The organism is Burkholderia aenigmatica (genome assembly GCF_902499175.1).
GTDB lineage: Bacteria > Pseudomonadota > Gammaproteobacteria > Burkholderiales > Burkholderiaceae > Burkholderia > Burkholderia aenigmatica.
Map to the genome: position 1 here is coordinate 169,470 of NZ_CABVQC010000001.1, position 199,633 is coordinate 369,102.

Here is a 199,633-nt window from a genome sequence, read left to right on the forward strand (position 1 = left end):
GCCCCGGCGCGGCCGCGCCGCGACCCGCGGGCGACAGCGGCGCGCGTGCGCACACGGTGCCGGTCACGCGAAATGACATGCGACCTTCTGCGGCGAGCCGGACCTCGACACCAGCGCCGGCACCGCTTGCGCGCACTCGGCCCGCGCCATCCAGCAGCGCGTGCGGAACCGGCAGCCCGACGGCGGATCGGTCGGGCGCGGCAATTCGCCGGCCAGCACGCGCGGCTGACGGCTGCGCTCGGTGTGCGGGTCGGGTGCGTTCGCGCTGTCGACGAGCGCCTGCGTGTACGGGTGACGCGGCGCTTGCAGCACATCCGCGGCACGGCCCGATTCGACCACGCGCCCCATGTACATCACCGCGATGTCGTGCGACACGTTGGCCACGACCGCCAGATCGTGCGAGACGAACACGTACGACACGGCGAGCTCGTCCTGCAATTCGCGCAGCAGGTTCACGACCTGGGCCTGCACCGACACGTCGAGGGCCGACACCGGTTCGTCGCAGATCACCGCGCGGGCGGGCCGCACGAGCGCGCGCGCGATGCCGACCCGCTGCAACTGGCCGCCCGACAATGAAAACGGATAGCGCTTCGCATGCGCCGCATGCAAGCCGACGCGCTCGAGCATGGCGACCGCCCGCGCGTCGCGCTCGCCCTTCGGCATGTGCGGCTCATGAATGTCGAGCGGCTCGCGCACGATCTCGCCGATCGTCAGCCGCGGGTTGAGCGCCGTGTACGGCGACTGGAACACCATCTGCACGTCGCGCATGACGGCGCGCCAGTGCTGGCCGCGCAGCGTCGAGACGTCGACGCCGCCGACGCGCAGCGTGCCTTCGGATGGCGCCAGAATGCCGACCAGCATGCGCGACAACGTCGACTTGCCGCAGCCCGACTCGCCGACGATGCCGAGCGTGCGGCCGCGCGCGAGCGACAGCGACACGTCGTTGACCGCGTCGAGCGTCACCGCCCGGGCCGGCCACGGTCGCGGCAGACGGAAGCGCCGGCCGAGGCCGGTCGCGCACAGCACCGGCGTGTCGTCGACGCCACGTGTTGCGTTCGCAACCTCAAGCGCGTTCTGCATGGATCACCTCGCCTGGAGTAAAGCGGCATTGCGACAATCGCCCGTCGGCGAACCGGATCGGCTGCGGCAGCTCCTGCGCGCAGCGGTCGATGGAGACGGGGCAGCGCGGATGGAACGGGCAGCCCGACGGCATCGCCTGCGGCGTCGGCGGCGCGCCGGCGATCGCCCGCAGCGCCTGGCCCGGCCGGTCGAGCCGCGGCATCGCCTTCAGCAGCGCGCGCGTGTACGGATGGGCCGGCTCGTCGAACACGTCGACCACCGGACCGGTCTCGACGGCACGCCCCGCGTACATCACCAGCATCCGGTCCGCCATCCGCGCGACGACGCCCATGTCGTGCGTCACGATCAGCACCGCCATTCCGAGCTCGCTTTTCAGGCGCATCAGCAGTTGCAGGATTTGCGCCTTGATCGTGGCGTCGAGCGCGGTGGTCGGTTCGTCGGCGACCAGGAGGTCGGGCTCGAGCGCGAGCGCCATCGCGATCAGCGCACGCTGGCGCATGCCGCCCGAGAACTCGTGCGGATAGCGGTGCGCGCGCTCTTCGGGCGACGGGATGCCGGTCAGCGTCAGCAGTTCGACCGCACGCTGCATCGCCGCGCGGCGCGACACGCCGCGATGCACCATCAGCGTCTCGGCGATCTGGAAGCCGACCGTCGTGCACGGATTGAGCGCGGCGAGCGCGTCCTGGCTGATCAGCGCCATGCGCTCACCGCCCAGGCGCCGGCGCGCGGCCGCGCCGAGCGTGTGAATCGGCTGGCCGGCCAGCAGGATCCGGCCGTCGGTGCGCGCATTGCCCGGCAGCAGGCCCATCACGGCCTGCGCCATCGTCGACTTGCCGGAGCCGGATTCGCCGATCACCGCGAACACCTCGCCGCTGCCGACCGAAAACGACAGATCGCGCACCACCTGCACGCTGTCGGCGCCGACGCCGAACGACACGTTCAGGCCGGCGACTTCGAGCACCGGCGTGCCGGGCGGGCAACGTTGCGTGGACACGGTCATTTTGCGGAAACCTTGACCGTGGCAAGGTCGAAGTTGTCGCCGAAGCGCGCATCCCACTGCAACCGCTTCGAGAATCCGTAGATCGACGCGGCCTGCCAGACCGCGGCGACGTAATAGCGATCGTGCACGAGCTTCTGCGCGGCCTTCCAGTCGTCGGCCCGCTTCGCCTCGTCCATCTCGCCGGCGGCCTGTGCGGCGAGCCGGTCGAATTCGGGGTCGTTGGTCACGCTCAGCGGCGAGCGCGAATTGAGGAACGAGTTCATCTTGCTCGCATCGCCTTCGCCGAAATCCCAGCCGATGATGTAGAACGGCCCGCCGCTCTTGGTCTGCATCAGCCCGATCAGCCGGCCCCACTCCATCACCTGCGGCTGGATCCGGAAGCCCGTCGAGTTCAGCTGCGCGTTGATCGCCTGGTAGATCTCGCGGTCGTTCACATAGCGGCCGTCGGACGTGTAGGTCTTCAGCTCGATGGTCTTGCCGGCGAGCAACGCCTTCGCATCCTTGCGGTCGGTCGGGTACGGCTTGATCGACTTGTCGAACTGCACGACGGTCGGCGCGAGCGGAACGGCGAGCACGCGGCCGTACTTGCCGAGCACGTGCGTGACGATGTTGTTGATGTCGAGCGATTCGACGAATGCCTTGCGCACGTTGATGTCGTTGAACGGCGGCCGGCGCGAGTCGAGCAGCAGCGTATGCACCAGCCCGTCCATGCTCGTGATCACCTTCGCGTTCTGCGACTTGTCGAGGCGCTCGACGTCGGCGATCGGCACGCGCTGGATGATGTCGACCTCGCCCTGCAGCAGCGCGTTTACGCGCGTGCCGTTCTCCGGGACGAACGTGAAGCGCCCGCTCGTCGCATCGGGCTTCGGCCCCCAGTAGGCCGCGTTGCGTTCGAGCGTGATCGAGCTGCCCTTGTGCCATTCCGCGAGCTTGTACGGGCCCGAACCGAGCGGCTTGTCGTTGACTTCCTGCTGGCTGTGCGATTCGAAATAGTGCTTCGGCACGATGAACACGCGACCGCTGCCGCCGATCGGCTGCATGCGCCGCGGCAGCAGCGGATCGGGCGTCTTGGTGCGGATCTGCACGGTCGACGGATCGACGACGATCACCTCCGCGATCGACGCGAGCTGCGACGCGTGCGGGGAATTCATCGCGGGATCCAGGATGCGATCAATCGAATACTTGACGTCGGCCGCCGTGAGCGGCTTGCCGTCCTGGAACCGGACGTCGTTGCGCAGCTTGAATTCCCACAGCGTCGGCTCCTTCAGCGTGTACGACGTCGCGAGGTTCGGCAGCAGCTTGCCGGTCTTCGGATCCAGCGCGAGCAACGTTTCGTAGATCTGGCTGATGATCGCGAGATCGGGGCCGTTCGCGGTGCGGGCCGGGTCGAGCTGGTCGATGCCGCCCGACAGCGCGATGCGCAGGTCGGTGGCCGCGGCCATCGCCGGCTGCACCGCGAGCGCGCCGCACGACACGACCAGCGCGAAACCCAGCGAGCGGCACGCCTGCAGCGCGACGGTCCGCAACGATCGTTTCCCGACCAAGTCTCCGGTTTTCATGGGCTGTCCCTTCGAGTTGAACTGCGTGGTGGTTGAGGACGCGGCGGCTCTAGCGCCGGTTCAGTTTGGGATCGGATGCGTCGCGCAACTGCTCGCCGAGCACGTTGATCGACAGCACCAGCAGGAAAATGCACGAGCCGGGAAACACGGTGAGCCACCAGGCGGTCTCCATGTAGTCGCGCCCTTCGCTCAGCATGCGGCCCCAGGTCGGCGAGTCCGTCGGCACGCCGAGGCCGACGAAGCTCAGCCCGCTTTCCATCACGATCGCGGTGCCGAACGCGAAGGTCGCGAGCACCAGCACGTTCGGCAGCACGTTGGGCAGGATGTGCCGGAACAGCACGCGCGCCAGGCTGCCGCGCATCACGAGCACGGCCTCGACGTATTCGAGCTGCCGGATCTGGCTCGTATCCGAATACGTGACGCGTGCGAACGGCACCCAGCTGCCGAGCGCGATGACCGCGATCACGAGCGGCACGCTCGGGCTCAGGATGCCGACGATCGTGATCGCCAGCAGGAAGAACGGGAACGACAGCTGGATGTTCGACAGGTACATCAGCAGGACCGCGAAGCGTCCGCCGCGATAGCCGGCGAGGATGCCCGCGCCGATGCCGAGCGCCGCCGCGAGCGACACCGACGCGATCGAGACGAACAGCGCGGGCCGCGCGCCCATGATCAGCAGCGACAGCACGTCGCGGCCGAGCGCATCGGTGCCGAACCAGTAGCGTCCGTCCGCGCCCATCGTGCCGGGCGCCAGCAGCCGGGCGCCGAGATCCTGCAGCGTCGGGTCGAACGGCGCGAGCGCGTCGCCGGTGCACGCCGCGATCAGCGTCGCGAGCATGAAGGCGGCACACAGCGTCATCAGCGCCGGCTGCCGCGCAATGCTGCGGCTGACGCGCCGCCACGTCGACGCGGACAAAGCGGAAGGGGTCGATAGCATCATGACTGCCTCAGTCTCGGGTTGACGATCCGGATCACGATTTCGACGGCCACGGTGATCACCGCGAAGATCACCGCGACATAGGCCACGACGCCCTGGATGATCGGGAAGTCGCGACGCTGGATCGATTCGATCGCGAGCCGCCCGATGCCGGGCCAGGAAAACACCGTTTCGGTCAGCACCGCGCCGCCGAACAGCGTGCCGATCTCGAGCGCGATGAGCGCAAGCACCGGCACGATCCCGTTGCGCATCACCGTGCGGAAGATCACGCGCCGCTCCGGCATGCCCTTCGCGCGCGCCGCGTTGACATAGCTGGCCGGCAGGACTTCGAGCATCGACGAGCGCGTGAGCCGCGTGACGCCGGGAAACACGTACAGCGCGAGCGTGAGCGCCGGCAGCACCAGATGACGCCAGCCGCCGATCCCGTAGGTCGGCAGCCAGCCGAAGCCGACCGCGAACACCTGGATCATCAGCAGGCCCATCCAGAACGACGGCACCGATGCGCCCGCGACACTCGCCACCTGCACCGCGCGGTCGAGCCAGCCGCCGCGCCGCGTCGCCGCCAGCACGCCGAGCGGGATCGCCAGCGCCAGGGCGATCGCGAGCGCGGTGGTGGCGAGCAGCGCGGTGTTCGGCAGGCGGCGCATGATGATCGACGTCACCGTGTCGCCGTCGAAGTACGAGTTGCCGAATTCGCCGTGCGCGGCCCCTTCCATGTAGCTCAGGTATTGCGCGGGCACCGGCTTGTCGAGCCCGAGCTGCTTTTGCAGCGCAACGCGTTGCTCGACGCTCGCGTCCTGCGGCAGGATCTGCGCGGTCGGATCGCCGCTCAGCCGCACCATGAAGAACGTCAGCGTGATCGCCGTGACGATCACGGCGATGCCGAGCACGACCTGTCTGGCGATCAGGTTGAGCATGGCGTCAGCTCCGTCCGGACGCCTTGGCGGCGTAGTACTCCGTGCGCCACTGGATGCCCGCGCTCGGCCCCTGCTCCTTCACGCGGCGCGCGAACTCGCCGCGCGCGTCGTCGTCCATCATCGACAGGTAGGCAGCGGCCTCCACCCAGCCGTCGATGTGCGCGGCCATCCCCTGGGCCTCGTACGCGCGGTTGATGCCAACCTTGTTGATCGCCACCGCCGACGGCGGCAAGCGCAGCAGCGTCTGCGTCAGCGCGTCGACGGCCGCATCGAGCCCGTCGTCCGGCACCACGGTGCTGACGATGCCCATCCGCAACGCTTCGGCCGCGCTGAACTGGCGGCCGGTCAGCAGGATGTCCTTCGCGACCTTGTGATTGACGAGCCACGGCACCATCATGAACGCCGGCCCCTCGCCGAACAGGATCTCGGGTTCGCCGAGCCGGCAGCTTTCGGTCGCGATCGTGAAGTCGCACGGCAGCACCAGTTCGAACGCGCCGCCCATGCAGTAGCCGTGAATCGCCGCGATCACCGGTTTCTTGCAGCGCCACACGGCCCAGCGCGCGCGGTTCGCGATGTCGTGAATCGAATGCAGCTTGTCCTCGAGCGAGTGGTCGCTCATCTGCAGCGACAAGTCGAAGCCCGCGGAGAACGCACGGCCGTTGCCGCGCAGCACGATCGCCCGGCACGCGGGATCGGCGCTCGCCTCGGTCACGCGCTCGCCGATGAACGCATAGATGTCCGGCGTGATCGCGTTGAGTTTTTCCGGGCGGTTGAAGGTGATCGTCAGTACGTTGTCGCGCAGCTCGGTGAGTGGCATCGGGATATTCACGTCGGCTCCTGGTCGTTGACGGCGATGGCGGCATCGACGGGAACGAGGTCCCGGCCGACCACCATCACGGGGTTGCATTCGATGCTGTCGATCGCCTGATCGGACCGCAGCGCCGCGTCGAGCTGGTTGAGCAGCCCGGCCAGCGCGACGGTGGAAACGGCCGGCTCGCCGCGGAACGGGCCCCAGGCGGCAGCGCTCGTGAGGCGCGCCAGCGCGCGCGCCACACGTTCGGGTGTCGCGGGCAGCAGCACCACGGCGACGTCGTCGAGCGCTTCGGTCAGCACGCCACCCAGGCCGATCAGCCCGAGCGATGCGAGCGACACGTCGCGCCGCACGCCGACGATCAACTCGCGGCGGCGGCCGAAATCGCGCGTCACCGTGAAGCCGGCGAGCGCACGCGGGCCGAGCGCCTGCCCGACCGACGCCGCGATCGCGTGCGCCGCGTCGCGCACGCCGTCCGCCGTGCCGATGCCGGTGCGCACGCCGCCGACGTCGCTCTTGTGCGCGACGCCCGGCAGGATCGCCTTCACGACGACCGGATAGCCGAGCCCTCCGGCCAGTTCGGCGGCCGCGTCGGGCGTGTCGGCCGTGAGCACGTCGGGCAGTTGCACGTCGTAGCGGGCGAGCAACCGGTAGGCGTCGACTTCCGACGCGTACGCGTGCGGTGCCGATGCCGGCGCGGCGGCCGGCCGCGCTGCCGCCGCGCGCTGCGGCACGACTTCGCCGGCCCGTGCGAGGAAGCGGCCGCGTTGACGCAATGCCGCGAGCGCGACGCCGACCGACTCGATCGATTCGAGGCACGGCACGCCGGATGCCCGCATCGCGGTGAACGACGGATGCACGCGGTCCGCATACGGCGTGTAGAACACCAGCGGCTTGCCGAGCTTGGTCTGCAGCGCACCGAGCAGCGGTGCGGCGCTCACGTAGTCGTGCGGGCTGTCCGGGTCGAGCGCGCCGCCCTTCCACAGCCCGTACAGCCCGTAATTGACGGCCGCGCTGAACGACGGGCACGCGTTCATCACCCGCTCGGTCAGCGACGAGAACAGGCTCGGGTCGCGGATGTACGCGCCGGTCATGTCGACCGGATTGCATTTCGGCGCCCACGCGGGCAACAGGCCGGACAGGGTCTCGACGAGCGGCGCCGGGAACGCCGGCACGCGCAGCCCGACCGCTTCGACCTCGTCGGTGCAGACGATCGAGTGGCCGCCGCCCGAGCCGACGATCGCGACGTCGTCGCCGGTCATCGGCGGGCATCGCATCAAGGCTTCGGCCGCCGGCAACAGATGCTCGAGCTCGCGCACCTCGATCACGCCGGCTTCCTCGAACAGCGCGCGATACACGCGCCCGGACGACGATAGCGACGCCGTGTGCGATTGCGCGGCGCGCTGCCCGGCCGACGCACGCCCGCCCTTCAGCACGACGATCGGCTTCGTGCGCGACACGCGCGCACAGGTCTCGAAGAACGCATCGCCGCTGCCCGGGCGCAGCCCTTCGAGGTAGATCGCGATCACGCGCGTGTCGTCGTCCTGCCCGAGATAGTCGATGTACTCGTGCATCGGAATGTCGGCCTGGTTGCCGAATCCGGCGAAGCACGAGAAGCCGAGATCGTGCTTGCGCGCCTGATCCCACAGCGTGACCGCGACGTTGCCGCTTTGCGATACCAGCCCGACGTTGCCGACCGGCAGCGACGAGATCTCCGTCAGGTTCAGCCCGACGTGGAGATTGAACAGCCCCATGCAGTTCGGCCCGACGATGCGCATCCCGTGCGCGTTGCAGGCCCGCACCATGTCGGCCTGCATCTGCTCGCCGGCCGCGCCCATCTCGGCGAAGCCCGCGGTAAACACCACCGCGAATGCCGCGCCGCGCGCGGCCACCGCTTCGAGCACCGCCGGCGTTTGCGCCGGGCCGAGCAGGTTGACCGCGACGTCGATGTCGGGCGGCAGCTCCGCCGGATCGGTGTTGATCGTCAGGCCGTCGAGTTCGCCGGCCTGACGGCCGAGCAGCGAGATGCGGCCGGCGAAACCGGCGTCGACCAGCGCGCGCAGGAACGTGTAGCCCAGCTTCCCGGTGTCGCGGGACACGCCGAGCAGCGCCACGTGGCGCGGCCGGAACAGGCGGTGCAGAGGATGAGTCGTGCTCATGTTCGGATCAGGCTCCAGAATGATCGGACGACAAGTGAACGGAAGCGCCTGCATCGGCGAAACGCGGCGCGCGCTTTTCCAGGAAGGCCGCGATCCCCTCGCGGGCATCCGCGCCCCGATGCAGGTGCAGCGCAGTCTCGGCTTCGTAACGCTCGGCCCTGATGCTGCCTTCGCGCAGGCCGAGATTGAATCCGGACTTCACCGCCTGCACGACCGCGGGTGAACGCGACGCGATCAGCTCGGCGAGCGCGAGCGCTTCGGCCAGCGCCTGACCGGGCGGCACGAGCCGCGACACCAGTTCGCATTGCGCGGCTTCATCGGCCGACATCGGGGTCGCGGTCAGCATCATTTCGAGTGCGCGGGCCGGCGCGATCAGTTGCGGCAGCCGGTACAGCTGACCGCCTTCCGGCAGGATGCCCAGGCGGGCGCCCGGCGAGCCGAACACCGCGTTCGCGGCGGCAATGCGCAGGTCACACGACAGCGCGAGCATGAAGCCCGCGGCCCAGCAGTGTCCGTTGATCGCCGCGATCACCGGCTTGCGCATCGTCAGCGGACGCACGAACGGCGCCTCGCCGACCGTGCTGCGCGCATGCGCGCCCGACGCCAGCTCGTTCAGGTCATGCCCGCTCGAGAACGCCAGCTCGCCCGCGCCCGTGACGACCACGACGCGAATGCGCGGATCGGCTTCGGCATCGTCGAACGCGGCGAGCAGCGCCACCGACATCGCTTCGTCGAACGCATTGCGGATGCGCTCGTTGCAAATGGTCAGGACGCGCACCGCATCGCGCGTTTCCACCCGGATCTCACCCATGGATCTCGTGCTCCACATGAAAATGTACTATGTGTTCGATTTCGTACTTAATGTATTTTTATGAATCTTATGTACGGAAATCGCGGGTTGCCATGGGCGTTAACCCGCCTGCTTCGCGGGCGGTGCCATGCGCTCGCGCGATCGCACGGTCGGAAGCGGTAGAGATGGCGGAACTGCCGGATACGGAATCGGGGGAATTTGCTGCAGCGCCGCACATCGGTCGCGTGCGTATCGGGTCGGTTCTGTTTCGCGAACACGACTGCGTTGCGCAACCCATGCACGCGCTCGACGGACGAATCGCGCGACGCGTTTCGCACGCGCGCGGCATCGTCACAAGTTAGTTTTACTGAGAATATTGAAGCGGGCCAAACCGGCTATAATGCGCGCTTTCGTTTGGTCGTTGCCATGAAGCCGCTGGCGGTTCCCTCTCTCGCGAACATCGCGTCGCGCCTTCGCCTGAAGCAGCTCAAGCTGCTGATCGCGCTCGAAAACCACGGCTCGCTGCACAAGGCCGCCGAAGAGATCGCGATCTCGCAACCCGGCGCAACCAAGGTGCTGCGCGAAATCGAAGACATCCTCGGCATGCCGCTGTTCGAGCGGCAACCGAAAGGCCTCGTCGCCAACGACCTCGGCCGCTGCGTCACGCGCTATGCGCGCCTCATCTACAGCGACCTCGAACACCTGCATACCGAAGTGCTTGCGATCACGCAGGGGCATGGCGGCCATCTGGCCGTCGGCGTGATCATGGGCGCGGTGCCGCTGCTGACGCGCGCGCTCACCGACCTGCGCCGCCGCCAGCCGCACCTGTCGGTCGAGCTCGTCGAAGGCACCAGCGCGAGCCTGCTCGCGCTGATCGACGACGGCCGCATCGATCTCGCGATCTGCCGCAACGGCAACAGCCGCCGCCCGGAAGCGTACGACTACGTGCCGCTCAAGGCCGAACCGCTCGCGGTCGTGACCGCCCGCACGCATGCGCTGGCCGCACGCGCCGCGCTGACGCTGCGCGATCTCGCCGACGCGGAATGGGTCGCGTATCCGGTCAACACGCCGATGCGGCTCGCGCTCGAACGCGCACTCGCGGATGCCGGCATCGAGGTGCCGCGCTATCCGATCGAAACGGCGTCGACCTTCGCGACGTTGACGCTGTTGCAGGCCAACCCGGAACTCGTCGCGGTGATTCCGCGCGAAGTCGCCGAGTTCGGCGAACGCTTCGGCCTCGTTACATGCCTGCCGGTCGCGATCGCCGCGCTCGACGAGCCGTTCGGCGTGGTGGCCCGCACCTTCGCGCACCTGACGCCAGGTGCGCGCATGCTCGTCGAAACGCTACAGGATCACTCGCTTACTTGATCGGCGAGAACGCTGCCGGACGCAGCAGCTTCGATTCCATCTTCTCGAGCATCGGGAACGCCTTCGGCACGAACTTCTCGAGCCAGTCCGGATCTTCGTACAGCGCGGTACGTCGCTTGATGCGATCGTCGAGGCTTTCGTATGCCCAGATATGGACGACCTGGTTCAGCTCGCCGATTTCCGTGTACCACCAGCCGACCAGCGTCGCATAGCGGGAAATCACCGGCAGGCCTTCCTTCTCGAAGTGCCGCAGGTACTCGTTCATCTTGCCGATCTGGACCGTGTAGGTCCGCATTTCGTAATACATGACTGCTCCTGGTTGAATCGAATCGGGGAATTCGGGGAATGGCGGGGGCCGCGCGCTCAGATCTCGCCGGCGTACGCGGCGCGGATGATCGCCTCGACGTCGCGCGCGGTGGTCAGGCGCGGATTGACGAGCACGTTGCCGCTGCGCATCGAGTCGGCGATCATCTGCGGCAGCTGCGCGAGATCGACGCCGAGTTCGCGGATGTTCGACGGGATCGCCAGTGCGCGATTCAGTTCGACGATCTGCTCGACCAGCCCGCGTGCGGCCGCTTCCGCATCGAGGCCCGTCACGTCGCCGCCGAGCGCTTCCGCGATGTCGCGATACAGCGCCGGGCAGGCCGGCCGGTTGAAGTCGATCACGTACGGCAGCAGTGCCGCGTTCGCGATGCCGTGCGCGATGTTGAACACGCCGCCCATCGTGTGCGAGATCGCGTGGACGTTGCCGAGCTTCGACTGCGAGAACGCGACGCCGGCGAGGAACGAGCCGAGCAGCATGTCTTCACGCGCCGCGAGGTCGGAGCCGACGTAGAACGCGGCGCGCAGGCTGCGCCCGATCAAGCGGATCGCGCCGAGCGCGAGCGACTGGCTCACGGGGTTCGCCTGCTTCGACACGTACGACTCGATCGCATGGGTCAGTGCGTCCATGCCGGTGGCCGCGGTGATCGGCGCGGGCAGCTTCAGCGTGAGTTCCGCATCGAGGATCGCGAGCTTCGGGAAAATCTTGTGGCTCACGATCACGGTCTTGAACAGCGTTTCCTTGTTCGTGAACACCGTCGATGCCGTGCATTCGCTGCCGGTGCCCGACGTGGTCGGGATCGCGAAGATCGGCAGCGGCTCGACCGGAATCTTGTTGTAGCCCTCGTAGTCGAGGATCGTGCCGCCGTTGGTCGCCATCGCGGCCACGCCCTTCGCGGTGTCGATGCTGCTGCCGCCGCCGACGCCGATCACGGCGGTGCAACGGTGCTCCTTCAGGAACGTCAGCGCGCTGTCGAGCACGGCCGTGCTCGGGTTCGCCTCGACGCCCGAGAAGATCTCGTACGCGACGTCCGCGTCGCGCAGCGACGCGAAGAACCCTTCGAGCACGCCGCTCTTGATCAGACCTTCGTCGGTCACGACCAGCAGCTTGCCGCTGAACAGCGGCTTCAGCAGTTCGCCGGCCTGGCGCGCGAGGCCGTTGCCGAATTTCAGCGTGGTGGGAAAGAAGTATTGGAATGGGCTCATGGTGCTTTCTCCGTGTGAAGTCTCCGCACCAAACACTACAAGCGGCCGTGCGCCGCCGGTAATGAAAAAACCGGATCGCCCGATAACGCCTGCTTATTCCCCCTGCGCGTCGCACCGTTTGGTTATCACGCGATCACGAAGCGTCATTAGGCAAGACGCGACCGTGCCCCTACAGTCGCTGCACGGGACGATGCCATCGCCCCCCGCAACCATAACGACGGAGACACCCATGCCCCCCTCGAATTCCCCAGCCGTCCCGGCATCGCCGGCTTCGCTCGATGCGACCGCGCGACCGACCAGCGTCCGCTGGCGCATCTTCCTGATCATGCTGCTGCTGGTCGCGATCAACTACATCGACCGCGCGTCGCTGTCGGTCGCGATGCCGCTGATCGCGCCGGAATTCAACATGTCGCCGGCGCTCGAAGGCCTGATGCTGAGCGCGTTTTTCTGGTCGTATGCGCTGATGCAGATTCCGGTCGGCGTGATGCTCGACCGCTATCACACGCGCGGCATCATCGCGACCGCGACGCTCGCATGGGGCGCGTTCCAGGCGCTCGGCGCGGCATCGCACAGCTGGTTCCTGCTGATGCTGACGCGCATGGGTCTCGGCTTCGCCGAATCGCCAGTGTTCCCGGCGGGCGCGAAACTGATCGGTACGTGGCTGACCCCGCACGAACGCGGCCGCGGCGCGGTGCTCGTCGACGGCGGCGCGCCGCTCGGCAGCGCGCTCGGCGCGATCCTGATCTCGGGGCTGATCGCGTGGTTCGGGTCGTGGCGCATCGCGTTCGTGATCGCGGGTGTCGGCACGATGCTGGTGGGCGTGCTCGTGTGGCGCTATATCCGCAACCATCCGTCCGAGCATCCGGGCGTCAATGCGGCCGAACTCGAACACATCACGCGCGAGAACGCGCCGGCAAAAGCCGCGGGCGAACGCGTGCCGCTGCGCGAACTCGTGAAGGACCGCTCGGTGCTCGCGATGTTCGCCGGCTACAGCTGCATCCTCGCGGTGTTCTACGGACTGTTGACGTGGATGCCGAGCTACCTGCACAAGACCTACGGCTTCAACATCGCGACGACGGGCGGCGCGACCTTCATCATCTTCATGTCGGGCTTCGTCGGCGAACTGATCGGCGGCACCATCGGCGATCGCTGGAAAGCATCGGGCGCGTCGCCGAACCTCGTGATGCGCACGATGTTCAGCGGTTCGTCGCTGATCGCGGCCGCGTGCATCCTCGCGGCGGCCTATATCGCGAACGCGAATGCGGTCGTGCTGCTGCTGAGCATCGCGATGTTCTTCATCCGTTTCTGCGGGATGTACTGGAGCCTGCCGGCAATCGTCGGCGGCCCCGAGCGCGCCGGCGTGCTCGGCGGCACGATGAACTTCTGCGGCAGCATGGTCGGCGTCGTGGTGCCGATCCTGATCGGTCTGATCGTGCAGTGGTCGGGCTCGTACTTCCTCGCGCTGCTGTTCTTCGTCGTGATGGCCGTGCTGATCGCGGTGTTCTCCAGCATGATCGACTACCGGCCGCGCGCACACGGCTGACCGCCACGCGATCGCTCTCCCCCTTCACCGAAACGACGAGGCCCGCGCAAGCGGGCCTCGTCACATCGGCAGCGGTGTGCAACCCGCGTTCAGCCGCTCAACGATCGATCGGCAACGGCGCATCGGCCGCGACGAGCCGCTGCTCGCGCATCTCGCGCCAGAAATCGGCCGGAATATCGAACGTCAATGCCGCCGAATCTTCCGCGATCCGTTCCGGACGGCTCGCGCCCGGAATCACCGCGGCCGTCGCCGGATGCGCGAGCACGAACTGCAGCGCGGCGGCCTTGACCGGCACGTCGTAGCGCACCGCGATCGCGCGGATGCGCTCGACCTTCGCGACGATCTCGGGCGGTGCCTTCTGATATTCGAAGTGTGCGCCGCCAACGAGCACGCCCGAGCTGTACGGGCCGCCGACGACGATCCCGACGTTGCGTGCCGCAGCGGCCGGCATCACGCGTTGCAGCGCGCGCTCGTGATCGAGCAGCGTATAGCGGCCGGCCAGCAGCATGCCGTCCGGTTGCGGTTCGGCGAGGTCGAGCACCAGCTCGATCGGCTCGACGCGGTTCACGCCAAGGCCCCACGCACCGATCACGCCTTCTTCGCGCAGCTTGCTCAACACGCGGAACGCGCCCTTGCGCGCAACCTCGAACTGCGCGAGCCATTCGTCGCCGTAGATGTCCTGCGCGATGTCGTGCACCCACACGATGTCGAGACGATCGGTGCGCAGGCGCTTCAGGCTGTCCTCGATCGAGCGCAGCGTCGCGTCGGCCGAGTAGTCGCTCACCAGCCGGTTCGCACGACCGTGCGCGAAGATGCCGCTCTTTTCGCCATAGTCGCGCGTCTTCGCGTCTTCCATCTCGTCGAGCACGATCCGGCCGACCTTCGTGCTGATGAAGTAGTCGTCGCGGCGATGGCCGGCGAGCGCGTCGCCGAGGCGCGATTCGGCCAGGCCCGCGCCGTACGACGGCGCGGTGTCGAAGTAGCGGATGCCGCGCGCCCACGCGGCTTCGACCGTCGCGATCGCTTCTTCATGGGGAATGTCGCGGAACATGTTGCCGAGCGGCGCCGCGCCGAAACCGAGCCGGTTGTCGGCCGGCAGCGTGTCTTTGAGACTCATGTGTTTCTCCGGGTTTGACAGGAAAGTGAACCCAGTCTAGGTTGCACGAATAAGTCTGTCCAAGACATAATTCGTCAAACTTGAGTCTCAGAAGGTCTTATATGCTCGACATCCGCCAGCTTCAGTATTTCATCGCGGTTGCGGAAGAGGAACACGTCGGCCGCGCGGCCGAACGCCTGCACATCTCGCAATCGCCGCTCAGCCGCCAGATCGCGCAACTCGAGGAAAAGCTCGGCCTGACGCTGTTCGAACGCAGCCAACAGCGCATTCGTCTGACGCGTGACGGGCGCACGTTCCTCAGCGAAACGCACGCCTTCCTGCGCCATGCGAACCGGCTCGAATCGCTCGCGCGCCGGCTTGGCCGCGGCGACGAAGGCGGCCTGTGCATCGGCTACCTCGAAACGGCCACGCACTCGGGCGTGCTGCCGCGCGCGCTGAAGACGCTGCGCGCCGAGCGCTCGTCCGTGCACATCGCACTGTACAACTATCAATCCGCCGCGCAGCTCGAAGGCTTGCGCGAGCGCAGCCTCGACATTGCACTCGTCACCGAGCCGCCCGCGCCGGACGATCCGGAACTCGATTCGATGATGGTGCTGAACGATCCGATGCTGCTCGCGATGCCCGACGGGCACCCGCTCGCGAAGAAGAAGACGCTCGTCGCCGACGATCTCGCCGCACAGGCATGGATCGGCGTCACGCAGCAGGAAAGCGCGCCGCGTCACGGCGCGTTCGTCGCGGCCTGCGCGAAGGCGGGTTTCTCGCCGAACATTCCGGTGGAAGCGTCCGAGCCGCTCGCGGCGCTCGGCCTCGTTGCCGCCGGGCTCGGCGTGACGATGATCCAGCAGAGCCTGCGGCACCAGGTGCCGGAAGGCGTCGTGCTGCGCGAACTGCCGTGGTTCAGCTACCGCACGCCGCTGTGGGCCGCGTGGCACAAGGTCAACCTGCGGCCGCTGGTCGGCATCTTCCGCGAGATCCTGACCGGCGAGGAGGTCGTCGCGGCGGTCGGCAAGTAAGCCCTTGAAATGCGGGGCGCCTGGCGCCCCGCTTGCATGGCGCTCGCGTGTTACTTCGCGAGCGTCACCGTCCCGTCGAGCAGGCGGTTGAGCGCCCACGGATTGCTCGTACGCAGCGCTTCGGGCAGCAGCGCATCCGGCATGTCCTGATAGCTGACCGGGCGCAGGAAACGGCGGATCGCGAGACTGCCGACCGACGTCGAACGGCCGTCCGCCGTCGACGGATACGGACCGCCGTGCACCATCGCATGCGCGACTTCGACGCCGGTACCGAAGCCGTTGACCAGCACGCGGCCCGCGCGCCGCTCCAGCGCCGGCATGAACGTCCGCACGTCCGCATAATCGGCTTCGTCGATCTGGATCGCCGTCGTCAGCTGCCCCTCCAGCGACTCGATCAGCGCGTGCATCGTCTTCAGGTCCGGACAGCGGACGATCAGCGACGCCGCACCGAAAATCTCCTCGTGCAGCGCCTTCGTTTCACGGAACGCATCGGCGCTCGTCGAAAACAGTGCACCCTGCCCCTGGTTCGCGCCGGTCGGCGCATTCGCGCGTGCGACGGTCTGCACCTGCGGATGCTGCGCGAACGCGGCGACCGCGCGCTCGAACGCCTGGTGAATGCCGGGCGTGAGCATCGTCGCGGCCGGCGCCTGCGCGAGCCGCTCCGCGGCCGCCGCGATGAAGCGATCGAGCGCCGGCCCGTCCACTGCGAAGATCAGCCCCGGGTTCGTGCAGAACTGCCCGGCGCCGAGCGTCAGCGACTGCACGAACGCCTGCGCGATCGCATCGCCGCGCTGGGCCAGCGCATGCGGGAACAGCAGCACCGGATTGATGCTGCTCATCTCCGCATAGACGGGGATCGGTTCGGGCCGCGCGTTCGCGATCGCGATCAGATCCGTGCCCGCGTGGCGCGAGCCGGTGAAGCCGACCGCCTTGACGCGGCGGTCGCGCACGAGCCCCTGGCCGATTTCGCGGCCGCTGCCGAACAGCAGCGAGAACGTGCCCTCCGGCATCCCGCAATCCTTCACGGCCTGCTGCACGGCCATCCCGACGAGTTCCGACGTGCCGGGGTGCGCGGAGTGCGCCTTCACGATCACCGGGCAGCCGGCCGCCAGCGCCGATGCGGTATCGCCGCCCGCGACCGAGAACGCGAGCGGGAAATTGCTCGCGCCGAATACCGCGACCGGGCCGATGCCGATATGGCGCAGACGCAGGTCGGGACGCGGCGCCGGCAGACGTTCCGGCTGCGCCGGATCGATGCGCACCTCGAGGTAGTCGCCCGCGCGCACCACGCCGGCAAACATGCGCAACTGGCCGACCGTGCGGCCGCGCTCGCCTTCGACGCGCGCCCGCGGCAGGCCCGATTCGGCGACGCAGCGCTCGACGAGCGCATCGCCGAGCGCGAGGATGTTGGCCGCGATCGCTTCGAGAAACTGCGCGCGCGCTTCCGGCGACGTCTCGCGATACGCGTCGAAGGCCGCCCAGGCCAGCGCGCACGCTTCGTCGAGATCGACGACGGTCGCGCCGCCGAAGGCCGGTTCCATGCGTTCGCCGCTCGCCGCGTCGATCGCGTACGTGACGCCGTTGGTGCCGCGCCGTGCGTGCTGACCGATCAGCAAGTTGCCTGCGATGTTCATTTCCGTTTCCTGTGTGGGTCAATCGACTGCGCACGCGATATTCCGGCATGCGTATGAATGCGTTGGCGACGACACGAATGCGACGTCGACACGAATGACCACGATGGTTTCAAAACCGCCCGGCCTGCGTCAATACTTCGCGCATGACAGCTTTTCATAGCGCTATGAGTCGCTCTCAATACCGGATGCACGGCGCGATCTTCATACTGGCCCCGCGTCGCGCCACACCGGGCGCGCGCGTCCGACTCGAATGCCCGCGCGTCAAATCACCGGGGTTCGCGTCGACCATAACGATGGAGACGAACATGTGTGTGCAGAAACCGGCCGACGGCCCGGACGTCAAGCGCCTGCTCGAGGGCCTGCCGACCAACTGGGGCAAGTGGGGGCCTGACGATGAAGTCGGCGCGCTGAACTATCTGCAGGCCGAACAGGTGATGCGCGGCATCGGCGCCGTGCGCCAGGGCCGCACCTTCACGCTGCAGGTGGATATCGGCCACGCGAAGGGCGAGCCGTTGTTTCCGGGGCGACGCCCGTCGATGCGGATGAACGTGCTCGACAAGGGCCACTTTCTCGCGGGCAAGGCGCATTTCGACGGCAACGTCGAATACGCGGACGACGTGATCTTCATGCACGTGCAGGGCTCGACGCAATGCGACGCACTCGGGCACGTGTGGTACGACGATACGCTGTGGAACGGCTATGACGCGCTGAGCACGGTCGGCGGCCTCGATCGCGCGAGCATCCTGCCGATCGCCGAGCGCGGCATCGTCGGCCGCGCAGTGCTGATCGACATCGCGCGCCATCGCAACAAGCGCGTGCTCGACAAGGGCGAGACATTCGATCACCACGACCTGATCGAAGCGGCGCGCGCGCAGAACGTGACGATCGAGCCGCGCGACATCCTGCTGATCCGCACCGGCTGGATCGGGTCGTTCTACGAGCGTGACGAGGCCGAGTTCTATCGCGACTACATCGAGCCGGGGCTCACGTTCAGCCGCGAACTCGTCGAGTGGTTCCGCGAGATGGAGATTCCGAACCTCGTCACCGATACGATGGGCAACGAGGTCACGGTCGACCCTGCATCGGGCGTCATGATCCCGCTGCACAACGCGCTGATGCGCAACCTCGGCGTCGTGTTCACCGAAGTCGTGCTGCTCGACGCGCTCGCGGAAGATTGCGCGCGCGACGGCCAGTGGCAGTTCCTGTACACGGCTGCGCCGCTGAAGATCGTGGGCGGCACCGGTGCGCCGGTCAATCCGCTCGTGATCAAGTAACGCGCATGAAGCAATGCCCGGCGCGCGTCATGCGCCCCGGGCATTCGACTGCAGCCGCGCCGGAAATCAGAACGTGCCCGGATACGCGCCGCCGTCCAGCAGCACGTTCTGCCCCGTCAGATAGCCGGCGTGCGCGCTGCACAGGAATGCGCAGACCGCACCGAATTCGCCGGCCGTACCGAAACGCCCGGCCGGCACGTTCCGGCGCTTCGCTTCACGCGTCGCTTCGTAGTCCGTCCCTTCCGCCTGCGCCGACGCTTCGGTCGCCTTCTTCAGGCGGTCGGTATCGAACAGCCCCGGCAACAGGTTGTTGATCGTCACGTTGCGTGCCGCGATGCGCTTCTGCCGCGCGATGCCCGCGACGAAGCCGGTCAGGCCCGTGCGTGCGCCGTTCGACAGCCCGAGCACGTCGATCGGCGCCTTCACCGCGCTCGACGTGATGTTGACGATGCGCCCGAAGCCGCGCTCGGTCATCCCGTCGACGGTCGCCTTGATCAGCTCGATGGCCGTCAGCATGTTCGCGTCGAGCGCGGCGATCCAGTCGTCACGCGTCCACTCGCGGAAGTCGCCCGGCGGCGGGCCGCCCGCGTTGTTCACGAGGATGTCGATGTGCGGCGCGGCCGCGAGCGCTGCCGCGCGGCCCGCGCTCGTCGTGATGTCGCCGGCCACCGCCACCACCGTGACGCCCGGATTGAGTTCGCGCAGTTCGCGCGCGGTCGCCTCGAGTGCGTCGCTGCCGCGCGCGGTGATCACGACGTTCACGCCCTCGGCGACGAGCGCCTGCGCGCAGCCCTTGCCCAGCCCCTTGCTGGCCGCGCAGACCAGCGCCCAACGGCCTTCGATGTTCAGATCCATTTCTGCTTCGCTCCAGGCATCCAGCGCGTGTCGTTCCGGCGTGACCGTAATCGACACGGCAATAAGTTCAAGTTATAGTGCGTGCGACCCGTTCCGCCGCGCCCTCGCGGCCCATCGGTCCGCACATCCGAAGAACATACTTAAAACAAGGCTCGACGCGCCAGCATAAAGAGACGCGCCCGTCGCGGCAATTGACAGGATGTGATACCGGTATAACTTTTTGTCACACTCATGACGCCGCCGCTTCACTCGATCATTTCCCGCCTCCATCTGAAGCAGCTGCGCCTGCTGATCGCGCTTGCCGACCAGGGCTCGCTGCTGAAGGCCGCGCAGCAGGTCGCGCTCACGCAGCCGGGCGCGAGCAAGGCGCTGCAGGAGATCGAGACGACCTTCGGCACGCCGCTGTTCAACCGCACCAATCGCGGGCTCGAGCCGACCGAAGTCGGCGATTGCGTGATCCGCTATGCGCGGCTGATTCATACCGACCTCGCGCACCTGCGCGAGGAAATCGTCGGCATCCTGCGCGGGCACGGCGGGCGCGTGAGCGTCGGCGTGATCATGGGCGCGGTGCCGCGGCTGACCGACGCGATCTCGACGCTCGTCGCGCGCCATCCGGAGATGTCCGTCGAGATCGTCGAGGACACCAGCGAGGCGCTGCTGAGCGAGATCGACGCGGGCCGGCTCGACCTCGCAATCTGCCGCACGACGATCAGCCGCACACCGCAGCTCTACGACAGCGTGAAGCTGCAGGACGAGACGCTCGCGGTGGTCGCGAACGTGTGCCATCCGCTGAAGAGCGCGAAGACGCTCGCACTGCGCGATCTCGCCGAGTACCGGTGGGTCGTGTATCGCGCGAACATGCCGATGCGACTGCTGCTCGAGCGCGAATTCCTCGAAGCCGACATCCGCTTTCCGCCCCATCTGCTCGAAACGACGTCGGCGTTCGCGACGCTCGCGCTGCTGCAGGGCAATCCGTCGTTCGTCGCGCTCGTGTCGATCGATGTCGCCGAATTCTTCGCGCGGCACGGCATGACGCGCATCCTGCCGCTCAAGATCGGTTCGCGCAGCGAGCCTTACGAGCTCGTCACGCGCAAGGGCGCGCCGATCTCGCCCGGCGCGCGCCTGCTGATCGACGAACTGCATGTCGACGGCGGCGGCGCGCCGGACTCGATGGAGTAAGCCAGGCAAACATGCCAACGCCTTCGCCGTGGGCGTCAACCCCGGCGAAGGCGCCGACGGAGCCCGATATCGCCAGGCTCCTGCTCGCACGCTGCGACGCGCCGCCGTCAGGCCGCCGCGAACCGCTTCGCGAGTTCCGCGAGGCCGTCTTCGTAGATCCCGCGGAACAGCTTGACGGTGTCGTCGTCGGTCGCGCCGTGCGGCGTGAACGTGCCCGACCACTCGACGGTCGACGCGTTCGGGCCGTTTTCGCGCACGCGCAGCGTGGAGCGATAGTTCACGACCGGGAACGGTGCTTCGAGGATCGCGTACGTGTAGCTGCGCGCCGCTTCGTCGAACGCGACCAGCCGCTCGACGATCGCCTCGCCGGCCGGGTTCGCGAGACGCCGTACGCGCCCGCCTTCGCTCAGCTCGCTGGCCGGAATGTACGACAGCCAGTCGGGCAGCGACCCGAAGCCGCCGATCAGTTGCCAGACGGTCTCGGCCGAAGCCGGGAGTTCGATGCTTGCATTTGCCTGTGCCATGTCATCACCTTTGAGGATTAACGATCGGTCGGCAGCGGCGCATTGGCCGCAATCAGACCTTGTTCACGCATTTCACGCCAGAAGTCGGCCGGAATCACCACGTTCAGCGCAGCCTGGTCTTCCGCGATCCGCTCCGGACGGCTCGCGCCCGGAATCACCGCGACGGTGGCCGGATGCGACATCGAGAACTGCAGCGCGGCGGCCTTGATCGGCACGTTGTAGCGCGTGGCGATCGCCTTGATCCGCTCGACCTTCGCGAGGATTTCCGGCGAAGCCTTCTGGTATTCGAAGTGCGTGCCGCCTGCGAGCACGCCCGAGCTGTACGGGCCGCCGACGACGATCCCGACGTTCTGCGCGGCCGCCGCCGGCATCACGCGTTGCAGCGCGCGCTCGTGATCGAGCAGCGTGTAGCGGCCGGCCAGCAGCATGCCGTCCGGTTGCGGTTCGGCAAGGTCGAGCACCAGTTCGACCGGCTCCACGCGGTTCACGCCGAGGCCCCAGGCCTTGATCACGCCTTCTTCGCGCAGCTTGCTCAGCACGCGGAATGCGCCCTTGCGCGCCACTTCGAATTGCGCGAGCCATTCGTCGCCGTAGAAGTCCTGGGCGATGTCGTGCACCCAGACGATGTCGAGGCGGTCGGTGCGCAGGCGCTTCAGGCTGTCCTCGATCGAACGCAGCGTCGCGTCGGCCGTGTAGTCGTTGACAATGCGGTTCGGCCGGCCGTGTTCGAACAGGCCGCCCTTTTCGCCGAGATCGCGCGCCGACACGTCTTCGATTTCGTCGAGGATCACGCGGCCGACCTTCGTGCTCAGCACGTATTCGTCACGCGGGTGGTTCGCCAGCGCGTCGCCGAGGCGGATTTCCGCGAGGCCGGCGCCGTAGAACGGGGCCGAATCGAAATAACGGATACCGTGTTGCCACGCGGCTTCGACGGTGGCCGCGGCTTCCGCGTCGGGGATGTTGCGGAACATGTTGCCGAGCGGGGCCGTACCGAAACCAAGGATCTTGTTACCGGGCAGCTTGTCTTTGAGACTCATGATTTTCTCCAGGGAGTGAGGGAAAGCGAGTTCAGTCTAGGCAGGCAGGTTAAGTCTGTCCAAGACGGAATTCGACAAACTTGAGTCCCGAGAGGTCTAATCGACCCGTTTGATGCCTGTTTCGATCGGCGGCCCCTGCACCCGGTTCGGGTGGAACGCCCGGCCAGCAAGGCTGCTGACCAAATCCATGCCCGATTCGTGATTCCAGATCAAAAATCATTTGGGCCGGCAGCCGTTTTTCCCGGGCGGCGCGATACCTATATTGGCTGCACTCGCAACGACATCACGTGGTTGCGGTTCACTCAACCTGATAGGTACCCACGATGAAAACGCTGATCTCTTCCACGCTTGCCGCACTGATCCTTTCCGCCCCGGCGCTGTCGTTCGCGCAGCAGGCCGACCACCAACTGACCCGCGCCGAAGTGAAGGCCGAAATGGCCCGCCTCGCGGCCGTAGGCTACACCCCGGCCCTGGACCACAACCACTATCCGGAAGCGATCCTCGCCGCCGAAAAGCGTGTGCGTGACAACGCCGTCGCACAGGCAGCACCGAACGCCGCACCGGCCGCCGACACCACCGGTTACGGCAGCGCGGGCCGCCCGACCGTCGAATCCGGCCGCGCGATGATGATCAACGCCCGCGACTCGATCTATCGCGGTCATTGAGTCGCGTCGACGCGCAAGAGAGCACGCCTCTCGACACGCGCACACGCTCGTCCCGCCCCTCCGCATGGCCGGCCCGAATCGCCTGAACAGGCATTCGGGCCGCGCGTCGTCGCTGCACGTCCTCGCCTTCGTGCGACGCCGCGAAACCGGCTCGCACGTCGTCACCGCACACGGTGATTCGTGACTGCGCAGTACAAGTTCTTATGCCGCTTCATCCGTTTATCCGCCGCGCGCCGCACACGATACTGCGCACCATCCGGCGCCATGCGCCTCACTCGACATTTCGCACGCACATGAATCGATATCCAGGATTGAAGCGCATCGCGCGACCGGCCGCGCTGACCGTGCTGGCCGCCGTTCCGCTGGCCGCGCTCTTCGCATTGTCCGGCTGCCAGTCGGACGACAAGGCGCCGGCCGCGACGCCGAGCGTGATCGTCAGCGCGCCCGTCGCGCGCGACGTCAACGACGTCGACGTCTATACCGGCCGCTTCGAAGCGGTCGACACCGTCGACGTGCGTCCGCGCGTGAGCGGCTATCTCGACAAGGTCGCGTTCCAGGACGGCGCGACCGTCCGCAAGGGCGACCTGCTGTTCGTCATCGACCCGCGCCCGTACCAGGCAGCCATGACGGCCGCGCAAGGCGCGCTCGAACGCGCGCAGTCGCAACTGAAGCTGAGCCGGCAGGATTTCGAGCGCGCGAGCGTCCTGATCAAGACCGACACGATCGCGCAAAGCCTCTACGACCAGCGCCGGCAGGCCGTGCAAAGCGCGCAGGCCGAGGTGACGAGCGCGCAAGGCGCAGTCGAACGCGCGCAGCTCGACCTGTCGTTCACGCGCATCGTCGCACCGATGTCCGGCCGCATCAGCCGCAAGCGCGTCAGCGAGGGCAATCTCGTGAAAGGCGGCGACAGCGACGCGACCGTGCTGACGACGATCGTGTCGCAGGATCCGATCGACATCTACTTCGACGTCGACGAGGAAAGCTACCTGCGCTACACCCGCGAAGCGCAGAAAAGCGGCGGCAATGCGTCGTCGCGACAGGTCGCGATCGCGCTGCCGGGCGATGCGCAGCCGTCGCTGACGGGCACGATGGATTTTGTCGACAACCGCCTCGACGACTCGACGGGCACGTTGCGGCAGCGTGCGCGCGTCGCGAATCCGGACCGGCGCCTGAGCCCCGGCCAGTTCGGCCGCGTGTATCTGTCGAGCCGCGTCGCGCACCACGCGCTGCTCGTGCCGGATGCGGCCGTCGCGACCGATGCGACGCGTCGCGTGCTGTACTTCGTCGACGCGAACGGCGCCGTCGCGATCCGCCCGGTGACGCCCGGCCGCCTGTACGGCAACCTGCGCGAAATCGACGCGGGGCTGAACGCGGGCGACCGCGTGATCGTCGACGGCTTCCAGCGCGTGCAGGCCGGCGACAAGGTCAAGGCCGTGCCGCGCGCGATCGAAGCGGCCAATACGGCCAATACGGCCACCGTGGCCAACGCGGCCAGCGGCACGACCGGGAGCGCGCAATGAACCTCGGCCGCCTGTCCGTCCAGCAGCCGGTGCTCGCGATCGTCCTGTCGATCGTGCTGACGATCGCCGGTGCGCTGGCCTATTTCTCGCTCGCGGTGTCCGAGTATCCGGACATCGCGCCGCCAACCGTCGTGATCCAGGCAACCTATCCGGGCGCGTCCGCGGAAACGGTCTCGCAAACGGTGTCGACGCCGATCGAACTGGAAGTGAACGGCGTGGAAGACATGCTGTACATGTACAGCCAGGCGACGTCCGACGGCAGCCTGAACATCACCGTGACGTTCAAGCCCGGCACCGACGTCGACAAGGCGCAGGTGCTTGTGCAGAACCGCGTCGCGCTCGCGACGCCGCGCCTGCCGGAGCCCGTGCAGCGCAGCGGCGTGTCGGTGCGCAAGTCGTCGCCGACGCAGCTCGGCACGATCTTCCTGTACTCGCCGGACCAGCGCTACGATCCGCTGTACGTGTCGAACTACGCGATCCGCAACGTCGCCGACGTGCTGAAGCGGATCGAAGGCGTCGGCGACATCAATCCGCTCGGCGCGCGCGAATACTCGATGCGCATCTGGCTCGATCCCGAGCGCGTCGCGTCGTTCGGCCTGAGCCCGGGCGACCTGATCGCCGCGGTGCGTTCGCAGAACACGCAGCTCGCGGGCGGCGTGGTCGCGCAGGCGCCGATCACGAACCAGGCGTTCCAGCCGAACCTGATCTTCGAAGGGCGGCTCAAGCGCCCCGAGGATTTCAGCGACATCGTCGTCAAGCAAGGCAAGGACGGACGGCTCGTGCGGCTGAAGGATGTCGCACGCGTCGAAGTCGGCGCGCTCGCGTATGCGACCGACAGCTACATGCTGCGCCACCCGACGATCGCGCTGCAGGTGCTGCAGCAGCCCGGCGCGAATGCGGTCGCGACAATGGACGCGGTCGAGAAGAAGATGGCCGAGCTGTCGAAGGATTTCCCGAAGGGCATCGTCTACAACATCGGCTACAACCCGACCGCGTTCATCGGCGACAGCATCCACGAACTCGTCAAGACGATCTACGAAGCCGTCGTGCTCGTCGTGCTCGTCGTGCTGCTGTTCCTGCAGGGCTGGCGGCCGTCGATCATCCCGATCCTGTCGATTCCGGTGTCGCTCGTCGGCACGTTCGCGGCGATGGCCGTGCTCGGCTACTCGATCAACAACCTGACGCTGTTCGGCCTCGTGCTCGCGGTGGGGATCGTCGTCGACAACGCGATCGTCGTGGTCGAGAATGTCGAGCGGCACCTGTCGGCCGGCGCGAGGCCGCGCGATGCGACGCTGCTGACGATGAAGGAAGTCGGCGGCGCGCTGTTCGCGATCACGCTCGTGCTGTGCGCGGTGTTCGTGCCGACTTCGTTCATTCCCGGCATCTCGGGCCAGTTCTTCCGCCAGTTCGGCGTGACGATCGCCGTGTCGACCGCGATCTCGTTCTTCACGTCGGTGACGCTCGCGCCCGCCCTGTCGGCGATGATGCTGAAAGCGCACACCGGCGACCATCACGCACCCGCATCGGGCTCGCGCGTGGCCGCGCTGCTCGCGCCCGCCATGCGTATCGCGCGGCGCTTCTCGAACGCGTTCAACCGCGTGTTCCAGCGCCTGTCCGATGCGTACGGCCGGCTGGTCCGCAAGGTCGTGCGGATCATCCCGGCGATGGCCGCGCTGTACGTGGTGCTGATTGCCGCGACCGGCTACCTGCTCGTGTCGAGCCCGAAGGGTTTCATTCCCGCGCAGGATCGCGGCTACCTCGTCGTGCTCGTGCGGATGCCCGACGGCGCGACGCTCGAACGCACGAGCGCGGTCGCACGCAAGATCGAGGACATCGCGCTGTCGGTCCCCGGTGTCGCGCGTGTGCCGGTGTTCTCCGGCGTGAACGCGGCGACCGGCACGAACTCGGCGAACAGCGCCGGCCTGTTCCCGGTGTTTCAGCCCTGGCCGGAACGCAAGGCCCGCGGCCTGACGATCGACACGATTGCCGCCGAGATGCGCAAGCGGCTCGCAACCATCACCGAAGCGTCGATCGTCGTGGCGATGCCGCCGCCGGTGCAGGGCCTCGGCAGCACGGGCGGCTTCGCGATGCGGCTCGAAGACCGCAACGGGCTCGGCACCGCCGCGCTCGCGAAGGCGACACAGGATCTCGTCGCGGCTGCGAACCGCACACCCGGCATGGTCGGCGTCTATACGTCCTATTCCGCGACGAGCCCGCAGGTGCACGTCGAACTCGACCGCGAGAAGGCCGAGATGCTCGGCGTGCCGAGCCAGGCGATCAACGACGCGGTCGAAACGTATTTCGGCTCGACCTATATCAACGATTTCAACATCGTCGGGCGCACCTATCGCGTGACCGCGCAGGCCGACCTGCCGTTCCGCGTCGGTGCCTCCGATCTCGCGCGGCTGAAGGTGCGCAACCGCGACGGCGAGATGGTGCCGATCGGCAGCGTGACGCGCATCGACGACACGCTCGGCGTCGATCGCGCACCGCGCTACAACCTGTATCCGGCCACCGAAATCAACGGCGATACGGCACCGGGCCTCGGCTCGGGCTTTGCGATCAAGACGATGGAAACGCTCGCGAAACAGGTGCTGCCGCCCGGCATCTCGTTCGAATGGACCGACCTGTCGTATCAGCAGACCACGGCCGGCAACACGGGGCTGCTCGTGTTCCCGCTGTGCGTGCTGCTCGTCTATCTGGTGCTCGCCGCGCAGTACGGCAGCTGGAGCCTGCCCGTGTCGATCCTGCTGATCGTGCCCATGTGCCTGCTCGCCGCGTCGCTCGGCGTGCGCGCGCTCGGCCAGGACGTCAACATCCTCACGCAGATCGGCTTCATCGTGCTGGTCGGGCTCGCCGCGAAGAACGCGATCCTGATCGTCGAGGTCGCGCGGCAGCTGGAGGCCGACGGCACCGAACTCGTCGAGGCCGTCGTCGAAGCCTGCGTGCAGCGGCTGCGCCCGATCGTGATGACGTCGCTCGCGTTCATTCTCGGCGTGCTGCCGCTCGTGATCTCCGAAGGCGCCGGCGCGGAAATGCGCCAGGCCGTCGGTGCAGCCGTGTTCTTCGGCATGATCGGCGTGACGTTCTTCGGGCTGCTGTTTACGCCCGTGTTCTATGTGATGGTTCGCCGGCTCGCGATGCGCAAGACCGCTGTCGCAACCGTCACCGAAGAGGTGGTGCAATGAAGTTCGTTCGACTCGTGGCCGCGCTGTCCGCGGCCGCCATCCTGACCGCGTGCACGAGCGCGCCGGTCGCCACCGTTTCGCCGCCGCCGCTGGCCGCGACCTATGCGAACGCGGATCTCGCGGCCACCGGCCCGGCCGCCGACACCGGCGCGTGGTGGCACGGCTTTCACGATCCGATCCTCGACCGGCTGGTCGACACGGCGCTCGCGAACAATCTCGACCTGCAGGCGGCAGTCGCGCGCATCGACGCGGCGCGCGCGGTGCGGATCGGCGCCGCGTCGCAGTGGTTCCCGTCGCTCGACCTGAACGCGAGTGCCGGCCGCCAGCGGCTGTCCGCGTCGCAGGCGTTCCCGACCGATACGCCGACGACCGGCAATGCGTTCGACCTGAACGCGAGCCTCGCCTGGGAAATCGACATCTTCGGTCGCATCCGCCAGGGCGTGTCGGCAGCCGACGCGGACATCGCGTCCGCGCAGAACGATGCGGCGGCCGTGCGGATCGCGACGATCGACGAAACCGTGCGCACCTACGTGACGGCGCGCGGGCTCGAACAGCGGCTCGCACTGGTCGAGGCCAATGCGTTGAGCCAGCGCAGCACCGAGGAATCGACGCGACGCCTGTTCGACGCGGGCGTCGTGCCGGTTGCCGACGTCGACCGCGCCGCCGCGCAGACGGAAACGACGCTGGCCGAGCTGCCCGCGCTGCAACTGCAGCGGCAGGCCGCGATCCACCGGTTGTCGATCATCACCGCATCGACGCCGCAGGATGTCTATGCGCGGCTCGATCCGCCCGCGCCGGGGCCGGTATGGACGGCCGCCGCGCCGGGCATCGGCACGCCGGCCGACCTGCTGCGCCGCCGGCCCGACATCCGCGCGGCCGAGGCGCGCGTCGTCGCGGCCTATGCACGGATCGGCGTGGCCGAGGCCGACCTCAAGCCGCACCTGCAATTGATCGGCGTGATCGGCGCGGCGATCGACGGCTTCTCGGGTGCGACGCTCGCGCGTTCGCTCGCATGGATGGCCGGCGCCGGTGCGAGCGCACCGCTGTTCGACGGCGGGCGGCGCCGCAGTGTCGTCGCGTTGCGCCGTGCGCAGGCCGATCAGGCCGTCGCTGCGTATCGCACGACGGTGCTGACCGCCGTCAGCGACGTCGAGACGTCGGTGGCCGCCACCGCCCGCGATCACAGCCGGACCGAGCGCCTCGAACGCGCGGTATCGAACGCGCGTGGCGCGTATACGCAGATCAACCGGTCGTGGCGCAGCGGCGAATCGGCGTTCATCGATACGCTGGAAGTGCAGCGCTCGCTGCTCGCGGCCGAGGATTCGCTCGCGCAGGCACGCACCGAGGAAATGCTGAGCCAGGTCAGGCTGATGAGCGCGCTGGGGCAGTAAGCGCGTTTCAGGTTCGACCGATATGCAAAGGGCGACGGGTTCGATGTCATTCGAACCCGTCGCCCTTTTTTTGCGTTGCATGGCCAGTCGCTTACCGCACGGTTCAGTCGATGTCGCCGCCTTCCTTCAACTGCGCGCTCACATAGTCGAGAAAACTGACGATGCGCGACGACAGCGTCGCGTTGCGATAGAACACCGCGTGAATCGGCTGGCGGAACTCGGTGGTGTCGTCGACGAGCACTTCGACCAGGCTGCCGTCGCGACGATGCGTGCCCGTCATGTAGTCGGCCAGGCAAACGATGCCGGCGCCGTTGAGCGCGAGCGTCAGCAGCGTCTCGCCGCTCGACGCCTGCAGCGCCGGATGAATCCGGTACGCGCCGCCGTCGGCCGTGCGCAGCGGCCAGTGGTTCAGTGTTTCCGGCTGCACGAAGCCGAGCAGCGTATGGTTCGCCAGATCGGCGACGCTCGCCGGCACGCCGGCTTTCTCCAGATAAGCGGGGCTCGCGAGGATACGCAGCCGGCTGCTGCCGAGCCGGCGCGCATGCAGCGTCGAATCGCGCAGCTCACCGATCCGGATCGCCACGTCGGTGCGCTGTTCGAGCAGGTCGATGATCTCGTCGCTCGTGTGGAGTTCGGCCGCAATCGCCGGATACGCTTCGCGGAAGCCGGGCATCATCGGCGCGATCACGTGCTGCATGAACGGCATCGCCGCGTTGATCCGCAAGCGCCCGGACGGCGTCTCGCGCTGGCTGACGATCTGCTCCTCGGCAAATTCGACCGACGCGATGATGTCGCGCGCGTATTCGAGGAACAGCTTGCCCTCCTCGGTCACTTCGAGGCGGCGCGTCGTGCGGCGGATCAGCGTCGTGTCGAGCTTCTCCTCGAGGCGCCGCAGGATCCGGCTCATCACCGAGGTCGGCTGATGCAGCTTGTCGGCCGCGCCCGTCAGCGAACCGGTATCGGCGATGGTCACGAACGCGAGCATCTCGTCGAGGGTCGTCTTCATGGTCGGCAGTCGTCAGCGGTTTCAGGAACCGTCACGATAGTGCCGCCGCGCCGGTTTGATAAGCGGGCGCGGACGCGAATCACAGTTGATTTCGATTCAACAATGCGTGGCGAATATTGTCTGAAGAAGCCGGAATGAGGCCGGTGGCCGGTCACGCAGACGCGCCCGGGCGGGCGCGCCTTGCTTCATACGGGTCGGGGCACCGGCTTCACGCCGCGATGGGCATCTCGTCGCGGATCCAGTCGAGCATTGCGCCGTGCTTCGGTGCCCACCCGAGTTCCTGCCGCGCACGCAGCGCCTTCACGCGGCTGTTCGACGCGAGCGAGAAATGCGCACGCGAATGACCGAGCGCCTGCGCCGCATCGGCGATATCCCATTCGACGACGGACGGCAAGCCGAGCCGCTCGCCGAGCGCATGGCCGATTTCGACGAACGACGCTTCGCCGTTCTCCGCAAAATAGAACGCACCGGGCGACGCCGCATGGATCGCGCGCAGATACAGATCGGCGACATCGGCGACATGCACGTTCGACCAGCGGTTCAGCCCCTTGCCGATCACGCGCACGGCGCCGGTGTCACGCGCGATGGCCCCGAGCAGCGGAAGCTGTGCGCTGTCGCGGCGGATACCGAGACCGTCGCCGTAGATCATGCTGTTGCAGATCACGGCCGAGCGGATGCCGAGGTTCGCGGCCGACATCACGAGCCGGTCGATTGCGTGGCGCTCGGCCTTCGCGGGTTTGACAACGGGCGTCGTTTCGTCGAACACGGCGGCATCGCCATGCGCGCCCTGTGCGTCGTCCGCGATCACGCTGGTGCCGCTCGTATGCAGGAACGTCTTGCCCGAGCCGCTCAGCGCCGCGATGATCGTCTCGACGGCCTCGCGGTGATCGCTGCTCGCCGCGTTGACGACGCAGTCCGCGTCGCGCGCGAACGCATGCAGCAGTGCCGCGTCGTCGAGCGTGCCGACGACCGGCATGATGCCGGCCGCCGCGAGTGTCGCGGCGTTGTCGCTATCGCGCGTCAAGCCGGTGACGACGTGCCCGGCCGAGACGAGCCGCGCGGCCACCGAGCCGCCGATGTAGCCGCTGGCGCCCGTCACGAATATCTTGATGCCCTTCATGTACCGCTCCGATGGCGAGATCGCCGGTTCGGGAGGCGCCTCGCGAGAATGGTCGGCGCATGCGCTCCGGGTTCGCGGTGACGCAGGCCGTCGATGGCGGCCCCTGCCGCGCGGAAACGCGCAAGGCCGCCTTGCGGAGCCAGTATCGATGCCCTGCACCCGGTCGAGAAAGAGGCCGGGCGCGAAAACAGTTTTGACCGGAGCGGGAAGATGCGCGCGACGGTCGCCACCTCGCCGGCACCGCGCTCAGTGCAGGATCTTCTGCAGGAAATCCCGTGCGCGCGCCGATTTCGGCGCCGCGAAGAATGCGTCCTTGTCGTCGTCCTCGACGATCCGCCCCTGGTCCATGAAGATCACGCGATGCGCGACCTTCTTCGCGAAGCCCATCTCGTGCGTCACGCACATCATCGTCATGCCGTCCTGCGCGAGCTCGACCATCACGTCGAGCACCTCGTTGATCATCTCCGGATCCAGCGCCGACGTCGGTTCGTCGAACAGCATCGCGACCGGGTCCATCGACAGCGCACGCGCGATCGCGACGCGCTGCTGCTGCCCGCCCGACAACTGCCCCGGATACTTGTCCGCCTGAGCGCGCAGGCCGACGCGCTCGAGCAGCCCGAGCGCCTTCGCAGCCGCTTCGTCAGCGGAGCGGCCGAGCACCTTGCGCTGCGCAAGCGTGAGATTCTCCGCGATCGACAGGTGCGGAAACAGCTCGAAGTGCTGGAACACCATGCCGACCTTCGCGCGCAGCTTCGGCAGGTCGGTCCGGCGATCGCCGACCGACACGCCGCCGACGCGGATCGCGCCGCGCTCGAACGGCTCGAGCCCGTTGACGGTCTTGATCAGCGTCGATTTCCCCGACCCCGACGGGCCGCAGACCACGACCACCTCGCCCTTCCCCACCGTCGTCGTGCAATCGGTCAGCACCTGGAACGGGCCGTACGACTTGGATACGTTGTCGATCTCGATCATGCTTCGCTCCGGTTTGCGCGCATCAACGCACGGCCTTGCGGAATCGTTTCTCGATGCGCGCCTGCACCACTTCGAGCACGAGCGACATCACCCAGTAGACCAGCGCCGCGCTGATCAGCATCTCCATGTGGCGGAACTCCTTCTGGCCTTCCGTCGTCGCGACGTAGGTCAGCTCCCACACGCCGACGACGGACACCAGCGAGCTGTCCTTCAGCATCGCGATGAACTGGTTGCCGGTCGGCGGAATGATCACGCGCATCGCCTGCGGCAGGATGATCAGCCGCATCATCTGCGCCGGCGTGAAGCCGAGCGCGCGCGCGGCGTTCCACTGGCCCTGCGGGATGCTCTGGATCCCGGCGCGGAAGATCTCCGTCATGTACGCGCCGTAGCACAGCGACAGCGCGGTCACACCGGCCGGAATCGGATCGACGACGTAGCCGAGCTGCGGCAGCCCGAGATACAGGATGAATATCTGCATCAGCAGCGGCAGCCCGCGAAACAGCGACGTATAGAACGACGCGATGCCGATCGCGATGCCGTTCGACGACAGCTTCGCGAGCGCGCCGATCAGCGCGAGCACGAATGCGATCGAGATCGAGATCGCCGACACGAGCAGCGTCGTCACCGCGCCCTGGCTGATCAGGTAGCCGATCTTGCGATGGATGAATTCGAAGCTCAGGTCGAACGTCGACAGGAACGCGGCCAGCAACAGCAGCAGTTCGCACCAGACGATCGCGATCTGCACACGCGACGGCAGCCGCGTCAGCAGGTAACCGTTCGCGATCAGCACGGCGGCACCGGCCGCGAGCATCAGCAGCGCATGCAGCGCGCCCGGCAACGCGCCGATGCCGGGCAGCGCCGCAAGGTTCAGCGTCGCCGCCCACTGCGGCACGTTGCGCGCGATCGCGAAGACCACGGCCAGCGTGACGATCGCGGCCGCCAGCGCGGTGCCGCGCCAGCCTTTCTGCGTTCTCGGCAGGTTGTCTGCAAGCATGTGTTTCTCCTGTAGGCGGGGCATCGCGGCTTACGCCGCCCGTTCGCGCATGAAATCCATCACCTGGTAGCGCCAGTAGGTCAGCTGCGCGACGGCCAGCCCCGCATAGCCGCCGTTCCACGGCAAGCCGAACGCTTCGAAGCGCCGGTAGCGATCGGAGGCGCCGGCCACGCCCTCGGCAATCACGCGTCCGCCGATCGCCGTCGTGTTCATCCCGTGGCCGCCGAAGCCCATGCAGTACCAGATGCCGTCGTCGAAGCGGCCGATCAGCGGCATCAGATGGCGCGCGTATGCCATCTTTCCGGACCACGCGACCTGGATCGCGAGCGGCGCGAGCTGCGGATACGCGTCGACCATCCGGTCGCGCAGCGCATCGGCAAGGCGGCGCGGATCGGAACGGCGCGTCGTGATCATGCCGCCCCACAGCACGCGCCGGCCATCGTCGACGAGCCGGTAGTAATCGCTCGCGCGCCGGCTGTCGCCGATCGACGCGCGCGTGCGGATCGCCGATGCGATCAGGTCGGCGGCCGGTTCGGTCAGCATCATGTAGGTGGTGATCGGCAGGTAGCTGCGCGCGAGCTTCGGCACCAGCCGCCCCGTGTAGCCGCCGCAGGTCAGCACGACGTCACGCGCTGTGACGCTGCCGCGCGCGGTGGCGACCCGCTTCGTTGCGCCGCGATCGGCGATCGACACGACCTCCGAATCCTCGAACACGCGCCCGCCCAGGCGTTCGATCTCGGCGACGAGCGCACGCGCGTAGTTCAGCGGATGGAAATGGAACGCGCGGCGGTCGAGCAGGCCCTGATGGTATTTGTCCGACACCAGCATCTCGCGGACGGCCTGCGTCGGCAGATGCTCGACGCCGTAGTCGAACTCGCGCGCGAGCCAGCGCTGCTGCTCGATCATCTCGTTGCCGTTGTCGTGACGGGACACGCGCAGCACGCCGGGCACCGGCTCGGCGGCGTCGATGCCGAGCTGCCGGATGTTGTCGGCGACGATGTCGACGCCTTCGATCGACATCCGGTACAGCGCCTTCGCTCGATCCATCCCGACGTGACGCACGATCTGCGCGATGCCGGTCGAATAGCCGGGGCTCACGACGCCGCCGTTGCGCCCGGACGCGCCCCACGACACGCGGTTCGCATCCAGCAGCACCACGCTGCGGCCACGCCGCAGCAGTTCGAGCGCGGCCGTGATGCCGGCCATCCCGGCGCCGACGACGCACACGTCCGCATCGAGATCGGCATCGAGCGGCGCACGCGCGATCGTGTCGTGGAGCGTGCGTGAATAGTAGGTATCCACGTAATCGGTGGTCATGGCATTTCCGTAATGACGAAATCAAATGGACGTGCGCGTGCCGCATTCACCCGCATGCGGCACGCGCCGGCGGCTTACTTCGTGTAGTCCTTGCCGAACCATTTGACGCTGATCTTCGTTAGCGTGCCGTCCTGCTTCATCTGCGTCACCGCATTGCCGACCGTTTTGTCCCACTCCGCATCGCCCTTGTCGGCGACGACTGCGAGCGGCTCGCGATACGCGTAATCGCCGGGCAGGATCTTGACCGGATAGCCGTTCTTGATCGCGGCCATCGCGGTCTGCTCGGGCGTGAGGATCGCGTCCACGCGCTTGCCGTCGCCGAGGCGCAGGTCTTCGTACGGCAGCAGCGACGTGCCGTAGGTCTTCACCTGCTTCGGCGCCTGCGGCAGGTACGTGAACGCGGGCACGTCGGGGCCGCCGATGCTCAGGCGTTGGTTCACGTAATCCTCCGACGTGGTGCCGGCTTCCACGCCGATCACCTTGCCGCCGAGATCGGCGCGCGACGTGGCCTTCGAATCCTTGTGCACGACGAACACGTACGGGCTGTAGTAATACACGGCCGGGAAATCGAGCAGCCGCTCGCGCTCCTTGGTCGGCGTGACCGACAGCACGCACAGATCCCAGCGCCCGTGCCAGTGCCCGCCCGTCATCAGGTTGAACTGCGGCGTCTGGAACGCCACCTTCACGCCGAGCCGCCGGCCGATTTCGTTCGCGACGTCGATATCGAAGCCCTCGAACTCGTGCTTGTCGTTCAGGTAAGCCTGCGGTGGCCATTTCGCGCTCGTGACGACCACCATCGTGCCGCGTGACTTCACGCGATCGAGCGTTTCGCCGGCGTGCGCGATGCCTGCCGCGCAGAGAAGTGCCGCGACGCACGCGACCTTGCCGATCATCGAACCGACTTTCATTGACTTGTCTCCTTGGACCTTCTGATGGAATTATTGTGTTTCGTTATTTCATTTTTCAATCTACGCGCCGAGGTCGCGTCACGCTATTGAGAAAATTACACGACCTAGTACGGTAAACTCATCAGCTAATCAGTTCTACTATATGTATACGTTTGAACGAACCAGCCTGTTTCATATTTGAATGCGCGGCACGCGCTCATACCAGCCCCGTTGCGTAATACACCGCGATCACGAGCGCCACGGCGGCTGCCTTGACGAACGTGATGCCGAATATCTCCCGATACGATTCGCGATGACTGAGCCCCGTCACCGCGAGCAGCGTGATCACCGCGCCGTTGTGCGGCAACGTATCCATGCCGCCGCTCGCCATCGCGACGACGCGATGCAGCACCTCGGCCGGAATGTGCGCCGCATCGGCCGCACGCACGAAGAAATCGGACATCGCCGCCAGCGCGATGCTCATCCCGCCGGATGCCGAACCCGTGACGCCCGCGAGCACGCCGACCGAAATGGCCGCGTTCGCGAGCGGATCGGGAATCGCCTGCAGTGCACGGCCGATGAACACGAACCCGGGCAGCGCCGCGATCACGCCGCCGAAGCCGTATTCCGATGCGGTGTTCAACGACGCCAGCAACGCGCCCGAGACCGCGCTGCGCGTGCCGGCGGCGAAGCGCGCCCGCATCCGGCCGAACGCGGTCACGAGCGTCAGCAAGATACCGAGCAGCAGTGCACCCTCGACGGCCCAGATCGCGACGACGCTCTTGACCGGCGTCGACAGCGTGCCGTGCATGCCGGGCAGCACGTCGGGCGCAATCGTATAGGCATCGCCGTACCAGTGCGGAATATGGTGCGTGAGGATGAAGTTCGATACGCCGACCACGACCAGCGGCGCGAGCGCCAGCAGCGGATGCGGCAGCGTACCGGCACCGGTCACCTCCGGTTCGTTCTGATGCGACGCGCCGTAGCCCTCGCCGGTCGCCATCACCGCACGGCGGCGCCATTCGAGAAACGCGAGGCCCGCGACCACGATGAACACCGAGCCGATCACGCCGAGCCACGGGCCGGCCCACGTCGTCGTCTTGAAAAAGGTGGTCGGGATGATGTTCTGGATCTGCGGCGAGCCCGGCAACGCGTCCATCGTGAACGAGAACGCGCCGAGCGCGATCGCGCCGGGCAGCAGGCGCTTCGGAATGCCGGCCTCGCGATAGAGTGCGGCCGCGAACGGATAGACGGCGAACACCACGACGAACAGCGACACGCCACCATAGGTCAGCAGCCCGCACACGGCGACGATCACCGCGTTCACGCGCGTCTGGCCGATGTAGCGAATGGCCGCATGCACGATCGACTCGGAGAATCCCGACAGTTCGATCACCTTGCCGAACACCGCGCCGAGCAGGAACACCGGGAAATACAGCTTCACGAAGACGACCATTTTCTCCATGAAGATGCCGGAAAACACCGGCGCGACCGCGGCGGGGTCGGTCAGCAGCACCGCGCCGAGCGCGGCCAGCGGCGCGACCAGGATTACGCTGAAGCCGCGATAGGCGGCCACCATCAGCGCGATCAGCGCGACGGCAATCACGAGAATTGACATAACGATTCAGAAAGAATGAGGTTCGGCGCGCGCATCACGATGCGAGTCGGCAAGCGCGCGCGGGCACGCCGCGCACGAATTCGCGTGCACGAGCGGCGCAGCCCGTTCGAATACGACTAAGGCGGGTTCAATCGCGCGCGTCGGACGCCCGCCGCACGGCGGCGAAATCCATCAGCTTCGCGTCGCGCCAGTCGCGCCGGGCCGCCAGTTCGTCGGCAGGCAGATACTGGCGGCGATCCTGCTCGACCCGGGCGATCAGCGCGTCGTCCCACGGCCCTTCGTCGACGCGCGAGCGTACGATGCCGTGATACAGCGGCCCGAGCCGGCGCGCGTAGTCGGCCACGCCGCCCGGCGCGTTCAGGTCGATCGTCTCGAACGGCCCCATGAACGACCAGCGCCAGCCAAGACCGTCGCGCACCGTCTTGTCGATGTCCTCGCAACTGGCGACGCCTTCGCGGTGCAACGCCCACGCTTCCCGCAACAGTGCCGCCTGCAGGCGATTGAGCACGAACCCCTCGACCTCCTTGCGCACGTGCACGACGCTCTGGCCGATCGCCGTCATCAGGCGTTCGACGAACTCGACCGTGGCGGCCGAGGTCTGCGTGGACGGTACCAGCTCGACCACGGGCACGAGATACGGCGGATTCACCGGATGCGCGATCAGCACGCGCGCGGAGATGGCCAGGTCGTTCGCGAAGTCGGACGCGGGAATGCCCGAGCTCGAGCTGCCGATCACGACCGACGCATCGGCCAGCGCGTCGATCTGCTCCATCAACGCTCGCTTCACGTCGATGCGCTCGAGCACCGACTCCTGAACGTACATCGCGCCGGCGACGGCATCCTGCAGCGATGGCGCCGGTTGCAGCCGCGCCGCGACGCGCTCCGGCCGCTCGTCGAGCAGGCCGCGCGCATGCAGCGCGCGCAGTTGTTCGGCAGCCCACGGCAGCGAGCGCGCAGCGATCTGCGGATCGGCGTCGAACACGCGCACGGTCAGGCCGGCGCGCGCAAAGGCAATTGCCCAGCCCGCGCCGACGAGCCCCGCGCCCACCACCGCGACCGGCTTGTCGAGATCGATTGAAATTGTCATGTGTCTCCTCCATTGCTTGTCGATGGCGTCCGGCACGGCGGCGTCGCGCGCGCCGCGCCGCGCCGCCACCGTGTCCGTTCGTCCCGGGCCGCACCGGCCCGATTTCGCATTACGCGGCGCTCCAGCCCCCGTCCAGCATCAGCGCGCTGCCGGTCATCAGCGACGACGCGTCGCTCGCGAGAAACACGACCGGCCCCATCACTTCGTCCAAGCGGCCGACGCGACCGAGCGCGATGCGCGACGTCACCCAGTCGCGAAACCCGTCGACCTTGAACATCGGCTCGGTCAGCGCGGTTTCGATGAACGTCGGACACAGCGTGTTCACGCGGATCCGGTACGCGCCCAGTTCCCACGCGAGCGCCTTCGTCATGCCCTCGACCGCGTGCTTCGTCGCGCAATAGACGGTTCGTCCCGCGCTGCCGACATGGCCCATCTGCGAAGAAACGGTGATGAACGAACCGTCCTGCCCTGCGCGGATCAACCCTCGTGCCACCGAGCGGCACAGATAGAACGCGGCCTTCACGTTCAGTGCCAGCATGTCGTCGATATCCGCGTCGAGCACGTCGACGATCGGCCGTGGCCGGTTCATGCCCGCGCTGTTCACCAGGATGTTGAACGGCCCGCGGGACGACACGACCGTATCCACCGCCGCCGCATCCGTCACGTCGAGCACGACGTAGTCGCTCGCGCCGCCCGCCGCACCGATCGATTCACAGGCGGCGCGCAGTTCGTCGCCCGAGCGTGCCGCCAGCGTCACCCGCGCGCCAGCCTGCGCCAGCGCGACGGCCGCGGCCAGCCCGATCCCTCGTCCCGCGCCGGTCACCAGCGCGGTCTTGCCATCCAGCCGGAAGCCCGGCATCTTCATTTTCATATTTCCATCAGCATCCCGAATCGTATTGCCGGCCGGGAAGGTCTCTTTAGCGGGTGAGCGGCGGCACCGTCGAAAGGCGCTGCCTCCTCGCGCACCGGCCGGTTCCTGTATGCCGGTGCGCCGTTGCAGCGTTACGCCGGCACGGGCGTGCCGTACGGCACGTCGCGATGGCCATAGCGGCGCACGCGGATGTTCGCCTGCTCGCCGTGCGCGATCATCCCTTCGAGCGCACAGAGTCGCGAGCAGTAGGCACCGACCATCGCGCTCGCCTCGTCGGTCAGCACCTTCTGGTACGTGCAGGTCTTGATGAACTTGCCCACCCACAGGCCGCCCGTATAGCGCGCGGCCTTGCCCGTCGGCAGCGTATGGTTCGTGCCGATGACCTTGTCGCCGTATGCGACGTTGGTGCGCGCGCCGAGGAACAGCGCGCCGTAGTTCTTCATGTTCTTCAGGAAGTAGTCGGGGTCGCGCGTCATCACCTGCACGTGCTCCGACGCGATCCGGTCGGCTTCCTGCACCATTTCCTCCAGCGTGTCGGCCACGATGACCGCACCGTAGTCGCGCCACGACACGCCGGCCGTGTTGGCCGTCGGCAGGATCTTGAGCAGGCGTTCGACCTCGGCGATCGTGTCCTTCGCGAGCTGCAGCGAATTCGTCAGCAGGATCGCCGGCGTGTTGAAGCCGTGTTCGGCCTGCCCGAGCAGGTCGGTCGCGCAGAGTTCCGCGTCGACGCTGTCGTCGGCGATCACGAGCGTCTCCGACGGCCCGGCGATCAGGTCGATGCCGACGCGGCCGAACAACTGGCGCTTCGCTTCGGCCACGTACGCATTGCCGGGGCCGACCACCATCGACACCGGCGCGATGGTCTGCGTGCCGAGCGCCATCGCCGCGATCGCCTGCACGCCGCCGAACGTGTAGATCTCGTCCGCGCCGCCCAGGTGCATCGCCGCGACCACCGCCGGATTCGGGCGGCCCTGCACCGGCGGCGACGCCGCGATGATGCGCGGCACGCCGGCCACCTTCGCGGTCACGACGCCCATGTGTGCGGACGCAACCAGCGGAAACTTGCCGCCGGGCACGTAGCACGCGACGCTTTCGACCGGCATGTTCTTGTGGCCGAGCACGACGCCCGGCAGCGTCTCGATCTCGATGTCGTGCATCGAGTCGCGCTGCGCCTGCGCGAAATTGCGCACCTGTGCCTGCGCGAACTTCACGTCGTCGAGCTGGCCCGGCGACAGCGAGCGCACGCAGGCCGCGATCTCGTCGTCGTTCAGCCGGAAGCTCCCGGGCGACCAGTCGTCGAAGCGCTGCGACAGTTCCGCGACGGCCGCGTCGCCGCGTCGCGTGACGTCGGCGAGAATGCCGGTGACGACTTCACGCACCTTGTCTGCATCCTGGGAAGAATCTTCGGCGCTGCGGCCGTGCTTCAGGTAGTGGATTGCCATGTGATTTCCTGACGAGAAAGAAGGATCGAAATGCCGCTTGCGTTGCGGAAAGCAGGACGTTCGCGATGGCTGCAAATCTATCGCAACGCTTTCTGCAAATGCAGTGCAAATGCTCGGCACTTTCCCCTAGCCCCTTGTCAGGCAAGCCGCGCGGCTTGCACAATCGTGCCGGTCGATCACGCAAACGAATGCAAACCATGGCCCGAACGATTGCAAAGCAGGTGAAGCTCGCCGATGTCGCGGCGCGCATGGGCGTGTCGGTCTCCACCGTATCGCGCGCGCTGGCCGGCCATCCGGCGATCAGCAGCGACACGCGCGGCGCGGTGCAGGCGGTCGCGGCGGAACTCGGCTACCGGATCCCGTCGCAAAGCCGCAAGCCGAAGAAATCCGCGACGCGGCTGATCGGCGTCGTGGTCGGCGCGCTGCACAACCACTTCATGACGCGGCTACTCACGCACCTGTACGACGCGCTCGGCGAATTCGGCTACCAGGTCACGCTGATGATCGATCCGATGAACGATGCGGAGAACCTGCTCGCGTTCCGGCCGCTGATCGACGGCTATCTCGACGGGCTGATCTTCGCGACCGCGACGCTCGATTCGCTGGTCGTCGCCGAGATGCAGCGGCGCGGCATTCCGCTCGTGCTGGTGGTGCGCTCGATCGACGACGTGAAGGTCGACACCGTCGAGATCGACAACGTCCATGCGGGCGCGGTGGCCGTCGAACACCTGTACCAGTTCGGACATCGCCGCTTCGGGCTGCTGATGGGGCCGCAGAACACGTCGACGAGCCGCGACCGCACCAAAGGCGCGCTCGACTGGCTCGCGAGCGTCGGGCTCGGGCCCGAATCGGTGGTCACGCTGTACGGCGACTACACGACGGAAGTCGGCTACGCGAGCACGATGACGCTGCTCGGCGCGCCGAACCCGGTCACGGCGATCGTCGCCGGCAACGACATGATCGCGCTCGGCGCGCTGGAAGCCGCGAAGCGCAAGGGCGTCGCGGTGCCGCGGCAACTGTCGATCATCGGCTTCGACGACATGCCGCTCGCCGGTTCGCCGCTGGTCGGCCTGACCTCGATCCGGCCGCCGGTCGAGGCGATGGCGCGCACCGCCGCACGGCGCCTCGTCGAACGCATCCGCGCCGGCGGCCTCGGCGCGCCGTCGCGCGACGCACTGCCGATCCAGCTCATCCGGCGCGATTCGACCGGCGACATCGAGCGTGCCTGAGCGCCCCTAGCGGCGGGCGCGTGCGCGGCCGGGCGTCGTGCCGGGCGTCGTGCCGAGCGCTTCGTCGTGCGCCTCGGCCAACAGCTTCACGAACGCGGCGGCCAGCCGGTCGCGCGAGCGCTGCGGCGGATATAGCAGATAGGTGGGAATCGTCACGGCGGGCGAAAACGGCCGGATCGCGATCTCCGGCCCCGCGAAATCGCGCGCGACGACCGGATGCGCGAGCGTCACGCCCATTCCCGAGCGCACCATCTCGCAGCAGATCGCCGTGTACTGCGCCTCGATCGCGAGCTTGCGCTCGACGCCCGCGCGCTGGAACACCGCATCCATCAGCGTGCGCATGCCGTCGCCCTGGCACAGCGAGATGAACGACTCGCCCGCCAGATCGGCCGGCTTGATCGTGCGCTTCTTCGCCAGACGGTGCTGCGCGGGCATCACGCACACGGCGGCGACCGACGACAGCAGCTCGACCTCGCAGTTCGACGCCTCACTGACGTAAACGGCCACGCCGATGTCGCAGAACTGCGACGCGGTCCAGTGATTGACCGTGCCCGACGTGTTGACGTGCAGCGACACCGTCACGCCCGGGTACGCCTCCTGGAACCGCTTGATCGCGCGCGGCACGAGCGTGTAGCCGACCGCCGGCATCGCCGCGATGCGCAACCGCCCGCTGCCCAGGTTGCGGATCTCCTCGGCCGCGCTCGCGAGCCCCTGCAGGCCGACGTACGCACGCTCCACCTCGCGAAAGAACGCGGTGCCCTCGCTCGTCGGCACGAGCCGCACGCCGGCGCGCTCGAACAGCTTGAGCCCGGTGTCGCGCTCGAGATGCGCGATCAGCCGGCTCACGTTCGGCTGCGTGGTGAACAGCGATTTGGCGGCGGCGGTCATCGAGCCCGCCACCATCACCGCGCGAAATGCTTCGACCTGCTTCAGATTCATTGAATGCTCCGTCCCCGTCTCTAGGGCCTTTCCCCAATCCATCACATTTTGGTATGGATAGGCATTTTATTCGTATTGGACGGCATGGAACACCCGGGCCAGACTGCATGGCATCGGCGCACTTCGACGCCGACGCCCACCACAATCGAATGGAGATCGTCGTCATGGATCACGCGCAGCGTCGTCGCCCGTTTCGTTGTTCGTCCCGTCTCGCGGCCCGGCCGCTCCCGCTCGCGTGCGCCGCGCTCGCGCTGATCGCCGCCGTCGCCGCCCACGCCGAAACCACGCTGTATGTCGCGAACGTCGGCGGCTCGAACGAGCAGCTGTATCGCCAGAAGGTCATTCCTGCGTTCGAGAAGGCGCACGACGTGAAGATCGTCTACGTCGCGGGCAATTCGAGCGACACGCTGGCGAAGCTGCAGGCGCAGAAAGGGCATCAGCAGATCAACGTCGCGGTGATGGACGACGGCCCGATGTACCAGGCGATGCAGCTCGGCCTGTGCGCGAAGATCGACGATGCGCCGGTGATGAAGGATCTCTATCCGCTCGCGCGGCTCGGCCCGACCTCGGTCGGCCTCGGCCTGGTTGCGACCGGCATCGGCTACAACGTCGACGCGTTCAAGAAGCTCGGCATCCCCGCGCCCGACTCGTGGAAAGCGCTGGAGGATCCGCGCCTGAAGGGCAAGCTCGGAATGCCGCCGATCACCGTGACCTACGGCCTGCATACGCTCGTGATGCTCGCGCGCCTCGACGGCGGCGGCGAAAAGAAAATCGACCCGGGCTTCGCCGCGATGACGAAGAAGGTCGCGCCGAACGTGCTGTCGTGGGCGCCGACGCCCGGCGAGATGGACGGCCTGATGCAGGCCGGCGACGTGATCGCCGCGCCGTACGGCAGCGGCCGCGCGGTGTCGCTGCAGAACACCGGCTTCCCGCTGAAGTTCGTCTATCCGAAGGAAGGCGCGGTCGCGCTGCAGGTCGCCGCATGCGCGGTCGCCGAGAACGCGCAGCCGCAACTGTCGCAGCAGTTCATCCAGTACCTGCTGAGCCCGGAAGTGCAGGCGCTGCATGCGCAGGCGATCGGCCTCGGGCCCGTGAACAAGACGGTGAAGCTTGCACCGGAAGTGGCCGCGCGCGTGCCGTACGGCCCGGACCAGATCGCGAAGCTCACGACGGTGGACTGGACGACCATCAACCAGCAGCGGGCCGAGTGGACCCAGCGCTGGAACCGCTCGGTCGAACGCTGAGTACGCCGCGCATGCGCCACGGTTCGCGGCCATGCGCGCCGCCCCGGTTTCGAGAGGACTTCCCCCCATGAGCTTCCTGACCCTGCAACGCATTTCGAAACGCTACGGCGACTTCACCGCCATCGAGCAACTCGACCTGTCGGTCGAGCGCGGCGAGTTCCTGTCGCTGCTCGGGCCGTCCGGCTGCGGCAAGACGACCACGCTGCAGATGATCGCCGGCTTCGTCGCACCGTCCGCCGGCCGCGTGACGCTCGACGGCCGCGACATCACGCACGAGCGTCCGGAGAAACGCGGGATCGGCGTCGTGTTCCAGAGCTACGCGCTGTTTCCGCACATGACCGTGGCCGGCAACGTCGGCTTCGGGCTCGAGATGCGCAAGATGAAGCGCGCGCAGCGCGACGAGCGCGTCGCCGAAGCGCTGGCGCTGGTGCGCTTGAACGGTCTCGACGCACGTTATCCGAAGGAGCTGTCGGGCGGCCAGCGGCAGCGCGTGGCGATTGCCCGCGCGATCGCGATGCGGCCCGAGCTGCTGTTGCTCGACGAGCCGATGTCGAACCTCGACGCGAAGCTGCGCGAGGAAATGCATATCGAGCTGCGCGCGATCCAGAAGCGCCTCGGCATCACGACGATCCTCGTCACGCACGACCAGGTCGAAGCGATGACGATGAGCGACCGCATCGCAGTGATGCACCGCGGCACGATCGCGCAGCTGAGCACGCCGTTCGACGCGTACGAACGCCCGGCCACGCCGTTCGCGTCGGCGTTCCTCGGTCGCACCAACACGCTCGCGGGCGAGGTGCTGCGCCGCAACCCGCGCTGCGCGGAAGTGGCGGTCGCGAGCACCACGCTGCACGTGCCGCACGAAGGGCGCGACGTAGCCGGCGCAGTCAACGTGTACATCCGTCCGGAGAAGATGCGGCTCGCGAACGGCGATGCACGGCTGCACGGCCGCGTCGCGACGCGCGTGTTCGTCGGCAACCAGTGGCTGCTGGTGATCGACACCGCGCTCGGCAAGCTGCACGTCACGCAGACCAACACCGGCGCACCGCCGCCCGACGAAGGCTGCGAGGTCGGCCTCGCGTGGACCGACGACGACCTGCGCATGCTCACGCGGGAGGCTGCCCATGGCCACGCTTGACGACGCGCGCGGCGGCGCCGCGCCGTGGCTGTTGTCGGCGCCCGCGCTGCTGCTGTTCCTGACGCTGCTGCTCGCGCCGATGCTGCTCACGCTGGTGCTGTCGTTCCACACCTTCAGCGACCTCGCCGGCACGCAGCCGGGCTGGACGATCGGCAACTACCTCGAAGTCGTTCGCGATCCGTACTACCTGACGATCTTCCTGCGCACGGCCGGCCTCGCCACCGCCGTCACGCTGCTGTCGGTCGTGCTCGGCGTGCCCGAGACGATCGTGCTCGTGCGGATGCGCAAGCCATGGCAGTCGCTGTGCCTGCTGGTCGTGCTCGGCCCGCTGCTGATCTCGGTGGTCGTGCGCACGCTCGGCTGGCAGATCCTGCTCGGCAACAACGGCGTGCTCAACGGCATGCTGCAGGCGCTGCACGTCACCGACGAGCCGGTGCGCCTCGTGTTCACGATGACCGGCATGGTCATCGCACTCACGCACGTGCTGGTGCCGTTCATGGTGATGTCGGTGTGGGCGACGCTGCAGAAGCTCGATCCGCAGGTCGAGTGGGCCGGGCTGTCGCTCGGCGCGTCGCCGTGGCGCGTGTTTCGCCGCGTGATCCTGCCGCAGATCCTGCCCGGCGTGCTGTCGGGGTCGATCATCGTGTTCGCGCTGTCGGCGTCCGCGTTCGCCGCGCCCGCGCTGATCGGCGGCCGCCGCCTGAAGGTCGTCGCGACCGCCGCGTACGACGAATTCCTCGGCACGCTGAACTGGCCGCTCGGCGCAAGCATCGCGGTGCTGCTGCTGATCGCCAACGTCGCGATCGTGATGGGCTGCAGCCGGCTCGCCGAACGCCGTTACAAGCACATCTTCGACTGACGGAGCGACGCCATGCAACGCAACGGCCTTGCCGCCCTCTCGTTTCACGCGCTGTTCATCGCGTTCATCGTCGCGCCGCTCGCCGCCGTGATGCTGGTCGCGTTCACCGACAAGGGCTATATCTCGATGCCGTTCGACGGCGCGTCGCTGCGCTGGTTTCGCGCGATCCTCGACAACGACGACATCGTGTCGGCGTTCTGGCTGTCGGTGCGGCTCGCGTTCGCCTCGGCGACGATCGGCGTCGTGCTCGCAGTGCCGGCCGCGCTCGCGATCGCACGCTACCGCTTTCCGGGGCGCGGCGCGCTGACGAGCTTCTTCCTGTCGCCGATGATGATCCCCGCTGTCGTGCTCGGCATCGCGTTCCTGCGCTTCCTGTCGATGTTGCACCTGAGCGGCTCGTTCTGGGCGCTGGTCGCCGCGCACGTCGTGATCGTGCTGCCGTATGCGCTGCGTCTCGCGCTGTCGTCGGCGGTCGGGCTCGATCGCGACGCCGAGCGTGCCGCGCTGTCGTGCGGCGCGAGCCGCTTCACCGCGTTTCGCCGCGTGGTGCTGCCGATGATCCGCACCGGCGTCGCGGGCGGCTGGGTGCTGTCGTTCATCCAGAGCTTCGACGAACTCACGATGACCATCTTCGTCGCGACGCCCGGCACGACCACGCTGCCCGTCGCCATGTACAACCAGATCGCGCAGACCATCGATCCGCTCGTCACGTCCGTGTCGGCGGTGCTGATCGTCGGCACGGTCCTGCTGATGATGCTGCTCGATCGCCTGGTCGGCCTCGACCGCATCCTGATCGGAGAAGCGCGATGACCCAACCCACAGCCGCGAGCCCGGACGTGCTCGTGATCGGCGGCGGCCTCGTCGGCGCCGCGGTCGCCTACGGGCTCGCCCGCGACGGCGCGCGCGTCACCGTGCTCGACGAGGACGACGGCGGCTTTCGCGCGTCGCGCGGCAATTTCGGCCTGGTATGGATCCAGGGCAAGGGCCACGACCGCACGCCGTACGCGCGCTGGTCGCGCAGTTCGGCCGTGCGCTGGCCGGGCCTCGCCGCGAGCCTGCTGGAGGACAGCGGTGTCGACGTCGCGCTGCGCCAGCCCGGCGGTTTTCACCTGTGCTTCACGGACGACGAGCTCGCCGAACGCCGCACGCGGCTCGCGACGCTGCAGGCCGCGCTCGGCGACTACCCGTTCGAGCTGCTCGATCATCGCGAGCTGCGCGAACGGCTGCCCGGCGTCGGGCCGGCCGTGATCGGTGCGAGCTACACGCCGATGGACGGCCACGTGAACCCGCTGAAACTGCTGCGCGCGCTGCATGCGGCGATGCAACGGCGCGGCGTGCGCCTCGTCAGCGGTGCACGCGCGCAGCAGGTGCGTGCCGAGCGCGGCGGCTTCGCGGTCGACAGCGCGGCCGGCACGTTCCGCGCGGCGCGCGTCGTGCTCGCCGCCGGTCTCGGCAACCGCGCGCTCGCGCCGCAAGTCGGACTGTATGCGCCGGTCGCGCCGAACCGCGGGCAGGTGCTCGTCAGCGAGCGCGTTGCGCCGTTCCTTCACTATCCGACCATCAACGTGCGGCAGACCGACGAAGGCACCGTGCAGTTCGGCGATTCGATGGAGGAAGTCGGCTTCAACGACTTCACGACCACGCCGGTGCTCGCCGACATCGCGCGGCGCGGCGTGCGCGCGTTCCCGATGCTGCAGCACGTACGGCTCGTGCGCATGTGGGCCGCGCTGCGCGTGTACAGCCCCGACGGCTTTCCGGTCTACGACGAGTCGCCCGAGCATCCGGGCGCGTTCGTCGTCACGTGCCACAGCGGCGTGACGCTGGCCGCCGCACACGCGCTGCGCATCGCGCCGTGGATCGCCGGCGCGCCGCTGCCCGACGAGTTGCCCGCGCTGTCCGCGCGCCGCTTTCCCGACGCGCCCGCCGCGTTCACCGGCGCCGTCCGGCCGGCCCCTGCCTACTGACTTCGCCCGCTGCCCATGACCGCCCAATCGTCCCCTTCGCTGTTCAGGCCGCTCGCCGCTGGCGGCGCGACCGTCGAGATCCGCTTCAACGATGCGCCGCTGCGCGTGCCGGCCGGTGTCACCGTGGCCGCCGCGCTGCTGGCCGCCGGCGTGTCGCGTTTTCGCGCGACGCCGGTATCGGGCGCGCCGCGCGCACCGTACTGCATGATGGGCGCGTGCTTCGAATGCCTCGTCGAGATCGACGGCGTGCCCGCGCGCCAGAGCTGCATGGTCGACGTGCGTGACGGGATGCGGATCCGCACGCAGGAAGGCGCACGCGAACTCGCAGCCGACACGTTGTCCGTCACCCCGTCACTGGAGCATGCCGATGGCCGCTGAATTCACGCCTGAAACCGTCGACGTCGTGGTGGTCGGCGCCGGCCCCGCCGGCATGAGCGCCGCGACCCGCGCCGCGCACGCGGGCCTGTCGGTCGTGCTGATCGACGAACAGGACGCCGTCGGCGGCCAGATCTACCGCGCGATCGAGCGCGCCGATGCGCGCCGCAAGGACATCCTCGGCCCCGACTACGCGGCCGGCGCCGCGATCGCCGATGCGTTCGTTCGGTCCGGCGCGCGCCATCTGAAACAGGCGACCGTCTGGCAGGTCACGCGCGAACGCCAGGTGCACTACCTGCGCGACGGGCAGGTCGGCAGCTTCGATGCGCGGCGCGTGATTCTCGCGAGCGGCGCGCTCGAACGCCCGTTTCCGGTGCCGGGCTGGACGCTGCCGGGCGTGCTCACCGCGGGCGCCGCGCAGATCCTGCTGAAAAGCGCAGGCGAGGTGCCGGCCACGCCGCCCGTGCTGGCCGGCTGCGGACCGCTCCTTTACCTGCTCGGCTGGCAGTACGTGCGCGCCGGCGTGCCGATTCGCGCGCTGGTCGACACCACGCGGCACGCGGATCGCTGGCGCGCGAAGCAGCACCTGCTCGCGGCGCTGCGGGCCTGGCCGTTTCTCCGCAAGGGCTTGCAGATGATCCGCGCGCTGCGCGACGCGAACGTGCCGATTCATGAAGGCGCGGACCACCTCGCGATCGAAAGCCGCACGGGCGCGGACGGCACGCCGCACGCGAGCGCGCTCACGTTCACCGTGCAAGGCCGCGCGCAGCGCATCGATGCCGACGTGATCCTGCTGCACCAGGGCGTCGTGCCGAACACGCAGTTCACCCACGCGCTGCGCGCGACACATCGCTGGGACGCCGCGCAGCTGTGCTTCACGCCGCAGGTCGATACGTGGGGCGAACTCGACGTGCCGGGCATCTTCGTGGCCGGCGACGGCGCGGGCATCGGCGGCGCACAGGCCGCTGCGCAGCAGGGCACGCTCGCCGCACTCGCCGTCGCCGCGCAGCTCGGCGCACTTGACGACACCGCGCGCGACCGCGAAGCCGCCCCGCATCGCGATGCGCTGGCACGCGTGCTGCGGATCCGGCCGTTTCTCGACTGCCTCTATCGGCCGCGCGACGCGAACCGCATCCCCGCCGACGACACGATCGTCTGCCGCTGCGAGGAAGTGACGGCCGGCGAATTGCGCGGCTTTGTCGCGCTGGGCTGCAGCGGCCCGAACCAGGCGAAGTCGTTCGGCCGCTGCGGCATGGGCCCGTGCCAGGGCCGCATGTGCGGGCTGACCGTCACCGAAGTGATCGCCGACGCGCGCAACGTCGCGCCCGACGTCGTCGGCTACTACCGGATCCGGCCGCCGATCAAGCCGCTCACGCTCGGCGAGCTTGCCGGTGAATGAGCCGCGCACGAGCGTGCGGCGTGAAGCCGACGTGATCGTGATCGGCGGCGGCCTGCACGGCGCGAGCAGCGCGTTCCAGCTTGCGCGGCGCGGCGCGAGCGTGATCGTGCTCGAGGCGGATTACGTCGCGCGCCATGCGTCCGGCGTGAATGCCGGCGGCGTACGCACGCTCGGCCGGCCGCTGCCCGAGATCCCGCTCGCGCTCCTGTCGCGCTCGCTGTGGCACACGCTGCCCGAGATGCTCGGCGACACCGGCGGCTTCATGCGGTCGGGTCAACTCAAGATCGCCGAAACCGACGCCGAACTCGACGAATGCCGCGCACGCGTCGCGCTGCTTCAAGCCCACGGCTTCACGCACGAAACGCTGATCGATCGCGAACGCGTGCGCGAACTCGAGCCCGCGCTGGCGCGGCACGTGACGGGCGGCATCTGGGTCGAACACGATGGTTACGCGCTGCCGTTTCGCACGACGACCGCATTCCGCGTCGCCGCGCAAAGGCACGGCGCACGCTTCCACGAAGGCACGCCGGTCACGCGCATCGACATGCTCGGCACCCGCTGGGTCGCGCACACGCCGCACGGCGCATTCGCCGCCGGCAAGCTGCTGGTCGCGGCCGGCGCCTGGTCGGGCGAGCTCGCGCGCCAGGCCGGCGAGCCCGTGCCGCTGCATGCCGAGGGGTTGATGCTGATGGTCACGCAACGCGTCGCGCCGTTCTGCCGCACGACGCTCGGCGCGACCGGGCGGCCGCTGTCGTTCAAGCAGTTCGACAACGGCACGGTCGTGATCGGCGGCAAGCTGATCGGCCATGCCGACCTGCCGGCGCGGCATGGCGAAGTCGACTTCATGCGGCTCGCGCGCAGCGCGCGGACCGTCGTCGACCTGTTTCCGCATCTGCGCGAGCTCGGCATCAACCGCGCATGGGCCGGCATCGAGGCGTTCACCGACGATGCGTTGCCCGTGATTTCCGCGAGCCGCAAGGCCGACGGGCTCTACTACTCGTTCGGCTATTGCGGCAGCGGTTTCCAGCTCGGCCCGGGCTGCGGCCAGCTCGTCGCCGAACTGATGCTCGACGGTGCGGCGTCCGTCGCGCTCGATGCGTTCTCGATCGACCGCTTCGACCGCGTGCCCGCCGCCGCGCATGCATCGCACTGAATCTTTCCACCTGCCGTCACGGCGAAGGAGTGTTTGTCATCATGTCCGATATCATCCGCATCGAAACCAACGCGCGCACGAGCCGCGCCGTCAAGGCCGCCGGCCTCGTGTTCATCGGCGGCCAGACGTCCGCCGATCCGGCGCCCGACGTCAAGGTACAAACCGCGAAAGTGCTGGAAAAGATCGACGGCTTTCTGGAACAGGCGGGGATCGACAGGACGCGCATCGTGTCCGCGCAAATCTGGCTCGCCGATATTGCCCGCGATTTCGCGGCGATGAACGAAGTGTGGGACGCGTGGGTGCCGTCGGGCCACGCGCCCGCGCGCGCAACCGTCGAGGCGAAGCTGGCGGCACCGCATCTGCTGGTCGAGATCGCGGTGGTGGCGGCGCAGAACTGACGGTCTGCCGCCGGTCGATTCCGCCCGATAACCGGGCGGTCAGACAAGACGGGCTCGCCATCATCATGGCGAGCCCGTTTTGCATTGCCCGTTCCGCACCGCGCAGCGCCGCCGCCGCGCGGTGCCGCCCGCTCAGAACCGGTGGCGAATCGCCGCGCGCACCACGACCTGGTTCGCGGTCGACGACGTGCCGGACGCGCCCGGTACATACGCGAAGTCGAGCGCCGTGCCGGTCTTGTCGCCGCCCGCGTGCTGATAGCCGGCCTGGACATACAGGTCGGTGCGCTTCGACAGGAAGTAATCCCCCATCAGCCCGGCCATCTGGAAGTTCGGATGCAGCGTGCCCGTCGGTGCGGCGAACGTCGTGCGCGTGTACGTGTACATCGCGCCGACGAAAAACGCCGGCGTGAACTGGTACTTGCCGTTGACTTCGAAGTTCTGGAAGCGCAGGTTCGACAGCGTGCCCGGTGCGAACGTGCCGACATGGCTCAGGCTCGCCGGTTGCGACGCGTTCGTGTTGGTGTAGGCAAAGCCGACCGTCGCGTTGCCGAACGTATAGTTCACGCCCGCCCCGACGATCCGCAGGCGGGCCGCGACGAAGTTCTTGTCGCCGCCGTCGCTGATCGCACCCGTGGCCGACGTCGACGGGTTGTTCGCCTGCAGATACGCGGCGCCGATCAGCAGCCCGCCATTCGTGTAGGACGCGCCGACGCTGTACTGCCGGTTGTTCGCGAAGTTCGTGTCGTTCGAGAAGCTGTAAGTGCCGCCGAACTGGAACCCGGCGAACGTCGGGCTCATGTACTTGACGGTGTTGTTCACGCGGAACGAGTTGTCCGTGTTGTCGTTGTCGTACGGGTGCGTGAACAACGATCCGCCCCAGTTGCCGTTGGCCGTGGTCGGCGCGAGAAAGCTGACGACCGCGTCGTACTGCCGGCCGAGCGTGACAGTGCCGTACTGCGCGCTGTTCAGCCCGACATAGGCCTGGCGGCCGAACATCAGGCCGCCCTGGCCGAGCTTGCCGGTGTTGACGTTGTAGCCGTTCTCCAGCTGGAACACCGCCTTCAGCCCGCCGCCGAGATCCTCGGTGCCCTTCAGCCCGAAACGGCTGCCCGACACGACGCCGCTTTGCAGTTCGACCAGCTTGCTGCCGCCCACGTTGTTCGTGTAGTCGACGCCTTCGTCGATGATGCCGTAGAGCGTCACCACGCTCTGTGCATGAGCGGCCACGCCGAACGTCGCCACGATGGATGCCGCGAGCATTTGCTTTTTCATAGATATGGACTCCAAACCGATAAGATCGATAGTTGTATAAACCCACTGCCCTGCTGAAAACCCCGTCAAACTTGTCATGCGTCGCCGAACGGCCGCCCCGGCCGGCCCGGCGTCAAAGCGCGTGCGAGGCCCGCGCGTGGCGGCCTTGCGTGAAGCGATCGGCGCGGAACGCGGCGAGATCGATCGACGGCCGGCCGTCGCCGATCCACTGCGCCATCTGCGCGCCGACCGCGGGGCCGAGCGCGAAGCCGTGACCGCTGAAGCCGGCCGCGACGAACAGGTTCTGCGCCGGATCCGGACGATCGATGATCGGAATCACGTCGGGCGTGAGATCGATCCGGCCGGCCCAGCTCGTCTGCAGCGCGATCCCGCCGAGATGCGGGAACAGCGCGCGGAAGTGCGCGAAGTTGCTCGCAACCTTGCGGTCGTTGACGCGCGGCTCCGGCAACGGCAACACCGCACCGTCGCGGCGCGTCGCGCGCTGCAGCGCGTCGACGAACTCGCGGCCGAGCGACAGCCGCAACTGACGCCAGTTCCTGCCGTAGGCCGGCAGGAAATGCCGCAGGCCGCGCAGCGAATCGACCGACAAGTCGTAGTCGGCCCCCTGTCCGCGATAGCCGTTGCCGATCACGAACGAACCGTCGCGCCGCGGCCGGTACGCGACCTGCGGCCCCCACACGGCGATCCGCGTGAATCCGTCCGCCGTCGTCGTACGCCCGACCGACGAGCGGATCGCCTGGATCGGCAGGTCGATGCCGGCCTGGCGCGCGAGATAGGCGGTGCCGATCCCGGCGGCCAGCAGCACCGCGCCGGCTTCGACGTCGCCACCGCCGGTCGTCACGCCGACGATCCGGCCGTTGACCGTCTTCAACCCGTGCACGGGCGCGCGCTCGACGATCTCGACGCCCAGCCGCACGGCTTCGCGCGCGATCGAACGCGACGCGACGGCCGGTTCCGCATACGCGTCGCCGGGCGTATGGAGTCCCGCGCGCCAGTTGCCGTGCAGTTGCGGCACCAGCGCGCGAATCTCGTCGGCCCCGACGCGCCGCGCATCGAGCCCGTGCGCCGCCGCGTCGGCAAGGCCGGCGCTCACGCGTGCATCGTCTTCTTCGGTTTCGGCCACCATCAGGATGCCGGCGACCTCGAATTCCGTCGCCACGGCGCCGAGCCGCTCGGTCAGCTGATGCCAGATCCGGTTGGCTTCCTGCGCGAGCGGGATTTCCGCGGCGTGGCGGCCCTGCTGCCGCACCAGCCCCCACGCGCGGCTCGATTGCTCGGACGCCACCTGGCCGCGCTCCAGCACCACGACTTTCGCGCCGCGCTCGGCCAGCCACAACGCGGTCGAGCAGCCGACGATCCCGCCCCCGACGATCACGACGTCGGCCCGTTTCGTCTCACCCATGTCCGGCGCCTCCTATTTCGCGGTGTTGAGCAGGCGGCCGCGCCGGTAGTATTCGGCGGGAATCACGCATGCGAAGGTGAACACGATCAGCGCCGACGCGACGGCCGTCAGCGCCGGCGTGAGCTCGTAGCGCAGGTTCGCCCAGATCATCATCGGCAGCGTCTGCCGGCCGCCCATGATGAACAGCGCGACGATCAGGTCGTCGAACGACACGAAGAACGCGAATACGGCCGACGACAGCACGGCCGGCCGGATCGCCGGCAACGTCACGCGCCAGAACGCCTGCGTCGGGTTCGCACCGAGGATGCGCGCCGCACGCTCGAGCGAGTCGCCGGTCTGCTTCACCGCGGACGCGACGATGATCACCACGAGCGGCAGCGCCATCGTTGCGTGCGCGAGCACCAGCACCCACGCCTGCCCGTACACGCCGAGCTTGCCGACCAGCAGCAGGATGCCGAGCGCGAGGATGATCTGCGGCACCAGTTGCGGACCGAACGACACGACCGACACGGTCTTCGTCAGGAACGACGGCCGCCGCACGATCGCGATCGCGGCCAGCGTGCCGGCGGTGATGGCGATCAGCGTCGAGCAGACCGCGATCCACAGGCTGAGCAGCGTCGCGTCGGTCCAGCTGCGATGCGCAATCACGTACCGGTACCAGCGCAGCGAGATGTCGGTCGGCGGGAAGGTCAGGAATTCGCTGCTGCTGAACGAAATCCCGAACGTGATGAACACCGGGAACAGCAGGAACAGGATCGCGATCCCGAGAAAAATGCGTCCGAGGAAGCCCGGAACGTCGATGCGCAGTGCCCTCACTTGCGACCTCCTTCATAGCTCTTCGGCAACATCCGGCGCGTCACGCCGAGGATCGGCGCCATCACCACCAGCGCCGTGCCGATCAGGAAAATCGACAGCACGGCCGCGCCGTTCCATTCCAGCGTCTGCACGACCTGCGTGCTGATCACGTTCGCGACGAGGCTGTCGTTCGGTCCGCCAACGAGCGCGGGTGTCACGAAGAAGCCGAGGCAGAGCACGAACACGAGGGCCGCGCCATTGATCGCGCCGGCGGCGGTCAGCGGCACGAACACGCGCAGGAACGCCGTCAGCCGGCCGGCGCCCATGATGCGGGCAGCCCGCACGAGGGTGGGATCCACCGACGTCATCGCGCTGAAGCTACTCAGCACGACGATCGGCAGCAGGATCTGCGTCATCGTCACGTACACGGCGCCGCGCGTGAACAGCATCTTCAGCGGATGGTCGAGCAACCCGACATCGAGCAGGAACCGGTTGATCAGCCCGTCGCGGCCGATCACCACCATCCATGCGTAGGTCCGCACCAGCACGCTGAGCCACATCGGCGTGATGATCGCCATCAGCGTCCAGGTGCGCATGCGCGGCCCGAGCCGATAGATCTGCAGTGCGATCAGGTAGCCCAGCACCAGGCACGCGAGCGCGACGACGGCCGCCACCAGCAGCGTGCGCATCGTCAGCAGCACATAGGTGTCGGTGCCGAGGAAATCCTGGAAGTTCGCCAGCGTGAAGCCGTTGCCCTGGTCGTCCGCGAGGCTCCAGCGCAGCACCTCGCACACCGGGATCAGGAAAAACACCGCAAGAAGCAGCTTGGACGGGATGATCAGCCCCAGTCGTCGCCCACGATCGATCGTCGCCATATCAGTCTCCACCTCTAAATGTCGACATGGAATTCAGCCTGCCCCGTCACGCACCGGCGTTGCCCTTCAGGCGCCAGCGATCCCACGCGCGCTGGATCCGCGGCAGGTTGTCGGCCCAGAATTCGCCGTTGAACTGGAACTGCGCCTTCAGGTTGTCCGGATAGGTCGGCAGCTCCGTTTGCACGTTCTTCGGCAGGCGCTCCATCAGCCCCGGCGCGAAGCCCGGATACGGCAGCGCCTTCGTCATGTCGGCGCCGCGCTGCGGATCGGTCCAGCACCACTTGAGCCAGCGGTACGCACCGTCCATGTGCTTCGCGCCCTTCAGGATCGAGTGATAGCCGACCATCAGCGCGCCGCCATTCCACACGATCCGGACCGGCACGCCTTCCTTCTGCAGCGGCGGAACGCGCCCGTTCCACGCGGTCGCGTAATACACCTCGCCGCTCGCGAGCAGTTGCAGCGGCTGCTGGCCCGACGTCCACCACACCGCGATGCTCGGCTTGATCTGATCCATTTTCTTGAGCGCGCGGTCGACGCCCTCCTTCGTCGCCAGCACCTTGTAGAGGTCGGCCGGCGCGACGCCGTCCGCGAGCAGCGCGAATTCGAGGTTCTTGATCGGCGTGTCGTGCAGGCTGCGCGGGCCGGGGAAACCCTTCAGGTCCCAGAAGTCGGCCCACGAGTTCATGGTCTTGCCGGCCGGCAGCTTGTCGGTGCGCACGACCATCGTTTCCGAATACGAGTTGATCCCGACGCCATACGGATTGCGCGCCATCGCCGGCAGCTTGTTGTCCGGATCGATCTTGTTCCAGTCGAGTTTCTCGAGCCAGCCGTTCTTCGCCGCCGCGAAGATCGTTTCCGCGGACGTGTTCGAGATGTCCCAGATCACGTTGCGGGTCAGCATCTGCGCGCGAATCTCGGCGGTGGAATCGTCCGTGTTCGCCGGCTGGATGACGATGCCGGTTGCCTTCGTGAACGGCTCGTCGCAGATGTGGCGCAGCGCCTCGCCGAACGTCCCGCCGCCCGATGCGCGCACCACCACGTTGTCCGACTGCGCAAGCGCAGGATGCGAAGCGATGCCAACCGTTGCCATGGTCATCAGGATTGCAAAGCGTTTCATCAACATGATTCGTCTCCTCACTCTCGTTGTTCAGTCAGTCGTTCAGGACCAGCAGGTCATCAATGTTGAAGCGGGCACGCACGGGTGCACCGATCACGAACAGGTTGTCGCGGTCGGATGCCGTGGTGCGGAACTGCTGGGCCAGCAGCAGCTTGCCGGACGCGAGCCGCAGGTGAACCATCAGGTTGTTGCCGAACATCTGGACGTTCTCGATCGTCGCGGCGGCCGACACTTCCGCGTCGGTCACCGGATGGTCGGGCGCCGACAGCCGTATCTTCTCCGGCCGCAGCGCGACGGCCGGCGCCGCGCAATCGTGCGCGCCGGTCAGCGCGTCCGCCGCGATCTCGAGCCCCCAGTCGGGCACGCCGAGCACCTTGCCGCGCCGGCGCGCGGCCGCCGTATTGCTCTGGCCGACGAAGGTCGCGACGAATGCATTGACCGGCTCGTCGTACACGGCCTTCGGCGACCCACGCTGCACGAGCCGGCCTTCGCTCAGGATGATGATCTCGTCCGACATCGACATCGCCTCCGACTGGTCGTGCGTCACATAGACGACCGTGCTGCCGGTGCTGCGCTGGATCCGCTTGATCTCGAACTGCAGCGCCTCGCGCAGCTTCAGGTCGAGCGCGCCGAGCGGCTCGTCCATCAGCAGCACGCGCGGGCCGAACGAGATCGCGCGTGCAACCGCGACGCGCTGTTGCTGGCCGCCGGACAGCTCGCGCGGCATGCGTCGTGCCAGCGACGACAGTTGCACCGCGGCCAGCGCATCGGCGACCATCCGCTCGGCGTCGGACTTGCGGACCTTGCGCATCGCCAGCGGAAACGCGACGTTCTGCGCGACGTTCATGTGCGGGAACAGCGAGTAATTCTGGAACACCATCCCGATGTTGCGCGCCTCCGGCGCGAGCGACACGATCGACTTGCCGTCGAGCAGGATGTCGCCGGCGGTCGGTTCGATGAAGCCCGCCAGCATGTTGAGCAGCGTGGTCTTGCCGGAGCCGCTCGAGCCGAGCAGCGTGACGAAGCTGCCCGGTTCGATCACCGCATCGAAATGCTCGACGGCCGTCATGGACCCATAGCGTTTCTGGACGCCACGAAATTCGATATGTGCACCGCTGGTAGTCACGAGCGCCCTCCCGAGGCATGACGAAAACTGATGACCATCACGAACCCGCCACTGCCGAGCGGTTCTTGCGCCACTCGATCGCGGCCTTCAGGCCGCTTTCCTTGCGGATCCGCGAGAACTCGGCGGTTTCCGGGTTCTCCTCGGCTTCGACCATGATCCCCGCGTCGAGCGCCGCCTCGAGCGCGGTGCGCATCCCCATCGTGTCGAACGTCCGGTTGATCGCCTGCTTGAAGTACGTGACCGAATGCGGCGACGAGCTGACGATCTGCAACGCAAGCTCGCGCGTGAACGCTTCGCGCTGCGCATCCGGCACGACGTGGTTGACGATCCGCGCGTCCTTCGCCTGCGCGGCGCCGAAACCCTCGAGGCCGCACATCAGGATTTCCTTCGCGAGCTTCGGGCCGGCGAGCCATGGCAGCATCAGCAGCACGCTCGACGAGCCGAACTTCGCTTCCGGCATCCCGAAGCGCGTGCTTTCCGCCGCGATCGAGATATCGCACGCGAGCGACAGCTCGAACCCGCCGGCCAGGCAATGACCGTGAATCGACGCGATCGTCGGCTTCGGACAATCCCAGAAGCTCATCATGAACTCGAAGTTCTGCCGATAGCGCGCACGCCAGCCCGCGACGCCCTTGGTCGCGCGCTGCACGCTCTGCTTCAGGTCGAAGCCCGAGCAGAACGACTTGCCCTCGCCGGACACCACGATCACGCGCACCGCGTCGTCGTCGGCCAGCCGCGCGAGCGCGTCCATCGATTCCGTCATCAGTTCGACCGAGATCGCGTTGTGGATCTCCGGTCGCGCGAACGTCAGGTAGCCGATGCCGTCCTGCCGGGAAACCTTCAGGTTCGTGTAGTTCATTACGCGTGCTCCACCGTGATGAGGGCGTCCACGGCCGTCATGCGGCCGTCGCGAACGATGATCGGATTGAGGTCGAGGCCGGTGATGCGCGGATTGCGCAACGCGAGCGCCGCCACCGTACTGACGACGCGGTACAGCGCATCGATCGATACGCCCGGCTTGCCGCGCGCGCCATCGAGCACGGCCCGGCCGCGCAACGTCGCGAGCGCGGCTTCGAGATCCGCGCGGCCGACCGGCGGCAGCAGCGACACGCTGTCCTTCAGAATCTCCGTGAAGATGCCGCCGAGCCCGACCGTCAGCACCGCGCCGAAGCGCGGATCGCGGTACATGCCGACGATCAGCTCGAAATCGGCCGGCGTGAACGGCTGCAGCATCACGCGCGGGCCGCAGCGGCCGGCGATGTCGTCATACGCACGCCGCAGTTCGCGTTCATCGCGCAGGTTGATGCGCACGCCGCCCATTTCCGTCTTGTGCTCGATTGCCGGGTTGGCCGTCTTGAGCACGACCGGGTAGCCGAGCGCGGCCGCCTCGCGCACCGCGCCCGCCACGTCGTCGGCCACCGCGAACGGCGCGATCGGCAGGCCGAGGCCGGCCAGCATCGAGAAGGTCGTCTCCGGCGTCAGCGACGCCAGCGCCGCAAGCGGCAAGGCGGGCACGTCCGCCGCCACCGCTTGCGCGGCCATCTCGACGCCGCGGCGCCGCGCGTGCCACGCGAGGAACCGGGCCGTTGCGTGGCAGGCCGTCTCGGTGCCCATCAATACCGGGATGCCGCGCGCGCGCAGGCGGCGCGCGCCGTCGCGCGACACCGTCGTGCTGATGTTGCCGAACACCACCACCGGCTTGTCGGTCGCGTCGGCGATCGCGATGCACGCATCCGACGTCTCGTCGAGGAACTTGCGCCCGTGGACCAGGTTTGTGCCGACCGCGACCAGCGCGACGTCGTCGTCCTGCGCGGCGATCGTGCCGGTTTCCGCCATCAGCAACTGGCCATCGCCATAGCAGTCGATCGGGTTGCCGACCACCATGCCGGGATCGAGCACGTCGGCCAGCGCCTTCGCGGTCGCCGGCTGGAATGCGGCCAGCCGCAGCCCGGCGCGCGTCGACACGTCGGCGATCAGCTGCCGCTCGCCGCCCGAGTCGCTGACGATCGCGGCCGCGCTGCCGGCCGGCACGCGCGGCGTGCGGAATACCTCGATGCAATCCAGGAACTCGTCGAGATGCTTCGCGACGATCAGCCCGTGCTGGCGCGAGATCGCCTCGAGTACGTGGGTCGGGCTCGACAGCCCGCCCGAATGCGCGGCCGTGAAGCGCGCGCCCGCGTCGCTGAGCCCGAGGAACAGGCCGACCACCGGCACGCCGCGCCGCGCGGCCTGCTCGAGCACCGCGATGAACCGCTCGGGTTCGCGAATCGTCTCGACCACGAGGCCGATGACGCGCGTGTCCGGCTGCGCGAGGAAGTATTCGACGTAGTCGGCGATGCCCGTCGCGATCTCGCCGCCCGCCGATACGACCGTGTCGAACGCGAGGTCGCGCTGGCTGCCGACAATGCCCGACCACGTCGAGCCGCTCTGCGACACGATGCACACGCCGCCGGGCGCCGCGTCCATCGCCGGAACGCTGAACGTCATCGTCAGCTTCTCGCGCACGTTCACGAAGCCCATGCAGTTGTGGCCGCAGATCGCGAGCCCGCCGGCACGGGCGATCGCGGCGAGCCGGTCCGGAATCGCGTGCTGTGACGCCTGTTCGCGGTCGTACGCCCGCGACGGAATGAAGAAGCCGCCGACGCCGTCCGCCGCCAGCGACTCCAGCGATGGCGCCAGTGCATGATCGGGAATGCAGAGCGCCGCGAATTGCGCGCCGCCCGGAATCTCCGACACGCGCGCGAACGACTGCGCGCCCGGCACCGGCTCGGCACGCGGATGAATCGCGTACACCGAACCTTCATATCCGGATTGCCGCAGTGCGGCAACGATCCGGGTTCCCATGTTCCCCGGCTTCGGGCTTGCGCCGATCACCGCGATGCTGGTGGGTTTGAGCAGTTTTCCGAGATCCGCCTTCAGCATTCCTCACCCGTTTAACGGTTTTTGTGCATACGTATTCATAACGACACGCACTGGGTTATCGAAGAAAAATCCTGACATCGGTGCGTATACTCGGATATCGTGTTTTCAGGTACAAGGAAGCACTTACCCTTGTTGACTACGAATGAATACGTATGCAGTAATGAGCAAACCGTATGCAGTGATGAGAAAACCGAACCTGGAGGATTCCGATGCACATCCCGTCAAATGCCCTGTCCACATGGCTCACGCCGCGCGTGTCCGAGACGGACGGCTGTGGCCATATCAACAACACGACCCTGCCGGTGTGGTTCGAGGCCGGGCGCCGCGAGTTCTTCCGCGCGGTGTCGCCCACGCTCGCATTCGACGACTGGCACCTCGCCGTCGTGTCGATGCAGGTGCGATTCCACCGGCAGATCTACCTGCGCGACGACGTGCGGATCGCGACGTGGGTGTCCCGGCTCGGCAACAAGAGCATCACCGTCAGCGAGGCCGCGTTCCAGGACGACGCGCTGTGCGCGGCCGGCGAATGCACGTACGTCTTTTTCAACTATGCGGCGCAACGATCCGAGCGCGTTCCGGACGCGGTCCGGGAACGCCTCGCGTTCATGCACTGCGAATCGATGGAGGCAACTGACTGATGAATACGCACGCTGGCCATTACTTCGAAGACCTCGAGGTCGGCATGTCGGCCGAGATCACGCGCGTCGTGACAAGCACGGACATCGAGGCGTTCGCCGAACTCACCGGCGACCGCAACCCGATCCATCTCGACGACGCGTGGGCGTCGCAAACGCGCTTCGGCGGCCGCATCGCGCACGGGATGCTGACGGGCGCGCTCATCTCGGCCGTGATCGGCACGCGCCTGCCCGGGCCTGGCAACATCTACCTCCGGCAGATGCTGGAGTTCCGCGGGCCGGTCCGGCCCGGCGACACGGTGACGGCCGAGGTGCGAATCGCGCGCCTCGAGCCGGAGAAGCGGCGCGTGTTCCTCGACACGGCCTGCCGGTGCGGCGGCGTCGAGGTGCTGCGCGGCGAGGCCGTGCTGCGCGTGCAGTCGCGTGCCGAGCCCCTATAATCCGGTTTTCCCGACAAAGCGCATGCATCCGTGAAGAGCAGGAAAACCGACAGCACCCGCCGGCCGCTGGCGACGTCGCAGGACGTCGCGCGGCTGGCCGGCGTTTCACAATCGACGGTCTCGCGCGCGCTCGCCGAGCATGCTTCGGTTTCCGAGGAAACGCGCAGCAAGGTCCGCGACGCGGCGGCCGCGCTCGGCTATCGCCCGAACGTGCTCGCGCGCAGCCTCATCACGCAGCGCTCGGGGCTGATCGCGATCGTCGTCGCGTCGATGGACAACCCGTTTTACTGGGAAGTGCTCGGGCTGTTCAGTCAGGCACTGCAGGCAAGCGGCCAGCAATTGCTGCTGTTTACGATCGGGCCGCACGAAAACTTCGATTCGGTGATCCGCAAGGTCCTGCAGTATCGCGTCGACGGCGTGATCGTGGTGGCCGCCGCCCTGTCGTCGCAGGCGATCGCCGAGTGCCGGGACGCGAACCTGCCGGTCGTGCTGTTCAACCGCTACGTCGACGGCAGCAACCTGAACGCGGTGGTCTGCGACAACGTCGAAGGCGGCCGCGCGGTCGCGACCCTGCTCGCCAATACCGGCCACCGCACCTTCGGCTTCATCTCCGGCGTCGAGGACACGTCGACCAACCGCGATCGCCTCGACGGCTTCCGGCAACAACTGCGCGCGCTCGACCTGCCGATGCCGGCGGTGGAGCACGGCGACTACACGTACGAGGGCGGCCGCGAGGCCGTCAAGCGCCTCGTGCTGCAAGGCGAGCGGCCCGACGCGATCTTCTGCGCGAACGACATCATGGCGATCGGCGCGCTGGATGGCCTGCGGCTCGATCTCGGGCTGCGCGTGCCGGAGGACATCTCGCTGATCGGCTTCGACGACATTCCGATGGCAAGCTGGTCCGGCGTCGAACTGACGACCGTGCGCCAGCAGCGTGCGCGCATGGTCGAAGCGAGCCTGCAGATCCTGCGGCAGAACCTCGTGTCGCCCGGCATGGATCCGGTGTTTCATCTCGAACCCGGGCGCCTGATCCTGCGGCGCACGGTACGGCTGAAGGCGGGCCGCCACGACGAGGCGACCGCCCCCGCGCACGACGCCCGCCCCTGACCGGCTCGCACCCTCGCCCGCGCATGCCGCTATGGCACACGCGGGCGTCTCCTTCCCGTTACGACGGAATCTTCATCACCCCCTGACGAATCACGATCCGGTCGGCGTCTCGCGCGTGGTCCTGGAACGGCGGCAGCGATTCTGCGGTAGTCGGTGCCGCATCGCCCGGCGTACCGGTGCGCGGCGTCGTATGCACGACCTGGCTGTCCGGCAGCGGCTTGCCGGACTTCAGGTGCGCGTACATCGCCTCGAGCGCGCGGATCTGGTACACCGAAACCGGCACGGCGCGCACATCGAAGCCCGGCGACGAGATCAGCCCCTCGCCGTGCATCCCGCCGACGATCTCCATGTAGCGCAGCGAATCGCGCGCCGGTTCGTTCAGCGAGACGGTCGCCGCATACGGCCGGCTGCCGAAGTTCGGGCCTTCGACGTCGTCGCTGCGGCCGTGCACGATGATCGCGGGCGTGCCGTTCAGGCGCGCGCTCGCGGCCAGCGCATCGATGCCCGCGCGCACGCGTGCCGACGCCGGCTGCTCGTCCGTGAACAGTTTCCGCAGGCACAGCGCCGCGTCGAGGTTGTAGTCGTTGCGGCCGGTCGAGCGCGACACCGAACGATCGTCCTTGTGCGGCCCGCGCGGATCGTCGTCGTTGACGAGGCTGATCTGCGTGCCGTCCGGCGTGCCGCCCGGGAACCGCGCGAAGCGCTGCGCGAGCAGTGCCGGGCTTGCGGCGACCGGCACGCCGTCCGCGTCGGTGGCCGCGAAGCTCAGGTGGCACAGATGCTCGGCGATGCGGAACCGGCCGAACTGGCTCGCCTGCCCGAGCACGCCCTGGTTGTCGAGCGCCGACGCGGCGGTCGCGATGTCCACGTCGTCGAGAAAGCCGTAACGGTGCAGCTTGTCGAGCGCCTCGCGCGCCTGCGCATCGACGCTCGTGCCGTGCAGCAGGCCCTTGTCCGCGAGCGACGCGCAACGGTTCGCCGCGAACGTCAGCTTGGCCGCCTGCGGATCGTTCGGGACGGCCAGCGCCGCGCACGCGGCATACACGTTCCCGTACGACAGGAAGTCGTAGCTGCTGCGCGCGGACGCGTACCGCAGGTGCCCGCGATCGTCGATCGCGACATCGGGATTCGCGCGTACGTGGATCTGCGGGGCGAGCGCGACGACACCGTCGAGCAGATGGTCCGTATCCTGCTCCCCCGCGCGCAACACCGCGCCGCCGCCGTTGGAGAAGCCCGATGCGATCACGGTGATGTCCTTGCGTTGCAGCGGCGCGTGCTGCGGCCACGTGCGTGATTCCAGCTCGGCCAGCCCGAATGCGGCAGCCTTCAGCACCGCGCGCCCCCAGTCGGCTTCCTGGTTCCATCCCGCGTTGGCCCACTTGAATGCGACGCGATGCGGATACGCTTTCGCGAATGCCGCGACGTCGGCGTGGCCGCGCGTCACGTCGAGCCGCACGCCGTCGGCGGGTGCCGTCGTCTTGCCATCCTGTGCGACCGTGGTGCCGCTGTCGAGATCCTGGATGCTCGCGCCCGTGCCCTTGTCGGTCCACGCGAGCGCGCAACCGCGCCGCAAGCCCCAGTAGCCGGCACGCAGCATGTCGTTCCAGTAGTTCTGGCTGCCGGGCGTCGCGATCACCACCAGGCATGCGGCGGCCGGATCGAACGTCGCCGGCACCTGCAGCAGCAGGCCCGCGTTGTTGCCGTGCGTGTCCTGCGCGTAGGCGATCGTTTCGTCGCCGGCCAGCTTGCCGTCGTCCGCATACGCTGCGCCCGTCGACGGATCGACGTTCGGCCCGTAGAGCCGGCCGAAACCGTTGGCCGGATTGCCGGTCTTGCGCAATACCGCGCGCCGCAGCTCGGCCGGAGACGGATGCAGCGGATCGTCGAAGCCCGGCGCCGGCTTGCCGGACAGGATCGCGGCCATCCCGACGCCGCCAGTGATCAGGTCGTCATGCACGCCGTCGTAGACGGTGCGCTTCACGACATGGACATCCGCAGGGAGGGCGGAAGTCGCACTCCACGCGGGGCTGGTCGCGAGGCCCGCGGCCAGCGACAGCGCGAGCCGAATGCCGCGCGTGGTTGCATTCCGGTGTCGATTCAGGATGGGTGGATTCATGGTGTCGGGAGTGAGGCGGGAGCGATGTACGTGCCGGACGAACGCGCGCCGCGGCAACGGCATCGACGATGCAGACGCGGCGCACGGTCCATCGATTAATAAGTTATTCAAATCATCTGGCGTGGATCGACGCGACGGGAAGCAGCGCGTATTCGGTTTCAACAAGCACGGCATGGCTCGTCGCGGCACGTAATCTGGTTGCCCGGTCGCCGTTTGCGTCTTCGGTTGAATGGCACGCGATGCCGCCACGTCAGCGTCGACGTCGTTATCGTGGCCGCCAGTCAGGACGGACACGCCTGCGCGACGACCGATACGAATTTATCGCAATGTCTTGTGCAAATGCCGCGCAAATAGTCGGAAATTACCCTGACGTACGGCGCACCGCGATTCGCTTGACGTGGGTTATGGCTGGCCGCCCAGCGACTCGACGATCCGGTACGCGGCCTTCACGCGATCCTCGATCGGGAAGCTGCGGTTCGCGAGCATCACGATCGCGAGCCGCTTCGCCGGGACGAACGCGACATAGGTGCTGAAACCGTTGGTCGAGCCGGTCTTGTTGATCCACGTATCCTGGCGCGGCGGCAGCGGCGGCTTGAGTTCGGTCGCGGGCGTCGCGTTGAACAGCATCGGCGGCGCGTTCCCCGCGAGCAGCGTCGGCAGCGCGACCGGATACGGGTACTGTTCCCAGATCAGGTCCTGCGTCAGCGGCCCCGCGCGGAAATAGCCGGTGTGCGTGCGTTCGAGCGCGCGCTGCAGCCGCGGCGCGGTTTCGATCAGCCCCATGTTCGCCTGCACGAAGCGCAGCAGGTCGGCCGCCGTGGTGCGCACGCCGTAGGCCGGCTGCCACAGCATGCCGCCCGTCATCCGGATCGGCTTGCCGTCCTGCGTATAGCCCTGTGCATAGTCGTCCTGGCGCGCGTCGGGCACGTTGATGTACGTGTGCGTCATCCCGAGCGCGGGAAAGAGCCGCTGCTCCATCAGCACCGAGAAATCCTTGTGCATCGCCTTCGCGGTGAGCCAGCCGAGCATCCCGATCGCGACGTTCGAATACGTGCGGTACGTGCCCGGCGCATACGCGGGCCGCCACGCATCGAGATAGCGGATCAGGCCCGCGTCGTCGCGGATGCTGTCCGGCACCTGCAGCGGCATGCCGCCGGGTGTGTGCGTGCCGAGATTGAGCAGCGTCACGACACCGAACGGCTTGCCCTGCACCGCCGGCAGGTACTTGCCCGCCGGGTCGGCAAGCGACAGTTCGCCGCCCTCCTGCGCGTCGGCCGCAAGCGTCGCGGTCAACGTCTTGCTGACGGAGCCGATCTCGAACAGCGTGTCGCCGGTGACGGGCTTGCCGGTTTGCGTCGACATCACGCCGTAGTCGAACACGTAGGGCTTGCCGTCGGCGACGATGCCGATCGCCATGCCCGGAATCGCGTACTGCTTCATCAGCGGCGCGATGTGGCGGGTCACGGTGTCGTGGAGGTCGTCCTGGGTGGCGGCGGCTGCGTGGCCGACCGTGGCGGTGACGCACGCGGCGACGAACAGGGTCGCGGCGAAGCCTGTCGCGTTGAATCGCATGGTTGCGGTTCCTTTGATTTCTGATGGTTGCGTGGACAACGGATCCGGTCGCGCCATGCGGAAATCGCAGCGGCCGGCCCGTCGAAACAGGACTATCCACTGCCGGCTCGCCGCCAACAATCGACGATATGTTGCGCGAGCCGAAAGAAAAACTTATGCGACAGGCGAAGCGCCGGAAGACGCTACCGCGAACGCGGCGCGCTCGACGGTATGCCGCGAACTCCGGAACACCGTTACACGCGCCGCCACGCGTGCGGCCACAGGCGCGACACGCGCGGGACGTTGCGCTACGAGCGGTACGGTAGAACCCGGTCGCGGCGCACGGGAGCCCCGGCGCCGGCAACACGGCGACTTGAGCGCGTCAGCCCGGCAGCCGGTCGAGGAACGCCAGCAGCGCCGCGTTGAACCGCTCGGGTCGTTGCAGCGGCGCGAAATGGCTCACACCGGGCAGGATCGTCAGCGTCGCGCCCGGAATCGTGCGCGCCAGGTACGCCGCATGCTCGGGCCGGATGAATTCGTCGTGCTCACCCAGCACGATCGCGACCGGCACGGCGATCGCCGCGAGATCCTGCGCGCTGTAATCCGGTTGCGTGCGCATCATTTCGCTGACCGCCGCGACGAAGGCATCGAACTGGTCCGGCGTCGCGGACAGTGCTGCGTAGTCCTTGCGATGCCGCGCAAAGCAGCGGTCGAGCAGCGGGCTCGGCACCATCTCCTTCGTGCCGCCCGGATCCATGTTGCACGCGAAGAAGAACACGCCGGCCGCACGTTCCGGCGCACGATCGGCCAGCACGAGCGCGATGCATGCGCCGTCGCTCCAGCCGACGAAGCGCGCACGGTCGACGTGCAGCGCGTCGAGGACCGCGAGCACGTCCGACGCCATGCGTTCGTAGGAATAGGGTTGATCGTCGCGCGTGCTGCGGCCGTGGCCGCGGCTGTCGATCACGATCGCGCGGTAGCCGGCCGCGAGCAGCGCCGGCACCTGGTTGCCCCAGTTGCCGCTGTGACCGAGGCCGCCGTGCAGCAGCACGACCGGCGGGCCGTGGCCAAACGACGCGTGCCAGATGCGCGCGCCGTCGTGTTCCAGCCATCCGTGCTCGTCGGCCGCGGGCAGCGGCGTGCCGCCGTGCGCGTCGAAGCGGACGAGGTCGTCGTCGTCGAATTCCGCATTCATCGTTCTGCCGTCCTGTCGAGGGAGACGCGCTTGCGATTGTAATGCGTGCGGCCGACGCGGCCGCAACCGGTCAGGCGTGCGTCGACACCAGCCCGCCCGCCGACGAGGCGCCCGATTTCTCGATCACCTGCGCGAGCTGCGAAATCGCGGTCGAAAGCGCCCCCGAGATCGCGCCGGCTTCCGCGCTCAGCGACTGCTGTTCGATCGCCGCGGCCGGATCGTCCTTCGCGCGCTGCGCCGCGCTCGCCATCTGGCGCTCGATCGTGGCCAACTGCTTCTGCAGCCGCTCGATCAACGCTTTCAGTTGGGCAACCGCCGGGTCTTCCGACGACGCGCCCGATGCGCCGAGTTTTTCGCCGGTGGCGCCGGTCGAACCCGGTGCGCCGGTGGTGCCCGTCGTACTCGTCGCGCCATCGGTGGAGGACGCTGCGGCGGGCGCGGCCGACGTCGTCGCCGCGGCGCCCGGCGAAGCGTTCGCATTCGTGCCGCCGTCCGCCAGCGGGGCGCGCGTGGTCGTGGAAAAATCGATCTGCATGGTGTCGGTCCGTGTGTCGGTAAGCGAATCGTGACTGGGGTGGAATTGCCTTCCAACTCGTTTACGGCATTCGTCACACGAAACTTGAGTAGCGGGGCCGAACTGATTTGGCGGAAGATCGCCATGTTTTAGCGCCGAAAGGGCCAGATTGGCGACAACGCGGCGCTGGTAAAATTGCGGCTTCGCCAGCGGAATCCGCGTGCCGACCGCCTCCGGGCGCGAGCGCGCAACGCCGCCGGTCTCGACTCCCGCCCTGCCGGGCGCCGCACGCCACGCGTGTCGACGCCGCGGTTGCGGCAGCGCGAGTCGCCTTTTCCGTCCGCCTGCGTGCCCCGCTCGCCGATTCGAGCGGCGAACGCCGTGCGGCGCGCGCTCACTTCATCACGCATTCGAGGAACACACGATGGCCCGCATCGGCGCCTTCTGCATCACGACGTGGCTTGCCGCCGCGATTCTCTACTTCGGCCAGCATTCCGTCGCGATGATCGCATTGAGCGGGGTCGTCGTATTTGGCGGATTCGACCTGCTGCGCCCGTAGGCGCGCACGGTCGCGACAGCTGACGCGACTGTGATAGCCTCTCCCGCACCATCCGTCACGCGCGCCACGCTGGCGAACAGGAGAAGGGGAGTTGAATCAGCACCTGAATCGCCACCCGTCGGCCATGGCCTGCAAGGTGTGTTCGGCCCGCGCGCCCATCTGCGGCCTGGTTGATTTCTCGCGCAGCGGCGCCGACTTCATGACCGGGAAAAAAGTCGACCCGTATGCGGGAATCCCGATCTACTACCACGCGTGCGAGGAATGCGGCTTCACGTGGGCGCCCGCGTTCGACAGCTGGACGCACGACGATTTCTCGGAGCATGTGTACAACGCCGACTATGCGCGCCACGACCCCGAGTATCTCGAGATCCGTCCGCAACAGCAGGCCGAGCTGATCTGCACCAGTTTTCCGGAAATGCGGGAAGGCCGGATTCTCGATTTCGGCTCGGGGCTGGGCTTGCTGGAACGGAAACTGGCGTCGCGCGGCTTCACGGACGTGACGTCGTACGATCCGTTCTCGCACCCGGCGCCCCCCGAAGGCACGTTCGATACGATCCTGTCGTTCGAAGTGTTCGAGCATCATCCGGCGCCGTTCGACCTCTTCGACCAGATCATGCGTTATCGGAAGCCCGATGGCGCGCTGCTGTTCCAGACCTCGCTGATCACCCAGGACATCATCGATCGCGGCCTCGATCAGTGGTGTTATTGCATCCCGCGCAACGGGCACATCTCGTTTTACACGCCCCAGTCCTTGACGCTGCTTGCCCAACGCCACGGGCTCGAATATGGCGCGTTCAGTCCGTCGCTGCACGTCGTCTTCGATCGCACGGCGACACCGCGCTGGCTCGGCAGATTTCTCAATCCGTAACGGCTTGCCAGCCGTCCTGCATGCGACGAACGCCGCGCGCATGTCGCCCGGCGGTTCACCGGTTCGCTAACGCCTGCGCGGCATCGCGCATACGTCACGGTCAACGTCAGCGTGCCCCGAACGTCGGCATCACCGGATCGGCCGCCAGCGCCCGCTCGTTGAACACGACAGCCCCAGCCAGCAGTTCGGGCAATCGAGCCCCCACCCGCCGACGCACGACACCGGCGCGCGCTCGATTGCCTGTTGTCGTTCTCCCGGATGGTGTCGTCTCGACGGGCGCGCAGGGCGAAACCCTGCGCGGCCCGGTTGCGTTTATCGTGCGCCGGTCTGGCGCATGCGCAGCGCGGTGACTAAACCGCCGGCCGTCATCGGCGTGAACCGAACGAACGCGGTCGTGCGCGTCAGCGCGGCAAGGTCCGCAATGAAGACGGGCCGCCCGTCAGCGCGATCCGCTTGCCCGTATCGCGCAGCTTGCCGCCTTCCACCGCATAGAGCGCCAGTTGCCGTTCGACGTTGAACTGCACGATCACGTGCCGGCTGTCGGCGGTGAACACGATGCCCTGCGCGGCTTCGCCGCCCGGCAGCTCGCTCACCTTCACGGCCTGCCCGTTGCGGATCTCGAACAGCAACACCTTGCCGATCTTGTGGCGGCCCGGATTGTCGGGCGTCAGGTTCGAGCCGTCCATCGCCTGCACGGCGATCCACTTGCCGTTCGGCGAGATCGCGACGCCTTCCGGCAGTGACGGCACCGTCAGGTACTGAACCGTGCGGAACGGCTCGCGCGACACGTCGATCAGCGCGATCGAATCGGCGTCGCCCGCCAGGGTGCCCGTATACCCCGGCAGCCCCGCGAGCCCGACATTGCTGACGACGGCCCAGCGGTTGTCGCTCGACACGTCGATCGTGTAAGGCGCGACGCCGGTGCTCAGGCGCGACCCGCTGTCGGTCACCTTGCCGTCGTCGACGTTCAGCACCGCGACGCCCTGCTCGTCGCGCAGCGACACGAGCGCGTGCTTGCCGTCGTGGGTGAAGCTGATCCCGGCCAGCCGCTTCTTGCCGATCTTCAGGCTGCCGTCGAGCGTCACATGCGTGCCGTCGATGCGCAGGATCGACACGCTGCCGTCGACGTTCGCGACGAGCGCGAGCTTGCCCGAGCGGTCGATCGCAATGCCTTGCGGATGCGCGCCGAGCTCGATGCGCGTGACCGCGGGCGGCGCGACGTCGAGATTCACGACCTGCAGGAACGTGTCGAACATGAGCTGCTTCGCGGCCGTGTCGTAGCGCGTCGGCGCGCCGACGAGCGCGAGCTTCGCGTCGGGCGTGATCGCGACAGCCTGCGGCGGCCCCTGGATGCCGTTCTCGACGTCGACCTGCAGCGCGACCTTCGGCGGGAACGTGCTGGCGTCGAGCAGCGTCAGCGTGTCGGCGGGCGGCGAGGCCAGATAGGTGTCGCGGCCCTCGACGCGCTGATACTTGCCGTCGTTGCCGGACACGATCCAGTCGGCGGCGTGCGCGGCAACGGCCGTCGTGGCGAGGGTCAGCGCGGCGAGCAGGCGCGCGCCGCGGGGGCGAAAGGGATTCGAAGGCATGGCGGTCGGTTCTCCGGGTCGGTTGCGGACGCAATAGATGGCTCGACCCTGCTGCTCGACGGGTCGATGCCATCGCATGATGCCCGAAAGCCGATAAATCCGGCGTCTCGCGCCCGGTTTGTTTCCGTCAATCCGTCCGTCGCGCGCCAGCCGGCCACTCCCCGACGTCGTCGAGCGGATACACCGGCCGCGCCAGCCGCTCGTAGCGGAACAGCCCGTAGTCCGAGCCCGTCACGCCACGGCTGTCGCATTCGACCAGTGCGGCCGCGATCGGCACGAACACCGGCCGGCAATACATCCGCGATTTCAGCAGCAGGAAGCGCGCGCGGCGCGGATCGACGCCGACGCTCTCGAACACGCCGAGATCCCACGGCTCCTGCGTGCGCTCGGTGATGACCAGCGTGGCCGCGCCGATATCGAGCACGGCCGTGCGGCCCATGTACGCGCGCTGGCCCGTGTAGGTCGGCCCCGTGATCACGTATTCGCCGTCGGTGAGCGCGCGCACGACACCCGTCGCGCGAAACGGCTCGCGCCGCACGCCGCCGTGCGACGGCAGGCGGTTGCCGACCGGCACCGTGACGGTCGCGCCGACACCCGCGTCGATCAGCGCCGCGACGGCTTGCGGGTCGCACAGCGGCCCGCTGACGATGCCGTCGAGCCCGTGCGCGAGCGCGGCCTCGAGCAGGTCCATCGTGTCGCACGGGCCGCCCGACATGCAGTTGTCGCCGTGATCGAGCATCAGCACCGGGCGATCCGCACCGCGCGCAAGCGCCTCGGCCTGCGCAACCGATTCGGCGAGCGGCGCACTCCGATACACGAAGTCGTCGCGCGCGTCCCAGATCTGCCGCGCGATGCGCTCGGCCACGGCATCGGCCGCGGCCCGGTCGCCATCGGCCACCACCACCACGCTGATGCACGGCGCGGGAATGTCCGCGAGCGAGAAGCCGGGCAACACCGATACCGCGAGCATCCCGTCGGCCTCGGCCGCACGCGCGGCCTCCACCGCGCGCCGCATCGCGCCTTCCGCGCTTGCGCTGAGCAACGTCGACGTCATCAGCGGCGGCTGCCGCCACGCGAGCACCGGCCGCGCACGGCCGTGAAGCCGGTCGAGCAGCACGCGCGCCGCATGCTCGCCGGTTTCAACCATGTCGACGTGCGGGTAGGTCTTGAAACTGACGATCACGTCCGCATGATCGATCATCTTCTGCGTGACGTTCGCGTGCAGGTCGAGCGCGACCGCGATCGGTGCGCCGGGCAACGCCGCGCGGACACGCTCGAGCAGGTCGCCCTCGCCGTCCGCGCTCTGCTCGGCGACCATCGCGCCGTGTAGGTCGAGCATCACCGCATCGCAGCCCGGTGCGGCCGCAACGATCGCGTCGCAGATCGCCGCGTACGCGTCGGCCGCGACCGGCCCGCTCGGGTTCGCGGCCGCCGATACGGGCGTCACGATCTCGGCGCCCTCACGCTCGGCCGCGTCGAGGAACGCGGCCATCGCGGTGCGCATTCCGCGATTCGCGCGATACGCGTCATCGCCCCAGTCGGGGCCGTTGCGGCCGAACGCGGCGAGCGGCGTCGGCACCGGCGAGAACGTGTTGGTCTCGTGGTTCATCCGGGCGATCAGGATCTTCATCGCGCACGGCCCTCCGCGATCCCGGCCGCGCCCAGCATCGCCTGCAGCAGCACATTGCAGCCGGCTTCCAGATGCGCAGGATCGGCATCCTCGATCTCGTTGTGGCTGATCCCGTCCTTGCACGGCACGAAGATCATCGCGGTCGGCGCCACGCGCGCAAGATACACGGCGTCGTGGCCGGCACCGCTGATCACGTTCATCGACGACAGCCCGAGCGCGTTCGCGCCGGCACGCACCTGCTCGACCAGCGTCGTGTCGAACGGCTGCGGTGGAAAGTACACGACCTGCTCGACGTCGATCCGCATGTCGGCCGATGCGCCCAGGTCGCCGCATACCGCACGCAGCTCCGCATCCATCGCGGTGAGCGTCGCATCGTCGGCCGCGCGCAGGTCGACGGTCAGCGTCACGCGGCCCGGAATCACGTTGCGCGAATTCGGGTGGACGTCGACCCAGCCGACCGTCCCGCGTCCGTGCGGCGGATGCGCGCATGCGATGCCGTTGACCGCGCGCACCAGATCGGCCGCGACCAGCAGCGCGTCGCGCCGCAGCGCCATCGGCGTCGGGCCGGCATGCGCCTCCATCCCGTGTACGGTCACGTCATACCAGCGTTGGCCGAGCGCCCCCTCGACCACCCCGATCGTCGTGTCATGTGCCTCCAGCACCGGCCCCTGCTCGATATGCGCTTCGAAATACGCGCCGACCGGGTGCGCGACGCGCCCCTCGTCCGCACTGCCCGCATAGCCGATCGCGGCCAGCGCGTCGTGCACCGACACGCCGTCGCGGTCGCATTGCGCGAGCGCATGGTCGAGCGTGAACGCGCCCGCGAACACGCCGGAGCCCATCATCACGGGCACGAAACGCGAGCCCTCCTCGTTGGTCCAGACCGCGACCTCCAGCGGCGCCCGCGTGCGCACGCCCGCGTCGTCGAGCGTACGCAGCACTTCGAGGCCCGCGAGCACGCCGTAGTTGCCGTCGAACTTGCCGCCGGTCGGCTGCGTGTCGATATGGCTGCCCGTCGTCACGGGTGGCAGATCGTCGCGTTCGCCTGCTCGCCGCGCGAAGATGTTGCCAATCGCGTCGACACGCACCGTGCAGCCGATGTCCTTCGCCCACGCGGAGAACAGGTCGCGCGCCTCGCGATCGAGTTCGGTGAGCGCGAGGCGGCACACGCCCCCTTTGTCGGTCGCGCCGATCCGCGCGAGACGCATCAGGCTGTCCCACAGCCGCGCGCCGTCGACGCGCAAGCCGGACGCCGCGACGCCCGATGTCGAATCCAGAACTTGCATCGATGGAATTCCTCGCAATGAAAGGGTGCGGCGCTTACGCGACGCCGACGCCCAGATAACGGTCCTTGACCTCGTGATCGGCCATGAACGCCGCGTTGCTGCCTTCGTAGACGATCACGCCCTGCTCGATCACGAAGTGGCGATCCGCCAGCTGCGTGCACACCTCGAGGTTCTGTTCGACGAGCAGGATCGCGACGCCAGCCGCCTTGATCCGCTTCAATTGCTCGACGATCTCCTCGACGATCACCGGCGCCAGCCCTTCTACCGGCTCGTCGAGCATCAGCAGCCGCGGATGGTTCATCAGCGCGCGGCCGATCGCGAGCATCTGCTGCTCGCCGCCCGACAACTGCGCGCCGCCGTTGCGGCGGCGTTCCTTCAGGCGCGGAAAGATCCGGTAGATGTCGTCGAGCTGCCACGGCGAATCGCGGCGTGCGCCGAGCCGCAGGTTCTCCTCGACCGACAGCAGCCGGAAAATCCCGCGATGTTCGGGCACGAAGCACAGGCCGCGCGCGGCGATCCGATGCATGGGCTGCCCGGCGACCTCGCGGCCCAGGAACTTCACCGAGCCGCTGGTCGGCGCGACCGCGCCCGCGATCGTCTTCAGCGTCGTCGACTTGCCCGCACCGTTGCGGCCGAGCAGCGTCACCGTCTCGCCGTCGTTCACGTTCAGGGAGACGCCCTGCAGCACATGGCTCTTGCCGTAATGGGCATGGACTTCCGTGATGTCGAGCATCATGCGCGGCCTCCCGTGATCATGTTGCCGAGATAGGCGGTACGGACACGCTCGTCGCCGCGAATCGCGTCGGGCTTGCCTTCGACCAGCACGCGGCCCTGCTGCATCACCGTAATCGTGTCGGAGATGTCCATCACGATCCCCATGTTGTGCTCGATCAGCACGACCGTGTAGTCGCTGCGCAATCCGCGGATCAGCTCCTTCATGTCGTCGAGATCGTCGATCCCCATGCCGGATGTCGGTTCGTCGAGAAAAATCGCGCGCGGCCGCGCCGCCAACGCCATCCCGACCTCGAGCCGGCGCTGCTGGCCGTGCGACAGCGCGGCGGTCACCGTGTCCGCAAAGCGCTGCAGGCCGAGCCGCTCGAGGACGTCGTCGACGATGCCGTCGTGCGCAAGCGCACCGCGCGGCGGCGTCCACGGGTTCAGCGCGCGTCGCGCGTCGACGCCCTGCGCGGCAACGCGCAGGTTCTCGCGCACACTCAGGTTCGGGAACAGGCTCGTCACCTGGAACGAACGCGCGATGCCGCGCCGTACGCGCCTGAAATCGGGTTCGCGCGTGACGTCGTGGCCATCGAACACGATCGAGCCGGAGGTGATCGGCAGCGTGCCCGTCAGCGTATGGAACAGCGTCGTCTTGCCCGCGCCGTTCGGGCCGATCACCGAATGCACGGTGCGTGGCATGATCCGCAGATCGACGCCGCCGAGCGCCGTGAATTTGCCGTAGCGCTTGACGACGCCGCGCGCCTCGAGAATCGCTTCGCTCATGCCTGCTCCCTGGTCGTAGCCGCCGTGCGTTCGGTGCGCCGCAGCGATGCGATGGCGCGTTCGCCGAGTCCCCACAATCCGCGCTGCAGGAACAGGCTGACCGCGATCAGCACGAGTCCGAGCAGCAGCAGCCAGCGCGGCCAGAGCGTCGACAGCCAGTCCGCGAACAGCACGTAGAACGCGGCGCCGAGCACCGACGCGAACAGGTTGCCCGTGCCGCCGATCACCGTCATCACGAGGATCATCTCGCTCGTGTGATAGTCGATGTTCGATAGCGGCGCGATGCCGGTCATCAGCGCATGCAGCGCGCCCGCGAGCCCCGTCACCGCGCCCGAGATCACGAACGCCGCGAGCTTGAAGCGCTTCACGTCGTAGCCCGCCGCCGCCGCGCGCGCCTCGTTGTCGCGGATCGCGAGCAGCGTGCGGCCGAACACCGAACGCGACACGCGCAGCAGCAGCCAGAACACCGCGACGAACAGCACCGCGACGAAGCCGTAATAGCGCCACGGCGAATCGAGCACGATGAGCGGATGCCCGAAAGCGGACAACGCGGGGCGCGGGATATCGAGCAGCCCGTTGTCGCCGCCGGTGACATCCGGCGTCGTATAGGCGAGGAAATAGAACAGTTGCCCGAACGCCAGCGTCAGCATCACGAAATAAGTGCCGCGCTGCCGGATCGAGAACCAGCCGACGAGCGCGGCCGCCACGGCGCCGAGCCCGGTGGCCGCGAGCAGCGCGACGCTCACCGACGCGCCGCCATGCGTGAGCACGAGGCCCGCCGCATAGCTCCCGAGCCCGAAGAAAATACCCTGCCCGAACGACAGGAGCCCCGTCAGCCCAAGCAGCAGGTTGCAGCCGAGCGCGGCGAGCGCGAACACGAGCACTTCGGTGGCGAGCGAACCCGAGCTCAGCACGATCGGCAAGAGGCATGCGACGGCCACGGCCAGCCAGGCTTCCGGCCGTTGCAGTACGGCGCGCCAGGACTGCGCCCGCCGCGAGGCCGCCGCGCCGGGCGGCAGCGATTTGGACGATTGAATCATGCGGCCCTCCCCAGCAAACCGTTCGGACGCAGCAGCAGCACGGCCGCCATCGCGACATAGATCATCAGCCGTGCCCCTTCCGGCCACAGCGTGCTCATCAGGCTCTGCACGATGCCGACCAGCAGCCCGCCGACGAGCGCCCCGAGAAAATTCCCCATCCCGCCGACGACGACCACGACGAACGCCACACCGAGCGCCTCGATGCCCATGAACGGATCGACGCCCCGGATCGGGGCGGCGAGCACGCCCGCGAGCGCGGCCGTCGCCGCGCCGAGCGCGAACACGAGACTGAATACGCGCGTCACGTTGATGCCCAGCAGCGACACCATCTCCGACGATTCGCTGCCCGCACGCACCGTGCTGCCGAGCCGTGTGCCTTCGAGCACCCACCACAGCAGCGCCGCGAGCACGGCCGTGAAGCCGATCACGAACAACCGGTATTTCGGGTAGACGAAGCCGCCCCAGATCACGACGCCGTTCAGCGCGTCGGGCGGCGGCACGTTGTCGCCGAGCGGGCCCCATGCGAGGATCGCGCACTCCTGCAGCACGAGCGCAAGCCCGACTGTCGCGAGGATGTGGAATTCGTGCTGCTGCGCGTAGACGTGACGCAGCACGAGCTTTTCGACGCCCCACGCGAACGCGCCGACGACGAGCGGCACGACCGCGAGCGCAACCCAGAAATTCGCCGACCATTGCAGCGCCTGGTAGCAGAGATACGCACCGAGCAGGTAGAACGCGCCGTGAGCGAAGTTCACGAAGCGCAGCAGGCCGAACACGATCGAAAGGCCGACGGCGAGCAGGAAATACAGCATGCCCACGCCGATGCCATTGACGATCTGCAGCAGATAGACGTTCATGGCTTCCGTGTCAGAAAGGAAGGTAACGGATGTCCGCGGCGCACGACTGCCGCGGACGCACGCATTGCGTCACGCGAGCTTGCAGCTCGTCTTGTCGAGCGGCAGGAACGACTGGCCCGAGCTGACGATGTCCGCGTAGTCGTCCGCATGTTTCATGCGGCTCTTCGGCTTGCCCTTCAGCAGGTAGTAGTTCTTCAGCACCTGGTGGTCGCCCTTGCGGATTTCCTCCGGGCCCGTGAGGCCGTCGTACTTCATGCCTTCCATCGCCGCGACGACCTTCTTCGGATCGGCGCTGCCCGCCTTCACCATCGCGTCGACCAGGATCTTCGAGCAGATATACGAACCCGCGAGGCTGTAGTTCGGGTTCGCCTTGAACGCGGCGTTCGTGCGCTTCACCAGATCGCGATTCAGCGGCGAATCGATGCCGTGCCAGTACTGCGCACCGAAATACACGCCATCGCAGATGTCGGGCCCGAGCGCCTCGAACTGCTCGAGGCCCGAGGCCCACGCAAGCAGGATCGTGCAGTTGCGCTTCATCCCGAAGCTCACGGCCTGACGCAGCGTGTCCGACGATTGCGAGCCGAAGTTCAGGATCAGCAGCACGTCAGGCTGCGCGGCCGCCGCGTTCGTCAGGTAGCCGCTGAACTCCTTCTCGGCGAGCGAGTGGTAGCTGTTGCCGACATGCTCGATGCCCTTCTCCTTGAAGATCGCCTTCGCGGCCGACAGCAGGCCGTCGCCGAACACGTATTGCGGCGTGATCGTGTACCAGCGCTTCGCCTTCGGCAGCATCTGCGTCAACGGGCGCACCGTCTGCTCGATCGCGCCGAAGGTCGGCACCGACCAGCGGAACGTCGCGGCGTTGCAATCCTTGCCGGTGATCTCGTCCGCACCGGCCGTCGTGATGAACACGCCGCCCGCCTTCTGGACTTCCTTGCCCATCGCAAGCGATTCGGACGACAGGATGCCGCCCGCGAAGAAGCGCACGCCTTTCTGCTGGGCGATCTCCTGCACGCGCCGCACGGCGGTCGCGGGCTTGCCCTCGGTGTCGAGCGCCGTGTAGGCGAGCGGCGCGCCGAGCACCTTGCCGTATTGCTGGACCACGAGCTGCATGCCGAGATCGGCGTACTTGCCGTTGGCGGCGAACGGCCCCGACATCGGCACCGGGCACGCCAGCTGGATGGATGAACCTTGTGCGAACGCGGCGCGGGACGACAAGCTGCCGAGCGCGCCCGGCACGGCCGACAACGCGGCCAGTTTCAACAGTTCTCGGCGATTCAAGTTGACGCTCCTCATAAAGGGGGACACACGCAATGCGACCGACTGCCAAACCGTGCCCACGTCCTGCAGGATGCGCGCCGCCGGTTGATCCTATTTATCATGATAAATAGAATGAACCTGATGCTAGAGTTGATCAAAATTGGTGTCAATCAGGCAAAATTCCGTACTCGCGCCGGAGCGGATCGTCGACGATGACGCGGCGCGCAGTCAGACAAAGGAGTCGTGAAGATGGTCATGGACCGAGCCAGGGCGGGCCTCGCGGTCGAAATCAAGCAGCCGAAGCGGGCCGACCTCGTCGCCGAGGAGATCAAGCGGCTGATCACCGAGAAGGACCTGAAGCCGGGCGACCGCCTGCCGCGCGAAGCCGAGCTGCAGCAGCTCTATGCGGTGAGCAAGAGCACGATCCGCGAGGCGCTGAAGTCACTCGAGGTGCAGGGGCTCATCAAGGTCACGACGGGGCCGTCGGGCGGCGGGATGGTCGTCGAGGTGCCGCTCGACCGCACGCTGCAGCTCTTGCAGAACTACCTGTTTTTCAAGGACGTGACGATCGACGACATCTACACGGTGCGCAAGCTGCTCGAACCCGAGCTGGCGGCCGGTGCCGTGCCGCACCTGACCGAGCGCGACTTCGCGGCGCTGGAGGCGAACATCGCGTGCTGCGACGGCGCGTCGGGCGTGCACGACCGCGGCCACATGCTGCGCCAGCGGCAGGAGGACACGACGTTCCACGACATCCTCGCGGCCGCGAATCCGAACCCGTTCCTGCGATACAACTGCGAGCTGATCAACGAGATGATCCGCCAGCTGATCGAGTTCCGGAACGACACGCCGCTCGTCGAGCACAAGCGCTTCGGCGAAGCGAACGTCGCGATCCACAAGGCGATCCTGCAGGCCGCGCGCGAGCGCGACGCCGAGCGCGTCCGGGCGCTGATGGTCGAGCACATGACCGAGGCGCCCAAGCATGTGAAGCGGATGAAAGGCAAGCTGCGCGGGCGGTTGATCCTCGATTCCGAGATCCGCAGGCGGCCCGCCGTTTCCGTTGCGGGACCCAATGCGGCCGCAACGGATTCCGACGAGGACTGACGGTCGGCACGCGCGGCATCGGCTCGCCGTTGCAGGCTGCGCGGCGGCCTGAATGCCTCAACCGCGCGGTGTTCGGCCTTAACGCCCCGGGTCGTCAAGGCCGAACACCGCGAGCGGCATCCGCAACGGCACATGCGCGTCGCGCGTCACCCGGGGCGGCCAGAACCGTCAACGCGCGTCGCTCACGCGTACCCCGTCGTGCCCTTCGTCTCCAGATACTCGACAAGGCCGAACTCCGCGTACTCGCGGCCGTTTCCCGAACGTTTGTAGCCGCCGAATGGTGCGGCCGGATTCCACGGCGGGTAGTTGATGTGGACATTGCCGACCCGCAACCGTGCCGCCACCCTGCGCGCCTGCTCGAGATCCTTCGACTGCACGTAGGCCGCGAGCCCGTAGACCGAATCGTTCGCGAGCGCGACGGCCTCGTCCTCGGTGCGGTAGGTCATGATCGCGAGCACCGGCCCGAAGATTTCCTCGCGCGCGATCGTCATGTCCGGCGTGACGTTCGAAAACACCGTGGGCCGCACGTAGAAGCCGTCGCCGAGCCCGTCCGGCCGCCCGGGGCCGCCCGCGACGAGCGTCGCTCCTTCTTCGATCCCGAGCCGGATGAAGTGCTGGATGCGGTCGAACTGCGTGCGGCTGACCACCGGCCCGATGCCGGTTTCCGCCGAACGCGGATCGCCGACGACGGTGCGCTCCGCCTCCCGGCGCGCGGCCTGCTCGGCCAGCGCCAGATGGTCCGCATGCACGAGCATGCGGGTCGGCGCATTGCACGACTGGCCGCTGTTGCTGAAACAGCTGCGCACGCCGCGCGTGACCGCATCCTCGATATCGGCGTCAGGCAGGATCAGGTTCGGGCTCTTGCTGCCGAGCTCCTGGTGCACGCGCTTCACGGTATCGGCGGCCGCCTTCGCGACCTCGACACCCGCGCGCGTCGACCCCGTGAACGACACCATGTCGACCTCCGGATGCCGCGACAGCGCGTCGCCTACTTCATGCCCGTAGCCGTGCACGAGGTTGAACACGCCGGGCGGCACGCCCGCTTCGTGCAGGATCTCCGCGAACAGGATCGCGCTGAACGGCGCGATCTCGCTCGGCTTGAGCACCATCGTGCAGCCGGCCGCGAGCGCCGGCGCGACCTTGCACACGATCTGGTTGATCGGCCAGTTCCACGGCGTGATCAGCGCGCACACGCCGATCGGCTCGTGCGACACCAGCAGCGAATCGGTCTGCGTGGTGAAGCGGAACGACTGCAACGCGCGGATCGTCTGTTCGAGATGCGCGGTGCCAACCGCGGCCTGCGCCGCACGCGCAAAGGCGATCGGCGCGCCCATCTCCTGGCTGATCGTCTGCGCGACCTCCTCGTAGCGCCGCTGGTAGATCTCGAGCACGCGCCGCAGCAGCGCGACGCGCTCGTCCACCGGCCAGCGCGAATACGTGTCGAAGGCCCGCTTCGCCGCGCCCACCGCGTGGTCGACGTCGGCCGCACCGCCGATCCTGAGCTGCGCATACGGCCGCGCCGTGCTCGGGTCGATCACGTCGATCGGCTTCGCATCGGCCGGATCGAGCCACTTGCCGTCGATATAGGACTGTTGTGACGTTCGCATCGAATGCTCCTGAAATGAAGGACGCCGCGCTCAGCGCGTCGCCCGCGCATAGGTGTCGACGAGGATGTCGCGGATCTGCGCGACGAACCACACGATCTCGTCGCGCGACATCACGAGCGGCGGCGAGAACTGCACGATCGGCGTGCCTTCGTGATCGACGCCCGCGCGGCACAGCAGCCCCGCGTCGAAGATCGCGGGCGCGAGCAGCGTCGACACGAACGCCTGTGCGCTGATGCCGGCCGCCCAGCGGCGTGCGGCCTTGTCGGTCACGAGTTCGAGCGAGTAGTGGTAGCCGTCGCCGCGCACGTCGCCGACGCACGGCAGTTCGAGCAGCTCATCGAGCGTCTCGCGGAACACCGCTTCGTTGCTGCGGACGTTCTCGAGCACGCCTTCGCGCTCCATGATCGCGAGGTTCGCGAGCGCGGCCGTGCACGCGACCGGGTGGCCGCCGTAGGTCGCGCCGTGCAGGAACATCTGCTGCGGCCCATCGAGCACCGTGTCGACGACCGTGTCGCTCGCGATCACACCGCCGAGCGGCACGTAGCCCGACGCGATGCCTTTCGCGAACGTGATGATGTCCGGCTTCAGCCCGTAGCGCGCGGAGCCGAAATACTCGCCGAGCCGGCCGAATCCGCAGATCACCTCGTCCGCGACGAGCAGCACGCCGTGCCGGTCGCAGATGTCGCGCAGCCCGGCCGCGTAGCCGGCCGGCGGCGTCAGGCTGCCGCCCGCGTTCTGCAGCGGCTCGACGACGATCGCGGCGACGGTATCCGGCCCTTCCTGCACGATCAGCGATTCGATCTCGTCGAGCAGATGGCGCGTGAACTGCGCTTCGGTCTCGCCCACCGGGCGGCCGTAGCGCTTCGTGTTGCCCACGTGCCGCACGCCCGACATCAGCGGTTCGAAATGCTTGCGGAAGTTCGTCATCCCGTTCAGCGCGAGCGCGCCGAACGACGTGCCGTGATACGCGACGCGCCGCGCGATGAACTTGCGCCGCTGCGGCTCGCCGCGCGACTGGTGATACTGGCGCACCAGCTTGATCGCCGATTCGTTCGACTCCGAGCCGCTCGACGTGAAGAACACGCGGTTCAGCCCTTCCGGTGCGAGCGCCGCGAGCTTGTGCGCAAGCCGGATCGCCGGTTCGTGGCCATAGCCCCAGTTGGTCGCGAACGGCAGCCGCACCATCTGCTCGCGGATCGCGTCACCGATTTCCGCGCCGTGGCTGTAGCCGACCTGCACGCAGTACAGCCCGGCCAGCCCGTCGAAGTAGCGCTTGCCGTTGCGGTCGACGAGCCAGCAGCCTTCGCCGCGGTCGAACACGGTCAGCGCGTGGTCGCGATACGCATCGGCGTGCGTGAAATGCATCAGCAGGTGGCGTTTGCCGAGGGCCTGCAGGTCCGCATCGAGATTGACGTCAACAGCGTTCATGGATGATTCCTCCTTCAGGGTTTCAGAACCGGCGGCCGGCAGTCGGCCACCGGTCATTCAATTCATCGACAGCGTCGGCGCCGGGCGCGTGAAGCCGCGCGTCAGCCACACGAGCTGGCAGAGTCCGAGCACGAGCCAGCCGGTGCCGACGTAGAACGTCTGGCGCGACAGTCCCGACCACAGCCACACGTTCATCGCGAAGCCGATTGCCGGCATCGCGCCGAACGTGATCCAGCCCGCGAAGCGGCGATGCTCGGGGCGGCACAGATAGCTGCGCATCACGCACAGGTTCACGACCGCGAACGCGACGAGCGCACCGAAGCTGATCATCGTCGACGCGAGATCGAGCGTGATGAACAGCGCGGACAGCGACACGATGCCGACCGCGAGCGTCGCGCGCACCGGCGTGCGCAGCCGCGCATGCAGGTGGCCGAAGATGCGTTCGGGCAGCACCCGGTCGCGGCCCATCGCGAACAGCACGCGCGTCACGCTCGCCTGCCCGGCCATCGCGCTCGCGAAACAGCCGGCCACGTACACCGCGACGAAGAACGCCGACAGCGTGCCGCCGCCGATACGCCGCATCAGCTCGAGGCTGGCCGAATCGAGATCCTTGAATGCGTGCCAGTCCGGAAACACCACTTGCCCGACGTAGGCGACCAGCATGAACAGCACGCCGCTCGCCAGCGTGCAGAGCAGGATCGCGCGCGGCACCGTGCGCTTCGGCTCGCGCGTTTCCTCCGACAGCGTGGTGACCGCATCAAAACCGAGGAACGACAGGCACAGGATCGCGGAGCCGGCGAAGATCGCACGCGCATCGCCCGACGACGGCAGCGCGACGGCCATCGACAGCCCTTCGCCCGACGCGACCCGCGCGGAAGCGATGAAGAAGATCGCGATGAACACGAGCTGGCTCGCGATCAGGATCAGGTTCACGCGATTGACGAGCCGGATGCCGACGATGTTCAGCCCGGTGATCAGCGCGATGCTCCCGACGATCCACACGCTGGCCGGCACGCCAGGGAATATTTGCTTCATGTAGATGCCGATCGCGAGGTAGCTGATCATCGGGATGAACAGGTAGTCCATCAGCAACGCCCAGCCGACCATGAAGCCGGCCGACGTGCCGAAGTTGCGGCTCGCGAACGTATAGGCCGACCCGGCGCTCGGCATCAGCCGCGCCATGTGCCCATAGCTGCGCGCGGTGAACAGCATCGCGACCAGCGTGACCGCATACGCGGCCGTCAGATGCCCGTTCGTCTCGCTCGTGACGATCCCGTAGGTCGTGAACACCGTCATCGGAAGCATGTACGCGAGGCCGAAGATCACCAGCGTCGCGAGTCCGAGCAGGTGCGGCTTGCGGCGTTCGTCCCCATCGCTGCGAATCGCGTGCGTCCCGAAGTCATGCGTCGCGGCGGCCGATGCGTATCGACCAGGGCTGTCGTTGTCCATGCTGTCCTCACGTGGGTGGCGTTCACGGCTCCAACACTCGTTCGCCCGGCATGGCCGGCGGCGCACGACTGGCAGAAAGTGTGGTGCGCCAAAAAATCGACCACGAATGAGAAAAGCGGACGTAATAGGGGGATATTTCCGGACACATCGCCGCGCGTGGCGGCGGCGCGGCTTGCATGGTGCGGCGCCGCACTGGCGTTTTGCGGACATTCCGGCTATGTTCTACGCGACCCAGTCGCCCCGTCAGCACCATGGATAGCCGTTCCCATCGAAACCAGAGCCGGGCCGAGCGCAGCCTGCGTTCGTCGCTCGGCCTCGCGCGCCCGGCCGGCCGCCAGGAGGACATTCCCGCCACCGTCCACGCGATCGCGGTCGCGCTGGACGAGTGCCGCGTGCGGCATATCGACGGTGCCGCGCTGCTCGAAGGCACGGGGCTCGGCGCGGACGAAGTCGCGTCGCCGAACCTGCACGTGAATCGCGGCCAGGAGCAGCGCTGCTTCCACAACCTGCTGCAGCGCAGCGGCGTGCCGTCGATCGGGCTGTCGATCGGCGCGCGGTTGCACGTGTCGACGCTCGGCCTCGCCGGCTACGCGATGCTGATCAGCGGCTCGGTGATGCAGGCATTCCGGTGCATGGGCCAGTTTCCGCTGTTCATGGGGCTGTATTTCGATGTGCGTATCGATGCGCACGCGGACGGCATGAGCGTGACGATCAGCCGCTACAACGGCGAGCCCGATCTCGAGGTGTTCCAGGTCGACATGTGCCTGTCGAGCCTGCGCCTGATCGTGTCCGATCTCGTCGGCAAGCCGGTCTGGCCCGCACAGGTGCAGCTCGCGCGCCGCACACCGCGCAATGCGGCCGACTACGCGCGCCACTTCGGCTGCAAGGTCGCATTCAATGCGGGCGACAACCGCCTCGTGTTCACGTCGGTGAACGGCACGGAGATGCCGCTGCTCGCGAACGAAGTCAGCTTCAATGCGCTGCACGGCCAGTGCGAGGCGCTCGAACGGCAGTGGGCCGCATCGGTCGGCACGCGTTTCGCCGATCGCGCAAAGGAGCTGATGGCGCGCGACCTCACGCGTTTCAAGTCAATGACGTCGCTCGCGAACGCACTGCACCTGACGGAGCGCACGCTGCGCAGGCGGCTCGACAAGGACGGCCTCACGTTCCAGACACTGCTCGACGACGTGCGCCGCGACGAGGCGCAGCGGATGCTCGACGACCCTGAGCTGACGGTCGCAACGATTGCGGAACGTCTCGGCTACAGCGAGCCGCGCAGCTTCCGTCATGCGTATCGACGCTGGACCGGCAGGACGCCGCGCGCCGATCCGGACGTCATCGAATAGGCCGGACGCGCCAGGACTTCGTGCGGATACACGGTGGCGCGTGACGGTCGAGCATGACGCAAGCCCGCTCGCGAATTCAATTTCGATACTACGGCCTCGCCCATCGATTCGGAATTCGAATCACTTTCTGTACGCTCGATCCTCCCCTGCTTCATCGCAGCCGCACGATCGGCGGTGCGCAATCGCGTTCGTCCCCAAGGTAGACGCGATCAATTGATTACTCTATACTCGGCCCAACTTCATCACAAAATGCATGATCTCGTGTGCAACGTGATGTCATTTCGCAATTCGTTGCGCATGCATCCGTTTCGCCACATCAAGGGGGCCTCCGGCTCCAGCGGCAGGCTTCACGCCCGCCGCATCCATGCCGTCTTCACACGACGGTGCCCTGCTCGAACGCGCCTCGCCGTTACGGCGCCGCCGGGCTGAACATGACAATCAGACGAACGCAGCGTTGCGTTCACTCGACCGCCAGTCGCACATCGTTGCGGCCGGCAGGACTGTTTCCGTCAGTTCAAATCGCGGCCATGCCGGGATCACGAACTTCCATCGCGGCGCCATCCGGCGTCTACGCGGCGCGCGCCTGCGCGTGTGCCGCACCGAGATTGAGGGGGTGTATCTTCATGACTCGACGCACTGTCCAGCTGGTGGGCAGCCTGATAGCCATCGTCGCCATCGCCTGGGCGCTCGCGCGCGGTATCGGCGCCGACACGTTCAGCCAGCGCGCGGACGATCTCGCGTACTACGCGGGCCAGCACATGCTGCTGGTCGTCTATTCGATGACGCTCGCGATCGCCGTGGGCGTGCCGGCCGGCGTGCTGCTGAGCCGGCCGCGATTCCAGCATCAGGCCGAGCGCTTCATGCAGATCTTCAACATCGGCAACACGATCCCGTCGCTCGCCGTGCTCGCCATCGCGCTCGGCATCTTCGGCATCGGCAACGTGCCCGCGATCGTCGCGCTGTTCCTCGCGTCGCTGCTGCCCATCACGCGCAACACCTACGAAGGCATGAAGAACGTGCCCGCCGCGCTGCGCGAAGCCGCCAAGGGCATCGGCATGACGGGCTGGCAATCGCTCGTGCGCGTGGAGTTGCCCGATGCGCTGCCGATCATCGTCGGCGGCGTGCGCACCGCGCTCGCGATCAACGTCGGGACGGCCCCGCTCGCCTACCTGATCGGCGCGGACAGCCTCGGCTCGCTGATTTTCCCCGGCATCTATCTCGACAACCAGCCGCTGCTGCTGCTCGGCGCGTCGCTCACCGCGATCCTCGCGCTCGTGCTGGACGGCCTCGTCGCGGCCGGCAGCCGCCATTGGCTCGCACGCCACGGAGGTGCGGCATGACACTCCACCGCACCATTCGATCGCTCGCGCGCCTGTGCGCCGTGGCCGCGTTGTGCATGGCCGCGAGCGCACCGGCATGCGCAACGAAGCTCGTGCTGGGCGCGAAGAACTTCACCGAGCAATACGTGCTGGCGGAAGTCACCGCGCAGTACCTGCGCTCGCGCGGCTACGACGTGGAAGTCCGTTCGGGTCTCGGCAGCACGCTCACGCGCAGCGCGCTGGAGAACGGCCAGTTCGATCTCATGTGGGACTACACGGGCACCGCCGCGCTCGTCTACAACAAGATCAACGACAAGCTGTCGCCCGAAGAAATGTACCGGCGCGTGAAAGCACTCGACGTGCCGCGCGGGCTCGTCTGGCTCGACGCGTCGCCGCTCAACGACACCTACGCGATCGGCCTGCCGAGCCAGCTCGTGGAGGCCACCGGCATCCGCACGGTGTCACAGCTCGCCGAGCACCTGAAGACCGATCCGGCCGCGAAGCACTACGTGTTCGGGATGGATGCGGAATTCGCGAATCGCCCCGACGGGCTGAAGCCGCTGCTCGCCGCTTACGGCATGCAGTTCAGCCGCGCGCAGTTGAAGCAGATGGACCCGGGGCTGGTCTACACGGCGCTGCACAACAACCAGTTGAAGATCGGCCTCGTCTACACGACCGACGGACGCGTGAAGGGTTTCGGCATCGTGCCGCTCGAGGACGACAAGCACTTCTTCCCGCCGTACAACGCGACGCCAGTGGTGCGCAAGGACACGCTCGATCGCAATCCTAAGCTCGCGACGCAGCTCAACGCGCTGTCGGCCGCGCTCGACAACGACGTGATGCAGGCGATGGCCAAGGAGGTCGACCTCGACGGCAAGTCGCCGCGCGACGTCGCCGACGCGTTCCTGCGCACGCACAAGCTGCCTTGAAGGAGAACCGTTGACGTCCTCCTCCGCCTAAAGGCGGAAGATTCCCACACCTGGCGATGCACGTCCGCATCGGAGAATGTTCAGCGCAGCGTTGATATCACGATCATGCACGACACCACATCCACTGCAGGCCCACTCTCTTATTCGCAGTCCCGCGATACCTTTCGGCCGCGTCGTGCTGTCTTGCGACCCGCACGCCGAACAGAACTGGGTAGAACCGCTTTCGTCGACTTCCTCGAACGTGGCTCCGTGCGCGATCGCCTTGTAACGGAGCCTGTCCCGGAAGGACGACCAGGATGCGTCGTAGACGCTCTTCGCCATCCTGGTTCTGGCGAGTTTCGCGGCCGACACGTTGCCAACCGCGATGTAATCGAAGCGTCGTATCAGATCGAGCGCGAGCTTGTGCTGGAAGTCGGCGCGGGCATTCGCCACCTTGGCGTGCAGCTTCGCGATATGCCGCCTGTGCTTTCGCGCCCGTTGCGCTTTCGCCAGCTTTTCCGCCGCTCGTCGACCGAACGGGTCATTGGGCAGCTTCTCGCCGGTCGAAAGTGTGGCGAAGTCTTTCAGGCCGAGATCGATACCGACGCCGGAACGGATTGGACGGGCCTGCACATCGGGCATCTCGATCACGATGTTGAGAAACCAGTTGCCGCGTGCATCCTGCGCAAAGTTGGTCCCGTCCTTGATCTTGCCTTCGGGAAGCGCTCGGCTGTTGAATACGCGGAAGGTGTTGCCGGCGAAACGGAACGCGTCACCCTCGCGCTTCAGGTCGCGCCCCTTCAGCGGCACCCAGCCCAGCGATTTCCTGCCGCGGTAGCGCAGGTAAGGGCGACGGTGCTGACTGCGCGACTTCGCATATTGCTCGCACGTTGCGTTGACCGTGCCGGAGTGAATGCCGAGTTCCTTGCTGCTACCAGTAGTGAACACATTCAAGTCGAAACCCGTCGGCCACTTCTTGCTCCACTTGAGCGCATGCTTCTGCGTGTCATTGCAGAAGTTCCAGACGTAGTTCACCGCACGGCTCTGCTTGTTGAGCAGTCCGTTGAGCGACTTCACGCGGTAGCGGTAGACAAGGATCATGCCGGTGATCCTAACCCGTGGAAGAAGCTGCCTGTCAACAGCATTCCCTTCCTTCCCGCCATCCGCCCCGAAGGAAGTCCCCTTGGGGGAAATGGCGGGGTTTCTCGGAGCAAATTCTGATGAGCGTATTCGACTATCTCGCGTCGAGCTGGCCCGAACTGCTGCAGCTCACGCTGCAGCACATCTGGCTGGTCGGCATCGCCGTAGGCTGCGCGATCGTGGCCGGCGTGCCGCTCGGCATCCTGATCAACCGCCACGACTGGCTCGCCGGGCCGCTGCTCGGCGTCGCGACCATCGTGCTCACGCTGCCGTCCATCGCACTGTTCGGCCTGATGATCCCGTTCTTCTCGCGCTTCGGCCAGGGGATCGGCGCCGCCCCCGCGATCACGGCCGTGTTCCTGTATTCGCTGCTGCCGATCATGCGCAACACCTGCCTCGCGCTGCACAACGTGGATGCGGGCATCAAGGAAGCCGGCACCGGCATCGGCATGACCGCGTGGCAGCGCCTGCGGCTCGTCGACCTGCCGCTGGCGGTGCCGGTGATTCTCGCGGGCGTGCGCACCGCGGTCGTGATGAACATCGGCGTGATGACGATCGCCGCCGTGGTCGGCGCGGGCGGGCTCGGCACGCTGATCCTGCGCGCCATCGGCCAGAGCAGCATGATGAAACTGCTGGTGGGCGCGGTGCTCGTGAGCCTGCTCGCGATCGTCGCCGACCGGCTCCTGCAGATGCTGCAGCGTGCATTGACACCGAAGGGAGTGCAGAAGACATGATCGAACTCGACCAACTGACCAAGACCTTCACCCGCAAGGACGGCCAGGCCGTGCGCGCCGTCGACGCCGTGAGCCTGTCGGTGGCCGAGGGGGAAATCTGCGTGTTCCTCGGCCCGTCGGGCTGCGGCAAGACCACCACGCTGAAGATGATCAACCGGCTGATCGCCCCCACGTCCGGCCGCGTGCTGATCAACGGCGAGGATACGGCGCAGCTGAATGAGGTCGACCTGCGGCGCCACATCGGCTACGTGATCCAGCAGATCGGGTTGTTCCCGAACATGACGATCGAGGAAAACATCACCGTCGTGCCGCGCCTGCTGGGCTGGGACAAGAAGCGCTGCGCCGAACGCGCGCGCGACCTGATGGCGATGGTCGCGCTCGATCCGAAGCTGTACCTGAAACGCTATCCGCGCGAACTCTCGGGCGGGCAGCAGCAGCGTATCGGCGTGATCCGCGCGCTGGCCGCCGATCCGCCGGTGCTGCTGATGGACGAGCCGTTCGGCGCGGTCGATCCGATCAATCGCGAAGCGATCCAGAACGAGTTTTTCCAGATGCAGCGGCAACTGAACAAGACCGTGATCATGGTCAGCCACGATATCGACGAAGCGATCAAGCTGGGCGATCGCATCGCCGTGTTCCGGCGCGGCCAGCTCGTGCAATACGATCACCCCGACACGCTGCTCGCCCGCCCGCGCGACGAATTCGTCGCGCAGTTCGTGGGCCAGGACAGCACGCTCAAGCGTCTGCTGCTCGTGAAGGCCGGCGACGCCGCCACGCAACCCGAAACGGCACGGGTCGATACGCCGCTGGCACACGCGCTCGCCGTGATGGACGAAACCGATTGCCGCTACCTGACCGTGCTCGACGATGCGGGCCGCGCGGCGCGCACCGACGGCGGCGTGTGCGGCAAGCGCGTGACGCCCTTCCCGGCCGGCGTCGCGGCGGACGACAATCTGCGCATCGTGCTGTCGAAGATGTACCAGTACAGCGCGTCGTGGATGCCGGTGCTCGACCCCGACGGTGCCTGGCTCGGCGAGATCACGCAGGACTCGATCGCCGCTTACCTCAGCTCGGGCCGCTCGCGCCGGCAGACGGGCCAGCCGCCCGGCAGCCCTGCCGACGCGGTCGCTGCAAGCGCCACGCATTGATTCGTCGCCGTGCCGGAGCACCATCGCACCGGCACGGGCAAGCGAATCGGTACCGTGCGCGATGAAAAAAATGCGGCCAGGCCCGGCGATTACACGCCGCTTGACCCGCCTTCAACTGGAAACCGTCAAACCGGAACCGGCGAGCGGACGCCATTTCCATCATCCGTGTTTCCCGCAGACGTAATCCATGACCAGCGTCTGAATGGAGTCGCGCTCGACATACCGGTAATCATCCGAATCTTCGCGAGATACGTAGACCTCGCCCGGCTGCGCTCCGACCATGCTGGTCTTGCCCATCGCCCAGGTCTTGTTCTCGCAGTCGAACGACCAATCGGAAACGAGGCGCTTCACCGGAAACGGCGCCGAGTAACGGCGCGGCTCGGCATAAACGATCTTGACCGTCACCCACGAATTGAGCGGATGACGCTCGACGGAAGCGGGATCCACATAGAGCGCGATAGCCGGGCCCGGGCCAAGCGTGGTCCAGTTCCGGGCCCACGCACCGCTTGCGACGATCGCAAGCCATGCGCCCGCGATCCAGCGTCTTTTCATTTTCATTCCTCGAATCCGGCGTGGTGAATTCCAGCGGCCTGATTCTACTTTCTCAGTTCACGCGAAGTGTGCGATTCGATCCGGATCATTCACCGGCTTCGACTCATTTCTTCCAATCGACAACCGATCACATCTATCGGTCACGTATCGAAAAATCCGACGCGCGGAATGAATCGCGAATCGAATGAAATCGACTCGCGTAGAATGCCCGCAACAATCAAGCATCAAGCCGAGCGGGCCGCCCTTCCATTCCACTCGCACCGGCGCAACGCGAACAAGACCCGCGGCATCCGCCGATGGCATCGCCCTGCCCGGGCGCGTGCCATCGCGACGATCGCCCGCCGATCCAGCCTCCATGAGCAAACCGATCCTGTACCTCCTCGCCGGCAACGGCAGCGCGGCCGACTGGTGGGACGATGCACTGCCCCACTTCCGGCAATACCGGCCCGTGCCGCTGGAACTGCCGGGCTTCGGCGACAACCCCGCGCCGCCCTGCGAAGATCTCGCCGCGTATGCGCAAGCGCTGCTGGATGCGACCGAACCGGGCCACGCGATCATGGCCGTCGGCGTGAATGCGCTGCTGGTGCTGCACGCGCTGCAGCGGCGCCCCGGCCACTTCAGCCGCAGCGTCCTGCTTGCGCCCGTCGGTGCGTTCCTGTGGGAACGGCGCCTGCCGAAACTGATGGCGCCGAAACCGCTGCGCAAGACCATCCACTGGCTGCTCGCGCACTACCCGGCGCTGTTCGCCCGCAAGTTCTCGAACCTGACCTGGACGCGCGCCCAGTACCGCCGCATGGGCGCCGGCTATGCGCGTTGCCGCGCGTTCCTGCCGCACTGGGATCTCGTGCGCGCCGATACCGCGCTGCCGCTGCTCGAGTGGGTCACCGATCGCATCGAACTCGTGTGGGGCGACCAGGACAACGTGCTCGGCGTGCGCCAGGCCGCCGCGTGGTCGGCCATCCTCGCGCGCGCCGACCTCACCGTCACGCTGCAGGCCGGCTGGGGACACTATCCGTGGATCGACACGCCGGCGGCGTTCGCGCAGTGGCTCGAAGCGGGCGACGCCGGCTTCGTCGCGCACACCAAGGGCGGGCGCCTGGCGCTGGCCACGATGGCCGGCCTGCCCGTGCCGCCCGCGCTGTCGCTGACCCGTGCCGACGATCCGCGCCTGCCAGGCTTTCTCGCGAGCCAGCCCGACGCCGAGTGGGCGATCCGCTCGTCGAGCCACGGAGAAGACCAGGCCGATGCGGCCAACGCCGGCCTGCATACCACGTTCCTGCGCGTACCGGCAGCGCAAGCGGCCGCGCGCGTGGCCGAGCTGCTCGACGGTGGCCTCGAGGAAACGGTCGTACAGCGCTTCATCACGCCCGTGCTGTCGGGTATCGCCTTCGTGCGTCATCTCGCCGTCGAAGTCGAATGGGTGGAAGGCCACCTCGAAACGCTCGCCGACGGACAAGCCAGCCCGCAGCGCGCGATCCTGTCGCGGCTCGGCGAGCCCTGGCAACGCGGCACGTTCCCGACCGCGCACGGCCTGAGCGCGACGCAGCTGTGGGACTTCCTGCAGCGCGTGCTGCGCGCGTTCCACTACGTGCCGGGCGATATCGAATGGGCGTGGGACGGCAAGCAGCTGTGGCTGCTGCAGTACCGCCCGATCAGCAGCTACGGCTGGCACCGGCACCTGACCGCCGCGAACATCGCCGAGATCCTGCCGCCGCAGCCGAGCCGTCTGGTCGAGTATGCGCAACGACGCGCGGCCGGCAGCATCCCGGCCATCATGGCGCGCTGGGATGCACGCGTACTGCAGGACAACGAACCATTTACCGCACTCTATGGCGGTGCGTCGTACATCAACAACGACCTGTTCCTCGCCCGCCTCGCCGACTGGGGCGTGTCGGCCGGCAACTACAGCGGCGAGATCGGCGGCGCGACGCCGCCGCTGCGCTGGCGACCGCTGCGGCTGCTGCGTTCGCTGCCGGTGTTCTGGCGCATGTTGCGCGTCGCGCGCGGGCATCTGCCGACGCTCGAGCGCGGCTTGCAGCGCTTCGACCGGGAACTCGCGACGCTCGTCGAGCGACGCGCCGACGGCCAGCAACTGGCCGACTGGTTCACGCGCTTCTATGTATTCGTCGTGCAGGGCAACCTGTGCATCGCGTCATCGCTGGCCAGCAGCGGCGGCGCACTGTGGGGCCGTCCGCCAACCGCATACGGCCAGCTCGACGACAGCCCGCATCGCCTGCCGTGGGAAACCGATCCGGGCACCACGCGGCCCGCACCCGTCAGCCTGCCGCTGCAGGCGTTTCCCGACTGGCCGCTGCCGGTCCGCGTGCTCCACACGCTCGGCGCGCCCGGCATGCGCGGCTGGTATCTGCAGGTGCGCGAGTGGTATCGCGACAACCTGATGCGGGTGTTCTTCCGCCTGCATCACGCGATGCCGGCCACCGACCGCGACGCGTGGTTCGCGCCGCATCCCGAGCGCCGCGAACGCAACGGCAGCTTCTGGCAGGACGGCAGCGAAGGCACCGACGAGGCGGCCGGCTTCATGATCTATCCGGGCCACACGCAAGGTGTGCTCGGCCACGACATCCTGCTGGAAGACACGCTCGACCCGGGCCGGCATGCGCAGTACCAGGCCGCGCGCGCCGTGATCGCGCGGATGGGCGGCCGGCTGTCGCACGGCGCGACGCTGCTGCGCGAGCTGCGCAAGCCGTCGGCCGTGCTGCCGCGCGTCGATGCGGCGTGGATCGGGCGCGAGGTGCGGCTCAGCGACGGCCGGCTGACACTGGTCGAATAGGCGCGGCGCCGCGTGCCTGAGCCGCGACGCGCGACTCAGCGCACCGGCGTGCGGACTTTCCCGTCGACCTTCAACGTGCGCCGGTCGTGCGCGGCTTCGTATTCGACCGTCTGCGCGGGCGTGACCGCACCGTACGAACGGCCGTTCACATAGACGGTGCCGTCCCGCAGCTCGACCCGGTCGCCGTTGACCGTCGCGGTGGCCTGTTCGCCCTGCAGCACCGCGCCCGAGCAACCGGCGGTCGAAAAGCTGCGGACCGACGTGCCCGGCATCGCGGCGATCCCGCCCTGATCCGCCGCATGCGCCGCGCTGCAAGGCGGCGCATCCATGCTGCCGGCAGCGTAGGCCGCGCCGGCGCTGATGCCGCATCCGGCAAGCAACGCAATCGTCATCGGCTTCAGATTGTTCATGGTGGCTCCGTTGTCCGCGGCCGCGGATCGATGACCGGCCGACGCCCGTGCTCGCATGGCTGGCAGGCCGGATGCATCGAGTATGCGTCCAGTTCGCGGCACGCCGCCATCCGCGCCAGTACCACTTGCCGCCCGCCCCTCTGCTCCCCCTTGATCCGCGCCGACACCGACCTCCGGGAGTGCCCCCTCGGCACCACCCGTCCACATGAAACGCCTCCTTGATCAAGTTGCGACTCGCAACTATTATTGATTGCGATCCGCAACCTTTTCAGGGCAACCATGGACCTCATCGACGCTCCCGCCAAGCCTCGCGAAGCGACCATCCTCGAGCTGCGCGACTTCTCCCGCAAACTGGTTCGCGAGCTCGGCTTCATGCGCGCGACGCTGGCCGACAGCGACTGGGCGCCTTCGGCCGTTCACGCGATCCTCGAGATCGGGACGGCGCCCGGCATCAATGCCCGCGATCTGGGCAACATCCTGCGGCTGGACAAATCGAACACGAGCCGGCAACTCGCGCGGCTCGAGGCGGCCGGAGTCGTGGAGCGGCGCGTGTCGAGCGACGATGCGCGCGCGACCGAGCTGTACCTGACCGCCGAGGGGGAAAAGCTCCAGAAAAGAATCGACACCTTCGCGACCGATCAGGTGTCGAATGCGCTGCGCCGCATGGTGCCCGCCGACCAGCAGGCGCTGCTGCGCTCGCTCGCGCTGTATGCCGATGCGCTCGCGCAGGACAACGCCACCAAGGCGTCCGCCGCCACACCCGATGCGCCCTCGATCCGCGAAGGCTACCAGCCGGGCTGCATCGGCGATATCGCGAGCCTGCACGCGCGCTTCTATTCGGAACACTGGGGCTTCGGCGCCTTTTTCGAAAAGCGGGTGGCGACCGAGCTGGCCGAGTTCGCCGGTGCGCTGCCGGCCGACGGCAAGGCGCTTTGGCTGTGCCAGGAAGACGGACGGACCCTCGCGTCGCTCGCGATCGACGGCGACCCGGCAACGGGCGTCGCGCACCTGCGATGGTTCATCGTGAACGACGCGTTGCGCGGGTCCGGCATCGGGCGCCGGCTCATGACGGAAGCCATGCGCTTCGTCGACGCGCGGCGCTTTCGCGAAACCTGCCTGTGGACGTTCAAGGGCCTGGATTCGGCGCGCCATCTGTACGAGTCGTTCGGCTTCACGCTGACCCGTGAATCCGCGGGCACGCAATGGGGCACCGAGGTGGTCGAGCAGCGCTTCAGCCGGCCCGGGCCGTCCGGCGGCTGAGGTTCGACGGGGCGCAGTTGCGCGATGCGCATCGTCTGGTGGAAGGCGGCGGCATGACCGGCAAGGTCGTGGTCGCGCGCGCCGCGGAAGACACGATGAAGTAAGTCAGGGACGCCGTGCGATGGCTGCCGTTATCAACGACGTCCCGTCGCCCGGTTTCCGGCCCGCCAACCGGGCCGCGACAGCCTGAGCAATGTCGTGTCGGGGCGCAACCCGGGCAGCAAGCCGTCGAATATTCTCATCACTTCGCGCCTGTCCTGACCGGCAAGACAGCCTCGCTTGCACGATTCGCCCGTCTTCACCCTCACGCCACGCGCATCCATCGGCCTTCGAATCACTAGGGAAAATCCGGAGACATCCTTACAGCGATTTACCTGATGATTCACGGAAGCGTCACGTTTCGGCGATTCGGCGGTTCGCCAAGCTTTCAACGCGTGTCACGAAGCCGATGCCGCCCTGCGGCAAACGCGATGACCGAAGCCTGAAACGGCAGTCGCTGGCAAACCGCCAGGTGTTCAATACTTTCAACAACCCGGTCGAGAGTAATCGTGAGATTCCGTGGCCCGCTGGTGCGGTGGAGACGAGGCGATGCGCGACACCTGCGCGCCGCGATCGCGTCCTCCGACGACAGTGACGGCGGGCAAAGTCCTCGCCTGTCCCTGTCGATCTACACCATCCTGTCCCGCCGTTCCGTTCGCCGCCACAACGCCGTCGCCGCGCGTGCCTACGTCGCGATCCATACCGACGACGTGGCATCGTTGCTGCCTTAGCGCTCGCCCCCTTCCCTGTATCCGTTCGACCTGCTCGCCGTGTCGCCCGACCGGTGACGGGATCGTCCCGCGCTTCGCTTTCGCGCAGCCCGGCCCGAGATCAAACGGACTCCTGATCGTCGTGCACCGCATTTGCTCGCGGCGCGCGGCGGTCGCGCACGCCCGCTTCATCCGATGAACCATCGCGCAACGACCCGCGCCTCGCGGCTCGACACGCGCACCGAAATGGAAGACTTCTTCATGCGAATCCGCACGCTTCGCCGCGCCCTTGCAACCGCCGCCATCCTGGCGGTCGCCGCGGCCGCCGGCACGGCCGCCCACGCGGCCGGCGAACTGAACATCTACAACTGGTCCGACTACATCGCGCCGGACACGATCCCGAACTTCCAGAAGCAGACGGGCCTCCACGTCCGCTACGACAACTACGACAACGACGACACGCTGCAGGCGAAACTGCTGTCGGGGAATTCCGGCTACGACATCGTCGTGCCGACGTCGAACTACATGGCCAAGCAGATCCAGGCGAGCGTCTACCAGCCGCTCGACAAGTCGAAGCTGCCGAACCTGTCGAACCTCGATCCGCTGCTGATGAAGATGGTCGCCGATGCCGATCCGGGCAACCAGTACGGCGTGCCCTGGGCATACGGTACCGACGGCATCGGCTACAACGTGCAGGCCGTGAAGAAGGCGCTCGGCGACAAGGCGCCGGTCGACAGCTGGGCGCTGGTGTTCGATCCGGCCAACATGGCCAAGCTGAAGAGCTGCGGCGTGTCGTTCCTCGACCAGGCCGTCGACGTGTTCGCGGCCACGCTGCAGTACATGGGCAAGGACCCGAACAGCACGAACCCGGCCGACTATCATGCCGCGTTCGAGGTGCTGAAGAAGGTGCGCCCGTACATCACGCAGTTCAACTCGTCGGGCTACATCAACGATCTCGCGAACAACGACCTGTGCGTGTCGCTCGGCTACTCGGGCGACATCGGCATCGCACACCGCCGCACCGCCGAAGCGAAGCGCCCGTATGAGATCCGCTTCGCGAATCCGAAGGAAGGCGGGCTGCTGTGGTTCGACATGATGGTGATCCCGAAGGACGCGCCGAACCGCGACGCCGCGCTGAAGTGGATCAACTACGTTCAGGATCCGAAGGTCAATGCGGGCATCACCAACGCGGTGTTCTACCCGACCGCGAACAAGGCCGCGCGCCAGTACGTGAAGCCCGCGATCGCGCGTGACCCGTCGGTGTATCCGGGCGACGACGTGTTGAGCAAGATGACGCTGCTCAAGCCGATGCCGCCCGAGATTCGCCGGCTGCAGAACCGGCTGTGGGCGCAGTTGAAGACCGGGCGCTAAGCCGCGCACCGAAGTAACGGATCGTGCCGCCGGCGGCTTGCTCGCGCCGGCGGCACGGTTGCTTCAAAGGCGGTGACGGTGCGTGCGGGGGCGCCGACCGCTTGAACTATCGCTGCACCTGCTCCGCCGAAAAAGCGTCTTCCACGAAGCGGATCACGTCATCGAGCGACGACGTGCACGCGGCCCCCGCCGCGAGTTCGCGAAACGCGCCGTCCGGCCCGAAGCAGACGAGCGGCTTGCGCCAGCGCTGCGCGAGCGCAATCTCCTCGGCCGTGCCGTGCCCGCCCGGCAGCGCGACGATCAGGTCGCTGCTCAGCACGTTCACGTAGTTGCGGTTGATCGTGTGCGGATCCGCATCCGGCTCGCGGCGCGGCAGCGGCGTGAGGATCGGGATGTCGACGAACGGATGCGGATAACCGTCGAGCGGCACGAAGCCCGCGAGCGGATCGGCCTGCGTCGGCAGGATGCCGATCGATCGGCCGGCCCGCCCGGGCACGTCGGCGAACGCGCGCGCGACCGCCAGCATCACGCCCTGCCCGCCCCCCGTCAGCAGGTTGAAGCCGGCCTGCGCGATCCATTCGCCGAGCGGCGCCGAAAACGCGAGCCACGGCGCCTTGCCCGACCCCATCACGCCGATCGTCCTGTTCTTCTGTTGCATCGTGGTTTCCGGTGAAATCGTTGGGTTGTGCGCGAGCGCCGCGCTCATTCGAGCTCGACGCCCTTGAGCTCGGGAATCAGGAACAGCGTCGCGACCATGTCGAGCACGTAGAGGCCGGCGAGCAGCGCGATGGCCGTCTGGAACGAGTAGTGCGCGGCCAGCGCGCCGACCGCGACCGGGCCGAAGCCGCCGACCGCTCGACCGATATTCCACAGCACGTTCTGCGCGGTTGCGCGTGCGGCCGTCGGATAGCCCTCCGACATCAGCGTCCCGTAGCCGCCGACCATCCCGTTGACGAATATGCCCATCAGCGCACCGGCCCACAGCATCGCGGTCGGGTCCGACAGCTGCGCGTACGCGATGACCGTCACGACCGAGCCGAGCTGGTACAGCAGGAACGTCGGCTTGCGCCCGATGCGGTCGGCCAACTGCCCGAACACCCAGACGCCGATCATCATCCCGACGACGGTTGCCGCCGTCCACAACCCCGACTTCGTCAGCGAGAAGCCCATCTGTTTCGACAGGAAGGTCGGCAACCAGATCATGATCCCGTAGTAGCCGAAGTTCTGGACCGAACACAGGATCACGATGCCGAGGCTCGTGCGCGCGGTGCGCCCGTCCGCGACGAGCAGGCGGAAGGCATTGGCCTTCGGCTGCGTCGCGCGCTGCACGAACGCCTCCGGCTCGTGCAGCTTGTTGCGCATCGCCCAGGCGAGCAGCGCGGGCAGCACGCCGACCAGGAACATCCCGCGCCAGCCGATGTGCAGCAGCAGAAACGGCGTCAGCAAGGCGGCCAGCAGCACGCCGGCCTGCCAGCCGAGCGCGACGTAGCACGACACGCGGGCGCGTTTGCTGGCCGGCCACGCTTCCGCCGCGAGCGCCATGCCGATCCCGAACTCGCCGCCCAGCCCGATGCCCGCGATGGTGCGGTAGACGAGCAGATCCCAGAAGCCGCGCGCGAACGCGCACAGCCCGGTGAAGATCGCGAACAGCAGGATCGTCCAGGTCAGCACGCGCACGCGCCCGTAACGGTCGCTCAGTGCACCGAACAGGATGCCGCCTGCGACGGCGCCGATCAGCGTCCAGGTGACCAGCGCGCCGCCCTGCCCGGGTGTCAGTTGCAGCGCGGCCGTGATCGCGGGCAGCATGAAGCCGAGGATCAGCAGGTCGAAGCCGTCCATCGCATAGCCGATCGCCGATCCGGCCAGCGCTTTCCACGCGTACGCGCCGACCTGCTCCACGCGCGGGGCCGACGGGCCGCCGAGCGCCGAAGATTTCATGTTTGCTGCCATGGTGTCCTGCCACGATTGTCCGGCGACATTCTAAGGCCTGTGCCCGCGAGCAAAGCCCCGGCGCGCGTGTCGGCCGCGACGGTTCGCGCATCCGGCGGCGCCCGCTTGCGGGACGGCAGGCGGGAATCTGCGGGCAATGAACGGGAGGGAAAAACGGCGATCCGGTGTCGGCGGCGAAACCGGCGATGTCGCGGTCAGGCCGGACACCGGATGAAAAGCAGCATGCTGGCGGAGTGTTGCCGGCCGGCCCGCTGGCGCGAACCGGACGGCGCCGGGTGGCCTGGCGGCCTGGCCGGCTTCAGCTCTGGTCGTCTCCGGGCCACCAGGTCTTGGCCTCACGGTCGACGGCGAGCGTATCGAGATCCTTGCCTTCGAGCCATTTCGGCCGAGGGCCGCGGCCCGACCATGAACGGCCGGACGTCGGGTCGTAGTACTTGGCAGGTGCCTTGCGTTTTCGCTGGACGATATAGCCGAGCGCGCTCAGCACTTCCTGCTGCGAGATTCCCAAAAGCTCGACCTGTTCCTTGAATGCCGCGAGCGCGGCCTGCTTCTCCTTCTGCTTCGCGTCCGACAGCTTGATGTTCAGGTCCCGAAGTTGTGCTTCGAGTTCCTGCAGGGCCTGGGTCATGTATTCATCCTCTTTGGGCATGTTTTTGCAAAAAACTCCGATGGCGGAACCTACCATGAAGTTCCGCCAATAGGGGCTGTCAAATGTGTGAATCGTTTGCCTGAGCCGGCACGGCTTACGCGATACGCACTAAACGACGTCGCGCGTCAATCAATGACAGACAGAGCCGGGCCGGCAACGCGCAGCGCGCCAGCGACGAAGGCACGGCGAACGGCTGCGGCAAGTCGGCGCCGCACCATGGCACTGGCGCGGCATGGCGCGAATGATAGCAGTGCGCGGCACCGCACTACATAAGTCGTCGACCGGCGTCGATGCGAATCCGGCCGTTTACCGGCCGACGTCGCGCGCTTCCCACGCGATCCGGTCGAACAGCGCGCGCAGCTTCGCGCCGCGCACCGCGTTCAGCGCGGCCGCATGCGCGACACGTCCGGCGAGATGCGCGCGGAAGTCCGGATGTGCATCGCGATTCTGCGATGCCGGCCCGCTCCGGATGCAGTTGGTCAGGATAGCCTTCAGCAGATCGAACTCATCGCGCGCCAGGTTCGGATGACGATTGACGACCACGCCGGCCAGGTGCTGCCGGCTGCCGCGTCGCATCACGCGCGTCTTGCGCAGTTGCAGCGCAAAGCCTTCCTCGAGTGCGATCGCGGCGACCCGCAGTTGCAGCCGCTCGACGTCGCGCGCCAGCGTGCCGCCACCGGAAAAGGCGAGATCGTCCGCGTAGCGCGTGTAGGCTGCGCCGAGCGAACGCGCGAGCGCGGCGAGCCGCATGTCGAACCGGAACGCGCACAGGTTCGCCAGCGCCGGCGAGGTCGGCGCCCCCTGCGGCAGATGCCGTTCGCGATAGCGCTGGCGGCCGATCCAGTCGAACCGGTCGCGCAGGTCCGGCGCGAGCAGCCGCGCGGACGGTACGCGGTTGGTGCACAACCCCGTGAGCGTGCGCGCGACTTCGGCCGGATACCCGAGCGTGACGAACAGCGCGTGAACGCGTGCGGCGCGTACCGATACGAAGAAATCCGCAAGATCGAAACGGACGACGACATCGCGATCCGCATGCGGCGCCGCGAACGAGACGATCCCGTGCCCCTTGCGAAACCCGTGCACCGCGCCGTGCGGCGCGATGCGATCGAGCAGCCCGTGCAGGATGCGGCGCTGCGCTTCGCGCAGCCGGCCCTTCGGAATCTCGACCAGGCGGCACCCGCCGCTGCGCTTGTCGTGCGCCACGTATGTGTAGTGATGCAACGGCGTGGCGCTGCTGCGCGCGTCGACGCGCCAGTGGTCGGACAGCCAGTCGAGTTCCGGCGCGCTCACGCCGAGCCAGCCGGCAAGATCGCCGGGCGTCGCCCATTGCGGCACGTCGCAGCCCGCAAGCGGCGCCGGCAACGGTTGCTGGACCAGCGGCCGCCGCACGATACGGATCGGCGCGGGCCGATCGCTGCCATACCACGCGAGCACGAAAGCCGGCGCATCGGCGAGATCCGCCGCGAGCGTATCGATGTCGACGTCGGCCCAGCGCGCGCCGAAGCGTGCGAGCGCGGTATTCGCGACTTCGTGCGTCCACGGCGGCGCGCCGCCGAGCACGGCCGCCATCCGGGAAAGGACGCCGGCACGTTCGGGCGCGCCGGCCAGCATCGCTTCGGCAATCGTGCGGACGGTATCGAACAGGGAGCCGTGCATGGGAATCGATGGGCGGGACGATGAGTCAACGTGTCAGGTGCTGCGAGGAGTGACGTTGCGCAACGCGCAACGGTGCTCCTTGCGACGCATCGGGGTGTCGATCTGATCCACGGGGTAGCCCCGTAGTCCTGGAACATCGGCTGCCTGTTCCGGGCGTGTGCTTGACCCACCGGCCCGCGATGCGACTTTAATGGCCGCGAGCGCGGCGTGTCAAACCAGATGGCGATCCGGTGCCGCCGCGGGGCGCGCCGGATCGCGACGCGCACCCTACGCGTGCCGGGAAAACAGTTCGCGGTACGCGATCGGCGCGACGCCGACGCCGGCCATGTTGTTCAGCATCGTCGCCCAGGTCGCGTTGTCGACGCTGACCGGAAACGACCGCGCGCGGTTGGCGAGCAGCCAGAAGGTGCGCGTCATGCCGTTGCTCATCGCGACTTCGTACCCGCTTCCCTCGAGCCAGTAGCCGACCGGCGGCAGTTCCACCGGTTCGAGTCGGCCTGCCCGGAACGCGGCGGTGGCCGACGCGTACTTGCTGTCGAGCGGCATGACGCGGCGCGGCACGCAGTCCTGCGAGTTCAGTTGCGGAAATCTCGGGCTCGTGCCGAGCCACAGGCCGTAGAACGTTTGAGCGTCGAGATGCACGACGAAGCGCTCCGTTTCGGCGGGCGTCGCCGCCATGTAGCAGTCGGCCTGGCCCGGAACGGCAACACGCCACATCGCGCGCTTCGCGCTCAGGTCGACCAGTTCGCTCGGCTGCGGGCGCGGCTGGACGGGAGACGGTCGTCCCGCTTCGCGCAGGTCGCGCGCGCGGTCGAGTCCGATACGAAGACGTGTCAGCATGGGCCCTCTCTTTCTCTCGTGATTTGTTCGAATGAGTCAGGGGGCGCGACACCGCTGCGTGGCGGGTGGCGGCCGGCCAGCAGCGGGCGGGCGGCATGGCCGCGCCGTCTCGACACGCGTGCCCGGCGTCCTGACGCTCCCGATCTGTTCGGGAACCCGCGCAGTGTAGCGCCTTTCCGTGCCAGGACGATGAACGCGCCGCTGCAACGCCGCATCCGGACTGCCGCGCGGCCCGACCGGCACCATCAGCGATCCAGCAATCGCCCCAGCCGCATCATCGTGACGTTCACGCCGAGATGCCGCATCGACGGTTGCACGATCACGCAGTTGTCATACGGCGTGACGATCACGTCGTCGCCGTCGCGCGCGATCTCGGTGCCGGCCTGCTCGATCACCTCGAGCCCCGTGAACGGTTGCGAGAACCGGAAGTCCATCGAACGCGCGACGACCGGCTCCGTGATCTCGACGAACTTCTGCCGCACCGGCGCGGCTTGTGTGAGGAAGACCGCGACGTCGTCGCGCGCAACGACACCCGCATGCAGCAGGAAGCGCGCCGCGCTGTCGAGCGCGACATCGCGTGCGCTCGCGGCGAAGTGCTGGCCCGTCTCGATCAGCAGCGCATTCTTCGCGCTCGCCGGATCGCCGAAGCCGCCGTAGTCGCGCAGCCGCGTGCCGTTCGCATGGCCGCGATCGATGATTACGTGCTCCGGCGTGCCGATCGCGGCCGCCAGCGCGATCGCCTTTTCAAGCGGGCCGGTCATCATCAGCGGCGCGGACGCTTCGTGCATCGAATGAATGTCGAGCAGCAGGTCGACCGTATCGAGCAGCGGACGCATCGCGCGCGCACGCACAAGTTCGCGGCTGCCGCGCGTGCCGTCGAGCGCGGCCGGCGTCCACACGCGATTCATGTCCTCGTCGAGGTAGCGCGTCGCATCGGCGTTCTCCGCACTGAAATGCTCGTATGCGCCAACGTTGCCGAAGCCGAGCGACAGGCGGCCCGCCACCGGACGCAGGCCCGCGGCCAGCAACGCGTCCACCGCGATCGCGCCGCTGACTTCGTTGCCGTGCGTCAGCGCGAGGATCATCACGTGCTTGCCGGGCCGGCCGCTGTCGAACGTATGCAGATAGTCGATGCCCGTATTGCCCGCGCGCCAGCGCGAGATGTCGGGGAAGGCCACTTCGATCGGATAGGCCGGCAATGCGGCGCGGATGGCTTCAAGCGTGGTCATGTCGGAAAGGCTCAACAGGGTTCGGGAAACGCGCAGCCGGCTGGTGCCGGCTGCGCCGGGATCGGGGCCGGCGCGTCACGCCTCGGTCGCGCGCGTCGACGGCGTCGCGGCGGCGGCCGCAGCGGCGCCGCGCATCCGGCGGCCGAGCGAGATCACCGACGTGATCCCGAGCACGGCCGTCGCCATCACGTAGAAACTCGGCGCCAGCTTGTTGTGCGTCGCATCGATCAGCCAGGTCACGATCAGCGGCGCGAAGCCGCCGAACAGCGTCACCGAGAAGTTGTACGACAGCGCGAGGCCCGTGCCGCGCGTGCTCGTCGGAAAGATGTCCGCAAGCAGCGCCGGCAGCGGCGCGAGGCTCACCGCAATCAGCAGGCCGACCAGCGCCTGCACCGCGAGCAGCGTCTCGACCGTCGGATAGCGGTTCAGCATCACGAACAGCGGCCACGTCGTCACGCCGACCAGGATCAGCGCGACCAGCATCACGCGGATGCGGCCGAAACGATCCGACAGGTGGCCGACGACCGGCGCGGCGATCATCAGCATCGCGCCCGTGACGACCGCGCCGAGATACGACGATGTGGCCGGGATATGCAGCTGCTTGACCGCATACGTCGGCATGTACAGCTTGTGCACGTAGTTGAACGCCGTGGCCGTCGCGACGACACCCGCGCCGAGCAGCAGGTTCGCACGGTCGCGGACGAACACGTCGCGCAGCGGCGACTTCGCGCGCCCTTGCTCGCCGAGCCGGCGGAAATCGGCCGGTTCGTCGATGTTGCGGCGAATGTAGAGCCCGACCGGGCCGATCAGCAGCCCGACCGAGAACGCGACGCGCCAGCCCCACGCATGCAGCTGGTCGGTCGTCAGCAGCAGGCTCAGCAGGGCGGACACGCCGGCCGCGAGCACCGTCGCGAGCCCCTGCGTCGACATCTGCCAGCTCGCGAAGAAGCCGCGCCGCTTCGCATCGGCCTGCTCGACCATGAACGCGGTGGCCGCGCCGAATTCGCCGCCCGTCGAAAAGCCCTGCAGCATCCGCGCGACGATGATCAGCAGCGGCGACGCGATGCCGATCTGCGCATACGTCGGCGCGAACGCGATCATCGCGGTGCCGAGCATCATCAGCCCGATCGATATCGTCAGCGACGCCTTGCGGCCTGCGCGGTCCGCATAGCTGCCGAGCACGATCGAGCCGAGCGGACGCGTGACGAACGAAATGCCGAACGTGCCCACCGACAGCAGCAGCGAGGTTGCCGCGTCGTGCGTGGGAAAGAACAGCTGGCCGATGACGATCGCGAAATAGCCGTAGATCAGCAGATCGTAGAACTCCAGCGCGTTGCCGATGCTCGCGGCGCAGATCTCGCGCCACGGATTGTGTGGGGCCGGCGCCGCGGCGTGCGTGTTGTGGGTCATCCCTGTGCTCCTCCGGTAATGCTGGCCGTCAGGATTTTGAAAGACGGCGCGCGGCGTTGCCGGCGGCCGTTCGGGCCAGTCAAGCGCGGAGTGTAGGCAACGCGGGGCCAGCGTTCGTGCCGTTTCGGCACGCAATCGTGCCGATCGGCGCGCCGGCGCCGTTGCGCACGGCGGCTATGCCGCGCCGTCGTCGCGTGACGGCGCGGTGCGCCAGATCGCGTCCAGTACCGGGTGCGGGTCGTTCCGGCGCCGGTACAGCGCGATGTCGAAGCCGATCTGCCAGTCGGCGCCGCCGACGATCGCAAGCTCGCCGCGCCGGACATCATCGGCGACGAGCCGCTGCGGCAGCCACGCGAGGCCGAGCCCGCGACGCGCCATCGCGAGGATCGCTTCGTACGAGTCGGCCTGGTACACGGGCCGCAGCGTCGGGCGGTTCGGCATTTCGGCGAGATGCCGCGCGAGCACCGCACGCAGCGTCAGCGTGCGCGCGAACGCGAGCCACGGCACCGGTGCCTGCCCGGCCGGCAGCCGGTAGCGCACGCTGCCGCGCGCATCGAACGCGCTGACCGGCACCAGCACCTCGCGCGCGACGGACAGCCAGTCGAAGCGGTCGCGATCGATCAGCAGCCGCGTATGCGGGCTCGAATAGACGATCAGCATGTCGGCTTCGCCGGCCGTGAGCTGCAGGATCGCTTCCTCCGCGCTGCCGGTCGCCACGGTCGCCGTGAAGAAGCCTGCGCGCGCAACCGTCTCGTCGTACCAGTCGGGGAAGAAGGTGGCCGAGAGCGTGCGGCCGGTCGCGATCCGGAGGTTGTTCTCCAGCACCGGCGCCGCTTCCTGAAGCTGCGTGCGGGCGCCGTGCAGGATGTCGAGCGCGTTCGACGCGGCATCGAGGAAAACGGTGCCGGCCGCCGTCAGTTCGAGCGGCTTCGTGCGCGCGATCAGGCGCGTGCCGACCCATTCCTCGAGCGACCGGATGCGGCGGCCGAACGCCGGATGCGTGACGAAGCGGTTCTCCGCTGCGCGTGTGAAGCTGCGCGTGCGCGCGAGTTCGACGAAGTCTTCGAGCCATTTCAGTTGCATGGCTGGGCTCCTGGGTGGGCGATGAGGTGCTGGCCGGTGCTCGCTCGCGAACTGCATGCGTGGCACGGCCGCCGCCACGGGCAGATGCGGCTCATGCGGCGCGGGCCGCGAGTGGCGCCCGATCCTACAGCACCTGCGGCGCATCGCGCAGCACGGCGCGCAGCGCAATATCGAAAGGCGTCGCGTGATCGATCCCGGCTGCGCGCACGCGCGATGCGTCCAGATGGCAATCGTACGGGCGCGGCGTCGCGTCGGTCGGCTGGTCGGTCCGCTTGAGCGCGGCGTCGATGCCGAGCGCGGCCGCGATCCGCTGCGCAATGTCGTACTTCGTCATCGGCTCCTCGCCCGACCAGTGACGGATGCCCGTGATCGATGCGCCCGCGAGATGCCGCAGCGTGAGATCGCGGATGACGTCCGCGACGTCCGGCGTATAGGTCGGGTAACGGATCGCCCAGGCGTCCATGCCGACCGCGTCGGCACCCGGGCGCGCGGAGGCGACGATCGCCGGCACGAGGCTCGTGACGGCCGACTCGCTCCAGTCGACGATCGGGCCGTAGAGCAGCGGCAGGCGCAGCACGCACGACAGCGGCGACGCGGCGAGCAGTGCCGCCTCGCCCTCCAGCTTCGTGCGGCCGTAGATGTTCAGCGGATTCGGGGCGGCGTCCTCACGGTACGGGGCAGCCTTGCCGTCGAACACGTAGTCGGTGGAGATGCCGAGTGTCCACGCACCATGGCGCGCGGCGAGCGCGCCGATGCGGGCCTGGGCGGTGACGTTGATCGCGCGTGCGCCGGCAGGGTCGCGTTCGCAGACGTCCGGGCGGCGTTCGGCCGCGCAGATGATCACGGCGGCCGGCTGGCGGGTGGCGAAGAGCTGTTCGAGGGCCGGCTCGTCGAGGACGTCGAGTTCGGCGATGTTTTCCGGGGGCAGCGCCAGGCGTTTTGCACCTGCGCTTTGCGGGGTTCGAATGGTCGCGACGAGGTTCAACGACGATTCGCGGGACAGGGACGCGGCAACCGCGCGGCCGAGCAGGCCGGCGGCGCCGATGAGGAGGACAGTCGAGTGCGGCACGGTAGCCATCTATGAAAGGGGAACGGGAATCCCCCAATCTATACAAGAACAGGCAGCCGATGTCGACTCCCCTGCCACGTCGGCAGCCACGCGAGCACGCCCATTGCGCGGTTCAGTGTCCGGCCACCGCACACGGTTCCCCCTGCTGCCCCGGCGTCGCGATGCGGATACCGCCGCCCGCTTGCTCGATCACGCAAAACGACGAGCTGTACACGGGCCCCTCATTCCCCGCCGGGACGATCGAGATGCTGTAGAACTTGTCGAGGTCCAGCGTCCTCGGCGGGGTACGCACGATTGCACCGGCCACGGCCTGACCATAGACGAGACATTCGCCTCGCTGCAGATACACCGGCGGCGCACGCTCCGGTATCTCCAGCGCCCAGTACATCACGACGGGACTGACGGGCCCCGTTTGCCGGCTCACATCGATCCAGCTGATCCGGATCGGCTCCGAGCCGGTATCGTCGCTCATGGGCAGGCAAGCAGCCGGTTTTCCATCGACCTGCCTGACGTCCAGGCGGATCGGGCCATGCGACATGGCGTCCGCACGGGAGACGAACAGGCAGCAGGACAGGCAAGCCATTGCACAGCTTCGCAACACGTTCCTCATGCTTCGACTCCATTCATCGCAGCCTCGACACCACACGAATCAATCAGTCATGCCAACCTGTCCGGCATGCGCCGGTCAGTGATGGGCCGTACAGGGATTCCGGTCGTTCCGCGGCACCGCGATCTGCACGCCGCCACCGGGCCGCTCGAGCGTACAGAACGCCGCACTGTAGACCGGGCCGGCGTCCCCGTCCGGAATGATCGAGATGGTGTAGGTCCGGTTGAGTTCCGGCGGCTTGGGCGGCGTGCGGACGATGGCGCCGTTCACGCTCTGCCCATACACGAGGCACTCGCCACGCTTCAGGTAGACAGGCGTGGCCGCCGCCGGCATCTCGAACCACCAGTAAGTCACATCGGGGCTCGCCGGGCCGGTTGGCCTGGCGACACCGACCGTGCGGATCCGGATGACGGGCTCCGCCCGTTCGTCGTTCACGGGCAGGCACGCGGCAGGGTTCCCGTCGACCTGCCTGATTTCCAGTTCGACGGGCGCCTCCGACGTTGCCATCGCACGCGACAGGCACAACACGCATGCGAGCATACCCAACACGCTACCGCGGAAGATTGTCTGCATTCGCGGGATCCTCCAGCAGCGGCGCAAGGACGTGATCGAGCTCGTCCGGCGTGCCGACGTAGCCACGATGGAAAACGGCGAAAGGCGCCTTCAGCACCTGCACCGCGTAGTAATCCGCGACCAGGTTGCCCTGCTGCTCCATGTTGTAATCGTGAAATACCGCACCGGGCGCAATGGTGTACTTGTATGCGCGCTGTCCGCGAATCGTGACGGTCAGCGCATGCCATCGCATCGCATACCCACGCTGGTACTGCCAGACATGGGTCATCTCGTGCATGAAAAAGCTTCTTTTCCAGATGTGCGGGCCGTTCATTGCCGAGAAGTCGTCGACGTACAGGTCATCAAGGAAATACATCTTCCCGTTCGGCGTGACGACGGTGTGCTTGCTTTGCAGGTTGAACCAGAAGTAGCTCCCTTTGTGCACCCGCACCTTGTCGTAGTCGATGCCGTCCTTGAAGACCGTCCAGGCCATTTCAATTTCGCCCGCGGTCAACACCCGCTCATGGGCTTCAACCTTCACCGCCTTCTCCGATTCTCTCTATTGAAACTGGCTCGTCTGCCACCCTTGAAAACGAAACGCAATGCGCAAGCACGGCGCGAACCGCGCCGCTGCGCACGCGCCATCATGTCCGGAACCTGTTCGTTTGGCAACGCAGTGCCCGCGCCGCCAGCCCCGCCAATAAAAACAAAGCCCGGTGCACTTTCGTGCACCGGGCCTGCGAACCCGAACGGACACGCCGCGCCGACTTACTTACGGTCGAGCGAATAGCGCCCCGGCCCGGACAGCGCGAGCAACAGCAGCCCGCCCATGATGCTCACGTTCTTGTAGAAGTTGATCATCGCCATGTATTGATCCATCCCCTGCAGCGCCCAGTAGCGATGGCCGATCAGCGCGGTCGCGAGCGTATAGGCAGCGAACGCCAGTGCCAGCGGACGCGTATAGAAGCCGACCGCGATCAGCAGGCCGCCGACCAGCTCGACCGCCACCGCAATTGCGGCCGCCAGCTCAGGCGCCGGGTTCCCCGTCGACGCCATGTACGCGACCGTGCCCGAGAAGCCGCTCAGCTTCTGCCAGCCGAACAGCACGAACAGGATCATCAACAACACGCGAGCCGCCAGCAGCAGCTCGTCCTTCTTCGACTCCAGCGAAACGTAACGCATAGCAATCACCCTTGAATTGACGGTTTGATGCATCCGGTGCCGATACGCGCCGAATCGGCGCGCCAGGTTGGCAACGAACTACTCCTCGCACAATCGGACAGCAAGCCGGCTGGCCCGCCGCCGAAGAGTCCGTCTGGTCGCGCCGTTCCTGGCACGCTCCGGATCGGTTCTGGCGAAGCACGGGTGCAGTCTACTGTCTCCCCACGAATCATCAATCCGTCAAAACATGATTCGCTGTCACATTTCAGTGGACAATAGAAGACAACCCGCCGGTAGACAACGCCGGCGGGGTATCGCGAACGAAATCTGAACTGGAGCCAATTAGCCTGCCCTCGCTTTCTTCAAGCAAAGCGCCTTGTTCCGGGCGGTATCGGCGTTTTCCGGTCAACGGAAACTGGACCCTTCTTCGTCCGCCATATCCTTGTATTCATTCGACGTGGCCAGCTCAGTCCGGCCTCGACCACATGTCACAGTTTCCGGTAACGACGCGCGTTCTCCGACTCGCCGGGCAGCCCGATCACGCAACGCTGATCGAGCGCTGATGAAACGCCGCGATTGCCGCCCACATCAGCACCGGATTCGAATACATCGGAAAATGTCCGCAATCCGGGATTTCGGCCAGTTCGACGCCCTGCTCCTGGATGTGATTCAGGTAGGAGAGCGATGCATTCTGCTCGCCGTACATGAACATCCTCGGCAACGGCAGGCCGAGGAACTTCGTCATCAGGTCGCCGTTGTCCGACAGGTCGACCATCGACCGGAAGATCCCGCCGACGGCTTCGGCCCGAACCTTGTGGCGCAGACTCGCCGAATAAAGCGCACTCGCATAGGCAGGGGCATGCAGCGTCCGTTCGATGAAGTCGTTGAAGAAACGTTGAGCATCGCCCCGCGGATGGTCGACGATCTGGCGGCTGAGAAAGCAGTCTTCCGGAGCGATGTTTCCTTCGATATCGACGAAGCTCAGCACACGTTCCGGCTGCTGGTGTGCGAGCATCAACGCGGTCAACCCGCCCATCGAATGCCCGATCAGATGGAAGCGATCGAAACCGATATGGTCGAGCACGGCCCGCGCCGTTTTCACCAGAAACGGGATACCGATTTGCGACAGGTCGGCACAACGGGTTTCGCCGCAGCCCGGTGCGTCATAAGCGACGAACGGATGCCCGTCGAATGCGACGTGGCGCACGATATCGGCATAGTCCTCTTTCGTGGAACCGAAGCCGTGCAGGAACACGATCGGCGCTTTGTCGCCGTCGCGATGAATGGCCGAGACGTCCAGCGCCGTGCCGTCGACGTTGAACCGGAACTGCGACCGGATAAATTCACGAGTCATCGAAATCACCTTGTCCGAATATCCCTGCAACGCAGCCTCGATTCCTTGACGGCAACCGAGCCCCCCCCGGCGACGGTCAATCCGCCAGCGTCCCGCAGAAGTCCTGAATGGCCGTGCAAGCGCGCGCCAGGGACGCGTCGTCGAGCGCATAGGCGATGCGAATGTAAGGCCCAAGACCGAACGCACTGCCGTGCACGGTCGCGACGCCAGCCTCGTCGAGCAAAGCGTTGACCACCGCCTCGTCGCCGTCCAGATGGATCCCTGCACGCGTCGTCTTGCCGATCAGGCCTTCACACGACGCGAACGCGTAAAACGCGCCTTGCGGTACCGCGCAGTGCAGGCCGGACGCCTGGTTGAGCTGATCGACGACCCGGTCACGCCGGCGCTGGAATGCAACACGCGAGCGCTGGATGAAGTCTTGCGGCCCCTTCAATGCGGCGAGCGCCGCATGCTGCGAGATCGTCGATGCGCCCGACGTTTGCTGCCCCTGCAGCTTCTCCATCGCTTCGATCAACCAGCCGGGCCCCGTGCCGAAACCGATGCGCCAGCCGGTCATCGCATACGCTTTGGATACGCCGTTCATCGTCAGCACGCGCTCGCGCAGCCGTGGCTCGACCTGGGCGAGCGTGAAGAATTCGATGCCGTCGAAAATCAGATGCTCGTAGATGTCGTCGGACAGCACCAGCACCTGCGGGTGCGCCAGCAACACCTCGGCCAGCGCCTGCAGTTCCGCACGACTGTAGACCGCGCCGGTCGGGTTCGACGGCGAATTCAGAATCAGCCAGCGTGTGCGCGGCGTGATCGCCGTGTGCAACGCTGGCGCCGTCAACTTGAAACCGCTGCCTGCCCCGCACGGAACGATCACGGACTGCGCGCCGCAAAGTTGCACGATTTCGGGGTAGCTGACCCAATACGGCGCCGGCACGACCACCTCGTCACCTTCATTGAGCGTGGCCGCCAATGCATTGAAGATCACCTGCTTGCCGCCGCTGCACACCAGCGTATCGCGCCAGTCGACGTCCAGGCCGTTCTCGCGCTGGAACTTCGCGGCAATCGCCTCGCGCAGCGCACGCAAGCCCGCGACTTGCGTGTAGCGCGTATGACCCGCCCGGATCGCCGCGATGCCGGCTTCGCGAACGTGTTCCGGCGTATCGAAATCCGGCTCCCCGGCGCTCAGCGAGATCACCGCCGCACCGCTGGCACGTCGCGCGGCCACGCGATCCATCACCTTGTAGGTCGCCGACGGGCGCGCTGCGGCCAGGAAGCGATTCAGACCTTCTGCCGGCGCGGTCATTGCGCTGCCCTCCAGCGCGTGAGCCCCATCAGTTCCAGCGTGCTGCGGCCTTCACGCAACGCCTCCATCATCTTCGCTTCCTTGTCCGCACGGGCCTGCCCCTGTGCCAGCGTCTCGCCGACGCGGGCCGCCGGGATCACGAGGACACCGTCATCGTCCGCAACGACCAGATCCCCGGTCGTCACCGGCGTGCCCGCGAAGCTGATCGGTTGACCGACCGACGGCGCGCTGGCCTTGATCGTGCCGCGCATGCAGATGCCGCGGGTGAACACGGGAAAGCGCCGGGCGGTCAGGGCCGCGATGTCGCGCACGCCGCCGTCGATGACCAGACCGACGATGCCGGCAGCTTCGGCCGCCACGGTCAGCACTTCACCCCAGTAGCCCGACACGAAGCCGCCGGTCGATACGACGAGCACGCTGCCGCGCGGCACCTGCTCCATCGCAATGTGGATCGACAGGTTGTCGCCCGGCGAACATTCGAGCGGATACGCCGGGCCGGCAATCGACGCACCCGGCCATAACGTGCGAATCGCGGGATCGACCGAACTGGTCGCGAGACCGGACGCTTCGTACAGCGTCGAGGTGCCGAGCTTGCACGCTTGCGCCAGCAGCAGCGCGTCGTAGGAAGGAACGGTGGTCATGGCTCAACCCTTGGTTTGCAGCTGGTGATAGCCGAGTGCGGCGCGCGCGTCACCCAACGACTTGCCTTCCGCGATCTGCTCGCGAATCCGCGACTCGACTTCCTCGATCTTGCGGGCGATCTCCGCCACCTCCCGGGCGCGGCCGCGCGGCACGACGACGACGCCGTTCGCATCCGCCACCACGATGTCGCGCGAAGCAACGCGGACGGTTCCAATCCCCACCGTGGCGTTCACCGATTCGACCTGCACGCGGTCCTTGCCGGTCCGCATGAAGCGCCCCGCCGTGAACAGCGGATAGTTGTCGCCGAGCGCCTTGCTCACGTCCCGGCAGACGCCGTCGATCACCGTGCCCGCGATACCGCGCAGCCCCGCATACTGGGTCATGATGTCGCCCCAGACCGTGCAATCGGTGCGGCCGTCGTTGTCGATCACGACCACGTCGCCCTCCGCGACGTCATCGATGAAGTCGCCAACGGTGCCCGGCGGATTGCCGGCCGGCACGTACTTGACCGTGAATGCCGGCCCCACGACGACCTGCGTGTAGTTCGCCAGCGGCATGATGCCCAGCGACTGCCCGTGCAGGCCCAGCTTGTCCATGGCGTCGGAGACACCGGGGGTGTCCAGCCCGGCGAACGACGCGACCAGTTCCCGGTCTTCGGCGCTTGCCCTGTTCGGATTCGTCATACGGGAAAACTCCAGAAATGATGTCGGGTTAGCGGGCCGCGATGGCCTCGAATTCCTTGTCGTGCATGACCTCGGCAACGGAGCGGCCGGCGCGCACGGCGGCCACCATGCCGTCCTGGCGACGCGCGATGCGCTCGCCGAGATCCAGGACCGCCTCGATGCGCGCGGCCGGCACGAACACCGTGCCGCAGCGATCGGCAATGACGTAGTCGCCCTCGTGCACGGTGACGCCCGCGATCCGGACCGGCTTGCCCGAGTCGATCTGAACCACGCGATTGCGCGCGCTGATCATCGTCACGCCGCGGCCATAGACCGGGTAGCCGATCGACTCACTGCCGTCGATGTCGCGGCTCAGGCCGTCGATGACCGACCCGCGGATCTGCTTTGCCGTCGCGGCGTTGGCCAGGATGTCGCCCCAGCACGAGATGCCGTCGGCGCCGCCGGCGATCACCAGCACGCGGTCGTTCGTGGTCACCGCGTCGATGACGGGCGAGATCAGATGCACGGTGGGCCTGGCATCGGTTTTCGGACCGAGCTGAATCGTGCTCGCGCGGCCAACGATCTTCGGGCAATCCCACAGCGGGCGCAGCCCGTAGGTCGCGCCCGGCAGATCGAGAAAATCGAGCGCATCGGAAACGGTGTTGGTGTCGAGCGCGGCGAGGCGGTCGAGGATGGAGGTCGGGGTCATCGCGTCGGGTTCCGTTGACAGATGCCGCCATCGTCGCGTCGCCGCATTGATATGTAAATTTCGTATTTCGTAGCTCGCTGATACTATTTTCGGAACAGCGAAAAACGAGGTTGCGGGGCCAGTTGAGTGGAAAATGAGCCCCTTCAACGCATCGTGTAGATCGCCGGGCATTTCGGACGGAGGCAAACTTGCATGAGCAGTACGATCGATTTCAGGCTGATCAGGCAGCTGTGGATGTTCCTGGCGGTCGCAGAAGAACAGCACTTCGGGCGAGCGGCGAAGCGCCTGAACATGTCGCAGCCGCCCTTGACCGAGCAGATCAAGGTGCTCGAGCATTCGTTGAAGCTCCAGCTCTTTTATCGATCCCGTCAAGGCACGCACCTCAGCCCTGCAGGCGCGGCCATCCTGCCCGCCGTGCAGCAGTTCGTCAGCCAGGTCGAACGACTGGAACGCGTCGTCCGGGAAGTCGCCGCGGGGCAGTCCGGCGTACTCCATGTCGGCGCGATCACCTCCGCGATGCTCGAAACGGTGCCGCCATTGCTGGACGCACTCAAACAGATGCACCCGAACCTGACTGTATTGGTCAAGGAGATCGACAGCGCCGACGCCATCCCCGCACTCGAAGTGGGGGAACTGGATCTGGCATTCGTTCGGGTCGACGGGGCGGTAGGTAACGGAATCGCTACGATGCCATTGGCAGAAGACCGGCTGGCCGTGGCGCTTCCGGCCGATCATCCGTTAGCGTCTTTGCCGAGCGTCCGACTGCGCGCACTCGCAGAGGAACAGCTGGTGATGTCGTCTCGTCAGGTCAGTCCGGTCTACTTCGACATGTTGACCTCTGTTTGCCGCTCGCACGGGCTGACGCCGCGGGTCATGCACGAAGTGCGTTCGGTCACGTCGCAGATCGCCTATGTCGGGTGTGGTCAGGGCGTTGCGCTCGTCCCCGCATCGATGCGAAAGCTGGCGCCAGAGAATGTCGTCGTCCGCCCGTTGAAGGAGAAAGTGAAGGTTGTCACTGCGGCACTGCTCTGGAACACGCGCCGCCATCATCCGATGGTCGACGAAGCGGTGGCGTGGCTGAAGGAGCGGATGAGTCGATCACGATGAACATGGCAGCGGGCGATCGGCCGTCTCTGTACCCCGTGACCATGAAATGTACCGGCGGCATACGGGAACATGCGACTCGGTGGGCGCGCAAGCAAGCGCGCCCACTTCGGTTGACTAGCGCAGCACGAACGGATTGCCGGTCGACGCGCCCGTGTTGATCCACACGCTTTTCGTCTGCAGGTATTCGCTTACGGCGTCGATGCCGTTCTCACGGCCCAACCCGGAATCCTTGTACCCGCCGAACGGGGACATGTAGCTGACCGCGCGATAGGTATTCACCCAGACCGTGCCCGATTCGATGCGCTCCGCCATCCGGAATGCGCGGCCGATGTCGCTCGTCCATACGCCGGCGCCGAGGCCGAAACGCACATCGTTCGCGATCTCGACTGCTTCGTCCTCCGTATCGAAGCGGATCACGGAGAGCACGGGACCGAATACCTCTTCCTGCGCGATCCGCATATCGTTGCTGACACCGGCGAAGATCGTCGGCTCGACGAACCAGCCGTCGCCGCACTCGGCGCGTGTCGCGGCCTGCCCGCCGAGCGCAAGCCTGGCGCCTTCGCGCCGTGCAACGTCGATATAGTGGAGTACCTTGTCGTATTGCGGGCGCGTCGTGATCGGCCCGACCTGCGTGCCCGCATCCATCGGATTGCCCATGCGCGCGGTACGCGCGAGCGCGACCACGCGCTCGACCACCTCGTCATGCACCTTCGACTGCACGAGCAGCCGCGATCCGGCGATACAGGTCTGCCCCGTCGCCGCGAAAATTCCGGATACCGCGCCATTGACCGCGTCGTCGAGATTCGCATCGTCGAATACGATGTTCGGCGACTTTCCGCCGAGCTCGAGGCTCACGTGCTTGAAATCGCGAGCGGCCTGCTCGTTGATCCGGCGCCCGGTCGAATCCGCACCGGTAAACGTGACCTTGCGCACGAGCGGATGCGATACGAGTGCGCTGCCGACTTCGTTGCCGAAGCCGGTCACGACGTTCACGACACCACGCGGGAATCCGACCTCGTGCAGCAGTTCGACGAATTCGAGCGTCGAGGCCGACGTGAATTCCGACGGCTTGACGACCGCCGTGCACCCGGCAGCGAGCGCGGGCGCGAGCTTCCATGCCAGCAGCATCAGCGGCGAGTTCCAGGGCGTGATGATCGCGACGACACCGAGCGGTTCGCGCCGCGTGAAATTGAAGTAGCCCTTCTTGTCGAGCGGTATCACGTCGCCCTGGATCTTGTCCGCCAGCCCGCCGTAGTAGCGGTACCACTGCGGCAAGTATTGGAGTTGCGCATGCATCTCCGCATACAGCTTGCCATTGTCGCGCACCTCGACTTCGGCAAGACGGGCCGCGTCGCTGGCCAGGCGATCGGCGAACCGGCAGAGCAACTGCCCACGCGCGCTGGCGGACAAGCCTCGCCACGCGCCGGCAACGAACGCACGATGCGCGGCCCGCACCGCGAGATCGGCGTCGGCTTCGTTGCCGCGTGCGATTTCGGCCCACGGCTGGCCGGTGAACGGGTTGTCGCTGTTGAACCACTGACCGCTTGCGGGCTCGCGCCGCTCGCCGTCGACAAAATGAAAGTAGCGTTGCATGACCGGCTCGCTGATGTCGATGATCGCGTTCCGTGCCGGCGCACGATCAAGCCGTGCAACCGCGCGCGGAACAAAAAAGCGTGCGCCGGATACCCGCGCATCCGGCGCACGCGGAGGACGTGCGTCAGAACGGCGCGAATCCGAGACCTTCGCGGAAGCGGTTCTTGATATATACGCCGTCCCTGGGCGGAAGCGCGCGCGGCGGTTCGTCCGCGCGGATGTGAACCTGCGCGAACACCGGGCCGCTCCCCACCTTCACGCGCTCGACGATGTGGGTGACGTCACGTTCGTCACGAATCGCGAACGAATCGGCCAGGCCAAAACCTTTCGCGACCGCGACGAGATCCGTGCCGAGGCTCGAATGGCTTTGCTGCATGCCGGTCTCGCCGTAGTGCCCGTTGTCGAGTACGACGATCGTGAGGTTCTTCGGTTGCTTCGCGCCGATCGTGCCGAGCACGCCGATTCCCATCAGCTGTTCGCCGTCGCCGGTGACGACGACGACCTGCCTTTCCGGTTGCGCGAGCGCGAGGCCGAGGCCCAGCGCGGCGGCCCCGCCCATCGCCCCCCACAAATAGAAGTTGCCGACGCGATCGCCAGCGGCGAATACGTCATAGGACGCCGATCCGAGGCCCGTCACGACCAGTGCGTCCGGTACACCGGTCAGCAGGCTCGCGACGAACGCGCGCCGCTCGATCGTCTTCGTGTTCTGCCCGCTCATTGCTGTCTCTCCCATTTCTTGCGACCGATGAGGCTTTGCGACAGCAGGACCGCGACTTGCTCGCCCGCTTCGAACGCGGCATCGAAGCCCGCACTGACGATTTCCTCGACATCCTCGGGGCGATCGGCGCGCAACACCGTGATTCCCATCAGCTCGAGCGCAGCCTGGGTCGCCTTCCCCATCGGCCCTTGCCACGGGTTGAACTCCGCATACTCGCCACGCATCGTCACGAGCGTGAAGAATGGAAAGTTGCAGCTGCGCAGCAGCGAAAACATGTTCACGCAGTTGCCGACACCGCTGCTCTGCATCAGCAACACCGCACGCTGCCCGCCGAGCCACGCCCCGCTCGTCAGTGCGACGCCCTCTTCCTCGGTCGTCAGGGCGATCGCCTCGATCTCGTCGTCGGCAATCGCCCGACGAATCACCTGCGTATGTCCCGCATCCGGTACGTAAGCGATTTGCCGGGTACCGCCGGCCTTCAGGACAGAAAATATGGACTCCTGCCAGACCGGCGTTTGTCCCGCTGCAGCGCTCATGTGACGTGCTCCTTCATGAAGTGGTTTCAGGCATAATAAAATGCGATTACACCCATCAAGAAATAGAGATTTCTGATTGAAGGATCACGAATCGGCATGGACCTCAAGCAACTGCGTGCGCTGCTGGCCGTCGCTGAAACGGGCAGCGTCACACGTGCGGCCGACGTGCTGCACATCGTTCAACCTGCCGTCTCCCGGCAACTGAAGCTGCTCGAGGAAGACGTCGGGATGTCGCTCTTCGAGCGAGGCAGATATGGGATGGAACTGACGGAGTCGGGCGAGATCCTCGCCGAGCACGCCAGGCGCGCGCTGCTCGAACTCGACCGGGCACGCGCCGAAATCCAGCCGTCCGACGCCAGGATTTCCGGCATCGTGACGATCGGGCTGTTGCCGAGCACGTCGGATCTGCTCGCCGGATCGCTCCTGAGCGAAGTCAAGGATCGCTACCCTGCCGTGAACCTGCGGATTACCGTGGGCTATGCCGGACATATGCGCGACTGGCTCGAATCGGGCGAAGTCGACGCGGCGCTGCTTTACAACCCGAAAGCCACGCCGACCGTTCAGGTTCAACCGTTGCTCAGCGAGAGTCTGTGCGTCGTCGGCCCGCCATCGTCGCGGCTGTCAGCCAAACGCCCTGTCGCGCTTGCCGACCTCACATCGTGGCCGATGATCCTGCCGAGTGCGCCGCATGGCATACGCAACCTGCTGGAGCAGGCGTGCCCCGGTACCGGGATGAAGCTCAACGTGGTCGTCGAAACGAATGCGATGAGCGTGCAGAAAAGCCTGGTCGCGGGTGGGCATGGCTTCACGATCCTGCCGAGCATCGCCGTCACCGAAGATGTCGCGCGCAAGCAACTTCGTGCGGCGCCGCTCACCGATCAGGCACTGCAGCGAACGATCGTGCTTGCGCTGCCGAATACGCGCCGGATCGCGACGGCCGTGCGCGCGGTCTCGTCGATCCTGGTGCTCGAAATGAAGCGCGCCGTCGAGCGCGGCGACTGGCCGGCCGCACACTGGCTTGCCGACTGACCCCGCCGGGCTCACGCGGGCGATGCGTCGGCCGCGCGCAACGTAATGCCGGTCCACGCGCCGCTGGCGGCCAGTTCCTGCACCAGTTCGACGATCGTCTGACGCACCGCGAGGGCGGCCGAATTCACCGGCGACGTATTCGACCAGCACAGGCTGGCCGGACGCCGGATCTCCGGATCGACGATACGGCGCATCTTCGGGCGACCTGACGGGTCACGCAGCGCAACCGCCGACGCAGGCAGAATCGTGCATGCAGCCCCCGACTGCGCAAGCGACAACAAGGTGGGCAGCGAATCGATATCCGCGATGATGTTGAGCGGGACTTCCTCGCGTGCGAAGGTACGCTCGAGCAACAAGCGCAGACCATTGGGCGCGCCTGGCGCGACAAGCGGCACGCCGGCAAGCGCAGCGAGACTGCAGGTGCGTGAACGCGACGCTATGGCGCCACCCGGCTCGCCGAGCAGGCACAGCATTTCGTCGAAGAGCGGCAAGGCGGTAATCCCGGTCGTGTTCGACTCCCGGAACAGGATCGCGAGATCGAGCCGTCCGTTCGCCAGCAATTCGTTGATGAAACCGCTCATGCTCTCGACGTACTGCAGCCGAATGCCGGGATACCGCGCACGCACGCGTTCGAACACCGGTACCGCCAGAATCGACGTCATCGTCGTCGGGAAACCGACCGCGACCGTGCCCGATTCGCTGCCCGCCCCCTCCTTCACTTCCTGGCGCAACTGCTCCATTTGTCTGAGCACGAGATGCGCGTGCCGGTAAAGTGCCTGCCCCGCGGCCGTCGGCTTGACGCCCTGAGGGCTGCGAACCAGCAGCGCGACGCCAAGATCGTCTTCGAGTTTCGCAATCTGCTGGCTGAGCGACGGCTGCGCAACATAGAGCTTTTCCGCCGCTTTCCCGAGGCTGCCGTATTCGACGATGCTGACAAAGTAACGAAGCTGGCGGATGTCCATGATGGTTCGAATCGGGTCGACAGGTCATAGGATACCCCTATGACCGGTACATTCAAACGGTATTTCCGCCGGACAGGCGCTTCCAATACAGTCGTCGTCATCCCACTTCGAACAGCCGGGTCACCCGGCGATGGAGACGACATTGAACGCAATGCAGCCCGGCGTCGGCCATGACGGCACCCTGATCGCCGCGGACGTGATCGCTCTCGATCGCGCCACGGCCTTCGCAGCCACACTCGATCTTGACCGGCACCCCGTAGCCGGCGACGCGCTGCCGCCGCTCTGGCACTGGCTCTACTTCTGGTCGGTTGCTCGGCAGTCCGAACTCGGCCACGATGGACATCCGCTCAAGGGCGGCTTTCTCCCCGATCTCGGCCTGCCGCGCCGCATGTGGGCGGGCGGGCGCGTCGTATTCGAAAACCCGCTGCCGATCGGCGAGACCGCCGTGCGCACGTCGCGCGTGCTGTCCGTCGAACACAAGGAAGGACGCAGCGGTTCGCTCGGCTTCGTGACGGTCGAGCACCTGATCGAAAGCGGCGGCACCGTCGCGATCCGCGAAGAACACGACATCGTCTATCGCGGCGCGGTAGAACCCGGTGCGGCGGTGCCGGCACCGAAGGCCGCGCCGGACGGCGCACAGTGGCAGCGCGACGTCACACCGGACGAAGTCCAGCTCTTCCGCTATTCGGCATTGACGTTCAACGGCCACCGGATCCACTACGACCGCACTTACGCACGAGAAATCGAAGGTTACCCGGACCTCGTCGTGCACGGACCGCTGATCTCGACCCTGTTGCTGGATCTCGTCCCGCGCGCGCTCCCAGGCTCAACCGTTCGCGAATATGCGTACCGCGCGGTGCGGCCGACGTTCCTCGGCAACACGTTCAGCGTATGCGGTCGCGTCGCCGAGGACGGCAAAACGATCGACCTGTGGGCCAAGGACCACGACGGCTGGCTGACGATGTCCGCCCGCGCGACCCTTGCCTGACTCCCCCGTATTGACCAAGAGACACCCCATGACCCATGCCGACGCCTATCAGGACATTCGCGAAGCCGTTCGCGATCTCTGCGGCCAGTTTTCCGCCGAATATTTCCGCAAGATCGATGAAGAACGCGGCTATCCGGAAGCGTTCGTCGATGCGCTGACGAAAGCCGGCTGGCTTGCCGCGCTGATTCCGCAGGAATATGGCGGCTCGGGCCTCGGACTCACCGAGGCGTCGATCATCATGGAGGAGATCAATCGTGCAGGCGGCAACTCGGGGGCTTGCCACGGCCAGATGTACAACATGGGCACGCTGCTGCGCCACGGCTCCGCCGAGCAGAAGCAGCAGTATCTGCCGAAGATCGCGAGCGGCGAGCTGCGCCTGCAGTCGATGGGCGTCACCGAGCCGACGACGGGCACCGACACGACGAAAATCAAGACGACCGCGGTACGCAAGGGCGACCGGTACGTGATCAACGGTCAGAAGGTATGGATCTCGCGTATCCAGCATTCCGACCTGATGATCCTGCTCGCGCGCACGACGCCGCTGTCCGACGTCAAAAAGAAATCGGAAGGCATGTCGATCTTCATCGTCGATCTCCATCACGCGATCGGCAACGGGATGACGGTCCGCCCGATTCCGAACATGGTCAACCACGAGACGAACGAGCTGTTCTTCGACAACCTCGAGATTCCCGCGGAGAACCTGATCGGCGAGGAAGGCCAGGGCTTCAAGTACATCCTCGATGGCCTGAACGCAGAGCGCACGCTGATCGCGGCCGAGTGTATCGGTGACGGCTACTGGTTCGTCGACAAGGTCTCGCAGTATGTGAAGGATCGCGTCGTGTTCGGCCGGCCGATCGGCCAGAACCAGGGCGTGCAGTTCCCGATCGCCCGCTCCTTCATCAACGTCGAAGCGGCCAGCCTGATGCGTTTCGAGGCTGCGCGGCGATTCGATGCGCACCAGCCGTGCGGCGCGCAGGCGAACATGGCGAAGCTGCTCGCGGCAGATGCGTCATGGGAAGCAGCGAACGCCTGCCTGCAATTCCACGGCGGTTTCGGCTTCGCGAGCGAATACGACGTCGAGCGCAAGTTCCGCGAGACGCGCCTGTATCAGGTCGCCCCGATCTCGACGAACCTGATCCTGTCGTATGTCGCCGAGCATATCCTCGGCCTGCCGCGTTCGTTCTGACGGGGAGCGTCGGTCATGCGCCCACTGGAAGGCATCAAGGTCGTCACGTTCGAACACGCGATCGCGGCACCGTTCTGCACGCGCCAGCTTGCGGATCTCGGCGCGCGCATCATCAAGGTCGAACGGCCCGGCGTAGGCGATTTCGCGCGCAACTACGACGAGCGCGTGTCGGGGCTCGCGTCGCACTTCGTGTGGACCAATCGCTCGAAGGAAAGCATCACGCTCGACGTGAAGCAGCCCGCGGCGATCGAGGTCGTGCACAGGCTGCTCGCCGATGCCGACGTGTTCGTGCAGAATCTCGCGCCCGGCGCAACCCAGCGGCTGGGGCTCGACTACGAAACGCTGCGCGATCGATATCCGAGGCTGATCGTCTGCGACATCTCGGGTTACGGGCTCGATGGTCCGTTCCGTGACAAGAAGGCGTATGACCTGCTGATTCAGAGCGAGTCAGGCTTCCTGAGCATCACCGGCTCCGACGGCGAACCGGCGAAAGCCGGCTGCTCGATCGCCGATATCGCCGCCGGCATGTACGGCTATACGAACATCCTCGCGGCACTCATCGAACGCGGGCGGACCGGCAAAGGCCGCCACATCGACGTGTCGATGCTCGAAAGCATGGTCGAGTGGATGAGCTATCCGCTCTACTACGCGATCGACGGCCAGACCGCACCGCGCCAGACCGGCGCGTCGCACGCGACGATCTTCCCTTATGGCCCGTTCAAGGCCGGCGATGGCAAGACCGTCATGCTCGGCTTGCAGAACGAGCGTGAATGGAAAAGCTTCTGCGAGATCGTGCTTCGACAGCCGGAAGTGACGACGGACGAGCGATTCATCTCGAACAGCCGTCGCGTCGCGAATCGCGACGCACTCATGGCCGTCATCGTTCGTGCTTTCTCGCCCCTGACGGCCGCCGACGTGATCGACCGGCTTGAGCAGGCCGGTATCGCGAACGCCCGCATGAACGATATGCAGGCCGTCTGGGAGCATACCCAGCTCATCGCACGAAACCGCTGGACCACGGTCGGCACGCCGGCGGGCGACATCCCCGCCCTCTGTCCACCAGGACTCGACCTCGCAGACGAGCCGCGCATGGATCCCGTTCCCGCGCTTGGCCAGCATACCGATGCCGTCCTGCGTGAGCTCGGCTACGACGACTACCAGATTGGCGCGCTGCGCGAAGCCGGCGCGGTCTGAGCAAGCCCCCCTGCATCGATCGGCGCATCTCTTAGCACTACTACAACAAAAATCCGCACCCTTCATCGGGTGAACGGCATTTCATTCAAGAGCTGCACATGGGATCGGGGCCAGCGCTAACGCGCCGGCTCCGATCGACCACGAAGCATGGAATCAGAGTATGCGCTGATGCGCTGCCTCTGATCGACCCTGGAGACAACGCATGCCCGTCACGACCGTGGCCGATTCGGCCAATCCACTCCCCTCCGACGCGATTTCCGCTCGCAAGCCTGCTTTGAAAGCCATCCTCGTGGCTTGCTCAGGCAATGTGGTCGAGTGGTTCGACTTCTTCGCCTACGCGTTCACGGCGCTGTATTTCGCGCCGGCGTTCTTTCCCGCCGGCGATCCGACATCGCAGTTGCTGAATACCGCCGGCATTTTCGCAGCCGGGTTCCTGATGCGACCCGTGGGCGGCTGGCTCTTTGGCCGGATCGCAGACCGGCGGGGGCGAAGGAAATCGATGGTCATCTCGGTGCTCATGATGTGCTTCGGTTCGCTCATGATCGCCGTGTTGCCGACCTATGCGCAGATCGGCGCGTGGTCATCCCTGCTGCTGTTGCTCGCCCGTCTGCTTCAAGGCCTGTCCGTCGGCGGAGAATACGGAACCAGCGCGACCTATCTGAGCGAAGTCGCCACGCCCGGGCGCCGGGGGTTCTATGGCTCCTTCCACTACGCGACGATCATTGCAGGTCAGTTGCTTGCGGTGCTCGTCGTCGCGATTCTTCAGTCGCTGCTGACAACGGAGGAACTCCGCCACTGGGGCTGGCGGGTCCCGTTTGCGCTCGGCGCCGTTGGCGCAGTCGTCGCGATGGTCGTGCGGCGTGCCATGCACGAATCCAGCTCCAGCACGCATCGCGCCCATCCGCTCGCCGGCACGATTCGAGGCATGCTGCAGCATCCCAGGGAGTTGCTGATGGTGCTGGGTTTTACAGGGGGCGGCTCGCTGCTGTTTTACACGACCACCTCGTACATGCAGAAATACATGGTCAACACGGCTCATATGAACCCGAAGATGGCCAGCAGCGTCATGACTGGCGCACTCTTCATCTTCATGTGCGTGCAGCCGCTGTTCGGCATGTTGTCCGACCGCATTGGCCGCCGACCGCAGATGATTGCATTCAGCCTGTTCTTCATCGGTGCGACGGTCCCGCTGATGACCGTCATCGGCACGAATGCGGATCCGTGGAAGGCGTTCGGGCTGGTTCTGGTGAGCCTGCTCGGCATGAGCCTGTACACGTCCATCAGCGGGCTGCTCAAGGCAGAATTGTTCCCGGCAGGTGTTCGTGCGATGGGCGTGGGCCTGCCCTATGCCATCGCCAACGCCGCGTTCGGCGGAACAGCCGAGTATGTCGCGCTGTGGTTGAAATCACGTGGCATCGAGTCCACGTTCTTCTGGTACGTGAGCGCCATGAGCGTCGTGCTGCTGATTTGCTCGATGTGTCTCCGACGCGCGGGTGAGGCGACGCACCTCGACGAGCGAAAGTAGCGGCCAGAAGCCCGCGCCACGCGCGCGTCGCCGAGCATCGGGAAGGTCGGGTCGTCGCGTTGCAGCAATATCGCGGCGGCACGGTCATCGATGTACTGCGCGCAGTCTCGCGATCGTGATTCCGATCGTTGGCAAACCCCTCGTCTTTCGTCATGAGTGGGTTTGTCTCTTCCGCTTCACATGTTCGGGTAGTTCGGGCCGCCGCGGGCGATCGCGACGTCGAAGTCCATCGATTCGCGCGGGCCATGATGTGGCGCAGCGTGTACTGGTGACACGCGAGTCATGCGGCGTTCCGTCCGTGTTTCAGGTTTCAAGCAGGTGTCGATACGACCTGCTCGATGGTCTACCCCGGATCAACCGCTCGAATCGAGCGCTGCTCGCCGGGAACCGGTTCAGACAGCCACCGTCATCCTGCGGTGCGACGCAAATGCGAGGACCTTCTGCGCACGCAACAAAACCGGACGGTCGACCATCTTTCCATCCACCGTCGTTGCGGCACCGTCTGCACGAGACACCGCATCGACCACGCGAGTCGCCCACTCGACATCGCGGGCGCTCGGGCAGTAACACGCGTGTACGGCCGCGATCTGCCCGGGATGGATACAGAGCTTCGCGCCGAAGCCGTGACGCTTGCCGTTCTGCGTATCCGCCACGAGCCGCTCCGTATCGTGGATATCAGGCGTGACACCGTCTACCGGCTGCTCAATCCCGGCGACACGCGACACAAGGGCAAGCTGAGTCCGGTACGGATTCAACGCCTCGCAATCGTCATCGGTTCCCATCTCCGCGATGAAGTCGAGCGTGCCGAACATCAAGCGCTTCACATAAGGCGCTTTTGCGATGTCCATCGCCGACCACATTCCTCTTGCCGTTTCAATGAGAGGAAAAACCGGGATCTTGCGTTTCGCGTTCGATACGACTTCGACGATATCGTCGAGCCCCTCCGTTTTGGGAATGACGACACCCGCGATACCTTCAAGCCCGACGAGTTTTGCATCCTGCTCGAACCAGGGCGTACCACGTCCGTTGATTCTCACGAGAACCGGCTGGTCGCGCGATACCCATGCCCTCACGGTTTCCCGGGCGCTGACCTTGGCTGCGGGCTCCACGGCATCCTCGAGATCGATGATGACCGCGTCGGCGCCACTCGCAAGCGCGCTCGCAAAACGCTCCGGCCGATTACCCGGAACAAAAAGATATGACTGGGCGGAGAAGGCAACTTCGGATGACATGGCAATCTTCTGTAAAGGGGACGAACAGGAGGCAGGACTCGCCGATCACTGCAATGCTTCGCGTAACGCCGGCACGAGGGTGAACAGATCGCCGACGAGGCCGTAGTCGGCCACGCTGAAGATCGGCGCTTCCGGATCCTTGTTGATCGCGACGATCACCTTCGAATCCTTCATGCCCGCCAGATGCTGGATCGCACCCGAGATGCCGACCGCGATGTACAGCTGCGGTGCGACGATCTTGCCGGTCTGGCCGACCTGGTAGTCGTTCGGCACGTAGCCCGCGTCGACTGCCGCGCGCGATGCGCCCAGGGCTGCCGACAGCTTGTCTGCCAGCGGCTCCAGTACCAACGCGAAGTTCTCGCCGCTGCCCAGACCGCGGCCGCCCGACACGATGATCTTCGCGCTCGTCAGTTCCGGACGGTCCAGCTTCGTCACTTCACGGCTCACGAATTGCGACTTGCCAGCGTCGGCTGCCGCTTCGATCTTCTCGACCGTCGCGCTGCCGCCTTCCGCTGCCACCGGATCGAAACCCGTCGCGCGCACCGTGATCACCTTGATCGGGTCGCTCGACTGCACCGTCGCGATCGCGTTACCCGCGTAGATCGGGCGCTCGAACGTGTCGGCCGAATCGACCGCCGTGATGTCCGAGATCTGCGCGACGTCCAGCTTCGCGGCGATACGCGGCGCGATGTTCTTGCCGTAGGCCGTCGCCGGCGCGAGGATGTGCGAGTAGTCCTTCGCGATGTTCAGCGCGGTCGCTTCGACGTTTTCCGCGAGGCCCGCTTCGAGTTGCGGCGCGTCGGCCAGGAGTACCTTCGACACACCTGCAATCTTCGCCGCTGCGTCGGCTGTCGCTTGTGCGTTGTGGCCCGCGACCAGCACGTGGATGTCGCCACCGACGAATTTGCCAACCTCGGCTGCCGCCGCCATCGTGTTCAGCGTCGCGCCCTTGATCGACGCGTTGTCGTGTTCTGCAATCACCAGAATCGTCATTTCTTTCCGCTCCCTCTTACAGCACCTTGGCTTCGGTCTTCAGCTTCTCGACCAGCGTCTTCACGTCCGGCACCTTCACGCCGGCTGCGCGCTTCGGCGGCTCGACCACCTTCAGCGTCTTCAGACGCGGCGCAACGTCCACGCCCAGGTCTTCCGGCTTCACGGTTTCCAGCGGCTTCTTCTTCGCCTTCATGATATTCGGCAGCGTCACGTAGCGCGGCTCGTTCAGGCGCAGGTCGGTCGTGATCACCGCCGGCAGCGTCAGCGACAGCGTTTCCGCGCCGCCGTCGACTTCGCGTGCGACCGTTGCCTTACCGTCGGCCACCGTGACCTTCGACGCGAACGTCGCTTGCGGCAGGCTTGCCAGCGCAGCCAGCATCTGGCCCGTCTGGTTCGAATCGTCGTCGATCGCCTGCTTGCCCAGGATCACCAGTTGCGGCTGTTCCTTGTCGACCAGCGCCTTCAGGATCTTCGCGACGGCCAGCGGCTCGACGCTGTCGGTCGACTCGACCAGGATCGCGCGATCCGCGCCGATCGCCAGCGCCGTGCGCAGCGTTTCCTGCGCTTGCGCGACGCCCACCGACACCGCGATCACTTCGGTCGCCACGCCCGCTTCCTTCAGGCGCACCGCTTCTTCAACCGCGATTTCGTCGAACGGGTTCATCGACATCTTCACGTTCGCAATGTCGACACCCGTGTTGTCCGACTTCACGCGGACCTTCACGTTGTAGTCGACGACACGTTTGACTGCCACCAGAATTCGCACCTGCTATCTCCTCGGTCGCCCGTACGATGTGCCACCTGCCGCAACAGACACGCTCACGCTTTGGGCTTGATTGAATGCGCTGATTGAAATGGCATTTGAACCCGTCGCCGAGGGTTGCGCAAATATTCGATCGCACTGCCGGCCATAGGATGAACCTATGTCGAGCGCTCACTTCGAACCGACCCGGCGGGCATCCCCGGGGCACTGAGTGATCGTCCGACCAGTACCGCGAGCAATGCACGTTCGTGCCACTCGATCCGGTGCATCCCCTCGATGAATTGCGCGCGACGGTCATTCGAATCAGTGACATACCGGCCAATCCACGTCACGGAGTCGACGATCTCCGTAACCACCGCAAACTGCGCAGTCGCCGGCGCCAGGCGGCCAAGTTCCCATTCGCCCGCCTGTTTGGTCGAAAGCCGGTGATGCGGCAACGCTGTCGCACGTGGTGACAGCCACGAGATAACCGATCGCTACTGCGATCTCTATTAAGACGACGTAACGAGTCTGCGGACATTCCCTTCAACTACAGTGCGCGCATATGTCTATGAATTTCTCCGGAGCTCTTGTAGTCGCCTAAATTCTGACCCGGGTAAATTCTGGAACAACCATGACAACGCTAATGGAGGTACTCGTTTCCTCATCGAGTGAGATTTTCCAATTTTCTTCGCAGGCCCATGCCGAGCCGCCAAGCCTCGAGGTCTCGATTTTCGGCAGGGGCACCGTCTGTCGGCACCATGTTTAGCGAGGCAAGCTAAAAAATTTCATCAAATATTCACGCCATCTGCAAGTTTTAAATGTCGGCAAAAATCCTTGAGAAAATACAATCAAAATGATGTTTTTCCTGCCAAAAGACGCCAATTTTTATCTCGAATCACCCCACCCATCGCCAATCCGCATTTTTCTCAACAATCATTACAAAAAATTACCAAGTAATACCGATTTAAATATACGATAGCGCACGTCCTTACGTTTCCCCGACACCGCCCGCGAGCGCCGGAACGCGTCGCACCGGAAACAGCCTGCAGGCCGACTCGGCAGCCGCTGGTCACAGGATCGCTTTTCAACCGGAGACCTCCCATGGCAACGAACACGCCCGTGAGCAGCAGCGCGAACGCGAGCAGCCTGATGCAAGAGGCGGCGCAATCGATCATCAACGGCTCGACCGGCAATCAGTCGATGGACGTCGGCACGCTCGTCAAGACGCTGGTGAACGCGAAAACAGCCGGCCGGGCCGCCGCGCTTGCCGCGTCGCAGACCACCGGCACCACGCGGATTTCCGCGTTCGGAGCACTGTCGTCCGCGCTGGGGGCGCTCGAGGCGGGCCTCACGCAGCTGACGAACGGTGGGCTGCAGTCGACGTTCACCGCGGTTGCGAGCGGCAAGGGCCTGACCGCGACGACCAGTGCGGGGGCGGTCGCCGGCATCTACACGGTCGGCGTCACGCAGATCGCGACCGCGCAGGCGCTGGCTTCGTCGGGTGTCGACGCAAGCAAGGCGCTCGGCACCGGCACGCTGACGCTGTCGCTCGGCAGCCAGTCGTTCAAGGTCGACGTCAACCGCTCGAACAACACGCTGCCGGGCATCGCGGCCGCGATCAACACCGCGTCGAACAACCCGGGAGTCAGCGCAACGGTCATCAACGGCACCGACGGCGCGCACCTCGTGCTCGCGTCGACCAAGACGGGCTCGGCGAACGCGATCAGCGTCGCGGTCGGCAACGTGGCCAACGACAACGGGCTGTCTAGCCTCGGCGTCACGTCGACGGCCGACACGTCCGGCGGCGCGTCGAAGATCCAGTCGGCGAACAGCGCCGCCGCGTGGCGGCAGAGCACCGTCGCGCAGGATGCGAAGTTCACGCTCAACGGCATCGCGTCGACCAGCGCAAGCAATGCGGTGTCGGGCGTGCTGAACGGCGTCACGCTGAACCTGTCGGCGGCCGCGGTCAGCGCGACCGATACGCAGACGCTGACGGTCAGCACCGACACGAAGTCGCAGGCAACGACGATCACGAATTTCGTGAACCTGTACAACACCGCCGTCAAGACGATGGGCACGCTGTCGAGCTTCACGCCAGGGGCGAGCTCGCAGGGGGTGTTGCTCGGCGATTCGACGCTGAACACGATCCGCAACTCGCTTGCTTCGGTCGTCGCGCGCGGCGTCGCCAACAGCAGCGGCCACGGGCACACCAACCTGATGTCGATCGGCATCTCGCTCGAGAAGGACGGCACGTTGAAGCTCGACAGCGCGAAGCTCGACGTTGCGCTGACCGCCAACCCGTCGGGCGTCGCGCATCTGTTCAACCCGAAGAACGGGATGGGCACGCGCATGGCCGAGCAGATCGCCCCCTTCACGAAGAAGGGCGGAATGATCGACGTGCGCACGAACGCGCTGAGCACCGACCTGAAGCGCGTCACGCAGCAGCAGTCCGATCTGGCCGACTACGCGTCGCAACTGACCAAGCAGTACCAGGCGCAGTTCACGGCGCTCAACGCGCTGATGGCCAAGATGAACTCGAACACGCAGTACCTGACGCGGCTGTTCGGCGGCGCCAACAGCAACGGCACGCTGGCGAACAAGGGATGAGTGTCCGGGCCGCTCGATGAGCGTAGTGGCGGCCGCCGGTTGACGGATCGACCGGCTCGCGCCGCCGCGCACGGTGTCGCGCCTGTACACATGGCTCACGCCCGGCGGTGGACAAGCGCGTCGGGCTTCCTTCCCCGGTTCGCGCAAGCGCGGCAGACGGCCTGCCCACGGGTCGCCAGAAGCGGGGGGGCTGTCAGCCGAGACCTTCGACGCGATCGGCGAACAAGTCGATCGCACGCGACACCTGACGCCCGAAATAACCGGGCCGCTCGCGCTCGTATGCGCGCAGCAGCGACGTGCATTCACGCTCCGCCCAGCGCCACACGGGGCCCTGTTTCGCGAACACCGGATGATCGTGCAGCTCGGCCGGTACCGTGTGTTCGTCGTCCCAGCCCCAGAAAAACGCCTGGTGCGGGCGCGCGAACGGCATCCCCAGATTGTTCGCCACGGTCTCGTCGTGGCGCAGCGTGAAATCGACGATTTCCTTGCGTGCGCGGCCGTCGATATCGTCGTGACGCGCCTCGATCCAGCAGTGATACCTCGCCAGTTGCGACAGATGCCGCGCGGTGCGGCGTCGCTCGCGCGTCGTGCACAGCGCATACAGGTTGCCGCCGCCGAAATCCAGCACTTCCCCGCCCGCGAACGGCCGGTAAGGCTGGCCGGTCAGCAGCGTCAGCACCCGCGCACCGACGATCGCGTAGTCGGCACATCGCATGTAGCCATTGCGCGTCGTCGCTTCCGACACGCTCCGGTGGACGACCTCGTCGATCACGGCGTGCAGCACCGCATCAACCGGTGCCGCCAGGATCGGTGGCTGGCTTGTCGTCATTACGTGTTGCATGGGAAGCGGATGCGGATTCAACAGTTCATCGGTAAAAAACGCTCCGCCGCATAATATTACTAATCGTTACAAGAGCGTCGAGGTGGTTTGATCAGATTTGTGTGCTTTTGTCGTCCGACGTGAACATACGCCGGTCAGCCGGTGGCGGTGGCGGATCGCGACGCGCAGCGGCTTGGGGCTTGCGGGCGGCGCGATGGGACGGATGAAGGTGGCGTCGTGCGGCGGTGCCGTGTCGGCTGCACGCCGGCACGCCGATGGGGTGCGACGTCGGTGCGATCGGGCGCCCGGTCGCGCGTGCCTTGCCCGATGCGCTCGAGAACAGCGCAACGGGCCCGGTCATGCGGCCCCGCCCGAGTTGCGCGCCCGGGAATCGACCGCGCCGCCGGCTCAGGCGCGCACAGCGCGAAAAGAATGGAGGTAGGCCGAGCAGCTCTGGCCGTCCTGCCCGCCCGTCACCGCATCACGTCGACCGGCAGCGTCTTGTCGAGATTGTCGTGCCACACCAGGATGGTCTTCGGCACGGTTTTCTTCCACGCCGGTACGTTCGTGTAATAGCGCATCCGGACGTTGTTCTGCGCGTCGAACACGAGCAGCCCGATCCACAGATCGTTGCCGCGCCGCATCACGATCGCTGCATTCGTCGTCGCGATGCCACGCACCCAGTACTTCGTCACGTGCGTGTTGAGCCCGTCGAGATCCTTTTCGTCGGCGCCGTAATTGACGATGTCGACGAGCGTCTGATAATCGGCGCCGAGCAGCTTGTGCGCGGTCGCGTTCTGCTGCGCATTGGCCAGCACGGCCAGGCTCACGAGATCCGCGGGCGGTTTCGCCTGTGCCTGCGCCGCCGTCACGTAGTCTCCCGAGTAGACGACGCCCGCACCGGCGCCGCAATCGCCATCGTCGCCGTGCTGGGCAACCTGCACGCGTGCACCCTTGCGACTGAAATCGAGCCGGCATTGATCGTGGCGGTACGTGCCGCTGTTGCCGTGCAGTTCGATATCACCGCCAAGCTCGCCAGTGTTCGCGCCGTTGTTGCCGCTCAGTTCGAAATGAAGACGCGGTGCCGTGCCGGTGAACGTCAGCATGCCGTCGAACGACGGGTTGTCGCTGTCGCGATACCACGTCTGCTGCCAGCGGTCAGCGGCCAACGGCGTGCCGTTCAGGCTCGCGAGCCGTTCGCGGTAGCGGTCGCCGAGGCACTGCTCGTCGCCGCCGCACTGGTCGCGCTGCTTGAGCCACTTCAATTGCGCGGCCTTCAGCGCAGCCGTATCGCCGCCCTTTGCGAGCGCCTTCTTCCACGCCGCCGCCAGTTCGCCGTCGAGCTTCGACAGCGCCGCATCCGCACAGATCGTCTTCTCGGTTGGCGACGCGGCTTTCGCGCAGTCGAAGCCGGCCGCATGCGTGGCCAGCGGCAGCAACAGCGGCAGCAGCGCGGCTGTCACGCGCAGGAATGACATGTTCAACTTGATTGCCTCATTTCAATAAGAACCGTACAAAAGAAACATTCGATCCCCAAACGCCGTCACGCACCAAGCACCCCGCGAGCGCGCCCACGCGGCGCTGATGCGGATGCGGATGCGGCCAGCGGCAACGTCATGCACGCCGCCCGGACGAAAAAAAATCAGGACCGGTGTCACGCAAATGAAGTCTGCTGCGATCCAAACGGCCATCGGCCTTCGCACCGGGTGCCATCGGTTCGGACAGGATCACGACGAAACCGACATCTGCACACGCGTTGATCTGCGGCCCACCGCAACAGCCTCGATCTGTTTCGGACAGCCTGGTTCCGGCATGACCTGACGGCCGTCACGCGCCGTCATCGATCGTTGTGCGTAGCGAGAAGGATACGAGCCAACGGATCGCGCAGCGCCGCCGCCGTGTCGCGACGATCCGACCTGCTCGCGATCGGATCAAACGGCTGCATGCCGGGCATGGCCGCGCGTCGCGTCAACCCCCGGCCGGTCTGCGCCGAACGGACCGGCCACTGAACATGACAGTTCATCGGCCCGTCCGACACGAAGCGCCGTTCGAGCGCCGCGAGCCGTTTCCCATACGCTTTCGCTTGCCGAGCCTCGAAAATGGTCGCGGAGCGTTCGAGCAAGCGCGATCATGCACGGATCCGTTCATCCGATCCACCGAACCGCTCACGCGCAACACCTTTATTCGAGCGACGAAATCAACTGCGCGCCGCATTCCGTCAAATCGTCATGAAAGGCGACCGGCGTGCCGTGATGGTTGCGGGTACTGTCTTGCGGAAGAATCCTGAACTGCCCGCCGCACTTTGGACACCATGTCAGGTGCCCCTTCAGCGCAACCGGAACGCCCAGTGCCGTCAAATCGTCGCTCGCCGTGATCACTTCGCCACCGTGGGTCGTCTTGTCGTGCAATCGGATCACGCCACGTCCGTTCTCGTCCTTCATCGTCTTCCCACCTTCTCAAATCTCGGCGGCTGGATCGTCGAGCCATGTCTCCGCATACGCCATGCCGTCGGCCCGACTTGTCCAGTTCTCGACCTGGGCCTTGGGATCATTCGGATATTCGCCGCGCTGCTGTGCGAGGACGGTATCGCCCCAGCCGACCGGGGTGCCCGCGCGAGGCTCGGCATACGGATCGTTCGAAGCGACCACGGAGATTGCTTCGATCGATTTCGGCCAGACCGGATCGCGGCACGTTGCGTTCGCCAGCATGCGCATTGCCGTGAAAACCAGGATCATCGGCATCATCAGCAGACGGACGAAAACAGGCGCACGCATCCCGAAGCTGTAGAGCGAAAACAGGAATGCCTCGCGTGGTGTTTCATTCCGGGTATGAAACAACATCGGCTTGGGCAAACCGTTGGGACCACTGTTCATGTATTTGCGCCAGTAGTTCCACTCGGCCAGCGCCATCTTGACCTGAATCTTGCCGCTCCATTCACGTCCGATGGAGAACACCTGCGTCACGTTGCCTTGTTCGTCGACCGTGTAATGTCTGATGTGAAAGACCGTTCCGAACGGGCTGTCTTCACGATGCAGGCAAAAAATGGAATCTTCGGTCCACGGAGCCTCCCATACCACATCCCCCTCGCCCTGCTTCGCGGAAAAGCGTCGCGCCCGGATCGCATATAGTTTTTGCGATTCACGGTGAAATCGAATCGGCCGGTATCGCAGGCCGAAGAACAGGCCGCGGCCTAGCTGCCAAACGATCGAACCGAACAGCAACACTGCAAAAATGGCAATGCCGTTCATCACGAAATCACCGGATGATCCATCGCGATGGGTGACATAATAAATATATGGCCCAATTCCCATCGCGACAAAAGCGATCGCAACACCGGTAATAAACCACTGCTTTTCCAGAAATGAAGGTTCGATCACATCCATGAATACGGAGTTGATGCTGAAGATCGATCCGAAATCCTGGATGTCAGGGCCAGAAGGTTGTTTTATCGACAGACGATGTGCCAAGTCCCACTCGGGAACTGGCATGCCAATGCATTTCTTCATCAAACGCTCATCCATCATCACCCCCCGATTGCCGAATCGAATGCCTTCAGCTCATCATCCAATGAACTATAGTGCTCGCCTTTGCTGAACCTGCATCGGGATATCCAGTCCTTGATTGCCGCTGCCTTGAAGTGAGCGATCAGGATGCCGACGATGATCGCAGCAACAAAAACAATCCAGAAAGGAGGGAGCCATGCAACGATAACTGCCGGCAAAACCGAGAAGAACGGCGATAGTGATATGTAAATACCGAGAACTCCGCCAATGGCATAGAGTCTGGCAAGACCTTTTTCTTTATTCGAATAAGCCTCGGGCATATTCTTTAACAAATCATAGCCGGCGAGCACTATGCCTGCGACGGCGCCGATTGTTCGTCCTACCCGCGCGCCTGTCTCGGCCCAGCCTTCGGCACCGGCCCATTGCTTCATGAGGTAAGCCGAGAGCGGATGAGCAGGCGCGGCCTTCACTGTTTCAGAGACGGATTCAACGATATTGCCGAGAATCGACACGAGCGAGCCCGTGAGCTTCAACAGGTTTTCGCCGTGGTTGAACTGATCGCTGCCGGCGTAATCCTTGTACGCAAAGGTGAGGGTGGCAAGCTGGAAAATTGCCGTGGCTACCCCCTGGTTGAATTTGTACGGTGACGACGAGCCCAACCATTTCCGAGTCGTTTCGACACCGGGGACCTTGATGACCTTGACGTCGCTCGCGTCAAGCGAGCCCGCCTTTACCCATGCGTCCGTGTCGAGTTCGTACGCGAACACAGCCGGGTCCGATGGCGGAGACGCCTTCACGACCTCCTTGCGGATATTGGCTGCGGCGGCCTGTTGACTGAGTTGGTCGCTGTCCACTGGCAAACCGAGCATCTCCCCCTGATTGACGATCCAGTTTCGCATTTGGGCTGGCGTGATGTGCGCGGCCTTGATTGGGGTGCCCGCGTGTAGCGCCAGACGAATGGTCACGAATCCGACTGCGGGTCCTTTCAGCCCCTTTGCAAGAATGTTTACGAAAGTATTCGCGGTGGTAAAGACAAGGCGGTCGATCAGGTTTGCCCCCTGATGCTTCTTTTCTATATCCTCGAATGCACTCTTGTAGATATTCATAAAATTTTCGTACTGGATATCGGAGCCATGCACTTGCGCGTCTGCGGCCTGGATAAGCTGCTCATGATTGAACATCAACGCACGTGCGTACAGGTTGCCGGTGTCCGATGCCCGACCGCTCAACCAGTCGTTGAGTACCTTCTGGCACTCCTCGGTACCCGCCGCCGTACCGATCGCTTGCGCACACGATTCGCTATAGGCATATCCGCTGCGGATGTCCTTCGGGTCATGTGTGCCGGCCATCCAGTCCGCGAGCAACTTTGACTTGAGCCAGCCGACATGCGCTTGCACGAGCGGTTGCCAGAACGGCTTGAACGCATCGAGCTTGTGCGGGTACTCCTCGTTGAGAAATTTGTCACGCGCACTCATGTCGATGACGCTGACGGGTTTGTTGTCCGCTCCTTTTTTGGTTGACGCTTCCTCCCAGGCTTCGTCAGCCGCCTTCCGTTGCGCACCGGGAACATCCCGCGCCTGGCGGGCGTCTTCATCCAGGGCCTTTGACAGACTACCGGTACTGAACCACCCCTTCACAATCCGATATGCACCCGAGATGTCGCCAGCACCGCCGCCCCCGCCGGGCGCCATCGCCATCGGATCGACGTCGACTTGCGCTGCAAGCTCACTCGACGCGTAACTTGCCCGGGTTTCTTCCCGTGCGTTCAATCGAACGCTGGCTTCGGCGCGCTCCAGCAATTGGGCCGAAATGAATTTCCAGTAGGTCTCGTTATCGAAACCGCTGTTCGTGTTGGGGACGGTCAGTTCGGCAAGGTCGTTGGTCATGCCAACGGGATCGTTGACAGCGATGACGAAACCTTTCTTGAGCGGAGATTCGGTCATCGCACCCTGGATGATCTTGGCGACGTCCTTCCGCCGCAATGCGATCTCGTCCTTGGGTGCACGGTTGCTGAACCCGAATGCGTCCTTCATCGCCGGCCCGTCCATCACGAAATGCGCGATATTTTTCTGGCTGGCCTGAAATTCACCGGTATCGGTCGCGTTGCCGGCGACCATCGCCGGAACGTTGATGCATTGCATATGCAGCTTGCGCCATTTCTCGTCCTTGATCTTGTTATAGACGAGGTCCTTGGTCCATAACACATTGGACCAGCCGATCCAGAAATTGCCCGCTTCGTCGCTGCCCGGCGTGTGTTGAACATTGACGCAACGCCCGTACGAGCCGGCCCAATCCCTGCCGGATGGGCAGCTACTCTCGGCGAGGCGTTCTGCAGATTGCGCAAGGGGCGGCGTGATATCCGGCGCAAACTTGAACAACACGCCGCCGTTCAGGACCATGTATGCGAACAGTTGCTTTCGCTTCTCGTCGTAGGTGTACAGGTATCCCTGACGCAACGCGCGGAGCGTGTATTTGGCCGATCCGACCGACTGTGGCGCGTTGGCATCGATCTTGAATTGACCGGATAGCGCGGGCGCTTTGGCCGCCCCCAGCGGACAAGCGATCGCGTATCGGACCGGATAGATCAGCAGCGACTCTCGGTCGCACATCGGACAGCCTTTCCTGGGCATGGTCGATCCTCGGAATTAGGTCAAGTGAGTTGACAGGTATTACTCACTCGCAAGCTCATGCGACAGCTGTTGCCACGCGGCGTCAACCAGTTCATCGGTAGCGGAATGGTGGCCGTTCTCCGCGGCGGCGTTGAGAAACGAATCGGCCATGGACGGAAACCTAGAGGCCTGCCACACCGAGAAACCAGAAAATCGGCGGCGTATCCGATCGACGATTTCGCTTCGATTGATGCGCGGCCATTGATCGACGCGCGGCCAGCCAAGCGACTGCCCGACGGGATCGGCTTCGACACCGGGGCCGTCGACGTGCCATATGTGACCCGCCCATGCGAACTGCCACGCCTGTATCGGGCCCAGAAGCGCCTGCTGCTGGTCCGGACTGAAAATCGCCAACGCCAGGGCGAACACGCGCGGATCGTAGTGCCGCCAGAAAACAGGCTCGCCACCCGCATCCGGGCCGACCAGATAGCGCGCAATATGCGCGGCGACGCCGTCGATCTCAACGGCGCTCCTGATCCATGCGCAAGCAACAGGTGGGCGTTCAGCGTCGATTTCTTCATGCCAGTATCGAGTGACCGTCTGTTGAACGTCCGCATCGAGCGAACCCAGATCAATCAGCCTTGGCATCAGCTCTTCGCGATGTGCCAGCACGCGCGGCGTGCAGGGACGCATATCCAGTGCAGCAAGATCGGGCGCGTAGTCGAGCGTCGCCGGCTCGACCAGCAGATAGCCCGACGTGAGCGGCCCCGGCTGGTCCACGGCGATTTGCATGGCGGGGGAAGACATGTTCATCCGTCAGGAGAGCGAAACCGACGCCTGACCGGCTTGCGCAGCGTCGCCCGCGACCGGTGCACACAAATCCGAACCCGGAAACTTCGCCGGCACGCTCTGCGGCCCGACCGTATCGTGACTGCCGGCGTGAATCCTGTTTTCGCCGGGCGTGTAGCCGACGATACCTTTCGCGCTGACCTCGAACTGGCTATTACCCGCGGTCAGGCGAATCCCCTGCTTGGCGGTGAGGTTGATCCAGTCCGTCGTGCTGATGATCGCGACAACCTTCTTCGCCAGCAATTCCAGCTCGTCGTTTTCCGCATGCACTTGCACCTTGCCGCTCGCGGCGATCAGCTTCATTCCCATCTTGTGCACGAACAGCGAGAACTTGTCCGACACGCTCGCGAAAAACGACTTGCCGGTCGCGACCGACAGGCTATCGCCAGCCGTGACGCCCACGTGCTGCCCACCCGTGACGTGCACCGTCGCGGGGGTCGTGACGGCAATGCCTGCCGCGCCGGCCAACAGCAGGTGCGCTTCGTCGAGCTCCGGGAAGTCACCTTTGTCGCTGCTGCCCGTCGCCCCCGCACCCTGAATGCCGTCCACCTGCGATTTCAGCGCATCGGCGATCGGCGTCTGGTCTGCCCCGCTGTCCTGCGCCTGATAGTGCTGCGCGAGCTTGGCCGATTGCGCATGAAGCGTCTGCGCCTTGGTCAGGCGTGACGCCGGCTCACTCACGTCCGAGAGGTGCCCTTGCGCGGCAGGACGCACCTCGGTGCTGATGACCATGCCCTTACCGGACCGGATCGCGCCCACCTGGTCGGTACGCAGTTCGAAGCCCTCGCCGCGCGCGTCCTTTCGACCCTGCCAATCCTCGATGCGGGTGATCTTGCCGAGCGAGAGCTGGCTCGCCGCATGGTCGGACCGAAGCTGCGCCTGAATGGCGTTCGCCGTATCGTCGAAAATCAGGTGATTGCTACGGCCGCCCGACGCGTTGCCGTCGGCACCGTTCAATTCCCGGCTGCGAATGCCCATCAGCGCATGCTCGTCCGGCAGCTTCCACGACGGCACGTTGCGCGCGTTCATCATGCGGCCCGTGATGATCGGGTGGTCCGGATTGCCGTCGAGCCATTGCACGATCACTTCGGACCCGATCCGGGGCAGCGCCGCCATCCCCTGGCCGCCGCCGGCCCAGCCGCTCGCGACCCGCACCCAGGTCGAATACTTGCCGTCGCGATCCCAGTGGAATTGAACCAGCACGCGGCCGTGTTCGTCCGTGTGAATGCTCGTGCCGGACTGACCGACAACGGTCGCTGTCTGCGGCGCGAGAATCTTCGTCTGGACGCTGTTGAAGCCGCGCCCGGGCCGCCATGGCGTCGCCTTGGGAACACACGTGAACGCGTTGCGGTATTCCGCCAGCACACCCGTGTCCTGCAGATAGTTGTTGGTCGCCACGTGCCGGACCGAGACGATCAGGTATTCGTCGTCGCGTTGCTCGCGGCTCAGCGCCGACCCATAACGGTCCGTGAGCCTGAACCAGCGGCCCGGCTGCACGAAGCGATTGTTGCCCTTTGCATCGAAGCGCTTGATCGTCGCTTCGATTTCCTCCATCCGGCGATTGACGACCTGATAGCCGTGGTCCATGTTCCGGTAGCCGTACGCGCCGACATACTCGTTCCATTCGAGTTGCGGCAGCGTGGCGTCGGGGCTCAACAGGCCCGTTTGAACATGGGTCGGTGTCGGGGCCTTGAAGTCGAAACGGGACAGTTCCGCATGCGTCGACGTTGTCTGCTGGAATGGCGACCAGCTCAGAATGCTGTCCGCTTCCTCCGCGCCCATGCCATTGTGGAAGCGGATTTCATGATGCCTGCCGTCGATCGTGGGTGCGGGACGCGTCGGATCGGAGACGGTCAGCTTGTGCGACGTAGCCGTGTGCTCGTACCAGTACAGATAACCCGCGTGTTCCCAGCGCCGATGCACGTAGTTGTGGTCGTCTTCGTCGAACTGACAGGCCATCGTCATCGGCGGATCGTTCTCGCCGACCTTCCACGCCCACTCGGGCAATATGCCGTAGTCCTTAAATACTGTCGCCGTCTGATCGTGCAGATTCTGGTCGAGGAACAGGCGATTGTGCTTGCCGTACTTCAGATAGCGCAGCCAGGGTCCGACCTGCAGCTCGTAGAACACCCAGCCGCCGTCCGTGCGAACGTGCCGGAACGCGAAGATATGCCCATTGAAATATCGTTGCGTGCCGTCGCCGCGCAACAGGCTCACCGTCACGCGCTTGCCGATGAAATCCTTCGATTCGAGATGGTCGTTGTCCGACAGGATTTCGATCGTGTAAGCGAAATCCTTCGATAAGGATTCAACCCCATCGAATGCGTTCGGCAGAAGGATTCTGTAAGGCGCGTTATCGTCCGGAAAGCTGATCTGCACTTGCCGGTTGTGCTGCGGGCCCAGCGCAAGGTCTCTCAGGGCTTGTGCTGTGTTCTCCATTGTTCTTATCCCTTATCCGGGCGCGAAGTGCCGCGGGCCCTTCGTACGCCTGACGTGCGTCATCAAAAGTAGGGCCGGTCGATGCCCGTGCCCACCGCAACGTGCCGCGATAAGCTCAGACGTATACCACAAAGCCCTGCGAAGACCCACTGGGAAAATTGTTACGCAGATTGAAGGCGGATTCACGCCTTCCATCACTCGGCATCGCTTATTACGGATGCCTTACTTGGTTGACTGGAAGCATGTCGGCGCAACCGTTTCGGCAATTGCGCTGCACTGCACGATGCCGTCGCGCAACACGGCCTGCGCAGCCGCGTCGATGATGCCGATGAAGACCATCACACCGTCCCCGTCGAGCGGAGCCAGCCCTTCGTCCTCCATCGACGAAAAGCGGATGCGCCGCGCCGCGACCTGGCAGACGCGCGTGGCGACCGCCCCTTTCGCATCGGTCACCCGCACGATGCCCTTCGCGCGCAGGATCGTGCGCGGCAACGCCTTCAGCCACGCGCGCAGCCGCGCCTTGTCGAGCACATCCGGCGCGGCGACGGTGACGCTCGCGAACGCCGGCATCGCGTCATGTCCGATCGGCCGGTGCGCACGCGCGATGTCCGGCACGCTCATGCGATCGGGCACGGCTGCGTCGAACAGCAGCGCGAGCGGAATCTCGCCATGCCGCGCGGCAACGACGATATCGGTCGGAGCGCACGCGCGCACGTCGTCGAGCACCGCGTCGCGCTGTGCGGGCGCCACGCGGTCGAGCTTGGTCACGACGATCGCACCCGCGCCATCGAGCTGGCGCTGCGCCATCGCACCGACGAGCGGATCGGCGAGCGTGTCGCGCCACGCAATCGCATCGGCGACAACGAGCACCGACGTCAGCCGGAATGCACCGTTCAGCAGTCCGATCTGTGCGATCTTCGCGGGATCGGCCACCCCGCTCGCTTCGACGAGCAGCAGTTCGGGCCGTACGTCGCGTGTCGCGACGCGCGTCAGTGCATCGACAAGCGCGCCGCCGATCGTGCAGCAGATGCAGCCGTTGTCGAGCTCGATCACGTCGTCGCCACGCGCACGCACGAGCCGCGCATCGATGTTCACCGCGCCGAAATCGTTGACGAGCACCGCGATGCGCCGGCCATGCGGTGCCTGCAGGATCGCGTTGACGACCGTCGTCTTGCCTGCGCCGAGATAGCCGCCGATCACCGCGAGGTCGATCGGCGCACGCGCGGCCTCGGCGGGCGCAACCGGCATGCTCATCGCGGCGACCGGAACACGCACCCGCCCAGCACGGTGCCCCACACGGCGAGTTCCTTCAGGCGCGCGGGCGCGCACACCGACGGATCGTCGTCGAGCACCGCAAAATCCGCGAACTTGCCGATCTCGATGCTGCCAACGAGATGATCCATCCGCAACGTATAGGCCGCGCCGAGCGTGATCGCATACAGCGCATCGTCGACCGCCAGCCGCTCGCCTTCGCCGAGCACGCGCCCGGATGCCGTCTCGCGCTGCACCGCGCACCATGCGGTAAACAGCGGATTCAGCGGCGTGATCGGCGCATCCGAATGCAGCGCGAACGGAATGCCGAGCCGCTGCGCGGAGCCGGCCGCATCCATCCGGTTCGCGCGATCGGGGCCGATGGTCTGGCTGTAATGCGCATCGCCCCAGTAGTACAGATGATTCGCAAAGAAGTTCACGCACATCCCGAGCGCGCGAACGCGCTTCAACTGCGCGGCGTCCGCCATCTGGCAATGCTGCAGCGTATGGCGATGATCGGGGCGCGGGTGGCGCGCGAGCAGCGTCGTCATCGCATCGAGCACGACGTCGGTCGCTTCGTCGCCGTTGGTATGCACATGCAGTTGCAGCCCCGCGCGATGGAACGGCTCGAACACGTCGACGAGCTGCGCGGGCGGAATCAGCCACAGCCCGTTCGGCTGCCCGCCCGCGTAACCGGGCCAGCGCACGCGCGCGGTGAAGCCCTGGATCGAGCCGTCGACGATGAACTTCACCGGCCCGAAATGCAGCTTGTCGGTATTGCGCTCGATCTCCGCGAGCACGCCGTCGGCCGAGCGGGCCGGATTGCGCTGCGGCGCGAACGCCGGCACGATCCGCACCGGGTAGTCCGGATCGGCGGTGACTTCATGCAGCGTGCGGTTACCGTCGGCCGACAGGTCGTTGACGAGATCGGTGGCCGTCGTCACGCCCGCGAGCTGCGCGACGCGCCCGAAGTTCCAGATCGCGTGCGGCTTCTCGCTCGCGGAAATCGCCAGCTTGCCGCCGATCGTCTGATAGACCGGCAGCATCGCCGCGAACTCCTGCAGCTCGCCGGTCGGCCGGCGGTCGGCGTCGCGCGTCACGCCGTCGATGTCGGTGTCCTCGTCGATGCCCGCGCGCGCGAGCATCGCGCCGTTCACGTTCATCAGGTGCACGCTCGCATGCAGGATCGCGATCGGCCGCTGCGCCGACACGCGATCGAGCTCGCGCGTCGTCAGCCGCGCCGTGCCGAAGAAGATCGGATCGAAGCCCCACGCGAGCAGCGGCCCGTCGTCGGTCATCGCGCGCTCGGCGTCGGCGAGCCGTTCGAGCACCGCGTCGAGCGAGCGCAGCCCCGGCCACAGCGTGCCGTCGGGGCCCCGACGATCGTAGTAGCCGACGTACACGGCGTCCCACATCGCACCTTCCATCAGGTGGCAATGCCCTTCGACGAGCCCCGGCATCAGCACCTTGTCGCGCAGCGTGTCGTCGGTCGTACACGCGCCGAACCGTGCCTGCCATGCGGCCGCGTCGGCGGCGTCGCCGACCGCGAGGATGCGGCCATCGCGCACGGCGACGTGCGTGGCCGACGGCTGCGCCGGGTTCATCGTCAGGATGCGGCGCGCCGTGAACACCGTCACGGATGCGGCCGGGATTGCGGATGCTTGCATGGGATGCGGTTCTCCTTGCGGCGGAACGCCGCTGGTTCAGGATACGGCGTATTGCTTCACTGGACGACCGTGCAGCATCACATGCACGGCCGCGACGACGACCACGTTGACGACGAGGCACACGAGGCCGAGGTTGATGCCGCCGAAGTCGACATGGAACACGTAGAAGATCATCGCGAGCACCTGGCCGCAGATCATCCCGGCCCCGACCGCGACGGGCCGCACCTGGCGCCCCGCAAGCAGGATCAGCACGCCCGGCAGGAACTGCGTGACACCGTAGTACGTGGTGTTGATCAGCGTAAGCATCAGGTTCGGCGTCAGCAACGTGGTCGCGATCGACAGCAACAGGTAGCCGACGATCACGTATTTCGCCGCACGCTTCTGGCGCGACTCGGGCAGGTTCGGCATCAGGTTGCGCGTGACGATCGGCCCGATCGCGAGGCAGATGCCGGCCAGCACGAGCAGCCCCGACAGCGCGGCGCCGGCCGCGACGAGGCCGATCAGCCAGCTGGGCAGCAGGTGCGTGACGGCGGCGAAGAACGCATCGTTCGGCGACGCGAGCGTCAGGTTCGCGGTGATCGCGTAGTACGACGCGATCACGAGGAACGGATACATCAGCATGTACAGCGGCATCACGACCTGCGTGCGGCGAATCGCGTTCGGCCCGCGCGCGGTGAAGAAATTCTGCGCGGCGAACGGCATCAGGTAGAAGCCCAGCGACTGGAACAGCATCGTGCTCATCGAGAAGCGCAGCTGCGATCCGCTCATCGTGTTGCTGACCTGCCGGCTCGCGGCGTCGAACACCGGATGCACGCCGCCGACCTGCCACGCGACGGCCACGCCCGTCACGACGATCGCGAGCAGCATCAGGATGTCCTTCAGGATCGCGATGTACGCCGACGCGCGCACGCCGGAGATCGCGATATAGGTGAACGCGAGCGCCGCGCACACGAGGATCAGGTACAGCGGCTCGACATGCCAGCCGAGCCCTTTCAGCGCCGCGACGAGCCCGGTGAACTGCAGCTGCCCCCACGGGATCAGGAACAGGATCGATGCGCACGCAACGACCAGCTCGAGCCCGCGGCTGCGGTAGTGACCCTTGAACAGGTCGGGCAGCGTGATCGCGTTGTGACGCTTGCCGGCCTCCCAGATCTTCGGGCCGACGAAATAGCCGATCGGGTAGGCGAGCAGGATATAGCCGAGGAACCACACGCCATAGGTCGGACCCTTCGCGTAGATACCGCCGGGGAAGCCGACCATCGTACCGATGCTGTAGATCTCGCCGGCGGTCAGGAAGAACACGAGCGCCGTGCCGAACTGGCGCGACGCGACGAAGAAGTCATGCACGCTCTGCTTGCCGCGGCCACGGCCGGATCGGATGGCGAGATAGAGCGACAGCGCGATCAGCGCGGCGAAGACGACCGTTGACATGCGCACCTCTGCGAAAGAACGGAAAGCGTAGGGTTCGCCGGAAAGCGTGCGGGCGGCCGGCGGGCAGCGAGCAGCGGATGCGTGCGCTAGGCGGCGCCGCTCGCGTGGCGGTCGTACAGTATCCAGCATGCGAACAGGCAGCCGGAGGTCAGCACGAACCACGCGAAGATCCACATGAAGATGAACGGCACGCCCAGCACGTAGCGGTCCTGCGCGGCCACCCAGGGCAGCAGGCCCATCACGCCGAGATACGGAATACCGATGCCGATCAGATACCTGAGCATGCATGTCTCCTCGAAAGCGGGTTCGTGCGACAGGGTCGTACGCGGGGCGGCGGATGTCGCCTGTACGACACCCGGCGTGGAATCCAGTATTCGAAGACAAAAAGGCTCGGGATAGTGCCAGACGCGTGCAATCGCTTGGGCCAGCGGCCTGCTGCCCGGTCATTGCGAAAATGATCGGAGCGGCCACGCGACCCCGCGCCGTCACGATCGACGCTCGCCGGTCACGACATGCGCCGGCGTCAGCCGTCGAACGGCGCCAGCTCGTAACTCGTGCTGCGGCCGCCGGACGACGAGCGGCGCAGCACGCCGCGCTCGACGAGCTCCGTGATGTCCCGCAGCGCCGTGTCTTGCGAGCACTTCGCGAGCGCCGCCCACTTGGTGGTCGTCAACTTCCCCTCGAAGCCGTCGAGCAGGCGATTCATGACCTTGACCTGACGTTCGTTCATCGCGAAGCCGGCACTGCGCTGCCAGAAGCGCGCCTTGACCAGCACCGCATCGAGCGTCGTGTGCGCATGATCGATGGCCCTGCCGAGCGCGGTCAGGAACCACGCGAGCCATTCCGTGACGTCGAGCGTGCCGCGCTGCGTACACTCGAGCACGTCGTAATACGCGTTGCGCTCACGCTGGATTTGCGCCGACAGGCTGTAGAAGCGTTGCGGACTCCGGTCGGCGCGCGCCAGGACCAGATCGCCGAGCGCGCGCGCGATCCGGCCGTTGCCGTCGTCGAACGGATGGAGCGTGACGAACCACAGGTGGGCCAGGCCGGCCCGGATCAGCAAGGGCTCGACCGGCGCGGCATTGAGCCACGTGAGAAAGCGCGCGATCTCGCCAGTCAGGCGCGCGGCGGGAGGCGCTTCGAAATGCACGCGCTGCCGGCCGATCGGCCCGGACACGACCTGCATCGGCCCGCTTGCATCCGTCCGCCACGCACCGACCGTGATGCGCGACATCCCCGAGTAGCCGGTCGGGAACAGCGCCGCATGCCACCCGAACAGACGGGCGTCCGTGACCGGCGCCGCCGCGTGGGTCGTTGCGTCCAGCACCATGTCGACCACGCCCTCGACATGGCGATCGACCGGCGCCAGCGCCCCGATGTCGACGCCGAGCCGGCGCGCAATCGACGACCGAACCGATGCCACGTTCAGGCTTTCGCCCTCGATGGCGCTGGTCTTGACGACGTCCTCCGTCAGCGCGGCGAGGCTGGCCTCGTCGCGCAGCGCCAGGCCGACATCCGCCAGCCGCCCGGCCAGCATGCCTTGCGCACGACTGACGTCGGCGAGTGGCGTCGCCAGTGCCGGGAGGTCGAAGCGCCACGCAGGCCAGTCGGCCGACTCCCAGATGTAGGTGTAATCTCCGCTCATGATGCGGAGATTATCTCACCCATTCACCGCATGGCTCAATATTCTCCGCAATTTTCGCGGAGAATAACGCCTCCATTCCCCGCAAACCCGCCCGTTACCGCGCCCGGCCGGCTCCGCCCTTCGCCGCCGGCGCAGCCTCCCCGAGCCGTTCCGCGAGAAACGCGATGAACGTGCGCAGCGTGACGAACCCTTCCCGATGCTGCGGGAACACCGCATTGAGCGTGATCGGCGACGGCGCATACGCGTCGAGCACTGGCAGGAGCGCACCGCTGTCGAGCGCCGCACCGACGATGAAGTGCGGTAGCAGCGCGATGCCGAGCCCTGCGATCGCCGCGTCGCGCACCACTTCGCCGTTGTTCGCGACGAGCGGCCCCTGCACGTCGAACGTGCGCGCCGCGCCGTCGATGCGGAATTCCCAGCCAACCCGCCGCTCGCGCCCGTACAGCAAGCACGTATGGCCGGCGAGATCGGCCGGCGTCGCCGGCGTGCCCTGCCGCTTCAGATAGGCAGGGCTCGCACACGCGATCATCCGCCACGCGCCGAGCGAGCGCGCGATCAGCGTCGAATCCTCGAGCGAGCCGATCCGCAGCACCAGATCGAAGCCCTCGCCGATCACGTCGACGCGCCGGTCGGTCAGGTCGAGGTTTAGCCGCACGGCCGGGTGCGCGGACAGGAATTCGGCGATCAGCGGCGACACGTGCGTGATCCCGAACGACAGCGGCGCGCTGATCTTCAGCGATCCGTGCAGCTCGGTGCTGCGCACCGACATCGCCTGCTCGGCGTCGGCGATCTCCGCGAGGATCCGCTGCGCGCGCGCATAAAACTCCTGCCCCGATTCGGTCACCGCGAGGTTGCGCGTGTTCCGATGCAACAGCCGCACGCCGAGCGACGCCTCCAGCGCCATCGTGCGCCGGCTGACGAACTGCTTGGACAGCATCAGTTGATCGGCCGCCGCCGTGAAGCTGCCGGCATCGACCGTCGCGACGAAGATCCTCAGATCGTTGAGTTCCATATTGTCCACTCCATAGCGACAGTCATTATCTCCTCAGTCATTTATTTGTCAAATCGATTGACCTAAGATGCTTCTCAACGAACAGCCGCGCCCACTTCCGAGGTTCGGCGTCTTGAAGGATAAAAATCATGATCGAAATCCGTGCAGCAAACCAACGTGGCCGTGCGGAGCATGGCTGGCTCAGCTCCCGTCATACGTTTTCGTTCGCGAACTACTACGATCCGAAGCAAGTCGGCTTCTCCGACCTGCTGGTGATCAACGACGACCGCGTCGCGCAGGGCGGCGGCTTCGGCACGCACCCGCACCGCGACATGGAAATCCTGTCGTACGTGCTCGAGGGCTCGCTGGAACACAAGGACTCGATGGGTACCGGGTCGGTGATCGTGCCGGGCGACGTGCAGTTGATGAGCGCCGGCACCGGTGTGCGCCACAGCGAGTTCAACCACTCGAAGGAAGTGCCGGTTCACTTCCTGCAGATCTGGGTCGGGCCGGCTGAAAAAGGTGCGGAGCCGCGCTATCAGCAGACGAATGTCACGGCCGGCGACAAGCGCGGCAAGCTCGCGCTCGTCGTATCGCCGACCGGCGACGCCGGTTCGCTGCAGATCCGGCAGGACACGCGGATCTATGCGGGCTTGTTCGACGGCGATGAACGCGCAACGCTGGAACTGGCGCCGAACCGCTTTGCGTACGTGCACGTGGCACGCGGCAGCGTGACGGTCAACGGCGTGACGCTCGGCGAAGGCGACGGCGCGCGTGTCCGCGACGAACAGGTGCTGACGTTCGCCGACGGGAAGGATGCCGAAGTGCTGGTATTCGACCTGCGTCCGGTCGAAGTAACCGCCGAGTGGGCATAAAGCCCGTTCGGGAAACCGGGCCCCGCTGAACGCGGGGCCCTTTTAATCGGAGATTCGCAAGATGGCCAAGGTACTCGTTCTTTACTACTCGTCCTACGGGCACGTCGAAACGATGGCGCAGCACATCGCGGAAGGCGCGAAATCGGTGGCGGGCGTCGAGGTCACGCTCAAGCGCGTGCCGGAAACGATCCCCGCCGACCAGGCCCGGGCAATCGGCGTGAAGGTCGACCAGGCTGCACCGGTCGCGACGGTGGACGAACTCGCAGACTACGATGCGATCATCTTCGGCACGCCGACCCGCTTCGGCAACATGGCCGGCCAGATGCGCACGTTCCTCGACCAGACCGGCGGCCTGTGGATGAAGGGCGCGCTCGTCGGCAAGGTCGGCAGCGTGTTCGCGTCGACCGGCACGCAGCACGGCGGCCAGGAAACGACGATCACGTCGTTCCACACGACGCTGCTGCACCACGGGATGGTGATCGTGGGCGTGCCGTATGCGTGCAGCGGCCTCGTCAACATGAACGAAATCACCGGCGGCTCGCCGTACGGCGCGAGCACGCTCGCGGGCGCGGACGGCAGCCGCCAGCCGAGCGCGAACGAGCTCGACATCGCGCGCTACCAGGGCAAGCACGTCGCGGAAATCGCGAGCAAGCTCGCGTCGTAACGCGGCTGCCCGACCGTTCGGGCAGCCCCGCACACGCGCAAACGGCGCCGGTCGATCCGGCGCCGTTTGCGCTGTGCCCGGGCCCGAACCCGGCCGTTACTGGCCCGACGCCGGCGCGGCCGGCGCCGCCTTCGTCGCGGGCGCCTTCTGCGCGGCGTTCTGCGGATAGTTGCTCTGGTCGTTCGTCAGCCGGTAGCCGCTACCCGTGCCGATCGCCTTCAGGTCCGACGCGTGCCGTGCCCGGGCAGCCTTGCGGGCCGCCTTCTTCTGCGCCTTGTCGACCTGCTTCTGCGTCGGCGCGGACGCCTGATCCTGCGCGTATGCCGCCGGCGCCGCGGTCAACAGCAGACCGAACGACGCCGTTACTGCTACTGCCACCGAAACCACGCGAGACTTCTTCATGGCCGGATCTCCTTGTCGATTGTTGGTTGTGGGTCAGACACCGGCGCGCACGCGACCGCTTGCGACATCGGAGCCGATGCAACGTTAGCCGATCAGTATGCACTTGTCCGTGTGCGTTCCTGAATTCTCCCGATAACGGCCACGATACATGCGCGCCGCGTGCGCCGCCGTTCCGGCACCGCGCGTGCGCCATCAGGGAAACCGATAACCCGGCCTGGCCCGGCCGGCGCTCAGATCCAGCGCGACAGCACCGGCAGCAGGATCGGCACGACGAAGGCCGTCAGCACGCCGTTCAGCCCCATCCCGAGCCCGGCGAACGCGCCGGCCTCCTCGCTGACCTGGAACGCACGCGCGGTGCCGATCCCGTGCGACGCGACGCCGAGCGCGAATCCGCGCACGGCCGGCTCGTCGACGCGCAGTGCGTTGAGGATCCCGCGCGCGCACACGGCCCCGAAGATCCCGGTCGAGATCACGAGCACGGCGGTGAGCGACGGAATTCCGCCGATTTCCGCGGCGACGGCCATCGCGATCGGCGTCGTCGCCGATTTCGGCGCGAGCGATGCGATCGTCTGATGCGACGCGCCGAACAGCGCCGCGATGCCGACCGCCGACACGATCGCGGTCAACGAACCCGCGAGCAGGCCAACCAGCAGCGGCACCGCGGCGCGGCGCAGCTTCGACCACTGGCGGTACAGCGGCAGCGCGAGCGCGACGGTCGCGGGGCCGAGCAGGAAGTGGACGAACTGCGCGCCTTCGAAATACGTCGGATACGGCGTATGCGTGATCGTCAGCAGCACGACGATCAGCGCGACCGCGATCAGCACCGGGTTCGCGAGCGGGTTGAAGCGCGCCCGCGCATAAACGGCTTGCGCGAACAGATACGCGATCAGCGTGATGGTCAGGCCCAGCAACGGGGTCGCGGCGAGATAGACCCAGATCGCGCCGAGTTTCGGGAAGGCCGTCATTGCGCGCCCTCCGCGGTGCCGCCCGTGCGCCGCTGACGTCGCAGCAGCGCACGCGTGACGAGGGCCGTCACGGCAATCGCGAGCGTGGTGCTGACGGCCAGCGCGACGACGACCGCGACCGCATCGCCGCGCACGCGGTCGGCCGACACCATGATGCCGACGCCGGCCGGCACGAACAGCAGCGACAGGTGGCGCAGCAGCTCGAGCGCGGTCGGCTCGATCGCGTCGGCCACCCGCGGCCGCAGCATCACGAAGCCGAACAGCAGCAGCATGCCGATCACGGGGCCCGGCACCGGCAGGCCGAACAAATAGGACACGCCTTCCCCGAGACACTGGAAGGTCAGCAAGACCGCGAACGCCTGCAGCATGAACCGTTTCTCCCGAACGTGGCCGCGCAGCCGTGCGACCGGTGGCCGGCGGGTTGAGGTGCCGGCGTGGACGATACGCGCGATCGTACCAACAATGCGTCCGGCGCGGGCGCTGCGGCCGACGACGCGTACGGGCAGAGCCGCGACGTGAAGCACCGCGCGAAGCCGGCGATGCGGCGCGGATCGAGAAAGAAATCGTGCTGCTGAACAACGACGGAAAAGCGCTGATGTCGCGGTGTGCTCGTGCGGGGTGCGGGGTGCGGGGTGCGGGGAGCGGGGAGCGGGGTGCAAGCCGGCACATTCGCCCGGCTCCCCCCGCATGCAATGAAGGCGGGCATGCGCCCGCCTCGTCGGTCGTCATCGGCACTCGCGCGGCCGCCATTTCAAGGGCCGCGCGAGTGCGAACCCGTCGCGTTACTTCAACCGCGTCGCGATCTCGTTCGCCATCGCCTTCATCGCGGCCTTCGTCGGAGCATCCGTGGCCAGTGCGTTCAGCAGGCCAAAATCATGGATGGTGCCGTCGTAGCGCGTGGTCGTCGCGTCGACACCGGCCGCGTCGAGCTTGCGGCCGTACGCTTCGCCTTCGTCGCGCAGCACGTCGAACTGCGCGACCTGGATCAGCGCGGGCGGCAGGCCCTTCAACTGCGCGGTGCTCGCACGGAGCGGCGACGCGTAGATCTCGTTGCGTTGCGCTTCGTTCTTCGTATAGGCATCCCAGAACCACTTCATCATCGGCCGCGTCAGGAAGTGACCCTGCTGATACGCGTTGTACGAGCCCGTGTTGAAGTTGTGGTCGGTCACCGGCCACATCAGCCCCTGGAAGCGGATCGCGGGGCCACCCTTGTCCTTCGCCATCAGCGCCACCACGGCCGCCATGTTCCCGCCGACGCTGTTGCCGACCACCGCGAGGCGGCTGCCGTCGACGCCGATCTCCGCGCCGTGCGCGGCCACCCACTTCGTCGCCGCATACGCCTGGTTGATCGCGACCGGGTAATGCGCTTCCGGCGACGGCGTGTAGTTCACGAACACCGCGACAGCCCCCGATTGCACGACGAGGTCGCGCACGAGGCGTTCGTGCGTCGGGAAATCGCCGAGCACCCAGCCGCCGCCGTGAATGAACATGAACACCGGCGGCGTGCCCGTCGCGCCTTGTGGGCGGACGATCGTGACCGGCACGGACAAGCCGTCCTGTTCGATCGTGCGGTTCGACACGTCGATGCCCGACAGGTCGACCTTCGCGCCGTTCTGCGCATCGACCAGCACCTGGCGCGCCTTCGCGGGGCTCAGCGTTTCGAGGCCCGGGCCTTTCTGGCCGTTCAGCGCGGCGAGGAAGGCGCTCGTCGTCGCATCGGGCCGGACGGCTTCGGCGCCGGCGCTCGCAGCGAACGCGGTGGTCGTGGCGGACAGTGCGGCGGCGACGGCGGCAGCGATCAGCAGCGGCTTGACGATCTTCATGGTGTAACTCCTTGGCTCAATCTGTGAATGACAATGTGGCGGTAGATGATTCGCAATGCGTACGATCAGACGAGCGTGAGCGTGACGTCGATGTTGCCGCGCGTCGCGTTCGAGTACGGGCACACAAGGTGCGCGCGATCGATCAGCGTCTGCGCGGTATCGCGATCGAGGCCCGGCAGCGAGATCTTCAGTTCGACTTCGATGCCGAAGCCGTTCGGGATCGCGCCGATGCCGACGCTGCCTTCGATCGAGGCGTCCGCGGGCATCGCGATCTTGTCGCGGGCCGCGACGAACTTCATCGCGCCGATGAAGCACGCGCTGTAGCCGGCGGCGAACAGCTGCTCGGGGTTCGCGCCTGCGCCGCCCGCGCCGCCGAGCTCGCGCGGCGTGGCCAGCTTCAGGTCGAGGTTGCTCTCGGGTACCGTGGCGCGGCCGTCACGGCCGCCGGTGGCTTTTGCATGGGCGCGGTACAGCACTTTTTCGATCGACATGACCAACTCCTTTTCAATCAGTGAGTGAAACAGCCTTCCAACCCGGGGCCGCGTGCCGGCTGCTCGGCAGCCGGTTTCGCGCTTGTTTATCTACTCATAGATAGATAAACATCCCCAAAAATGCAGGTGGTTGATCCACCTGCCCAAGCCATCTATCTATTATCAGATAGATAACCAGATCCAATAAAAAGGCGGCGAACCGCCTGACCGCTTGCGCCGCCCGTCAGGGCCGCGTTTTCCAGACCGCCTCGACATCCTCGAGACGCGCCCGCGTGTGAAACAGCCGGCTGGCCAGCACGCTACCCTGGAACGCCGCATACAACGTGCGCGCGGCCGTTTCGGGCTGGCCGCTGAACTGCAGCGTGCCTTCCTTCGCGCCCTGCGCCAGCAATTCCGCGAGCCAGCTCTCGTTGGCCTTGAAGAACGCCTGCACGGCCTGCCGCACGTTCTCCGGCAACGATTCGATATCGGCCGCGAGCATCCCGCACAGGCAGATCATGTTGCCGTCGCCGAGCGTGCGGCCGAACATCTTCGTGTACAGCCTCAGCTTCACGTCGGCCGGCAGCGCCGGATCGATCGCCCGCATCGCCGAGAGGACGTCGTCGCTGTAGACCGACACCGCTTCCAGCACGAGATCGTCCTTCGACGGGAAGTAGTAGTGGATGCTCGACGTCTTCACGCCCACCAGATCGGACAGGTCTCGATAGCTGAAGCCGTTGTAACCGCGCAGCATCATCAGCGTGATCGCGTGGTCGAGAATCTGTTCGCGGACGGTCGGTTTCGTTTCCATGGAGCGAACTTTATCTACTCATAGATAGACAGTCAAGGATTTTTTTGAGGGCACGATGCGCGCGCCCGGTTCGGCTAGCGCCCGAACCCGGCGTGCGTCAAACCGGCGCCGCCACACTTACTGCGGCTTCAACATCCGCTGAATGATCGTCCGCAGCATCGCCTGGTGTGCGCGCGGCTTGAACCCCGGCTCGAACACGACGCGCCCGACCGCGCCTTCCGCGAGCGCGAGCAGCCAGGTCGCAACGAGATCGGGCTTCAGGCTGCCATCGATCTTCCCCTGCGCGACGCCGCGCTTGATCAGCGCGACCATCCGCCCTTTCACCTGCGCCTCGTTCGCCGCGAACAGCGCCGCGACGTCCGGATTACGCGTCGCCTCCGCCGCGGTCTCCACGCTGATGCGCGCATAGACGGGATCGCTCGACAGTTCCATCAACGTCAGCGCGATGTCCTCGATCGCGGTCAGCGCATCGTCGACGTCCGCATGCCGCGCGAACAGTTCGGCCATCTCGCGCTGGTCCTCCTGCGCGACCGCCTCGATGATCGCCGCCTTCGTCGGGAAATAGTGGAACAGGTTGCCGGGGCTCATGCCGACCGCCTTGCAGATCGCGGCCGTGGACGTCGCATGGAAGCCGTCGCGCGCAAAACAGTCGATCGCGGCGTCCAGGATCTGGCGCCGCTTCGCTTCCACTCTTTCAGGGTCGATCTTTCTCAACAGGAACTCCGTGCTCGACGTTGGCTCAAATCTTTATTAGACTGATTAGTCGATCTATTATCGTGGCGACGTCCCGCAGGCGTCAAGGCATCGTGTACGTGCCGCCTGCGACCTCCGCTCACACCACCGCTCCGAGGGCCTCTTGAAACGAACCGTCATTGCCGGCATCGCGCTCGTCCTGCTCCTGCTCGCAGCGGTCGGCGCAATCGCGTTGCGCGGCCTGTCCGACTTCGAGCTGAAGGGCGCGGAGGTTTCGACGCTCGCGTTCCGCGCCGGCGACGCCGCCCTCGTCGGCACGCTCGCGCTGCCGGCCCACGCGCCCGATGCGCCGATCGTGCTGCTCGTCCACGGCGACGGGCCGCGCACGCGCTTCGCGGACGACGCGATGCTGCCGCTCGTCAACAGCCTGCTCGACGCCGGCATCGGCGTGTTCGCGTGGGACAAGCAAGGTACCGGCCGCAGCAGCGGCGACTGGCTCACGCAATCGATGCAGGGCCGCGCGAACGAAACGATCGCCGCGATGGCGCGCGTGCGCGCCGCCGTCGGTCCCGCGCCCAAGATCGGCCTGCTCGGCTTCTCGCAAGGCGGCTGGGTCATTCCGCGCGTCGCGAATGCGGTGCGGCCCGCGTTTTCGGTGATCGTCGGCGGCGCCGTCAGCTGGCGCCGGCAAGGCACTTACCTGACGCGACAGCAGCTCCAGGCAACCGGCCTGCAGCCGGATCGAATCGATGCGACACTGGCCGCCGAGCGACGCGACAACGACGCGGTCTTCGGCCAGGCGGACGTGCCGGCCGATCCGCGCCGCCGCCCCGACATCGAGCCGCGCCGCTTCGGCTTCATCGCGCGCAACTACCTGGAAGACGCGTCACAGGCGCTCGCGACGATGCAGGGGCCCGTGCTGGCCGTGTGGGGCGCGCTGGACCGCAATGTCGATCCGGTCGACGAGGCGAACGCTTATACGCATGCGTTCGCGAACCGGCCCGACCGGCGCGTGGTGGTCGTGCCCGCTGCGACGCATGGGCTGCTGCGCGCCGGCTGGTTCGACTACCAGCTCGAGTCCGACTGGCCGACGTGGAAGCAGTGGCTGTACACGGCGCTCGGGCGCCATGCGTATGCACCGGGCACGCTCGGCCCGATCGAGGCGTGGATCCGCGCGCAGTGAACACGTGTGCAACACGGCGCCTCCACGCAAGGCGTCGCGCATGAAACGGGCATTACGGGCCGCGCCGGTCGGCGTGGCCGCATCAAGGAGAGGTTTCAATGTTTTCGTGGTTTGAACGGCGCCTGCCGACTTTCCCGCTCGAAGATCCCGCCACGCCGCCGCGGGGGTTCTTCTCGTTCGTCTGGGCGTGCACGAAAGGCGCGCGCAGCTGGGTCCTGCTGATCGCGCTGACGTCGGCCGCGCTGGCCGCGTACGAAGCCGCGCTGTTCGCGATGATGGGCCGCGTGGTCGACTGGCTCGCGTCCGCGACGCCAGCCAATTTCGGCGGCCGGCACTTCGGCACGCTCGCCGGTTTCGCGGCGATTCTCGCCGGCAGTACGCTGCTGATCGCGCTGCATACGATGGTCAAGCACCAGGTGCTCGCGATCAACTTCCCGATGCGGCTGCGCTGGCTGTTTCACCGGCTGATGCTCGACCAGAGCCTGTCGTTCTACGCGAACGAATTTGCGGGCCGCGTGACGACCAAGATCATGCAGACCGCGCTCGCGGTGCGCGACGCGCTGTTCATGTCGGTCGACGTCGTGATCGGCGTCGCCGCGTACCTGATCGGCATCCTCGCGCTCGCGGCCAGCTTCGACTGGCGGCTGATGATTCCGCTCGTGTTGTGGGCGCTCGGCTACGGCGCCGCGTGTGCATACTTCGTGCCGCGCCTGGGTGCGGTCGGCAGCCGGCAGGCCGATGCGCGCGCGCTGATGACGGGCCGCATCACCGACGCGTATTCGAACATCACGACCGTGAAGCTGTTCTCGCACACGCGGCGCGAAGCCGACCACGCGCGCCGCGCGATGGAAGCGTTCAAGGCGACCGGCGACGCGCAGATGCGGCTCGTCAGCGCGTTCGAGGTCGTCAACCACCTGCTGTCGACGCTGCTGCTGGTCGGCTCGACCGGCCTCGCACTGGTTCTGTGGATGCACGGCGAAGTGAGCGCGGGCGTCGTCGCGGCGGTGATCGCGATGGCGCTGCGCCTGTCGAGCTATTCGCACTGGATCATGTGGGAGATGACCGAGCTGTTCGAGAACGTCGGCACGATCCAGGACGGCATCAACACGCTGACGAAGGTACGGAGCGTGGTCGACGCGCCCGACGCGAAGCCGCTCGCGGTGCAGCGCGGCGGGATCGTGTTCGACAACGTGCAGTTCGCGCACGAGGACAACGACCGCGCGGTGTTCGACGGGCTGAACCTGACGATCCGGCCCGGCGAGCGGATCGGCCTGATCGGCCGCTCGGGCGCCGGCAAGTCGACGCTCGTGAACCTGCTGCTGCGCTTCTACGACGTGGGCGGCGGCACGATCCGGATCGACGGGCAGGACATCGCGCACGTGACGCAGGACAGCCTGCGCAGCGCGATCGGGATGGTCACGCAGGATACGTCGCTGCTGCACCGGACGATGCGCGAGAACCTGCTGTACGGGCGCCCCGACGCGACCGAGCGCGAGATGCACGACGCGGCCGTGCGCGCGGAAGCGTCCGAGTTCATCGACCGGCTGCGCGACCGCCACGGCCGCAGCGGCTACGACGTCGAGGTCGGCGAGCGCGGCGTGAAGCTGTCGGGCGGCCAGCGGCAGCGCGTCGCGATCGCGCGCGTGATGCTCAAGGACGCGCCGATCCTCGTGCTCGACGAAGCGACCAGCGCGCTCGACTCCGAGGTCGAAGTCGCGATCCAGCGCAGCCTCGACGATCTGATGAGCGGCAAGACGGTGATCGCGATCGCGCACCGGCTGTCGACCATCGCGGCGATGGACCGGCTGATCGTGCTCGACGAAGGGCGCATCGTCGAGGAAGGTACGCACCAGCAGCTGCTGCAGGCCGGCGGCATCTATGCAGCGCTGTGGACGCACCAGAGCGGCGGGTTCCTCGGTGAAACGGCGGACGCGGAAGGCGCGGAGCAGTAGGCGGAACCGCTGTGGCAACATGGCGGCGCAGCGATCGGCGGAGAATTCGGCCGCGATCGCTTCCCCGCCGGCCGGACACCATCGCCCGGCTTCCTGTCGCCCGACACCGATCCAGGGAGTTCCTATGACCACGCAATCCAATATCCCCACTGCGCTCGACGCGCCCGATTCGGTGCTTGAGGAAGATGAGCAGCGATTCGTGAACCAGATTCGCCAGCACGGGTGGTTCCGCACGGAAGTGTTTGCGGAAGGGGACGAACCGGGGTTCTCGTTCACGACCGGGTTGTGGGTCAACCACGGCTTTCCGGAAATCATCGTGTTCTCGTTGCCGGCACGTATCGTCCACGACGTGCTGTGGGACGTCTACCGGAAGGTCGCGGCCGGCACGCCGCCTCCGGTCGGTGAAGTCACCGCATCCGTCTACGCGAACGCGAACGCGCTCCTCATGCCGGTCGAGAAAGCGCACTACGAAGCCCACCTCGGCTGGAACCGCTGGTTCTACGGCAACGACGACTTCCCGTGCGTCCAGCTGCTGTGGCCCGACCGCAACGGGATCTTTCCGTGGCAGCCGGAAGCGGACGACGCGCTGAATGCCGCGCAGCCGCGACTGTTCGTACCGGGCGACGATCGGCGGTGATCCGCGCGCGGCACGCCGCAAGCGCGCCGCGCAGCCCCACGCTACAACCGCACGACCGTCGACTTCAGCTCGGTGTACTTGTCGAGCGCATGCAGCGACTTGTCGCGGCCGTTGCCCGACAGCTTGTAGCCGCCGAACGGGAAGTTCATGTCGTCGCTGCCGTCGCCGTAGCAGTTGACCCACACGGTGCCCGCGCGCAGCCGCCGCGCAACGGCATGCGCGGTCGAGAGATCGGCCGACCATACGGCCGCGGCCAGTCCATACTCGGTGTCGTTGGCGATCCGCACGGCCTCGTCGACCTCGTCGAACACGATCACCGACAGCACCGGCCCGAAGATCTCTTCACGCGCGATCTTCGCGTCGGGCTTCACCTCGAACACCGTCGGCTCGACATAGAACCCGCCCGTCTCCTCGCGCACGCGCGCGCCGCCCGTGACGAGTTTGCCCTCGTCGCGCCCGGCGCCGATATACCCCATCACGCGATCGAGCTGCGTGCGATCGACGATCGCCCCCATCGTCACCGACGGATCGAGCGGATGCCCGGGCGCGAAGCGCCGCGACGCGTCGACCAGCTTCGCGACGAATGCGTCCTTGATGTCGCGATGCACGAGCAGGCGCGACCCGGCCGTGCACACTTCGCCCATGTTGAAGAAGATCGCGTCGGCGGCGGCCTGCGCGGCGCGGTCGAGATCGGGGCAATCGCGCAGCACGATGTTCGGCGACTTGCCGCCGAGCTCGAGCCACACGCGCTTCAGGTTCGACTGCGCGGCGCACGCCATGATCTGCTGCCCCGTGCGGGTCGATCCCGTAAACGCGATGCAGTCGACGTCGGGATGCAGCGCGAGCGCCCTGCCCGGCTCTCCACCGCCCGGCACGACGCTGAACACGCCGGGCGGCACGCCCGCATCGCACGCGAGCTGCGCGACGCGAATCGCGGTGAGCGGCGATTTCTCGGACGGCTTGAGCACGACGCTGTTGCCGGCCGCGAGCGCCGGCGCGAATTTCCACGCGGCCATCAGCAGCGGGAAATTCCACGGGACGACGGCCGCAACGACGCCGATCGGCTCGCGCGTGACGAGCCCGACCAGATGATGGTCCACCGGCGCGACTTCGCCGCCGACCTTGTCGATCGCTTCCGCATACCAGTCGACACAATGCGCGGCGGCCGGCACGTCGATCGCCGTGGTATCGGCGATCGGCTTGCCGGTGTCGAGCGTCTCGAGCAGCGCGAGCTCGTCGAGATGCTCGCGCATCAGCGCAGCCCAGCGCTGCAGCACCGCCTTGCGGGCGCGCGGGTTCATGCCGGCCCAACTCCGCGCGTCGAACGCGCGGCGCGCGGCCGCCACCGCGAGGTCGACGTCGTCGGCGCCGCAATCGGCCACGTGCGCGAGCACGCAACCGTCGATCGGGCTCACGCTGGCGAAGGTCGCGCCGGTTTGCGCGTGGCGCGCCTCGCCGTCGATGAATGCGCGCCCGTCGATCCGCAACACGGCCGCGCGGGCCTGCCAGTCTTCGAATGTCGATTGATTCATGCGTTTCCTCGTGAAAAGTCGCGCATCACGATCCGGTGACCGGATCGATCGGCGTAAAGATGCCCGCACGCGCCTCGATCGCTTCGCCTGCGGCGAGACACAGCGCTTCCTGGAAGCGTCCGGCGACGAGCTGCACACCGGTCGGCACGCCGTCGCGGATACCGGTCGGCACCGACAGCCCCGGCAGCCCGAGCAGTGCGGTCGCGAGCAGCGGCCCCTGCCGCTCGACGATCGCGCGCATCGCGTCGTCGCCGTGCTGATCGGCGTCGATCGCGAACGGCTGCGCGCACGACACCGGCATCAGCAGCAGCGGATAGCGCGTGAAGAATTGCTGCCAGTCGCGCAGCAACGCCGTGCGCCGCGCAAGGCCGTTCATGTAACCCTCGAGGTCCAGCGGCTTCGCGAGATGGCGCTGGCTCGCGAACGCGGTACGGATCGCCGCGTCGCCGTGCTGCATGATCACGTCGCCGAGGCCGCCGCGCGCTTCGTTGGTCACCAGGTCCAGCCACAGTTCGCACGCTTCGGCGATCCGCGGCGGCACCGCTTCCTCGACGATGCAGCCTGCTTCTTCGAGCCAGTGCGCGGCCTGCCGGATCGCGTCGACCACCACCGGATCGGACGGCACGCCCGGCAGCGCCGGGCACACGGCCACGCGCGCGGGGAACGCGGCTTCGTGCGCAGTCGGCGCGACCGGCATCCACCATGCGTCGCGCGGGTCGCCTGCCGCCATCGCACCGAGCGCGAGCCGCAGATCGCCGACCGTGCGCGCGAGCGGCCCCTGGACGGAGGCGAGCTGCACCGCAAGCGTGCGGTCCTTCGACTGCGTGGCGTTGTACGCCGGCACGCGCCCGGTGCTGGGACGCAGCCCGGCGACGCCGCACGCATAGGCCGGGTAGCGGATCGAACCGCCCAGGTCGTTGCCGTGCGCGATCGCGCCGATGCCGGCGGCCACGGCCGCGGCGGCGCCACCGCTGGAACCGCCCGGCGTCAACGACGCATCCCACGGATTCGACGTGCGGCCGTGCAGGTCGTTGTCGGTGAACCAGCGATACGAAAATGCCGGCGCATTGCTGCGCCCGATCACGATCGCGCCGGCCTTGCGCAGGTTCGCGGTCACCGGGCTGTCCTCGTGCGCGATCAGGTCCGAAAACGCGCGCACGCCGTTGGTCGTCGCGCATCCGGCCGTGTCGACGTTGATCTTCACGGTCACCGGCACGCCGTGCAGCGGGCCGACCGGCGCGCCGCGCGCGATCGCAGCGTCGGCATCGGACGCGGCCTGCAACGCGCTGTCGGCCATCACGTCGACGATCGCGTTGATGACGGGGTTCACCGCTTCAAGCCGCTGCAGGCAGCTGCGCGTGAGTTCGGTGGCAGACACGTCGCGACGCGCGACGTGCTCGGCCATCTCGGCCGCGCTGAGACGCCACAAATCCTGGGTCATGGGTTGCTCCTCGTTGATCTCGATGGTTGTGCTGAACCGGCCGCGCGTTACGCGTCCGGGTGCCCGGCCTGCGGTGCGTGCGACGCATAGATCTTGCGGCACTTTTCGACGACTTCCCACGTGCCGCGAAAACCCGGCGGAATCACGAAGCGGTCGCCCGCGCGCAACACGCGCTCGCGGCCGTCCGCGTCGCGCACGATCGCGACGCCGCTCAGCATCTCGCAATACTCCGACTCGTCGTACTCGATCGTCCAGCGGCCGGGCGTGCATTCCCAGATCCCGCAGCTGAACTGCCCGCACGGGCTGATGTAGTGATGCGACAGCGTCTGCAGCGGATTGCCGTCGAGCAGCAGCCCGCTCGGCACGCGGCTCTGCGTGAGCTTCGCCGGTGCCCGCATCAGGTCGACGAGATTCGTGATGTTGGTCATGAGTGCCTCCAGGGCATGAGTGATTCGAAACGTTTCGGTGCCGCGCGGACGGACGAGCCGCCCCGCGCGGATCAAAGCAGGTCCATCATCCGGTGCCAGGTCATCGCGAGCGCCAGCATCGGCGTGCGCAGCGCGCGCCCGCCCGGAAAGTCGCGATGGCGAATCCGGCCGAACAGGTCGAAGCGCGCGGCCTGCGCGTCGATCGCTTCCGCGATCAGCCGCCCCGCGAGGCCCGTCACGTTGACGCCGTGCCCGGAAAAGCCCTGTGCGAAATACACGGTCGGCTCGAGCCGGCCGAAATGCGGCGCGCGATTCATCGTCGCGTCGATCAGGCCGCCCCACGCGTAGTCGATCCGCACGTCGGCCAGCTGCGGGAACGTCTTCAGCATGTCGCGCCGCATCGCGGCCGCGAGGTCGCGCGGCGCGTTCGTCGAGCTGCTGGCCTTGCCGCCCCACAGCAGCCGGCGGTCGCGCGTCAGCCGGAAATAGTCGAGCGCCGAATTGGTATCGCAGATCGCCGCATCGGCCGGCATCGTCTCGGCCGCGCGCGCGTCGCCGAGCGGCTCCGTCGCGATCAGGTACGTCGCGACCGGAATGATCTTGCGCGCGAGCGCCGGCGCCAGCTGCCCCAGGTACGCGTTGCAGGCCAGCACGACATGACGGGCATCCACGTGCCCGCGCGCGCACCTGACGCGGTGATGCGGCGCGGCACGATCGAGCGCGAGCGCGGGCGTGTCCTCGTGGATCGTCACGCCGGCTTCGCGCGCCGCCCGCGCGAGGCCGAGCGTGTAGTTCAGCGGATGCAGGTGGCCGCTGCCTTCGTAACGGAGGCCGCCGACGTAACGGTCCGATGCGACGAAGCGCTGCATGTCGGCACGCTCGACGACCTCGTAGCCGCGATAGCCGAAGCGACTCGCGGCGGTATCGCGCCACGCGCGCAGCGCATCGAGATGGCGTGGCTTGTTCGCGGCGGTCAGGAAGCCGGAGGTCAGGTCGCAATCGATGCCGTACCGCTCGACCCGCTGCCGGACGATCTCGACCGATTCCAGCCCCATCGCCCATACGCGCCGCACGTCGTCTTCCGGCAGGTAAGCCGAGAACGTGTCGATGTCGCACGCGTACCCGGCGATCAGCTGGCCGCCGTTGCGTCCGCTCGCGCCCCAGCCGATCTTCGACGCCTCCACGAGCACGACCGAATGGCCGCGCTCGGCGAGATCGAGCGCCGCGGACAGGCCCGTGAGCCCGCCGCCGATCACGCAGACGTCGGCCGTCACGGCCCCGTCGAGCGACGGATGGCGCGTGCGGTTGTTGGCCGTTGCTGCATAGTAGGACTGAACATGTTGCTGGTTTTCGAACTTGAGCATGTGCAAGACTCGCGAACGGCGTCGCGTCAGAACGCGTAGATGAGTTGGGTGGCGAGCAGGTCGTTCGACTTCCCGTACGACCCGTCGTGACGCAGGAACACCTTGTTGCTTGCCCAGTCGTGCCGGTATTCGACCTTCACCGTCACTTGCTGGGTCGGATAGAACAGCAGGTCGAACGCGGTGGCCTGCCGCGTCGCGCCCTTGCACTCGAAGCCGACGCCGCCGTTCGCCTTCGACATGGCGAGACAGTCCGCATCGATGCCGAAGCCGTTGTACGGATCCATCCCGTTGCCGTTCAGGCCGATCGACGACCCGCCGCCGCCGTTCTTCCGGTTCACCAGCAGGTCGTAGCGCAGCGTCGCGCCCATGCGGCCGACCACCGGCGCATTGAACTTGCGGTGTGCGAGCAGCGACAGCCCGAACCACTGCGCGAGCCCGCCGTTGAACGCGCCGTGCTGCTGCTGGCCGTAGTCGAACTCGGCGTTGTACTGCGCATCGGCGAGCGTGTAGGTCGCATCGGCTTCGCCGAAGAAGAACGCGCCGTACGCGCTCGGTGCGTTGCCGCCGACGCCGTAGCGCACGTTGCCGGTCGCCGGATCGACCGCGCTCGGCAGCGTCTGGCGGCCGATGCTGATCGAGCCGCCAACGTCGAGCGCGCTGCCGTGCAGGTAATCGACCCGCGCGGTGAAGGTCGGCACCTTGTTGCTGGTCGTGATCGGGTCGCCGAGCGCGTTCACGCCGGTCTGCGTGGCCGCGCCCGCGCTGCGGAACTGCTCGTTGCCGACGAAGAACTTCCACGCCCAGTGGCCGTCCGGGCTCTGGTAGTTGAGACCCGCGCCGATCGACGAGCCCGGATCGGAGAAGTCGTACAGCAGGTTGTGCGTGAGCGTCAGCATCATGTTCGACTGCTGGTACTCGTAACCGCCGAAGCCCGTCACGAGGCCGCCGGTGAGCGCCGTCGTGCCCGACAGCGGCACGGTCAGGACGGCCGTGTTGATGATGTTCAGCCCGCTCGAGCCGCTGCCCGTCATCATCGACAGGCCCGCGCCGCGGTTCGGCATCAGCGTGATTTCCGCGGACGGCGCGGTCGGGCCGACCCCGAAGGTCTTCTTGATGTCGAGGAACACGTCGCCGAACGTGCTGTTGTAGTAGGTGTACGCATTCTCGTGGTTCGCGAACTGGAACGACGACGTGCCGGCACCCCGGTTGTACAGGTAGGTCGGATCGAGATAACCCGTCACCGACAGCCCCGCGATCGGGCCCGTGCGCGCGGCATCGGTCAACGAATCGACCTTCAACTGCTGGTTCGCGACCTGCTGGCGGATTTCAGACACGTCGTCGTTGGTCAGCACGGCCGCTGCCTGCCCGTAGCCGGGTGCGGACGGGTCAGCCGCCGCGCCGGTCGCCGCGTTCGACGCGCTCGCCGCGGCCGGTACGGCCGAAGGCTTCGCGCCGAGTTGCGATTGCAGCGCGCTCATCTGCCGCTGCAGCACCGCGATCTGCTGCTGCAGCGTCCGGATCTGGTCGGCGCTCGAGTTCGCCGCGGCCAGCCCCGGCAACGCTCCGGCGATCAGCGCGCAGAGCATCTTCTTTTTCATGGAATGTCTCCTTGTCGTTCGTCACTTCGTGGGATGCGGGATACGGTCGTGCAGCGGCGGCGCGACCGGCGGGCGCGCGGGCGGCATGGTGGAAGGCGACGCGGGCGTGCCGGATACCTCGGACGCGGATGCCGCGTGCCACATCCGCGTGTCGCGCGCCTGCCGCCGCTCGCGGGCCAGCATCGCGCGGTTCACGACGACGACGCCGATCGTCACGACGGTGATGAACACCGTGGCGAGCGCATTCATCTCCGGGTTGAGCCCCATCCGCACGCGCGAGAACACGACGAGCGGCAGCGTCGTCGACCCGGGGCCGGACAGGAACGCGGACAGGATCACGTCGTCGATCGACACCGTGAACGCGAGCAGCCAGCCGGACACCAGCGCCTGCGCGATGAGCGGCAGCGTGATCACGAAGAACACCCTCCACGGCCGCGCGCCGAGATCGAGCGCGGCTTCCTCGATCGAACGATCGAGCTCCTTCACGCGCGACTGCACGATCACCGCGACGAACGACAGGCACAGCATCACGTGACCGATCCAGATCGTCAGCCAGCCGCGCCCGGCCGGCCAGCCGAAGGTCTGCTGCATCGCGACGAACAGCAGCAGCAGCGAGATGCCCTGGATCACTTCCGGAATCACCAGCGGCGCGTTGATCATCGCGGCGTACAGCGTGAAGCCGCGGAAGCGGCCCATGCGGGCGAGCACGAAGCCGGCCCAGGTGCCGATCGCGACCGACGCGGTCGCCGTCAGCAGCGCGATCTTCAGCGACAGCCACGCAGCCGTGAGCAGTTCGTCGTCGTGCAGCAGCGCGCCGTACCACTTCAGCGAGAAGCCCGACCACACCGTCACCAGCTTCGATGCGTTGAACGAATACACGACCAGGCTGACGATCGGGATGTACAGGAACAGGAAGCCCGCGCCCAGCACGCACGCGGACAGGATGCGATTTGCGCGGTTCATGGCTTGGCCTCCGCTTCGGTCTGGCTGTAATGGAGCAGCGCCATCGGCACGAGCAGCAGCAGCACCATCGTCACCGTCACCGCGGACGCCATCGGCCAGTCCATGTTGTTGAAGAACTCATCCCACATCACGCGGCCGAGCATCAGCGTGTTCGCGCCGCCGAGCAGCTCGGGGATCACGTATTCGCCGACCGCCGGGATGAACACGAGCAGGCTGCCCGCGAGGATGCCGTTGCGCGACAACGGCAGCGTAATGCGCCAGAACGCGGACCACGGCGTCGCGCCGAGATCGTTCGCGGCCTCGAGCAGCGTGAGGTCCATCTTCACGAGGTGCGCGTACAGCGGCATCACCATGAACGGCAGGTACGAATAGACCATCCCGATGTAGACGCCCGCGTCGGTGTGATACAGGCGCAGCGGTGTCGCGATCACGCCGAGCCCAGCCAGCACGTGGTTCAGCAGCCCGTCGTCCTTCATGATCCCGACCCATGCATAGACGCGGATCAGGAACGACGTCCAGAACGGCAGCATCACGGCCATCATCAGCAGGTTGCGGCGGGCCGGCGCCGAGCGCGCAATGAAGTACGCGATCGGGTAGCCGGCCAGCAGGCACATCAGCGTCGACGCCGCGGCCATCTTCAGCGAGCTGACATAGGTGTTCAGGTACAGGTCGTCCTGCAGCAGCAGCGCGTAATGCTTCAGCGACAGCACGACCTGCACCGTGCCGGCCTCCAGCCGCGCAAGTGCGGTGTACGGCGGGATGCCGAGCATCTGGTCGGCGAAGCTGATCTTCAGCACCAGCACGAACGGCAGCGCGAAGAAGATCGCGAGCCACAGGAACGGCACGCCGATCGCGACGCTGCGGCCCGACGGCAGGAAGCGCGACAGCATCGCGAAACGGCCCGGGCGCGCGCGACCTGTGCCGGCGCTCGCGGCGCCGGTCGACACCGGCGCGGACGGCGTGGAAGCGGAGGTTCTCATCGTGGCGTCCTCATTGCGTCAGCACGACGCCGCTCGCCGGCGACCACGACACGAACACGTCGTCGTTCCACGCCGGTGCGTTGTCGTTCATCAGGTGCGAGCTCGACAGGTTCGACACCACCGTCTTGCCGCTCGGCAAGCGCACGTGGTACAGCGAGTAGCTGCCCATGTACGCGATGTCGGTCACGACGCCGCGCGCCCAGTTGTGCTTCGAGCCCGGCTTCTCGCGCGACACGTGAATGCGTTCCGGGCGCACCGAGATGCCGACCGGCATCCCGAGCGGGCCCGTCACGCCATGGTTCACATGCATCCGTGCTTCGAGATCGTCGCTTTCGACGAAGATGTGATCGGGCTCGTCCTCGACCACGCGCCCCTCGAAGAGGTTGGTCGAGCCGATGAATTCGGCCGAGAAGCGGCTGTTCGGATATTCGTAGACTTCGCCGGGCGAGCCGATCTGCACGATCCTGCCTTCGCTCATCACCGCGAGGCGGCTGGCCATCGTCATCGCCTCTTCCTGGTCGTGCGTGACCATCACGCAGGTCACGTCGACCTTCTCGATGATGTTCACGAGTTCGAGCTGGGTCTTCTGGCGAATCTTCTTGTCGAGCGCGGACATCGGCTCGTCGAGCAGCAGGAGCTTCGGGCGCTTGACCAGCGAGCGGGCCAACGCGACGCGCTGCTGCTGGCCGCCTGAAAGTTGATGCGGCTTGCGCTGCGCGTACTTGCTCATCTGCACCAGCGCGAGCGCATCGGCCACGCGTTCCTTGATCTCGTGCTTCGGCGTGCCTTCCTGCTTCAGGCCGAATGCGACGTTCGATTCGACCGTCATGTGCGGGAACAGCGCGTACGACTGGAACATCATGTTCACCGGACGGCGGTACGGCGGCAGCGACGCAAGATCTTCACCGTCGACGAAGATCTTGCCGGAGGTGGCCGTCTCGAGCCCGGCGAGCATGCGCAGCAACGTCGACTTGCCGCAGCCCGAGCTGCCGAGCAGCGCGAACAGCTCGTTCTTCGCGATGGTCAGGTTCACGTTGTCGACGGCCGTGCTGTCGCCGAATTTCTTCACGACGTTTTCGATGCGCACGAACGCGTCGTTCGTCGCGCGGGTGGCGCCGGCCGCGGCCGGCGCATCGGGCAGGGTGTGGGTCATGGCCGCCTCCTCAACCGCCCGACTTCAACTGCAGCCACAGACGGTTCTGCATCCGCGCGATCTCGGCGCTGCGCGGCATCGCAAGCGACGTCTTCGCGATCGTCGCATCGGACAGGTAGATGCCCGGGTCCTGCACGATCGCCGGTGTCACGAACGGGCGCGCGGCCTTGTTGGCGCTCGGGTAGAAGATCTCGTTCGTGATCGCCGCGTTGGTCTTCGGATCCTCGATGTAGTTGATCCATTTCAGCGCGGCTTCCGGATGCGGCGCATCCTTCGGGATCGCCATCACGTCGAACCACAGCAGGCCGCCTTCCTTCGGATTCACGTAGCGGATTTCGTACGCGCGCTTCGCGTCCAGCGTGCGCCGCCGCGCGATGCCGACGTCGCCCGACCAGCCGAGCACGACGCACACGTCGTTGTTCGCCAGGTCGTCCGCATAGCCGGCCGAGCTGAACTGCGTGACGTACGGGCGGATCTTCTTCAGCACGTCGTAGGCCGCCTGGTAATCGGCCGGGTTCTTGCTCTCCGGGTCCTTGCCCATGTACTGCAGCGCCGCCGCGAACGCGGCGTCCGGCGCGTCGAGCAGCGAGATGCCGCAGCCTTTCAGCTTCGCCGCGTTCGCCGGATCGAACAGCAGCGCCCAGCTGTCGGTCGGCGCGTTGTCGCCGAGCCGCTTCCTGACGGCCTCGACGTTGTAGCCGATACCCGTCGTGCCCCACGCCCACGGTACGCCGTACTGGTTGCCCGGGTCGGCCTTCGCGACCATCTTCATCAGCACCGGGTCGAGGTTCGCGAGATTCGGCAGCTTCGACTTGTCGAGCTTCTGGTACACGCCAGCCTGGATCTGCTGCGCGAGATAGTTCGACGTCGGCACGACGATGTCGTAGCCCGAGCTGCCGGCCAGCAGCTTGGTCTGCAGCGTGTCGTCGCTGTCGTAGCTGTCGTAGCGGACCTTGATGCCCGCCTGTTTCTCGAACACCGGCACCGTGTCCTTCGCGATGTATTCGGACCAGTTGTAGACGTTCAGGTTGGCATCGCCGGCACGCACCGGCAGGCTTGCCGCGGCGGCAAGGCCCGCCGACATGACGAACATGGCACGGACGGCCGGACGACAGCGAAATCGGACACGCATGGGGATCTCCAGAGAGTAGTCATCGGCCGTTGCGCCACGCCCGGGTGGGCTCGCGGTAACGCCGTCAGACGGTTTCGGCACAGGGGTCAATGTAGAGATCGCGATTCGCACCGTCAGTCCCGAAAACCGGGACAAGCGATGTCGCGTGCCGGGGCCGTTTGAGTGGATTCCCATCTAGGCAATCGAAAATCGTCGTGATACGAGTAGCGCCACCTGAAATTTCCTGATACCCGAGGCCATGGACGCTGCGCTCCCCTCCCCCGATCTGCCGCTGAGTCACGTCGCATTCGTGACGGAAACGCTGGGCGATATCGCGCAGGCCGTCGGCACGCCGCAGTTCATGCGCGCCGTCTACGACACGCTCGTGCGCTACGCCGACTTCGACGCGGTACACCTCGACTACGAACGGGTCGCGTCGTCGGGCCGGCGCAGCGTCGGCTGGATCGGCAGCTTCGGCCGCGAGCCGGAACTCATCACGCAGGTGATGCGCCACTACTACCGGAGCTATGCGAGCGACGATGCGACCTACGCGGCCATCGACAGCGAAAGCGACATGCAGCTCGTACAGGTGTCCGCGCAACGCGTCGCGAGCGAGATCCGCCATCAGTTCTTCGACAGCGGCGACATCCACGACGAATGCGTGATCGCCGGCGTCACGCTCGGCACGCGCTATTCGATCTCGATCGCGCGCTCGCGGCGGCTGCCGCCGTTTTCATTGAAGGAGTTGAGCCTGCTGAAGCAACTGTCGCAGGTGGTGCTGCCGCTGGCGTCCGCGCACAAGCGCCTGCTCGGCGCGGTGTCGGCCGACGGCGGCGAGTGCGACGAACTCGATCTCGACCACGTCGCGCAATGGCTGCCGGAATGGCAGGAACGACTGACCGCGCGCGAGCTGCACGTGTGCGCGTCGTTCATCCAGGGCATGACCTCGGCTGCGATTGCGCAGTCGATGGGGCTCAAGACGTCCACTGTCGACACGTACGCGAAGCGCGCATTCGCGAAGCTCGGCGTCGATTCACGCCGGCAGTTGATGACGCTCGTCCTGAGAAACGCGTCGCGACGGCACGACGCATGAGTTTCCCGCGCACCGGCCGCCGGCCGGTTGCGCACGCATCCATCCCCGCGCCGCCTCATAACGATCCGACAATTAATTGGTTCCCTTGACGATGCGCTGTCCGTATCGTTCACCGACTCGTCAGACCATTCGACCAACGGGGGAATCCAACAATGAAACAGATCCGTTCACTCGCACTGCTCACGCTGCCGGCCGCGCTCTATGCCGTCGGCGCTCACGCACAAAGCAGCGTCACGCTGTACGGCATCGTCGATGCCGGCATCGCATACGTGCACAACGCGCAGAACGCGAACGGCAGCAACGCGTCGAGCCTCGTCAAGTTCAGCAGCGGCAACCTGTCGGGCAGCCGCTGGGGGCTGCGCGGCACCGAGGATCTCGGCGGCGGCCTGGCCGCGCTGTTCCAGCTCGAGAACGGCTTCAACATCGGCACCGGCGCGCTCGGCCAGGGCCAGCGCGAATTCGGCCGCATGGCCGTCGTCGGCCTCTCGAGCAGCACGTACGGCACCGTGACGCTCGGCCGCCAGTACGATCCGGTCGTCGATCTCGTGCAGGGTCTCACGCAGGACAACTACTTCGGTGGCGTGTTCGCGACGCCGGGCGATCTCGACAACTACGACAACAGCCTGCGCGTCAGCAACTCGGTGAAATACACGAGCCCGCTGATCTCGGGCTTCCAGTTCGAGGGCCTGTACGGCTTCGGCGGTGTCGCGGGCGCCACCGGCAGCGGTCGCACGTACAGCTTCGGCGCGAGTTACGCGAACGGGCCGCTGTCGCTCGGTGCCGGCTTCTTCTACGCGAACGGCGGCTCCACCGTCGCAAACGGCGTGCGCAACTGGACGAGCAGCTCGGACACGCTGTTCAACACCGTGATCAACCAGGGCTTCTCGAGCGCGAAGTCGATCCAGATCGTGCGCGTGGCCGGCCAGTACGTGGCCGGGCCGGCCACCTTCGGCCTCGCGTATTCGAATACGCAGTACGGCGCGGACACGCTGTCGGCCTTCAGCCAGAACGCGAAGTTCAACAACGGCTCGGCGTTCTTCAACTGGCAGTTCTCGCCGGCGCTGCGCGCGGGCGTCGGCTACAACTACACGTCGCTGACGGGCCCGGCGTCCGCGCACTACAACCAGGTCAACCTCGGCGCGGACTACGCGCTATCGAAGCGCACCGACCTGTATGCGCTGTTCGGCTACCAGAAGGCGAGCGGCAACACGCTCAACGCGAACGGCGCGGTCGTGAAGGCCGCCGCGTCGGTCGGCTCGTATGGCGTGAACTCCGGCACCGATACGCAGGAACTCGCGATCGTCGGGATTCGCCACAAGTTCTGATCGCGTCGCCGCACGGCGACATCGACCACGACGACAGCCGGCAGGCGCGCACCTCGGTGCGCGCCTGCGGCGTTTACACTGTCCGCGATTCCGTTCCGCACGACACAAGGAGGCTGGCATGCTGACCGTATGGGGGCGCCGCAATGCATTCAACGTCCAGAAGGTGATGTGGCTCGTCGACGAGCTCGCGCTCGCGCATCGGCACGTGCCGGCCGGCGGGCAGTTCGGCGTGCTCGACACGCCCGCTTTTCTCGCGATGAACCCGCACGGGCGCGTGCCCGTGATCGACGACAGCGGCACGGTCGTCTGGGAATCGCACAGCATCCTGCGCTACCTCGCCGCGCGTTACGGCCGCCCCGGCTTCTGGCGTGACGATCCCGCCGAACAGTCGCGCGCCGACCGCTGGATGGACTGGTCGCAAACCACGCTGCAGCCGACGTTCCTGAACGGCGTGTTCCGGGGCTTCTTCCGGACGCCGCCCGAGCAGCGCGACACGGCGCGCGTCGAGCAAAGCATCGCGCAGTGCGCGCAGCACTTCCGGACGCTCGATGCGGTGCTGGCCGGGCAGCCGTTTCTCGCGGGCGACGCGCTCTCGCTCGCCGACATCGCGGCAGGCACGCACCTGTATCGCTATTTCGAGCTCGACATCGCGCGGCCGGACATCCCGCACGTGCAAGCGTGGTACGAGCGGCTGAAAGCGCGGCCCGCGTATCGCACGCACGTGATGATTCCGTTCGACGACTTGCGCGGGCGGCTCGATTAGCGGATGTCCTGGCGCGGCAGATCCGCCCGCAAACTCCGCCTAATGTCGCCGCATTCCACCGAATCCGCTCGCGCCGCCGAACTGATGCATGCCGCCGAATCCGTGACTGGCGGTGCCGGCCGGAAACGCACCATGGTGAAAACCGGCGCCGATCGGCACGCCGAAGCGGTGATGCTCTATCCCGTTGAAGTGGACGACGTGATCGAAGTGGTGGAAATGATGAAAGTGGTGGAAGCGATCGACGAAGACGAAGCCCACGCCCGCGCCGATGAAAAGCGGCGGCCCCCAGTACCACAGGTCGGCATACGGATAGTCCACCGCCGGATACCATAGAACGCTACCGTCGGGGCTCTGCACGAACTGCCATGTGCCATCGTCTTGCAGGCACGCGCGCCCCACGATTTGCTGCTCCGTGCCGTCGATGTTCGCCTGCGCGACGACCGCACGACAGTTCGTACCGGCGTCCGCCTGATCGTCGTACGTTTGCGCAAAGACCGCCGCGGAACAGCCGAGACAGACGATACCTATCCCGGATCGAAACCAGTTGCACATGATCGGCTCCTGCCTGATTGCCCCCGACCACTCGATCGCGTGGCGCCGCTGGCGGCGCCCGGCAGATCGGATTGCTTGCACACGATTCATCACGCGGCGCTCGCATGCCGCCGCTTCATACAGGGTCTCCTGCCGGCTAAACGATGCAGCGCGCCTGCTTATTCCAGGGGTCTGGTGCGAATGAATCGTTGTCGCGTTTGACGTCCGGCCTAGGGCCTGTTCACGCTAATAACGGGCTTGCGCTGGCCACCAGAAGGGCCGAGCGCAAGGATTGCGACGAAGCGAATACTCGACGTATTCACGAGGAGCATGACGCGGCGATCGGCCCTTCTGGTGGCCAGCCCCACGAATGAATTTTCCCGAACAGGGGAACGTGCCTTTCCGCCCGCCTTGCGGCGTCGTTCGTCGCTTGTTTGGCACGGCCAAACGGCGCTCCTCACTTCTTGCACTGCGAGCGGAAAGGCACGTTCGCAAGTCCGTTATTAGCGTGAACAGGCCCTAGCGTCTCGCGAAGCGATAGGCAGCCGCTGCGGTGATCCCGAATACCAGATGGGCCACCAGCGTGATCGCGCCGCGAACCGGGATGAACCACGGGAAGATCGTGGTAAAGGCGTACAGGTTGACGCCGTACAGGGCGAGGCCGAACGCGCCGCCTGCGAGCAGCGCGACCGCGAGCGACAGGGTGCGAATCACCTTCGCCAGCACGGCCGCGTAGGCCAGCGACAGCACCAGGTGCACGAGGGTCGCCACCACCATGACCAGCGGATCGAAGCCGCCGGGCGCGCCGAGCGCGCGGCGCCCCATCACGATGGCCGCCGTGAGGCGCGCGTCTCGCAACAGGTTCCCGATGGCGTCGTCGCCGACGATCGGCCAGAGCAGCAGCTCGACGACGGTCGAGCCGACCGCCGCACCGAATGCGGCCCAGAGCACCGGGACGAGACTGGCTCGCTTCAATGGGCGCTCCCTTCGCAACCGGCCGATGCATCGAAGCGGCGTGCGCCCCACCCGCTTCGGCTCCGGTCGGCCGACGTGTGCCCGCGATACCGAACCGGGCGGCCACGCAAAATTACGACGCCCCTTCGCAATCCGTCCAGTACGCGAAAGGATCGCGATGTTTCGGATAATTCTCGTCGAGCCATTTCAGCAACGTCGCCCGCGCATTGTCCATGTCGGCTTTCAGCGACGAGGTCGTCAGTTCGTGCACTTCGACGGACTTTTCGCGATCGACCACGAAGCAGTTCCAGTCGGGGCCGTCCAGATCCGGATCGTCGGACGCCTTCGACGACTTGCCCCAGCCGAACCCCTTGCGTGCGTCGATGTAGTACCGCGGATGCACCTTCAGGTACGACATCTCGCCGCCTTGCAAGCTGCTCTCCGCGCGCAGCACATCGTGTCCGTCGACGATCTGCGTGACTTCCGGCAGCCGGCGCGCGCGCCATCCGGCGGGCAGCGTCGCGATGGCCTTCACGCTGTCGTACATCCCCCACTCCAGCCCCCACGCTTCGGCCATGCGCTTCATGAATGCGTTCGCATTCGGATAGCCGCGCAACTGGATCCGGGTCGACAGCGTGACTTCGACACCGCCGCGCCCGCCGGAACCCGCGGACGCTTCATCGCCCGCCGCTTCAAACGGATTGAACGGATTGCCCGGACGCGACGCGCGCGTCTCATCTGCGGGCGCCATACCCGAAAACAGCTGGTCGAGCGCCGCACGCGCTTTCGACGACTTGTCTGGCCTGTTCATCGCTGACCTCCTTTCCATCGGCACGGCTGTACACATTTTCGATTTTCGTTCATCTCTCCACCTCATCGTTTTTCGCGGTCGCATTGTCGTCGATCCGGCGGCCCGAGCCTAGTGCCGCGAATCGCGTACCGCTTCCTTCTGCGCCATCGGCCCGCCGTGGCGGGTCGTCAAGGCGGGCCGGCTAGCGGCCTTCGCCCACCGCCGCCCGCATCCGCTCCATCAACGCGAGCACCTCCGGCCGATTCTCCCCCTTCGCGTGCACGAAGTAATACCTGAGCACCGAATCGACCTCGTGCGGGCTCACGCGCACGAGGTCGCTGCGCTTCAGATAGGCGTCGGCGAGCGGCACGCGCGCCAGCGCCACGCCGAGCCCGGCCTCGGCCGCGGCCAGCACCAGGTTGTAATCCTCGAAACGGCGATCCTGCGCGCGCGGCTTGAACGGCACGCCCAATGCATCGAACCACGTGCGCCAGCCTGTCACGTCGGAATCGTGCAGCAACGGCAGGTCGAGCAGCGCGGCATCGCCGCGCCGGCGGCGCTCCGTGGCCAGTTGCGCGGCGAGCCGCGGATGCGCGACCGGATAAAGCCGCTCCGGCATGAACGCACGGATTTCGAGCTGACGCCAGTTGCCGCGCCCGTAGCGAATCGACAGATCCGCTTCGCCGCCGGCGATATCCACATTGCGAAGCTCGATGCCGAGCTCGATCCGCAACGCCGGCGCCTCACTCTCGAGCGCATGCTGGCGCTCGAGCAGCCAGAGCTGCGCGAAGGCCGGCACCACGCTCATCCTGACCAGCCGCGGCGTACGCGGCGAGCGCCACTGATCGGCCGCACTGTCGATGATCGCGAACGCCTGCTCGATCCGGCCGACGAAGCGCTGCCCGTCCGGCGTCAGGCGCACGCCGCGCGCGTGACGTTCGAACAACCTCAGGCCGAGCCAGTTTTCAACGGCGGCCACCCGCCGGCTGATCGCGCCGTGCGTCACGCCGGAGACGTCGGCCGCAGCCAGGAACGAACCCTCGCGCGCGACCGTGCACACCGTCTCCAGGCTCGCGAGCGGCGGCCGCGAACCCGGCGCCGGCGCGGCGGCGGGCGACGCCGCTGGCGCGCGCTTCGCACGGGTTGAAGCACCGGCCGCCCGCCGGCCCGAGCTGTGAATCATGGTCATATCTGCGTGCTGATCTGTGCGCTAGCTTAGCATCTTGCCACACCGCATCATTGCCGCATGAACACGCTCTCCACCCCGTCGTCGCGCCCTGCGCGGCAGCCGCTGATCGCGGCCGGCGCGGTCGCTTTCACGATCGTTTCGTGGGCGTCCGCTTTCCCCTTCATCCGGATCGGCCTGCATGGCCTGACCCCGCTGCAGCTCGCGGCGGCGCGCTTCGCCACCGCGGCCGTGCTGATCGTCGCGTGGCTGATCGCGCGACGGCCGCGCGTGCCGACACGGGGCGACGCGCTGCGCTTCCTGCTGTGCGGCTTTCTCGGCATCGCGCTCTATAACGCGCTGCTCAATACCGGCGAGCAGACGGTATCGGCCGGCGCGGCAAGCTTCATCGTGAACACCCTGCCGATCTTCACCGCGCTGCTGGCCGCAGTGTTTCTTGGCGAGCGCTTCAATCGCTGGGGCTGGCTCGGCTCGCTGGTCAGCCTCGCCGGCATCGCGGTGATCGCGCGCGGACAGCCGGGCGGCCTCGTCCTCGGCGCGGGCAGCACATTGATCCTCGGCGCGGCCCTGTGTTCGGCCAGCTATTTCGTGCTGCAGCGGCGGCTGATTCCCGTGTACGGCGCGCTGGCCTGCACCGCGTACACGCTGCTGGCCGGCGCGCTGCTGCTCTCGCCTTGGCTGCCGGGTGCGCTCGTGGCGCTGGGCAGCGGGTCGCGCGACACGACGCTGGCCGTCCTGATGCTCGGCATCTTCCCCGCCGCGCTGGGTTACGCGACCTGGACGTTCGCACTCGGCTACTTCGGCGCGGCACGCGCCGCCAACTTCCTCTATCTGACGCCGGCGGTCGCGACGATCCTGTCGATGGCGCTGACGGGCGAGCGGCCCGGTATCGAGACGGTGTGCGGCGGCCTGCTGGCGATTGCCGGCGTGATCTTCGTGGCGTTGCGCGGACGCTCCTAGGATCGCAGCGTCATCGGGCCGGCACGATCGCCCCGGCGATCCGCAAGCGAGCCGGTCGGGACGCCCCCGGCATCTGCGAAACCGAATGCGTGGCGCGGGCTGTCGCCGTCGCGCCAGTTCGCCGAGGTTGCCGGACTTGACCGTTAGTTGCGTTAGATGAGGGCATCGATCCCGATGAAGCATGGTCATGCAACCGGATGCGCAATCGAAACCGTCCAAACTGTGCAGACAAATCGACCGAACAGTTCCGAATTGACCGCGCATCAGTGTCCATGGCTTCGTCCCGGCCGCCGGCCGAATAATGGATGCGGCCGTAAGGCCGTCGACAGCGAATCGCAGCCTGCGGCCTGCTGCGGCGCACGATTTCCGGCATCCGGCACCTTCGAAATCCGGGCCCCGGCCGTGCCGCGTCCGCCCCGCCATGCGATTCGCCGCAGCGCGCAAAATCGGCTTCATATATATTCGTACGAATTGCACCGTATCAGGCCCCGATTCGACCGCTCATCCGGGCGGCACGTCGCAGGTCAGGACGCGATGCAAGTGAAGCCCATGATGGGTATGGAGACTCGTCCGATCGCCCCGACCTCGCCGTCGGCCGGTCGAGACGTCAATAGAAAGATCATTCAATTCGGAGATGGCAGATGGAACGAAGCACTGTCGGCATGCGCTGCAAACCCCTGATCACCGTTGCACTGGCTGCCGCCGCGTTTGCGGCCGCCTCGACCGCCATGGCCGACCAGGTCGTCAAGATCGGTAGCGTCGAGCCGACGACGGGCGGCATCTCGCACCTCGGCAAGGACAACGAGAACGGCGCGCGCCTCGCGGTCGAGGAAATCAATGCGAAGGGGCTCACGATCGGCGGCAAGAAGATCACGCTGCAACTCGACGCGCAGGATGACGCGGCCGACCCGCGCCAGGCCACGCAGGTCGCGCAGAAGCTCGTCGACGACAAGGTTGTCGCCGTCATCGGCCACCTGAACTCGGGCACGTCGATCCCGGCCTCGAAGATCTACAGCGACGCGGGCATCGTGCAGATCTCGCCGTCGGCCACCAACCCGACCTACACGCAGCAAGGCTTCAAGACGACGTACCGCGTCGTCGCGACCGACGCGCAGCAGGGCCCGGCACTCGCGAGCTATGCGCAGTCGAAGGGCGTGAAGAGCGTCGCGGTGATCGACGATTCGACCGCGTACGGCCAGGGCCTCGCGAACGAGTTCGAGAAGAAGGCGAAGGCGCTCGGCCTGAAGGTGCTGTCGCACGACGCGACCAACGATAAGGCCGTCGACTTCCGCGCGATTCTGACGAAGGTCAAGGGCGAGAACCCGGACGCGATCATGTACGGCGGCATGGACGCCACCGGCGGCCCGCTTGCGAAGCAGGCGAAGCAGCTCGGCCTGCGCGCGAAGATCCTGTCCGGCGACGGCGTGTGCACCGACTCGCTGGCCGATCTGGCCGGCCCGGCGGCCGACAACGTGACGTGCTCGCAGGCCGGCGCGGCGCTCGAGAAGATGCCGGGCGGCGCGGACTTCCTCGCGAAGTACCAGAAGCGCTTCAACCAGGGCATCAAGTTCGATGCGCCGTTCGCGTATGACGCGGTCTACATCGCGGTCGACGCGATGAAGCGCGCGAACTCGACCGATCCGGCGAAGATCCTCGCCGCGATGCCGGCGACGAAGTACGACGGCGTGATCGGCACGACGACGTTCGATTCGAAGGGCGACCTGACGCACGGGATCATCTCGATCTACGGCTACAAGAGCGGCAAGAAGACCTTCGTCGACCAGGTGAAGATGTAACCCGACGCGGCGCCGGCACGACGGGAACGCCACCCGTCGGCGCCGGCGCCGCGCGGGCCGATTTCTGATTCACGGAGACGAAAGCATCATGTGTGCAATGGCGTATGCGGAATTCCAACAGGAGTTGAAGAAAGCGCAGTTGACGGCGCGCGAGTTCGCCCGCCTGATCCGGATGAATGAAAGTTCGATCACGAACTATTCGAGCAAGGGCACGGTTCCGTCCCACCTCGCGGTGATCGCGAAACTGATCGGCACGATGGCCGCGCACGAGATCGATTTCCGGCGCGTGATCCGGCAGATGCGGATCGAACCGAAACGGCCACGCGGCGGCGGCACGTTTCCTGCGGCGGACAAACCACGCGTGCGGAAAACGGCGAAAGCGGACGCCTGAGCCCGGGCATGCGTCGACAGCGGCACGGTGCTTGCCGCTCGACGCCGAAATGAAGTCATCTCACGGGCAACGCGACACGCGACGCCCGATCGTCACCCCGCCGCCCGCACATGATCGAGCAGCGCCTGCAACGGATGCCGCACCTGCTTCGACGACATCCGCTTCACCTGGCTGCGGCACGAATACCCGGTCGCCAGCGCCTCGCCTTCGTCCTCCGGCCCGTCCACGTGCGCCGCCCACGACTGCGAGTAGATCGTCTTCGACGTCGCGAGATTGCGCGCCTCGTGCCCGTAGGTGCCGGACATCCCGCAGCATCCGGTCGATGCAACCTTCAACCGCAGCCCGCGTCGCGCGAACACCTGCGCCCATTGCTTGCCGCTGTCGGGTGCATTGGTCTTCTCGGTACAGTGCGGCAACAACCGGTACGAGCCGGTCACACCGCTCGTGCCCGCTTCCGGCAGCACCTGCAGCAGCCACTCCTGCGGCAACGCGACCTTCGGCACATCCGAGAGCCCCGTCACCTTCAGGTACTCCTGCCGATACGTGAGCGTCATCGCCGGATCGAGGCCGACCAGCGCGACGCCCGAGCGCGCCAGCGCGGCCAGCTGCGTCGCATTGCGGATCGCCGCCTGCTCGAATGCCCGCAGAAAGCCCTGCACGTGCAGCGCCTTGCCGTTTGGCGCCAGCGGCGCGAGCCACACCTGAAAGCCCGTGCGCGCCGCCAGCTCGATCAGCGTCGCCAGTTGCTCGGTATCGAAATAGCGCGTGAAGGTGTCCTGCACGATGACGACGCTGCGTGCGCGCTGCGCATCACTCAACGCGGCAAGCGCCTGCGGGTCGGCCGGTTTCACCTGCCATTGACGGATCACGGCCGCGAGATCGAAGCGGCTCAGCAGCGGGCTGTCGACCATGCCGACGTGCCGCTCCAGCACCGTGCGCACCCATCCCGCCCGCATCAGCCCGTTGTACAGCGCGGGCACCCGCGCCATCCACGGCATCGTGAATTCGAGCGAGCCGATCAGGTAGTCGCGCAGCGGCCGCAGGTAGCGCTGGTGATACAGCTCGAGGAAACGCGAGCGAAACTCCGGCACGTTCACCTTCACCGGGCACTGCCCCGCGCACGACTTGCAGGCCAGACACCCGGCCATCGCGTCGTACACCTCGTGCGAGAAGTCGGCTTCGCCGTTGCGCGCCGCGCGACTGTTGCGCCAGCGCGTCGCAAGGCCGCCCAGGAACGGCTGCCGCGCGCGCGCCGCCGCGACGACATCGACGCCGGCCTGCCCTTGCAGGCGCAACCATTCGCGCATCAGCGACGCACGCCCCTTCGGCGATTGCACGCGTTCGCGCGTCGCCTTCCACGACGGGCACATCGCGTCGTCCGGATCGAAGTTGTAGCACGCGCCGTTGCCGTTGCAGTGCATCGCGGTGCCGTAGCTCTGCCACACGCGCTCGTCGATCTGCCGGTCGTGGTCGCCGCGCGTCGGCACTTCGTCGATCTTCAGCAGCCGCATCGTGTGGTCCGGCGGCGTCGCGATCTTGCCCGGGTTGAACTGGTTGTGCGGGTCGAACGCGGCCTTCAGTTGCTGCAGCGACGGATACAGCTCGCCGAAAAACGCCGGCGCATATTCGGAGCGCACGCCCTTGCCGTGCTCGCCCCACAACAGGCCACCGTGGCGCTGCGTGAGCTCGGCCACCGCATCCGACACGGGCCGCACCAGCGCCGCCTGCTTCGGATCCTTCATGTCGAGCGCCGGCCGCACGTGCAGCACGCCGGCATCGACGTGGCCGAACATCCCGTATTGCAGCCCGTGACCGTCGAGCAGCGCGCGAAATTCGGCGATGTACGCAGCGAGGTTCTCGGGCGGCACCGCGGTGTCCTCGACGAACGGCTGCGGGCGCGCCTCGCCCTGCACGTTGCCGAGCAGGCCGACCGCGCGCTTGCGCATCGCATACACACGCTTCACCGCGTCGTCGCCGGCCGCGAGCGTGTGACCCAGGCGCTCCACGCTCGTATCGGTGCGCAGATGGTCGACGAACGCGCGCACGCGCGCGTCGACGTCATCCGCGTCATCGCCGCTGAATTCGATCAGGTTGATGCCGAGCGTCGGCCGAGCGTCGTCCTGCGGGAAATACTCGGCCACGCTGCTCCACACGAAATCCTTCATCGCCAGCATCAGCACCTTCGAGTCGACCGTCTCGATCGACAGCGGCTGGAGCGCGAGCAGCGCGCGCGCGTCGCGCAGCGCGTCCATGAAGCCCGCATAGCGCACGTTGACCAGCACCGAAACCTTCGGGATCGGCAGCACGTTGAGCTTCGCCTCGACGACGAAGCCGAGCGAGCCTTCGGCGCCGCACAGCACGCTGTTCAGGTTGAAGCGGCCGTCGGGTTCGCGCAGATGCGCGAGGTCATAGCCGGTCAGGCAGCGGTTGAGCTTCGGAAACTTCGCGTCGATCAGCGCCGCCTTGTCGTCGCTGATGCGTCGCGCGGTACGGTACACCTTGCCGATGCGGTCCTGCCGCGCGCAGCGGCGCTCCAGTTCGTCGTCCGCGAGCGCGTCGCTGTGCAGGTGTTCGCCGCCCATCAGCACGAAATCGAGCTCGAGCACGTGGTCACGCGTCTTGCCGTACGTGCAACTGCCCTGCCCGCTCGCGTCGGTGTTGATCATCCCGCCGACGGTCGCGCGGTTCGACGTCGACAGTTCCGGCGCGAAAAACAGCCCGTGCGGCTTCAGCGCCGCATTGAGCTGATCCTTGACGACGCCCGCCTGCACGCGCACCCAGCGCTGCTCGACGTCGATTTCGAGGATCCGGTTCATGTTGCGCGACAGGTCGACGACCACGCCGTCGGTCAGCGACTGCCCGTTGGTACCCGTGCCGCCGCCGCGCGCGGCCACCGCGACGTCGCGATGCGCGGGCTCGGCGAGCAGCCGCGCCAGCAGCCGGACATCGTCCGCATGCGCGGGACAGATCACCGCTTGCGGCAGACGCTGGTAGATCGAGTTGTCGGTGGCCTGCACCGTCCGGTTCGCATGGTCGGCGCGGATTTCCCCGGCGAAGCCGGCAGCCTGCAACGCGGCGAGAAGGTCACGGGTCGCATGCGCGGGCGGGCTGGCGGGACGGGGCAACGAGGCGATCGACATGGGGTAATAGCGCTTGTGGGTGGAACCGGTCGGTTCGCGTGGCCGAAACATGATTTTTTAGCAAGTTTCCACGCGACCGGGAATTCCAGTATCTTTGGAAATTCCACGAGAAACAAACGAATTCTCATCCAGCGAATATTGCATAAAACTCATGAATTACCGTCGCCTCACCCCGTCGATGTCGCTGCTGCTCGTATTCGAGGCCGCCGCGCGGCACGAAAGTTACACGCGCGCAGCCGAAGAGCTTTCGTTGAGCCAGAGCGCGATCAGCCGGCAAGTCCAGACGCTGGAAGACCAGCTCGGCGTGCCGCTGTTCCGGCGCGAGGGCCGCTCGGTCAAGCTGACCGAGGTCGGGCGGCGCTACTTCACCGAGCTGAGCGGCGCGCTGGGGCGCATCCGCGGCGCGACGCTGCAGGCGATGTCCCACCAGGCGGGCGCCGGCACGCTGCGGCTCGCGACGCTGCCGACGTTCGGCTCGAAATGGCTGCTGCCGCACCTGCACGACTTCTACGCCGCGCATCCGGGCGTGACCGTGCACCTTCATTCGCGGATCGGCGGCGTCGATTTCCTCAACGACGACCTCGATGCGGCGATTACCGTCGGCGCGGGCGACTGGCCGGGCCTGCACGCACACCGGCTGTACAACGAGTTCCTGATCGCGATCGCGCCGCCCGACACGGGCAGCGGAAGCCGCCGCAAGGCCGACCCGCGCACGCCGGCGTGGGCCGCGAAGCAGACGCTGCTCGGCGTGACGAGCAACCAGCAGGCGTGGGCGGAATGGTTTTCGCACTATCGGCTCGACCATCGCCAGATGCGCATCGGCCCGAGCTTCGAGCTGACGTCGCACCTGATCCAGGCCGTGCGGGCCGGAATGGGGATCGGGCTGGTGCCGAAAGTGCTGGTGGAAGACGAGCTGAGCCGCAACGAGCTCGTGTCGATCGGCGACGCGATCACCAGCCAGCGCAGCTACTACCTCGTCTACCCGCCGGGGAACGAGACGCTGCCGTCGCTCGTCGCGTTCCGCGAATGGCTGCTGAAGTCGTGCTGAAGCGCGGCCGGCGGCGGGCCGCTCAGGTGCGCCATTCGCCGAGAATCTGCTCGGCCAGGTAGTCGCACGGCGGGCGCGCGGACTGCGCGCTGCGCGCGAGCACGACCTCCATTTCGCCGAGCGGCGGCAGCCCGTGGCTTTCCGACAGCTGCACGAGATGATCCGGAACGCAGCAGCGCGCCAGCGGCGCGACCGCGAGCCCGGCCTCCACCATGCTGAGCAGGCCGAGGTGGCTCGGGCTTTCGTACGACATCCGGTACGGGATCTTCCGCCGGTTCAGCGCCTTGACCGCGTGATCGCGCGCCGCGCTGCCGCCGTGTGTGAAAAAAGCCACCGGCAGCGGCCGCTCTTCCCAGACGTTGCGCTTCGGCGACCCGGCCCAGACGAGCGGTTCGAGCCGGATCAGCTCGCCGGTCACGCCCTTGATTCGCGTGAGGCATGCGAGGTCGACCGTGTTGTCCTTCAGCATCGGCACGAGCGCGCTGCTTGGCTGGCCAATCACGCGCAGTTCCACGCGCGGATGCATCGCGGCGAACTTGCCGAGCACCTGCGGCAGCAGCGACGAAATGTAATCGTCGGGCACGCCGATCGTCACGCGGCCGCGGATCTCCGGGCGCACGACCGACGCCCATGCCTCGTCGCGCATCGCCAGCATCCGGCGGCCGTATTCGGCGAGCATCGTGCCGTCGTCGGTCGGCGTCACGTTGCGCGTATCGCGGATGAACAGCGGCTTGCCGAGCGCATCTTCCAGCGCCTTGATCTGCATGCTCACCGCCGACGGCGACCGGTGCACGGCCTGCGCGCCCTGCGCGAACGATCCGGATTCGGCAACGGCCACCACCATCGCGAGCACATCGAGGTCGAGTTTTTTCATCGTATTCAGAAAAACTGATCAATCGATTCAGTTTATCCCGTTTTACTGTTCGCCTCCACGGCCGGACAATGAATCCCGTCAACCCTCACTCGTTGCAGGAATCATCAGATATGCACACGTCCGGATCGCTCTACGGATTTCTCGTCATCGGCGGCATGCTCGCGGTCACGCCCGGGCCGAACATGGTCTACGTGATGTCGCGCTCGATTGCACAAGGACGCACGGCGGGGCTCATTTCACTCGGTGGCGTGATGATCGGCTACCTGTTCTACATGTTCGGCGCGGCGTTCGGCATCACGACGCTGTTCATGAGCGTGCCCTATGCGGGCAGCGGGCTGGCCGTGGTCGGTGCGGCGTACCTGTTGTATCTGGCGTGGCAGGCCGTCAGGCCCGGCGGCCGTTCGCCGTTCGAAGTGCAGGCGTTGCCGAGCGAGCGGCCGCTTCGGCTGCTGGCGATGGGTGCGACGACCAGCGTGCTGAATCCGAAGCTCGCGATGCTGTTCATTTCGTTGCTGCCGCAGTTCATCGACTACGGGAGCGGCAGCGTGCTCGGGCAATCGCTGTTTCTCGGTTCGCTGCTGATCGCCGCGTTCGCTTCCGCGAACGGGCTGGTGGCGATCTGTTCGAGCAGCATCGCGAAGTTCCTGCATGGGCGCCCGACGCTGCTGCTCGCGCAGCGCTGGGCGATGGGGCTCGTGCTGGGTGGGCTTGGCGTGCAGATGGTGGTCGATGCGTCGAAGATGGCGGGGGTGGCGTAACGGTCGCGAGCGCGCCCCTGAACTGAAACGGAAGCGGCCGGCCGGCTACGTCGCCCACCGGCCGTCATGCAGGAAACACGCCGTCGGTGCGACTCGATCACTTCGTCAGCAATTCGGCCTCCAGCTCGCGCAACCGCTCCGGAAACCGGACGCGCAGCACCAGGAACCACCCGAGCCCGATGGCCAGCAGCGCGACGAACACATAAGGCAGCCACGCATAGACGCCCGCCGGCACCGGATACACGCTGCCGGCCAGCGGAATCGCGAGCAGCACGACCGCGACGACGCTGATCGCCACATGCCGCGCGCGCAGCCGGCGCTGCCGGCGCAGATAGAGCGGCGCACCGATCGCCACCAGCACGTACGCCAGCAGCCAGCCATACGTCGCGATCGAGCTGAGATAGCCATACGAATCGAGCAGCGCGGTGCCGCGTGCGGTGAACACCAGCGCAGTGGCCAGCGCCAGCACCGTAATCAGCGCCACCGCGACGTGCGGCGTCGCATTCCGCTCGTGCGCCTGGCCCGTCGACGCATGCAGCACGCCCTGCCGCCCGAACGTATAGACGATCCGCGCCGCCGCATTGATCGACGAGAAGAACGCCGCGAAGAAACTCAATGCCACGCCCGCGTCGATCAGCACGCCGACCCAGCCGGCCCCGAGCCGATGCGCGAGCACCGCGAGCGGGCCGTCGACCTGATCGAGCGGCGGCTTCTGCCCGTGGAACGCGCTCACCATCCCGTACGCGCCGATCACGAACAGGATGGCCGGCCCGACGACGCTGATCAGCACCGCGCGCGGAATCGCGCGGAACGGGTCGCGCGCCTCCGCGCCGAGCACGGTCGCGCTCTCGAACCCCGTGAAGCTGAAGAACGCGAGCACCATGCCGAGCTGCAGTTGCGTCGGCTTCACGCCCTCGAGCGTCAGTTGTTCGCGGTCGACCGGATGCCCGCCGAACGCGATCGTCCCGATCACGACGACGGCAATCAGCAGCAGCGTCGCGAGCTCGACGAACAGCGTGAAGCGCGTGGACAGCCGGATGTCGCGAAACGCGATGTACCACGCGGCGAACGCGGTGACGACCGTCAGCCCGAGCACCGCACCGAGCGGCGTCGCACTGCCGAGCAGCCCGGTCTCGCGGCCCAGCACCAGAAACGTGTTGATCGTCCCCTGCAGGATGCCCGCGGCGGCCACCGCATAGGCAATCAGCAGCGACCAGCCGCAGATCGCGCCCCAGACCGGCCCGATACCGGCCGACACGTACGCATACAGCGCGCCCGGCGACGCCGAGTCGCGCGCGAACACCGAGATGCTCCAGGACGCAAACAGCAGCGCGACGATCGCGAACAGGTAAGCAAGCCAGGTGCCATTGCCGGCCGTCGCGAATACGGCCGGGATCAGCACGCCGATCCCGCCCGACACGCCGACGAGGCCGATCGACTGCGCGATCAGTTCGGGCAGGCTCAGGTAGTTGCGCCGCAGGCCGCCCGCCTGCGGCACGGTATTGTGCGCAGGCAGTGCCTGCGCGGAGCTTGCTGGATGACTCATCGATTGACCTCGTCAGGAATGAAACGGTGCCGCGCGGGCCACCTGGCTTCCTTGCTCATGTTTCGTTGCGGGAAATACGCCGTCACGACCCGGTCAGTTCCAGGAGTGGCGCGCGGGTTTCACGCCGTTGAGGTAGTAGTTGCCGATCGCGTGATACTTCCAGCGCACCGGGTCGTGCAGCGTATGCACGCGTGCGTTGCGCCAGTGGCGGTCGAAGTTGTATTTCGCGAGCGTCGACTTGCTGCCGCCGAGCTCGAACAGCTTGCTCGCCGCGAGCAGCGACACCTCGGTCGTCGCGATCTTCGCCTCGCCGACCGCGATCGCGGCCTGAGCGACCGTTTCCTCGCTCGGTTCGCGCTTCGCCGCGTCGACGAAGCGCCCCGAGCGCGCGAGCAGCGCTTCGGCCGCGTGCACGCGGTACGCGATGTCGCCGATCTGTGCGACCGTCAGCGGATCCTCGCTCGCGCGTTCGACACCGCTGTCGATCCACGGGCGCGCATGCTGCTGCACGAATGCGATCGTGTCCTGCAGCGCGGCGCGCGCGATCCCGAGATCGATCGCGGCGGTCGTGATCTGCGCGAACGGGCCCGCGAAGGTCGGGCGGTCGTACGAACGCTGCGTGTGGAAGATTTCGAACGGACTCACGCGCACGTTCTCGACGATCACCGTGCCGCTCGCGGTCGTGCGCTGCCCGAAGCCGCTCCAGTCATCCACGACGGTCAGCCCCGGCGCACCCTGCCGCACGAATGCGAGCACGGCCTGGTCCGACTCGTCGAGTGCGAGCACCGGAATCCAGTGCGCGAACAGCGTGCCGGTCGAATAGAACTTGCGGCCGTTCAGCACGAACGCGTCGCCGTCGCGGCGCACACGCGTCTGAATGTCGAGCACGTTCTTGCCGCCCGCTTCGGAGAACGCGTTCCCATAGCGCGTGCCCTTCAGGACGAGATCGAAGAAGAAGCGCTTCTGCGCATCGCTGCCTTCGAGGCGGATATCCTCGATCAAGCAGTAGTGGTTCTGCGGGATCTGGCCGAGCGACGGGTCCGCCTGCGCAACGATCGCGATCACTTCCGCGAGCGTCACGCTCGACACTTCCGCGCCGCCGTATTCGCGCGGCACCGTGATGCCCCACAGGCCGCTCGACGAGAACAGCTCGATCTCGTCGAACGGCAGCTTCCGCTCGCGGTCGCGTAACGCGGCGTGCTCGGCCAGTCGGGCCGCGACCTGGTGCGCGACGTCGAGTGCCTCGGCATCCGAGCCGATCACGGGAACGGGCGTGGCGCCCGTTTGCGGTTGCACGTTTTCTTCGATGATTTCCGTAGACATGTATTTTCCGGCAAAGCTCATGAACCGGCCGGCGGTGCCCGGAAGCATCCGCCGACCTCCTGTTTCGATATCCGAAGTTTCAAACCCGGATGGCCCGCAAGGGCGATCGGCGTCACCCGTTCGATCGGCCCGCGCGCGGCACGCATGATTGCCCGCCGCGCGCCGGCCGCCGCATCACGCGGCAACCGCCTGCCGCTGCGCCTCGAGTTCGCGCACGAGCGGCAGCACACGCTTGCCGAAATACTCGACTTCCTCGATGAAATGCAGGAACCCCGTGAGCACGAGATCGACGCCGATCGCCTTCAGCGCGACGATGCGTTCGGCGATCTGCTGCGGCGTGCCGATCAGGTTCGTGCGGAAGCCGTCGTTGTACTGCACGAGATCCTCGAACGTCGACTTCGCCCAGTTGCCCTCGCCTTCGGGCGATGCCTTGCCGGCCTGCTTCACCGCGTCGCCGAACGCATGCACGGCCTCGACGTGCGCGTGCCGGATGATGTCGTCGAGCACGGCCTGCGCCTCTTCCTCGGTATCGCGCGCGATCACGAACGCGTTGACGCCGATGCGCACGCGATGGTCGTTCGCCGCCGCCTTCGCACGGATGTCGTCGATCTGCGCCTTCAGGTTCTCCGGCGTATTGCCGTTCGTGAAGTACCAGTCCGACACGCTCGCCGCGTTGTCGCGCGCCGCCCGCGAGCTGCCGCCCTGGAAGATTTCCGGATGCGGCTTCTGCACCGGCTTCGGGCTCAGCGTGTAGTCGTTGAAGCGGTAGAAGTCGCCCTTGAACGTGAAGTTGTCCTGCGTCCAGATGCCCTTCAGCGCCTGGATGAATTCCTTCGAGCGCCGATAGCGTTCGTCGTGCTCGAGCCACGGCTCGCCAATCGCGGTGAATTCGCCCTTGAACCAGCCGCTCACCACGTTGATCGCGATGCGCCCGTTCGAGATGTGGTCGATCGTCGCGAGCTGCTTCGCGACCACCGCCGGATGCCACGGCCCCGGCAGGATCGCGGCGAGCACCTTGAGCTTCGTCGTCGCGTGCAGCAGCGCCTGGCTGAACGACACCGACTCGTGCTGGTATTCGGCGCCGTAGCCGGCCGTGAAGCGGATCTGGCTCAGCGCGTACTCGAAGCCGGCCGCTTCGGCCGTGCGCGCGAGCTGCTGGTTGTATTCGAGGCTCCAGTCGGTGCGCTGCTCGATCGTGCTGACGACGAGGCCGCCGCTGACGTTCGGCACCCAGTAGGCGAACTTGACGCCGTCGGCGGAAGGATCGGTATGGCTCATGAGTGTGTCCTGGTCGAGAGAGAAAACGCAGGCGGCCTACGCGGCCGCGACGGAAAGCGCATGCGGGCGCAGTTGCGGCACCGCGCGATCGACGGCGAGCGCGATACGCGCGCGCAATGCCGGGTTCGCGATCTGGTACTGGTCGAAATCGCTTTCGGATGCGTACACGCCGATCGGCAGCGTGCGGGCCTGGAAGAAGCTGAACAGCGGACGGAGCTGATGGTCGATCACGAGCGCATGACGCTCGCTGCCACCGGTGGCTGCCAGCAGCACGGGCACGTCGATCAGCGCTTCGTGATGCACGAGGTCGAACAGGTGCTTGAAGAGGCCCGTGTACGACGCGCGATACACGGGGCTTGCGACGACGAGCGCATCGGCCGTCTCGATCGCGCGGATCTGCGCGTCGAGGTCGGCCGGTACCTGCTTGCGCGTCAGCGCGCCGGCCAGTCGGCCGCCGATCTCGCCGAGTTCGATCAGCCTCGTGTCGATCGGCAGCGCCGCGCCGAGTGCCGCGACGATCGCGTCGGTCAGCACCCGCGTGCGCGACGGCCGTTGCAGGCCGCCCGATATCGCGACCACGTTGATTGCATTGCTCATCGGTTGCATTCCCATTGTCGAGTCGGGTGCCGACGCCCCCGTCATGTCATGGGTCAGCAAGGAGCGTGCCATTTCGACGATCGCGACAAAAAACGATCGTCTGCATGACGAAATGCATTGCGATCGACGGCCTGTCGCAGCGCACCCGCCGATTGCGGCATGTTGATAAGCCTGCCAGCCACGGCATCACATCCATATTCCGCAGCGCGATGAACTGGGGGAAACAGCGCTGCTGATGCGCTGCTGCGTGATCAGCAGCGCAGTGCGCGCCAAGCACGTTTTTCCGTTTCGACACGGATTCCGGCAGGCACGCGGCGTCCGTCAGGTTGCATCGGCGTCCGCTTGCCGCGTTCATGCGCCCGCGCGACGCATCGTGTCCCTGCGGTAGCGTCGGCATGGCCGCTGCATCGTCACTTTGCATGCCGCCGATCGCTGCGCCGCACGACCTCGCCGCGCGCGGCTGCGTCCAGCGCAGCAATCCGGCATTGGTTATCAGAAATCGATGTTTCCCGCGTGGCGCAAAACGTTGAACACTCTGCTGATCACGCAGCACCCGGTCAGCAACGCCCATCGCGACCTGACCGTTTTCGTGCAGCGACCCGACGCATTCATCGCCATGACCTCCATTTCCGTATCGCCCCGCGCGGAAAGCCTGCGCGTCGTCACGCCGCCCCGCGACGAACCGGCGCCCCCTGACGCCCTGCAAATCGCCGAGCGCCTGGCGACCGGCTTTACCCGCACCGCGGCCGAGCGCGACGAGCAGGGCGGCACGCCGAAGGCCGAGCGCGACCAGTTGCGCGACAGCGGCCTGCTCGCGCTGAGCATCCCGGCCGCCTACGGCGGCTTCGGCGCGGGCTGGCGCACGACGCTCGACGTCGTTCGCGTACTCGCGGCCGCCGACAGTTCGCTCGCGCACGTGTTCGGCTTCCATCACCTGATGCTCGCAACCGTGCGGCTGTTCGGCGCGCCCGCGCAGTGGGAATCGTGGTTCGAGCGCACCGCGCGCCAGCAGTGGTTCTGGGGTAACGCGCTGAATCCGCTCGACGCGCGCACGGTCAGCCGCTCGCGCGGCGCATGGCGCGAATTCAGCGGCCAGAAGAGCTTCTGTTCGGGGGCGCTCGATTCGCAGATGCTGATCGCGTCCGCGCACGACGCCGAGACGCGCACGTTCCTGATCGCCGCCGTGCCGACGCAGCGCAGCGGCATCTCGATCGCCGACGACTGGAACAACATCGGCCAGCGCCAGACCGACAGCGGCACGGTCACGTTCGAGCAAGTGCGCGTCGAGGATCACGAACTGTTGACGGATCCCGGCCCGCTGTCGACGCCGTTCGCGTGCCTGCGCCCGCTCGTCGCGCAGCTCGTGCTGACGAACGTGTATCTCGGCATCGCCGAAGCCGCGTTCAACGACGCGCGGCACTACACGCTGCACGAGGCACGGCCGTGGCCCGGCGCGCAGGTCGCGAGCACCGGCGACGATCCGTACATCCTCGGCCAGTACGGCGAATTCTGGGTCGGGCTCGAAGCCGCACGCGTACTCGCCGATCGCGCGGCGGACCGCCTCGATGCCGCGTGGGCACGCGATGCGGCGCTCACGCATGCGGAGCGTGGCCAGGTTGCGCTCGCCACGGCAGCCGCGAAGGTGTCGGCCGCGCGCACCGGGCTCGATCTCTGCACCCGCATGTTCGACGTCGCCGGTGCACGCGCGACGCACGGCGCGCTGCGGCTCGACCGACACTGGCGCAACCTGCGCACTCATACGCTCCACGACCCGCTCGCCTACAAAGTTCGCGAGATCGGCGAATGGGCGCTCAAGCGAACCTATCCGACGCCGGGCTTCTACTCGTGAACCACTCCCCTTCCGACGCGTGGCCCGACGGCGCGCCCGTCCTCACGCTGCCCGACCGGCCCGCGCTCGCGACGTCCATTCGTGCCCGCGCGCAGGTGTTCGTCGATCCGCGCTCGGTCGCGCTGCTCGAACGGATTCGCCTGGTCGCGCCGAGCGACGCGAACGTGCTGATCGTCGGCGAGACCGGCACCGGCAAGGAACTGATCGCGCGACACGTGCACGGCCTCAGCCGCCGCAGCAACGGGCCGTTCGTCGCGGTGAATTGCGGCGCGTTCTCCGAAACGCTCGTCGAGAGCGAACTGTTCGGCCACGAGAAAGGCGCGTTTACCGGCGCGTTCAGCGCGAAGCCCGGCTGGTTCGAAGCCGCGAACGGCGGCACGCTGTTTCTCGACGAGATCGGCGACCTGCCGCTGTCGATGCAGGTCAAGCTGCTGCGCGTGCTGCAGGAGCGCGAGGTCGTGCGGCTCGGGTCGCGCACGGGCGTGCCGATCGACGTGCGCGTGGTCGCTGCGACCAACGTCGATCTGCAGCAAGCCGTCGCGAACGGACAGTTTCGCGGCGACCTGTTCTACCGGCTCAACGTCGTGCAGCTCGCGGTGCCGACGCTGCGCGAACGCCCGGGCGACATCCTGCCGCTCGCGCGCCACTTCTTCGACGACTACCGGAGCCGCCTCGGCTACGGGCCGCGCAGCATCGACCCGCGCGCCGAGCGCCGGCTCGAGGCACATGGCTGGCCCGGCAATATCCGCGAACTCGAAAACGTGATCCACCACGCGCTGCTCGTGAGCCGCCACGACGCGCTGCAGGAGGCCGACCTGCACATCGCGCCGCCGGGCGTGCCGGCGGTCGCCACGCCCCCACCGGAACCGGCCGCCGGCGCGCAGGCCGCGCTCGAACGTGCGCTGCGCGACCTGTTCGACGAGGATCACGGCAACCTGTTCGAACGCATCGAGGACACCGTGATGCGCGTCGCGTTCGAATTCAGCCACCGCAACCAGATCCAGGCCGCACGGTTGCTCGGCATCAGCCGCAACGTGCTGCGCGCACGGCTGATTCGCGCGAAGGAAATTGCGGCGATGAAGTAGCCGCGTATGGGGGCGCGCCGCCGCCCCGCTCCGGCGCGATCGCGCCGCGATCCGTGCAGCAACGTCCGAACCTGATGTATCGTGGCGCGAAGCGTGCGCCGCGTCTCGCCCCCGCATACGGTCATCCCATACATGGCCGCCTGCCCCCGGCGACAGCGCGCCCGCACGATCCTCCGCAACACGAAAGGCCGTCCGGCGCCCGTGTAGGCCCGGCCGAGCCTCGTTCACCCGTCCGGAATCCGTCGCCATGAAAAAGCTTGTCAACCGCCCGTCCGATGTCGTGCGAGAAATGCTGGAAGGCATTGCACGGCAGTCGCCGCATGTCGCGATCCTCGGCGACGAGCACGTGCTCGTCCGCCAGCCGCTGCCCGAGCCGGCACAGCGCGCCGTCGCCGTCCTCTCCGGCGGCGGCAGCGGCCACGAGCCCGCGCACGGCGGCTACGTCGGCGAAGGGATGCTGAGCGCAGCCGTCTGCGGCGAAGTGTTCACGTCGCCGTCCACCGACGCGGTGCTCGCCGCGATCCGCGCCAGCGCCGGCCCGAATGGCGCGCTGCTGATCGTGAAGAACTACACGGGCGACCGGCTCAATTTCGGGCTCGCCGCCGAGCTCGCGCGGGCCGAAGGTATTCCGGTCGAAACGGTCATCGTCGCCGACGACGTCTCGCTGCGCGGCCGTGTCGAGCGTGGCCAGCGGCGCGGGATCGCCGGCACCGTGCTGATCCACAAGCTCGCCGGCGCGGCCGCCGCGCGCGGTCTGCCGCTCGCCCGCGTCGCGGCGATCGCGCGCGACGCGGCGGCCGAGCTCGGCACGATGGGTGTCGCGCTAGACGGCTGCACGATCCCGGGCGCCGACAAGTCGGGCTTCAGCCTCGCCGATCACGAGATCGAACTCGGCCTCGGCATCCACGGCGAGAAAGGCGTCGAACGCCGCGCGCCGCTGCCGGCCGATGCGCTGGTCGACACGCTGCTGTCGAGCATCGTCGCCGATCTCGTGCTCGACCGCGGCGAGCGGGTCGCGCTGTTCGTCAACGGCCTCGGCGCGACGCCCGACATGGAACTCGCGATCGTGCTGCGCGCCGCGTACGACAACCTGCACCGGCGCGGCATCGTCGTTGCGCGCGCGTGGGCCGGCACGTTCCTGTCGGCACTGAACATGCCCGGCTGCTCGATCTCGGTGCTGCGGCTGAACGACGAACGCGCGGTGCTGCTCGACGCGCCGACGCAGGCGCGCGCATGGCCGGGCGGCGGTGCCGTGAATACGCAGATCCGCGTGGCCGCGGCCGCTGCGCAGGAAGCACCGCTGCCGCCGCTCGATGCGGCCGGCCACGCGTGGGCGGCGCGCCTGCAACCGGCGCTGCACGCGGTCGCGCAGACGCTGATCGATCACGAGCAGACGCTGACGGATCTCGATGCGGCGGCCGGCGACGGCGATCTCGGCGCAAGCATGCTGCGCGCCGCCCAGGCAATCCTCGCACTGCCGGAAGCCGCATGCGGCACGCCGGCCGGCGCACTTGCGGCGCTCGGCGCCGCGTTGCGCCGCGCGATCGCCGGCAGTTCGGGGCCGTTCTATGCAACCGCACTGCTGCGCGCGTCGCGCCGGCTGGCCGATATCGCCGAGCCGTCGGCACGCGACTGGGCCGCGGCGTTCCGCGGCGCGGTGGATTCGATCAGCGAACTGGGCGGCGCACACGCCGGCGACCGGACGATGCTCGATGCGCTGGTACCGGCCGTCGCGGCATTCGAGCGCGCACTCGACAACGATCGCGATCCCGCCAGCGCATGGGCGGCCGCGGTCGAAGCCGCCGAGCACGGTGCGCAGGAAACGGCACGCATGACGCCGCGCGCGGGGCGCGCGAGCTATCTCGGCGAACGCGCGATCGGCACGCCGGACGGCGGCGCGGTGGCGGTGTCGTACTGGGTGCGTGCGTTGCAGACGCACGTCGGGTGAAGCGTGAAGGTTGAAGGCGCGGAGCGCGCCTTCAATGCATCGGCACGCATGACGTCACGTCTCGTCACGTGCCGATGCCGCGAATCGCTGCGATGCGGGCGGCGTCACCTCCGCCGACTCCGCCTCGAACCGTCCGCACTCCATCAGCGCGTTTTCGTCCGCCCGGGCAACAACGCCGCGCCGACCGACGCCGCACCGAAACTCGCGAGCCAGCACCAGTAGCCGATCGCATCGAGATGCACGGGTTCGACGTCCCCCGCTTCGTTGACGGCGATCCGGTGCTGCGTCAGGAAGCTCATCCCGAACAGCAACGCCAGTCCGGCCAGCACGACCGCCTGGGCGCGGTAGCGCTTCGCCGTCAGCAGCCAGGCCGCGAACACGAGCGGATTCGCAAGCCAGGCATAGATGCCGCCGAGCACGCCCATCCAGCCCGTCAGCAGCACTTGCCAGCCGTCGGCCCACGGATGCGGGACGGGCGCGCCGGTGCGGAACGGCGCGGTGAACATGGCGACCAGATAGAACAGCACGCTGATCGCGAGCAGCACGGTCGTGGCGCGACCCATCGGCGGGCGAACGGGTGCGGTGGTGGGGATCGATGTGTTCATGGGCGGGGCGGGTGCCCGGCGTCGCAACGCGCCGCCGGAAACGCTCGATGCGGGTCGTTCAGACGCCTTCGACCAGCACGGCGCGATAGCGCGCGCCCTTCAACCGGTGCTGGGCGACGGTCTGGTATTCGGGGCCGTGATACCACGCGTGCGCGGCTTCCTTCGACGGGAACTCGACGATCACGACGCCTTCCGGGCCTTCGCCCTCGAGCGTTTCCTGCGCCCCGTAAGCCGCGAGCACCTTCACCGGATGCCCGGCGAGCGTCGCGCCGACCTTGCTCTGGTAGAGGTCGAATTCCTGCGGGTCCTGCATGCTTTCCCGTGTAAACACAATGTAGGTGGCCAAGATACGTGCTCCTGATGCGATGCGTGGAAGGTAGACGGGCCGGCCGTGCGCCGCACCGTTCGGCAGGATGGCACGCGACCTGCTCGCAGCTTACAGGGGTTTGCCGACGAACGTCAGGGCCCGCCCGGGTGCACGCCCGGGCGGCGACAGCGTGCGGCAACGGCCATCCGCGGACGGATTTTGCCGCGTCGCGGATGAACGAACAGGCGCCCGTTACGCCAGGGTTGCGGTGGCCTGCATCGTCAGCCAGCCGTCGCGATCCTTCGCCCACAGCTCGATCGAATTGCCGTCGTCCGACGGCTTGCCGCACAGCGTGAACGGCTCCCCGTCGAAGGTCGGACGCACCGCGCGGAACGCGAAGCTCGCGAGCGTCGCACCGGGCCGTTCGCGATGCACGAGATCGACGAGCAGCGTCGCGATCAGCGGGCCGTGCACGACGAGCCCCGGGTAGCCTTCCTCCTGCGTCACGTAACTGCGGTCATAGTGGATGCGGTGACCGTTGAAGGTCAGCGCCGAATAGCGGAACAGCAGCACGGCGTCGGCCGTGATCGTGCGCGACCACGTCTCGCCTGCCGGCGCCGCGATCGGCTTCGGCGCGGGCGCACCCGGCCGCGGCGCATCGCGATAGACGATGTCGTGCTCCTCCTCGACGCACAGCGCGCCGTCGCATTCGATCCGGTGCTGCACCGTCACGAATACGAGCCGGCCGCTGCGGCCCGTCTTGTCCTCGAGGTTCGCGATCGTCGATTCGCGCGTCGCGCGCCGCCCGGTGCGCAGCGGTGCATGGAACGTCAGGCGGCCGCCGGCCCACATGCGGCGCGGCAACGGCACGGGCGGCAGGAAGCCGCCGCGCTTCGGGTGGCCATCGGGGCCGACTTCGGCCAGCGGCGCGACCGGCAGGAAATAGAGCCAGTGCCACATCGGCGGCACGACGTCGCCGGGCGACGGACGGTCGAGCGTGGCGGCCAGCGCGTTCAGCGGGAACGCGGTGATGTCGTCGCCGAGCGTTTCGGTCTTGCCAAGCCAAGCGTCGAGCGACGCCGGGGCGGGGGGCTGCGAGGATGAGGTCGACACGTGCGGATTCTCCGGAATGCTTGCAACGGTCCCAATATGCACGCCACGCGCCGTTTCGCGAAGCCGGATTTCCCGAACCCCGGCTTCCGATCCGCCTGACCTGCCGGACGACTTTCGTCTGACCATTCGATCGCGGCCGCCGCCCGCGCCCCCGGCGCCGACAACCTTACAGCTTGACCATCCCCGGCACGCCGCCTAAATTGCTTCAAACGGGCCGGCCGCGCCGTGAGCGACGTGTCATACGGGTGACAAAAACGATAGTTTGCTATCGAATTATTTTGCCCCTATCATCTCGCCCATGACCAATCTGCACGACCTCCGCCTCGCCGTCAGCAGCCTGCTCGTGTTGTCCGCGCGCAAGTGGCGCCGCACCAGTGACGGCGTGCTGAACGCGTACAACGTGTCCGAAGCCTGCGCGACGCCGCTGCTGATCGCCGGCCGCCTCGGCGAAGGCGTGCGGCAAGGCACGCTCGCCGAACACGTCGGCATCGAAGGGCCGTCGCTCGTGCGCCTGCTCGACCAGCTGTGCGCGGCCGGCCTCGCGCGCCGCGACGAGGATCCGCACGACCGCCGCGCGAAGACGATCTCGCTGACGGCCGCCGGCCGCGCGGTCACCGCGAAGATGGAAGAAGACCTGCGCGCGCTGCGCGCCCAGGTGCTCAAGGGTGTCACGCGCGCCGATCTCGAAGCGACGCTGCGCGTGCTCGACGCCTTCAATGCATCCGAGTCGCACACGCCCGCCGCGCGTGCGTCCCACACCGGCAACGCCACGTCATGACCTATCCGAGCCTGCGCGACTGGCTGTTCTCGGGCAAGACGTTCGCCGCGTCGATGCTGGCGCTGTACCTCGGCCTGTATTTCCAGTTGCCGCGCCCGTACTGGGCGATGGCGAGCGTCTACATCGTGTCGAACCCGTTCGTCGGCGCGACGCGCTCGAAGGCGCTGTATCGCGCGCTCGGCACCGCGCTCGGCGCAGCCGCCGCGATCTTCTTCGTGCCACCGTTCGTCGAGACGCCGCTGCTGTTCGCGATCATCGTCGCCACCTGGTGCGGCACGCTGCTCTACCTCGCGATCTCCGACCGCACCGCGCGCAGCTACGTGTTCATGCTCGCCGGCTACACGATGCCGCTGGTCGCATTGCCGACCGTGACCGATCCGTCCACCGTGTTCGACGTCGCGATCGCGCGCACCGAGGAGATCGTGCTCGGCATCGTGTGCGCGAGCGTGGTCGGCAGCGCGATCTTCCCGAACCGGCTCGCGCCGACGCTGATCGAGCGCACCGACGCGTGGTTCAAGGACGCCGCGTTCTATGGCCGCGAAACGCTGTCCGGGCACATTGCCGGCAAGGCGCTGTCCGCGTGCCGGCAACGCCTCGCTGCCACCATCACGGGTCTCGAATTCCTGCTGAGTCAGCTGAGCTACGACCATGCGCATCCGCGCATCCTCGCGCGCGCACAGGCGCTCGCGGGCCGCATGCAGCTGTTCCTGCCGCTGATGTCGTCGCTCGCCGATCCGTTGATCGCGCTGATGCGCGACCTGCACATCCGGCCGGCCGGGCTCGACGAGCTGCTCGCCGATGCTGCGAAATGGTTCGACGCGCCGCTGCCTGCCGTCAGGGCCGGCAGCGACGGCGACCTGACCGACGACCCGGTCGCGGAACGCCTGCGCGAACGCATCGCCGCGCTGCAGCCCGGCGACGATGCACTGACGAGCTGGGACGGCGCCCTGCTGTCGAATGCGCTGTGGCGGCTGCGCCAGGTCATCGACATCTGGCAGGACTGCCGCTCGCTGCGCGCGCTGATCGGCAACGAAGCGGGCGTCTGGCAGCCGCGCTACCGGCACTGGCGGCTCGGCGGCACCGAGCGCTTCTTCGATCGCGGGATGATGCTGTTCTCGACGCTGACCGTCGTCGCCGCGATCGTGTTCGCGAGCTGGCTGTGGATCGCGTCCGGGTGGCACGACGGCGCCGCGGCCGTCACGCTCGTGGCCGTGTCGTGCAGCTTCTTCGCCGCGCTCGACGAGCCGGCGCCGCTGGTGTTCAAGTTCTTCCTCGCGACGACCGCGAGCGTCGTGTTCGCGGGCCTGTACCTGTTCGTCGTGCTGCCGCACGTGCACGATTTCCCGATGCTCGTGGTGATGTTCGCGGGTCCGTTCATCCTGATCGGCACCCTGCTGCCGCGCCCGCAGTTCAACATGGTGACGATGCTCGTCGCCGTGAACACGGCCACCTTCATCAGCATCCAGGGTGCGTACGACGCCGATTTCTTCGTGTTCCTGAACAGCAACCTCGCGGGTGTCGCCGGGCTGCTGTTCGCCTATGTGTGGACGCGTGCGACACGGCCGTTCGGCGCGGAACTCGCAGTGCGGCGCCTGCTGCGCTCGGGCTGGGAAGATGTCGCGCGCTCCGCGTCGACGCAACCGCTCGACGACCAGCGCAACCACGCGTCGCGGATGCTCGACCGCGTCACGCATCTGCTGCCGCGCCTCGGCGCGTCCGACGACCATCGCCATCCGTCGATCGAGAGCTTCCGCGACCTGCGCATCGCACTGAACGCGCTCGACCTGCGCCGCGCGCGCCGCAAGCTGTCGGGCGACATGCCCGATGCGATCGACCGCGTGCTGGCCGGCGTCACCGACCACTACACGCGCTGCGCCGCCGCGAACGCTCGCCAGCCGGCGCCGCCCGCGCTGCTTGCGACGATCGACGATGCGCTGCAACGCGTCGCCGGCCGCAACCTGCCGGGCGCCGCGCAGGCGGAAGACGGCGCG

Annotated in this window: 179 protein-coding genes and 1 pseudogene; 59 read left to right on the top strand and 121 right to left on the bottom strand. The window is 66.9% G+C overall.

The annotated features are described in order from the left end of the window. Nucleotides 1–63 precede the first annotated feature (63 nt). The 8 genes from BDO18943_RS00795 to BDO18943_RS00830 are packed head-to-tail and all read right to left on the bottom strand — an operon-like array spanning nt 64 to nt 9,274. The gene (locus BDO18943_RS00795; RefSeq protein ID WP_175020783.1) at nt 64–1,080 is read right to left on the bottom strand and encodes an ABC transporter ATP-binding protein; all 1,017 of its coding nucleotides are present in this window, start codon (nt 1,078–1,080) and stop codon (nt 64–66) included. Further along, nucleotides 1,064–2,080, bottom strand: coding sequence for an ABC transporter ATP-binding protein (locus tag BDO18943_RS00800; RefSeq protein ID WP_175020784.1), 1,017 nt, complete (start codon nt 2,078–2,080; stop codon nt 1,064–1,066). The genes BDO18943_RS00795 and BDO18943_RS00800 overlap by 17 nt, the downstream gene beginning before the upstream one ends. Then, on the bottom strand, nt 2,077–3,639 hold the full coding sequence (locus tag BDO18943_RS00805) for an ABC transporter substrate-binding protein (protein ID WP_175020785.1): 1,563 nt from the start codon (nt 3,637–3,639) through the stop codon (nt 2,077–2,079). The genes BDO18943_RS00800 and BDO18943_RS00805 overlap by 4 nt, the downstream gene beginning before the upstream one ends. Before the next feature lie 49 nt (nt 3,640–3,688). Next, complete coding sequence (locus BDO18943_RS00810; protein WP_235995728.1) at nt 3,689–4,579, bottom strand: ABC transporter permease; 891 nt, start codon at nt 4,577–4,579, stop codon at nt 3,689–3,691. Continuing rightward, on the bottom strand, nt 4,576–5,493 hold the full coding sequence (locus BDO18943_RS00815; RefSeq protein WP_175020786.1) for an ABC transporter permease: 918 nt from the start codon (nt 5,491–5,493) through the stop codon (nt 4,576–4,578). The genes BDO18943_RS00810 and BDO18943_RS00815 overlap by 4 nt, the downstream gene beginning before the upstream one ends. A 4-nt stretch (nt 5,494–5,497) precedes the next feature. Beyond that, nucleotides 5,498–6,322 (bottom strand): enoyl-CoA hydratase/isomerase family protein, encoded by an 825-nt coding sequence (locus tag BDO18943_RS00820; protein ID WP_175020787.1) that lies wholly within the window; start codon nt 6,320–6,322, stop codon nt 5,498–5,500. Further along, complete coding sequence (locus tag BDO18943_RS00825; RefSeq protein ID WP_235995730.1) at nt 6,319–8,463, bottom strand: acetate--CoA ligase family protein; 2,145 nt, start codon at nt 8,461–8,463, stop codon at nt 6,319–6,321. The genes BDO18943_RS00820 and BDO18943_RS00825 overlap by 4 nt, the downstream gene beginning before the upstream one ends. A gap of 7 nt (nt 8,464–8,470) precedes the next feature. Then, nucleotides 8,471–9,274 carry an enoyl-CoA hydratase/isomerase family protein gene (locus tag BDO18943_RS00830; protein ID WP_175020788.1) on the bottom strand — a complete coding sequence of 268 codons (804 nt, stop codon included), beginning with the start codon at nt 9,272–9,274 and terminating at the stop codon, nt 8,471–8,473. 405 nt (nt 9,275–9,679) lie between these two features. Between BDO18943_RS00830 and BDO18943_RS00835 the strand changes: the two genes are divergently transcribed. Next, nucleotides 9,680–10,621, top strand: coding sequence for a LysR family transcriptional regulator (locus BDO18943_RS00835; protein ID WP_175020789.1), 942 nt, complete (start codon nt 9,680–9,682; stop codon nt 10,619–10,621). Here BDO18943_RS00835 and BDO18943_RS00840 read toward each other — a convergent pair. Both BDO18943_RS00840 and BDO18943_RS00845 read right to left on the bottom strand, forming a co-directional pair. Further along, complete coding sequence (locus BDO18943_RS00840) at nt 10,614–10,928, bottom strand: NIPSNAP family protein (protein WP_057923989.1); 315 nt, start codon at nt 10,926–10,928, stop codon at nt 10,614–10,616. The two genes, BDO18943_RS00835 and BDO18943_RS00840, sit on opposite strands and share 8 nt — an antisense overlap. Nucleotides 10,929–10,984: 56 nt before the next feature. Continuing rightward, nucleotides 10,985–12,148 carry an iron-containing alcohol dehydrogenase gene (locus BDO18943_RS00845; RefSeq protein ID WP_175020790.1) on the bottom strand — a complete coding sequence of 388 codons (1,164 nt, stop codon included), beginning with the start codon at nt 12,146–12,148 and terminating at the stop codon, nt 10,985–10,987. Nucleotides 12,149–12,377: 229 nt separating this feature from the next. Between BDO18943_RS00845 and BDO18943_RS00850 the strand changes: the two genes are divergently transcribed. Further along, a complete protein-coding gene (locus tag BDO18943_RS00850; protein ID WP_175020791.1) occupies nt 12,378–13,691 on the top strand; it encodes an MFS transporter in 1,314 nt (437 codons plus the stop codon). 97 nt (nt 13,692–13,788) lie between these two features. Here BDO18943_RS00850 and BDO18943_RS00855 read toward each other — a convergent pair whose 3' ends face one another. Continuing rightward, nucleotides 13,789–14,808, bottom strand: coding sequence for an aldo/keto reductase (locus tag BDO18943_RS00855; protein WP_175020792.1), 1,020 nt, complete (start codon nt 14,806–14,808; stop codon nt 13,789–13,791). Nucleotides 14,809–14,909: 101 nt separating this feature from the next. Between BDO18943_RS00855 and BDO18943_RS00860 the strand changes: the two genes are divergently transcribed. After that, the gene (locus BDO18943_RS00860; RefSeq protein WP_175020793.1) at nt 14,910–15,821 is read left to right on the top strand and encodes a LysR family transcriptional regulator; all 912 of its coding nucleotides are present in this window, start codon (nt 14,910–14,912) and stop codon (nt 15,819–15,821) included. A 50-nt stretch (nt 15,822–15,871) separates the two neighbouring features. Here BDO18943_RS00860 and BDO18943_RS00865 read toward each other — a convergent pair whose 3' ends face one another. Next, on the bottom strand, nt 15,872–17,455 hold the full coding sequence (locus tag BDO18943_RS00865; RefSeq protein ID WP_175020794.1) for an aldehyde dehydrogenase (NADP(+)): 1,584 nt from the start codon (nt 17,453–17,455) through the stop codon (nt 15,872–15,874). 305 nt (nt 17,456–17,760) lie between these two features. On the opposite strand from BDO18943_RS00865, the gene BDO18943_RS00870 reads away from it, so the two are divergent. Beyond that, the gene (locus BDO18943_RS00870) at nt 17,761–18,729 is read left to right on the top strand and encodes a cyclase family protein (protein ID WP_175020795.1); all 969 of its coding nucleotides are present in this window, start codon (nt 17,761–17,763) and stop codon (nt 18,727–18,729) included. Nucleotides 18,730–18,795: 66 nt separating this feature from the next. Here BDO18943_RS00870 and BDO18943_RS00875 read toward each other — a convergent pair whose 3' ends face one another. Continuing rightward, nucleotides 18,796–19,584 (bottom strand): SDR family oxidoreductase, encoded by a 789-nt coding sequence (locus BDO18943_RS00875; protein ID WP_175020796.1) that lies wholly within the window; start codon nt 19,582–19,584, stop codon nt 18,796–18,798. Nucleotides 19,585–19,815: 231 nt separating this feature from the next. Here BDO18943_RS00875 and BDO18943_RS00880 point away from each other — a divergent pair, with 231 nt between their 5' ends. After that, nucleotides 19,816–20,763 (top strand): LysR family transcriptional regulator, encoded by a 948-nt coding sequence (locus BDO18943_RS00880; RefSeq protein ID WP_175020797.1) that lies wholly within the window; start codon nt 19,816–19,818, stop codon nt 20,761–20,763. A 107-nt stretch (nt 20,764–20,870) separates the two neighbouring features. On the opposite strand, the gene BDO18943_RS00885 is transcribed toward BDO18943_RS00880, so the two are convergent. Both BDO18943_RS00885 and BDO18943_RS00890 read right to left on the bottom strand, forming a co-directional pair. Next, nucleotides 20,871–21,287, bottom strand: coding sequence for an SRPBCC family protein (locus BDO18943_RS00885; protein ID WP_175020798.1), 417 nt, complete (start codon nt 21,285–21,287; stop codon nt 20,871–20,873). A 17-nt stretch (nt 21,288–21,304) separates the two neighbouring features. Next, nucleotides 21,305–22,324: an aldo/keto reductase gene (locus BDO18943_RS00890; protein WP_175020799.1), complete on the bottom strand. Its 1,020-nt coding sequence runs from the start codon at nt 22,322–22,324 to the stop codon at nt 21,305–21,307. A gap of 323 nt (nt 22,325–22,647) precedes the next feature. On the opposite strand from BDO18943_RS00890, the gene BDO18943_RS00895 reads away from it, so the two are divergent. The 4 genes from BDO18943_RS00895 to BDO18943_RS00910 all read left to right on the top strand — a co-directional run bounded on the left by BDO18943_RS00895 (nt 22,648) and on the right by BDO18943_RS00910 (nt 29,088). Beyond that, nucleotides 22,648–22,989, top strand: a complete 342-nt coding sequence (locus tag BDO18943_RS00895; protein WP_175020800.1) for a DUF4148 domain-containing protein — start codon at nt 22,648–22,650, stop codon at nt 22,987–22,989. A gap of 293 nt (nt 22,990–23,282) precedes the next feature. Then, nucleotides 23,283–24,509: an efflux RND transporter periplasmic adaptor subunit gene (locus tag BDO18943_RS00900; protein WP_175020801.1), complete on the top strand. Its 1,227-nt coding sequence runs from the start codon at nt 23,283–23,285 to the stop codon at nt 24,507–24,509. After that, entirely contained in the window at nt 24,506–27,697 is a 3,192-nt protein-coding gene (locus tag BDO18943_RS00905) for an efflux RND transporter permease subunit (RefSeq protein ID WP_175020802.1), read from the top strand. Before BDO18943_RS00900 ends, BDO18943_RS00905 begins: the two co-directional genes overlap by 4 nt. Next, on the top strand, nt 27,694–29,088 hold the full coding sequence (locus BDO18943_RS00910) for an efflux transporter outer membrane subunit (protein ID WP_175020803.1): 1,395 nt from the start codon (nt 27,694–27,696) through the stop codon (nt 29,086–29,088). The genes BDO18943_RS00905 and BDO18943_RS00910 overlap by 4 nt, the downstream gene beginning before the upstream one ends. 103 nt (nt 29,089–29,191) lie before the next feature. On the opposite strand, the gene BDO18943_RS00915 is transcribed toward BDO18943_RS00910, so the two are convergent. The 10 genes from BDO18943_RS00915 to hisD form a co-directional block, all read right to left on the bottom strand. Then, nucleotides 29,192–30,094 carry a LysR substrate-binding domain-containing protein gene (locus BDO18943_RS00915; protein WP_175020804.1) on the bottom strand — a complete coding sequence of 301 codons (903 nt, stop codon included), beginning with the start codon at nt 30,092–30,094 and terminating at the stop codon, nt 29,192–29,194. 208 nt (nt 30,095–30,302) lie between these two features. Next, nucleotides 30,303–31,214, bottom strand: a complete 912-nt coding sequence (locus BDO18943_RS00920) for an NAD-dependent epimerase/dehydratase family protein (protein ID WP_175020805.1) — start codon at nt 31,212–31,214, stop codon at nt 30,303–30,305. A gap of 246 nt (nt 31,215–31,460) precedes the next feature. Continuing rightward, a complete protein-coding gene (locus BDO18943_RS00925; protein WP_175020806.1) occupies nt 31,461–32,186 on the bottom strand; it encodes an amino acid ABC transporter ATP-binding protein in 726 nt (241 codons plus the stop codon). A 22-nt stretch (nt 32,187–32,208) separates the two neighbouring features. Continuing rightward, nucleotides 32,209–33,180: an amino acid ABC transporter permease gene (locus BDO18943_RS00930; RefSeq protein ID WP_175020807.1), complete on the bottom strand. Its 972-nt coding sequence runs from the start codon at nt 33,178–33,180 to the stop codon at nt 32,209–32,211. A 30-nt stretch (nt 33,181–33,210) separates the two neighbouring features. Next, nucleotides 33,211–34,497 carry an NAD(P)/FAD-dependent oxidoreductase gene (locus BDO18943_RS00935; RefSeq protein ID WP_175020808.1) on the bottom strand — a complete coding sequence of 429 codons (1,287 nt, stop codon included), beginning with the start codon at nt 34,495–34,497 and terminating at the stop codon, nt 33,211–33,213. A gap of 74 nt (nt 34,498–34,571) precedes the next feature. Further along, complete coding sequence (locus tag BDO18943_RS00940; protein ID WP_210771935.1) at nt 34,572–35,405, bottom strand: transporter substrate-binding domain-containing protein; 834 nt, start codon at nt 35,403–35,405, stop codon at nt 34,572–34,574. Nucleotides 35,406–35,601: 196 nt separating this feature from the next. Continuing rightward, nucleotides 35,602–37,002, bottom strand: coding sequence for a GntP family permease (locus tag BDO18943_RS00945; protein WP_175020809.1), 1,401 nt, complete (start codon nt 37,000–37,002; stop codon nt 35,602–35,604). A gap of 127 nt (nt 37,003–37,129) precedes the next feature. Continuing rightward, complete coding sequence (locus tag BDO18943_RS00950) at nt 37,130–38,089, bottom strand: 3-hydroxyacyl-CoA dehydrogenase (RefSeq protein WP_175020810.1); 960 nt, start codon at nt 38,087–38,089, stop codon at nt 37,130–37,132. 109 nt (nt 38,090–38,198) lie between these two features. Further along, the gene (locus tag BDO18943_RS00955; RefSeq protein ID WP_175020811.1) at nt 38,199–38,960 is read right to left on the bottom strand and encodes an SDR family NAD(P)-dependent oxidoreductase; all 762 of its coding nucleotides are present in this window, start codon (nt 38,958–38,960) and stop codon (nt 38,199–38,201) included. 131 nt (nt 38,961–39,091) lie between these two features. Continuing rightward, the gene (hisD, locus tag BDO18943_RS00960; RefSeq protein ID WP_175020812.1) at nt 39,092–40,405 is read right to left on the bottom strand and encodes a histidinol dehydrogenase; all 1,314 of its coding nucleotides are present in this window, start codon (nt 40,403–40,405) and stop codon (nt 39,092–39,094) included. 197 nt (nt 40,406–40,602) lie between these two features. Here hisD and BDO18943_RS00965 point away from each other — a divergent pair, with 197 nt between their 5' ends. After that, on the top strand, nt 40,603–41,634 hold the full coding sequence (locus tag BDO18943_RS00965) for a LacI family DNA-binding transcriptional regulator (protein WP_235995732.1): 1,032 nt from the start codon (nt 40,603–40,605) through the stop codon (nt 41,632–41,634). A gap of 6 nt (nt 41,635–41,640) precedes the next feature. Here BDO18943_RS00965 and BDO18943_RS00970 read toward each other — a convergent pair whose 3' ends face one another. Beyond that, nucleotides 41,641–42,573: a LysR substrate-binding domain-containing protein gene (locus BDO18943_RS00970; protein ID WP_175020814.1), complete on the bottom strand. Its 933-nt coding sequence runs from the start codon at nt 42,571–42,573 to the stop codon at nt 41,641–41,643. Between the two features lie 164 nt (nt 42,574–42,737). Between BDO18943_RS00970 and BDO18943_RS00975 the strand changes: the two genes are divergently transcribed. The 9 genes from BDO18943_RS00975 (at nt 42,738) to BDO18943_RS01015 (ending at nt 51,103) form a co-directional block, all read left to right on the top strand. Continuing rightward, on the top strand, nt 42,738–43,817 hold the full coding sequence (locus BDO18943_RS00975; protein WP_175020815.1) for an ABC transporter substrate-binding protein: 1,080 nt from the start codon (nt 42,738–42,740) through the stop codon (nt 43,815–43,817). 67 nt (nt 43,818–43,884) lie between these two features. Then, nucleotides 43,885–44,955: an ABC transporter ATP-binding protein gene (locus tag BDO18943_RS00980; RefSeq protein WP_175020816.1), complete on the top strand. Its 1,071-nt coding sequence runs from the start codon at nt 43,885–43,887 to the stop codon at nt 44,953–44,955. After that, nucleotides 44,942–45,814 carry an ABC transporter permease gene (locus tag BDO18943_RS00985; RefSeq protein WP_175020817.1) on the top strand — a complete coding sequence of 291 codons (873 nt, stop codon included), beginning with the start codon at nt 44,942–44,944 and terminating at the stop codon, nt 45,812–45,814. Before BDO18943_RS00980 ends, BDO18943_RS00985 begins: the two co-directional genes overlap by 14 nt. Before the next feature lie 12 nt (nt 45,815–45,826). Then, the gene (locus tag BDO18943_RS00990; RefSeq protein ID WP_175020818.1) at nt 45,827–46,624 is read left to right on the top strand and encodes an ABC transporter permease; all 798 of its coding nucleotides are present in this window, start codon (nt 45,827–45,829) and stop codon (nt 46,622–46,624) included. Further along, on the top strand, nt 46,621–47,778 hold the full coding sequence (locus tag BDO18943_RS00995) for an NAD(P)/FAD-dependent oxidoreductase (protein ID WP_175020819.1): 1,158 nt from the start codon (nt 46,621–46,623) through the stop codon (nt 47,776–47,778). The genes BDO18943_RS00990 and BDO18943_RS00995 overlap by 4 nt, the downstream gene beginning before the upstream one ends. Before the next feature lie 15 nt (nt 47,779–47,793). Next, nucleotides 47,794–48,156, top strand: a complete 363-nt coding sequence (locus BDO18943_RS01000; protein ID WP_175020820.1) for a (2Fe-2S)-binding protein — start codon at nt 47,794–47,796, stop codon at nt 48,154–48,156. Then, nucleotides 48,146–49,552 (top strand): FAD/NAD(P)-dependent oxidoreductase, encoded by a 1,407-nt coding sequence (locus BDO18943_RS01005; protein ID WP_175020821.1) that lies wholly within the window; start codon nt 48,146–48,148, stop codon nt 49,550–49,552. The genes BDO18943_RS01000 and BDO18943_RS01005 overlap by 11 nt, the downstream gene beginning before the upstream one ends. Next, complete coding sequence (locus BDO18943_RS01010; protein ID WP_175020822.1) at nt 49,545–50,705, top strand: NAD(P)/FAD-dependent oxidoreductase; 1,161 nt, start codon at nt 49,545–49,547, stop codon at nt 50,703–50,705. The genes BDO18943_RS01005 and BDO18943_RS01010 overlap by 8 nt, the downstream gene beginning before the upstream one ends. A 41-nt stretch (nt 50,706–50,746) precedes the next feature. Further along, nucleotides 50,747–51,103 carry a RidA family protein gene (locus BDO18943_RS01015; protein ID WP_175020823.1) on the top strand — a complete coding sequence of 119 codons (357 nt, stop codon included), beginning with the start codon at nt 50,747–50,749 and terminating at the stop codon, nt 51,101–51,103. A 132-nt stretch (nt 51,104–51,235) separates the two neighbouring features. Here the strand turns inward: BDO18943_RS01015 and BDO18943_RS01020 are convergent, their stop codons facing one another. The 8 genes from BDO18943_RS01020 to BDO18943_RS01055 form a co-directional block, all read right to left on the bottom strand. Beyond that, complete coding sequence (locus BDO18943_RS01020) at nt 51,236–52,375, bottom strand: porin (RefSeq protein WP_175020824.1); 1,140 nt, start codon at nt 52,373–52,375, stop codon at nt 51,236–51,238. A gap of 112 nt (nt 52,376–52,487) precedes the next feature. After that, entirely contained in the window at nt 52,488–53,777 is a 1,290-nt protein-coding gene (locus BDO18943_RS01025) for an NAD(P)/FAD-dependent oxidoreductase (RefSeq protein ID WP_175020825.1), read from the bottom strand. A gap of 12 nt (nt 53,778–53,789) precedes the next feature. Beyond that, on the bottom strand, nt 53,790–54,593 hold the full coding sequence (locus tag BDO18943_RS01030) for an ABC transporter permease (RefSeq protein ID WP_175020826.1): 804 nt from the start codon (nt 54,591–54,593) through the stop codon (nt 53,790–53,792). Then, on the bottom strand, nt 54,590–55,447 hold the full coding sequence (locus BDO18943_RS01035) for an ABC transporter permease (RefSeq protein WP_175020827.1): 858 nt from the start codon (nt 55,445–55,447) through the stop codon (nt 54,590–54,592). The genes BDO18943_RS01030 and BDO18943_RS01035 overlap by 4 nt, the downstream gene beginning before the upstream one ends. A 46-nt stretch (nt 55,448–55,493) precedes the next feature. Continuing rightward, a complete protein-coding gene (locus tag BDO18943_RS01040) occupies nt 55,494–56,570 on the bottom strand; it encodes an ABC transporter substrate-binding protein (protein ID WP_175020828.1) in 1,077 nt (358 codons plus the stop codon). Between the two features lie 28 nt (nt 56,571–56,598). Next, nucleotides 56,599–57,633: an ABC transporter ATP-binding protein gene (locus BDO18943_RS01045; RefSeq protein ID WP_175020829.1), complete on the bottom strand. Its 1,035-nt coding sequence runs from the start codon at nt 57,631–57,633 to the stop codon at nt 56,599–56,601. Between the two features lie 94 nt (nt 57,634–57,727). Then, entirely contained in the window at nt 57,728–58,549 is an 822-nt protein-coding gene (locus BDO18943_RS01050; RefSeq protein WP_175020830.1) for an enoyl-CoA hydratase/isomerase family protein, read from the bottom strand. After that, nucleotides 58,549–60,612 carry an acetate--CoA ligase family protein gene (locus BDO18943_RS01055; protein WP_175020831.1) on the bottom strand — a complete coding sequence of 688 codons (2,064 nt, stop codon included), beginning with the start codon at nt 60,610–60,612 and terminating at the stop codon, nt 58,549–58,551. Before BDO18943_RS01055 ends, BDO18943_RS01050 begins: the two co-directional genes overlap by 1 nt. Nucleotides 60,613–60,821: 209 nt before the next feature. Here BDO18943_RS01055 and BDO18943_RS01060 point away from each other — a divergent pair, with 209 nt between their 5' ends. From BDO18943_RS01060 to BDO18943_RS01070, 3 genes are read left to right on the top strand one after another with little or no spacing between them, the layout of a single operon-like run. Then, the gene (locus tag BDO18943_RS01060; protein ID WP_175020832.1) at nt 60,822–61,250 is read left to right on the top strand and encodes an acyl-CoA thioesterase; all 429 of its coding nucleotides are present in this window, start codon (nt 60,822–60,824) and stop codon (nt 61,248–61,250) included. After that, complete coding sequence (locus tag BDO18943_RS01065) at nt 61,250–61,687, top strand: MaoC family dehydratase (protein ID WP_175020833.1); 438 nt, start codon at nt 61,250–61,252, stop codon at nt 61,685–61,687. The genes BDO18943_RS01060 and BDO18943_RS01065 overlap by 1 nt, the downstream gene beginning before the upstream one ends. Nucleotides 61,688–61,717: 30 nt before the next feature. After that, nucleotides 61,718–62,794, top strand: coding sequence for a LacI family DNA-binding transcriptional regulator (locus BDO18943_RS01070; protein ID WP_175020834.1), 1,077 nt, complete (start codon nt 61,718–61,720; stop codon nt 62,792–62,794). A gap of 58 nt (nt 62,795–62,852) precedes the next feature. Here the strand turns inward: BDO18943_RS01070 and BDO18943_RS01075 are convergent, their stop codons facing one another. The 4 genes from BDO18943_RS01075 to BDO18943_RS01090 all read right to left on the bottom strand — a co-directional run bounded on the left by BDO18943_RS01075 (nt 62,853) and on the right by BDO18943_RS01090 (nt 68,191). Further along, nucleotides 62,853–64,910 carry a 3-hydroxybutyrate oligomer hydrolase family protein gene (locus BDO18943_RS01075; protein WP_175020835.1) on the bottom strand — a complete coding sequence of 686 codons (2,058 nt, stop codon included), beginning with the start codon at nt 64,908–64,910 and terminating at the stop codon, nt 62,853–62,855. Between the two features lie 402 nt (nt 64,911–65,312). Continuing rightward, entirely contained in the window at nt 65,313–66,482 is a 1,170-nt protein-coding gene (gene ampC / locus BDO18943_RS01080) for a class C beta-lactamase (RefSeq protein ID WP_175020836.1), read from the bottom strand. Nucleotides 66,483–66,843: 361 nt separating this feature from the next. Next, complete coding sequence (locus BDO18943_RS01085) at nt 66,844–67,656, bottom strand: alpha/beta fold hydrolase (RefSeq protein ID WP_175020837.1); 813 nt, start codon at nt 67,654–67,656, stop codon at nt 66,844–66,846. Nucleotides 67,657–67,726: 70 nt separating this feature from the next. Continuing rightward, on the bottom strand, nt 67,727–68,191 hold the full coding sequence (locus tag BDO18943_RS01090) for a hypothetical protein (RefSeq protein ID WP_175020838.1): 465 nt from the start codon (nt 68,189–68,191) through the stop codon (nt 67,727–67,729). Between the two features lie 403 nt (nt 68,192–68,594). Here BDO18943_RS01090 and BDO18943_RS42925 point away from each other — a divergent pair, with 403 nt between their 5' ends. Then, complete coding sequence (locus BDO18943_RS42925) at nt 68,595–68,729, top strand: hypothetical protein (protein WP_006405345.1); 135 nt, start codon at nt 68,595–68,597, stop codon at nt 68,727–68,729. A 91-nt stretch (nt 68,730–68,820) separates the two neighbouring features. Further along, a complete protein-coding gene (locus tag BDO18943_RS01095; RefSeq protein ID WP_235995735.1) occupies nt 68,821–69,597 on the top strand; it encodes a class I SAM-dependent methyltransferase in 777 nt (258 codons plus the stop codon). A 401-nt stretch (nt 69,598–69,998) separates the two neighbouring features. On the opposite strand, the gene BDO18943_RS01100 is transcribed toward BDO18943_RS01095, so the two are convergent. From BDO18943_RS01100 to BDO18943_RS01135, 8 genes are all read right to left on the bottom strand, one after another. Then, complete coding sequence (locus BDO18943_RS01100) at nt 69,999–71,186, bottom strand: YncE family protein (protein ID WP_175020839.1); 1,188 nt, start codon at nt 71,184–71,186, stop codon at nt 69,999–70,001. A gap of 127 nt (nt 71,187–71,313) precedes the next feature. Next, on the bottom strand, nt 71,314–72,816 hold the full coding sequence (locus BDO18943_RS01105; RefSeq protein WP_175020840.1) for a M81 family metallopeptidase: 1,503 nt from the start codon (nt 72,814–72,816) through the stop codon (nt 71,314–71,316). Continuing rightward, on the bottom strand, nt 72,813–74,102 hold the full coding sequence (locus tag BDO18943_RS01110) for a Zn-dependent hydrolase (protein ID WP_175020841.1): 1,290 nt from the start codon (nt 74,100–74,102) through the stop codon (nt 72,813–72,815). Before BDO18943_RS01110 ends, BDO18943_RS01105 begins: the two co-directional genes overlap by 4 nt. 34 nt (nt 74,103–74,136) lie before the next feature. After that, a complete protein-coding gene (locus tag BDO18943_RS01115; protein WP_175020842.1) occupies nt 74,137–74,838 on the bottom strand; it encodes an ABC transporter ATP-binding protein in 702 nt (233 codons plus the stop codon). Next, nucleotides 74,835–75,602 carry an ABC transporter ATP-binding protein gene (locus tag BDO18943_RS01120; RefSeq protein ID WP_175020843.1) on the bottom strand — a complete coding sequence of 256 codons (768 nt, stop codon included), beginning with the start codon at nt 75,600–75,602 and terminating at the stop codon, nt 74,835–74,837. Before BDO18943_RS01120 ends, BDO18943_RS01115 begins: the two co-directional genes overlap by 4 nt. Continuing rightward, nucleotides 75,599–76,642, bottom strand: a complete 1,044-nt coding sequence (locus BDO18943_RS01125; protein ID WP_175020844.1) for a branched-chain amino acid ABC transporter permease — start codon at nt 76,640–76,642, stop codon at nt 75,599–75,601. Before BDO18943_RS01125 ends, BDO18943_RS01120 begins: the two co-directional genes overlap by 4 nt. Next, nucleotides 76,639–77,499 carry a branched-chain amino acid ABC transporter permease gene (locus tag BDO18943_RS01130; protein ID WP_089454514.1) on the bottom strand — a complete coding sequence of 287 codons (861 nt, stop codon included), beginning with the start codon at nt 77,497–77,499 and terminating at the stop codon, nt 76,639–76,641. Before BDO18943_RS01130 ends, BDO18943_RS01125 begins: the two co-directional genes overlap by 4 nt. 69 nt (nt 77,500–77,568) lie before the next feature. Continuing rightward, complete coding sequence (locus tag BDO18943_RS01135) at nt 77,569–78,777, bottom strand: ABC transporter substrate-binding protein (protein WP_089454515.1); 1,209 nt, start codon at nt 78,775–78,777, stop codon at nt 77,569–77,571. A gap of 228 nt (nt 78,778–79,005) precedes the next feature. On the opposite strand from BDO18943_RS01135, the gene BDO18943_RS01140 reads away from it, so the two are divergent. Then, complete coding sequence (locus BDO18943_RS01140) at nt 79,006–79,860, top strand: FadR/GntR family transcriptional regulator (protein ID WP_175020845.1); 855 nt, start codon at nt 79,006–79,008, stop codon at nt 79,858–79,860. A gap of 182 nt (nt 79,861–80,042) precedes the next feature. On the opposite strand, the gene BDO18943_RS01145 is transcribed toward BDO18943_RS01140, so the two are convergent. From BDO18943_RS01145 to BDO18943_RS01155, 3 genes are read right to left on the bottom strand one after another with little or no spacing between them, the layout of a single operon-like run. Beyond that, nucleotides 80,043–81,467, bottom strand: a complete 1,425-nt coding sequence (locus BDO18943_RS01145) for an aldehyde dehydrogenase family protein (RefSeq protein WP_175020846.1) — start codon at nt 81,465–81,467, stop codon at nt 80,043–80,045. A 30-nt stretch (nt 81,468–81,497) separates the two neighbouring features. Next, nucleotides 81,498–82,895: an aspartate aminotransferase family protein gene (locus BDO18943_RS01150; RefSeq protein WP_175020847.1), complete on the bottom strand. Its 1,398-nt coding sequence runs from the start codon at nt 82,893–82,895 to the stop codon at nt 81,498–81,500. Between the two features lie 57 nt (nt 82,896–82,952). Further along, nucleotides 82,953–84,344 carry an APC family permease gene (locus BDO18943_RS01155; protein WP_175020848.1) on the bottom strand — a complete coding sequence of 464 codons (1,392 nt, stop codon included), beginning with the start codon at nt 84,342–84,344 and terminating at the stop codon, nt 82,953–82,955. Between the two features lie 251 nt (nt 84,345–84,595). Between BDO18943_RS01155 and BDO18943_RS01160 the strand changes: the two genes are divergently transcribed. The 3 genes from BDO18943_RS01160 (at nt 84,596) to BDO18943_RS01170 (ending at nt 87,938) form a co-directional block, all read left to right on the top strand. Next, entirely contained in the window at nt 84,596–85,690 is a 1,095-nt protein-coding gene (locus BDO18943_RS01160) for an AraC family transcriptional regulator (protein ID WP_175020849.1), read from the top strand. Between the two features lie 623 nt (nt 85,691–86,313). Next, complete coding sequence (locus tag BDO18943_RS01165; RefSeq protein WP_089454520.1) at nt 86,314–87,030, top strand: ABC transporter permease; 717 nt, start codon at nt 86,314–86,316, stop codon at nt 87,028–87,030. Next, nucleotides 87,027–87,938, top strand: a complete 912-nt coding sequence (locus BDO18943_RS01170) for a glycine betaine ABC transporter substrate-binding protein (protein ID WP_175020850.1) — start codon at nt 87,027–87,029, stop codon at nt 87,936–87,938. Before BDO18943_RS01165 ends, BDO18943_RS01170 begins: the two co-directional genes overlap by 4 nt. Nucleotides 87,939–87,965: 27 nt before the next feature. Here BDO18943_RS01170 and BDO18943_RS01175 read toward each other — a convergent pair whose 3' ends face one another. Next, nucleotides 87,966–89,018, bottom strand: a complete 1,053-nt coding sequence (locus BDO18943_RS01175) for an RNA-guided endonuclease InsQ/TnpB family protein (protein ID WP_175020851.1) — start codon at nt 89,016–89,018, stop codon at nt 87,966–87,968. Between the two features lie 119 nt (nt 89,019–89,137). Here BDO18943_RS01175 and BDO18943_RS01180 point away from each other — a divergent pair, with 119 nt between their 5' ends. After that, complete coding sequence (locus tag BDO18943_RS01180) at nt 89,138–89,791, top strand: ABC transporter permease (protein WP_175020852.1); 654 nt, start codon at nt 89,138–89,140, stop codon at nt 89,789–89,791. Next, a complete protein-coding gene (locus tag BDO18943_RS01185; protein WP_175020853.1) occupies nt 89,788–90,939 on the top strand; it encodes an ABC transporter ATP-binding protein in 1,152 nt (383 codons plus the stop codon). The genes BDO18943_RS01180 and BDO18943_RS01185 overlap by 4 nt, the downstream gene beginning before the upstream one ends. A gap of 159 nt (nt 90,940–91,098) precedes the next feature. Here BDO18943_RS01185 and BDO18943_RS01190 read toward each other — a convergent pair whose 3' ends face one another. Beyond that, nucleotides 91,099–91,497: a surface-adhesin E family protein gene (locus tag BDO18943_RS01190; RefSeq protein WP_175020854.1), complete on the bottom strand. Its 399-nt coding sequence runs from the start codon at nt 91,495–91,497 to the stop codon at nt 91,099–91,101. A 349-nt stretch (nt 91,498–91,846) separates the two neighbouring features. On the opposite strand from BDO18943_RS01190, the gene BDO18943_RS01195 reads away from it, so the two are divergent. Then, on the top strand, nt 91,847–94,282 hold the full coding sequence (locus BDO18943_RS01195; RefSeq protein WP_175020855.1) for a PEP-utilizing enzyme: 2,436 nt from the start codon (nt 91,847–91,849) through the stop codon (nt 94,280–94,282). A 35-nt stretch (nt 94,283–94,317) separates the two neighbouring features. On the opposite strand, the gene BDO18943_RS01200 is transcribed toward BDO18943_RS01195, so the two are convergent. Continuing rightward, nucleotides 94,318–94,692 carry a S26 family signal peptidase gene (locus BDO18943_RS01200; RefSeq protein ID WP_175020856.1) on the bottom strand — a complete coding sequence of 125 codons (375 nt, stop codon included), beginning with the start codon at nt 94,690–94,692 and terminating at the stop codon, nt 94,318–94,320. Between the two features lie 279 nt (nt 94,693–94,971). On the opposite strand from BDO18943_RS01200, the gene BDO18943_RS01205 reads away from it, so the two are divergent. The 3 genes from BDO18943_RS01205 to BDO18943_RS01210 all read left to right on the top strand — a co-directional run bounded on the left by BDO18943_RS01205 (nt 94,972) and on the right by BDO18943_RS01210 (nt 98,072). Continuing rightward, nucleotides 94,972–95,952 carry a bifunctional helix-turn-helix transcriptional regulator/GNAT family N-acetyltransferase gene (locus BDO18943_RS01205; protein ID WP_175020857.1) on the top strand — a complete coding sequence of 327 codons (981 nt, stop codon included), beginning with the start codon at nt 94,972–94,974 and terminating at the stop codon, nt 95,950–95,952. 548 nt (nt 95,953–96,500) lie between these two features. Beyond that, entirely contained in the window at nt 96,501–96,722 is a 222-nt protein-coding gene (locus tag BDO18943_RS42485) for a hypothetical protein (RefSeq protein WP_089454528.1), read from the top strand. 240 nt (nt 96,723–96,962) lie between these two features. After that, nucleotides 96,963–98,072, top strand: a complete 1,110-nt coding sequence (locus tag BDO18943_RS01210) for a polyamine ABC transporter substrate-binding protein (protein ID WP_175020955.1) — start codon at nt 96,963–96,965, stop codon at nt 98,070–98,072. A gap of 106 nt (nt 98,073–98,178) precedes the next feature. On the opposite strand, the gene BDO18943_RS01215 is transcribed toward BDO18943_RS01210, so the two are convergent. The 18 genes and pseudogenes from BDO18943_RS01215 to BDO18943_RS01300 all read right to left on the bottom strand — a co-directional run bounded on the left by BDO18943_RS01215 (nt 98,179) and on the right by BDO18943_RS01300 (nt 114,939). Further along, nucleotides 98,179–98,730: an SLOG cluster 4 domain-containing protein gene (locus BDO18943_RS01215; RefSeq protein ID WP_235995737.1), complete on the bottom strand. Its 552-nt coding sequence runs from the start codon at nt 98,728–98,730 to the stop codon at nt 98,179–98,181. A gap of 44 nt (nt 98,731–98,774) precedes the next feature. Further along, entirely contained in the window at nt 98,775–100,022 is a 1,248-nt protein-coding gene (locus BDO18943_RS01220) for an MFS transporter (RefSeq protein ID WP_175020859.1), read from the bottom strand. A 298-nt stretch (nt 100,023–100,320) separates the two neighbouring features. Next, complete coding sequence (locus BDO18943_RS01225; RefSeq protein WP_175020860.1) at nt 100,321–100,650, bottom strand: H-NS histone family protein; 330 nt, start codon at nt 100,648–100,650, stop codon at nt 100,321–100,323. A gap of 327 nt (nt 100,651–100,977) precedes the next feature. Further along, entirely contained in the window at nt 100,978–102,327 is a 1,350-nt protein-coding gene (locus tag BDO18943_RS01230) for a reverse transcriptase family protein (protein ID WP_175020861.1), read from the bottom strand. A 267-nt stretch (nt 102,328–102,594) separates the two neighbouring features. Further along, nucleotides 102,595–103,167 (bottom strand): plasmid fertility inhibition factor family protein, encoded by a 573-nt coding sequence (locus BDO18943_RS01235; protein ID WP_175020862.1) that lies wholly within the window; start codon nt 103,165–103,167, stop codon nt 102,595–102,597. Between the two features lie 245 nt (nt 103,168–103,412). Beyond that, on the bottom strand, nt 103,413–104,396 hold the full coding sequence (locus BDO18943_RS01240) for a M14 family metallopeptidase (RefSeq protein WP_175020863.1): 984 nt from the start codon (nt 104,394–104,396) through the stop codon (nt 103,413–103,415). 75 nt (nt 104,397–104,471) lie between these two features. Beyond that, nucleotides 104,472–105,806: an MFS transporter gene (locus tag BDO18943_RS01245; RefSeq protein ID WP_175020864.1), complete on the bottom strand. Its 1,335-nt coding sequence runs from the start codon at nt 105,804–105,806 to the stop codon at nt 104,472–104,474. Between the two features lie 174 nt (nt 105,807–105,980). Continuing rightward, entirely contained in the window at nt 105,981–106,889 is a 909-nt protein-coding gene (locus BDO18943_RS01250) for a LysR family transcriptional regulator (protein WP_089454534.1), read from the bottom strand. 124 nt (nt 106,890–107,013) lie between these two features. After that, entirely contained in the window at nt 107,014–107,967 is a 954-nt protein-coding gene (locus tag BDO18943_RS01255; RefSeq protein ID WP_175020865.1) for a dTDP-4-dehydrorhamnose reductase family protein, read from the bottom strand. A gap of 103 nt (nt 107,968–108,070) precedes the next feature. Next, nucleotides 108,071–108,568, bottom strand: coding sequence for a hypothetical protein (locus BDO18943_RS01260; protein WP_235995739.1), 498 nt, complete (start codon nt 108,566–108,568; stop codon nt 108,071–108,073). 75 nt (nt 108,569–108,643) lie between these two features. Next, nucleotides 108,644–109,138 carry a hypothetical protein gene (locus BDO18943_RS01265; RefSeq protein ID WP_175020866.1) on the bottom strand — a complete coding sequence of 165 codons (495 nt, stop codon included), beginning with the start codon at nt 109,136–109,138 and terminating at the stop codon, nt 108,644–108,646. Further along, nucleotides 109,116–109,670 (bottom strand): annotated as a pseudogene (locus tag BDO18943_RS01270) (type VI secretion system Vgr family protein); the annotation flags it as partial. The gene BDO18943_RS01265 and the pseudogene BDO18943_RS01270, both read right to left, overlap by 23 nt. A 215-nt stretch (nt 109,671–109,885) precedes the next feature. Continuing rightward, nucleotides 109,886–110,299, bottom strand: a complete 414-nt coding sequence (locus BDO18943_RS01275) for a DoxX family protein (protein WP_175020868.1) — start codon at nt 110,297–110,299, stop codon at nt 109,886–109,888. A 517-nt stretch (nt 110,300–110,816) separates the two neighbouring features. Then, on the bottom strand, nt 110,817–111,632 hold the full coding sequence (locus BDO18943_RS01280) for an alpha/beta fold hydrolase (RefSeq protein WP_175020957.1): 816 nt from the start codon (nt 111,630–111,632) through the stop codon (nt 110,817–110,819). A 76-nt stretch (nt 111,633–111,708) separates the two neighbouring features. Next, the gene (locus tag BDO18943_RS01285) at nt 111,709–112,926 is read right to left on the bottom strand and encodes a pyridoxal phosphate-dependent aminotransferase (RefSeq protein WP_175020869.1); all 1,218 of its coding nucleotides are present in this window, start codon (nt 112,924–112,926) and stop codon (nt 111,709–111,711) included. Then, a complete protein-coding gene (locus tag BDO18943_RS01290; RefSeq protein ID WP_175020870.1) occupies nt 112,923–113,567 on the bottom strand; it encodes an RraA family protein in 645 nt (214 codons plus the stop codon). The genes BDO18943_RS01285 and BDO18943_RS01290 overlap by 4 nt, the downstream gene beginning before the upstream one ends. A gap of 3 nt (nt 113,568–113,570) precedes the next feature. Further along, the gene (locus tag BDO18943_RS01295; RefSeq protein ID WP_175020871.1) at nt 113,571–114,251 is read right to left on the bottom strand and encodes an RraA family protein; all 681 of its coding nucleotides are present in this window, start codon (nt 114,249–114,251) and stop codon (nt 113,571–113,573) included. 28 nt (nt 114,252–114,279) lie between these two features. Next, the gene (locus BDO18943_RS01300) at nt 114,280–114,939 is read right to left on the bottom strand and encodes an RraA family protein (RefSeq protein WP_175020958.1); all 660 of its coding nucleotides are present in this window, start codon (nt 114,937–114,939) and stop codon (nt 114,280–114,282) included. Between the two features lie 192 nt (nt 114,940–115,131). Here BDO18943_RS01300 and BDO18943_RS01305 point away from each other — a divergent pair, with 192 nt between their 5' ends. Continuing rightward, the gene (locus tag BDO18943_RS01305; RefSeq protein ID WP_175020872.1) at nt 115,132–116,046 is read left to right on the top strand and encodes a LysR substrate-binding domain-containing protein; all 915 of its coding nucleotides are present in this window, start codon (nt 115,132–115,134) and stop codon (nt 116,044–116,046) included. A 114-nt stretch (nt 116,047–116,160) separates the two neighbouring features. Here the strand turns inward: BDO18943_RS01305 and BDO18943_RS01310 are convergent, their stop codons facing one another. The 3 genes from BDO18943_RS01310 to BDO18943_RS01320 all read right to left on the bottom strand — a co-directional run bounded on the left by BDO18943_RS01310 (nt 116,161) and on the right by BDO18943_RS01320 (nt 118,893). Continuing rightward, nucleotides 116,161–117,639, bottom strand: a complete 1,479-nt coding sequence (locus BDO18943_RS01310; RefSeq protein WP_175020873.1) for an aldehyde dehydrogenase — start codon at nt 117,637–117,639, stop codon at nt 116,161–116,163. 124 nt (nt 117,640–117,763) lie between these two features. Next, the gene (locus BDO18943_RS01315) at nt 117,764–118,357 is read right to left on the bottom strand and encodes a thiamine pyrophosphate-dependent enzyme (protein WP_175020874.1); all 594 of its coding nucleotides are present in this window, start codon (nt 118,355–118,357) and stop codon (nt 117,764–117,766) included. Then, complete coding sequence (locus BDO18943_RS01320; RefSeq protein WP_175020875.1) at nt 118,354–118,893, bottom strand: phosphonopyruvate decarboxylase; 540 nt, start codon at nt 118,891–118,893, stop codon at nt 118,354–118,356. Before BDO18943_RS01320 ends, BDO18943_RS01315 begins: the two co-directional genes overlap by 4 nt. A 96-nt stretch (nt 118,894–118,989) precedes the next feature. On the opposite strand from BDO18943_RS01320, the gene BDO18943_RS01325 reads away from it, so the two are divergent. Then, the gene (locus tag BDO18943_RS01325; RefSeq protein ID WP_175020876.1) at nt 118,990–119,922 is read left to right on the top strand and encodes a LysR family transcriptional regulator; all 933 of its coding nucleotides are present in this window, start codon (nt 118,990–118,992) and stop codon (nt 119,920–119,922) included. An 11-nt stretch (nt 119,923–119,933) separates the two neighbouring features. Here the strand turns inward: BDO18943_RS01325 and BDO18943_RS01330 are convergent, their stop codons facing one another. Next, nucleotides 119,934–120,884, bottom strand: a complete 951-nt coding sequence (locus BDO18943_RS01330; RefSeq protein WP_175020877.1) for a LysR substrate-binding domain-containing protein — start codon at nt 120,882–120,884, stop codon at nt 119,934–119,936. 151 nt (nt 120,885–121,035) lie between these two features. On the opposite strand from BDO18943_RS01330, the gene BDO18943_RS01335 reads away from it, so the two are divergent. The 4 genes from BDO18943_RS01335 to BDO18943_RS01350 all read left to right on the top strand — a co-directional run bounded on the left by BDO18943_RS01335 (nt 121,036) and on the right by BDO18943_RS01350 (nt 125,777). Further along, nucleotides 121,036–121,872, top strand: coding sequence for an FAS1-like dehydratase domain-containing protein (locus BDO18943_RS01335; protein ID WP_235995745.1), 837 nt, complete (start codon nt 121,036–121,038; stop codon nt 121,870–121,872). A gap of 28 nt (nt 121,873–121,900) precedes the next feature. Next, nucleotides 121,901–123,058 carry an acyl-CoA dehydrogenase family protein gene (locus BDO18943_RS01340; RefSeq protein ID WP_175020879.1) on the top strand — a complete coding sequence of 386 codons (1,158 nt, stop codon included), beginning with the start codon at nt 121,901–121,903 and terminating at the stop codon, nt 123,056–123,058. 15 nt (nt 123,059–123,073) lie between these two features. Beyond that, nucleotides 123,074–124,252 carry a CaiB/BaiF CoA transferase family protein gene (locus BDO18943_RS01345; protein ID WP_175020880.1) on the top strand — a complete coding sequence of 393 codons (1,179 nt, stop codon included), beginning with the start codon at nt 123,074–123,076 and terminating at the stop codon, nt 124,250–124,252. A gap of 202 nt (nt 124,253–124,454) precedes the next feature. Continuing rightward, on the top strand, nt 124,455–125,777 hold the full coding sequence (locus tag BDO18943_RS01350) for an MFS family transporter (protein ID WP_175020881.1): 1,323 nt from the start codon (nt 124,455–124,457) through the stop codon (nt 125,775–125,777). Between the two features lie 392 nt (nt 125,778–126,169). On the opposite strand, the gene BDO18943_RS01355 is transcribed toward BDO18943_RS01350, so the two are convergent. Genes BDO18943_RS01355 through BDO18943_RS01365 form a run of 3 tightly spaced genes read right to left on the bottom strand, consistent with a single transcriptional unit; the run spans nt 126,170 to nt 128,768 of the window. Next, nucleotides 126,170–127,009, bottom strand: coding sequence for an HpcH/HpaI aldolase/citrate lyase family protein (locus tag BDO18943_RS01355; RefSeq protein WP_175020882.1), 840 nt, complete (start codon nt 127,007–127,009; stop codon nt 126,170–126,172). 45 nt (nt 127,010–127,054) lie between these two features. Beyond that, nucleotides 127,055–128,002, bottom strand: a complete 948-nt coding sequence (locus BDO18943_RS01360; protein WP_175020883.1) for an electron transfer flavoprotein subunit alpha/FixB family protein — start codon at nt 128,000–128,002, stop codon at nt 127,055–127,057. Between the two features lie 16 nt (nt 128,003–128,018). Then, nucleotides 128,019–128,768 (bottom strand): electron transfer flavoprotein subunit beta/FixA family protein, encoded by a 750-nt coding sequence (locus tag BDO18943_RS01365; RefSeq protein WP_175020884.1) that lies wholly within the window; start codon nt 128,766–128,768, stop codon nt 128,019–128,021. A 1,080-nt stretch (nt 128,769–129,848) separates the two neighbouring features. Here BDO18943_RS01365 and fliD point away from each other — a divergent pair. Continuing rightward, on the top strand, nt 129,849–131,354 hold the full coding sequence (gene fliD, locus BDO18943_RS01370) for a flagellar filament capping protein FliD (protein WP_175020885.1): 1,506 nt from the start codon (nt 129,849–129,851) through the stop codon (nt 131,352–131,354). Between the two features lie 193 nt (nt 131,355–131,547). Here the strand turns inward: fliD and BDO18943_RS01375 are convergent, their stop codons facing one another. From BDO18943_RS01375 to BDO18943_RS01440, 14 genes are all read right to left on the bottom strand, one after another. Then, entirely contained in the window at nt 131,548–132,195 is a 648-nt protein-coding gene (locus BDO18943_RS01375; protein ID WP_175020886.1) for a hypothetical protein, read from the bottom strand. 452 nt (nt 132,196–132,647) lie between these two features. Beyond that, entirely contained in the window at nt 132,648–133,652 is a 1,005-nt protein-coding gene (locus BDO18943_RS01380; protein ID WP_175020959.1) for a lysozyme inhibitor LprI family protein, read from the bottom strand. Nucleotides 133,653–134,011: 359 nt separating this feature from the next. Further along, a complete protein-coding gene (locus BDO18943_RS01385) occupies nt 134,012–134,296 on the bottom strand; it encodes a hypothetical protein (RefSeq protein WP_175020887.1) in 285 nt (94 codons plus the stop codon). A gap of 58 nt (nt 134,297–134,354) precedes the next feature. Next, nucleotides 134,355–134,615 carry a PAAR domain-containing protein gene (locus BDO18943_RS01390; protein WP_043184013.1) on the bottom strand — a complete coding sequence of 87 codons (261 nt, stop codon included), beginning with the start codon at nt 134,613–134,615 and terminating at the stop codon, nt 134,355–134,357. 15 nt (nt 134,616–134,630) lie between these two features. Continuing rightward, nucleotides 134,631–135,680 carry a DUF6708 domain-containing protein gene (locus BDO18943_RS01395; RefSeq protein WP_235995741.1) on the bottom strand — a complete coding sequence of 350 codons (1,050 nt, stop codon included), beginning with the start codon at nt 135,678–135,680 and terminating at the stop codon, nt 134,631–134,633. A gap of 17 nt (nt 135,681–135,697) precedes the next feature. Next, a complete protein-coding gene (locus tag BDO18943_RS01400) occupies nt 135,698–138,307 on the bottom strand; it encodes a T6SS effector BTH_I2691 family protein (RefSeq protein ID WP_175020889.1) in 2,610 nt (869 codons plus the stop codon). A gap of 39 nt (nt 138,308–138,346) precedes the next feature. Next, complete coding sequence (locus tag BDO18943_RS01405; RefSeq protein ID WP_175020890.1) at nt 138,347–139,093, bottom strand: DUF4123 domain-containing protein; 747 nt, start codon at nt 139,091–139,093, stop codon at nt 138,347–138,349. A gap of 9 nt (nt 139,094–139,102) precedes the next feature. Further along, entirely contained in the window at nt 139,103–141,574 is a 2,472-nt protein-coding gene (locus tag BDO18943_RS01410) for a type VI secretion system Vgr family protein (protein WP_175020891.1), read from the bottom strand. Between the two features lie 222 nt (nt 141,575–141,796). Then, on the bottom strand, nt 141,797–142,822 hold the full coding sequence (locus BDO18943_RS01415) for a CobW family GTP-binding protein (protein WP_175020892.1): 1,026 nt from the start codon (nt 142,820–142,822) through the stop codon (nt 141,797–141,799). Nucleotides 142,823–142,824: 2 nt separating this feature from the next. Beyond that, a complete protein-coding gene (locus BDO18943_RS01420) occupies nt 142,825–144,492 on the bottom strand; it encodes an amidohydrolase (protein WP_175020893.1) in 1,668 nt (555 codons plus the stop codon). A gap of 36 nt (nt 144,493–144,528) precedes the next feature. Further along, nucleotides 144,529–145,923, bottom strand: a complete 1,395-nt coding sequence (locus BDO18943_RS01425; RefSeq protein WP_175020894.1) for a sodium:solute symporter family protein — start codon at nt 145,921–145,923, stop codon at nt 144,529–144,531. An 86-nt stretch (nt 145,924–146,009) separates the two neighbouring features. Further along, a complete protein-coding gene (locus BDO18943_RS01430) occupies nt 146,010–146,207 on the bottom strand; it encodes a DUF3311 domain-containing protein (RefSeq protein ID WP_175020895.1) in 198 nt (65 codons plus the stop codon). A gap of 239 nt (nt 146,208–146,446) precedes the next feature. After that, nucleotides 146,447–147,568 carry a Fic family protein gene (locus BDO18943_RS01435; protein ID WP_210771936.1) on the bottom strand — a complete coding sequence of 374 codons (1,122 nt, stop codon included), beginning with the start codon at nt 147,566–147,568 and terminating at the stop codon, nt 146,447–146,449. 94 nt (nt 147,569–147,662) lie between these two features. Then, a complete protein-coding gene (locus BDO18943_RS01440) occupies nt 147,663–148,580 on the bottom strand; it encodes a LysR family transcriptional regulator (protein ID WP_175020896.1) in 918 nt (305 codons plus the stop codon). Between the two features lie 128 nt (nt 148,581–148,708). Between BDO18943_RS01440 and BDO18943_RS01445 the strand changes: the two genes are divergently transcribed. Then, entirely contained in the window at nt 148,709–149,434 is a 726-nt protein-coding gene (locus BDO18943_RS01445; protein ID WP_175020897.1) for a pirin family protein, read from the top strand. Between the two features lie 61 nt (nt 149,435–149,495). Further along, the gene (wrbA, locus tag BDO18943_RS01450; protein ID WP_043184002.1) at nt 149,496–150,098 is read left to right on the top strand and encodes an NAD(P)H:quinone oxidoreductase; all 603 of its coding nucleotides are present in this window, start codon (nt 149,496–149,498) and stop codon (nt 150,096–150,098) included. A 96-nt stretch (nt 150,099–150,194) separates the two neighbouring features. Here wrbA and BDO18943_RS01455 read toward each other — a convergent pair whose 3' ends face one another. The 7 genes from BDO18943_RS01455 to BDO18943_RS01485 form a co-directional block, all read right to left on the bottom strand. After that, nucleotides 150,195–150,500, bottom strand: a complete 306-nt coding sequence (locus BDO18943_RS01455) for a hypothetical protein (protein WP_175020898.1) — start codon at nt 150,498–150,500, stop codon at nt 150,195–150,197. 230 nt (nt 150,501–150,730) lie between these two features. Beyond that, nucleotides 150,731–151,465: an LrgB family protein gene (locus tag BDO18943_RS01460; protein ID WP_089454563.1), complete on the bottom strand. Its 735-nt coding sequence runs from the start codon at nt 151,463–151,465 to the stop codon at nt 150,731–150,733. Further along, nucleotides 151,462–151,833, bottom strand: coding sequence for a CidA/LrgA family protein (locus tag BDO18943_RS01465; protein ID WP_006750587.1), 372 nt, complete (start codon nt 151,831–151,833; stop codon nt 151,462–151,464). The genes BDO18943_RS01460 and BDO18943_RS01465 overlap by 4 nt, the downstream gene beginning before the upstream one ends. 414 nt (nt 151,834–152,247) lie before the next feature. Further along, on the bottom strand, nt 152,248–153,288 hold the full coding sequence (locus tag BDO18943_RS01470) for an alpha/beta hydrolase (protein ID WP_175020899.1): 1,041 nt from the start codon (nt 153,286–153,288) through the stop codon (nt 152,248–152,250). Between the two features lie 65 nt (nt 153,289–153,353). After that, nucleotides 153,354–153,779, bottom strand: coding sequence for an organic hydroperoxide resistance protein (locus BDO18943_RS01475; protein ID WP_175020900.1), 426 nt, complete (start codon nt 153,777–153,779; stop codon nt 153,354–153,356). Nucleotides 153,780–154,002: 223 nt separating this feature from the next. After that, complete coding sequence (locus BDO18943_RS01480) at nt 154,003–154,569, bottom strand: TetR/AcrR family transcriptional regulator (protein ID WP_175020901.1); 567 nt, start codon at nt 154,567–154,569, stop codon at nt 154,003–154,005. Nucleotides 154,570–154,686: 117 nt separating this feature from the next. Further along, the gene (locus BDO18943_RS01485; protein WP_175020902.1) at nt 154,687–155,283 is read right to left on the bottom strand and encodes a TetR/AcrR family transcriptional regulator; all 597 of its coding nucleotides are present in this window, start codon (nt 155,281–155,283) and stop codon (nt 154,687–154,689) included. A 142-nt stretch (nt 155,284–155,425) separates the two neighbouring features. Here BDO18943_RS01485 and BDO18943_RS01490 point away from each other — a divergent pair, with 142 nt between their 5' ends. From BDO18943_RS01490 to BDO18943_RS01500, 3 genes are all read left to right on the top strand, one after another. Further along, nucleotides 155,426–156,445, top strand: coding sequence for an alpha/beta hydrolase family protein (locus BDO18943_RS01490; protein WP_175020903.1), 1,020 nt, complete (start codon nt 155,426–155,428; stop codon nt 156,443–156,445). Nucleotides 156,446–156,543: 98 nt separating this feature from the next. Then, a complete protein-coding gene (locus BDO18943_RS01495) occupies nt 156,544–158,397 on the top strand; it encodes an ABC transporter ATP-binding protein (protein ID WP_175020904.1) in 1,854 nt (617 codons plus the stop codon). A gap of 124 nt (nt 158,398–158,521) precedes the next feature. Continuing rightward, nucleotides 158,522–159,034 (top strand): DUF4262 domain-containing protein, encoded by a 513-nt coding sequence (locus tag BDO18943_RS01500; protein ID WP_175020905.1) that lies wholly within the window; start codon nt 158,522–158,524, stop codon nt 159,032–159,034. 41 nt (nt 159,035–159,075) lie between these two features. Here BDO18943_RS01500 and BDO18943_RS01505 read toward each other — a convergent pair whose 3' ends face one another. The 9 genes from BDO18943_RS01505 to BDO18943_RS01545 all read right to left on the bottom strand — a co-directional run bounded on the left by BDO18943_RS01505 (nt 159,076) and on the right by BDO18943_RS01545 (nt 169,577). Further along, entirely contained in the window at nt 159,076–160,566 is a 1,491-nt protein-coding gene (locus BDO18943_RS01505; RefSeq protein WP_175020906.1) for an aldehyde dehydrogenase, read from the bottom strand. Nucleotides 160,567–160,591: 25 nt separating this feature from the next. Continuing rightward, nucleotides 160,592–162,007, bottom strand: coding sequence for an amidase family protein (locus BDO18943_RS01510; protein WP_175020907.1), 1,416 nt, complete (start codon nt 162,005–162,007; stop codon nt 160,592–160,594). Between the two features lie 47 nt (nt 162,008–162,054). Beyond that, complete coding sequence (locus tag BDO18943_RS01515) at nt 162,055–162,435, bottom strand: cupin domain-containing protein (protein WP_175020908.1); 381 nt, start codon at nt 162,433–162,435, stop codon at nt 162,055–162,057. 71 nt (nt 162,436–162,506) lie between these two features. Then, a complete protein-coding gene (locus BDO18943_RS01520; protein WP_175020909.1) occupies nt 162,507–163,799 on the bottom strand; it encodes an NAD(P)/FAD-dependent oxidoreductase in 1,293 nt (430 codons plus the stop codon). A 26-nt stretch (nt 163,800–163,825) separates the two neighbouring features. Further along, nucleotides 163,826–165,397 carry a DUF3138 family protein gene (locus tag BDO18943_RS01525; RefSeq protein ID WP_175020910.1) on the bottom strand — a complete coding sequence of 524 codons (1,572 nt, stop codon included), beginning with the start codon at nt 165,395–165,397 and terminating at the stop codon, nt 163,826–163,828. A 21-nt stretch (nt 165,398–165,418) separates the two neighbouring features. Further along, entirely contained in the window at nt 165,419–166,360 is a 942-nt protein-coding gene (locus BDO18943_RS01530; protein WP_175020911.1) for an ABC transporter permease subunit, read from the bottom strand. Continuing rightward, nucleotides 166,357–167,340: an ABC transporter permease subunit gene (locus BDO18943_RS01535; protein ID WP_175020912.1), complete on the bottom strand. Its 984-nt coding sequence runs from the start codon at nt 167,338–167,340 to the stop codon at nt 166,357–166,359. Before BDO18943_RS01535 ends, BDO18943_RS01530 begins: the two co-directional genes overlap by 4 nt. A gap of 10 nt (nt 167,341–167,350) precedes the next feature. Beyond that, nucleotides 167,351–168,493: an ABC transporter ATP-binding protein gene (locus BDO18943_RS01540; protein ID WP_175020913.1), complete on the bottom strand. Its 1,143-nt coding sequence runs from the start codon at nt 168,491–168,493 to the stop codon at nt 167,351–167,353. Between the two features lie 10 nt (nt 168,494–168,503). After that, nucleotides 168,504–169,577 (bottom strand): polyamine ABC transporter substrate-binding protein, encoded by a 1,074-nt coding sequence (locus tag BDO18943_RS01545; RefSeq protein WP_230624399.1) that lies wholly within the window; start codon nt 169,575–169,577, stop codon nt 168,504–168,506. A gap of 286 nt (nt 169,578–169,863) precedes the next feature. Here BDO18943_RS01545 and BDO18943_RS01550 point away from each other — a divergent pair, with 286 nt between their 5' ends. The 3 genes from BDO18943_RS01550 to BDO18943_RS01560 all read left to right on the top strand — a co-directional run bounded on the left by BDO18943_RS01550 (nt 169,864) and on the right by BDO18943_RS01560 (nt 172,785). Further along, nucleotides 169,864–170,697 carry a helix-turn-helix transcriptional regulator gene (locus tag BDO18943_RS01550; RefSeq protein ID WP_175020915.1) on the top strand — a complete coding sequence of 278 codons (834 nt, stop codon included), beginning with the start codon at nt 169,864–169,866 and terminating at the stop codon, nt 170,695–170,697. 152 nt (nt 170,698–170,849) lie between these two features. Beyond that, nucleotides 170,850–172,022 (top strand): porin, encoded by a 1,173-nt coding sequence (locus BDO18943_RS01555; RefSeq protein WP_175020916.1) that lies wholly within the window; start codon nt 170,850–170,852, stop codon nt 172,020–172,022. 118 nt (nt 172,023–172,140) lie between these two features. Next, complete coding sequence (locus tag BDO18943_RS01560) at nt 172,141–172,785, top strand: glutathione S-transferase family protein (protein ID WP_175020917.1); 645 nt, start codon at nt 172,141–172,143, stop codon at nt 172,783–172,785. A 39-nt stretch (nt 172,786–172,824) separates the two neighbouring features. Here the strand turns inward: BDO18943_RS01560 and BDO18943_RS01565 are convergent, their stop codons facing one another. The 4 genes from BDO18943_RS01565 to BDO18943_RS01580 form a co-directional block, all read right to left on the bottom strand. Continuing rightward, nucleotides 172,825–173,337, bottom strand: coding sequence for a hypothetical protein (locus BDO18943_RS01565; RefSeq protein ID WP_175020918.1), 513 nt, complete (start codon nt 173,335–173,337; stop codon nt 172,825–172,827). 498 nt (nt 173,338–173,835) lie between these two features. Then, the gene (locus BDO18943_RS01570; protein ID WP_175020919.1) at nt 173,836–174,291 is read right to left on the bottom strand and encodes a sodium:proline symporter; all 456 of its coding nucleotides are present in this window, start codon (nt 174,289–174,291) and stop codon (nt 173,836–173,838) included. Nucleotides 174,292–174,403: 112 nt separating this feature from the next. Next, nucleotides 174,404–175,081 carry a nitroreductase gene (locus tag BDO18943_RS01575; RefSeq protein WP_175020920.1) on the bottom strand — a complete coding sequence of 226 codons (678 nt, stop codon included), beginning with the start codon at nt 175,079–175,081 and terminating at the stop codon, nt 174,404–174,406. 181 nt (nt 175,082–175,262) lie between these two features. Beyond that, complete coding sequence (locus BDO18943_RS01580) at nt 175,263–176,249, bottom strand: LysR substrate-binding domain-containing protein (RefSeq protein WP_175020921.1); 987 nt, start codon at nt 176,247–176,249, stop codon at nt 175,263–175,265. 57 nt (nt 176,250–176,306) lie between these two features. On the opposite strand from BDO18943_RS01580, the gene BDO18943_RS01585 reads away from it, so the two are divergent. The 3 genes from BDO18943_RS01585 to BDO18943_RS01595 all read left to right on the top strand — a co-directional run bounded on the left by BDO18943_RS01585 (nt 176,307) and on the right by BDO18943_RS01595 (nt 179,393). Beyond that, nucleotides 176,307–177,206 (top strand): DMT family transporter, encoded by a 900-nt coding sequence (locus tag BDO18943_RS01585; RefSeq protein ID WP_043183973.1) that lies wholly within the window; start codon nt 176,307–176,309, stop codon nt 177,204–177,206. Between the two features lie 641 nt (nt 177,207–177,847). Then, a complete protein-coding gene (locus BDO18943_RS01590) occupies nt 177,848–179,002 on the top strand; it encodes a branched-chain amino acid ABC transporter substrate-binding protein (protein ID WP_122950191.1) in 1,155 nt (384 codons plus the stop codon). 88 nt (nt 179,003–179,090) lie between these two features. Beyond that, nucleotides 179,091–179,393, top strand: a complete 303-nt coding sequence (locus BDO18943_RS01595) for an XRE family transcriptional regulator (protein WP_175020922.1) — start codon at nt 179,091–179,093, stop codon at nt 179,391–179,393. A gap of 92 nt (nt 179,394–179,485) precedes the next feature. On the opposite strand, the gene ydiJ is transcribed toward BDO18943_RS01595, so the two are convergent. Then, nucleotides 179,486–182,533: a D-2-hydroxyglutarate dehydrogenase YdiJ gene (gene ydiJ / locus BDO18943_RS01600; protein ID WP_175020923.1), complete on the bottom strand. Its 3,048-nt coding sequence runs from the start codon at nt 182,531–182,533 to the stop codon at nt 179,486–179,488. Nucleotides 182,534–182,684: 151 nt separating this feature from the next. On the opposite strand from ydiJ, the gene BDO18943_RS01605 reads away from it, so the two are divergent. Beyond that, entirely contained in the window at nt 182,685–183,581 is an 897-nt protein-coding gene (locus BDO18943_RS01605) for a LysR substrate-binding domain-containing protein (protein WP_175020924.1), read from the top strand. A gap of 22 nt (nt 183,582–183,603) precedes the next feature. On the opposite strand, the gene BDO18943_RS01610 is transcribed toward BDO18943_RS01605, so the two are convergent. After that, nucleotides 183,604–184,455, bottom strand: a complete 852-nt coding sequence (locus tag BDO18943_RS01610; protein WP_175020925.1) for a LysR substrate-binding domain-containing protein — start codon at nt 184,453–184,455, stop codon at nt 183,604–183,606. A gap of 110 nt (nt 184,456–184,565) precedes the next feature. Here BDO18943_RS01610 and BDO18943_RS01615 point away from each other — a divergent pair, with 110 nt between their 5' ends. Beyond that, a complete protein-coding gene (locus tag BDO18943_RS01615; RefSeq protein ID WP_089454607.1) occupies nt 184,566–185,213 on the top strand; it encodes a LysE family translocator in 648 nt (215 codons plus the stop codon). 97 nt (nt 185,214–185,310) lie between these two features. On the opposite strand, the gene BDO18943_RS01620 is transcribed toward BDO18943_RS01615, so the two are convergent. The 5 genes from BDO18943_RS01620 to BDO18943_RS01640 form a co-directional block, all read right to left on the bottom strand. Then, nucleotides 185,311–186,759 (bottom strand): APC family permease, encoded by a 1,449-nt coding sequence (locus tag BDO18943_RS01620; protein WP_175020926.1) that lies wholly within the window; start codon nt 186,757–186,759, stop codon nt 185,311–185,313. A 93-nt stretch (nt 186,760–186,852) separates the two neighbouring features. After that, nucleotides 186,853–188,082, bottom strand: coding sequence for an SfnB family sulfur acquisition oxidoreductase (locus BDO18943_RS01625; RefSeq protein ID WP_175020927.1), 1,230 nt, complete (start codon nt 188,080–188,082; stop codon nt 186,853–186,855). A 174-nt stretch (nt 188,083–188,256) separates the two neighbouring features. Continuing rightward, nucleotides 188,257–189,360, bottom strand: coding sequence for a dimethylsulfone monooxygenase SfnG (sfnG, locus tag BDO18943_RS01630; RefSeq protein ID WP_175020928.1), 1,104 nt, complete (start codon nt 189,358–189,360; stop codon nt 188,257–188,259). A 36-nt stretch (nt 189,361–189,396) separates the two neighbouring features. Next, nucleotides 189,397–189,957: an FMN reductase gene (gene msuE, locus BDO18943_RS01635; RefSeq protein ID WP_175020929.1), complete on the bottom strand. Its 561-nt coding sequence runs from the start codon at nt 189,955–189,957 to the stop codon at nt 189,397–189,399. A gap of 46 nt (nt 189,958–190,003) precedes the next feature. Then, nucleotides 190,004–190,528 carry a hypothetical protein gene (locus tag BDO18943_RS01640; RefSeq protein ID WP_175020930.1) on the bottom strand — a complete coding sequence of 175 codons (525 nt, stop codon included), beginning with the start codon at nt 190,526–190,528 and terminating at the stop codon, nt 190,004–190,006. 45 nt (nt 190,529–190,573) lie between these two features. Between BDO18943_RS01640 and BDO18943_RS01645 the strand changes: the two genes are divergently transcribed. From BDO18943_RS01645 to BDO18943_RS01655, 3 genes are all read left to right on the top strand, one after another. Then, complete coding sequence (locus BDO18943_RS01645; RefSeq protein ID WP_407649786.1) at nt 190,574–191,806, top strand: acyl-CoA dehydrogenase family protein; 1,233 nt, start codon at nt 190,574–190,576, stop codon at nt 191,804–191,806. After that, on the top strand, nt 191,803–192,891 hold the full coding sequence (locus BDO18943_RS01650; RefSeq protein WP_175020931.1) for a sigma-54 interaction domain-containing protein: 1,089 nt from the start codon (nt 191,803–191,805) through the stop codon (nt 192,889–192,891). The genes BDO18943_RS01645 and BDO18943_RS01650 overlap by 4 nt, the downstream gene beginning before the upstream one ends. Nucleotides 192,892–193,138: 247 nt before the next feature. Then, entirely contained in the window at nt 193,139–194,839 is a 1,701-nt protein-coding gene (locus tag BDO18943_RS01655) for a dihydroxyacetone kinase family protein (RefSeq protein ID WP_175020932.1), read from the top strand. Between the two features lie 143 nt (nt 194,840–194,982). On the opposite strand, the gene BDO18943_RS01660 is transcribed toward BDO18943_RS01655, so the two are convergent. The 3 genes from BDO18943_RS01660 to BDO18943_RS01670 all read right to left on the bottom strand — a co-directional run bounded on the left by BDO18943_RS01660 (nt 194,983) and on the right by BDO18943_RS01670 (nt 196,864). After that, nucleotides 194,983–195,444 (bottom strand): hypothetical protein, encoded by a 462-nt coding sequence (locus BDO18943_RS01660; protein WP_175020933.1) that lies wholly within the window; start codon nt 195,442–195,444, stop codon nt 194,983–194,985. Nucleotides 195,445–195,502: 58 nt separating this feature from the next. Further along, entirely contained in the window at nt 195,503–195,790 is a 288-nt protein-coding gene (locus tag BDO18943_RS01665; RefSeq protein WP_175020934.1) for a DUF1330 domain-containing protein, read from the bottom strand. Between the two features lie 213 nt (nt 195,791–196,003). After that, the gene (locus BDO18943_RS01670) at nt 196,004–196,864 is read right to left on the bottom strand and encodes an FAS1-like dehydratase domain-containing protein (RefSeq protein ID WP_175020935.1); all 861 of its coding nucleotides are present in this window, start codon (nt 196,862–196,864) and stop codon (nt 196,004–196,006) included. 298 nt (nt 196,865–197,162) lie between these two features. Here BDO18943_RS01670 and BDO18943_RS01675 point away from each other — a divergent pair, with 298 nt between their 5' ends. Further along, the gene (locus tag BDO18943_RS01675; RefSeq protein ID WP_043185339.1) at nt 197,163–197,642 is read left to right on the top strand and encodes a MarR family winged helix-turn-helix transcriptional regulator; all 480 of its coding nucleotides are present in this window, start codon (nt 197,163–197,165) and stop codon (nt 197,640–197,642) included. Beyond that, nucleotides 197,639–199,633 (top strand): FUSC family protein (locus BDO18943_RS01680; RefSeq protein ID WP_175020936.1); only part of this gene is annotated, 1,995 nt, incomplete at its 3' end. The genes BDO18943_RS01675 and BDO18943_RS01680, both read left to right, overlap by 4 nt.

Coding starts and splice junctions, on each gene's coding strand:
- BDO18943_RS01500 (WP_175020905.1), top strand. CDS start 158,522: ATGACCACGCAATCCAATATCCCCACTGCGCTCGACGCGCCCGATTCG.
- BDO18943_RS00815 (WP_175020786.1), bottom strand. CDS start 5,493: ATGCTCAACCTGATCGCCAGACAGGTCGTGCTCGGCATCGCCGTGATC.
- BDO18943_RS01480 (WP_175020901.1), bottom strand. CDS start 154,569: ATGGAAACGAAACCGACCGTCCGCGAACAGATTCTCGACCACGCGATC.
- BDO18943_RS01120 (WP_175020843.1), bottom strand. CDS start 75,602: ATGAGCGAAGCGATTCTCGAGGCGCGCGGCGTCGTCAAGCGCTACGGC.
- BDO18943_RS01165 (WP_089454520.1), top strand. CDS start 86,314: ATGACTCGACGCACTGTCCAGCTGGTGGGCAGCCTGATAGCCATCGTC.
- BDO18943_RS01555 (WP_175020916.1), top strand. CDS start 170,850: ATGAAACAGATCCGTTCACTCGCACTGCTCACGCTGCCGGCCGCGCTC.
- BDO18943_RS01535 (WP_175020912.1), bottom strand. CDS start 167,340: ATGAGAACCTCCGCTTCCACGCCGTCCGCGCCGGTGTCGACCGGCGCC.
- BDO18943_RS01085 (WP_175020837.1), bottom strand. CDS start 67,656: ATGAATGCGGAATTCGACGACGACGACCTCGTCCGCTTCGACGCGCAC.
- BDO18943_RS01040 (WP_175020828.1), bottom strand. CDS start 56,570: ATGTTGATGAAACGCTTTGCAATCCTGATGACCATGGCAACGGTTGGC.
- BDO18943_RS01410 (WP_175020891.1), bottom strand. CDS start 141,574: ATGGAGAACACAGCACAAGCCCTGAGAGACCTTGCGCTGGGCCCGCAG.
- BDO18943_RS00975 (WP_175020815.1), top strand. CDS start 42,738: ATGGATCACGCGCAGCGTCGTCGCCCGTTTCGTTGTTCGTCCCGTCTC.
- BDO18943_RS01220 (WP_175020859.1), bottom strand. CDS start 100,022: ATGGCAGCAAACATGAAATCTTCGGCGCTCGGCGGCCCGTCGGCCCCG.
- sfnG (WP_175020928.1), bottom strand. CDS start 189,360: ATGAGCCATACCGATCCTTCCGCCGACGGCGTCAAGTTCGCCTACTGG.
- BDO18943_RS00885 (WP_175020798.1), bottom strand. CDS start 21,287: ATGGCACAGGCAAATGCAAGCATCGAACTCCCGGCTTCGGCCGAGACC.
- BDO18943_RS00905 (WP_175020802.1), top strand. CDS start 24,506: ATGAACCTCGGCCGCCTGTCCGTCCAGCAGCCGGTGCTCGCGATCGTC.
- BDO18943_RS01115 (WP_175020842.1), bottom strand. CDS start 74,838: ATGATGCTCGACATCACGGAAGTCCATGCCCATTACGGCAAGAGCCAT.
- BDO18943_RS00925 (WP_175020806.1), bottom strand. CDS start 32,186: ATGATCGAGATCGACAACGTATCCAAGTCGTACGGCCCGTTCCAGGTG.
- BDO18943_RS01275 (WP_175020868.1), bottom strand. CDS start 110,299: ATGCGTTACGTTTCGCTGGAGTCGAAGAAGGACGAGCTGCTGCTGGCG.
- fliD (WP_175020885.1), top strand. CDS start 129,849: ATGGCAACGAACACGCCCGTGAGCAGCAGCGCGAACGCGAGCAGCCTG.
- BDO18943_RS01250 (WP_089454534.1), bottom strand. CDS start 106,889: ATGCAACTGAAATGGCTCGAAGACTTCGTCGAACTCGCGCGCACGCGC.
- BDO18943_RS01560 (WP_175020917.1), top strand. CDS start 172,141: ATGCTGACCGTATGGGGGCGCCGCAATGCATTCAACGTCCAGAAGGTG.
- BDO18943_RS01195 (WP_175020855.1), top strand. CDS start 91,847: ATGAGCAAACCGATCCTGTACCTCCTCGCCGGCAACGGCAGCGCGGCC.
- BDO18943_RS01050 (WP_175020830.1), bottom strand. CDS start 58,549: ATGAACTACACGAACCTGAAGGTTTCCCGGCAGGACGGCATCGGCTAC.
- BDO18943_RS00920 (WP_175020805.1), bottom strand. CDS start 31,214: ATGAAGGGCATCAAGATATTCGTGACGGGCGCCAGCGGCTACATCGGC.
- BDO18943_RS00795 (WP_175020783.1), bottom strand. CDS start 1,080: ATGCAGAACGCGCTTGAGGTTGCGAACGCAACACGTGGCGTCGACGAC.
- BDO18943_RS01470 (WP_175020899.1), bottom strand. CDS start 153,288: ATGAAGATCGTCAAGCCGCTGCTGATCGCTGCCGCCGTCGCCGCCGCA.
- BDO18943_RS01175 (WP_175020851.1), bottom strand. CDS start 89,018: ATGATCCTTGTCTACCGCTACCGCGTGAAGTCGCTCAACGGACTGCTC.
- BDO18943_RS00995 (WP_175020819.1), top strand. CDS start 46,621: ATGACCCAACCCACAGCCGCGAGCCCGGACGTGCTCGTGATCGGCGGC.
- BDO18943_RS01335 (WP_235995745.1), top strand. CDS start 121,036: ATGCAGCCCGGCGTCGGCCATGACGGCACCCTGATCGCCGCGGACGTG.
- BDO18943_RS00830 (WP_175020788.1), bottom strand. CDS start 9,274: ATGGGTGAGATCCGGGTGGAAACGCGCGATGCGGTGCGCGTCCTGACC.
- BDO18943_RS01510 (WP_175020907.1), bottom strand. CDS start 162,007: ATGACCCAGGATTTGTGGCGTCTCAGCGCGGCCGAGATGGCCGAGCAC.
- BDO18943_RS00945 (WP_175020809.1), bottom strand. CDS start 37,002: ATGTCAATTCTCGTGATTGCCGTCGCGCTGATCGCGCTGATGGTGGCC.
- BDO18943_RS01110 (WP_175020841.1), bottom strand. CDS start 74,102: ATGCAAGTTCTGGATTCGACATCGGGCGTCGCGGCGTCCGGCTTGCGC.
- BDO18943_RS00840 (WP_057923989.1), bottom strand. CDS start 10,928: ATGTATTACGAAATGCGGACCTACACGGTCCAGATCGGCAAGATGAAC.
- BDO18943_RS01005 (WP_175020821.1), top strand. CDS start 48,146: ATGGCCGCTGAATTCACGCCTGAAACCGTCGACGTCGTGGTGGTCGGC.
- BDO18943_RS01210 (WP_175020955.1), top strand. CDS start 96,963: ATGCGAATCCGCACGCTTCGCCGCGCCCTTGCAACCGCCGCCATCCTG.
- BDO18943_RS01150 (WP_175020847.1), bottom strand. CDS start 82,895: ATGAACGCTGTTGACGTCAATCTCGATGCGGACCTGCAGGCCCTCGGC.
- BDO18943_RS01590 (WP_122950191.1), top strand. CDS start 177,848: ATGGAACGAAGCACTGTCGGCATGCGCTGCAAACCCCTGATCACCGTT.
- BDO18943_RS01000 (WP_175020820.1), top strand. CDS start 47,794: ATGACCGCCCAATCGTCCCCTTCGCTGTTCAGGCCGCTCGCCGCTGGC.
- BDO18943_RS01185 (WP_175020853.1), top strand. CDS start 89,788: ATGATCGAACTCGACCAACTGACCAAGACCTTCACCCGCAAGGACGGC.
- hisD (WP_175020812.1), bottom strand. CDS start 40,405: ATGGCAATCCACTACCTGAAGCACGGCCGCAGCGCCGAAGATTCTTCC.
- BDO18943_RS01595 (WP_175020922.1), top strand. CDS start 179,091: ATGTGTGCAATGGCGTATGCGGAATTCCAACAGGAGTTGAAGAAAGCG.
- BDO18943_RS01155 (WP_175020848.1), bottom strand. CDS start 84,344: ATGGACAACGACAGCCCTGGTCGATACGCATCGGCCGCCGCGACGCAT.
- BDO18943_RS00850 (WP_175020791.1), top strand. CDS start 12,378: ATGCCCCCCTCGAATTCCCCAGCCGTCCCGGCATCGCCGGCTTCGCTC.
- BDO18943_RS01625 (WP_175020927.1), bottom strand. CDS start 188,082: ATGTCTACGGAAATCATCGAAGAAAACGTGCAACCGCAAACGGGCGCC.
- BDO18943_RS01305 (WP_175020872.1), top strand. CDS start 115,132: ATGAGCAGTACGATCGATTTCAGGCTGATCAGGCAGCTGTGGATGTTC.
- BDO18943_RS01330 (WP_175020877.1), bottom strand. CDS start 120,884: ATGGACATCCGCCAGCTTCGTTACTTTGTCAGCATCGTCGAATACGGC.
- BDO18943_RS01290 (WP_175020870.1), bottom strand. CDS start 113,567: ATGACCACCGTTCCTTCCTACGACGCGCTGCTGCTGGCGCAAGCGTGC.
- BDO18943_RS01215 (WP_235995737.1), bottom strand. CDS start 98,730: ATGCAACAGAAGAACAGGACGATCGGCGTGATGGGGTCGGGCAAGGCG.
- BDO18943_RS01260 (WP_235995739.1), bottom strand. CDS start 108,568: ATGAGGAACGTGTTGCGAAGCTGTGCAATGGCTTGCCTGTCCTGCTGC.
- BDO18943_RS00880 (WP_175020797.1), top strand. CDS start 19,816: ATGACGCCGCCGCTTCACTCGATCATTTCCCGCCTCCATCTGAAGCAG.
- BDO18943_RS01065 (WP_175020833.1), top strand. CDS start 61,250: ATGAATACGCACGCTGGCCATTACTTCGAAGACCTCGAGGTCGGCATG.
- BDO18943_RS01515 (WP_175020908.1), bottom strand. CDS start 162,435: ATGACCAACATCACGAATCTCGTCGACCTGATGCGGGCACCGGCGAAG.
- BDO18943_RS01265 (WP_175020866.1), bottom strand. CDS start 109,138: ATGCAGACAATCTTCCGCGGTAGCGTGTTGGGTATGCTCGCATGCGTG.
- BDO18943_RS01045 (WP_175020829.1), bottom strand. CDS start 57,633: ATGACGGCCGTCGAGCATTTCGATGCGGTGATCGAACCGGGCAGCTTC.
- BDO18943_RS01475 (WP_175020900.1), bottom strand. CDS start 153,779: ATGTCGATCGAAAAAGTGCTGTACCGCGCCCATGCAAAAGCCACCGGC.
- BDO18943_RS00860 (WP_175020793.1), top strand. CDS start 14,910: ATGCTCGACATCCGCCAGCTTCAGTATTTCATCGCGGTTGCGGAAGAG.
- BDO18943_RS01430 (WP_175020895.1), bottom strand. CDS start 146,207: ATGCTCAGGTATCTGATCGGCATCGGTATTCCGTATCTCGGCGTGATG.
- BDO18943_RS00875 (WP_175020796.1), bottom strand. CDS start 19,584: ATGGATCTGAACATCGAAGGCCGTTGGGCGCTGGTCTGCGCGGCCAGC.
- BDO18943_RS01455 (WP_175020898.1), bottom strand. CDS start 150,500: ATGAAGAAGTCTCGCGTGGTTTCGGTGGCAGTAGCAGTAACGGCGTCG.
- BDO18943_RS01090 (WP_175020838.1), bottom strand. CDS start 68,191: ATGCAGATCGATTTTTCCACGACCACGCGCGCCCCGCTGGCGGACGGC.
- BDO18943_RS01125 (WP_175020844.1), bottom strand. CDS start 76,642: ATGATTCAATCGTCCAAATCGCTGCCGCCCGGCGCGGCGGCCTCGCGG.
- BDO18943_RS01505 (WP_175020906.1), bottom strand. CDS start 160,566: ATGAATCAATCGACATTCGAAGACTGGCAGGCCCGCGCGGCCGTGTTG.
- BDO18943_RS01495 (WP_175020904.1), top strand. CDS start 156,544: ATGTTTTCGTGGTTTGAACGGCGCCTGCCGACTTTCCCGCTCGAAGAT.
- BDO18943_RS01580 (WP_175020921.1), bottom strand. CDS start 176,249: ATGACCATGATTCACAGCTCGGGCCGGCGGGCGGCCGGTGCTTCAACC.
- BDO18943_RS00845 (WP_175020790.1), bottom strand. CDS start 12,148: ATGAGCCCATTCCAATACTTCTTTCCCACCACGCTGAAATTCGGCAAC.
- BDO18943_RS01315 (WP_175020874.1), bottom strand. CDS start 118,357: ATGAGCGGGCAGAACACGAAGACGATCGAGCGGCGCGCGTTCGTCGCG.
- BDO18943_RS00950 (WP_175020810.1), bottom strand. CDS start 38,089: ATGACAATTTCAATCGATCTCGACAAGCCGGTCGCGGTGGTGGGCGCG.
- BDO18943_RS01375 (WP_175020886.1), bottom strand. CDS start 132,195: ATGCAACACGTAATGACGACAAGCCAGCCACCGATCCTGGCGGCACCG.
- BDO18943_RS01225 (WP_175020860.1), bottom strand. CDS start 100,650: ATGACCCAGGCCCTGCAGGAACTCGAAGCACAACTTCGGGACCTGAAC.
- BDO18943_RS00890 (WP_175020799.1), bottom strand. CDS start 22,324: ATGAGTCTCAAAGACAAGCTGCCCGGTAACAAGATCCTTGGTTTCGGT.
- BDO18943_RS01325 (WP_175020876.1), top strand. CDS start 118,990: ATGGACCTCAAGCAACTGCGTGCGCTGCTGGCCGTCGCTGAAACGGGC.
- BDO18943_RS01105 (WP_175020840.1), bottom strand. CDS start 72,816: ATGAAGATCCTGATCGCCCGGATGAACCACGAGACCAACACGTTCTCG.
- wrbA (WP_043184002.1), top strand. CDS start 149,496: ATGGCCAAGGTACTCGTTCTTTACTACTCGTCCTACGGGCACGTCGAA.
- BDO18943_RS01295 (WP_175020871.1), bottom strand. CDS start 114,251: ATGACGAATCCGAACAGGGCAAGCGCCGAAGACCGGGAACTGGTCGCG.
- ydiJ (WP_175020923.1), bottom strand. CDS start 182,533: ATGTCGATCGCCTCGTTGCCCCGTCCCGCCAGCCCGCCCGCGCATGCG.
- BDO18943_RS00980 (WP_175020816.1), top strand. CDS start 43,885: ATGAGCTTCCTGACCCTGCAACGCATTTCGAAACGCTACGGCGACTTC.
- BDO18943_RS01615 (WP_089454607.1), top strand. CDS start 184,566: ATGCACACGTCCGGATCGCTCTACGGATTTCTCGTCATCGGCGGCATG.
- BDO18943_RS01075 (WP_175020835.1), bottom strand. CDS start 64,910: ATGAATCCACCCATCCTGAATCGACACCGGAATGCAACCACGCGCGGC.
- BDO18943_RS01390 (WP_043184013.1), bottom strand. CDS start 134,615: ATGAAGGACGAGAACGGACGTGGCGTGATCCGATTGCACGACAAGACG.
- BDO18943_RS01140 (WP_175020845.1), top strand. CDS start 79,006: ATGGTCATGGACCGAGCCAGGGCGGGCCTCGCGGTCGAAATCAAGCAG.
- BDO18943_RS01160 (WP_175020849.1), top strand. CDS start 84,596: ATGGATAGCCGTTCCCATCGAAACCAGAGCCGGGCCGAGCGCAGCCTG.
- BDO18943_RS01540 (WP_175020913.1), bottom strand. CDS start 168,493: ATGACCCACACCCTGCCCGATGCGCCGGCCGCGGCCGGCGCCACCCGC.
- BDO18943_RS00990 (WP_175020818.1), top strand. CDS start 45,827: ATGCAACGCAACGGCCTTGCCGCCCTCTCGTTTCACGCGCTGTTCATC.
- BDO18943_RS00955 (WP_175020811.1), bottom strand. CDS start 38,960: ATGAAAATGAAGATGCCGGGCTTCCGGCTGGATGGCAAGACCGCGCTG.
- BDO18943_RS01145 (WP_175020846.1), bottom strand. CDS start 81,467: ATGCGAACGTCACAACAGTCCTATATCGACGGCAAGTGGCTCGATCCG.
- BDO18943_RS01655 (WP_175020932.1), top strand. CDS start 193,139: ATGAAAAAGCTTGTCAACCGCCCGTCCGATGTCGTGCGAGAAATGCTG.
- msuE (WP_175020929.1), bottom strand. CDS start 189,957: ATGAGCAATGCAATCAACGTGGTCGCGATATCGGGCGGCCTGCAACGG.
- BDO18943_RS01445 (WP_175020897.1), top strand. CDS start 148,709: ATGATCGAAATCCGTGCAGCAAACCAACGTGGCCGTGCGGAGCATGGC.
- BDO18943_RS01285 (WP_175020869.1), bottom strand. CDS start 112,926: ATGACCGCGCCGGCAGAAGGTCTGAATCGCTTCCTGGCCGCAGCGCGC.
- BDO18943_RS01605 (WP_175020924.1), top strand. CDS start 182,685: ATGAATTACCGTCGCCTCACCCCGTCGATGTCGCTGCTGCTCGTATTC.
- BDO18943_RS00900 (WP_175020801.1), top strand. CDS start 23,283: ATGAATCGATATCCAGGATTGAAGCGCATCGCGCGACCGGCCGCGCTG.
- BDO18943_RS01525 (WP_175020910.1), bottom strand. CDS start 165,397: ATGAAAAAGAAGATGCTCTGCGCGCTGATCGCCGGAGCGTTGCCGGGG.
- BDO18943_RS00870 (WP_175020795.1), top strand. CDS start 17,761: ATGTGTGTGCAGAAACCGGCCGACGGCCCGGACGTCAAGCGCCTGCTC.
- BDO18943_RS01620 (WP_175020926.1), bottom strand. CDS start 186,759: ATGAGTCATCCAGCAAGCTCCGCGCAGGCACTGCCTGCGCACAATACC.
- BDO18943_RS01660 (WP_175020933.1), bottom strand. CDS start 195,444: ATGAACACATCGATCCCCACCACCGCACCCGTTCGCCCGCCGATGGGT.
- BDO18943_RS00895 (WP_175020800.1), top strand. CDS start 22,648: ATGAAAACGCTGATCTCTTCCACGCTTGCCGCACTGATCCTTTCCGCC.
- BDO18943_RS00940 (WP_210771935.1), bottom strand. CDS start 35,405: ATGAAAGTCGGTTCGATGATCGGCAAGGTCGCGTGCGTCGCGGCACTT.
- BDO18943_RS01610 (WP_175020925.1), bottom strand. CDS start 184,455: ATGAAAAAACTCGACCTCGATGTGCTCGCGATGGTGGTGGCCGTTGCC.
- BDO18943_RS01310 (WP_175020873.1), bottom strand. CDS start 117,639: ATGCAACGCTACTTTCATTTTGTCGACGGCGAGCGGCGCGAGCCCGCA.
- BDO18943_RS01345 (WP_175020880.1), top strand. CDS start 123,074: ATGCGCCCACTGGAAGGCATCAAGGTCGTCACGTTCGAACACGCGATC.
- BDO18943_RS01520 (WP_175020909.1), bottom strand. CDS start 163,799: ATGCTCAAGTTCGAAAACCAGCAACATGTTCAGTCCTACTATGCAGCA.
- BDO18943_RS01015 (WP_175020823.1), top strand. CDS start 50,747: ATGTCCGATATCATCCGCATCGAAACCAACGCGCGCACGAGCCGCGCC.
- BDO18943_RS00930 (WP_175020807.1), bottom strand. CDS start 33,180: ATGCTTGCAGACAACCTGCCGAGAACGCAGAAAGGCTGGCGCGGCACC.
- BDO18943_RS01460 (WP_089454563.1), bottom strand. CDS start 151,465: ATGACGGCCTTCCCGAAACTCGGCGCGATCTGGGTCTATCTCGCCGCG.
- BDO18943_RS01350 (WP_175020881.1), top strand. CDS start 124,455: ATGCCCGTCACGACCGTGGCCGATTCGGCCAATCCACTCCCCTCCGAC.
- BDO18943_RS01280 (WP_175020957.1), bottom strand. CDS start 111,632: ATGACTCGTGAATTTATCCGGTCGCAGTTCCGGTTCAACGTCGACGGC.
- BDO18943_RS01190 (WP_175020854.1), bottom strand. CDS start 91,497: ATGAAAATGAAAAGACGCTGGATCGCGGGCGCATGGCTTGCGATCGTC.
- BDO18943_RS42925 (WP_006405345.1), top strand. CDS start 68,595: ATGGCCCGCATCGGCGCCTTCTGCATCACGACGTGGCTTGCCGCCGCG.
- BDO18943_RS01230 (WP_175020861.1), bottom strand. CDS start 102,327: ATGCACGGCTCCCTGTTCGATACCGTCCGCACGATTGCCGAAGCGATG.
- BDO18943_RS01585 (WP_043183973.1), top strand. CDS start 176,307: ATGAACACGCTCTCCACCCCGTCGTCGCGCCCTGCGCGGCAGCCGCTG.
- BDO18943_RS00835 (WP_175020789.1), top strand. CDS start 9,680: ATGAAGCCGCTGGCGGTTCCCTCTCTCGCGAACATCGCGTCGCGCCTT.
- BDO18943_RS01060 (WP_175020832.1), top strand. CDS start 60,822: ATGCACATCCCGTCAAATGCCCTGTCCACATGGCTCACGCCGCGCGTG.
- BDO18943_RS01395 (WP_235995741.1), bottom strand. CDS start 135,680: ATGAAGAAATGCATTGGCATGCCAGTTCCCGAGTGGGACTTGGCACAT.
- BDO18943_RS01100 (WP_175020839.1), bottom strand. CDS start 71,186: ATGCCTTCGAATCCCTTTCGCCCCCGCGGCGCGCGCCTGCTCGCCGCG.
- BDO18943_RS01180 (WP_175020852.1), top strand. CDS start 89,138: ATGAGCGTATTCGACTATCTCGCGTCGAGCTGGCCCGAACTGCTGCAG.
- BDO18943_RS00965 (WP_235995732.1), top strand. CDS start 40,603: ATGGCCCGAACGATTGCAAAGCAGGTGAAGCTCGCCGATGTCGCGGCG.
- BDO18943_RS00810 (WP_235995728.1), bottom strand. CDS start 4,579: ATGATGCTATCGACCCCTTCCGCTTTGTCCGCGTCGACGTGGCGGCGC.
- BDO18943_RS00985 (WP_175020817.1), top strand. CDS start 44,942: ATGGCCACGCTTGACGACGCGCGCGGCGGCGCCGCGCCGTGGCTGTTG.
- BDO18943_RS01170 (WP_175020850.1), top strand. CDS start 87,027: ATGACACTCCACCGCACCATTCGATCGCTCGCGCGCCTGTGCGCCGTG.
- BDO18943_RS01300 (WP_175020958.1), bottom strand. CDS start 114,939: ATGACCCCGACCTCCATCCTCGACCGCCTCGCCGCGCTCGACACCAAC.
- BDO18943_RS01130 (WP_089454514.1), bottom strand. CDS start 77,499: ATGAACGTCTATCTGCTGCAGATCGTCAATGGCATCGGCGTGGGCATG.
- BDO18943_RS00805 (WP_175020785.1), bottom strand. CDS start 3,639: ATGAAAACCGGAGACTTGGTCGGGAAACGATCGTTGCGGACCGTCGCG.
- BDO18943_RS01550 (WP_175020915.1), top strand. CDS start 169,864: ATGGACGCTGCGCTCCCCTCCCCCGATCTGCCGCTGAGTCACGTCGCA.
- BDO18943_RS01565 (WP_175020918.1), bottom strand. CDS start 173,337: ATGTGCAACTGGTTTCGATCCGGGATAGGTATCGTCTGTCTCGGCTGT.
- BDO18943_RS01405 (WP_175020890.1), bottom strand. CDS start 139,093: ATGTCTTCCCCCGCCATGCAAATCGCCGTGGACCAGCCGGGGCCGCTC.
- BDO18943_RS00915 (WP_175020804.1), bottom strand. CDS start 30,094: ATGAAGACGACCCTCGACGAGATGCTCGCGTTCGTGACCATCGCCGAT.
- BDO18943_RS00910 (WP_175020803.1), top strand. CDS start 27,694: ATGAAGTTCGTTCGACTCGTGGCCGCGCTGTCCGCGGCCGCCATCCTG.
- BDO18943_RS01425 (WP_175020894.1), bottom strand. CDS start 145,923: ATGTCAACGGTCGTCTTCGCCGCGCTGATCGCGCTGTCGCTCTATCTC.
- BDO18943_RS01415 (WP_175020892.1), bottom strand. CDS start 142,822: ATGCCGGTTGCGCCCGCCGAGGCCGCGCGTGCGCCGATCGACCTCGCG.
- BDO18943_RS01400 (WP_175020889.1), bottom strand. CDS start 138,307: ATGCCCAGGAAAGGCTGTCCGATGTGCGACCGAGAGTCGCTGCTGATC.
- BDO18943_RS01055 (WP_175020831.1), bottom strand. CDS start 60,612: ATGCTGAAGGCGGATCTCGGAAAACTGCTCAAACCCACCAGCATCGCG.
- BDO18943_RS01020 (WP_175020824.1), bottom strand. CDS start 52,375: ATGAAAAAGCAAATGCTCGCGGCATCCATCGTGGCGACGTTCGGCGTG.
- BDO18943_RS01435 (WP_210771936.1), bottom strand. CDS start 147,568: ATGAGCGGAGATTACACCTACATCTGGGAGTCGGCCGACTGGCCTGCG.
- BDO18943_RS01420 (WP_175020893.1), bottom strand. CDS start 144,492: ATGCAAGCATCCGCAATCCCGGCCGCATCCGTGACGGTGTTCACGGCG.
- BDO18943_RS01465 (WP_006750587.1), bottom strand. CDS start 151,833: ATGCTGCAGGCGTTCGCGGTCTTGCTGACCTTCCAGTGTCTCGGGGAA.
- BDO18943_RS00865 (WP_175020794.1), bottom strand. CDS start 17,455: ATGAACATCGCAGGCAACTTGCTGATCGGTCAGCACGCACGGCGCGGC.
- BDO18943_RS01035 (WP_175020827.1), bottom strand. CDS start 55,447: ATGGCGACGATCGATCGTGGGCGACGACTGGGGCTGATCATCCCGTCC.
- BDO18943_RS00970 (WP_175020814.1), bottom strand. CDS start 42,573: ATGAATCTGAAGCAGGTCGAAGCATTTCGCGCGGTGATGGTGGCGGGC.
- BDO18943_RS01255 (WP_175020865.1), bottom strand. CDS start 107,967: ATGGCTACCGTGCCGCACTCGACTGTCCTCCTCATCGGCGCCGCCGGC.
- BDO18943_RS00800 (WP_175020784.1), bottom strand. CDS start 2,080: ATGACCGTGTCCACGCAACGTTGCCCGCCCGGCACGCCGGTGCTCGAA.
- BDO18943_RS01025 (WP_175020825.1), bottom strand. CDS start 53,777: ATGGGTGAGACGAAACGGGCCGACGTCGTGATCGTCGGGGGCGGGATC.
- ampC (WP_175020836.1), bottom strand. CDS start 66,482: ATGCGATTCAACGCGACAGGCTTCGCCGCGACCCTGTTCGTCGCCGCG.
- BDO18943_RS01545 (WP_230624399.1), bottom strand. CDS start 169,577: ATGTCGGCGGGCCTTGCCGCCGCGGCAAGCCTGCCGGTGCGTGCCGGC.
- BDO18943_RS00855 (WP_175020792.1), bottom strand. CDS start 14,808: ATGAGTCTCAAAGACACGCTGCCGGCCGACAACCGGCTCGGTTTCGGC.
- BDO18943_RS01355 (WP_175020882.1), bottom strand. CDS start 127,009: ATGTCATCCGAAGTTGCCTTCTCCGCCCAGTCATATCTTTTTGTTCCG.
- BDO18943_RS01200 (WP_175020856.1), bottom strand. CDS start 94,692: ATGAACAATCTGAAGCCGATGACGATTGCGTTGCTTGCCGGATGCGGC.
- BDO18943_RS01360 (WP_175020883.1), bottom strand. CDS start 128,002: ATGACGATTCTGGTGATTGCAGAACACGACAACGCGTCGATCAAGGGC.
- BDO18943_RS01320 (WP_175020875.1), bottom strand. CDS start 118,893: ATGAGCGCTGCAGCGGGACAAACGCCGGTCTGGCAGGAGTCCATATTT.
- BDO18943_RS01530 (WP_175020911.1), bottom strand. CDS start 166,360: ATGAACCGCGCAAATCGCATCCTGTCCGCGTGCGTGCTGGGCGCGGGC.
- BDO18943_RS01675 (WP_043185339.1), top strand. CDS start 197,163: ATGACCAATCTGCACGACCTCCGCCTCGCCGTCAGCAGCCTGCTCGTG.
- BDO18943_RS01245 (WP_175020864.1), bottom strand. CDS start 105,806: ATGACCCACAACACGCACGCCGCGGCGCCGGCCCCACACAATCCGTGG.
- BDO18943_RS00935 (WP_175020808.1), bottom strand. CDS start 34,497: ATGACCACCGATTACGTGGATACCTACTATTCACGCACGCTCCACGAC.
- BDO18943_RS01575 (WP_175020920.1), bottom strand. CDS start 175,081: ATGAACAGGCCAGACAAGTCGTCGAAAGCGCGTGCGGCGCTCGACCAG.
- BDO18943_RS01645 (WP_407649786.1), top strand. CDS start 190,574: ATGACCTCCATTTCCGTATCGCCCCGCGCGGAAAGCCTGCGCGTCGTC.
- BDO18943_RS01440 (WP_175020896.1), bottom strand. CDS start 148,580: ATGGAACTCAACGATCTGAGGATCTTCGTCGCGACGGTCGATGCCGGC.
- BDO18943_RS01640 (WP_175020930.1), bottom strand. CDS start 190,528: ATGGGCGTTGCTGACCGGGTGCTGCGTGATCAGCAGAGTGTTCAACGT.
- BDO18943_RS01380 (WP_175020959.1), bottom strand. CDS start 133,652: ATGTCATTCCTGCGCGTGACAGCCGCGCTGCTGCCGCTGTTGCTGCCG.
- BDO18943_RS01240 (WP_175020863.1), bottom strand. CDS start 104,396: ATGACCACGCTTGAAGCCATCCGCGCCGCATTGCCGGCCTATCCGATC.
- BDO18943_RS01205 (WP_175020857.1), top strand. CDS start 94,972: ATGGACCTCATCGACGCTCCCGCCAAGCCTCGCGAAGCGACCATCCTC.
- BDO18943_RS01340 (WP_175020879.1), top strand. CDS start 121,901: ATGACCCATGCCGACGCCTATCAGGACATTCGCGAAGCCGTTCGCGAT.
- BDO18943_RS00825 (WP_235995730.1), bottom strand. CDS start 8,463: ATGAGCACGACTCATCCTCTGCACCGCCTGTTCCGGCCGCGCCACGTG.
- BDO18943_RS01235 (WP_175020862.1), bottom strand. CDS start 103,167: ATGCTGACACGTCTTCGTATCGGACTCGACCGCGCGCGCGACCTGCGC.